Here is a 227,867-nt window from a genome sequence, read left to right on the forward strand (position 1 = left end):
ATGACGACCATGACCCCAGCGCCGACCGGCCGCCCGCCGACGTCGATCCCGCCGATCATCGTCGTGTACTGCTTCACGCCCCCCGCAGGGTCGGGCCCGTCCACCACACAGACCGACCAGGGCGCCTTGACCAGCTTGTCCCGGGGAGGAAGGGAGTCAGGCAGCCCCTGGATGCCGACCAGCGGACCCCTGGCCAGCTCGTCCAGCGACGCCGAAGCCACGCTGCGCGTCTTGACGTCGGGTGTGTCCAGGATCAGCCGCGCCGAGACATAGTTCGCGACCGGCAGCAGTCTGCTCTGCTTCTGGCTGTAGACGTATTTGGCGCCCGTTTCCTTCTCCACCAGGAGTTGGCCCGCTTCGGTGAGTTTCGTGGCGCCACCCGGGCTGACCAGACCCCAGATCCCGAAGACGGCCATGATCAGAACGGCCACCAGGATGCCGCCGAACATCGCGATGTTCTGGCGGCGCAGGGGCGACTCTGGCACATCCGGCTCGGCTTGCAGCAGCGCCATGCCCAGGCGTTGCTGCATCAGGCGGTGCGCTTGGTAGAGGTCCTTCTTGGTCTGCATGTCACCTCTCCCCGATCACACGACGCGCCCCAGAGTAGTGGTGAACCACCTTTCCCCGGACAACACCCACCTTTCTCCCACCCCACCACCCGCAAAACACCACCCCCGCCTCTCCACCTCGCCGCCGCCACCTCCTAACCTCCCTACCTCCCCCCCTTCACCGCCCCGCCTCTTCACCGCCCCGCCTCTTCACCGCCCCGCCTCTTCACCGCCCCGCCTCTTCACCGCCCCGCCTCCTAACCGTCCTGCCACCCCCCAACCCCCCCACCCCCACCCGTCAGCCACCTCGCCATTCCGCCTGCCCACCAGTTGCTTCGTGTCCCGCGCCACGCTGTCCACGCGCCTGGCGTCCCGGGCCTGCTCTGTGGGTTTCTCACGCGGTGTCCCACGTCTGGCGTCGCGTCCCGTGGGTGTCCCGCGCCACGCACTCCGCGCGTCTACGTCCTGGCCCGCGCTCTGTGGGTGTCTCGGGGCCTCGCGTGTTCCGGCCAGTGCCAGCGGGTGCCCCGCCGGCCAGTGCCAGCGGGTGCCCCGCCGGCCAGTGCCAGCGGGTGCCCCCCGTGTTTCCCTCCCATGCCCTCACCGGTGCCGGGCGGGCACCTTGGCCCCTCAAGTGGGGCGGCTTGCCGTACCGGCTGGTGCTTGGGGGTTTCGTGCGGGCGTTGGGATGGCTAGCGGAGGCGGTTGGTGAGGGCGGTGGTGTTGTGGAGGCTGCGGGCCAGGGCGTCTTCCGCGGTGGTGGCCAGGGTGGTCACCGTGTCTTCGAGGTCGGCGGTGTTGCCCAGGGAGTTGGTGACCAGGTTGGCGGCCTGGGTGCGGAGGTCGGTTCTGGCGGTTGCGATGGCCTCCAGGACGGTCTCGGCGAGCACCTCGGCGCCCAGCCGCATCGCTCGTGGGCCGATCTTGAGGTTGTGGACCCCCTTCAGCTCCGAGTACGCCACCGTTACCTGGCCGTCCGCGGCCTGTCCCTGGCCCGTCAGCTCTGTCATCTCCTCCTGCACGTGGCTGAGCGCCGCGAGGAAGTCGCCGGTGAAGGTGTGCATCTCGTCGGGGTCGAAGCCGAAGGAATGCCTAAAGTCGTCGCTCAATGTCCTCGTATCCCTGGTACGCGCCGCTTTCGTAGCGATCGGGCAGAAGGAAGCCGGTGGGCATGCGGCCGCTGATCACGTCCATGGCGCCCTTGGCCGCTGCGCCGAGTTGCCACTTGGTCGGGGTCAGGTCGTGGGGAGATGTAGGCATGGGTCGGGGTTGGCCCTTGGCGCCCGTTCCCGCGCGGCCCGGGAACAGCGGCGAACGCCCCGTCATCATCTTCGCCGTCAGATTGCGCTCCACATGGTTGGCGAACCCCCACACCAGAGCCGGTCCCTGATTGATCGTCGCCTGCCGCAGGTCGAGCAGTCCCTGCCGGTCGCCGGTCAGGCTGTCCTTGGCGACCTTGGCCCCCAGCCCGGCGGCGATGGCCGTCGCGATCCCGTTGAGCGCCGCCGCCAGCCGCGCCTCCTGCGCCTGGAACTGCGCGAACAACACCCGCGCCTGCTTGCCCGCCGCCACCTGTGCCGCGAGAAACCCCACCCCGCCGCCGAACGAAGCTCGCAGCACCTGTACGGCAAGCCACACCAACCGCAACACAACCGCCGAGGTATAGACGATGAACGCGAACAACAACGAAGCACTGACCAGCAACATGATCCCGAGCAGCCGCGCCGACATCTCCTCGGACAGCAGGTCGCTGCCGAGCGTGCGCATCCAGGCGTCGAAGTCCCGGCGATCATCCCCTGGCCACTGCTCGGCACTCAGCCCGGCCACGAGATCCGCGATGTTCGCCCGCCCTGCCCCGAGATCGCCGGCCGCATCCTCAAGCACCTGGTACGCCGCCGCCAGGGCACCCGTGTCGTACTGATGCACATAGAACTTGCCCAGCAACGGCCACCCGCCCCACACGACCGCGCAGGCGGCGGTGGCGAGCCCGATGTTGGCATGCGCCAGGTACTTCCCATAGTCCAGCGCGGCAACGGTCGCCTCCGGGACACGCTGCCAGGGATCAGGCATCGAACGTCCCCGGCGACACCGTGCTGGCGTCCTCGCCCCGCTTCCAGTTCTGCCGTCCGTCCATGAGCTTCGCGCTGGCTTCCGAGACCCGCTGCAGCCGCCGCCGTACACGTTGGGCCAGATACCCCTCAGCCTCGGTGTAGGCGGCGAACAGGCTCAGCGTGAACGCGGTCGGCGTGGCCTCGATCACCCGAAGCCCCACGATCTTCTCCAGCGCCTGGGTCAGTGGCGGCACCCCTTGCTCCGTCAGATCCTCGGCCAGCCGCCGCACCCGCCCCCGGTCCATCCCCGCCTCATCCCAGCGCGGAGCCGCTTCGTTCTCTTGTCCTGAATCCCCCCACATCGGCTCGTCCGCTGGCATCCCGTGCGGGGCACCGCCGGGCCGTGGATGTCCGTGATTGAGCAGGCTGCCAAGATCGGGCATCGCATCCCCCTTCCCCCCAAACACAACCATCCCACCGCCCCCACCCCAGCGATCTTGACGCCCTCCCTACACCACATTGACGCGTTCCCAACGCCTCCACCCCGAAGTGCCCCACCGCCCTGCGCTCCGCCCAACTCCCCGCCCACCGCCGTGCGCCTCCGCCCGGGTGCCCGCTCCGCAGCGCCCCACCTCTCTGCGCCTCCGCCCAACTGCCCGTCCCGAAACGCCCCGAAGCGCCCCAGAGCCCTGCGCTCGGCCTAATTGCCCTCCCCGAAGTGCCCCCACCGCCGTGCGCCTCCGCCCAACTCTCCAGCGCACAACACCCAAGACCAACGCCAACCAGCCGAGCCCCTCGATCCCTTGCCTGCCAACCCGCGACAGCCGAGCCATCCCGGCCGACTTCGCGATGGCCGTGGTCCCAAAGGCGGGTGGGGAACCTACGAAGGGTGGGCGGGAAGTGAGGGGAGGGCGGTTTGGATGGGGGTGGTGGTGCCCATGGTGAGGAGGAGGCCGCGGCCAGGGGGGCCGCCTACGGCGCCGCGCGGGAGCCGTACCGTGAAGAGGTCGCCGTCGGCCGGGCTCTGGATGGACAGCAGGAGACCGGTGCGGGACTTGCGGGCCTCGGCGACGAAGCCGCGGTAGGCCGTCGCCAGGTCGCCGGTCGCGCCGGCGATGATCAAGCCGTGGTCGCCGTCCCGGCCCGTGCGGAGGATCTCGTCCAGGGCCATGCCGAGCGGGGCGTCGGGGTTGATGAGTTCGGCGTCGTCGACGATCACCACGTAGCTCGTCAGCGGGGCCACCAGATCCTGGAGGCCGGTGCCGTTGCCGTCCAGGATGGCCGTGGCGCCTTCGAGGTCGCGTAGCGGGCTGCGGCGGGGGACCACCGCGATCACCGGGGTGTTCTGGGCGATCAGGGAGTGGGCGGCGGTCATCAGGGCCGAGGAGCGGCCGGATCTCGGCGGACCGGCGATCACCGCGCCTGGACCGTGGGCCAGCAGGTCTATGCCCATGGGGGCCAGGGCGTCGCCGCCCGCGCCGAGGAGGGCCCACAGCGGGGACGGGGCGGTGAAGGACGGGCGCAGAGCCAGGGCCTGGTCGGCGGTCATGCGCATGGGCAGGGCGTCCACGCGCAGGGGGTGCCGGTCCTCGTCGAGGTCGGCGGGGGCGGCGGCTCTTGACAACGCTTGCAGGGCCGCCACCTGGGCCTGGCCGGACGGGTCTTCGGTCAGGAGGGCGATCTGGTTTTCCACCACACCGTGTTCGCCGGTGGACAGGGCACGGCCGGGGGGCATGGCGGCGGGGAGGTCCTTGAGGGGGAGGCCGGCGAGGGCGTAGTCCGCCTGGTCGGCCAGACGGAGGATGAGGCGGTCGTCGAAGACTGTGGAGACCTGCCCCAGAAGGCTGGAACGGTCGCCGGTCACCACCGCGCGCAACCCCACCGCCGGGCCCTCGCGCAGGAGCTGGAGCAGGGCTTCCGTGAGCCGACCGTAGTCGTACGCCTCGAAGGCGGCCACGTACCCCTCCCACCGGTCGAGCATGAGCACCAGCCAGGGCAGCCGGTGTCCGGCTTGCCGGCATTCGGCCAGGGAGGCGTGGCCGGCCTCGGCGAGGATCTGCTGACGGCGGCCGACCTCGGCGCGCAGGCGGGACAGGAGACGCTCGACCCGGTCGAGCTGGTCGCGGGTGACCACGGCACCGCAGTGTGGCATCGCGACCAGGGGGAGGAGGGCGCCGGAACCGCAGTCGACGGCGTGCAGGTGTACGTCGGCGGGGGAGGTGCGGGCCGCTATGGCGCCGGCGATCGTCCGCAACGCCGTGGACCTCCCGCTTCGCGCGGCGCCGGCGATGAGCAGGTGGCCACCGTGAGCGAGGTCGAGGGTGAGCGGCCGCCGGTCCTGCGCCCACGGTCGGTCGGTGGCACCGAACACCAGCGGTTCCACCTCGCGGAACTCACCGAGCCGCGACGTGTCCCCGTCGAAGTCGCCGGGGACCGACGGGTGCCCGTCGAAGTCGCCGTGCCGTGGTGTGCCGCCGTCGAAGTCGCCGGGCCGCGACGGGTGCTCATCGAGCTCGCCGTGCCGTGGCATGCCGCCGTCGAAGTCGCCGGGCCGCGGTGTGCCGTTGTCGAAGGGGAGGACGAGCTGGTCGGGCAGCGGCTCCAGCCACGGGCTCGGCTGGGGTGGTACGCCGGCCAGCCTGGCGGCCTCCGTAAGCGCGTCGGCCAGCAGGGTGAGGTCGGTGACGGCGGAGGTCTCGGCCGGTTCCGGGGCCGGAGGCAACGACCTGCCCAGAGCGCGCCAGTCCAGATCGACCACGCGGACCGCGCGCCGCCTGCCGTCCTCGTCCGCGGCCGCGCCGGGCGCACGACCCCCCACCCGCCCAGCCTGTACGGCTACCGCCGCCCCAGCCCCCGACTTCACGTAACAGCGACCCGGCGCCGACTTGGGAATGTGGGCCGCGTCGGGCAGGTCGATCACATCCGTGGACTCGACCGGCTCCGTCACCCGCAGCGCGATCCGGAGCGAGGTGTTGGCCTGAATGTCAGCCGTCACGACCCCGGCCGGGCGCTGCGTGGCCAGGATGAGGTGAACGCCCAGCGACCGGCCACGCCGCGCGATGTCGACGAGCCCGGCGACGAAGTCGGGCAACTCCGCCACCAGCGCCGCGAACTCATCGATGATCAGCACCAGCCGCGGCATCGCGGGCAGGGCCTCCCCGGCCGCCCCCCGATCGGGCCGAGCCTGACCGGCGAGCGCCCCCGGATTCAGCGCCCCCGGATTCAGGCCCCCCGGATTCAGGCCGCCCAGGTTCAGGCCGCCCGGGTTCAGACCGCCCGGATTCAGACCGCCCGGATTCAGGCCGTCCGCAGAGGAAGCCGCGTACGGCCTGCCGAGTCGTGAGCCGGTGACGTCCCGGCCGCCGGGAGATGGCCGATGGAGGTCGGTGTAGTCGTCGATGTCCTTGGCCCCCGCGTCCAGCAGCAGCCGCTCACGCCGCCTGATCTCGGCGCCCAGCGAGTCGAGCGCCCGCCGGGTCAGGTGCCCGTCGAGGTCGCTGACCATGCCCACCGTGTGCGGCAGCCGGGCGCACTCCTTGAACGCCGCCCCGCCCTTGTAGTCGATCAGGACGAACGCCAGCTGGTCCGGCCGGTTGGCCACGGCCAGCGAGCAGATCAGCGACTGCAGCAGCTCCGACTTCCCCGCCCCGGTCGTGCCGGCGACCAGCCCATGGGGACCGTCGAGGCGCAGATCGATCGGGAACGCGCCGTCGGGACCCATGCCGATCAGCGCCCTGGTGGACCCGGTGTCACGCCATCCGGCGAGAATGTCCTGGCCGGTCGGGGCACGCAGGCCGAGCAGGTCGAGCAGGCGTACCGACTCCGGCAGGTTGCCCGACGGGTCGTCCCTGCTCACGTCGCGGATCGGTGCCAGCGACCTGGCCAGCCGGTCGCACCACTGCGGGGACACCTGGTCGGCCAGCACCGCGCCGATGGCGTCCAGGCCGCCGCCGCGCAGGCGTACCAGACCGTCGGCGCCGCACGTCGCGACCGTGGCGCACTCCTCGGGCAGCAGGCGCTGGTCCTCGTCGAGCGCGAGCGTGAAGACGCCCGCGCGCGGGCCGTGGCGCAGGACCTGCGGCATGCCCGGCAGCCCGCGCAGGGCCTGGGCGCCGTCAAGGACGACCAGGACGTCGTAGGGACGCTCGTCGTAGGTGGAGAAGGCAGGAGGTTCGGGGCCGCCCAGATCGTCCCAGCCTGTGGGGATCTTGCCGAGCTCGGGGATGGCGGTGTTCTGGCGCTCGTCGATGAGGGCGGCCAGCTCGGACACGCGCCGCGCGGCCGAGTCGGGATCGGCGCCGATCAGAACGAGGCAGTCCTCCCCGCCGCGCGGGGCGCAGTGGGGCAGCCAGCGTACCCAGCTCCAGCGCCGCTCCCCGTCGGCATGCGCGGACAGCACCACCACGGCCAGGTCCCGCGGGCTGTGCAGGGTCGCGGCCTGGCCGATCAGCCAGCCCGCCAGCGCGGTCGACGTCTCACGCGGGCCGGTCACCCCGGCGACGCCGAGGCGGCGCATGGCGAGGGCCACGGGCACGCTGGCGCACAGCGGCGGGTCCAGCCGGCCGCCGCCGCTCTCCTCGACCAGCTCCAGGTTGGCGGGCAGGTCGGCCAGGCCCACCCGCAGCCGCAGCGCGTCGGGATCGTGGATGCGCCGCTCCCACAGCCGCCTGCGCGGACCCGTCGCGGTCAGCAGCACCTCGGCGGGGTCGGGGGCGTCGGAACGCCGCGCCACCTCGTCGTCGGCGCGGGCCCGCTCGACCACCCGCTCGTACTCGGCCAGCCGCTCCTGATGTTCGCGCATCGCCTGGCGGTGCTGCTTCCTGCCGTGGCGGCGGTCGCTCCACCACTGACCGATCATGATCAGCGGGGTCATCAGCGCGATGAGCAGGAAGTACCACTGACCCAGCACCAGCGTCAGCACCACCCCCAGCACGGCGGGCAGGAACGCGGCCAGCAACTGCAGCCGCATCCCCTCGTTCTTGCGCGGCTCCGCGGGCCGCTCGAACCTTCGCTCCGGCTCGGGACGCCGCAGCCTCGGCGGCCGGTTATACGCCACACCACCCTCGGGAGCCGGCGCCAGATGGGCGTCACGCGGCTCCACCGCACCCAGCGCGAACACCGAGGACCCGCACGTCAGCAACGCGTGCTCCGGCCAGTCGGCGGCCTCGGCCAGCGGCTTGCCGTCGAGCTCCGGTGGACCGCCGGGCCAGACCGCCCGCAGGTCGTCGTCGGCGGGCGCGAGATAACGGGCGCGCTCGGACGCCTCCCAGCGGTCGGCCTCGCGCTGGTCGTCGCGCTCGGCCAGCTCGGTGAGCTCCTCGGCGTAGCGGCCCTTGATCCGCCGCCGCCGCGGTCCCGGCGGCGGCTCCCTGCGCACCGGCTCGATCGTGATCGCCTCGGGGGTGATCCGCAGGATCGCCGCCTCCGGCGCCAGCACAGGATCCGGTACGGCTATCGCGCACATGGCATCGGAACCGATCACATGGGACCCCAGGCTCAGCCGGTGGACCGCTCCCGCCCCCGGACCACCCACGATCCGCACCTCGGCCACGCCGAGCGGCTCCTCGGTGACGGTCGCGCGGGCCAGATGGCGTTCGAGCGTGATCCGGTCGCCGTCGTGGAGGACCGCCCTGGCCAGCGCCCGCGAGTCGACCTGCCGCCCGCCGCGCCACAGCGCCGGACCCTCCTGCCCCAGCCCGTCGCCCCGCTCGGGCTCGCGCTGCTCGGGGACGCGCGGCATCGCCCGCTCCTGATGCCGCGGGTACGGCGGCGCCGACGACATCCCATAAGGAGCCCGGGACCGGGGCAGCCTGACGACCTTGGCCAGCGGCTCCCGCCCCCCGTCGAGGGCCTCGGCCACCCGGGCGACTGTGGCGCCGTCGTCGAGCTCGACCACCACGTCACGGTCGCCCTGCTCGCCGAGCACGGTGAGCATGATCCGCATGTGCCGTCTCCTCGCAGGGGGTCGGACCTCGGCGTCACGGTAACGCCAGAAGTGAGGTTAGGCCCGCGGATTGACGGCACGGGCATGATCGGGCTCGCCTGTGGACAACGAAACGGACCTGTGGAAAACAAGGGGAGATTTTGCCAGGACTTGGGGCGTGGCCTGTGGATAACCCTGTGGACGCATGCTGTGACCAGGGCTTTGGCCAGGGGGAGCTTGGGGATTGACAGGCGCGCAGGACTGCGGCCGACCGCTCCGGAAGTGTGGCCGGCGGTGAAGAGCGACCGATTACGGAGTGTGACGGTGTTGAGGGGGAGGAAGGGGCAACAAGGGGCGTGGGCGCCGTGATTGGGAGGGGCCTGTGGGGCGGGGGTGGACGGCGTGAGCGGAGGGAGGAGTGTCGTGGGATGTGGAGCGCGAGAAACGGCGGGGAAGCGCTTGAGGGGCGGAGCAAACGCCGTGACCGGCGGGAGTGCCTGCGGGGCGTGGGGTGGTGATGGGGCAAGAAGGGGCTGGCGCGGAGGACGGGACGGGACGGGGCGGGGGCTGGGCGGGGGCTGGCGTGGGGTGTGGTGATGGGGCAAGGAGGGGGCTGGCGCGGAGGGTGTGGTGGGCGGGGCAAGGAGGAGGCTGGCTTGGGGGTGTGGTGGGCAGGGCGGGGAGTGGGCTGGCGTGGGGGGTGTGGTGGGCCTGCCGTCTCGCCCTCCGGGGGATGGCTGGCGTGGGGGGTGTGGCGGGCCCGCCGCCTCGCCCTCCGGGGGACGGCTGGCGTGGAGGGTGTGGTGGGGCGTGGACGCCGTGGTGGAGAGGAGGTTAGGGGGATTCGCGGGGGTGGGTCTTGGCGTGGAGGGCGTCGGCCTTTTCTTCCAGGAGGCCCGCATAAGCGTCCACCTCGGAGGTCACCGCGGCCAGCCCGCTCGCCGCCCGATGCAGCCTCCCGGCCACCCTCCGCGACACCCGGGCAGAAGCCATCCGCCCCACGAACGCCCGCACACCAGGACGAGCGAGGAACGACCGCACACGACTGGCCATGCCGGAATGATCCCACAACCTGAACCCGTTCAGAAGATCCCCAAATATCACATCAAGATCCCCCGCGCTGTGACACCTGTGACGACTGTGATTTCTGCGCCCTGTATCACGAAATTTCGGTCTGAATCAACCAACCCAACCCAACCGGTCTACCGATTTGGTGTTGACAGGCCCCCACCTGCGAAACGACCATTGGTCACCGCATTCCCGCCCCACTCCCGCACGTGGATGCACATAATGGCGTGAATTCTACAATTTCGCATATGGGAGCCCCCCACCCATGAGGACCAGTGAGAAACCCGCCGCGAATTCGGCGGGGCCAAGTGGCGCGCTCTCCGCCGAGCGCAAGCTCCCCGTACCCCCACGCGAGCGTAAGCCCGCCCTGGCCGCCCTCGCCGTCCTCCTGATCCTGGGCGGCGCCCTGGCGACCACGCTTCTGGTGATGCGCAGCGGCGACCGTATTTCCGCGGTCCGCGTGATCCAGCAGGTGGGCGCCGGCCAGCAATTCACCGAACAAGCGCTGGAGGAAGTCCAGATCGCCGACACCGGCATTGACTACGTTCCGTGGTCGCAGCGCGGAGAGGTGATCAAATCGTTCGCCACCGTCACGATCCTGCCCGGCACCTTGCTCACGAATGACATGGGGATAAACGCCAGTAAGGAGCTCGGACCGGGAAAGGCCAAGGTGGGATTGGCACTGAAACCCGGGCAGATGCCAGAAGGCCTGATCAAGGGTGACCGCGTCCAGGTCGTGCACGTTCCCAGCCGCAGCGGTACCGAACGGTCCAGGGTTCTCGCGGCGAGCGCGCTGGTCCACGGCGTCGGGGAGAAGGGCCTGGTCACCGTGATCGTCGACACGGCCGTCTCGGCCGAGGTGGTCGGCTACGCCTCCAGCGGGGAGATCGCCGTGGCCGAACTCCCGGGGGCCCGCTGACGTGGCGCTGATCGTGCTGGCCGCCGACAAGGGCGCGCCGGGCGTCACCACCGCCGCGACGGCCCTGGCCGCCGTGTGGCCGCGGCCGGTGCTGCTCGCCGAGTGCGATCCCGCGGGAGGAGATCTGGCCTACCGGCTGCCGGCCGCCGACGGCGGCGTGCTCAACCCGGGAAAGGGGTTGCTCAGCCTGGGCGCCGTCGCCCGGAGGGGGATCGAACCCGCCCAGATCCACGAGCACACCCAGAAGATCGTCGGCGGGCTCGACGTGCTGGCCGGGCTCACGCACGGTGAGCAGGCGGCGGGTCTGACGTGGCTGTGGGGACCACTCGGACGTTCGCTGGCGGGCATGCCCAACGCCGACGTCATCGCCGACTGTGGCCGCCTCGGAACTTATCCACAGGTCAACGACCTCATCAACGAGGCCGCGGTGACCGTCCTGCTGACCAGGCCCAGCCTCGACCACGTCGCGCACCTGCGCGAGCGCCTGTCCATCACCAAGGCCCACGGCGTCGTGGTGATCGCCAACCCGCGCCGCTACCGCGCCTCCATCGAGGAGGTACGCCGCGTCGTCGGCCCCAACGTCAAGTTCGTCCACGGCCTGGCCGACGACCCCAAGGGCGCCGAACTGCTACGCGGCGAGTGGGGCGGCCGCCTCGACCGATCTCTCCTCATCCGTACGGCACGCGACCTGGCGGGAAGGCTGGTGAACTACCAGTGATCGACCACTCCCTGGTCAAGCGCTTCCGCCAGGAAGTGGGCGACCGCCTGGCCCACCAGCGCCGCATCGACCAGGCCAACGGCCTGCCCGCGATGACCGGCGAGGACGAGCGCCAGTTCGCCAGGGCGCTGATCTCGCAGGTCCTGGAGGAGCACGCGCGTGGCGAGATCGGCATGGGCCGCACCCCGCCGACGATCGAGGAGGAGGAAGGGCTGGCCGCGGGCATCCACGCGGCGTTGTTCGGCGTCGGACGCCTGCAGCCGCTCCTCGACGACACCGAGGTCGAGAACATCGACATCAACGGCCACGACAAGGTCTTCGTCTCCTACGCCGACGGCCGCGAGTCGATGCACGAGCCGGTCGCCGACTCCGACGACGAACTCGTCGAGCTCATCCAGATCCTGGCCGCCTACTCGGGCCTGTCGAGCCGCCCGTTCGACACCGCCAACCCCCAGCTCGACCTGCGCCTGCCCGACGGTTCCCGGCTGAGCGCCGTCATGGACGTCACGGTACGGCCGGCCGTCTCGATCCGCCGCAGCCGCCTGGGCAAGGTGTTCCTGTCCGACCTGGTCGGCAACGGCACGCTGACTCCGGACATCGCCAGGTTCCTCCAGGCGGCGGTCGCCACCCGCCAGAACATCATGATCGCCGGATCGACCAACGCGGGGAAGACCACGCTCCTGCGCGCCCTGGCCAATGAGATCCCGCCCGGCGAGCGTCTCATCACCGTCGAGCGAGCCCTGGAGCTGGGTCTCGACCAGTTCCCCGAGCTCCACCCGAACGTCGTCGCCTTCGAGCAGCGCCTGCCCAACTCCGAGGGCCAGGGCGAGATCACCATGGCCGAACTCGTCCGCAGAAGCCTGCGCATGAACCCCAGCCGCGTCATCGTCGGCGAGGTCCTCGGCGACGAGATCGTCACCATGCTCAACGCGATGACCCAGGGCAACGACGGCTCCCTGTCGACCATCCACGCCAACTCCAGCATGGAGGTCTTCAACCGCATCGCCACCTACGCCCTCCAGGCCAACGAGCGCCTGCCCATCGACGCCACGCACATGCTCATCGCCGGTGCCATCGACTTCGTCGTCTTCATCGAGAAGCACAACGACTACGACCAGGGCGGCAGCCTGCGCCGGTTCGTCTCCAGCGTGCGCGAGGTCAACGGCTGCGACGGCCGCGTGCTGTCGAGCGAGATCTTCGCGCCGGGCCCCGACGGCCACGCCGTACCCCATGCTCCCGTGCAGGCCGACCTGGGGAACTGGTGATGATCAACCTCGACCCCTTCACGATGCTCGCGGGCGCCGCCACCGGCGGCGGCCTGTTCCTGCTCTTCCTCTCCCTGTACGGCATGCGCCCCCACCCCGGCAGGCCCAAGCGCGAGGTCATCAGGATGCTGACCACCCGCACCGCCATCGCCGGCGTCAGCGCGGCGTTGATCATGGTGGTCACCGGCTGGCCGGTGGTCGCGGTGGGGGCCGTGCTGCTGGTGTTCGCGTGGCGCGGGCTGTCGGGAGGCGCCTCGGAGGAACGCGGGGCGATGCGCCGCCTCGAAGGCCTGGCCGCCTGGACCGAGTCGCTGCGCGACACGATCGCCGGCGCCGCCGGGCTCGAACAGGCCATCCCGGCCTCGATCAGGGCCGCCGCGCCGATGCTGAGGCCGCACCTGCGCGCGCTGGTCGACCGGATGCACGCCCGGATGGCGCTGCCCGACGCGCTGCGGCTGTTCGCCGACGAACTGGACGACCCGTCGGCCGATCTGGTGGTGGCGGCGCTGATACTCAACTCGCGGCTGCGCGGGCCGGGTCTGCGTGACGTGCTGGGGGCGCTGGCCGTCTCGGCGCGCGAGGAACTCGACATGCGCCGCCGGGTCGAGGCCGAGCGCCGCTCCACCCGGCGCAGCGTGCAGATCGTGGTGATCACCGCGCTGGTCTTCGCGGGGCTGCTGGTGGTGTTCAACCCCTCCTATGTCAGCGAGTACAGCTCGTGGCTGGGGCAGGCCGTGCTGCTCGTGGTGGCGGGGCTGTTCGGCGCCGGGTTCGCGTGGATGCGGCGCCTGGCGAGGTTCGACAAGCCGACGCGGCTGCTGGCTCCGCAGGTCGCCGCCGAAGTACCCCAGGCGGTGAAGCATGGTTGAGGGTGTGCTGGCGGGCGGCGCGTTCGGGCTGGGCGCCTTCCTGCTGCTGCGCGCGCTGTTCCCGGCCAGGCCGGGGCTGGTGGCGCGGCTGCTGGCGCTGGACGCGGTCCGCGAGGACGCGGGCGCGCCCCGGCTGCAGCTCGTCCTTCCCGACGAGGAGGTCAGCGCGTTCCGCCGCGGGCTCGGCGTGCGCCTGGCCCGCTTCCTGCTGTCGCGGGGCTGGGAGGCGCGCTCGATCAGGGCGGACCTGGCGCTGGTCGGGCGCTCGTTCGAGGGCTTCCTGGCCACCAAGGTGCTGCTGGCGGCGGCCGGGCTGCTCGCCTTCCCGGTGCTGCTCGGCTGGCTGGTGCTCATGGAGTGGGGCACCTCGCTCGCGATCCCGTTCTGGGCCGCCGTCGTGGTGGCCGTCGTCTTCTTCTTCCTGCCCGACCTGCAGATCCGGCGGGACGCCGCGGCCCGGCGGCGCGACTTCCGCCACGTCGTCGGCGCGTTCCTCGACCTCGTGTCGATGAACCTGGCCGGCGGACGTGGCGTACCGGAAGCGCTGGTCATGGCCGTGTCGGTCAGCGGCGAGCAGCCGAACTGGGCGATGTCCCGCATTCGCGACGCGCTGAGCGGCGCGAGGATCGTCGGCATCACCCCGTGGCAGGCGCTCGGCCAGCTCGGCGAGGAGATCAACGTCGACGAACTGCGCGACCTGTCCGCCGCGCTGGGTCTGGTGGCCGACGACGGCGCGAAGGTGCGCGCCTCGCTCACCGCCCGCGCCGCCACCCTGCGCCGCCGCGAGCTGGCCGAGATCGAGGGACGTGCGGGCGAGCGCTCGCAGTCGATGCTCGTCGCGCAGCTGCTGCTCTGCGCGGGCTTTGTGATCTTTCTCAGTTTTCCCGCCGCTATGAAGATGTTGGGGTCGTGATGCTGAACCATCCTTGGGTCGTCTACCTGGTCGCCTACCTGGGAGTGCGCGTCCATCGCGCGCGCACCGCACCCTCGCGCGGCGCTTCGGCCGTCGAATGGGTGATCATCACCGCGATCATCGCGGGAGTCGCGCTCGGCCTGGCGACGCTGATCAAGACACTGGTCGAGCAGAAGCAGAGCGAGATCCAGAACAGCTTCGGCAATGGCGGCGGCGGTGGCGGCAAGGAATGACCGCGGCGCCACGGTCGTGGAGCTGGCCTTCCTCATGCCGGTCATCCTGGCCGTCGCCCTGCTCATCGTGCAGGTCGCGCTCTGGTTCCACGGCAGGCAGGTGGCCGAGGCCGCGGCCAGGGAGGGCGCGCGGGTCGCCAGGTCGGCGCCCGTGAGCGGAGCCTGGGAGGAACCGGCCAAGGCCAAGGCGAAGGCCGTGGTCGGCGCGATCGGCCCGCGCCTGCTGACCAACGCTGACGCCACCACCTCGACCAGGGAGCCCGACGAGCGCTGGGTGACCGTGACCGGCACCGCCGTACAGGTGATTCCGCTGCTGCCCGAACTGGCGTTCACCGTCAGCGCGACCTCGGGCGGGCCGGTCGAGTGCTTCCGTCCCGACGACGGCGGGCTGGACTGCGATGAGAGGTGACCAGGGATCGATGGCGGTCGAGACGGTCATGCTCGCGCCGGTGTTCCTGCTGTTCCTCATGTTCCTGGTCGGCGCCGGACGGCTGGTGGAGGCCCAGGGCGAGGTGAACGGCGCGGCCAGGGACTCCGCCCGCGCCGCGTCGGTGCAGCGGACCATGGACACGGCCGAGACCGCCGCGAAGTCGTCGGCCGGGCACGCGCTCAAGGGCAGGTGCCGGTCGCACGAGGTGTCGCTGTCCGGGTCGGAGTGGACCGAGGGCGGCCAGGTGCACGCCGAGGTCAGCTGCGAGCTGGACCTGGGCTTCCTCGGGTTCGGCGCGACCAAGCGGCTCACCGGGACCTCGGTCGTGCCGCTTGAGCAGTTCAGGAGGGTCGAATGAGCGGCGGCGAGCGGGGCTCGATGTCGGTGTTCACCGTGCTCTTCTCGGTCGTGGTGTTCCTGCTGGCCGGGCTGCTCGTGGACGGCGGCGCCGCGATCAACGCCAAGCTGCGCGCCACCGACATCGCCGAGCAGGCGGCGCGCGCCGCCGCCGACCAGGTCGACGTCGAGCACCTGCGCGCCACCGGGCAGGCCAGGCTGCTGGGCGAGAGCGAGGTGTGCGGGCGGGCCGACGAGGTGGTCTCCGCGCACGACGCCGACGAGGTCGCCCGCGGCGACTGCGCGGTCTCCGGCGGTGCCGAGGTGCGCGTCACCGTGACCGTCCGCTGGAACGCCTTCTTCCTCGGCGCGCTCGGCTTCACCGGATCGGAGATGGAGGGCGAGGCCACCGCGGCGCCGGACGCCAGATGATCCAGACCGAAACCGGCCACTCGCTGGCCCGGGCGGGCCGTTCATGACAACGCTGGAGCAAGAAGGGAGTGGCGATGCCGACGCGAGAGCCGGTGCGGCCCAGGCGGGCGCCCGTGCGCATCCCGACCAGGCGGACCGCGGGTGACGTGCTCGCCGGGCTCGGGGCGCTCGTGGTGCTGGTCGCGCTCGTGGGCGGCGTGCCGTACGCGCTGCTCGTGCTGGCGGGCCCGCCGATCACCGCGGAGCTGCTCGACCTCGACCTGCTGACCAGCCGCGTCGGGCCGAGCACGATCGTCGCGCTGCTGGTCCTGCTGGTGTGGCTGGCCTGGTTCCAGTTGCTGGTCTGCGTGGTGGTGGAGGTCTACGCGGGCGTACGACGGGTCGGCATGCCCGCCCGCGTACCCCTGTCCGGCGGCACTCAGATGCTGGCCAACAAGCTGGTCTCGGCGGTGCTGCTGTTGTTCACCGCCTCGGCCGCCGTGGTGCCGATCGCCCGGCTGGGCGCGCCGCCACCGGCCTCGCAGCCGATCGCGACGGTCGCGCTCGCGGCCCCGATCGTCGAGGCGGAGACGACGAAGAAGGCCAAGAAGGTGTACGTGGTGCAGCCGCCGCACGGCCGCCACCACGAGAGCCTGTGGGAGATCGCCGAGAAGTGCCTGGGCGACGGGCGGCGATATCCGGAGATCTACCGGCTCAACCAGCACAAGGAGCAGCCCGACGGGACCCGGCTGCGGATGGCCGACCTGATCCGGCCCGGCTGGGTGCTGGACATGCCGGACGACGCGCGCAACGTGCACGTCGTGCCCGCCGGGCAGGGCCGGGTGGAGACGCTCCGCGAGCATCCCGGACGCGCGGAGCCGGTCGGCAGGGTGTCCGGCAAGGCGGAGAAGTCGGCCACGCAGGAGCAGGCGCCGCTGGTCAAGAAGGAGACGACGACCCCCAGCCAGCCGGAGATCACGAAAAAGCCGGAAATTTCGGGGAAGCCGGAAATTCCGGGGAACACGTCGCCGCAGCCCGCGGAGGAGACGAGCCAAGGGCTCGATCTGGTGGACTACCTGGCGGGGGCGTCGCTCGCGGCGGCGGGCCTGCTGGTGGTGCTGGGCAGGCGCAGGCGCGAACAACTGTGGCGGCGGGCGTTCGGCCATCGCGTGGTGCGCCCGCGTGACGACGCCGCCAAGGCCGAGGTGGCGCTGAGGTTCGGCGCGGACGCGCCGGGCACCCGCATTCTCGACGTCGGCCTGCGCCTGCTCGGGGCGGAGCTGGCGGCCCAGGGCCGCACGCCGCCCACCGTTTACGCCGCTCATCTGTCCGCGCGCCACCTCGACCTGTGGATCCACCCGCCGGACAACGACCCGCCCGCGCCCTGGACGGTCCAGGACGGCGGCCAGGTGTGGCGGCTGCACGCCCACGAGGGCCGCCTGCTGACCGACCAGGGACTCGCCCAGCAGGGCGGCGCGCCGTACCCCGGGCTGGTCTCGCTCGGCACGGACGAGTCGGGACGGGTGCTGATCGACCTGGAGGCGGCGCAGGGCCTGATCAACATCCGCGGCGCGCAGACGACCGCGGCGCTCGGCGCGCTCGCCGTGGAGCTGGCCACCAACCGCTGGTCCGACCGGATGCGGGTCACGCTGATCGGATTCGGCGAGGAGCTGACCGCGATCGCCCCCGACCGGATCAAGGCGGTCGGCAGCCTCGCCGAGGTGCTGCCCGAGCTGGAGGCCACGGCCGCGCCGCGCGAGCAGGTGCTCACCGGGCGCGTCAACGGCAGCCCGCGCGACGCCCACTTCCTGCTGTCGGCGGTCGCGCCCACCCAGGAGGAGGCGCGCCGCCTGGCGCTGCTGGCCCGCAAGGACACCGCCGGATACGTCGTGCCCGGCGAGTCGCCGCACGCCACCTGGACGCTGGAGATCACCGACGACGGCCGCGCCCGCATCGCCGAACTCGGGTTCGAGGTCGCCGCGCAGCTCCTGCCGCGGCGTCACTACAAGGCCCTGATCGATCTCTTCCGTACGGCGGAGCAACTCGACGGCGAGGCCATGCCCGACCCGGAGCCGCTGGACGAGATGCAGCCCCCCGCCGTGGAGATCAGGCTGCTCGGCCCGATCGAGGTCATCGGCCCGGAGCCGCTGGAGGCCGGGCGGATGGCGATCGCCGTCGAGCTGCTGATCTACCTGGCCACCCATCCCGGCGGCGTGCACCCGGTGGTGCTCGGCGGCGTGTTGTGGCCGCGCGGCGTCCAGGCCATGGTCAGGGACGCGACCATCGCCCGCGTGGCCGACTGGCTGGGCGAGGAACACCTGTTCACCGACGAAGCCGGGAGGTTGCGGCTCGGACCGGGCGTGCGTACCGACTGGGTGCTCTTCCGCGAGCTGGTCAGGCGCTCGCACGGGGACGCGACGGCGCGGGCCGTCATACTCGACAAGGCTCTCGGGCTGGTCAGAGGCCCGTTGCTGAGCGGGCGCCCGCCCGGCAGATACGCGTGGCTGGCCGCCGACGAGCTGGAGTACGACGTCGCGGCCGGTGTCGCCGACGCCGCCCACCGGCTGTGCGAGATCCGCCTGGCGCACGGCGAGCCGGACGCCGCCGTCGCGGCCGCGCGCGCCGGGCTGCTGCTGGCCGCCGACGACGAGGGCCTCTGGCGCGACCTGCTGCGCGCCACCCACGCCACCGGCGACCAGGTACGGCTGCGCGCCGTCGTCGACGGGCTGACCAGGAGGTCGTCCTCGCACCCGTACGGCGGCGGGATGGCGCCGGAGACCGAGGCGCTCATCGACGAACTGCTGCCGTCCTGGCGGATCCACATCGTGAGGGAGTCGTCGGCATGAGGCGCGTGCTGATCGTGTGGTGCCTGCTGGCCGCCGGGTGCGCGGCGCAGCCGGAGAAGGTCTACACGCCCAGGGTCGCCCCCGCTCCGGCCGGGTCGGCGGCTTCCGCCGTACCGTCGCCGGCCACGGAGACGATCGAGGTCGGCGAGAAGCTCACGGTCCAGGTCGAGTGGCCGGCGGCCGCCGACCCGCTGCTGAAGACGTTCACCGACTACTACGTGGACTCGTGGCGGGCGGTGGTCAGCGGCGACGACACCTACCTGGAGCAGGTCGAGGGGCCCGCCGCGAAGGAGTCCTACGACTGGGTGAAGGGCTTCGGCAAGAGTTCGGTGACCGGCACCGCGAAGCTCTACGCGCTGGCCGTGAGCGCGCGGATGGGCGAGGGCGCGCAGATCAACGCGTGCGTGGACGAGACCGGCCTGCGGCTGATCTCCAAGAGCACCGGCCGGACGTTCACGCGCCAGCCCTCGTGGACGCGCGAGACCTACTTGCAGGCCGCGATCACGCACCGCGGCGACGACGGCGTCTGGCGGGTCAAGGACTTCCGCCACAGCAGCGAAGGGTGTGACCGATGAACCGCCTGCTCTCGGTACTGGCCGCGGGAGTCCTGCTGCTCGACCCCGGCGGCACGCGTGGCGACGGCTTCCAGGACGGCCGCACCGCCGGTGTCCGGCTCGAGAACTCCAAGATCGTGATCACCGGCAACGGGGTGAAGGGCGGCAAGAGCGACGGCTACCAGCTCAAACGCCCCTGCTGGTACGAGCCGGGACCCGGCGCCGACGAGATGCTGAAGACCCAGGAGGACGTGCGGGCCTACTGGTTCCGCATGAACCCGAACGGGACCGAGGAGCAGTTCGAGAAGTTCCTCAAACAGTTCAAGGACAAGATCGGCCAGCCGGGCCGCTGGTGGACGCCCGCGTACAACGAGGCCGACTCGCGGGGCCGGGCGTGCTGGGGTGGCCTGGATGAGTTTGTCTGGGTTCCGCCGGGTACGACCCCGCCCTCGGGCATCACACTGGCCGAGCTGGCCGAGATCGCCCGCGCCGCGCTGACCGTGCCGGAGCCGAACGTCAAGCTGAACCCCGACGCCAAGAGCTACGTCAACCTGCCCACCTGGGTGTGGCTGGACGGCGTGGGCGAGACGAGCCGGTCGGTGACGGCCTCGATCCCCGGCGTCATGTCGGCGACGGTGCGGGCGACGCTGGAGGACATCAAGATCGACCCTGGCACCGACAAGCGGCGGGCCGAGGTGCGCGAGCAGTGCGGGACGAGCGGCCGGCCGTACGTGAAGGGCGGGGATTTCACCTGCGGCGTGCGTTACCTGCAGGCCTCCGTCGACCAGGCGCGCAAGGTGTACGTCCTCACGGTCACCACGGTGTGGCCGGTGGAGGTCGTGGACGACGTGGTGCCGTTCCAGTACGCGCCCGTCCAGGTCCAGGCGCGGCGCGACGTTCCCGTGGGGGAGGTCCAGAGCACCGTCCGGCCCTAGCGGTCGGCGATCACGCTGACGAGCGGGGCGAGCTCGGGTAGCCGCGCGGCCTCGTCGAGCACCTCCTTCAGCACGGCGTCATGCGTGGGGCCGGCCTCGGCGAGCAGGGCGCGGCCGGCGGGCGTCACCTCGGAGTAGATGCCGCGCCGGTCGTCCTCGCACAGGTATCTGCGGAGCAGGTCGCGGTTCTCCAGCCTGGTGACCAGCCGGGTGGTGGCGCTCTGGCTCAGGACGACCGCCCTGGCCAGTTGCTGCATGCGCATGTGCCAGCCGTCCTGCCGGTCGAGCACGTCCAGCACGGTGTACTCGCTCACGCTCAGCCCGTGCCGCTTCTGCAGCGACTTCTCCAGGCGCTCCTCGATGCGGGCGTGCAGCGCGGCGAGCGTGCGCCAGCCCTGGGCGCGGGCTTCCACGGCGTCGTCGGCGATGGCCATGGTTGACCTCTCAGCTCGTTGTGTGCTCATATAGTCGGCGTGTGCAACTAATGCATACGCTCACTAACGTCGTCTAAGGGATATTCTATGCCTCTCGCCTTGTTCGCACTCGCGATCAGCGCCTTCGGCATCGGAACCACCGAGTTCATCATCAACGGCCTGCTCCCCGAGATGGCCCACGACTTCGGGGTCACCATCCCCGCCGCCGGCCTGCTCGTCTCCGGATACGCCCTGGGCGTCGCCGTCGGAGGACCGCCGCTGACCATGCTCGGTGGCCGGTGGTCACGCAAGACCATGCTGCTGGCGTTGATGGTGCTGTTCATCGCCGGCAACCTGCTGTCGGCCCTCGCGCCCGACTACGGCGTCCTGATGGCGGGCCGTCTCCTGGCCGCCTTCTCGCACGGCGCGTACTTCGGCGTCGGCTCCGTCGTCGCCGCCGACCTCGTCGCGCCGCACAAGCGGGCCAGCGCGATCGCGCTGATGTTCACCGGCCTGACGCTCGCGAACGTCCTCGGGGTCCCGCTCGGCACCTGGATCGGGCAGGCGTACGGCTGGCGCTCCACGTTCTGGGTCGTCGTCGTGATCGGCGTCATCGGCCTGGCAGGAGTCCTGGCCCTGGTCCCCCGCCAGGATCGCCAACCGGTGAGCCTGCGCACGGAACTCGCCACGTTCAAGAAGGGCGGTGTATGGCTGGCCCTGGCCATGACGGTCTTCGGCTTCGCCCCGGTCTTCGCGGTGATCACCTTCATCGCCCCGATGATGACCGGCGTCGGCGGCTTCTCCTCCGGCGCCGTCCCCATCGTCATGGCCCTGTTCGGCGTCGGACTGGTCGTGGGCAACATCATCGGCGGCAAACTGGCTGACCGCGCCCTCATGCCCGCCATCTACGGCTCCGTCGCCGCGCTGACACTGCTCGCCGTGGTGGTCGCCTGGCTGGCCGGCAACCAGATCGCCTTCGTGGCGGCCATCACGTTGTTCGGAGTGGCCGCCTTCGCCACCGTCCCGCCCCTCCAGACCAGAGTCCTGGACGCCGCCGCCGGGGCCCCGACGCTGGCCTCGGCGGCGAACATCGGCGCCTTCAACGTGGGCAACGCCATCGGCTCCTTCGCCGCCGGCCTCACCATCGACGCTGGCCTCGGCTACACCTCACCCGCCTGGACCGCCGCCCTCCTGGGTTTGGTGGGCCTGGGAGTGGCCGGTCTGGCAGGCGTCCAGGCCCGCCGCCACACCCTGGCCACCGCCTGAATACAGAGCAGGAGGGCCCCGAACCGGGACCCTCCTGCTGCTGCTACGTGCTCAGTCGAAAAGCTCGTCCACGTGGCTGACGGTGATGGCACCGGTCAGCCAGGAGTCGAGCTGCTCAGTGTCATCGCAGCTCAGGATGCGGTGCTCGGCGTCTTCCGTGACCTCGACGCCACGGCCGCGCAGGAACTTGACGATGGACTCCGCCTCACCCTTGGCTATGCACTCGGCTTGGAACTTCTGCATGATCGGGCTCTTGAACTTCTGGGTCGCCACGGACATGAGTTCCCTCCAGAACGCGATGGCTACTTCATAGGGACTCGCGAGCCAATGACGGCATGGAGTAAAGATTACCGACTGTTGGTGTCAGATGACGGAGTGTTTCAGATCTTTGCCGACTCATGCGTCAGCAGCCACTCCTTCACCGCCGTGCCGTAGTAGTACCCGCCATATCCGCCGCTGCCGGGAAGAACCCGGTGGCACGGGACGAAGGGGGCGATCAGGTTCTGGGCGCAGGCGGTGCCGGCGGCCCGGGCGGCGGTGCGGGGGAGGCCGGCGCGTTCGGCCAGTTCGCCGTAGGTGACGGTGGTGCCGGGCTTGACCTCGCGCAGCGCCTTGTGCAAGGCCTGGCGCTTCGGGGTGCCGGGCTGGGAGACGGGCAGGGTGTCGATGGCCTCCAGGTCGCCGTCCAGGTAGGCCATGGTCAGGCGGGTGATGTCGCCCAGGTCGTCCACGACGTCCAGGCCTTCGGACTGCAGGTTCGGGGCGAGGCGGGCGAACATGTCGGAGGGGTCGGGCGTGAAGCCGGCCGCGACCAGGACGCCGTCGCGGGCGAGGAGCGCGAGCGGGCCGGCGGGAGTCGGCAGGACTTTGGCTTCGATCATTTGGAGCTCCACAGGTGTAGGGCGGCGTAGGCGCGCCACGGGCGCCAGCGCTCGATGTGGTCGGCGGGGATGCCCAGGGCGGCCATGCGCTTGTTCAGGACAAGGTCGCCCGTGGGCCAGGCGTCGGGGTCGCGCAGGGCCCGCAGTCCGATGTACGCGGCGGTCCACGGGCCGATTCCGGGCACCTTCAGCAGCTCGGCCACCGCGTGCCCGGGTTCCTGGCCGCCGTCGAGGTCGATGCGGCCGTCGGCGACCCGTTCCGCGAGGTCTTTCATGGTGAGGATGCGGCGGGTGGTGAAGCCCAGGCCGTCGAGGTCGGCCTCGGCCAGGACGGCGGCGCTCGGGAACAGCGGGCCGTGCCGCGTGACGATCCGGCCCAGGAGCGTGCGTGCTCCGGCCACCGAGATCTGCTGGCCGACGATCGCGCGTACCGCCAGCTCGAAGCCGTCGAACGTGCCCGGGACCCGCAGCCCGGGACGGGCCGTGACCAGAGGCTCCAGGGAGGTGGCGCCCAGGGCCGAGGCGATCGCGTCCGGGTCGGCGTCGAGGTCGAGCAGCCGGCGGCAGCGGGCCACGACGCGGGCCAGCTGGCGCGTGTCGTCCAGCTTGACGTCCAGGAGGAACACGCCCGGCCCCGGCGTCAGCGTGAGCGTCCCGCCCGCCACCAGCCGGGTGTAGGAGAGCCCGTCCACGCTTTCGAGCCCGGGAATCGCCCGGCTGGCCAGAAAGGCGAACATCCCCTCCACGTCGTACGGCTCCCGCCGGTGCAACCGCAGCCGCAACCCGGCGGCGGACGACTCGGACAAAGGCCCGGCGGTGGCCCGGAGTTCGCTGGGCGTGAAGCCGTAGGTCTCCCGCATGGTCGCGTTGAACTGCCGCACGCTGCCGAACCCCGCGGCGAACGCCACCTCCGTCACCGGCAGCCCCGTCTCGGTCAGCAACTGCTTGGCCAGCAGCAGCCGCCGGGTCCTGGCGACGGCCAAAGGCCCGACGCCCAGCTCGGTCACGAACAGCCGGTGCAGGTGGCGCTCGGTGATGTGCAGCCGCTTGGCCAGCCCGGCCACCCCGGTGTCGTCGGCCGCGCCGTCGTCGATGAGGCGCAGCGCGCGGCCGATGAGGTCGCCGCGCAGGTCCCAGCCGGGGTCGCCGGGGGAGAGCTCGGGGCGGCAGCGCTTGCAGGGGCGGAATCCGGCCGCCTCGGCGGAGGCGGCGTGCCGGTAGAAGCGCACGTTGCGCGAGGCGGGGGTGCGCGCGGGGCAGATCGGCCGGCAGTAGATGCGCGTCGTCTTCACCGCGGTGTAGAAGCGCCCGTCGAACCGGGCGTCCCGTGCGGAGACCGCCCGGTAGCAGGAGTCGAAGTCGAGCTCTACAGGTGCCATGTCATCGACAGTATGTGCCGGACAGGATTGGCGACTGGCGGAAATCAGACGTATGCATTGACAGGAAGAGGAGAATTTCCGCTAACCTTCTCATATGAACAGCTATTCAGAGGTGCAGATCGATGGCTGCACGGTAAGGGTCGTGGACGCGCCACGGGTGGAGTCCGTGCGCTCGCGGATGCCGGGCCAGGAAGACCTCGCCGACACGGCAGAGGTGTTCGGGCTCCTCGGCGACCCCAACCGGCTGCGGCTGCTGCTCGCCCTCCTGGATGGCGAACTGTGCGTGTGCGACCTCGCCGCGGTGACGGGCCAGAGCGAATCTGCCGTCTCCCACGCCCTGCGGCTCCTGCGCGCGCACCGGGTCGTCGCGGTCCGCCGCGCCGGCCGCATGGCCTACTACCGATTGGAGGACGCGCACGTGCGGATGCTGCTTGATTTGGCGATCGCCCACACCGGGCACACTCAGGCCATTCATCCCGAGCGTGGAGGGAACGACTGATGGGAGCGGGACACGGACACGGTCACGCGGGCGCCAAGCATCGCTGGCGGCTGGTCGTCTCCTTCGCGTTGATCGGCTCGTTCTTCGTGGTCGAGCTGATCTTCGGACTGATCACCGGCTCGCTGTCGCTGCTGTCCGACGCCGGGCACATGGCCGCGGACGTGGTGACGCTCGGCGCGGCCCTGGTGGCCACGCGGATCGCGAGCAGACCGGACACCACCGGCCGGCGCAGCTACGGCTCCTACCGCGCCGAGGTCTTCGCCTCGCTTCTCGCCGTCGCGCTGATGATCGGCGTCGCCGTGTACGTGGTGGTCGAGGCGATCGGCCGGATCGGCGAGCAGGCCGAGATCTCCACCGGCCCGATGATGATCGTCGGCGCCATCGGCCTCCTGATCAACCTGGTCGCGCTGTTCCTGCTGCGCAGCGGCGCCTCGGAGAGCCTCAACGTCAAGGGCGCCTACCTGGAGGTCATGGCCGACACGGCCGGCTCGGTCGGCGTCATCGTGGCCGGCTGGCTCGTCTCCTCCACCGGCAACCCCGTCTGGGACACGCTCGTGGCGCTGGCCATCGGCGCGTTCGTCGCCATCCGGGCCGTCGGCCTGGGCAGGCAGGTCTTCGCGGTGCTCGGCCAGCACGTGCCGGAGGGCATGAGCGCCGACGAGGTCGCGGGCGACCTGGCGGCCATCGAAGGCGTCGAGGACGTCCACGACCTGCACCTGTGGACGCTCACCTCCGGCATGCACGTGGCGACCGCGCACCTGGTCGCCGAGGAGTCGCGCAGCCACGCCGTACTGGATCAGGCTCGTGACGTGCTGCGCGCCCGGCATGGGGTCGCGCACGCGACGTTGCAGGTGGAGCCCGCCAACCACAAGGGCTGCGACGAGATCGGCTGGTGACTCAGCGCTCGGCGCGCAGCGGCGAGAAGTAGATCGGCACCCAGCTGAGGGACATGAACAGCGCGCCCGCCCAGAGCGCGGCGCGCACCCCCCACAGCTCGCCGACCAGGCCCGCGAGCAGGCCGCCGATGCCGACGGCGCCCATGAGGATGAGGCGCATGGTGGCGTTCACGCGCCCGAGCATCTCATCCGGCGTCACGCGCTGGCGGAAGCTGACCAGCAGCACGTTGTTGAGTCCGGTGCGGTAGGTGAGCGCGAACCAGGCGGCGGCCGAGACCCAGATCCACGCGCCGTCGTTCAGCAGCGGGACCAGCAGCGACGCGGGGGTCGTGATCAAGGAGACGATCCACACCGCGCGGCCGCGCCCGAGGCGGCCGCCGACGTGGTGGGCGGTGGCCGAGCCGGCCAGCGTGCCGACGCCGCCGACGGCCAGGTACAGGCCGAGCACCCACTCGGGGTAGCCGAGCTGGGAGACGACGAGCACCGGCAGCAGCACCGAGTACAGCGGAAAGCCCAGGTTCGTCATCGCGCCCTGCAGCACGATCGGCCGCAGCGTGGCGTGACCGAGGACGAAGCGCACGCCCTCGCCGATCTGCGTGGCCAGCTTGTGCCGTGGGCCGTGAGCGGGCGGGGTCTCGATGGCGGGCACCCCGCGCAGGAACAACGCCGAGCCGAGGTAGCCGGCCGCGTTCAGAAGCACGGCCGCCGGGGCGCCCGCCGCGCCGACGAGCACCCCGGCGAAGCTGCGGCCGGAGATGTCCATGGCCGCGTTCGTGCCGACCAGCAGCGAGTTGGCCTCGGTGAGCCGCTCCCTGCCGACCAGCCTGGGCACGAGGCTCTGGGCGGCCACGTCGAAGAAGAGCGTGCCCACACCGGTCAGCGCGGCCACGGCGTACAGGTGCTCCATCGTCAGCCCGCCCAGCCAGGCGGTCACGGGCACCGAGGCCAGCAGGACGGCCCGCACAAGATCGGCCACGATCATCAGGGGTTTCTTGCGCATCCGGTCGATCCACGCCCCGGCCGGCAGCCCGACGACGAGCACCGAGATCGTGGCCAGCGCGCTGAGCAGCCCCACCTGACCGGCGCCCGCGTGCAGCGTGGTCACGGCCAGCAGCGGCAGGGCGACATATCCCACCTGGGCCCCGAACGCGCTCACGGCCGAGCCGAGATACAGGTTCCGGAATCCGGGCTCAAGCAGCAACGAGGTTGTCTTCACGCCGCCCACGATGGTGAACTACCATCCATTGCCGCGATTGATTAAGTGAGCAGCGAATCGAATGACCCTCGATCTGTCCTTCACCGCCGAGGACGTGGCCAACACCCGCTTCGCGATCTCTCCGCTGTGGGAGGTCGTGGCCAGCGTCCGCGTGCTCAAGGAGCCGACCGGCCTCAACCGCCCCTGGGCCGAGCGGGTACGCCGCCGCCTGGCCGACGTGGACTGGAGACTGCTGTCCGACCTGGTCCCGGTGCCGACGATCTCCCTGGTCTGCTTCATCAGCCCGCCGCCCGCCACCGCCGTACCGGACCTGGAGCTGGAGCTGGCGGGACTGCTCGCCGCCGAGCACGAGGTACGCGACCAGCTCGACACCTGGCGCCACGGCGGCCCGCGAACCCCCAGGATCCAGGCACTCCACGACGACCCCGCCGCCGGTCTGGCCCGGCTGGCCGGAGAGATCCGGGCGTACTGGGCGGCCGCCATCGCCCCCTACTGGCCGCGCATCCGCAGCCTGTGCGAGGGCGACGTGCTCTACCGCGCCAAGGCGCTGACGCAGGACGGCGTACGCGGCATGCTGACCGGCCTCGACGAGAACGTGCGCTGGCAGGGCGAGCGCCTGCGCCTTGACCACCGGTTCTGCCACGGCACGCGCGCGCTCGACGGGCGCGGCCTGCTGCTGGTGCCGTCGGTCTTCACCTGGCCGAGGATCTTCTCCATCACCGTGCCGCCGTTCCAGCCGACGCTGCGCTACTCGCCGCGCGGCATCGCCACGCTGTGGGAGCACCGCGAGAGCGACCCGCCACAGGCGCTGGCGGCCGTGCTCGGCCGCACCCGCGCCCGCCTGCTGGCCTCGCTCGACCAGCCCGCCTCGACGCGCGAGCTGGCCGTGCGCACCGGCCTGTCGGAGCCGGGCGCCAGCCAGCACCTCACCGCGCTGCGCAGAGCAGGTCTGTGCAGCGCCCACCGCACGGGCCGCTATGTCCTCTATGCCCGTACGGCTGTCGCCGAGGCCCTACTTGCTGGAGACGCCCACGCCTAGGTCGAACTCCCGGTAGACCCGGGCCCAGAACCCGTCACGCAGCCACACCCGCGCCTCCGGGTAGGGGCGCAACGAGTGCCCGAGCTCCTTCTCCGCCTCTATGAGCAGCTCGGTGTCGATGACCGTCGGCAGGATCGGCCCCGGCAGCAGGTCGCGGATGTTGTCGCGGCCACGGGTGAGAATCCACTTCTGCGCCACGTGCTCGCCCACGTCCTCCACGCGCGGCCGCGACGGGCCGAGCTTGGCCACCTGACCGGGCTTGACCTGCGGCTTCGGGGTGGCGGGGCGACCGGCGAAGACAGTGGCGGGCGACGGCGCCGCGGCCGGCGGAGTGACCGGGACGGGCTGCGGTGCGCGGCTGAAAAAGGGTCTCAGGAAATCTGCAGAAATCACTTCAACGGTGTCGGACTCCCACACGAGCCGCTCGGCCTGGTTGGTGCCATAAGGGGGTTCGACGCCCCACAGATGTATCCGCACTCCGTAGGCCTGCGCGGCCTCGACGGCGGGCACCATGTCCTCATCGCCCGCCAGCAGGATCGTGTCGGTCACCGCGTGATGCCTGGCCAGCGCTTCAAGGTCGCTCCTGATCTGAGCGTCCACGCCCTTCTGCTGGCCACGCGCGTTGAGGTTGCCCAGTCGTACCTTCACCCAGGGCAACTGTGCGATCACTCGCTGATCGACGGTGGGCACTCGGTCGCGTGCGGCGTCATACCAATAGATCCGCAGCAGTTCTCCGGAAATACGTTCCATTGCATGTTTCTGGAGGCTCTGGATGAGCTCATCCGCCGCAACCCGATATTCCTTGCGTTCCTTCGCGCCAAGCAGCACTTCACCTGCGGCGGCATACAGATAACCGACATCCACCAGGACGGCGTACTTCGCTGCCACAGGATGCGGCGTGAGGTCTGGGATGGGCATGTCGTCCTCCAGGCCGCGGCCTTAGTTGATCGGCTGACTATATACGCCTACTTTTCTAGATAGTCCCAACTCTCGGGGAAGTTGACACCCGATTCCAGGGATCCATCTAGGGTAGGGCGCTCAACCGCCAAGCCGACTTCCCTGGCACGAGTCGCCTACGCATGGCTCGGGCTGGGTTTCGCCAAGTTTCGGGCTTACGGCCCGGCGTATGCGTGGGTTCCGGTTGCCGCGTGGTCAGGACGGTGACCAGAGCGGCGATCTCCTCGGGCGTCGCATCGCCCCGCACGACTTTCAGATGCGCTGTCACAGTGCTCTTTCGCTCGCTCCGCCGTGGATCCATCACGGTGTTGTTTGACTCGCTTCGCTCGTGCGTTGTGACGGATGTCCTCGCTGCGCTGCGGGCATCCATCACAACGGGATGTTCCCATGCTTCTTAGGCGGTAGCGAGGCACGCTTGTTACGTAGGGCCCGCAGAGCCTTCACCACTTGCGGCCGGGTGTCCGATGGACGGATTACGGCATCGACATAACCCCGCTCAGCGGCGATATACGGATTGGCCAGCGTGTCTTCGTATTCGGTGACGAGCCGGGCGCGCTCGGCGTCGGGGTCGCCGGCGGAGGCCAGTTCGCGGCGGTAGAGGATGTTGACGGCTCCCTGGGCGCCCATGACCGCGATCTGGGCGGTGGGCCACGCCAGGTTGATGTCGGCGCCGAGATGCTTGGATCCCATGACGTCGTACGCCCCGCCGTACGCCTTGCGGGTGATGATCGTGACGAGCGGGACGGTGGCCTCGGCGTAAGCGTAGAGAAGCTTGGCGCCGCGCCGGATGATGCCGTTCCATTCCTGGTCGGTGCCCGGAAGGAATCCCGGGACATCAACAAAAGTCACGATCGGGATATTAAATGCATCGCATGTTCGGATAAATCGTGCGGCCTTCTCGGATGCGTTGATATCGAGGCATCCCGCGAAATGCATCGGCTGGTTGGCCACGACCCCTACGGGATGGCCGTCCACCCTGCCGTAGCCGACCACCACATTGGGCGCGAACTGCGCGTGGACCTCAAGAAACTCACCGTCGTCCAGCACGTGCTCGATGACCAGGTGCATGTCGTAGGGCTGGTTGGCCGAGTCGGGGATGAGCGTGTCGAGCTCCGGGTCCGGTTCCAGGGCGGCGACGGCCTCGTAGGCGGGGGCCTCGTCCAGGTTGTTGGAGGGCAGGTACGACAGCAGCGCCTTCACGTACTCCAGCGCGTCGTCCTCGTCGGTGGCCAGGTAGTGGGCCACGCCGGACCTGGTGTTGTGCGTGTGGGCGCCGCCGAGCTCCTCGAACGTCACCTCCTCGCCGGTGACCGTCTTGATGACGTCCGGGCCGGTGATGAACATGTGCGAGGTCTGGTCGACCATGACCACGAAGTCGGTCAGCGCCGGGGAGTAGACGTGCCCGCCCGCCGCCGCGCCCATGATCAGCGAGATCTGCGGGATCACGCCGGAGGCGTGCACGTTGCGCTTGAAGATCTCGGCGTAGAGGCCGAGCGCGACCACGCCCTCCTGGATACGCGCGCCGCCGCCCTCGTTGATCCCGATGATCGGGCAGCCGGTCTTGATCGCCATATCCAGAATTTTCACGATCTTCTCGCCGTAGACCTCACCCAGCGAGCCCCCGAAAACCGTCACGTCCTGTGAGAAGACGCACACCTGACGGCCGTCGACCGTGCCGTATCCGGTGATCACTCCGTCGGAGTAAGGCCGCTTGCCCTCCAGCCCGAACATGGTCGAGCGGTGCCGCGCGAACTCGTCGAACTCCACGAACGAACCCTCATCCAAAAGCGCTACAACCCGCTCGCGCGCGGTCATCTTGCCTCTGGCGTGCTGCTTTTCCACCGCCGCCGCGGACCCCGCGTGCGCGGCCTCGTCCAGCCTGCGCTCAAGGTCGGCGATCTTGCCGGCGGTGGTGTGAATATCCGGCAGTTCCGGCAATTCCTCAGCAGCACTCATGCCCAGAAGGTTAATCCCTCCTTCTACGCTGGTTCCATGACGGAGGCGGTTCGCACGCAGGGGCTCTTCAAGCGCTACGGCCAGCAGATCGCGGTCGCGGGAGTGGACCTGGTGGTGCCGGCGGGAAGTTTCGCCGGCCTGGTCGGGCCCAACGGCGCGGGCAAGACCACCACGCTCAGCATGATCACCGGGCTGCTGCGCCCGGACGGCGGCAGGGCGGTGATCGACGGCCTGGACGTCTGGCGAGATCCGGTCCAGGTCAAGGCCAGGGTCGGCGTGCTGCCGGAGGGCCTGCGGCTGTTCGAGCGCCTGTCCGGCCGCGAACTGCTCCACTACAACGGACGGCTGCGCGCCATCCCCATGGCCGAGGTCGAGCAGCGCACCGAGGAACTCCTGGGCGTCATGGACCTGCGCGAGGCCGCCGACAAGCTCGTCGTCGACTACTCCACCGGCATGCGCAAGAAGATCGGCCTGGCCGCCGCGCTGCTGCACAACCCCTCGGTCCTGTTCCTGGACGAGCCGTTCGAGGGCGTCGACCCGGTCAGCGCCAACACCCTGACCGACGTGCTCCGGCGCTTCACCGCCTCCGGCTCGACGGTCATCTTCTCCAGCCACGTCATGGACCTCGTGGAGCGGCTGTGCGACTGGGTGTCGGTGATGAGCGCCGGTCACATCGTGGCCCAGGGCCCGCTGGCCCAGGTACGCGGCGACCGTACACTCAACCAGGCCTTCCTCGACCTCGTCGGTGGTCCCAGGCAGGCCGGTGACGCGGGCCTGACCTGGCTCGGCGCCAACGGCGCCACGGTGGACACAGCGGAGGAGAGCCCCAGCACCGGCGGTGAGCGGTGAGCACGGCGCTGCTGTTCGCGCGGCTCAAGCTGAGGCTGGTCGCCGGGAACCTGCGCGGGGATCTCGCGCGCAAGCTGGGCTTCGTCTTCACCCTGCTCGCCGCGATCGCCGTGGCGGGTCTCGGGTTCCTGCTGATGAGCCTGCTGCGTCTGGCCGAGCCCGCCATGGCCACCAACCTGGCCGTCCTCGCGTTCACGATGTTCTGGATCGGCTGGGCGATCGTCCCGCTGCTGGCGTTCGGGCTGGACGACACGCTCGACCCGGCCAGGCTCTCGCTGTTCCCCCTGCGCACGGGGCAACTGGCCGTCGGCATGTTCGCCGCCTCGGCGACCGGCGTCTGGCCCGCCGCCACCCTGATCATCACGATCGGCGCGCTGGTGGGCCTGGCGAGCGGGATCGGCGGCGTGCTCGTCGGCGTCGTGGCGGTGCTTCTTCAGTTCGCGCTCTGCCTGGTCACCTCCAGGCTGATCACCACGGCCCTGTCCGGCGCGCTGCGCTCGCGCCGCGGCCGGGACGCGCTGGCCGTGGCGGCGATCTTCGCGGTGCTGCTGTTCCAGTTGCCCAACCTCATCGCCAACAGAGGGCTCGGCGACCCGGTCGCGCTCATCGGCGGCGCCGCCGGAGTGCTCCGCTGGACGCCGCCCGGCCTGGCCGCCCACGCCATCGCCGACGGCGGCCTGATCGGCCTGGCCGAACTGCTCGTCGTCGCGGGCCTCGTGGTCCTGATCGGCTGGCTCTGGATCAAGGCGCTGGCCCACGCGCTGGTCACCGCGGACGCCTCCACCCAGTCGGCCTCCGTCCGCCGCTCCAGCGGGATCATCGACCGCTTCCTGCCCGACGGCCCGCTCGCCGCCGTGGTCACCAAGGAGCTCAAGTACATCCGCCGCGACCCGCGCTTCCGCGTGGGCTGGTTCGCCTCGATCGTGGTCACCGCCGTGATCGCCTTCTCCATCACCGGTCAGTCCGGCGGGGGCGGCGGCCTCCCGCTGGTGATCGGGCCCGCCTGTCTCGGCGCGCTGATGCTCGCGCTGCAGTCGTGCAACGCCTTCGGCATCGACGGCCGCTCCCTGTGGATGAACACGGTCGCGTTCGGCGACGAGCGCGGCCTGCGCACCGACCTGGCCGGCCGCCATCTGGCCGGGGCCCTCATCGCACTGCCCCTGCTGGCCCTCATGACTGTGGCCGTCTCCCTGTTCGCGGGCACGCCGTCGGCCATCCTGCCCGCCGTCCTGACCGCATGGGGCGTGTACGGCGTGGGCCTCGGCGTGGCCTCCATGACCAGCGTGATCCTGCCGTACACGGTGCCCGACCGGCTCAACGCCTTCACCGGCGCCGCTCCGGGCCAGGGCGGGCAGGCGTTCGCCGGGTCGTTCGCCGCCATGATCGGCATCGCCGGGCTGAGCCTGCCGCTGGTGTTGCCGGTGGTGTTCGGGGTGACGTGGGTGAGCGTGGCGGCCCTGCCGTACGGCTTCGCGGTGGAGTACTTCGGCCGGAGGCTGGCCGCCACGGTGGGTCACGCGCGCATGCCCGAAGTGCTGGCCGCGGTGTCCCGTCCCACGTGAGCAGTGGTCTAGTCCATTAGGTGAGACCGGTCTGCGCTCGTTCACGGGCACTCTGTACCCTTCGAAACATGACTGACCAGGCAGTTGAACGCCGCAGCGCCGCCGTCGTCGAGATGCCGGACGAGCTCCGCCGGGACGTGAAACTGCTCGGCAGGCTGCTCGGCGACGTGATCGCCGAGCAGGGCGGCAAGGACCTGCTGGCCGACGTCGAACGGCTGCGCAAGGCCGTGATCGCCGCCAGGAGAGGAGAGGCCTCCGCCGACGAGATCGCCGCGATGGTCGCCGAATGGGAGATCGACCGGGCGGTGCTCATCGCGCGGGCCTTCACCTGCTACTTCCACCTGGCGAACCTGGCCGAGGAGCACTACCGCATCAGGACGCTCCGGGAGCGCGACACCGAGGGCGAGGTGCTGAAGGAGTCGCTGGCGCACGCCGTACAGGAACTCGGCACCGCGCGCGTGCAGGAGCTTGTGGAGGAGCTGGAGCTGCACCCGGTGCTCACCGCGCACCCGACGGAGGCGCGCAGGCGCGCGGTCGTCACCGCGATCCAGCGCGTCAGCACCCAGCTGACCGAGTACAACGCGCCCGGCCGGGGCGCGTCGGAGCGCGAGGAGAACCTGCGGCGGCTGCTGGAGGAGATCGACCTGCTCTGGCGCACCGCCCAGCTGCGCGACACCAAACTCGACCCGCTCGACGAGGTACGCACCGCGATGGCCGCCTTCGATGAGACCCTGTTCCGGGTGGTGCCGCAGGTCTACCGCTCGCTGGACGCGGCGCTCGGCGAGGGCGCCGGGACCAGGTCGCCGCTGGCGCGGCCGTTCATCCGCTACGGAAGCTGGATCGGCGGCGACCGCGACGGCAACCCCAACGTGACCGCGAAGGTCACCCGCGAGGCCGTGCTCATCCAAGCCGAGCACGTGCTCACCGCGCTGGAGACCGCCACCACCCGCATCGCCCGCACGCTCACCGCCAACGCCCAGTACGCCCCGCCGTCGCGTGAGCTGCGCTCGGCGATCTCCGCCGCCGAGGACGCCCACCCCGACCTGGTCTCCGAGCTGGCCACCCGCTCGCCGCAGGAGCCGCACCGCCAGTGGCTGCTGTACGTGGCCGCGCGCATCTCGGCCACCAACCAGCGCGACCTCGACCTGGCCTACCGCGCGCCCGCCGAGCTGCTGGCCGACCTCAGGCTGGCCCAGGAGTCGCTGGCCAAGCACGCGGCCCGGCAGGCGTACGGCGAGCTGCAGCACCTGATCTGGCAGGTGGAGACGTTCGGCTTCCATCTGGCCGAGCTGGAGGTCCGCCAGCACTCGCAGGTGCACGCGACGGCCCTGGCGGAGATCAGGGCGGGCGGTGACTTGTCGCCGATCACCGAGGAGGTCCTGTCCACGATCCGGGTGATCTCCTGGATCCAGGAACGCTTCGGCGTGAACGCCTGCTGCAGGTACGTCGTCTCCTTCACCCGCTCGGCCGACGACGTGGCCGCCGTCTACGAGCTGGCCGAGGCGGCGCTCGGCATGCGGGCGCCGGTGCTCGACGTGGTGCCCTTGTTCGAGTCGGGGCAGGACCTCGACAACGCCCCCGGCGTGCTCACCGGCATGCTGGAGATCCCCAAGGTCCAGACCAGGCTGGCCACCACCGGGCGGCGCATGGAGATCATGCTGGGCTACTCCGACTCGGCCAAGGAACTCGGTCCGGCCGCGGCCACGCTCAAGCTCTACCAGACCCAGGAACGCCTCACCGAGTGGGCCCGCGAGAACCAGGTGAAGCTCCGCCTGTTCCACGGCCGTGGCGGCGCGCTCGGCCGCGGCGGCGGCCCGGCCAATCGGGCCGTGCTGGCGCAGGCGCCCGGCTCGGTCGCCGGACGCTTCAAGGTGACCGAGCAGGGTGAGGTGATCTTCGCCCGCTACGGCCACATGGCGATCGCCAGGCGGCACATGGAGCAGGTGGCCAACGCCGTGGTGCTGGCCTCCTCGCCGACCAACGGCAGCCGTACCGCCGCTGCCGCCGCGCGTTTCCGTACGCTGGCCGAGCAGGTGGCCTCCGCCTCCGAGGGCGCCTACCGCGCGCTGACCGAGGCGCCGGGCTTCCCCGAATGGTTCGCGCTGGTCAGCCCGCTGGAGGAGATCGGCTCGCTGCGGCTCGGCTCCCGCCCGGCGCGGCGCGGGCTCGGGGCGCCACGGTCGCTGGACGACCTGCGGGCCATCCCGTGGGTGTTCGCCTGGGCGCAGACCCGGGTGAACCTGCCCGGCTGGTACGGCCTGGGCACCGGGCTGGCCTCGGTCGCCTCGGTCGAGGAGCTGCGGGCGGCGTACGAGGAGTGGCCGTTGTTCAACGCGATGCTGGACAACGCCGAGATGTCGCTGGCCAAGACCGACCGCTCGATCGCCGAGCGCTATCTCGCGCTCGGCGGCCGAAACGACTTCGCCGGGCAGGTGATGGCCGAGTACGACCTGACCCGCACGCTGGTCCTTCAGGTCACCGGGCACACCCGGCTGCTGGAGAACCGCAAGGTCCTCTCGCGGGCGGTGCAACTGCGCGACCCCTACGTCGACGCCCTGTCGCACCTGCAGCTGAGGGCGCTCACCGCGCTGCGCAAGGGTGAGGTCTCCGAGCGGGAGGCCGAGCGGCTCTCGACGCTGCTCCTGCTGTCGGTCAACGGAGTGGCTGCGGGTCTGCAGAATACTGGGTGAACCCTCGCAGGCCCCGTTCGATCGGGCCGTAGCGGTGGTTGCGCATCCACCAGGCGCTCAGCAGCAGCAGGACGGTGTAGATCGCCGCGGCCACGCCGATCACCGCGATCGGCGTCAGCCTGCCGCCGAGCCCCAGCCCGTAACCGGTGAAGACGAGGCACTGCAGGATGGACTGCCCGATGTAGTTGGAGGCGGCGGCCCTGCCCGCCGGTGCGAGCGCGGCGCCGATCGCCGGCAGGCGCCGCACCAGCAGCAGGAGCGTCACCACGTAGGCGGCGGCCAGCGGCAGGGACAGGATGTTGTTGAGCGCCAGGCCGACCAGTTGCAGGGCGCCCTCGTGGTGGCTGGACCAGGTGAAGAAGACGGCCGCCGGGAGGCCGAGCCCGTACCCGATCCAGAGGACGCGCGGCACGAAGCGCGCCCAGCGCTCGCGGTCCTCCAGCAGCCGCGACTTGCCCGCGGCCATGCCGAACAGGAACAACGCCATCGCCATCGGGCCCTGGCCGAACCAGATGAATGCCGCCAGCATCGGGTAGGTCTCCAGCTGGAACTGCAGGAAGCTCAGCGGGCTGCCGGTGACCTGCGCCTGCGCGGCGGCCATGACCGCGGGGTCGGCCGGCGTCGTCACGCCCGCCGAGGGGTCGAGCAAGGTCAGCCCCGCGAGGATGAGCCAGATCGCCGACATGACGCCGATGATCCAGCAGCCGATCTTGACGGCGGTTCTCGGCCGGACGTTGCGCAGCGCCAGCAGGATCAGGCCGAGCGCGGCGTAGAGCGTGAGGATGTCGCCGATCCAGAGCAGGATGCCCTGGGTGACGCCGAGCACGAACAACCCGAGGCAGCGGCGGAGCATCCGCGGCTTGACCTTCTCGCCCCACGAGCGCATCTGCATCGTGAAGGAGTAGCCGAACATGAACGAGAAGATGACGTAGAACTTCGTCAGCACCAGCGTCTGGACCGTCAGGCTCACCGGGTCGCGGTTGAAGTCCATGCTGGAGATGGCCACGGACAGCCCTGGGTCGGCGAAGAAGCTGATGTTCGCGACGAGGATGCCGCCCAGCGCGAAGCCGCGGACGGCGTCGATCTCGTGGATGCGCCTTAAGGCCGGCGCCGTGGTGGTCATGTCTGCGACGCTACGGACCCGCCGGGGCGGCCCGCATCCGTCCGAGGGTGTGGACGGCTCCATCCAAAGTCGGAAAGGGCCCGGCGAAAACGCCGGGCCCCTTCTTCCGAAATCCCTAGTGCACGAACTCGGCGTCCTCACGGGCCTGCTTGGGCAGCATCAGCCCGACGAGGAAGGTGACCACGATCATGCCCGCCGCGACCGCGAAGGTGATCTCGGCGCTGCCGGTCCCGAAGAAGACGGTTCCGAGTACGGCCAGGCCGAGCGCGTTGCCCACCTGCTGGAGCGCGGTCAGCGTGCCGGAGGCCGAGCCGGTCTCCTGCGGGTCCACCGCGGCCAGGACGATGTTGAAGTACGGGCCCATGATCATGCCGCTGCCGAGGCCGACGAACAGCAGGGCCGGAGCGAGCTGCCAGGGGGTGACGCCCGGCTCGGCCACGATCAGCAGGGCCACGACCGCGAGGGCCATGATGACGGCGCCGGCCAGCAGGACCTTACGGCCGAAGCGCTGGGCGGACTGGGCGACGATCATGCCCGCGATCATGCCGAGGGAGGAGGGGACACCGGTCAGCGCGGCCTTCAGCGGGTCGTAGTGGAGCATGAGCTGGGTGTAGAGGCCGATGACCATGAACACCCCGCCGAAGGCGGCGAAGTAGACGGTGCCGACGGCCATGCCGGACAGGAACGCGGGCTTGCGGAAGAGCGAGGGCGCCACCAGCGGGTCGCCGCCGCGGGCGGCCCGGCGCTTCTCGTAGGCGACGAAGACGACGAGGGTGACGACCGAGGCGGCCATCAGCGCGAACGACCACGCGGGCCAGCCGTGCTCCTGGCCCTGGACCAGCGGGAAGACCATCAGGACGACGGCGGCGGAGGCGAGGATCGCGCCGGGCAGGTCGAGCTTGACGCCGCCGATCGGCGGGGTCTTCGGGAGGAAGCGCAGCGCCGCGAAGACCGCCGCCACGCCGATCGGCAGGTTGATCAGGAAGATCATCCGCCAGCCGGTGCCGAACAGGTCGGCGCTGACCAGCCACCCGGCCAGGATCGGGCCGCCGATGGCTGACAGTCCCATGACCGGGCCCATCAGCCCGAACGCGCTCGCCAGCTCCTTGGGCGGGAACATCTCCTTCATCATCCCCATCCCCTGGGGGATCATGGCCGCGCCGAACAGGCCCTGGACGACCCGGGCCGCGATGATCATCTCCGGCGAGACGGAGACCGCGCAGAGCAGCGAGCCGACCGTGAAGCCGATCATCCCGATGAGGAACATCCGCCTGCGTCCCACGATGTCGCCCAGCCGGCCGCCGGTGAGCAGGCCCGCGGTCATCGCCAGGATGTACGCGGCGCCCAGCCACTGGATGAACGCGTTTCCGGCGCCGAAGTCGTTCCTCATGGTCGGGCCCGCGATGTGGGTGACCGTGGCGTCCAGCAGCTCCATGACGGATCCGGACAGGATCACGGCCAGGGCCGGCCAGCGCCACTTGTAGGCCGCGGGCTGCTCGGGAGCGGCGGCTGCGGCCACTGGTCGGGTGTCGAGGACGGTCATGGTGATCCTCCTGGATCGGAACGGCTTGTTCTGTTCCAACATTAACAGAACGGAATGCTTTATTCCACTACTTTTTCAAGATCTTCGAGTGCGGCTCGCGCCTCATGCGAAAGGGCCGTAGCCATGAAGCTACGGCCCTATGCGGAAAGGTTCATTCCGCGTTCCACCGCGCGAAGAAATCGCGCACATCCTGCGCGAACACCTCCGGGACCTCGTGCGCGGCGTAGTGCCCGCCGACGTCGTAGAAGTTCCACTGGGCGATGTTCGTGTGGTCGCGCTCGGCGAAGCGCCTGATCGACTGGAAGTCGTTGGCGAAGTTGGCCAGCCCGATCGGCACGGTGGTCGGCTCGGCGGGCTGCTCCAGCTTGGCGTTCTCGTAGTAGAAGCGGGCCGAGGAGGCGGCGGTGCCGTACAGCCAGTGGACGGCGATGTTGCTCACCGCCCAGTCGATGCCGAGCTCTTCGCCCATGAGCTGGCCCATCCAGCCGAGCAGGCCGGCGGGGGAGTCGGCGAGGGCGTGCGCGAGGGTCTGCGGCGCCTGGGACTGCATCGTGTTGAAGGCGCCCATGGTCTCCCAGAAGCTCTGCAGGAACCGGACCCTGCCCATGTCCTCCTCGCTCAGCCCCTCGAACTCGGCCGGGTCGCCGGAGGGGAAGGAGAAGATCTGGGTGACGTGCAGGGCGACGGCGTGCTCGGGGTCGAGCCTGCCGATGTACGGCGTGACGATCGAGCCGCCGTCGTTGCCCACGGCGCCGTAGCGGTCGTAGCCCAGGCGCTTCATCAGCTCGGCCCAGGCGGCCGCGACGCGGGCGGCGTTCCAGCCGCGCTCCGTGGTCGGGCCCGAGAAGCCGAACCCGGGCACGGACGGGATGACCAGGTGGAAGTCACGCGACAGGGGCTCGATCACCTCGACGTACTCCAGGGCGGTGCCCGGCCAGCCGTGGGTCAGCACCAGCGGGAGCGCGTCCTCCTTGGCGGAGCGGATGTGGAAGAAGTGCACGTTCTGGCCGTCGATCTCGGTCGTGAACTGCGGGTGGGCGTTGAGCCTGGCCTCCAGTGCGCGCCAGTCGAACACGTCGCGCAGGTGCTCGACCATGCGGCGGACCCGGCCGGCGCTCACGCCGTAGTCCTCGCCGGCGTCGGGGAGTTCGTCGGTGAAGCGGGTCCTGGCCAGGCGGGCCTTCAGGTCGTCGAGGTCGGCCTGGGGGACGTCGATGCGGTAGGGGCGGATCTCGGCCATGGGAGGTCTCCTTCGGGAAGCGAAGCATTCCGTTCTGATAAGAACTCTATCAGAACGGAATGCTTTGTTCCACATTTAGGCGACCTTGATGCGCTCCACCCCCGCGTACACGTTGCAGCGCTCGCCACGCAGGAAGCCCACGAGCGTCATGCCGAACTCCCTCGCCAGGTCCACCGCCAGCGACGACGGGGCCGAGACCGCGCACACCACGGGGATGCCGGCGGCCAGCGCCTTCTGCATGATCTCGTAGCTGGCCCGGCCGCTGACCATGAGGACGTTCGCCGCCAGCGGCAGCTCACCGCGCAGCCCCGCCCGGCCGACCAGCTTGTCCACGGCGTTGTGCCGGCCCACGTCCTCGCGCGTGGCCACCAGCTCGCCGCCCGCCGTGAACAGGCCCGCCGCGTGCAGGCCGCCGGTCTTGCCGAAGACCCCCTGCGACTCCCGCAGCCGGTACGGCAGGCCGTACAGCACCTCCTGGGTCAGCCCCAGCTCCGGCGGCGCGACCGGCGAGCAGCGGTGCCGCAGCGCGTCGAGGCTGGCCGAGCCGCAGATCCCGCAGGCGCTGGAGGTGAGGAAGTGGCGTTCGAGCGCGGGCAGATCGGGAATCGGCGTGTTCAGCCGGACGGTGACGACGTTGTAGCGGGCCTCGGGCAGCACGTCCTCGTCGGTGCAGTAGCCGATCGCCGCGATCTCACCGGGCCCCGCGATCCCCTCGCCGTGCAGGAACCCGGCGGCCAGCTCGAAGTCGTGCCCCGGCGTGCGCATGGTGATCGCGGCGGTCCTGCGCTCCCCGCCGGACTGCAGGCGGATCTCCAGGGGCTCCTCGGTGGCCAGGTCGTCGCGGCGGTCGCGGGCGGCGGACCCGGTGATCTCCCGGATCCGTACGCGCGTGGTGGGCCCGGGGCGCTCGCTCATAGCTGCTTCACCGTGACGAGGGCGTTGTAGTCCGGGATCTTGGCGTCGGGGGAGCGGCGGGACTCGTCGAGCAGCACGTTGCCCTCCGGCCAGTGGATCTGCAGGTTGCCCGGCATGAGCGGGGCCCGCAGCACCTTGCCCCGGTAGGTCCGCTGCCGCCCGCCGAGCGCGGTGAGTTCCACGGGCGCGCCGTCGGGCAGGCCGAGACGGTCGGCGTCGTAGGCGCTCATGAGCACGGCCTCGCGCATCGCGCCGTTGAAGCCGTCACGGCGCTCGTGGACCATGCTGTTGAACTGCTTGCCGCGCCGCGTGGCCACCATGAACGACCCGTCGGGGCGCTCCGGCGAGGGCGGCGTGACCGGGGAGAAGGCGGCCAGGCCGTCGGCGGTCTGGAAGCGGCCGTCGGCGAACAGGTGGCGGCCGCCGTACTGGACGTTGTCGCCGAACACCCGCAGGCCCGCGATTCCGGCGTAGAAGGGGACGGCCCGCTCGATGTCCTCGCGGATGTCGGGCGTACCCGTATAGGTGATTTTTCCGGAAATTTCCGGGCGGACTCGGGCGGCCAGCTCGGTGAAGATCTTCCACTCCGGCCACGCCTCGCCGATCCGCGGGCCCTCGACCTCGGGCGAGAAGATGATGCGGCGCTCGGTGGAGGTCTCGGTCACGCCGCCGACCATCTCGTAGCGGGTCTGCGCGGGCAGCAGCAGCACGTCGCCCGCGCTCGGCACCAGCATCTGCGAGGACAGCACGATGTCCACGTGCACCCGCAGCTTGGGCCGCGACAGCGCCTCGCGGCAGTAGGCAGGATCGGGCAGCACTTCCAGGAAGTTGCCGCCGGAGGAGATCAGCACGTCCAGCTCGCCCGCGTGCGCCGCGTCGATCATCTCGGTCGCGGTGAGCCCGGGGGAGCTGGGCACCTCGAAGCCCCACAGGTCCGTGAACTTCGTGGCGTTGGGCGGGTTGATCGGCAGGCCACCCGGCAGGCCCGTCGCGTACGCGCCCATCTCCGCCCCGCCCTGCACCCCGCTGTGGCCCCGGATCGGCATCAGCCCGCAGTTGTCACGCCCCACGAACCCGCGTGCCAGCGCCAGGTTCACGATCGAGCGCACGTTGTCCTCGCCGAACGCGTGCTGCGTGATGCCCATCGACCACACCAGCACCGCCGAGCGGGCCCGGCCCAGCAGCTCCGCCATGCGCGACATCTCGGCCCTGGTGGAGCCGGACAGCGCCTCGAGCGACTCCCACGACTGGGCGGCGACGGCCTGCCGTACCTCGTCGAAGCCCTTCGTGCGCGCGCGGACGAACTCCTCGTCCACCCAGCCCTTCTCGATCAGGTGCTTGAGCACCCCGTTGAGGAAGCCGATGTCACCGCCCACGTTGACGCCGAAGAACTCGTCGGTGATCTTCGTGCCGAACACCGCGGACTCCGCGTTGGACGGCACCCAGTACTTGTCCATGCCCGGCTCGCGGTAGGCGTTGACCATCGCGATCCGGGTCCCGGCCTTCTTGGCGTGGTAGAGGTACTTCATCGCCACCGGCTGGTTGTTTGACGGGTTCGACCCGATGAACACGATCAGGTCGGAGCCGATCCAGTCGGTGTAGGAGCAGGTCGTGGCCGCCGCCCCGATCGTCTGCTTCAGCGCCACCGTCGAGGGCGAGTGGCAGATGCGCGCGGCGTTGTCGACGTTGTTGCTGCCCATCGCGCGCACCGCCTTCTGCGCCGCGAAGTAGTTCTCGTTGGGCACACCGCGACTGGTCAGGTAGACGCCGAAGCGCGCCTCGCGCAGGTGCCGCGCCGCCACCTCCAGCGCCTCGTCCCACGAAACGCGCGTGAAGCCCGCCTCGCCCGCCCTCCTGATCATCGGGTACGGCAGCCGCCCCAGCTCCCGCAACTCCGCGCTCTTCTTGCCATGAAGCCCGGAGACGTCCTTGAGCGCCTTGTACTTCAGCGCCGGCATCGTGTTGAGCGGCAGCAGGCGCAGCCGGATGTTGCACAGGTGGATCTCGTCCATCGTCCAGTCGCGCATGCCCTGGGTCCCGAGCGCGCAGCCGTCGCAGGTCCCCTGGTTGAGAATGCGCCAGGCGTAACGCCTGTTGCCCTTGACCGACTTGAACGCCTTCCACAGCTCCAGGTAGTTGTTGGGCTTGCGCAGGCCGATGCCGAAAGGCCGCCAAGACGCCCAGTTACGCGGGTCAAGAAGCTTGCTCATCTCCCCATTCTCCCCTCCGCGCCGAGCCGGGGACCAGGCCGTAGGAAGATGGTGACGTGGCTGACTCGCGTTACTCCGACCTCGATCGCCCGCCTCTGTCCCAGGGCGCGCTCAATCGCGCCCTGGTACGGCCCGGCGGCCTGTGGACCGGCATCACCGTCATCGACAGCACCGGCTCCACCAACGCGGACCTCACCCAGGCCGCCCGCGGCGGCGCCGAGCAGGGCGCCGTGCTCGTCGCGGAAACCCAGCTCGCCGGCCGCGGCCGCCTGGGCCGGGTGTGGAACGCGCCCGCGCGGTCCGGCCTGACGTTCTCCGTCCTGCTGCGCCCGAGGGTCCCGCAGGTCCGGCACGGCTGGCTTCCGTTGCTGTTCGGCGTGGCCGCCGCCTCCGCGGTGCGCCGCCTGGCCGAGGTCGACGTCCGGCTCAAGTGGCCCAACGACCTGCTGATCGGCGAACGCAAGCTGGCCGGGGTGCTGGCCGAGCGGATCGACGACGCGGTGGTGATCGGGATGGGGCTCAACGTCTCGCTCCAGCCGGCCGAACTGCCCGTCGAGACCGCCACCTCGCTCGCCGTCGAGCAGGCCGCCTGCGTCGACCGCGACCCGCTGATCAGGGCGATCCTGCGCGAGCTGGAAATCCACTACCGCGAATGGACCGAGGCCGACGGCGACGCCGACGCCTGCGGGCTGCGCGCCGCCTACCAGGCGTCCTGCGCGACGATCGGCCGCCGCATCAGGGTCGAACTGCCCGGCGAGCGCGTCCTGGAGGGCGTGGCCACCGGCGTCGACCCGAACGGCCACCTGCAGGTCGAGGCCGGCGGCAAGGGTCACACGTTGAGCGCGGGTGACGTCGTTCACGTGCGACCGGCACCATAGAGTGGCACGATTTCCGCATGACTCTCCCAGACCACCACTTGACGCAGGGCGAGCGCCGCATCCGGGCCTTCAACCCGCACTGGAAGCGGCTGATCGCGCCCTTCGCCGCGCTGGTGCTCATCGTCATCGCCTCCGGGGTCGCGATCTACTTCGTGCCCGGCGACTGGCAGTACGCCACCTACGGCAGGCTCGCGATCGGTGTCGTCGCGATCCTGCTGCTGACGATCTGGTCGTTCATCCCCTACCTGCAGTGGAAGAACACCGGCTACGTCCTGACCACCCACCGCTTCACGATCAGCACCGGCGTGCTGAACAAGTCGACCGACGAGATCCCGCTGACCAAGGTCAACTCGGTCAGCTCCGACCAGTCGTTCGCCGAGCGCATCCTGGGCTGCGGCACGCTGACCGTGGAGTCGGCCAGCGACCAGGGGCAGCTCGCGCTGCGTGACATCCCGCAGATCCAGGACGTCCGAGCCGACCTGTTCCGCGCCGTCGAGGACGTCTCCGACGGCGAGGTCGACGGCAAGTAGCCCGCGGGCGTGGAGACACCGGGCCGTCCCACGGCCGAGGAGATCGAGCGGCTGCTGGTCGGCACGCCCGCCCGCTACACGCGCGCGGAGGTCGCGGCCAAGTCCGGGGTCTCCCAGGAGCTGGCCGAGCGGATCTGGCGTGCCCTCGGCTTCGCCACGCTGTCCGACGACGCGGTGGCCTTCAGCGACGCCGACGTGGCCGCGCTCGGGCGGGTGCGCACCATGCTGGACAGCGGCCTGCTCGACGAGCAGACCGTGCTGCGCATGACCCGCGCGCTCGGCCGTACCACCGCGAGGCTGGCGCAGTGGCAGGCCGAGATCATGGTCGGCGCGATGCTGCCCAAGGACGCCGAGGCGAGCGACGGCGAGCTGGCGGCGGTGCTGGAGACCGCCCAGAACCTGCTGCCCGACTTCGAGCACGTGCTCGTGCACGTCTGGCGGGCACAGCTGGCCGCCGCGGGCACCAGGATGCTCGCGCTGGCCGACATCAGCGAAGAGACCGAGATGGCCAAGGTCAACATCGCGGTGGGCTTCGCCGACCTGGTCTCCTTCACCCGGCGCGCCCGCGACCTCGACGAACGGCAGCTCGCGGCGCTGGTGGAGGGCTTCGAGGCGCGGGCGGCGGACGTGGTGGCCGCCCACGGCGCCCGGCTGGTCAAGACGCTCGGCGACGAGGTGCTGTTCAGCGCGCCGTCCGCCGGGGTGGCCGCGCGGATCGCGCTCGAACTGGTCGAGGCGGACGAACTGCGCATCGGACTGGCCTACGGGCCGGTGCTGCAGATGATGGGCGACGTCTTCGGCACCACCGTGAACCTCGCCGCCCGCCTCACCGCCATCGCCCGGCCCGGCACGATCGTCGTGGACGCCGGCCTGGCCGCCGAGCTCGCCGGGCAGCCGGGCCTCGACGTGCTCAGGATCCGGCGTCGCCCTGCTCGGGGGCTCGGCGTGGTGCAGCCCTATGTCTTGCGAAGATCTTCCTCTTGAAAGCAAGATGACTGGCATGCCGTACGAAGTCAGTGGCGTCATCGCCAGAGGCAAGGGCCAGGAAGTTTCCGTCGAGACCGTGCTGGTGCCGGACCCGGGTCCCGGCGAGGCGGTGGTGAACGTGCAGGCGTGCGGTGTCTGCCACACCGACCTCCACTACCGGGAGGGTGGCATCAACGACGACTTCCCGTTCCTGCTCGGCCACGAGGCCGCCGGCACCGTCGAGGCGGTCGGCGAGGGCGTCACCGGGCTGGAGCCGGGCGACTTCGTGATCCTCAACTGGCGCGCGGTGTGCGGCCAGTGCCGCGCCTGCCTGCGCGGCCGTCCCTGGTACTGCTTCGCCACCCACAACGCCAAGCAGAAGATGACGCTGGCCGACGGCACCGAGCTCTCGCCCGCCCTGGGCATCGGCGCGTTCCTGCAGAAGACGCTGGTCGCCGCCGGTCAGTGCACCAAGGTCTCGGCCGAGGCGCCGGCGCAGGTGGCCGGGCTACTGGGCTGCGGCGTCATGGCCGGCATCGGCGCCGCGATCAACACCGGGGGCGTCGGCAGGGGCGACAGCGTGGCCGTGATCGGCTGCGGCGGCGTCGGTGACGCGGCCGTCCTGGGCTCTTCGCTGGCCGGAGCGGGGACGATCATCGCCGTGGACGTGGACGACCGCAAGCTGGAGTGGGCCAAGGGCTTCGGCGCCACCCACACCGTCAACTCCCGCTCGCAGGACCCCGTCGAGGCCATCCGCGAGCTGACCGGCGGCAACGGCGCCGACGTCGTGATCGAGGCCGTCGGCCGTCCCGAGACCTACAAGCAGGCCTTCTACGCCCGCGACCTGGCCGGCACCGTCGTACTGGTCGGCGTGCCGACGCCGGAGATGACGCTGGAGCTGCCGCTGCTCGACGTCTTCGGCCGCGGCGGCGCGCTCAAGTCCTCCTGGTACGGCGACTGCCTGCCCTCCCGTGACTTCCCCATGCTCGTCGACCTGTTCCTGCAGAACCGGCTGCCGCTGGACAAGTTCGTCTCGGAGGAGATCGCGCTGGACCAGGTGGAGGAGGCGTTCGCCAAGATGCACCGCGGTGAGGTGCTGCGGTCGGTGGTGGTGCTGTGACCGTTCCGCCCGCCTGTCTAGGAGACAACGCATGATCGACAAAGTGATCACTTCGGGGACGTTCTCGCTGGACGGCGGCACCTGGGAGGTCGACAACAACGTCTGGCTGGTCGGCGACGCCCGCGAGGTGATCGTCATCGACGCGGCGCACTCCGCGTCGGCCATCGCCGAGCGCGTGGGCGGCCGGCGGATCAAGGCGATCGTCTGCACGCATGCCCACAACGACCACATCAACGCCGCGGCCGAGCTGAACGCGCCGATCCTGCTGCACCCGGCCGACCAGGTGCTGTGGGAGCAGGTCTATGGCGACTCCGTGACGTACGAGCCGTTGAGCGACGGCGACAAGCTGGAGGTCGGCGGAATCGAGCTGCGGGTGATCCACACCCCCGGCCACTCGCCGGGAGCGGTCTGCCTCTACGCGCCCGAGCTCACCGCGCTGTTCAGCGGCGACACGCTCTTCAACGGGGGTCCCGGCGCGACCGGCAGGTCGTACTCCTCCTTCGAGACGATCGTCGAGTCGATCAAGGGTCGGTTGCTGACGCTACCTGCCGAAACCCGGGTCCACACCGGCCACGGCGACTCGACCTCGATCGGCGCGGAGGCCCCGCATCTGGAGGAGTGGATCAAGCGGGGTCACTGAAACATACCCCCTAGGGGGAATGTCCTCTCTGGTAGGTAGTGTCCGTGTGGCACACCTAACATAGGCAAGCCTTACCGAAGTGAGGTATCTTAGGCGTGCCTAACCTTATGTCTTGCGAGAGGCTGCCCCCGGATGTACGTATGCGTTTGTCGTGCTGTGACCGAAAATGAGGTCCACGACTGCATCGCGTCCGGCGCCAAGAGTGTGCGGCAGATCCGCGACACCACAGGCGCCGGCGGCGACTGTGCATCTTGCGTGCGCAAGATCTGTGCGATCCTGAAGCGGTCTGAAGAACTGACGACCGCTTAGCACGAGGGGCCCGTCCATGCAGGGCGACAAGCAGATCATCGAGCTGCTCAACGAGCAGCTCACCGCCGAGCTCACCGCGATCAACCAGTACTTCCTGCACGCGAAGATGCAGGAGAACTGGGGTTACACCAAGCTCGCCGAGCACACGCGCGCCGAGTCGATCGACGAGATGCGGCACGCCGAGCGCCTCACCGACCGCATCCTCTTCCTGGAGGGCCTGCCCAACTACCAGCGGCTGGGCACGCTGCACATCGGACAGACGGTCGAAGAGCAGCTCAAGGCGGACCTGGACGTCGAGATGTCGGTGGTGAAGCGGCTTCGGCCGGCGATCCTGCTCATGCGGGAAAAGGGCGACGCGACCTCCGCGCGCGTCTTCGAGGACATTCTCGCCGACGAAGAGCACCACATCGACTACCTGGAGACGGAGCTCGCTCTGATCCAGTCGCTGGGCGAGCAGCTTTACCTCGCCCGCTACGCGGAGCCGCCGTCCGCCAGCTAGAGGATTCACCAAGCGCCCGCCGGGGTTCCGGCGGGCGCTTCTCTTCTCGTCCGGCCCTCTTCTCGTGCGGCCCTCTTCTCGTCCGGCCCTCTTTTCGTCCGGCCCTCTTCTCGTACGGCGAAGCCGCGACACGCCGAGGACGCACAGGCCGGTTGGGCGGGGAGGAGCATGGGGGTGTTTGGCCGGGTGGGTAAATCGCCAATAACCAACGTATATCATCGTTTGCCCAGGTCAATGGATAGGTCAACGACAAGTCAAACCGCGCGCTGTGCCCGGGAAACGATCGCCTAAGGTCCTACGATCGCTTCATGACCTGCGTACTTCTCGCCGAGGATGACACCTCGATCTCCGAGCCGCTCGCGCGCGCCCTGCGTCGCGAGGGTTATCAGGTTGAGGTGAGTCCCGACGGCCCGCAGGCCCTGGAGAGGGCCCTGTCGGGCGGCATCGATCTCATAGTTCTCGATCTCGGGCTACCGGAAATGGACGGCTTGGAGGTCGCCCGCCGGATCCGGGCCGAAGGCCACGGCACGCCGGTGCTGATCCTGACCGCACGCGTCGACGAGGTGGACACCGTCGTCGGACTCGACGCCGGCGCCGACGACTACGTCACCAAGCCGTTCCGCCTGGCGGAGCTGCTTGCCAGGGTGCGGGCGCTGCTGCGCCGCGGCACCTCGGAGACCCCGGTCGTGCAGGGCGTCCGCATCGACGCCGACTCCCGCCGAGCCTGGATGGGCGACAAGGAGCTGCACCTGACCACCAAGGAGTTCGACCTGCTGCGCGTACTGGTACGTGACGCCGGAAAGGTCGTCACCCGGGAGCAGATCATGCGGGAGGTCTGGGACACCAACTGGTGGGGTTCCACCAAGACCCTCGACATGCACATCTCCTGGCTGCGCCGCAAGCTGGGCGACGACGCCGCCAAGCCCCGATACATCACCACCGTCCGGGGAGTCGGCTTCCGCTTCGAACGCGAGTAGGCGATGCGCCGCCGCCTGCTCTCCTCCACCCTGCTCGTCGCCGTCATCGCGGTTCTGCTACTCGGGGTCCCCCTGGGCCTCGTGGTCAGCCGCCTGATCGTCGACGAGGCTTCCCAGGAGCTCAGGGCGGAGGCGACGCGGCTGGTGGGTGAGGTCGAATACGCTCGCATCCAGGACACGCCTCTCGACCCCCAGCAGCTGGAGCAGAAGTATCCAGAGCGATATATCCAGATCTACGAGCGGGGCAACCCCCCCAAGGCGACCATCGTCGGCGCGCCGCCGCCGTCCGGTCACCAGATGACGGAGGACGCCCAGTCGGAAAGCGGCATCTACGTCCGGGTGAGCCGCGACAAGGACCAGGTGGAGCAGGACGTGCGCGCACGCCTGCTTCTCATCGTGGCTCTGGCCGTCGCGGCTCTGGCCGTCGCCGTGGGGCTGGCCATCGTCCAGTCCCGCAGGTTGACGCTCCCCCTCCAGGACCTTGCCAAGATCGCCGAACGCCTGGGCTCAGGTGACGCCCGGCCCAGCAAACACCGGTACGGCATACCCGAACTCGACCGGGTGGCAGAGGTCCTCGACCGCAGCGCCACCCGGATCTCCGACCTGCTCACCCGCGAGCGGGAGTTCGCCACCGACGCCTCCCACCAGCTGCGCACGCCCCTGACCGGGCTGACCATGCGCCTGGAGGAGATCGTGGCCGCGGCCGACCACCCCGAGGTCGTGCGCGAGGAGGGCGACGCCGCCATCGTGCAGGCCGAGCGGCTCACCGCGGTGATCGACGAACTTCTCGCCGCCGCCCGCAGGCAGCGGCACTCCCAGGCCGAGCCCATCACCGTGGACGACGTGCTCGTCCAGCAGGTCACCGAGTGGGCGCCGGTCTTCCGCGGCAGCGGGCGCGACCTGCTGCTCGAAGGCGAGCGTGGCCTGGAGGCGCTGGGCACCACCGGCGGACTCGGCCAGGTCGTCGCCTCGCTCCTGGAGAACTCCCTGCGTCACGGCGGCGGCACGGTCAAGGTCTCGACCAGCCGCAGCGACAACTACGTGGTCATCGAGGTGGCCGACGAGGGCCCCGGCATCGCCGACGACCTGGCCGGCCGGGTGTTCGAGCGCAACGTCAGCGGGGGTGGCGGCACCGGTCTCGGGCTGACGCTCGCCCGCGCGCTGGCCGCCGCCGACGGCGGAAGGCTGGAGCTCGTACGGCGCCGCCCCGCGGTTTTCTCGTTGTTCCTGCGCCCGGCCGAGGAGAAGCGCCCGAGCCGTGTGGTGACCGGACCCGCCTGAGGCCTCAGCGGCCCACGCGCGGTTCGGTCACCGCTGCCGGCTCTCGACCTCGGGCAGCTCGGCGGGGATCGGCTCCGTGGCCTCCAGGAACACCCAGCGCTTGTAGGACCAGAAGCGGAACAGGGTGCCGAGGCCGACGCCGATGACGTTGGCGATGTTGTAGCTCAGCAGGTCGTGCAGGCCGAGCGTGTAGGTGGTGAAGCCGGTCACCAGCAGCCTGATCAGCAGGGCGATGCCGTTGAACAGGAAGAACAGGAAGTATTCGCGCCCGAGGCCGCTCTGCTCGCGGTGCCGGAAGGTCCACCAGCGATTGCCCACGTAGGCGAAGGTGGTGGAGATGATCGTGGCGAACACCAGCGAGGTCAGCGGGCCGAAGCCCTGCCGGAACAGGTTGAGGGCGACGACGTCGACGACGAAGGCGAGCGCGCCGATCGTGCCGAACTTGGCCAGCTCGTGAACCAGGGTGGCGAACCGCTGGTAGAGGCGCTTCACAAACTCCACGTCTCGTCCTCGGTCCTTTCCGATCCACTGCGCATATCCGGCAACGTCGCTCCCAGGGTACCGGTCCAGGTCCGGGGGCGAACCCCTAGCCTCAACATGAATCATCAACCACGCACCAAATTAGGGGTCTACAAATATCGTCCTATGACGGGTATTTGCATTTCTGGGGCACTAATGTGCGGTTCAGCTCGGGGACATGACCCCGGACGGCCATGACCTCAGGGACTCCTCCTTGCCGCGTCAACTGATCGCCCTGCTCGCCGGCCTGTCCATGGCGACGGCCGGTTGCGGCGGCACGACCGTTCCACCGGCCGCCGGCCCGCCCAGCTCCGGCCACCGTGCGGCGGGCCCGGCTCGTGCCGCAACGCCACCTGACGTTCCTCACCGACCCGGCCGGTTCGTCGGGGGTGCGCTTCCCCGACGAAGACCCGGTGCGCGACGAAGTCGCCGCCGAGCCCGCCCGGGTGCGTCCCGACCGGCTGACCGTCGACGTCGATCGTGAGCCTGGTCAGCGAACCGACGCCCGGCAACAAGGTGCGGACCGTGGGTTCGCGCAGGGACCTGGCCGGCGTACGGCCGTGACGGTGGGCGACGGTATGCTCTGGGCACGTGAGCAGCCCCTCTTACCGCCCCATCGGGCCGGTCGTCGGTGTCGTCGGCGCCGGTCAGCTGGCCAGGATGACGCAGCAGCCCGCGATCGCGCTCGGTGTCGAGCTGCGCGTACTGGCCAACGCGCTCGACGAGAGCGCGGCTCGCGTGATCGTCGACACCCGCGTCGGTGACTACCGTGACCTGAGCGACCTGCGCGAGTTCGCCAAGGGCTGTGACGCGATCACCTTCGACCACGAGCACGTGCCCACCGAGCACATCAGGGAACTGGCCGCCGACGGGCACGCCGTACACCCGGGTGCCGACGCGCTCGTGCACGCGCAGGACAAAGCGGTCATGCGCGAGCGGCTCACCGCGATCGGCGCGCCGTGCCCCGCGTGGTCGCGGGTGGCCGAGCCCGGTGAGGTCGAGCGGTTCGCCGCCGAGCACGGCTGGCCGGTCGTGCTGAAGGCGGTCAGGGGCGGTTACGACGGGCGCGGCGTCTGGGTGTGCCGGGACGCCACCCAGGTCAGGGAGGCGTTCCAGAGCGGGATTCCGCTGATGGCCGAGGCCTTCGTGCCGTTCGAGCGGGAACTGGCCGTGCTGGTGGCCCGCTCACCCCACGGCCAGGGCGTCAGCTACCCCGTGGTGGAGACCGTCCAGGAGGACGGTATCTGCGTCGAGGTCGTCGCCCCCGCCCCGATGCTCGACGCGGAGGACGCCGCCCAGGCCCAGCGCATCGCCCTGAAGATCGCCCACGAGCTGGGCGTGACCGGCCTGCTGGCCGTCGAGATGTTCGAGACCGAGCACGGCCTGGTCGTCAACGAGCTGGCCATGCGCCCCCACAACAGTGGCCACTGGACCATCGAGGGCGCGCTGACCTCGCAGTTCGAGCAGCACCTGCGCGCCGTCCTCGACCTGCCGCTCGGCTCGCCGGCCATGACCGCGCCGTACGTGGTCATGGTCAACCTGCTCGGCGGTGACGACCCCGACCTCTTCAAACGCTACGAGCACGTGATGGCCCACGACCCCGCCGTCAAGGTCCACTTCTACGGCAAGGACGTGCGTCCCGGCCGCAAGATCGGTCACGTGACCGCCCTCGGCAAGGACCTCGACGAGGTACGGGCCCGCGCCCGCCACGCCGCCGTCTACCTCACGACAGGGGAGTACACATGATCGGCATCGTGATGGGCAGCGACTCCGACTGGCCCGTGATGAGGGCGGCCGCCGAGGCGGTCGCGGAGTTCGGCGTCCCCTTCGAGGCCGACGTGGTCTCCGCGCACCGCATGCCCACCGAGATGATCGAGTACGGCAGGCAGGCCGACGCCCGCGGCATCCGCGTCATCGTCGCCGGCGCCGGCGGCGCGGCCCACCTGCCCGGGATGCTCGCCTCGGTGACCCCGCTGCCGGTGATCGGGGTGCCGGTGCCGCTGAAGTACCTGGACGGCATGGATTCCCTGCTGTCCATCGTCCAGATGCCGGCCGGGGTGCCGGTGGCCACCGTCGCGATCGGCGGCGCCCGCAACGCCGGGCTGCTGGCCGTCCGCATTCTGGCCACCTCCGACGCCGCGCTCAGGCAGCGCATGGTGACCTTCCAGGAGGACCTGAAGCGGCAGGCGTACGCGAAGGGCGAGAAGCTGCGCGCCGAGGCCGCGGAGCTGTCCTAGGCGGCTCAGCCGCCGCCCAGCCGCGCGGCCAGTTCCTCGGCGGATTTCTTGTCGAACCCGCCGGTGATCTCCAGGGTCCGTCCGGGAATCGGCTCCAGGACGGCCGGCGCGCTGATCACCTTGCCGCCGATGACGATCGCGAGCTGGTTACGCGGTTGCGGTAGCTGGTGGACCTTCTCCGTCAGCGCCGTGAACTCGCGACCGTCCGCCTCGTTCAGCGTGACCTGGATGACCCACTGCCCCGACGCCCCGAAGTTCGCCGTCGCCTTCTCGGCGGTGACCTCCGTGGCCTGGTCGAGCTGGTAGCAGGCGGCGTTGTCCTGGCCGGCGATCCAGCCGGCGGCGCAGGGCGCGTCCCGCACGTCGAGGACCGGCCGCAACACCAAGGGCTCGCTGACGGACTTCCAGGGGAGCCTGGAGGACGCGGCGCCGATCACCATCGCGTAGACGACGACGAGGACCACCCCGACGTTGACGAGCACTCCAGCGACGATCGCGAGAATCGGACCGGGTTTCACGGCATCGCCCTCCGCTTGGGAATCGGCTCACCTGCCATGAGATCACGAAGTGTCGCGGGCAGGCCAACGCCGTCCGAGCTCGGCCTCGATCCCGTCGAGGATCCGCGTGAGCCCGCGTTCGAACTGTTCGTCGCCGGCCGTCTGCGTGTCCAGCCGGCGGACGAAGGCTTCGGCGTCGTCGCCGTCCAGGAGTTGCTGGATGTGCGGGAACTCCCCGGTTTCCAGGCGTGAGGTGACGAAGGCGGCGACGCCGTTGATCCACTCCTCGCCGGGCTGCTCGGCCGGGTTCGCGGGCGTGGTGTAGCCGGCCACGTAGTAGCTGATGAGCGCGATCAGCTCCAGCTTCTCCTCGGCGTTGAAGGGCGTGCCGGCCAGCGAGGCGAGGACTCGTTCAAGGGCGCGCATGCCGTTCGGGCCGATGTCCTTGCTGCCCAGGACCGTGATCACCCAGGGGCGGTGCTCCGAGATCGCGCGCAGGCCCCGTCCGAAGCGGGCGAGGGCGTCGCGCCAGGCGGGGCCAGGCACGGTGGACAGGCCCTCGCCGGGGCCGGCCAGCTCGCTCAGGATCTCGTCGTTCATCAGCGCGAGCAGGTCCTGCTTGCTCGGCACGTAGTGGTACAGGGTCATCGTGCCCGCGCCGAGCTCGTCGGCGAGCCGCCGCATGGACAGTGCCGCGAACCCCTCCGCGTCGGCGATCGCGATCGCCGCCTTCGCGATCTGCTCCCGCGTGAACCGTGGTTGCCGCACCGCCGGGGCGGGACGGGCCCAGAGGGGCGTCCGCGGCTGGTTCTGGTCCTGAGTTGACATCTCGTACAGCGTAACAATACGTTAATCGTACAAGGTACGACGACTTCGTACCTTGTACGACTAGGGGGATGGAAACGATGGAATCGATTCGGCGGCGCCTTGACGAGACGCTTCAGGAGTCGCTGGCCGGCGGCGCGGTGGCGGGTGCCGTCATCGGCGTCTCGGTGGGCGGCGAGCGGCTCACGCTCGCGCGGGGAACCGCCAACCTCAACACGGACCAGCCGTTCACCGAGGACACCGCATGGCTGCTCGGCTCGGTCGGCAAGGTCCTGACCACGACGATGCTGCTGCAGCTCGTCGAGCGCGGCTCCGTCGACCTGGACGCGCCGGTGCGGCGGTACGTGCCCGAGTTCAGCCTGCGCGACCCGGCCGCGGCAGACCGGATCACCGTGCGGATGCTGGTCAACCACACCAACGGCATCGACGCCGACGGGCTCGTGCCCAGCGCGGTACGCGGCAGGGACGCCCACCGGGATTACGTGGAGCATTTGCGGAACGTGAACGTCCTGTTCGAGCCGGGCACGTGCATTCACTACTCGAACCCGGGATTCGTGCTCGCCGGCCGCATCATCGAGGAGCAGACCGGCCTGCCGTACGAGGTGGCGATCCGGCGCGACCTGTTCGAGCCGTGCGGCATGCGGGACGCCACCGCCGTTCAGACCCAGGCGTTCCTGCGCCGCACGGCCGTCGGCGCCTTCTTCGACATGGAGACGATGGCCCTGCGCGCGACGTCGCTGTTCAGCGTCCCCGAATCGATCGGGGCCGCGGGCGGGACGCCGATCGTCACCGTCGCGGACATGCTCGCGTTCGGCCGCATGCATCTGAACGGCGGCCTCGCCCAGGACGGCACCCGCGTGATCGAGGCCGATTCGGTGAAGGCCATGCTGACCCCGACCTTCGACCTGGGCATCCCGCAGGCGCCGCCCATCGGGCTCGGCTGGTGGCTTGAGCCCATCGCCGGAACCACCGCCGCCTTCCACGGCGGCACCTCACCCGGCGGTAACTCGGCCTTCACGATCCTGCCGGAGTACGACACGGTCATCACCAGCTTCGGCACCGGCCCTGCCAACGTCCTGCTCCAGGACCAGTTGCACATCGCCGTGATCGAAGAGGTGACGGGACGCGCGGTGACCCCGCCCTTCGGCGGCCCGCCCGAGCGTCCCGGTCCCGAGCTGGCCGGCGAGTACGGCTCGTTCCAGAGCCGCGTCGTGGTCGACGTCGACGACGACGTGCTGCGGGTCACCAACCATTTCGAGCCCTACGACGACGACCACCGTGCCACCTACGAGGCCTGCGGGGTCCCGGCCGGCGCCGCCCCGCCGGTCACCTACCGCAGCCTCGCCCCCGGCCTCTACGCGCCAGAAGGCCTGGACGCGTCCGTCTTCTCCGGCGTCATCGGCAGGGGAGCCCTGCTGTCCGTCCTCCCCGCCACCGGCGGCCGTCCGGCGGGCCTGCACTCCGGCCTGCGGTTCACGCCCAGGCGTACGCAGGAGTCGTAGGAGAGGTTGACCACGGTGTGGACGCCCCTGCACTCCGGCCTGCGGTTCACGCCCTGGGCGCACTGAGCGGGGGCCACCTCCCGAGGGGTGCCATCGAGTCCGGCCGTGAATATCATGCGGGGCATGGGACTCGGGCTGATGGAGATACTGCTGATCCTCGCTGTGGTGGCGGCCGCGGTGGGCGTGAGCCTGGTGACGCTGGCCGGTCGGCGCCGGGGCGAGCGAAACGCACCGCCTCCCTCACTCCACTCGGCCGCTGACACCGAGCAGGAAGTCCTCCGCCTGCTGCGGCAGGGAAAGACCATCCAGGCCATCAAAATCGTCCGCGAACGCACCCGCCTCGGCCTGAAAGAGGCCAAGGACCTGGTGGAGGACGTGGCCGCGGGCCGCCGCAGGCTGACCGACCACCCGGCATTCGCCGGCATGCGCCCGTCGCTGCCCCGCCGGGACACGGGCGACCTGGCGGGCCGGGTCCGCAACCTGGTCGCGGAAGGCCACCGCCAACAGGCGATCTACCTGGTACGCGGCGAAACCGGCATGGGCGAAGCCGAGGCCGAACTCTTCATAACCAGCCTGACATCCACCTGAACCCCCACACCTCGGGCCAGGGGTGAGGGTCCGGCGGGCCGGCGAAGGAGCGCGGTCCGGGCGACTGCCGGAAGAGACGCCGGTCCAAGGGGCAGGCGAAGGGTTTCCGGTCCAGGTGGTCCATGGATGGCCGTTGCGGCGGGGACCACGTCCGACGTGAGAAGCGACCCCCCCGACCTGCGTCAGCCCGCGTCGGCGGGTGGCGTGGGCCGGGGGCCTGCCGTACCGGATGGGAAAGGGCGGGGTCAGAGGCGGCCATACAGGATGGGAAAGGGGTGGGTCAGGGGCGGCCGAGCGCGCGGTAGTGCCAGGCGGCGGCGCGCCAGGCGGTGGCGTTGAGGGCGTTGCGGCCGTCGACGATCTTGCGCTCCGCGACCACCGTGCCGATGGCCTCGGGGTCGAGGTCCACGAACTCCTGCCATTCCGTGAGCAACAGGACGACATGTGCCCCACGGACGGCGTCCACGGCCGAGGTGCCGTAGTTGAGCTCGGGGTGGGCCTTGCGGGCGTTGTCGAGGGCGATCGGGTCGTAGACGGTGACGGCGCCGCCCTGCTCGCCGATCGTGGCCGCGACGTCGAGCGCGGGGGAGTCGCGGATGTCGTCGGAGTTGGGCTTGAACGCGGCGCCCAGCACGCCGACCGTGCAGCCGCGGAACGAGCCACCGGCCAGTTCGCGCGCCAGGTCCACCATGCGGGCCCGGCGCCGCATGTTGATCGCGTCGACCTCCCGCAGGAACGTCAGCGCCTGGTCGGCGCCCAGCTCGCCGGCGCGCGCCATGAACGCGCGGATGTCCTTGGGCAGGCAGCCGCCGCCGAACCCGAGCCCGGCGTTGAGGAACTTGCCGCCGATCCGGTCGTCGTAGGAGAGCGCGGTCGCCAGCTGCTGGACATCCGCGTGGGCCGCCTCGCAGACCTCGGCCATCGCGTTGATGAAGGAGATCTTGGTGGCGAGAAACGAGTTCGCGGCCGCCTTGACCAGCTCGGCCGTGGCGAAGTCGGTGACGACCATGGGCACCTCGCCCAGCGGTTCGTAAACCTCGCGCAGAATCTTCTCGGCCCGCTCGGAGCGCACGCCGACGACGATGCGGTCGGGGTGCATCGTGTCCTGTACGGCGTGGCCCTCCCGCAGAAACTCGGGGTTCCAGGCCAGCTCGGCCTGGGCGCCGATCGGCGCGAGCCTGGCCAGCTTGTCGGCCAGCCGGGCGGCGGTGCCGACGGGCACGGTCGACTTGCCGACGATCAGACAGTCCCGCGTGAGGTACGGCGCCAGCGATTCGACGGCCGCGTCGAGGTAGGAGGTGTCGGCCGCGTACTCGCCCTGCTTCTGCGGCGTGCCGAGGGCCAGGAAGTGCACGTCGCCGAACTCCCCGGCCTCCTCGTAGGAGGTCGTGAAGCGCAGCCGGCCGGACTCGAGCCCGCGGCGCAGGACGGGTTCCAGCCCGGGTTCGTGGATGGGAAGCTCACCGTTCTGGAGGCGGCGGATCTTGTCCGCGTCGATGTCTAGGCCCAGGACGTCGAATCCGAGGTCGGCCATGCACGCGGCATGCGTGACACCCAGGTATCCGGTCCCGATCACCGTGAGGCGATATGGCACGAGTGAGCTCCTTTCGATCGCCAGGCATGCTACCGGCCCTCACTACCTCGTCTGTGCCACCTGCATAAACCGGCAAACCGTACCCGCTGGTAACAAGTTGCTCGGACGTCCTAGTATTTGTGCTATGAGCTTCCCTCTCTACGCGCCGGCCGAAGAGCACGACATGCTTCGCGAGACCGTCCGCGCCCTGGCCGATGAGAAGATCGCCCCGCGTGCGGCTGAGGCCGACGAGAACGAGGAATTTCCCTGGGACGTCTACAAGGCGCTCGTCGCGTCCGACCTGCACGCCGTACACGTCCCCGAGGAGTACGGCGGAGCCGGTGCCGACGCGCTCGCCACGGTCATCGTCATCGAAGAGGTGGCCAGGGCCTGCGCGTCCTCGTCCCTGATCCCCGCGGTCAACAAGCTGGGCACCGTGCCCCTGCTCCTGTCCGCGTCCGAGGACCTGAAGTCGCGCTACCTGGCCCCGGTGGCCACGGGCGAGGCGATGTTCTCCTACGCCCTGTCAGAGGCCGAGGCCGGTTCTGACGCCGCCGCCATGAAGACCAAGGCCGTGGCGGACGGCGACCACTACGTCCTCAACGGCGCCAAGATGTGGATCACCAACGCCGGTATCTCCGAGTACTACACAGTGATGGCCGTCACGGCACCCGGCGAAGGCGCGAGAGGCATCTCAGCCTTCGTCGTGGAAAAGTCCGACGAAGGCGTCTCCTTCGGCCCCAAGGAGAAGAAGCTCGGCATCAAGGCCTCACCCACCCGCCAGGTGATCCTGGACAACGTCCGCATCCCCGCCTCCCGCATGATCGGCGACCCCGGCACCGGCTTCAAGACCGCCCTGGCCACCCTGGACCACACCCGCATCACCATCGCCGCCCAGGCCCTCGGCATCGCCCAGGGCGCCCTCGACTTCGCCGTGGGCTACGTCAAGGACCGCAAGCAGTTCGGCAAGCCGATCGGGGACTTCCAGGGCGTCCAGTTCATGCTCGCCGACATGGCGATGAAGCTGGAGGCCGCCAGGCAGCTCACCTACCACGCGGCCGCCAAGTCCGAACTCGCCATGCACGGCGCACCCCAGAAGGACCTGACCTTTCTGTCCAGCGCCGCCAAGTGCGCCGCCTCGGACGCCGCCATGGAGATCACCACGGACGCCGTCCAGTTGCTGGGCGGATACGGCTACACGCGCGAGTTCCCGGTGGAGCGCATGATGCGCGACGCCAAGATCACCCAGATCTACGAGGGCACCAACCAGATCCAGCGCATGGTCATGGCCCGCCAGCTCCTCAAGTAGCCATTGACGCACCCGGTCCTCTCGCTGTGGGGACCGGGTGCGAAAGTCCCCGAATCGGCGCCCCTCAGTATGCGTCCGCAGTACGGTTGGGGGCAGTTCGTAATACCGAGGTATTTCGACTGGGCATATTATGGCGACAGGGGATGCAATGCTCATTGCGGACAGTTCAGGTGATGGCGCCAACGCGGACTGTATCTTTTGTAAGCCGGACGACCCCTCGCTCAATACAACTCTGTGTGAGAATGAGTTGTTCTATGCGCGGTTTGATAATTACCCCGCCAATCCCGGCCATGTCGAGGTCGTGCCCAAACGGCATGTCGAGTCCTTCTTCGAACTCGACGAGCGGGAGATGCTCAGTGCCTATGCGCTGATGCGGGAAGCGAAGAACCTGCTCGACGACAAACATTTCCCCGAGGCGTACACGATCGGGATCAACGACGGAAAGGCCGCCGGCCGGACCATCGACCACCTGCACATTCACTTGATCCCCCGGCATCAGGGCGATGTCGACGACCCAAGGGGCGGCATCCGCAGGGCCGCCCCGAATTGCGATCCGGACGCCTGGACGTAACGGGAATCACCGCTCACCCAACGCCACGTACCATCCCGCGCGGCCCGAGAACCGGACGCGAATGTCGGAGAACCCCGCCGACTCCATGAACCCGGTGAAGGTCTGCGGGCCGACGAACGTGAACCAGCGCTCCCCCTCCAGTGATCCACCGCTGCGCCAGCCCTCGCCTTCGCCGTCGCGCATGCTGATCACGGTGATCCCGCCCGGAACGAGCACCCGATACGCCTCGGCCAACGCCCCGCCCATCAAGGCCAGCGGCAGGTGCAGGAGGGAACCCGAAGCCCACACGCCCGCGACACAGCGGTCGCGGAGCGGGAGCGAGAGCGCGTCCAGCCGCAGGAAACCCGCCGAACCGGCCGAACGGCTCCGCGCCCAGGTGAGCATGCCGGGGGCGTAGTCGCCCGCGACCACCCGGCGACCCAAGGCCGACAGCAGGCGGGTGTCGCGCCCGCCGCCGCATCCCAGGTCGAGGACCGGCGGGCCGTACGGCGCTCGGCCCGCGAAACCGACGACCTCCTGCCGGAGACCGGGAAACTGGCCGTAGTCCTCTGAAATCTCACCATAGGCATCGGCATTGGCGTCATAGGTGGAGCAGGTGGCGCGGGTGATGTCACGGAGGAGATCAGGCATTTTCGAATCCGTCCTGCCCGAGAACGAAGCACAGTGAATTCAGCACGTGCCAGACGCGCTGCACGTCCACGTCATGATATCCATGGGAGACATCGATGCTCACGCAACCCATGAATTTCGCGTGGGCATTTCTGACCGGGCTGGAGAAGACCGCGCCGCGATGGCTGTAACGCTGGAACTCCTCCCACGTGAATCCCATGACGGCGTCCACGCCCGCTGTCCTTTTGAAGGCTTCGAACGCCGCCTTGTCGGTCAGGTTCCGGACGAGTTCCTCCACGTTGACGCTGGTCTCCTGATCGTGCTTCCAGCACAGTCCGACCACTCCGACCCCCGGCGTGGGACGGAGTTTCCTGGTGGCCGGGGCCGAGCCGAGGCGATAGGTGGCGACGCGGGTGAGTTCTCCCCGCAGTGGATGCTGCGCGGTGCGCTTCTTCTGCCAGATATGCAGCCCGAGGTCGCTCACGGAGTTGGGCGGGTTGATGGCCCGGCAGATCTCCAGAAGCTGCCCGAAGGCCGTGAGTATGTGCCGGCGCAGGACCACGCGGCGCTCGATGCGCAGGCGCTGGGAGAAAGACTCGAAGGGCGTCGCCACGCCGAAGAATCCGGCGATGATAATCAGGCCGATCAGGACGTGCGAATATTCACTTTCGAGGTTCTTCCAGATGGCGGCGGACGGAAATCCGTACTGTTTGCAGGCGAGTGTGACCGTCGCGGCGAGGATAACTCCACGATCCAAGGCGCGAGCCGCCGACAGCTTCATCGGGAAATCACCCTGTCTCGACGACGCGTACTTGCCGAACAGTATCGTGCAGACTATACATGAACGGACAATTCTCTTACGGTCAGCCGCACTTGATCTGCTTTTCGGTCGCCCGACAGTCGTTGAATTGTGCCGACTGGATTGATGATGGGGTGGTCAGTGCCTGAGCCAGCGGGGTTCTGCGTCGGCTCCGACTTCTGCCAGGAGCTCGCCGGGGCCGCGGACACCACCTTTCGCCGCGTCTATGGCGGGCAGCCTGCGGAAAGGGTTGTCGGCCGGGGCGCGACAGTCAGCCTGCTGGCCGACATGTCGCCGCTGACCCATGGACACCTGCTGCTGGTCTCCAATAAGCACTACGTCAGTTTCGGCGAGGTGATGGCGGAATGCGGGGAAGCCGTCACGCAGGCGCTCGGCGAGATTCTTCCGCAGTACAAGACGAGCTTTGGTGAACCGGTCATCATGGAGCATGGATCAACAAAGAGGATGAACGGCTCCGCCTGTATCACCCATGCTCATCTTCACCTGTTGCCGCTGCGGTTCGCGCAGGTCCATGCGGTGATGAAACGGGACGGGCTGGCCTCTGCCCCGATAGACGGGATCGCTGGTCTGCGACGGCTCGGGCTGGCCGGCCTGCCGTACTTCTATTGCGGGGACGGCGACACGCATCGGGTGTACGGTGTGGCACAGGCAACGCCGCGACAGTATCTCCGTTCAGTGGCGGGGCGATTACTCGGCATCGATGATCCTGAATGGGACTACGCGGTCGTCGTCAGAAAGCATCTTCTCAGCGCGACAATGGAAGAGACGGCCGACTGGCTCGTTCCATTGCCGTGAAAACGCCGACTGAGGGTGTGATCTCATGCAGGACGCCGGCGCCGCATCGGATGAGCCGACACGGCTGGCCAACATCATCGGTCCCATGTTCACCGGGCAGTCCGGCTGGAGACAGGAATTGCCGGACGGCGCCAGGGTCGAACTTATCGCCGGCGCCGACGCGCAGGACGACTGCGCGGTCTTCCGGGTGGACGGGCCACTTGAAATCGTCCTCGGCTCGGATTATGTTCGCGGGCCGAAATTCCATCTCTACGAACTGGGCCACCTGTCGAATTACGACATCGGCTATTACCTGGCGATGGCCAACCTCAGTGATGTCGCGGCCATGGGCGCTCTGCCGATCGCGCTCCTGTCGGTCATCAGGTATCCCAGGTCGCTCTCCGACGCGGATTTCGCCGTCGTCATGGAGGGAATCAGGGACGCCTGCCGTGAGGTCGGCACGCTCAACGTGGGCGGCGACATCGGCAGTGCGGAAAGGATCATCCTGTCCGCCTCGGCCGTGGGGATCGTCGAGCAGGGCGGGTCTCTCCTGCGGGGTGGCGCCCGGCCGGGTGATCGTCTCTGTGTCACCGGGCCGACGGGGATCGCGGCGTCGGCGCAGCGGTACTTCGGCGGCGACGGGCCGACCAGGCTGCGGCCCGAGCAGGAGGAACTGCTGATCTCCGCGTGGCGGCGACCGCGGGCGCTGGTGGGGCAGGGACGCTGTCTCAGCAGGAGCGGTGTGGTGACGAGCTGCCAGGACACCTCCGACGGTCTGAAGGCGGGCGTTCAGTCGCTCGCGGCGGCCAGCGGGGTGGGGTTCGTGGTGGAGGAGGCGGAGCTGCCGGTCGCCGACATCGTGGCCAAGGTCGCCGCGCTCACGGGGGGTGAGGTCACCTCGACCGTGCTGGGGGACTCCGTGGACTTCCAGCTGGTCTTCACCGTCGGCGAGGACGACGCGGTGCGTCTCGCCAAGGTCTTCGCCGACGAGGGTTTTCAGCTGTTCGACATTGGCTACGCCACCGAGGAGCGAGAGGTCCGCCTGCGCCGCGCCGACGGCACGGTCGAGGATCTTCCCGGCGTCCCGTGGCGGCACGCCACCTGAAGGATCAGGTCTGGTCGTCTCGGGGCCAGATCTGGGTGGCTCGGGGGAGGTCCCTGATGGTGCCGCCTTCCGGGATCATGCCCCAGAGGAAGGGGATCAGATACCTGGGGGGTGCGCCCAGGTGGGTGGTCAGTTCTTGCTCGGTGACCTTGAGGGTGAAGGCCGGGCCCCGCCGAGCGGCGTCCCAGCCTTGTTCCACGGCCTGGCGGACGCAGCCGGCGACCAGGACGGGGCGGACGGCTATGGTGCGCTCGCCCACGTGGTTGTCCGGGCGGCCGCAGGGGAGCGAGACCATCAGGACGCTGCCGGGTTCCTCGGCGCGTTCGACGGCGAAGGTCAGCGGGGCCCGGTCGTCGCCGGGCCGGTGGCTGAGCTGCCAGCGGAAATCGGTGCCGTCGACGGTGATCGGGCGTGAACGCTTCCTCGACATGGTCATGGCCTCGGTCGCCGTCCTCTCGATCGGGTCGGGTCGGGTCGGTTCGGAGACTATCGAACGCGCTCCAGGACCACGATCGGGATCTCCTGGAGCGCGGTGGCGGCGTAGGGGCGGTACGCCGGGGCGACGGCGAGCATCATCGCCCACAGCCGGGCGCGTTCGGCGCCGGTGGCGGTTCTGGCGCGGGCCTTGAAGCGGTCGGCGAGGATCTGGACGTCCACCTCGGGGTTCGCCACTGTGTTCAGGTACCAGTCCGGGAGTGGCGCACCGTAGGCGCTGCCCGACGCGACCAGCACGTAGGTGTCGCCGTCCTGTCCGAAGAACAGCCCGGTACGGCGCCGCACCCCGCTCTTCCTGCCCACGGTCGTCAGGACGAGGTTGGTCACGCCGCCTTCCATGTAGCCGTCCCGGCCGTCCGTCGCCAGGTAGCGGCGGACGTGCTCGGCGACGGATCGGTCCCTGCTGTCGGTGGTCTCGGTCATGCGGCCATGGTGTGCCCCGGGGCTTCGGATTTTCTTCAGAGCGGTTGGAGATGGGCGAGCAGGAGCTTGACGAACAGCACCGGCGCGAGCCAGCCGATCGCCGCCGGGATCGCCAGCGGCAGCGCCAGCCCGATCGCGAGCGCGGTGCAGCCGAAGGCGACCGGCCGCCGCACGTCCGCGGGCACGCTGACGGTGATGACGGCGCCCCCGAGGGCCAGCGCGTAGACGACGGCGGCAGCGGTCCAGGTGAAGCCCGGCACGACCAGGGCGAGCAGGAACGGCTGCACATGGATGGCGACAAATCCGATGTGGTGCCGCCAGGTACGGCCCGGCCGGTGGAAGTGCCGCTTGGCGGCGTCGGTGGCGTTGACCGCGGCCCCGCCGTACAGGTCGAAGGCCACGATCGCGATCAGCACGAGCGGCAGCGCGGACAGCCCGGCGCCATAGGCGAGCGCGGTGGCGAGAACGGTGCCGGCCACCGCGCTGGTGTAGACGACGGTGCGGTCGCGCGGGGTGGCGCCGGGGGCGATGAGGCGCTCGTCGAGCGTGCGGAGGGTGCTCATGCGCGCTCCCTCAGGCCCTCGACCACGACCTCCAGGACGGGTCCGGCCAGGTCGGCGATCGGCACCTCGGGGTCGACCAGCCACTGCAGCACCACGCCCTCGATGGCGCCGACGATGACGGTGGCGTGCGGCAGGCCGAGCCCGGGGCGGATCTGGCCGATCAGTTCGGCGATGGCTTCGCGGTAGGCCTTGTACGCGGGGCGCATGTGGTCGGTCGCCCACAGGTCGAGCAGGGTTCTGGCCAGGTCGGGCGCGCCGGCGATCACGTCGATGGTGCCGCGGACCAGCAGGCCCAGGCGTTCCAGGGGCGGATCCGTGCCGTCCAGGGCTTGGCGGATGATGGCGTCGGCGTCGGCGGTGTACTGGGAGAAGGCGGCTTCCAGGAGCGCGTCGCGGCTGTCGAAGTACAGGTAGACGCTGCCCTTGGCGATGCCGGCCTCCTCCGCGACGTCGTCGATGCGCGAGGCGGCGAAGCCCTTGCGCGCGAAGACGCGGACGGCGGCGGCCAGGATCTCCTGCTTGCGGGCCGCCTTGTCCACTCGTTTCGGTGACATGAGGCTATTATGACTGACTGGTCAGTCATCGTAAAGGACTTTGATGTTGCCGCTTCCGCTTCTGGCCGTGATCGTGTCCGGGCTGTCGCCGTTCTTGACCTTGGTGCTGACCGAGCCGTCCCGGCTCTTGGCCACCACCTTGTACACCCCGTCGGGCACCGAGGTCACCACCCCGCCGTCCCGGGACAGAACGTCCACGTTCGCCGGCCGTACCGCGAACCGCAGGTGGACCGCGCCGAAGTCGGTGCGCACGCGCACCCGGCCCGAGCGCAGGCGCTCCCCGGTGACCGCGCCCTCGGTCCGCAGCCGCAGGGCGCCGGACATGTCGAGCACGCGGATCGATTCCGTCGCCGCGATGTCGACGTCCTGCGACAGGCCGGTGGCGATCACCCCGTCGCTGCCCTCGACCACGAGCTTGATGCCGGGCGGCACCGTGATCCGGTAGCGCCCGCCGCAGTCGCCGATGACCATGTTGCAGTTGGCGCTGAGCCGCAGCACGTCCGCGGACAGCGACCAGGAGGAGTTGTCCGCCTCGGCCGCCTTGCCTTTGAGCCACCGGTCGACCTTGACCACCCCGGGCGGGCCCTGCTCGACCCGGAGCCCGCCGAGCGACGACTTGATCGTGAGCGTGCCACCGGTGTGGGTGAACGTCTGTGCCGAATGCCGCTCGGGCGCGTCGAGTTCCACGCCGCAGCCCGCGAGGAGCGCGATGCCCGCGGCCATCACCGCGATTCGTCTCATGGAGGAGATCGTCGCGCGGCCGCCGCCGCCCGCCATCGGCCGCGCGACCGACCCGGCATCGGCCGAACGGCCAGATTCACAGGGCCTTGAGAACCTCGTGCACGTGCCGCAGCGGGGAAGAGCCGACCGGGCGCAGCACGACGGTGTCCACCCCGGCCGACCACAGCGCGCGGACGTGGGCCACGGCCTGCTCGACGCCGCCGACCGCCATGGCCACCTCCTCCGGCGCCACCTTCAGAAACTCGCTGTACTCGGCCACGATCGGCCGCGCCACCTGCTCGGCGTCGTCGCCGACGTACAGGTGGGTGAAGGCGACCAGCTCGTGCGGCCCGTCCGCGGCGATCCGCGCGCGCACCCACGGCACCCGCGCAGCCCCGAAGCCCTCGGGGATGATCGTCCCGTCGGCCACGCGTCCCGACAGCGCGAGCGACCTGGGGTTCAGCACTCCTGCCAGCACGGGCGGCGGCTCGGCGGGCGGGTGGACGAGCGAGACGCCGTCGAGGTGGACGGCCTTGCCGTCCACGATCACGCTCTCGCCGCGCAGCAACGCCCGCACGCTCGTGATCGTCTCCTCCAGCAAAGCCAGCGGAGACGGTACGGCCGCGCCGGCCTGCCGCATCCACGCCTGGACACCGTGCCCGACGCCCGCGGCCAGGCGCCCGGGGTGGAGCCTGGCCAGGTTGCCGAACTCCATGGCCAGCAGGGCCGGGTTCCGCAGCGGCGCGGGCGCGATGCCGAGGCCGACGCGCAACCGCGAGGTGGCGGCCAGGGCGGTGGCCGCCGAGGAGATGCCGCCGGTCCAGCCGAGGTCCTCCACGACCCACAGGTCGTCCACGACGGTGGCGTCGAGCTCGCGGGCGAAGGGGACCAGCCGCTCGGGCGGCAGGTCGCGGTCGAACATCACGCCGAGTCTCACGGGGCCCTCCAGTAGTAGCGGAACAGCCTGCCGACCTCGGAGTAGCCGGCCCGCAGGAAGGCGTTGGACGTGGGGGTGTTGGCCACGTCGGTGGCGGCCACGATGCGTTCCACGCCGGCCTCGGCGAGCGTGCGGGTGCCCTGGGCGAGCAGGTCGGAGACGTAGCCCTTGCCGCGGTGCTCGGGCACGACGCCGATGTAGGCGATGGAGTGGTCGTCGGGGGCGACCAGGCCGACGGGCTCCTCGGCCGCGTAGCCGATGACGAACCAGTCGGGCTTGCCCTTGCGGTTGATCAGGTCGTCGTACATGGACCTGGCCTCGCTCTCGGGGCCCACGGTGGCCAGCTCCACCTGGGTGTCGTGGTCGAGTGAGCCCTCGGAGACGCGTACCAGAACGTCGAGCACCTCGCGCTCGGTGTGCCTGCGGGCGGGCCGGTAGGTGAGCCGGCCGGAGCCGGCCGGGACGTCGCTGCCGGAGCGCCATTCCAGCCGCACCCGCTCGACCTCCAGCGTGAAGCCGGCGCCCATGAGCGCGTCGTGCTCGACCGGCCGGTCCACGGTGGGTGTCATCCCGGGAGAGAGGGCGATGTCATGGAAGATCTTGGTGATGCCCACGTCGGCCAGGGCGCGCCGCAGCAGCGCCGCGCCGGTGGCCGGGTCGGGGCCGGGGGAGAAGTGCCACGTGATCACCGGGTCTGCGCCCCGGTAAGGGGCCCAGAAGCACACGCGGGCGTCGCCGTCGGTGAAGCACCACTCGGGCCTGACCTTGCCCTCGTCATGGGCGGCGATGAGCTGGGAGCGCGCGGGCTCGGGGAACTGATCGAACAATGCGAAAGCCTCCACGGACAAAGAACGTCAGTGGGAGCTTAGGCCGCTGTCGTCATCGTGGCGCGCGCGGCGGTGACGGTGGCGCTGGTCACGAAGTGCCGGTCGAGGTTGGTGATGGTGAGCAGGTGCGTGATCATGCCGGGTTCCACGACCAGGACCAGCCGTCCCGACATGTCCCGCACGTGGTTGAGCGCGCCCACGAGCACGCCGAGCCCGACGGAGTCGCAGAAGGGGACCTGTGTCAGGTCGATCACGAGATGTGGGGGATCGGTGCCGCTCCACACCGCGTCGAGGGCCTCGCTGAGACGGGGCGCCCCGGAGACGTCCAGATCTCCGCGGGCTTGGACGACCGTACAGCCTTCCTCGTGCCAGGACCTGACCTCCATGCCCGTCACCTGCCCGGATTGCAGGCTCTTATGCTTGTTTCCGGCAGATGTTCTGGGATGCGGTCTTCGTCGTAGGGGTCGCGGTGGAGCTCGGCTTGGGGCTCGGATCGCCGGACGGCTTGAGTTTCTTGATCTTCGGCTGGTCCGCGCCGATGACCACCTCGATGCCCGGGATGTCGGCCTCGCGCAGCTCGGCGCCGGGGATGGCCGCCGCCACCGTACGCGCGGAGTCGGCGCGGCCGGGGCCGTACCGGATGATCGTCTTCTTGTGGTCCTTCTTCGTCGTGTTGCCCGGCTCGCCCGGCACCTGGAAGCCCGACTCCTTCAGCGCGGTCTTGGTCCGCGCGCCCAGGCCGGTGATCAAGGTGCCGTTGAGCACCTTGACCGAGATGCGCTCCGGCGGGATGGTCGTCGTGGCGGACGGCGTCGCGCTCGGTGTTGGCTTGGGCGTGGGCTTGGCGAGGTCCTCGTCGGCGGCGATGCGGCGGAACAGCTCCTTGGCCGCATCCTTCTCCCACAGCACCGCCGACTCGCCGGTCGGCGTCTTGAAGTCGATGTCGGCCAGGGGGACGGTGGCGAAGCGCACGTCGTCGAGCGACACGTCGCGCATCTGCGTGGCCAGCCCCAGCAGCCCGTCGTCCGGGTCGATCTTGATGGTCCTGAGCGTGGAGTTGACGAACGCGGCCAGCCGCGCCGGGTTGCCCAGCGTGCCGGCGCTGAGCGCCTTGTTGAGCAGCGCCGAGATGACCTGCTGCTGGCGGTCGATGCGGTCGAGGTCGGAGCGGACCGTGGCGCGGGTGCGCGCGTAGCCGAGCGCCTGGGTCCCGGCCAGTTCGTGGGTGCCGGCGACGAGGTTGAGCCCGGTCTTGGGGTCGTTGATCGGCACCGGTGTGCACACGGTCACGCCGCCGAGCGAGTCGACCACGTCGATGAAGCCGAGGACGTTGACCTCGATGTAGCGGTGGATCTTCAACCCGGTCGCCTGCTGCACCGCCTTGACCGCCAGCGGCGCGCCGCCGAACTGGTAGGCAGAGTTGATCTTGTGCTGGCCCTTGCCGGGGATCTCGGTCCAGGTGTCGCGCGGGAGGCTGGCCACGGTCACCTTGCGGTGGTCGGCCGACAGATGGATCACCATCATCGTGTCGGTGCGCTCGCCGCTCTCCCGGCCCAGTTTCAGCTGGTTCTGCTGCCGGCGGGTGAGGTTGTCGCGCTTGTCCACGCCGACCAGCAGGATGTTCATGGCGCTCGTGGGGGCGGACTCGGTGATGCCGGCGTCGACCCCGGCGATCTGGCGCGGCGTCGCCCACACCACACCGGTGCCGACCAGCACCGCCGTCGACAGCGCGCCCGCTATCAGCAGGTTGCGCCGCCGGGCCTTGGCACTCTTGGGGGGCTTGCGCTTGCGGCCGCTCGCGAGCCTGACGCCGCCGTAGGCGTCGCCGCCCACATGCACTCCCGCGTCCTCCTCGCCCGGCCCGCCCATGCACTGCCCCCTTTATCCTGCCGGAGGGATCTGGCTTTCGATTGCCTTCCTCCCCTGCTCGTACAGTAGCGTGAGGCCCGCCATGAAGCAGTTGCCCGACTCGCCGCACGCGCACGCGGATACGCGCGCCTGGCCACCCATCTCCGTCGTCATGCCCATCCTCAACGAGGAGCGGCACCTCCAAGAGGCCGTCGACATGATCCTGTCCCAGCGATACCCGGGCGAGATCGAGGTCGTGCTGGCCGTAGGACCCTCCCATGACCGGACGCAGGAGGTCGCCGACGCCATCGCGGCGGCCGACCGGCGGATCACGGTCGTCCCCAACCCCACCGGGCGCACCCCCAACGCGCTCAACGCCGCCATCGGCGCCTCCCGCAACAAGATCATCGCCAGGGTCGACGGGCACGCCATGCTGCCCGACGACTACCTGCGCGTGGCCGTGGAGACGCTGGAGGAGACCGGCGCCGACAACGTCGGCGGCATCATGGCCGCCGAAGGGATCACGCCGTTCGAGCAGGCCGTCGCGTGCGCGATGACCTCCAAGATCGGCGTCGGCGCCGCCGCCTTCCACGTCGGCGGTACGGCCGGCCCCGCCGACACCGTCTACCTGGGCGTCTTCCGCAGGGAGGCGCTGGAGCGGGTCGGCGGCTACGACGAGCACTTCCAGCGCGCCCAGGACTGGGAGATGAACCACCGCATCCGCCAGACCGGCGGGCTCGTGTGGTTCCAGCCCAGGATGCGGGTCTCCTACCGGCCGAGGCCCAACGTGAAGGCCCTGGCCAAGCAGTACTTCCACTACGGCCGCTGGCGCCGGGTGGTCTCCCGCACCCACGAGGGCACGATCAACCTGCGCTACCTCGCCCCGCCCTTCGCGGTGCTGGCGATGGCGCTCGGGCTGGTCGTCTCGCCGTTCTTCCCCCTGGCGCTGATCGTCCCCGGCGGCTACGCGCTGGCCATCGTGGCCGGCTCCGCGCTGACCGGCAGCGGCCTGCCCGGGGCGGCCAAACTCAGGCTCCCGGTGGTCTACGCGACCATGCACGTCTCCTGGGGCTGGGGCTTCCTCACGAGTCCCAGAAAGCTCGCTCGACCGCAGCGTTGAACCGCGTGAGGGCATCCGGCTCGTCCGGGCCCAGCAGGTAGGCGCGCAGCTTCCGCCGCGCGCACGCCAGCGCGTCCTCCCCGTCCAAGAACCCGGCCAGGGCCGCGAGGTCCTGGCCCAGCAACACCCCGGCGCCGGTCGTCGGGTAGCGCTCGTGGAAGGCCTTCTCCGCCATCCCCGACACGTTCGTCACCGCGTACGGCTTGCCGCTGGCCAGGAAGTCGGCCACCACGCTGGAGATGTCGGTGATCATCATGTCCGCCTGGTTGAAGCACGCGTACAGGTCCGGCTTCGTCACCACGAGATGCTTGACCGGCGCCCTGGTCGACCCGCCCGACGGGTGCCTGGCCTTCGACCTGGCCAGTGCGGCGGCGTCCAGCATCGCCACGATCTCGGCGTGGGCCCGCCCGGCCGCCTTGTCCCGGTGCCCGGTCAGCGGATGCGGCTTGTAGATCACCCGCAGCTCCGGCTCATGGTCGAGCAGCGCCCGCACGATCCGCGGCCCCATCGTGGTCAGCGAGGTGTGGTGCAGGTCGTCCGTCCATCCCTCCCACGTCGGCGCGTACAGCACCGTCCGGTACGGCAGGCCGGGTCCCTCGGCCGAGATCCCCTCCAGCTGGGGCCGCCCCACCTCGTGCACGTTCTCGTTCCGCACTCCGACCCTGGCCCGCCGGTAGCGGTCGCGCCCGGCGGGGCCGGCCACCCACACCTCGTCGTAGACCCGCGAGAACGGGTTGAACGACGCCTCCTTGTCGCTGTCGCCGTGCCCGACGAAGACGCTGCGCATGCCGGGGATGCGCAGCATGTGGATGTTCTTGCCGACGTTGGCCACGTACAGGCACAGCCGGGCGCTGCCCAGCGCGTGGAAGCCCATGAGGTCGGCCGACGACGGGATGCACAGGACCGGCAGCGTGGTCTGGCCCAGCCGGTCGGCCAGGCCGCGCTCGCGCAGGACCACGATGGCCCGGCGGTCGATCCGCTCCAGCGTGGCCAGCCACATCCTGGCCTGGTAGGCGGCCTCGTTGGCGCCGCTGAAGTACAGGATGACCTCGGGGTGGTAGTCCCTGACCTGCTTGTCGACCACGGCCAGGATGCGGGGGGCGTCGGTCAGCGGTGCGGCCCGCCGTACGTAGGGGATGAGGATCAGCACCCCGGCGCAGCCCAGCAGCAGGCCGAGACCCGCGCCCGCGGCGGCGGCCGGTCCGCCCAGGGCGGCGCCGAGCACGGGCAGGACGTCGAGGTAGAGGAAGCGCACGCCGCGGTAGTTGGTGAGGAACTCGGGCGGCGTCTTCGGGAGGTTGAGCGCGGTGACGTCCAGGTGGCGGGTGGTGACCGGCATGGTGGCGACGGTCTGGCGCAGCCGGATGGCCAGGCTCGTCTGCACCGCCCGGACCGCGTGCATCGCGAACAGCCCGGCGGCCAGCGCCGCGAGCCACGGCGAGCCGGGGCCCGTGGTCTTGGCCACGAGGATCACCGCGGCCATCTCCCTGATCACGAAGCGCACCGTGACGCCCAGGTGCACCCGCGAAAGCAGGTCCACGAACGGCCTGGCCACGCGGGCCGCGAGGTGCTCGGCGAGGTAGGAGAGCACGGCCACGGCGGCGAACAGCAGCGGGTGCGGCCACAGAGCGGCCAGCAGCAGGACCGGATAGCTGCCCAGAAGCACGGCCTTGACACAGAGTCTCCGCATGCATTCGGACAGTAACAGCTTTAGGCCCCGTCGAGCCGGACGTCGATCACCTGCCCCGTCAGGTCGGAAATCAGCACGTCGAGTGAGGTCTGGGCGACGGCACGCGGAGACAGCAGGGTGTGCGCGGGTTCCTCCCCGAAGGCGCGCTCGCGCATGGGCGTGCTGGTGCGCTCCGGGTTGACGCAGTTGACCCGGATGCCGTCGCCCGCCCACTCGTCGGCCAGCGCCTGGGTCAGGTTGACCACCGCCGCCTTCGTCGAGGAGTAGAGGCTGTAGTCGGCGCGGCCCCTGGTGTAGCTGGAGGAGGTGTAGAGCAGCAGGCACCCGTTGCTTTCGCGCAGGTACGGGTAGGCGGCGCGGGCCACGTTGACCGGGCCCAGGTAGTTGACCCCGACCGTCTCGGCGATCGTCTCGTCGGTGACCTCGGCCAGCTTGCCCATGTGCAGCACGCCCGCGGTGTTGACCACGTAGTCGACCCTGCCGACCTGGGCCAGCGCCTTGGCCACCGAGGACAGGTCCTCGACCCGCACGCCGTTCTGCGTGCGCGAGAAGGAGTGCACCTCGGCGCCGTGGCCGCGGGCCAGGTCCACCACGTCGGCGCCGATGCCGTAGCTGCCGCCGAAGACGACCACGCTCCGCCCGGCCAGCGCCTCGCGGTAGTCGCGCGGCTGCGGCGCCGGCGCGCCGGCCGCGGCGAGCTGGAAGAGCTTGTCGGCGATGTACACGTCGACCGGGTGCGTCACCTTCATGTTGTGCTCGCTGCCCGGCACGATGTAGATCGGCACGTCCGGCAGATAGCGCAGCACCACGCCGCAGTCGTCGGTGGCCGGCTGCTTGTCGAAGTCGGGGTCGGCGAAGGCCCGCTCATACGCCTCGCGGATCACCGACAGCCGGAAGCACTGAGGCGTCTGCCCGCGCCGCAGCCGCGACCGGTCGGGGATGTCGCGGATGATCTCCCCGCGCGGTCCCGGCACCGCCACGACGACCGTGTCGGAGCTCGGGATGGCCACGTCCACGGCCGAATACGTCTCCAGGGCCCGAACACACTCGGTGAGGATCCGGGGCTCCAGGAGCGGTCTCACAGCATCGTGCAGGAGCACGTTGCACTCCTGCGGGCCGAGCGCCTTCAGCGCCCGCCACGTCGTCTCCGTACGGCTGGCGCCACCCTCAATGATCTTGCTGACCTTGCCGTAGCGACCCCGTGCCACGATCTCCTCGACCTGGTCGGTGAAGCCGGGAGTCATCAGCACCACGATCTCGTCGATCTCCGGCGCGGAGTCGAACAGGGCCAGCGTGTGCTCCAGGATCGTCCGCCCGGCGATCTTGATCAGCTGTTTGGGCGTGTTGAGCCCGACACGCTGACCGACCCCGCCGGCCAGAACCACCCCTACAGAGCGCAACCGAGAGTCCATGCGGCGAGCGTAACGGTCTTGTTCCGTGATATCGCGTCGCCAGGTCGCTACGCTGTGTCCACGCACTCCCTCGCGACTGGGAGGAGACCTGCGCTTTGCCCGATTCACTCACGCGAGAGATCACCGCCACATCCGTGGTCGTACTCGCCACGACACCGGCCGCCACGCTCTCCTGCGCCGACGGAACCCTGCTCGACCGGATCAGCGACCAGCTCGTCACGTTGCCCGTTCGGGACGTGCAGGTGCTGTCGTCCGGCAACGGGCTGAGCTCCGACCTGCGCGGCGTGGCCAAGCTGGCGCGCGTCTCCGCCGGCCCCGTCGCGTTGCTGCCCGCCGACCTGGTCGCCCACACCGAGGCGCTCGCCCTGGTGCTCGAACATCCGGCGCGTGACTCGGCGGCGCTGGTCAGCCACGACCCGTCCGCCGCGCCCATGCGCCCGCCCGTGCGCGTCGAGGGCGGCAAGGTCGTGGCGGCGGGCAGTTCCTTCCACCTCGTCCCCGAGGCCAACGCCACCTTCCGCGGCGTCCTTCAGGCGGGCGAGGCCGACCTCGGCTGCCTGGCCGAGGTCGCGGAAGAGCTCGCGGAACTGGCCGAGACCGGCCGGCTCGGCCCGGTCAGCCCCGTCGAGGCGATCGACCTGCTGCTGGTCGGGCTGGTCCGCTACGGCGTGCGGATGCGCGCGGCGGCGATCGGGCCGCTGCACAGCGACCGGGTCACCGCGCAGTCCTCCGCCGACAGCGCCATCGAACGGCTGTCGGAGGTGGACGAGTCGCGGGTGCGGCTCAACTTCGCGGTCAAGGACGACGACGGCTTCTTCGCCACCCACTTCGTCTCCGTCTGGTCGCGCCACCTCATCAGGCCGGCCGCCCGGCTCCGGCTCACGCCCAACGCCATCACGGGGATCTCGATCGGGCTCGCCGTACTGGCCGCCGTGTGGTTCTCGGCGGGCACACGTGAGGCGCAGATCGCCGGAGCGGTCCTGCTCTACCTCTCGTTCGTGCTCGACTGCCTCGACGGGCAGGTGGCCCGTTACACGCGTACCTTCTCGCCGCTCGGCTCGTGGGTCGACGCGATGGCCGACCGGCTGAAGGAGTATGTCGTCTATGTCGGGCTGGCCATCGGGTACGCGGCCGGGCTGCCCTGGACCGGAGGCGGCCCCGGCGGCATCTGGTACCTGGCGGCGGCCGCGATGGTCCTCCAGGTGGTCAGGCACACCATCGACTTCGCCTTCGGCGGCGCGGTCTCCGACGCCGCGCGGATCGGCTCGTCCTTCGCCCGCCCGGCGCGCTCGCTGCTGGAGTCGGCCGACGGCGGGCGCTACGCCGTGCCGAAGCAGGGGATGCTCGGCCTGGCCCAGCGCATGGAGAAGGAGAGCGTCCTGCGCTGGCTGAAGAAGATCATCGTCTTGCCGATCGGGGAGCGGATGGCGCTGATCGCGATCACCGCCGCGGTGTTCAACGCCCGCGTCACCTTCCTCTGCCTGCTCCTGTGGGGCGGCGTGGCCGCCCTCTACTCGCTCGCCGGGCGGATCGCGAGGTCGATGGCGAAGTGATCACCATTCACATGACCCGGGTCCCCGCCAGCACCGTCGTCGCCTACCGCGACGACGGGCCGCTCTCGCGCGGCATGGGCGCGCTCGTCGCGGGGCAGCTGCCGCCCCTGCCGCCGCTCATCGCGGGCGCCTTCGTCACCGGCATCCTGCTGGTGGTCGGCGTCGGCGGCGCCAACGGCCTCGCGGTGTTCGCGCCGGCGGTTACGCTGCTGCTGGCCGGCCCCGGCAGCAGCGCGCCGCACGACGGCCGGCTCGACTGGCTGTGCCCGCCGATCCTGCGCGTCATCGAGTACGCCTTCGTGGCCAGTTGCGGGTTCGGCCACGGGGTCCACCCCGTGCTGATCTTCATGCTGCTGGGCGCGATGGCCTTCCACCACTACGACCTGGTCTACCGGATCAGGCAGCGGGTCTATCCGCCGCCGTGGCTGACGACCTTCGGCCTTGGCTGGGATGGGCGGATGATCGCCGTCTCGCTGGCCGTACTCGTGTCGCTGCCGACGGCGGGGTTCGCGCTGCTGGCCGTCTATCTCTGGTTGCTGTTCGGCTGGGAAAGCGTTACCTGCTGGCTCGCCGCTCCCCGGTCCGGGGTGGAGGCGACGGATATGGGAACACAGGACTGACGCCGCGACCGGCGAGCTGGCGCGGATTACCCTCGCAGAGTGAAAAGGCAACTAACCTTTGGGGCCTGGAGAGTAACGCTCGACTGAGGAGTGCACGTTGCTGGGAATGGTGCTGGCCGCTGGAGCCGGACGACGCCTGCGGCCGTACACCGACACGTTGCCTAAAGCGCTCGTGCCGGTCGACGGTGAGACCACGATCATGGACATCTCGCTGCGCAACCTCGCCGCGGTGGGGCTGCGCGACGTCGTGGTGATCATCGGGTACGCGGCCGGGACGGTCGAGGAGCGCAAGGCCGCGCTGGAGGAACGCCACGGCGTCAACCTCACGCTCGTGTACAACGACAAGGCCGAGGAGTGGAACAACGCCTACTCCCTGTGGTGCGCGCGCGACTACTTCGCGCAGGGCGCGCTGCTGGTCAACGGCGACACCGTCCACCCCGTCTCGGTCGAGAAGACGCTGCTGTCCGCGCCGGAGACCAGCGACATCCTGCTGGCCGTCGATGACGTGAAGAAGCTGGCCGACGAGGAGATGAAGGTCATCCTGGAGGGCGGCTCGCTCACGCGCATCACCAAGCTGATGGACCCCGCCGAGGCCTACGGCGAGTACATCGGCGCCACGCTGATCCGCCCCGCCGCCGCCGACCGCCTGGCCGACGCGCTCAAGACCACCTTCGAGCGCGACCCGCAGCTCTACTACGAGGACGGCTACCAGGAGATGGTCAACCGCGGCGAGCGTATCCACGTCGCGCCCATCGGCGAGGTCGACTGGGTCGAAGTGGACAACCACGACGACCTGGCCAAGGCTCGCACCATAGCCGTCAATTACTGAGGGAGGCGCAGATGCCGCTTCTCGCGAGGATGCTGCCCGCGCCGCTCACCATGGAGGTACGGCGCGGCGCGGTCGCCCAGCTGGGCGCGCTGCTCAACGACAGCCGGGTGGCCACCTCCGGCAGGGTCGCGGTCGCCGTCGGCCCCGGCCAGGGTGACCATATCGAGGGCCTGATCGCCCCCACGCTGGATCAGGCCGAGGTCTTCCGTGTGGCCGACGGCTCCGTCGACGCGGCCGTCTCGCTCGGCGCCGACCTGCGCAAGGGCGCCTATGAGGTGGTCGTCGGCGTCGGCGGCGGACGGACCATCGACGCCACGAAGTACGCCGCGTCGCTGGCCGGCATCCCCATGGTCGCGGTGGCCACGAACCTCTCGCACGACGGCATCTGCTCGCCCACCGCCTCGCTGGTCTACGAGGGCGGCAAGGGGTCGTTCGGCGTGCCGATGCCGCTGGCGATCCTGGTCGACCTGGACTTCGTCCACACCGCGCCCGAGTCGCTGGTGCGCTCCGGAGTGGGCGACGTGATCAGCAACCTGTCGGCGATCGACGACTGGCAGCTGGCCAACGTCGAGCGCGGTGAGCCGATCGATGGGCTGGCGTGCTCGATGGCGCGTACCGCGGCGGAGGCTCTGATCGGGCGTAAGGACTCCATCGAGACCGACGCCTTCCTGACGGTTCTGGCCGAATCCTTGATCTTGTCGGGCATGTCGATGGTAATCGCAGGGTCATCCCGTCCTTCGAGTGGCGGGGATCATGAGATCCTTCATGCCGTGGATCAGCTTTTCCCCGGCACTTCCAATCACGGCGAGCTCGCCGGGATCGGCACCGCGTTCTGTTACTTCCTGCGGGATTACGCCGGCCGGCTCCAGCAGGTCGTCGACTGCCTGCGGCAGCACCGGCTGCCCGTCACGCCCGGTGACATCGGGCTGAGCGCGGAGCAGTTCACCGAGGCCGTCATGCTGGCGCCCTCCACCCGCCCGGGTCGCTACACGATCCTGGAGCACATGCGGCTGTCGGAATCCGAGGTGCGTGGACGGGTGGCGGACTATGTCCGGGCCTTCGGTAGCTGAGCTGCGCGCGGTGGCCCAGCCGGAGGGCCACCTCGACCGCAAGAACGGCGAGCACTGGGCGGGCGTGCTCTACATGCGCGCGATCTCGATCCGGGTCACCTGGCTGCTGGCCAAGACCCGGGTCACGCCGAACCAGCTCACCTGGGTGATGACGATCGCCGGCGTCCTGGCGGGCTTCGCGATGGCCCTGCCCGGGATCTGGGGCGCCTTCCTGGCCGCCCTGCTCGTGCAGGTGTACCTGCTGCTCGACTGTTCCGACGGCGAGCTGGCCCGCTGGACCGGCAAAACGTCGCTGACCGGCGTCTACCTCGATCGGGTCGGCGCCTACTTCACCGAGGCCGCCGTGCTGGCCGGGCTGGGCTGGCGGGCTTCCGAGGTGCTGCCCGACTGGTACACCGTGATGGGTTTCGCCGCCGCCCTCGGCGCGATCCTCATCAAGGCCGAGACCGACCTGGTCGACGTGGCCCGCGCCAAGGGCGGGCTGGATTCGGCCAGCGAGGCGTCGGTGGGGCAGTTCCGCTCGGGGCTGCTGGGGCTGGGCCGGCGCATCCTGTCGGCCACGAAGTTTCACCGAATCGTGCAGCCGATCGAGCTGTCCCTGCTCGCGCTGGGCACGGCTGTGATCGACCAACTGGCGGGAAACCTCACGGCGACCCGTGTACTCACCGTAGCCTGCCTGATAGCCGCGGGACTCCAGATGGTGTTGCACCTGGTGAGCATCTTGGCATCGAGGCGGCTTGCGTGAGCTCCCGTCGGAACCGCTCAGGCTCGGCGTCCGTCGTATTGATCGGACGTCCGCCGTTCGGTGGGGGTTCACCCACGGTTCCGATACGCTTAGCTCCACCAATATCAGGAAATATGCATACCAGCAGACTCGGTGATCATGAAAGAATGCTCCGCTCGTGCTCTCAACGCGTCAAGGTGATGACCCGTTGAAGATCTCGTGCGTCATCCTCACCATGGGCAACCGGGTCGCGGAGCTGAACCGGGCGGTCGATTCCGCGCTCAACCAGGTCGACGGCGACGTCGAGGTGGTGATCGTGGGCAACGGGGCCGACGTGCCCGAGGTGACGGCGACGCCACCCGAGGGCTCGGCCGCGATCGTGAAGACGGTCCGCCTGGAGCACAACACCGGCATCCCGGCCGGACGTAACCGGGGCGTCGAGGAGTGCTCGGGCGACGTCGTGCTGTTCCTCGACGACGACGGCTGGTACGCCAACCAGAAGGTCGTCGCCCACGTACGCGACCGCTTCGCCACCGAGCCCGATCTGGCCGTCATCTCCTTCCGCGTGATGGACCCCGAAGGCGGCGTCGGCCAGCGGCGCCACGTGCCGCGCCTGCGCGCGGGGGACCCGCAGCGCTCCTCGCCGGTCACCACGTTCCTGGGGGGCGCCTCGGCCATCCGCCGTTCCGCCTTCCTCCAGGTGGGCGGGCTGCCCGAGCGCTTCTTCTACGCGCACGAGGAGACCGACCTGGCCTGGCGGCTGCTCGGCGAGGGCTACCGGATCGAGTACGACGCCGAGACCGTCATGTACCACCCGCAGGTGCCGCCGACCCGCCACGCCGACTTCTACCGGCTCAACGCGCGTAACCGCGTGTGGCTGGCCCGGCGCAACCTGCCCTGGCCGCTGGCCGCCCTCTACCTGGTCAACTGGGTCGTCCTCACGCTGGTGCGCGAACGCTCGGGCACGGCCCTGAAGGCGTGGTTCACCGGCTTCCTGGAGGGCCTGCGCACCCCCGCGGGCGAACGCCGCCCGATGGCGTGGAAGACCGCCTGGCGCATGGTGAAGCTGGGCCGCCCGCCCATCGTCTAGAGGTCCACCGCGGCTCCGAAGGACATGCTCGCCCGATCCACCGTCGTGCTCAGCAGCGCCCGTTTCGGCAGGCCCAGCTCGCTCAGCTCCTTGGCGATCGGGTGGTTGCCCAGTCTGACCAGGGCGCCCCCCGGCCGCAGCCGCACGCCCCTCGCCGACATCTCGGCGGGGATCTTCCTCGTGACGCCGTCGCGGTGGGTGTAGGCGGTCAGGGGTACGGCCGGCCTGGGCACCGGGAAGCCCGGCTTCAGCAGCAGGTCGATGACCAGGCGGCCGTCCTTGCGGACGATGCAGCGCTTGTAGGGGGAGGACAACCTCAGGTCGATCTCGGCCAGTTCCTTGGGGAATCCCCACATCGAACGGCCGGCCTCCATCGTGAACGACTGGTCCACGGGGAGCCAGTGGATGAACGCCGCGGCGTTCCGCAGATCGGACAGGCCCACCACGCCCGCCGAACCCGGTTGACGGACCAGGAACGCCACCCCGAACTCGTGGTAGGTGTCCAGGTCGCCGTCACGATAGTCGACGAAGATCAGCGTGCAGATGGCCTTGCCGGGGAAGACCTCGGCCACGTCCAGTCCCGAGTAGGCGATCACCGCCCGGGCGGCGTCGGCGCGTACCGGGTACATCGTGCTGCAGACCGTCGCGTCTCTCACCCGGACGGGCAGACTCACCGTTCGGCCCTGGATCAGATGCGATGCCATGCCTCCAGTACATCAATCGCGAAGCGATGTGACCATTCCTGTCCGGATCCCGTCTGGTCTGATGTGACTGTCCAAGGAATGCGGAGGCCATCATCATCGAGGAGCTCTATCGCGAGCACTGGCCGCTCGTGTGCGGGTTCCTGCTGCGCCGGACCCGCGACCCCCACCTTGCCGAGGACCTCGCGCAGGAGACCTTCGTCAAGGCCACCCGGGCGATGCTCGGCTGGCGCGGCGAGAACCCGGCGGCCTGGCTGCTGGCCATCGCCCGCAACGTCCTGCTCGACCACGTGCGCCGCAGACGTGTCGAGCTGGCCTTACCCGATCCGGACGAGCTCGGCGTCCCCGCCATCGGGGCCGACGCCCTGGAGGTACGCGACGCCCTCGACCGCCTTCCGCTCCAGCATCGGAGGCTGCTGGAGCTGGTCTACCTGGAGGGCTTCTCCATGGTCGAGGTGGCGGCGATGACCGGCAAGAAGCACAACACGATCAAGACAGCGGTGTGGCGGGCCCGCGCGGCCTTCGCCGAGATCTATGGAGCCCCCTGATGAGCGAGCTGGACCTGCCCGACTTCGACCCCAAGGCCACCAGGAAGGCGGTGCGGCGCGGGCTGGTCAAGACGGCCTCGCTCGTGCTGGCCGGGCTGCTCGCGCTGACGCTGGTGCTGGTGGTGGCGCCGATCCTGGTGCAGAAGAGCGGCGGGCGCGTGGACCGGATCCACGACGTGTACGGGACGGCGTTCAAGATGTACAACCCGTCCTATCGGATCGAGCTCGGCGAGTGCTGCGACACCACCCCCTGGTCGGCGAGCCTGCCGCTCACGGCCAGCCAGCTCAGGGCCTACGGCGGGTTCTACGGGAAGGCGGAGGTGCCCTACAAGATCACGACGAACCTCTTCGGCGGGCTGGAGCACCTGCCTCTGGGCAACGAAGCCAACACCGCGGTGGCCACCGCGCTGAGCAGGGTCGGGCACAAGTCCCCCATCGACAAGGACGAAGCCCGCAGGATCCTCGCCGAGCTGCCGAAGGGCATGCGCGTCCTGGCGCTGGTGGAGTTCAACCGGCCCGCGACGGCCGAGCAGCTGGTCGCCTTCGGCAAGGCCTACGACGGCTGCCCCGAGAAGATCGTTTACGAGGCCAGGCCCGGATCCGTGCCGATCACGTTCGGATCGGGCCTGTGGGATCGCACGCCGGTCAGGCCGGAGTCGGGCTGGTGCCACGAGAACCCGTCCGGGATCCTGGCCGAGTTCCGCTCCTGGGACAAGATCCTCCAGGACTCCGACGCGGCTGACCTGCGCGCCTTCGACCTCACCCTCGAACGCGTCCGCAAGGCCGCCAAGGACGGGCTCGCCTACGCCTACCTCGACCAGGGCGTGCCGGTCGACCGCCTGCGCAAGCTGCTGGAGGACCCGCGGGTGCGCGCGGTGGGCCTCATCGACGCGACCTTCGACATCGCCCGCTTCTAGACCGCCAGGGAGTGCGCCACCCCTGCCAGCGACTCCATGCGGGCCACGAAGGCCGGGGCGTGGTCGGGCCAGTGGTGGTGCAGGCGGGCGTAGGTGTGGCCGCGGGCGCCCATGTTGGCCCTGCGGTCGGGGTCTTCCTTGAGATCGAGTACGGCATGCCGTACCGAGTCCACGTCAAAAGGGACGACGAGCCCGCAGCGAGCGGTCTGCACCAGCGTGCCCGACTGAGGAGTGGTGATGACGGGCACGCCGCGCCCCATGTAGTCGAGCACCTTGGTCGGTACGCCCGTGACGTCGGCGGGCGCCAGGGAGATGCCGGCCAAGGCGCCCTCGACCATGCGCAGCGCGTGGCGGTTGGGCACATGGCCGTACCAGTCGAGCAGGCCGACCCGCTGGGCGTCGCGCAGCAACACCCGCGCCTCGCGGTCGGCCTGGCCGATGAGATCGAGGCGGATGCCGTGCGGCACCAGCCGTTCGGCGAGCGAGATGAGCTCGGCGGCGCCGCGCTCGGCCGTCAGGCGACCGAGGTGGACCACCCTGGTGTCGCCGGGAGGGGGAGGGGCGGGCGACACCAGAGTGGCCTCTGGCACCACGGATGGCGAGATCACGTGGTGGCGGCGCTCCGCGCGTGCGGCTCGCCGGGAGTCGGCCGGTTCGCGTACGTCCCAGACCACCGGCGGATGCCGGTAGGGCAGGGCGCGCAGCAGGTCGGCGTCATGCACGAGCAGCAGGTCCGCGCCTCTGACACCGCGGCGCAGGGCGGCCCGCGCCCTGCCGTGCCCGGCGCCGCGCGGTACGTCGATCGCGGTGATCGGCAGCGGTGGTGTCACGTTGAAGTAGGTGAACGGCGCCACGTACGTGATGTCGTGGTCCGCATCGAGGAGTGCGCGGATCTGCCGATGCATGATCCGGGCATCCTCGGGATGATGGTCAATCGTCGCGACACATACCCGCATGTCTTTGATGCTGAGGTTTGCCTGGGTCGGTCAGGTGAAGGGCGGTGGAACTGATGATTAACTTCCGGAGGGACGGCGGTATAGCCAGGTCAAGCGTGGCTCAAGGACCCACTTGAAGATCGTGCGCGTCTCGGGCAGGCACAGGACGATCGCCAGGGCGAACGCGCTGGAGGCGATCGCGAGCACGCCCAGCGGGCCCTGCAGCCAGGGCAGGTCGAGCCAGCCCTGGTCCTTGGCGATCAGTACGGGGATGCCGTGGAGCAGGTAGGCGTAAAGCGTGCGGGTGCCGAGGTCGGAGTACCAGGTCTCGCCACGCGGGACCAGCGACAGTACGGCGAAGCACATCGCCAGCGAGCAGGCCAGCAGTCCGGTGCGCACGCCCAGGCCCATCCACCACGACAGGTCCATGTCCTGGTAGCTGTGCTTGAAGTAGAACGGCTTGAGCGTGGGGTCGAAGCGGGCCACCAGGATCGAGCTGGCCGCGGCGCCGACCAGCGTGACCGCTGAGACGATCTTGATCCACCTGCGGTTGAGCAGCTCGAAGTGCTCGGGCCGCATGACCAGGCCGATCACGAAGAAGGGCAGCAGGCCGAAGAAGCGGTCCATGCTGAAGTCGCCGCTGATCTGCGAGAACCCCGCGAACAGGTAGATGGCGATGGCGACCGGGATGGGGAACTTCATCCGCTTCCACACCGGCGTCGACAGCCGCCAGAACAGCAGCGCCAGCAGGTACCAGTTGAGCCACGCCGGGTCGATGATCGTCAGGCTCCACTTCTGCCCGACGGCGGTGCGGAGCACGGCGTAGCCGACCTCGACGATCACGTACGGGATGACGAACGTGTCGACGAGCTTGTTGGTCTTGGCGTTGGAATTCCAGAAGTTACGCGACAGGTAGCCGCTGATCAGCACGAACAGCGGCATGTGGAACATGTAGATGAAGATGTACAGCGACCGCGAGGAGTCGGTGTTGAGCGTCGGGACCAGCGAGTGGCCGACGACGACCAGCGCGATGAGCACGAACTTGACGTTGTCGAGATACGGGTCGCGCTTCTTGGCCGGTGGCGGTGCCGGCTCCTGCTCGTCCTTCTCCTGCCCCCAGAAACCCGCGTCCTGCCCCGGCAGTGGCCACCGGTTCTTGGCGTCCGTACTGTCCTGCTGCTCGATGGTGGTGGCAGGGACGGAGGACCGGGTGTCAGTCACGTGGCAGACGCTCAGTTCGTTCGGGGTCGGGGGAACGCGACCGCCTGTCTCGACTGACGCCTGGACGACGTCGTACGAGCGCAGTCGCCGACCTCACAACTTTAGCGCCGCGGGACACTCCTGTCTCTGAAGGAGCGCCAAGAAACCCCGTATCCACAGGGAACTTGGAGGTTAGGTGCACACGTTGGACTGGTTTGCACTCACAGTGTTCTGCTTGACGTCTTCGGATACCTTTGTCACCTTTACGCCCTTCCAGTCGTCGCCGACGATCAGCTGGATCACCGGCGGCTTCGCGCCGTCGACGGGCTTCGCGGGCGGGACGGTGGAGGTGTAGGGCTCGGTGGTCAGCGGCTTCACGCCGCCCTTGGCCGGGGTGACGGCCGGTGAGGTCGCCTTGCCCACGACGCCGGCGTAGTCCTCGCCGTTGGTGGCCTTCTTGCCGTAGCGCAATTCGGTCTTGGCCACGCTGCCGGTCGCCGGCTTGTAGTTGCCCAGGCTGACGACCCGGAAGCCCTCCTTGGTGAGCTGGTCGGCGACCTCCCTGGCCTTGCCCTGGGTGGCGGTGCCGTTGAGCACCTGGACCTCGACCTGCTCGGGCTTGACCGTGATCTTCGGCTTGCCCGAGCCGGTGGGCGTGGGCTCGGGCACCACGATGTCGACGTCGGTCTTGATCATGTTGAAGAGCTCGTTGGCGGCGGGCTGCTTCCAGACCACGCGGTTGGGGTCGGTGGGGTCGGCGCCCCACGGCACCGTGATGAACTTGACGTCGCCCGCGGTCATCTTCGCCGCGCTCTGCGCGATCTGGATGAGCTTCTCCGGGTCGTCGGCCAGGCCCGGGTCCATGGTGACCGACTGACCGGCCGCCTTCACGAAGCCGGACAGCTTGGGCACGTTCGTCAGCAGCTCGCCGCTGGTGGCCTTGGCGACGACCTTGCCGAGGAAGAGCTGCTGGCGGCGGATGCGCTGGATGTCGCTGCCGTCGCCGTAGTTGCGCAGGCGGACGAAGCCGAGGGCCTTCTCGCCGTCGAGCACGCTCCTGCCCTTCGGCAGCACGAGCTTGGACTTCTTGTCGTTGACGCCGCTCTTGAGGCAGATCTCGATGCCGCCGAGGGCGTCGACGATGTTCTTGAACCCGCTGAAGTCGACCTCGGCGAAGTGCTGGATGGGGATGCCCGTCAGCGTCTCCAGGGTGGAGATGGTGCAGGCGATGCCGCCGGAGTTGTAGGCCGAGTTGATCATGTCGCGGTGGGGCGGCATGACCGCGCCGGTGGTCTCGTTCTTGCACCGCGGGATGTCGACCATCGAGTCGCGCGGGAAGCTGATGAGCTTGGCGCCGTCGCGGTTGGGCGAGATGTGCATCAGGATGATCGTGTCGGTGCGCTTGCCCGCGCCTCTGCGGGCGTCGAGCTGGCCGTAACGGGCGTTGCCCTGGCCGTCGCGGGTGTCGGAGCCGACCAGGAGGATGTTCAGCGCGCCGGTGGAGTTGGCCGGGCGCGGGTTGAGGATCTGCTCGTTGACGTTCTTCTTGTTGATGGAGCCGAGCGCGTCGCGGTAGAGCGTGTAGCCGGTCAGCGAGCCGGCGACGACCACGCCGGTGAGCCCGATGCTGACCCAGGCCAGGACGCGCATCTTGCCGGGCCCGCCGCCGCTCTTGGCGCGGCGGCCGCGCGGCGGCTGGTCGTCGGGGGGCGGAGGCGGTGACGCCGCGCGACGCGGGCCGCGCATGCCGCCCGGGTCGGTCTGAGCGTTCCGTCTGTCCTGGACGGACACGCTCCGGTGGTCACTCATACGCCCCCCTCAGCTCCAACACGGCCCTCCTCTATTCGAAGAATTCGCCAGGCCGTATCCAGCTGGCTCGGTCGCACACTTGCGCCACGAGACTAGGTCACGTACGGCGTGCCAGGAGCCATGAATGACCGAATCGGTCGTGACCCCAGCGTGATGTTACAGGGCCAAAGCATACTCAGACCTGGACATTTCGTGGAATATCAGCGTGAAAGTCTTTACTGTTTCGGCAGGTCGGAGCGGCTGCGAAGGGCCAGGGCGAGACATGCCAGCGGTACGGCCGGCAGCACGTACCGGTAGTCGAATTCGGCCACCGCCGCCGGGACCACGAGAAGCGCCACCGCCGTTGACCAGGGCACGAGCCACTCCAATTCCGGTCGGCGGCGGATTACGGACAGGGCGGGCGGCACGAGCAGAACCAGCAGCAGGGCGGTCCCCGGCAACCGCGCCACATCCTGGTAGGCCCGCAACCACCCCGCGTACGGCTCCACCACCCGCGTCGCGATCGGCCCGCCCTCGTAGCGCTCGGCCAGCTCGGCGCCGAGCTGCGCCGCGTGCCTGCCGGGAGGGTCCGGCTCCCGCGACGGGAACTCGTAGTAGTCGTAGATCTCCTGGTCGGGGTAGACCGGGCGGCCCCAGGTGAACGTACGGGCCAGCTCGGAGGCGATCGAGGCGGCGTAGTCGAGCGGCTGCGAGCGGATGGCCAGCAGGGCGAACCGCCCCGCCAGGGCGTCGTTGGCACGCGAGAACGTGATGCCGGGCAGCCTGACCAGCGGGGTGTCCTGCGACCAGACGTACTCCTGCGAGGGCGGGCGGCGGTCCGGCGGCCGGGGATCGCAGAGCACGCGCAGGTCGGGTGGCGGATCCATCTTCTGGCAGTCGGCGAACGACTGCGCCCTGGCGTAGAGGAAGACCCCGTTGGCGCCCACCAGGCCGGCACGGTCGTAGGTGGCGTAGAACCAGCCCATGTACGCCATGACCGGGACCAGCGCGGCGGCCAGCAGGACGCCGGTCAGGGCGAGCCGCCTGCGGATCAGGAACCAGCAGGCCAGCAGCACGACCAGAGGCTGGCCGATCGTCCTGGTCAGGGTGGCGGCGGCCAGGAGGAGGCCGATGGCGGTGGCCGTGCGCCAGGTCATCCGGTCCCGGATCGCCAGCACGACGGCGGCGGTGACCAGGAACATGAACAGGGTGTCGGAGACCAGCAGATGTTCCAGCTCGATCTGGTACGCGTCCAGGAGGACCGGGACCGTCGCCAACGTCCTGATCCAGGGGCGGGCCCTCCTGGCGGCCAGGTAGATCATGACCGCGACCGCCAGGCCCATGAGGTGCTGAACCGCCGCGACGGCGGCGAAGCTGTGGAACGGTTCCAGGAGCTTGAGGAAGATGGAGTACCCGGCCGGGCGTACCAGGTCGGGGCGAGGCCGGAAGACGGTGACGATGTAGGTGTAGGAGTCGGGGAACCACAGGGCCGGACGGAAGCCGAGCATCGCCAGCAGGCGCAGGATGGCTCCGGCGGCGAACAGGCCCACGAACCAGCGGTGCTGCCCGGCGGCCCGGACGGCGCGGGTCAGGACGGTGGCCGCGGTCTTGGCCGCGGATTCTTCGAGGCCGGATTCCTCAGGCGACTGAGCCGCCGCCTCTTCGGCTGCCTGAGCCGCCGCTTCCTCCCTCTGGGCCGCCGTTTCCTCGGCCGTCTGGGGCGCCGTTTCTTCGGCCGTCTGGGGCGCCGTTTCTTCGGCCGTCTGGGGCGCCGTTTCTTCGGGCGTCTGGGTCACTGCTTTCTCGGGCGTCCGGGTCGGTGTGCCGGGCTTCTCCGACACCGGCTGTGGAGCGCTGGGCTCGTCCTGTGCCTGGTGGGGGGCGTCGGGGCGCTGGTGCGCGGCGTCGGGTGTGTCCGGTGCCTGGTCCGTCGCGCCGGGCTGGTCCGGTGTCGCCTCCTTCAACGGCCCTCCCCTGTTCACCGCCGTCCGGCCGTACGCTACCGGCTTCCATGCGTTTCGCGATCTCAGGCGGGCGTGTTGTCGGCCCGGTTGGATACCCTCGCGATCAGCGATGGCACCCTCCTGGCTCCGGCCCGACGAGACGCGGAGGCCGTCGGCGGGCCGGGTGCTCGCGACGGCCTCGCTGCTGCCTGCCCTGGTCGTGGCGGGCTGGCTGCTGGCCGGGCTGCCGCTGCTGATGGCGGGGGCGTTCCGGCCGGTGTTCACGGTGGTGCTGGCGCTGCCGGTCATCGCGCTGCTGTGCTGGACGGGGCTGCGGCGCCTGCCCGAGACGGTGGAGGCGACCGGGCGGCAGACGGCCGGAGTGCTGGCGATCGCGGCGGGCTCCGGGATCTTCAACGCGATCTTCCACAGCGAACAGCTCATCGTCCGCCGCGACCCGGCCACCTACGCGCAGTACACCGCCTGGATCGCCGAGCACGGATCACTGCCCATCCCCTACCAGGAGCAGGCCTTCGGCGGCCCCGACCCGGCGCTCGTCTTCGACAGCGTCGGGTTCTTCGACTTCGGCGGGGCGGTGGTGCCGCAGTTCATGGCGGGCCCGCCCATGCTCTTCTCGGCGGCCGACTGGCTCGGCGGGCTGCTGCTCGGGCCTCCGGTGCTGGGGGCGCTGGCGGTGCTCACGGTCGGCGGGGTCGCGGCGCGGCTGGCTGGCGGTCGGGGGGCGCCGGTGGCGGCGCTGGCGTTCGCGGTGAGCATGCCGATCCTCTACACCTCGCGGACCACGTTCAGCGAGATCCCGTCACTGATCCTTTTGTTCGGCGGCCTCTGCCTGGCCCACGACGCCCTGACCCGCATCTGGACCCCCGTGCCCGCCCGGCCCTCCGTGCCCGCCCGGTCCGGCGGGGTCGGCGGGTCAGGCGTCGACGGGTCCGGGGTCGGCGGGCCCAGCGGGTCCGGCGGGTCCGGCGTCGCCCGGTCTGGCGGGGCTGACCCGTCTGGCGGGACCGACCCGTCGGGCGGGGCCGGCCGCTCTGGCGGGGTCGGCCGGTCGCGCGCCCTCGGGGCGAGCAGCGCAACAGGGCGCACCACGGCGACACACGTCCTCCCGCCCCGGCAGGACGACCCGGCCGTCCCCGGCAGCGGGAACGTCGCGACCGGCGGGCCCCTCGCGGGTGAAACCGCTCCGGCGCCCACGACCGGAGCGGAGGCCGCCGGAACCGTGGCCGCAAGGGCAATGGAGGGCGGGGAAGGCACCGAGGCCGCCGGAACCGGGGCCGGTGGCGGCAGTCCGGCGACCGCTGAGAGCTCGGCGGACAGCGAAGGCATGGGCAGCGCCGGCGGCGAAAGTGCGGCGGGTGGTGCTGCTGCGGGTGAGGGGCGGGTTGCGGGTGTAGGCGGGTCTGAGGGTGGGGTTCGGTGGGTTGCCGGGCTGGCGGGACTGGTGTTCGGGCTGGCCACGCTGGTGCGGATCGACGGGTTGCGGGACGTGCTGCCCGTGCTGGCCTTCGCGGGTCTGCTGGTGGCCATGAGCCGGTTCCGGCGGCCGGTCGGCGTGCTGGGGCTGCCGCTGCTGGGCGGGCTGGCGGTCGGGGTCGGGCTGGGGTTTCTGGCGGCCTACACGTTCGCGCGGCCGTACCTGGCCTATCTGTCCCGTTCGGTGGTGCCGCTGCTGCTGATCTGCGGTGTCGTCCTGGTTCTGACGCTCGTGGGTACGGCCGTCGCCCCCCGCCTGGCCCGGATCCGGCTGCCCCGGCGGCTGCCCGAGATCGGCGCGGCGCTGGTGGCCCTGGTGATGGTCGGGTTCGCGGTGCGGCCGTGGGTCCAGACGGTGCATCGGCAGCCGGTGAGCAGGGACGACGTGCGGACGGCCCGGTTCATCGAGGAGACGCAGAAGGCCAACGGCCTGCCGGTCGACGGAACGCGGCTGTATTTCGACGAGTCGCTCTATTGGGTGATCTGGTACGTGGGCGTCCCGGTCGTGGTGCTGGCCACGGTGGCGGCCGCCGTTCTGGTGCGCAGGCTGCTGCGCGACGCCGCCGCGTTCGAGTGGCTGCTGCCGCTGGCCGTCATCGGCTGGACCACCGTCACCACACTGCTGCGTCCCGAGATTACGCCGGACCAGCCGTGGGCCGCGCGCCGTCTGGTCCCGGTGGTGATACCGGGGTTGATCGTGCTGGCGGTGTGGGGGCTCGACTGGGTCCGCGACAAGACCCGCAGGCTCGGGTACGGCTCGCGTGTCCAGGCCTGGACGGCCGGCGTCGGGACGGTCCTGATCCTGGTCCCGCCGGTCATCACGTCCATCGGCACCGCGTTCACCCCGATCGAGCGGGGCGAGCGGGCGGCCGTCGAGGCGATGTGCCGGGCGATCCCGCGCGACGCCTCCGTCCTGATCATCGAGCGGGTGACCGCCGACCGCTTCACCCAGGTGGTGCGGGGCATGTGCGGCGTCCCGGCCGCCGATGTGCGCCGGGAGTGGGGCTCGGACACGGCCAGGAGGGAAGACGTCGACCGCTTGATCGCCGGGGTGGAACGGGCCGGCCGTACCCCCGTGATCCTCGCGGCGAGCGCGGACCAGGTGCGGTTCTACGGACCGTTCGAGCAGGTCATGGCCCTGGTCGTCCGCCAGGACGAACGCTCGCTGACCGAACCGCCCAACGGCACCTGGAGCCTGCGGATCAACGTCTGGATGTCCCACCCATAAAACCCCATTTGACCTAGATCGTGGGTGATCGCGATTATGTGTCGCCATGAGGCGTACGTGGGTGGTCGCGGCGTTAACGACGGCGCTGGCGACCAGTGGAATGGGCTCGGCTGCGGCCGACACCCCGGCGGACAGCACGCTGGGCGAGACCTCGGTGAACGAGGCTCAGGAGAACAGGGACGCCGAGCCGGGCGCCGGCGACGTGAGCGTCGAGCCCGGGAGCGGCGCGGACGGGGTGGTCGCGGTCGCGGTCTCGCCGCTGCCGACCCCCAAGGCCGCCTGGCCTACGACGGGACGCCTGACGGTCTACCTGTGCTCCAAGGCCAGTCTCCAGAAGAAGTGCGACGGCCGCGGGCCGGACGACGAGCAGAAGCGGAAGATCGAGCGGCTGCTGAAGCGGCTGTCCGGGCTGTCCGGCTTGCGGTACGTCTCCGAGGACGAGGCCTACCGCAACGCCCGCGAGGACGGCCTGCGAGTGCGGAAGGGCGCCATTCCGGCTTCCTTCCGGGCGGAGGTCAAGGTCCCGAACGTGAAGCTGGGCCCGAAGCTGGAGAAGCTGCCCGGGATCACCACGGCCAGGGTCTGGCGGACGGACTTCTGGGCAGGGCGGGCGCAGGCGAAGGTCGAGCTCTGCGGTGCGGCCAACTGCCCGGGGCGCGGCGCGATCACCGACCACGAGCGGGACGCCGTCTTCGAGGCGCTGCGCACCCTGCAGGGCGTGAAGAAGGTCTACCTGGAGTCGCGCCGGCACGCGATCGACAACTGGCGCCGCGTCACCCATGAGAACAGGACGCCCGCCGTGGGCGAGTACTTCCATCTCGTGCTGACGGACGCCTCGGTGTTCGAGCAGATTCGCCCTGCTCTGCGGGGTCTTCCGGGGGTGGATCAGGTTTCCCGGCATCGCTGATGTGGACGCCGCGTTCCGCTGGGCAGAGTAACCTCGACCCACGTGAGCACGCCTGAGACCCCCCAGAGTGGACCCGCCGTGGAAGAAGCGCCGTACGTCACGATCGTCCTGCCCTGCTACAACGAGCAGGATCATGTCATCGACGAGGTCGAGCGAATCACCGAGGCGATGGACTCCAGCGGCTACACCTACGAGCTCGTGGCCGTCGACGACTGCTCGACGGACGCGACGCTGGCGAAGCTGCAGGAGGCCGCCCCGCGATTCCCGAACATGCGGATCCGGGCGTTCCACCGCAACGGGGGATCGGGCACCGTACGCAGGATCGGCACCCAGGAGGCGCGCGGCGAGATCGTCGTGTGGACCGACGCCGACATGACCTACCCGAACGAGCGCATCCCCGACCTGGTCCAGATCCTGGAGAAGGACCTGACGATCGACCAGGTCGTGGGCGCGCGCACGTCGGAGGAGGGCTCGCACAAGCTGCTGCGGGTGCCGGCCAAGTGGGTGATCAGGAAGGTCGCCGAGAAGCTCGCCGGCCAGAAGATCCCGGATCTCAACTCCGGTCTGCGGGCCTTCCGCAAGTCGGTGGCGCGGCCGTACCTGCGGCTGCTGCCTCCCGGGTTCTCGTGTGTCACGACGATCACGCTGTCGTTCCTGTCGAACCAGCACGACGTCTACTACCTGCCGATCGGCTACGCCAAGCGGGCGGGCAAGTCGAAGTTCAGCTTCATCTCCGACGCCTACCGCTACATCCTGCAGGTCCTGCGGATGATCATGTATTTCAACCCGCTGAAGGTCCTGATGCCGCCGGCGTTGTGGCTGGTCGGCATCGGGTTCGTCAAGGGCGTGTGGGACATGGTCCAGCATCCCTTCTACTTCCCGGCCAACACCGTGATGATCTTCCTGTCGGGCATGCTGATCGGCGCCGTCGCGCTGCTGGCCGACCTGATCGTGCGGAGCAGGGGAGAGTAGGTGCGGATCGCGATCGTCGGCCCGACGTACCCGTACAAGGGCGGCGGGGCGCAGCACACCACCGAGCTGGCGCACCGGCTGAGCGCGCTGGGTCATGACGTGGTGATCGAGTCGTGGAAGGCCCAGTATCCGGGCTTTCTCTACCCCGGCCGGCAGACGATCTCGGCTCCTGAGGGCCGGCCGTACCCGAAGACGCTGCGCAGGCTCGACTGGCGGCGGCCGGACGGGTGGGTGGCGTGCGGGCGGCGGTTGCGCGGCGCCGACCTGGTGGTCTTCGCGGTGCTCAGCCCGGTGCAGGTGCCCGCCTATCTGGGAATTTCGTATGGCATCGCGGGCAGGGCCACGACGGTGGCGCTGTGCCACAACGTGTTGCCGCATGAGCGCAAGCCTTACGACAGGCCGCTCATGAAGGCGCTGCTCAAGCGGGTCGACAGGGTGCTCACACACTCGGAGCAGCAGGCGGCGCTGGCCGGGGAGCTCACGGACAAGCCGGTCCGGGTGGCCGCGATGGCGCCCCACCTTCCCTCGAAAAATGCCGAAAAATCGGGGCAAGTCCACAACAATCTGCTGTTCTTTGGGATCGTCCGGCCGTACAAGGGGCTGGATCTGCTGCTCAGGGCGTTGCCGGACGGCGTCGGGCTGACCGTCGCCGGGGAGTTCTGGGGCGGGCTGGAGGAGACCGGGCGGCTCATCTCCGAGCTCGGCATCGGCGACCGGGTCGAACTGCGGCCCGGGTACGTGGCCGCCGAGGACGTGCCGGAGCTCTTCGCCCGCGCCGACGCCCTGGTCCTGCCCTACCGCAACGCCACCGCCAGCCAGAACGTGTGGCTCGGCCACGAGCACGGCGTCCCGGTGATCGCCACCCGGGTGGGCGCGCTCGCCGACCACATCACCGACGGCGTGGACGGCCTGCTGGTCGAACCGGAGGACGTCGAAGGGCTCAGAAAGGCGATCGAGCGGCTCTACGCCGACCCGGTCGGGTTGCGCTCCGGGGTCAAGTCGGTGGACCCGGAGCCGTTCTGGTCGGCGTACGCGGCGGCCTTGCTGGATTCCTGACGGCCCAGCAGGAAGGCGACTCCGGCCGCGGTGGCGTCGGCCAGCGTGAAGGCCACCCGCGACAGCAGCGCCACCGCGAAGGCCGCGCCCGTGCCGATCAGCGGGGTGAACACCAGCACCAGCGCGCCCTCGCGCACGCCCACCCCGGCCGGCACCACGAACGTCAGCAGCCCGGTCGCCCAGGCGAAGGCGTAGGCGCCGGTCGCCAGTACGTAGAGGTCCCACCGGCCGGCCAGCAGCATGGTGTGCACGCCGTAGATCAGCCAGCCGAGCGCCGTCCACGCCACGGCCACCAGCACGGTACGGCCCGGCAGCACGCTCTCCAGCGGCTCCTTGCGCGCCAGCCGCAACGCCAGGTTGAGCCCCCAGGTCAGCACCTTGGGATGCAGGCAGACCACGATGACCGGGACGATGAGCAGCAGGTACCAGGCCTTGCGCAGCGCCTCGTGCGTGGCCAGCGTGGCCGCGGCGATCGTCAGCGCCACCCCGAGGTTGATCACCAGCGCGAGCGAGATGCACGCGAACGTACGCCGCGGCGGGCTGCCGTGGTCGCGCCCGAGATCCATCATGGCCGCGTAGGCCCAGACCGAGCCCGGGATGTACTTGCCCAGCTGGCCCACGAACATGATCCGCCCGCTCACCCGCAACGACAGCGGCGAGCCCAGCCCGGCCAGCACCTCCCGCCAGGCCACCAGCATGCAGAACTGCCCGGCCAGGACCGCGGCGAACGCCCCCGCCAGCGCCCAGGGCGACAGGCCGGACAGGGCGGTCGTGGTCTCACCCCAGTTCTTGGCCAGGCCGTACCCGAGAAATCCGAGCGCGACCAGCGCGAGCAGGACACGCAGCAGGCGGCGGAGCATTCGCCAAATCTACGCGCGGTTGGCGATGATTAGCCAGACGACGAGGCCGATGAGCGCGGCGGCCGCCAGCGCGGTAAGGGTGATTTTGACCCAGCTGTAGGGGCGCTGGCCCTGAACCTCCCCGGTGACGCCGTTGATGAGCACCTGGTAGGTCTTGCCGCCGAACAGGTAGCAGCCGATCCACACCGGCAGCAGCAGGAGCTTGAACGTGACATGGGTGTACGTCGTGTCGACCGTGCTCACGCGCTGCTCGTCGCCGCCGATGTCCCGGCGGCAGTCCTGCCTGATGACCTCGGCCATCTCCTGCTTGGCGGCCTCGATGCCCTGTTCCGGCTCGACCTCGTAGCGCAGGGTGTGGTGGCCGGAGATGTAGGCGGGCTCGAAGGGGAGGGCCTGGCCGGTGGGCCACGGTTCAAGCTCGGCCAGTTGCTCGGGGGTGACCCGGTGGGTCGCGGCCACGAGCACGTCGTCGAAGTGGCGCGAGACGGTGCCGGAGGCCGGCCACCAGCGGGTCTTGCGCACCTGGCGGGTCTTGGTCTCGCCGTTCTCCGTGTAGGTCTCGGTGACGTAGTAGTGCTCGCCGCGCGAGCCGGTGTAGTCGGACGTGGTGCCGGAGTCGAAGGTCCAGTGCGGGACATATGTGGACTTCATCGACTCCGCCTCGCTGACCTTCTTGAGGCGGTTGGGGGCGAACCAGCGGGACTTCACCCAGCCGCGCAGCGCCGTGCGCGAGCCGTTCTTGTCCAGCGCGAACGGGACCACGGCCTCGGGCGCGATCTGGCCGCCCGCCGTGGTGTCCGCGACCAGCGCGGCGCCGCAGAACTGGCAGCTCTTCGACAGCGCGTCGCTCTCCGTGCGCGCGCCGCACCCCGGACAGGCACTCTGGTGTACGGCTACCGCCGCCACCCGCGGCTTGGCCAGGAAGGCGGCGTAGTCGTGCTCGCGCACCGCCCGTTCCGGGGCGGCGATGCGCTGCTCGAAGCCGCAGTACGGGCAACGCTGCACGCTGGTGCCCGGGGCGTAGGCGACGCTCGCGCCACAGCCCGAGCACGGATGGGTGGTTTGTGCGGGGGAGGACAAATCCGGAGCCTTTCTGCGGTTCAGGCGGGCGGGAGCGGCGGGGGCGTCTGGGCGAGCAGCCCGGCGAGCTCGGGGACGTCGCGGGCGGGCGACCACTGCGCCATCCCGGCCTTCCACACCAGCGTCTCGGGCGTGAGGCCGGTGTTCACGAGCGCGGCCTGGTCGTAGGGGCCCTTGCGCTCGCCGCCGACGCCGACGTACCACTGCGCGGACGGCAGGGGCGGCGGCGTGGCGGGCGGCGGTGCGGCGGGCGGTGCGAAGGCCGAGGCGGCGGCCTGCTGGCCCGCCACCATGCCGACTCCGAGTCCCATGGCGCCGTTGGGGTTCCCGGCGGCGGCCTCCACCGCGTTGGCCGCCTGGAACTGGGAGTAACGTCCCAGGTCGCCGACGATGCCCATCTGGGTGCGCTTGTCCAGCGCCTGCTCGACCTCGGGCGGCAGCGAGATGTTCTCGATGCTGAAGTTCGGGATCGAGATGCCCACCTCCGCCAGGTCGGCGCTGAGCACCTCGGCCAGGCGGCGGCCCATCTCGTGCTGCTTGGCGGCCAGGTCGAGCACGGGCATCCCGGCCGTGGCCAGCGCGGGCGCGAGCCGGCTGACGATCATCTGGCGGAGGTAGCCCTCGACCTCCTCGGTCCTGAACTGCTGGTCGGTCCCGGCCAGTTCGGTCAGCAGCTTCCTGGCGTCGATGACGCGGGCGGAGTAGGCGCCGAAGGCGCGCAGCCGGATGGGGCCGAACTCGGCGTCCCTGATCATGACGGGGTTCTGGGTGCCCCACTTGAAGTCGCTGAACTGGCGGGTGCCGACGAAGTACACCTCGGCCTTGAAGGGGGAGTGGAAGCCGTGCTTCCAGCCCTTGAGCGTGGACAGGATCGGCAGGTTCCGGGTTTCCAGCGTGTACGTGCCGGGCGGGAAGATGTCGGCGATCTGGCCCTCGTTGACGAAGACCGCGACCTGCGACTCGCGCACGACCAGGCGCGCGCCCATCTTGATCTCGTTCTCGTAGCGGGGGAATCGCCAGACGATGGTGTCGCGGCTGTCGTCGAGCCACTCGACGATGTCGACGAACTCGCCCCGGATCTTGTCGAACACGCCCACATTTCCCCCCAAGGTCGGAAATATCTGGCGGGCACGCTACCAAAGGGCGTTTGACAACTGATTAACGCGCGGGCCCGGTACTGTGGGGCAGCGTGGCGGGAGCGAACCCGGCGCACTGAGCGGAGTGGTCGCGAGGAACGAGCGCCCGCGGAGGAGGAACGGCAAGCGACCCATGAGCAGGCAACAGCAGCTCGAATACTCCGAGTTCCAGGCGGCGATGCTCGACGAGGGCAAGCGCCGCCGCAAGGCCGCGAAGATCATCGCGGTGCTGGAGCACTTCCACGGGCCGCTGGCGGGGCTGACCGTGGGCGACGTGGGCTGTTCCGCCGGATTCATCGCCGACGAACTGGCCGGCGCGGGCGCCAAACACACGCTGGGCATCGACATCGACGTGCCCGGCCTGCGCAAGGCCGCCGACCGCTTCGGCGAGCGGGTGGCGTTCGTCTGCGGTGACGGCACGGCGCTGCCGTTCCCCGACCGCTCGGTGGACGTGCTGGTCTTCAACCACATCTACGAGCACGTGGTCGACCCCGACGCGGTCGTCGCCGAGATGCACCGGGTCCTGGCCGACGACGGCGTCCTCTACCTCGGCCTCGGCAACCGGCTCGGCATCATGGAACCGCACTACAAACTGCCGTTCCTGTCGTACCTGCCGCCGTCGCTCGCCGACCGTTACGTGCGCGCCTTCGGCCGCGCCGACCACTACTACGAGCGCTTCCGCACCCGCCGCGGGCTCAAGCGCATGCTGCGCGCCTTCCACGTCTGGGACTACACCTTCCCCGTGCTGGCCACGCCGACCCGCTTCGCCGGTGGGGAGCTGTTCCCCGGCGTGCTGGGCAAGGTGGTGCGGGCCGTACTGGCGAAAACCCCCCGTGAGGTGCTCAAGCTGCTCCTCCCGGTCGTGCCGACCTACCTGTGGGTGGCCACCAAGACGCCGCGCCGTCCGCGCGGCGCCGCACTCCCGCAGCCGCCGGAAAGAGTGCTTTGAGTACGGCGGAGCCGCGCACGGCACGCCGCTCCGTGGTGAAGAAGGTGGTCAGGTTCGGCTTCCTGGCCATCGCCCTGGGCTTCGGCACCTGGGCGGTCGCCTCCCAGTGGGACGCCGTGGCCGCCGGGTTCGCGAAGCTGTCGTGGCCCATGGTGGCCGCCTCGCTGGTCGCGGTCGTTGCGGCGCTGCTGGGCGCGATGCTCACGTGGCGCACGCTCCTCGCCGACCTGGGCTCGCCGCTGCCGTTCAGGTCCGCGGCCAAGGTCTTCTTCGTGGGCCAGCTCGGCAAGTACATCCCCGGCGCCGTCTGGCCGGTGATCGCGCAGATGGAGATGGGCCGCGACCTCGGTGTGCCCCGGTCGCGCAGCGCCGCTGCGTTCTTCCTGATGATGCCGATCCAGCTGGCCACCGGCCTGCTCGTCACGCTCGGCACCCTCGGCTGGGACCGCTACGGCTGGCTGCTGCTGGCCCTCCCGGTGATCCTCGTGCTGCTGGAACCCAAGGTCATCAACGCGGTGATCGGGTTCGGGCTGCGCAAGCTCAAGCGCGATCCGCTCGAACGCCCGCTCACCCGGCGCGGCATGCTGACCGCGCTCGGCTGGGCGCTGGCCGGTTGGGCCGCCTACGGTGCGCACCTGTACTTCGTCGCGCCGCAGACCGGGCTGCTCTTCGCGATCGGCGCGTTCGCGCTGTCGTGGTGCCTGGGCATCCTGACCTTCGTCGTGCCCGCGGGGGCGGGGGTGCGCGAGGTGGCCATGGTGGCGGTGCTGTCACCGGTCATGGATCGAGGCTCGGCGATCGCGGTGGCCCTTGTGTCGCGGATTGTCATCATCGTCGGTGATCTGATCTGCGCGGGTATCGCCGGATTCGTTGCGCGTCGCGACCGTGTGTGAGTTGGACCACGTTTTTGGGGACGCTGGTCTTAGGCTGAACGAGAGAGGGGGACAACCGGTCCCACGTTGATCTTGAGGGGAGAAGATCTTCGTATGCCTCGTGTGCTTGTCGACGCCGCCGCGGTCCCCGCTGACCGCGGTGCGTTGATCCGATATGTAGACGGCCTCATCGGCGCCCTTCACCGGGCCGGGGCCGACCTCGTGGTGGTCTGCCAGCGTTCCGACGCGGAGCGTTACGGCAGGCTGGCGCCCTCCGCGCGGATCCTGCCCGGACCCGTCGCCATCACCAACCGGGCCACCAGGCTCGCCTGGGAGCAGACCGGGGTACCCCTGCTCGCCCGGCAGGCCGGAGCCGACGTGATCCACGCGCCCTACTACTCCATCCCGCTGCGCTCCGGCCTGCCGACGGTGGTGACCGTCCACGACGTCACCTGGTTCACCGAGCCCGACCAGCACGGCACGGTCAAAGCGTCCTTCTTCCGCTCGGCCACGCGCACCGCCGTGCGACACGCCCGGCGGGTCATCGTGCCCTCCAAAGCCACCCGCGACGAACTCGTCCGCGTCCTGGCCGCCGACCCCACCCGCATCGACGTCGCCTACCACGGCGTCGACCAGGAGATCTTCCACCCGCCGACCGAAGAGGAGACCCGGCGCGCGGCCGAGCGGTGCGGACTGCGCGACCAGCGCTACGTCGCCTTCCTCGGCGCGCTGGAACCGCGTAAGAACGTTCCCAACCTCATCCGCGGCTTCGCCATGGCCGTCAAGAGCCTGCCCGACCCGCCCGCGCTGGTGATCGGCGGCGGCGTGCACGAGGACGACGTCGACGCCGCCTGCCGCGAGGTCGAGGCCACGGTCAGGGTCATCCGCCCCGGCTACCTGCGCAGCCCCGACCTGCGCGGGTTCCTCGGCGGGGCGCTGGTGGTGGCCTTCCCGTCGAAGGGCGAGGGCTTCGGGCTCCCGGTGCTGGAGGCCATGGCCTGCGGTACGCCCGTGCTGACCACCCACCGCACCTCGCTGCCCGAAGTGGGCGGGGACGCGGTGGCGTACAGCGAGCCGGACGCCGACAGCATCGCCACGGCGCTCGGCCAGCTCCTGGCCTCCTCCGAACGGCGGGAGCAGCTCCATCGGGCCGGACTGGCGCGGGCCCGCGAGTTCACCTGGGACGCCTCGGCCGAGGCGCATCTCTGCTCCTATCAACGGGCGGTCGAATAGTTGGATAACCTCGCGGAGTGATGGAGAGCTCTTTGCCAGGCCTCGAGGCGATCCTCCTGGTCGGGGGCCAGGGTACGCGCCTGCGCCCGCTGACACTGGGCACGCCCAAGCCGCTGCTGCCGACCGCCGGTGTGCCGTTCCTGGCGCACCAGCTCGCGCGCGCCCGCTCGTTCGGGGTGCGCCGCATCGTGTTCGCCACCTCCTACAAGGCGTCGATGTTCGAGCCGGTCTTCGGCGACGGCGCCGACTTCGGGCTCAAGCTGGAGTACATGACCGAGGAGACGCCCCTCGGCACCGGCGGTGCCATCCGCAACGCCGCCCAAGCCCTGACCGTCTCCTCCGACGCGCCCGTCCTCGTGCTCAACGGCGACATCCTGTCCGGTCACGACATCGGTGACCAGATACGCGGCCACGTGGACCGGCAGGCCGCCGTCACCCTCCATCTCACCGAGGTCGACGACCCGACCCGGTTCGGCTGCGTGCCCACCGACTCCTCGGGCCGGGTCACCGCCTTCCTGGAGAAGACCCCCAACCCGGTCACCAACCGCATCAACGCGGGCTGCTACGTCTTCACCCGGTCGGTGATCGACTCGATTCCCGCCGGGGAGGTCGTGTCCGTCGAACGGCAGACCTTCCCGGGGCTCATCGAGTCGGGCGAACTCGTGCTCGGTTACGCCGACCGCACGTACTGGCTGGACGTCGGCACGCCGGCGGCGCTCGTCCAGGGCTCGCGCGACCTCGTACTCGGCAAGCTGGCCTCACCCGCGCTCCCCGGCCCGACCGGCGAGCACCTGGCGTTGCCCGGCGCCCTCCTGTCCCCGGAGGCGAAGGCGGTGGGCGGCACCGTCGTGGGCGCCGGGGCCCGGGTCGAGGCGGGCGCCACGGTGACGGGCAGCATCCTGCTGGACGACTGCGTGGTCGGCGCCGGTGCCACGGTGACCGACTCGGTGGTGGGCGCGGGAGCCCGGATCGCCGCGGGCGCGGTGGTACGCGACGCGCTGATCGGCGACCGGGCGGTGGTGGGGGCGGGCAACGAACTGCAGGCGGGCATCCGGGTGTGGCCCGACATCCAGCTCCCGGACTGCGCCGTCCGCTACTCCAGCGACGTCTAACCCCCAGACAACACGGGCACCCGCGACCCCCTCAGACACGCGGCGCCCCCAGACACGCGGCGGGCCGGGCACGCGGCGCCCCAGCGCACGCAGTGTTCGGTGGCGGTGGCGCGGGGTGCGCCGCGCCGGGGCCGGGCTGCCTGTGTGCTTGGGGTGTCCACGCTTGGGGTGGCTTCGCTCCGGGTTTTGTGGGTTGCCCGAGCAGTCTCTGCTGGGGTGCGTGGTGGGGATCGCCGGGAGGTGGTGCGGGGAGTGCTCACTGAAGAGAGGTGCCGTGAGGGGGAGTTAGAAGGTGCGGTAGTCGCGGATGGGCATGCGGGGGCCTCGGGGTGGGGGGCGGAGGCCGGTCAGGCCGATCAGGACGGTGGCGCGGTGGCGGTGGCCGGTGTAGGGCTCCAGGAGGCGCATCATGCCGGGGTCGTCCGTCTTTTCGCCGGTCAGTGCGTAGCCGACGATCTTGGCCAGGTGGAAGTCGCCGACGCTGACGGCGTCCGGGTCGCCGAACGCGCGCTGGCGGACCTCGGCGGAGGTCCACACGCCGATGCCGGGCAGGGTGCGCAGGAGGCGGTCGGCCTCGGCGCTGGTCGTCGCGGACTCGAGTTTCGTCGCGTGCCAGGCCGCGGTCGCGATGGTTTTCGCGCGTACGGCCTCCGCCCCCGACCGGTGCCACGCCCAGGTGGGGATTTCGCGCCAGACACCGGGTTCCGGCACGACGCGCATGCCTTCGGGGGCCGGGCCGGGGGCGGGTTCGCCGTAGCGGTTGAGTAGCCAGCGCCACGCCCGCCACGCCTCGCGGCCGACGACCTTCTGCTCCAGGACGGCGGGCACGAGGGCTTCCATGACGCGGCCGGTACGCCCGATGCGCAGCCCCCTGTGCTTCCGGAAAACGTCCTCCAAAACCGCATGTTTCACGGTAAATCCGGAAGCATCATCGTCAGCCCCCATCAACCCGGGCAACGTTTCCAACAGCCAGTCCGCTCCCGGGCCCCAGGCGTGGCCGTAGACGGTGGAGGATTTGAGGGAGACGCGCAGGGTGCCGGGGCCGGCGGGCGTGCGGGACGTGCGCCAGATCGCGCCGTCGCGCCCCTGCCGCCAGGTGGGGTCGCCGCTGCCGCGCCGGTGCGGGCCCACGACGAGGCCCACGTCAACGGGCTCGTCCGGCGTCCACGCTCGCTCTTTCACGCCTCCAGTGTGCCCGTACCCGCGCGGCCTGGACGACCGCGCGGGTCAAGGGGACGGCGTCAGCCGTACCGGATCAAGAAGGGAAACCCCATCCGGGGGTGCCGGGCTTCGGCGGCGTGAACTCCCGCAGAGACCTGACCTCGGACGGCGGCACCGCGGGGCAGCGGGCGCCGGGCGCGGGCAGGCGCTGGGAGAGCAGGTACGCGTCGATCGTCCCGGTCGCGCAGGCACCGCGGCCGTAGACGATGTGGCCCCAGCCTTCGTAGGTGAGCAGCCGGCCCGAGCGGCCGAGCTGCCGCGCGGTGCCGAGCGCCCACGGGTAGACCGTGGCCGGGTCGTGCAGTGAGTTGGCCACCAGCAGCGGGGTCTTGGTGCGGACCTTCAGGTCGTGCTGCGGGTTGGGGATCGGGGCGGGCTGGCCGAGGCAGGAGACGACCGGGAAGATCGCCAGGCTGCTGTAGCGCATGTCGGGCGCGATCTTGCTCTGGCGGCGGACGTGTGAGTTCCACTCGCGGTAGTCGCGCACGGGCAGGCGGAAGTCCAGGCAGAAGATCTGGAACGGGTTCGGCTGAACCTCCTGTGTACGGTCGACGGCCGGGGTCAGGGCGCCCGTGCTCAGCGTCCCGGTGCTGAGCAGCTCGTCGATGGTCCGGGAGAGCTCCGGCCAGCCGCGCGGGTCGTAGAAGCGGCCGACAGCGAAACTGACGATGTCGAAGGCGGTGAGCTTCGCGCCGGGCTGTCCGGGGACGGAGATCTCGCCACGGTCGGCGCGGGCCAGGAGGTCCTTCCAGATCGCCCGCAGGTCCTTGCCGTGCTGCAGGCAGGAGGTCTCACGCTTGCACCATGCGGCGAACTCGTTGAACGCGTCCTGCGCGCCCCACGTCTCGGTGTCCATGAAGCCGCGGGTGCCGAGGCTGTGGTCCATGGTGCTGTCGAGCGTCAGCGCGCGTACGCGCTGGGGGAAGTTCTCGGCGTAGAGCTGGCCGAGCAGGGTGCCGTAGGAACCGCCCCAGTAGGTGATCTGACGCTCGCCGAGCGCGGCGCGGAAGGCGTCGAGGTCCTTGGCGGTGCTGAGCGAGTCGACGTGGTCGAAGACCGGGCCGGTACGCGCCCGGCAGTCGGCGCGCAGCCGCTCGTTGTAGGCCAGCCGCTTGTCGAAGTCGGCCTGGCTCGTCATGAGCGGGTGGGGCGCCTCGGCCAGCACCGCGGTGGAGCAGAGCACCGGGTTGCTGCGGTTGGTGCCGCGCGGGTCGAGGCCGACGACGTCGAAGCGGCGCAGGAGCTCGGGGCTGAGGTACTGCGGGGCGAAGAGCACCTCTTCGACCCCGGACCCGCCGGGCCCGCCGGCGCCCAGCACGAACGCGCCGATCCTGGCGGACGGGTCGGTGGCCTTGCGCCGCGCCACGCCGACGTTGAAGGTGCCGCTCGCCGGGTTGTTCCAATCCACGGGTACGGCCAGCGTCCCGCATTCGACGGCCGGATCCTCCGGGCACGGAGCCCACGCGACGGCCGGTTTGGCGGGCGTCGCGGCCGAGGCCGTGGGCGCCAGCAGGGACAGGGGAACCAACAGCCCTGTTAACAGGGCGGCGAATCTTCGCATGACTTGATCATCAGTTGCGGAACCCGGTCAGGGAAAGGGACCTGAGGAGGGTTGGAGGAGTAGGTCCTAGGGAGGAGCGGGCGTCATACCGAGGGCTGGGTGCGCTACAGAGACTCAGAGGGTCGTATCGTGCCGCTATGACTGTGGTCAGTGATTCCGCTCTGCGCCGGGCGCTCGCCCGCGCCCGCGATGGCAAGGCACTCGACGTCACCGAGGCGACCGTTCTGCTGCACGCCCGCGACGGGCACCTCGACACTTTGCTCGAACACGCCGGACGTGTGCGTGACGCCGGGCTGCGCAACGCCGGGCGGGACGGGGTGATCACGTACAGCAAGAACGTGTTCATCCCGCTGAGCCGGTTGTGCCGCGACCGCTGCGGCTATTGCACGTTCGCGACGGCCCCGCACAAGCTGCCCGCCCCGTTCCTCAGCCCCGACGAGGTGCTGGAGATCGCCCGGCAGGGCGCCGCCCTGGGGTGCAAGGAGGCGTTGTTCACGCTCGGCGACCGCCCCGAGGACCGCTGGCACCAGGCGCGCGAGTGGCTGGACGCGCACGGCTACGACGACACGATCTCCTACGTCCGCGCGATGGCGATCCGGGTACTGGAGGAGACCGGCCTGCTGCCGCATCTGAACCCGGGCGCGCTCACCTGGCGCGACTTCCAGCGGCTGAAGCCGGTCGCCGGGTCGATGGGGATGATGCTGGAGACCACCTCCACGCGCTTGTTCACCGAGAAGGGCGAGGCCCACTACGGCTCGCCGGACAAGGACCCCGCGGTGCGCCTGCGGGTGCTGGAGGACGCCGGCAGGTCGAACGTGCCGTTCACGACCGGCGTGCTGATCGGCATCGGCGAGACGGTCCAGGACCGCGCCGAGTCGATCTTCGCGATCAGGAAGGTCGCCCGCGAGTACGGCGGCGTCCAGGAGGTCATCGTCCAGAACTTCCGCGCCAAGCCGGACACGGCGATGCGCGGCATGCCCGACGCCGACCTGCGCGAACTGGCGGCGACCATCGCCGTCGCGCGGCTGGTGCTCGGCCCGAGGATGCGCATCCAGGCGCCGCCGAACCTCATCGGCGGCGAGTTCGAGCTGATGGTCAGGGCCGGCATCGACGACTGGGGCGGCGTCTCGCCGGTGACGCCTGACCACGTCAGCCCCGAGCAACCGTGGCCGCAGATCGAGGACCTGGCCGCCCGCACCGGCGCCGCCGGGTACGGCATGCGCGAGCGCCTGACCCTCTACCCCGAGTACGTGCTGGCCGGCGAGCCCTGGACCGACCCCCGCGTGATGGCGCACATCAGCGCCCTGGCCGACCCGGAGACCGGCCTGGCCAGGGAGGACGCGGTCCTGAAGGGCATCCCCTGGCAGGAGCCCGACGGCGGCTTCTCCGCCTCCGGCCGGGTGGACCTGCACACCGCCGTGGACACCGAGGGCCGTACGACCGACCGCCGAGACGACTTCGACAACGTCTACGGCGACTGGGACGCGCTGCGCGAGCGGCTGCCCGCCGCCGCGCCCGCGGCGATCCTGGGCGACCTGAGCCAGGCGCTGCGCCGCGCGGAGTCCGACCCCGCGGGCCTGAGCGACGCCGAGGCGGTGGCGCTGCTCGGCGCCGACGGCCCGGCCCTCGACGAGCTGACCCGCATCGCCGACGACCTGCGCCGCGAGGCCGCCGGGGACGACGTGACCTTCGTCGTCAACCGGAACATCAACTTCACGAACGTCTGCTACACCGGCTGCCGCTTCTGCGCCTTCGCCCAGCGGCGTACCGACGCCGACGCCTACACGCTCAGCCTCGACCAGGTCGCCGACCGGGCCGCCGAGGCGTGGCAGGCGGGCGCGACCGAGGTCTGCATGCAGGGCGGCATCCACCCCGACCTGCCGGGCACCGCCTACTTCGACATCGCCAAGGCGGTCAAGGCGCGTACCCCGGACATGCACGTGCACGCGTTCTCGCCGATGGAGGTGGTCAACGGGGCCAGCCGTACCAACCTGTCGATCGAGGACTGGCTGCACGCGGCGAAGGAGGCCGGGGTCGACTCGCTGCCCGGCACCGCCGCGGAGATCCTGGACGACGACGTGCGCTGGGTTCTGACCAAGGGCAAGCTGCCGACCAGGGAATGGGTCGAGGTGATCACCACCGCGCACAGGGTCGGCCTGCCGACGACCTCCACGATGATGTACGGCCACGTCGACAACCACCTGCACTGGGTCAAGCACATCAAGCTCATCAGGAGCCTGCAGCAGGAGACCGGCGGCTTCTCGGAGTTCGTGCTGCTGCCGTTCGTGCACCACAGCGCCCCGATCTACCTGGCCGGCATCGCCAGGCCCGGCCCGACCGCGCAGGAGAACCGCGCCGTGCACGCGCTGGCCAGGATCCTCCTGCACGGCTCGATCAAGAACATCCAGTGCTCGTGGGTGAAGCTCCAGGACGACCTGTGCCGGCAGGTGCTCCAGGGCGGCGTCAACGACCTGGGCGGCACGCTGATGGAGGAGACGATCAGCCGCATGGCCGGTTCCGAGAACGGCTCCTACAAGACGATCACGGAGATCGGCGAGATGGTCGCGCCGACCGGCCGTCCCCTCCACCAGCGCACCACCGGGTACGGCCGGCCGGACGCGGAAAGGCTGGCCGCTTCGGCCAAGAGTGACGGCGTCTGCCGTAGCGTCCTCAGGATCGTTTAGTTATAACAAGTTCTACCTGACCTTGCGCCGCCCCCGGGCGGCGCTGGGAGAATCGTCACTCCCGAATGGAGAGGTAGCACCGTGCGGTTGGCTCGACACCGCGCCGCTCCGGCGCCTGAGCAGCGGCGGAGGCAGGCACTCGGCCGAGGCATACTGGCGGGGCTGGCGGCCGTGGCCGTTCTGGTCGCCGGTTTCGTGGTCGTCTTCGGCGGTGGCGGACCCCTGTGCTCGACGCGAGAGCCTGTTCTGGTCAGTGTGGCCGCCGCGGTCGATGTGGCACCTGTGGCGATGCTGGCGGCCGAGCGCTTCAACGAGACGAAGACGGCCACGGGCGGGCGCTGCGTCCTCGTCCAGGTGACCGAGCAGCCGCCGGCGACCGTGCTGCGCACGCTCATCGGCGACCGCGCCGGCGTGCTGCGCCAGCGGCCCGACGGCTGGATCGCCGACTCCTCCGCCTGGATCCGGCTGGCCCGCAAGCAGGGCGCCAGCGCGCTGCCGGCCGGGCAGAGCACGGTGGCGACCTCGCCGCTGGTCTTCGCCACCCGCCAGTCGCTGGCCGAACGCTTCGCGGTGGGCAGGACCGAGATGAACTGGCGCATGGTCTTCCCCTCGACCGTACGCGGGCGGCTGCGCCCCAACGAGAACGAGCCCGACGTGGTACGCGTGCCCGACCCCTCGCTGGCCGGAGCGGGCATCGCCACCGTCGCCGCGGCCAGGGACGTCGTCGGCACCGGCGCCTCCGCCGACCGGGCGCTGACCGCGTTCGTCCGCTGGGCGCAGGCCGGCTCGGCCCCCGACTACCGCTCGATGCTCGCGGCGGTGGACGACCGGGCGTTCTGGCAGCGGCCGGTGGTGATCGTCCCCGAGCAGTCGGTGCGCGAGCACAACCGGCGGCCCTCCGCCGATCCGGTGGTCGCCTTACATCCGCGTGAGGGCACCATCAGCCTCGACTACCCCTACGTCGTCACCGCCACCGACCCCGAGGTGGCCGAGGCCTCCACGGTCTTCGCCGACTGGCTGCGCGGCGACGAGGCGCAGGAACTCGTGCGCCGGGCCGGGTTCCGCTCCGGTGACGGCACGCTCGGGCCGATCTCACCCGGCCCGCAGATCCCCGCCGAGACGCCGCGCACCCGGCCGTCCATCTCACCGGCGGAGATCGACGCGGCGCTGCAGGCCTGGAGCAGGCTGGCGCCGCCGACCAACATCCTGGTGCTGGCCGACACCTCCAAGCACATGACCGACCGGCTCGGCACCGCGCTGGCCGCGGCGAAGATCGGGCTGCAGCTCTTCCCCGACTCGACGCACATGGGGATGTGGGAGTTCGCGGACACGCTGGGCCGTACCAAGGGATATCGCGAGCGCGTGGGCCTCGGCCCGATCAACGAGCCGGAGTCCGGGCAGGTCGTGCGCCGCGGCCGGCTCGACGAGCTGACCTCGGCCATCACCGTCCACCCCGGCCTGGACAGTTCGCTGCACGACGCGATCCTGAGCGGCTTTCGCGAGGTCGGCGGCGAGTTCCGCGAGGAGATGAACAACACGCTCCTCGTCATCACCGCGGGCAGGGACGACGGCAAGGGCCTGACCCGCCGTCAGTTGCTCGACCGCCTGCGCGCTGAGTGGGACCCCGACAAGCCTGTGCAGATCGTCATCATCGCCTTCGGTTCCGGCGTGGACCGCGCGGGTCTGTCGGAGATCACCACCGCCACCAACGGCTCGCTGCACGTCGCGCAGGAGCCGGGGGAGATCATCGAGGTGTTCCTGGCCGCGCTGGCGCGCCGCCTGTGCCACCCCACCTGCAAGGCCACCTGAGGGGCCGCGGGCACCCGCCACCCGCCGCACGGAGCGGGTGCCCGTCCACAAAGACCGCTAGGGGCCTTGGGGAACTTTCATGCGGCGGCGGAGGTGTGCCACCACCGTGTCCAGCGACCACGAGCCGCTCCCGATGAGAACGAGGATCAGGAACGACCAGCAGAAGAGGGCGGCGAGCTCACCGCCGTTGATGAGGGGAAAGAGCCCCTTGGGTTGGTGGACGGTGAAATAGGCGTAAGCCATCTCACCGGCGGCGAGGAACGCCGCCGCCCGGGTGGCCAGTCCCAGCAGGACCAGGCCACCCGCGACGAGTTCGATCACCGCGGCCCACCATGACGGCCATTCGAGGAAGGCCGGTGGAGTGCCGCCACGAGGTCCGCCGAGCACGCCGAAGAGCTTGGCGGCACCGTGACAGGCGAACAGCAGCCCGACCACGATGCGGAACAGTGACACACCCGCGTCACGAACTTGCTGCTGCATGGATTCAGGCCCGCTGCCAAAGAGCCGGGACATTGGGTGGTTCCCATCCCGCTATCGCGGTGTGCGACTGGAGGCAACGGTAGGACTGTCCGGCGTAGGTGACGGTGTTGCCCGGTGCGTAGGCGGTGCCTGCCGCCCAGGTGCCACCAGGGTTGGTGGCGGTGGGAGTCGGTGTGGGGGTGGTGGGGGTCGGTGTCGGTGTGGGGGTGGGAGTGGGCGTGGGCTGGCCGGGGCCGCCGCCGATGTTGACGTCGACGCAGGCGTAGAACGCCATGGCGGTGTCGGCGATGTTCCAGATGGCCAGGACCTTCTGGCGGCCGCTGAAGCCGGACAGGTTCACGTTGTGCGTGACCGTGGCTCCCGGTTGCTGGCCGTTTCCGGCGACGTAGCCGACGCGGGTGCCACCGATGTAGTACTCGTACGACAGCGTCGCGTGGCGGGCGGTGAACGTCCAGCTGAAGCTGGTGGACGAGCCTACGTTCGTCACCGGCCACGGCTTGCTCTCGTCGCTGAGCGGAGCCCAGCGTGAGTCGCCCGCGTGGCAGTTGCGCTGGCCCTTGGCGCCTTCGACGCTCTGCGGCTCCCAGACGATGGGTCCGCAGTTCTGCACCTTGCCGAGCTTGCAGTTGTACTGCCGGCTCGGGGGCGAGTTGACGTAGCCGTGGGCGAGCGCCGGGGAAGCGACGAAGATCGTGGCGGATATCGCCACGAGCATCGCGCTGGCTAACGTGAGCACCCTTCTCATAAAAATGCTCCTCTACATGGGGGGATACCCCGAACATAAAGGAAAGTTTCCTAAGGGTAAATGCCTGCTTTACCCCTAAGTGCTGGGAAGAGTCAGATCAGCGCAGCACGATGCGGCCCGCAAAATCTTGGGGCTCCCGGTCGGCGGGGGTCTCGGCGGGATGGCCCACCGCCACCAGACCGATCGGCCGCCAGCCCTCGGGAAGATCCAGGATCTCCTCGCCGCCGCCCGGCGGCAGCCACGCCGAGCCGAGTCCCTCCATCGCGAGCTGGATCAACAGGTTCTGCACGGCCGCGCCCGCCCTGGCCGCCGCCCGCTCGCCCGGCTCGGTCACACAGGGCACCACCAGGTACGGGGCCCGCACCAGCTTCTCGCGTACGGCCGGCGACTCCACCAGGGCGAACCGGGTGTGCTCGGCGCCCGGGGCGGTGAAGGCGGCTTCGACGGCCTGCCGTACCAGCGACGCGTCGACCGGGGCGTCGGTGAAGTCGCGGACGGTGCGGCGGGCGGGGACCACGTCGCGGGAGCCGTAGCGGAAGAGGTCCTCGTCGGCGGGGCGGATCAGCGGGCGTACACCGGGGCCGTCCGCAGCGGTCACCAGGTGCGCCAGGCCGCGCACCACCGCGACGGGGACGCCCGCCAGCTTGCCCTTGACCAGTTCCGCCGCCGCGGCGATCTCGTCGGCCAGGGCGGTGACGGTGGCGTTGAGCGGGTTGCCGTAGGCGTCCTCGCCGCCGCGGAAGTCCTCCAGGGGGAGCACGCCGGCGGCGCCGATGGCCACGTCGGTGAGGCCGTTGCGCCACGGGCGGCCGAACGTGTCGGAGATGATCACGCCCACGCCGTGGGGGAGGCCGGCGCGGATGCGGCGGGCGGAGGCGTCGCTGTCCTCGGGCAGGAGCAGGACCGTGCCGGGGGCGACGTTGGAGTTGTCCACGCCCGCTGCGGCCATGACGAAGCCATGGCGGGTCTGGGCGATGACCATGTCGCCGCGCCTGGCCACGACGCGCTCGGTCTCCTCCTCGATGGCGGCGGTGCGGTCGGGGGCGTGCCGGAGGCGGTTCTCGGCCTTGCTGACGATCTTCGAGGTGATGACCACGATGTCACCGGGCCGCAGATCCGCCCCCTTGAGCAACCCGGCCAGGTCGTCGCCGGGGCGCACGTCGGGCAACCCCAGAACCGGCAACACCCGAACCTCTCCGGGAACACCCCCCTCCAGGGAAACCCCTTCGGGGGAAGCCCCTCCAGGAAGAGCTCCTTCCGGGGCAACTCCTTCGGGGGTGGTCCCTTCCGGGGGTGTTGGTCGGGTTTCGGGGGTGGTCATCGGTTGAGGTCCAGGGCCAGGTCGAGGGCGGCGCGGGCGATGTCGGCGGCCGCGTCGGCGTCGTGCATGATCAGGGGGCGGGACTCGACCCGGATGCCGTCCACGGCCACTCCGTCGTCCTCCGGCGCGACCAGCCAGCCGTCGATCAGGTCCGGGCCGTAGAGCTCCAGAACCGCCTGGGCGCTGGTCTCCACCCCGATCGCGGTCAGGCACGCGTCGGCCATGCCGCGCACGGGCGCGCCGCCGATGATCGGGGAGACGCCGACCACGGTCTTGGCCAGCAGCGCGCCCCTGATGCCGGGCACCTGGAGAATCGTGCCGATGCTCACGACCGGGTTCGACGGCGGGAGGATCACGACGTCGGCCTCCTCGATCGCCTCCAGGACGCCGGGCGCGGGCCGCGCGGTGTCGGCGCCGATCAGGGCGATCGACTCGGCCGGGATCGAGGCGCGCAGCTTGACCCACCACTCCTGGAAGTGGATCGCCCGCCGCCCCTGCCCGTCGGTGATCACGACGTGGGTCTCGCAGCGGTCGTCGCTCATGGGCAGCAGCCGTACCCCCGGGCGCCAGCGCGCGCACAGCGCCTCGGTGATCTGTGAGAGCGGGTAGCCCGCCTCCATCATCTGCGAGCGCACGATGTGGGTGGCGAAGTCACGGTCGCCGAGCCCGAACCACTGCGGCTCCACGCCGTACGCGGCCAGCTCCTCCTTGACCGTGTGCGTCTCCTTCTCCCGGCCCCAGCCCTGCTCCTCGTTGATGCCGCCGCCCAGCGTGTACATCACGGTGTCCAGGTCGGGACAGATCCGCAGGCCGAAGAGGGTGATGTCGTCGCCGGTGTTGCCGATGACGGTGATCTGGGCGTCGGGGGCGGTAGCGCGCAGGCCGCGCAGGAAACGGGCGCCGCCGATGCCGCCGGCGAGGGACACGATGTGCATGTCACCCAGTCTTCCATCTGTCCCAGAGGTCAGTCTTACCCCTCCCCATGCCAGAAAAATCCTCGCAATGAGGGACATGTGAGGAATGAGCCTCCTGGGTTCCCCGCCGCGTAAGTCGGTCATGTGGCAAACTCACTGCGGGCCAAAGGGCTCGATGGGGGTAGTTGTGAGCAAACTTGACGTCGCCCGGCTGAAAGAGCCGGCCGCCTGGATCATGCTGGCTGCCGGCGTCACGTCCACGCTGGTGGCCGTGGGCCGGTTTCTGATCGGCGGAGACGGTGCCTACGGATCGAGCATCGGTCTCACCGAGCGCGGCGCCATCTACTTCTCGAGCCTGACCAGCCCGGTCACGATCGCGCTGCTGGTCGGGGCGGTGCTGCTGCTGACCAAGGCCGGCCCCCCTGCCAAGTCCGCGGGCGCGGTCACGATGGCCGCGGCGATCACGCTGGCGGCCATGACGCTGTTCGGGGTCCTGGCGTTGTTCGTCGCCCTTTTCGCGGGCAACGGCTTCCGCTCCATCGTCGAACTCCTCCTGACCGGCCTGCCCACCCTCGCCCTGACCGTCCTGGCAGCCCTGTACCTCATGCCGCAGGCCCTGCCCGCGCGCCGTCCGGTGACGACGTTCTCGCCGCAGCCCGGCTTCGGCCAGCCTCAGGGGTACGGCCAGCAGAGCTTCGCCCAGCAGCCCGGCTTCACTCCGCAGCCCGGTTTCGGCCAGCCCGAATACGGTCAGCAGCCCGAGTACGCCCAGCAGCCCGCCTCCGGCCAGGCCTTCGCCCAGCCGACCCCGGGCCAGACGTTCGGCCAGCAGCCGCCGTCGGGACAGCAGCCCGCGTACGCCCAGCCCGGATACGGTCAGCCCGGCACTGGTCAGCCCGGCACCGGTCAGCAGGGCTTCGGTCAGCAGGGCTTCGCCGGTGCCGACCCCGGCCAGCAGCCCGGCTACGCCCAGCCCGACCCCGGTCAGCCGCATGGCCAGCCGCCTTTCGCCCAGTCCGAGCCGGGTCAGCCCTTCGGCCAGCAGGGCTTCGGGGCCGAGCAGGAGGCGTACCAGGGCTTCCAGCAGCCCGCCGCCCCCGAGCCGCCCGCGCCGCAGCCCAGGGCCGCACTCCCCGCCGCCCCCGAACCCCAGCAATACGCGCAGCCCGAGCCGCAGCAGTACAACCAGGAATCCCAGCCCTACAGCCAAGACCCCCAGCCCTACAGCCAGGAGTCACAGCAGTACGGCCAGGAACCGCAGTACAACCAGGAACCGCAGTACGGCCAGGAACCGCAGTACGGCCAGCCCGCTCAGAGCGGCGCGTACACCACGCCCGGCTACTCCTCGCAGGACACCCCCAACGTCTACGCGCCGGAGCCGCCCCCCGCCCAGAACGGTTACAACACGGTCGACACCGCGCCCCCCGGCAGCGCCTACGCCCCGGCCGACACGGTGCCACCCTCGGGCGGCTACACGCCGTCGGAGACGATGCCCGACTCCGGCTACACACCGGCTCCGTACGTCCCGGCCGACAGCCAGCCGGACGTCTACCGCCAGCAGCCCCAGTCCGGCGCGTACACCGCCCCCGACTCCAACAACCCGTACGCCCCGCCGCAGAACCCGGGCGCCCACGACGCCTACGCCACCCCGAGTTCCTTCGCCCCGCCGGAGCCCACCCCCTACGCCCCGCCGGCCGACGCCCCCAACCCGTACGCGCCGCCCCAGGACGGTCCGGCGGGCACGCCGTACTACGAGCGCCCGCCCGCGTTCGAGCAGCACGGCCAGCCGTTCACCGGCATGCCGGGCCAGGAGTACGCCCAGCCGCAGCACTACCAGGAGCCGGACCCGCCCGTCGACCCGCGCTCCCAGCAGCTGCTCGACGCCTACCAGCAGGCCGAGCACTACCAGCACTCCACCGCCGGCACCGCGCCCGACCTGCGCGTGCCGGACTACACCGGACAGGCGGGCCCCTACGACGACCCGTTCGGGCACCCCCAGCAGCAGCCACCGGCACCCCAGCAGCCGCAGCAGGCTTACCAGCCCGGCTGGAACGGCGGCGAGTCGCCGGCCGAGTCGACCGTCCGGCTTGACCAGTCGATGTTCCGCGGCGGCGACGCGCTGAACGACCCGCCCAGGCAGGGGGACGACCCGATCGATCCCACCGCCATATACACCCCCAACGAGCCTCGCAGGTAATGAACTGACCAAGTACGGCTAGAGAGAAGGTGGGCCACGGGCGGGGGTCAATCCCGCCCTGGTACGGTTTCGACCGCTGAGAGCGCGGAACACGCCAGGTCAAGGCCATGGTTCATGGAAACCGCCGGGCGCGAACATCACATGCCAAACACACCGGGGCGAGATCTGGTCTTTCCCCGGATACCGGCATGCCGCTTGACGTCACGTACGGCACGCGCGTGTAATTACAACCATGTTGTTACGCCTTCCTGTGGGTGGGTAATAAGGAAGGCGTTCATGGGGGGCTCCATTGCGGGCGGGCGGCAGGGAGGTGCGCAGTGACCGATCTGGTCATCGCACAGGACCAGCTTGATGCGGAAGAACTCGGCTGGCAGGAGCGCGCACTGTGTGCGCAGACGGATCCGGAGGCGTTCTTCCCGGAGAAGGGCGGCTCCACACGCGAGGCCAAAAAGGTCTGCCGGACGTGTGAGGTCCGAGCCGAGTGCCTGGAATACGCGCTGGAACACGACGAGCGGTTCGGCATCTGGGGAGGGTTGTCCGAGCGGGAACGTCGGCGGATCAAGCGCCAGGCCGTATAGGCAGATATCCGGTTCAGGGGTCACGCGGCATCGTCCGCGTGGCCCCTCACCATTTTGATCAGTGGGTGTCGAAGCCCGGATCGACCTCGTCGGGCGAGCGGCCGAGCAGGAACGCCACCTGCTCCACCACCGTGTCGTGCACCAGCGCGCCCAGCGTCTCCCGGTCGCGCGAGCGCGCCTCCAGCGGGCGGCGGTAGACCACCACGGAGGCGGGCTGGGCGCCGCGGGCCGGCTCGGCTCGGCCGAACGGGATCGGGCCTGAGCGGCCGGGGCCGTCACCGAGCTCGCTCAGCGGCGGCACCTCCTCGACGGCGAACTCCACCGCCGCCAGCTGCGCCCCCCAGCGCGGCTTGAGGCGCTCGACGGCGTCCAGGACGAAGTCGTCGAAGCGCTCGCCCCTGGACTTCGCGATGGGCACGTGCGAGGGAGCCAGCGGGCCTCGAAGGCCGCGACCGTGGCGGTCACGGCGTCGTGGAGTCATCCGCACAGTTTACGAGGAGCGGCCGCCGTACTGCAGCATTGGTACAGGTGGGTGTAAAGCCTGCGACAGGTGTCCGAATTGTGGCGACACGCTCGTTAAGAGCGCTCAGATAGTGGCGCCTCGGACTCTTACCAGATACGGTCCCTCCGTGAGCCCCGTCCGCCGCTGTTCCCGCACCGCTTGCAGCCAGCCTGCCGTCTTCACGCTCACGTACGTATACGCCGACTCGACCGCTGTTCTCGGCCCTCTGGCGACGTACGCCGAGCCGCACTGCTATGACCTGTGCGCCGAGCACGCCGAGCGGCTCACCGCCCCCCGCGGCTGGGAGGTGGTGCGGTTGCCCACGGACGGCGCCTCACCCAGCTCGGACGATCTCGAAGCGCTCGCCAACGCCGTCAGGGAAGCGGCCAGACCGAGCCCCTCCGGCACCGAACCCGTCGGCCAGGGAGTCGAGGTCGGCCGCCGTGGTCACCTGCGCGTGCTCCGCTCCGCCCAGCAGCAGCGCGGCGACCGGTAGGCTCGTCTCAACGACGACCTAGGAGCAGGAGTGGGCGATCTCGCCAAGATCTTCAAGGCCTACGACGTACGTGGCGTGGTGCCTGACGAACTGGACGAGCCGATCGCCGAAGCCGTGGGGGCGGCCTTCGTCGACGTGACCGGCGCGACGTCGCTGGTCGTGGCGCGGGACATGCGCACCTCGGGAGTCGCGCTGGCCGGAGCCTTCATCCGGGGCGCCACCGGACGCGGAGCCGACGTGATCGACGCCGGGCTCGGCTCCACCGACCTGCTCTATTACGCCAGCGGCAGCCTCGACCTGCCCGGCGTGATGTTCACCGCCAGCCACAACCCGGCGCGCTACAACGGCATGAAGATGTGCCACGCGGGCGCCGTCCCGGTCGGGTCCGACACCGGGCTCACCGCCGTGCGCGACCGCGCCGCCGAACTGCTCGCCGCCGAACTGCCCGCCGCCGAACCGCCCGCCCCCGGCTTGGAGCCCGGCGCGGCCCACGGCTCGGTCACCGAGAAGGACCTGCTCCACGGCTACGCCGCGCACCTGCGCGGGCTGGTCGACCTGCGCGCGATCCGGCCCCTGCGGGTCGTGGTCGACGCCGGCAACGCGATGGGCGGCCACACGGTGCCCGCGGTCTTCGATGGCCTGCCGATCGAGGTGACGCCGCTCTTCTTCGAGCTCGACGGCACCTTCCCCAACCACGAGGCCAACCCGCTGGAGCCGGCCAACCTGGTCGACCTGCAGCGCGCGGTCGTGGAGACCGGCGCCGACCTCGGCCTGGCCTTCGACGGCGACGCCGACCGCTGCTGGGTGATCGACGAGCGGGGCCGCTCGGTCTCGCCGTCGGCGGTCACCGCGCTGGTCGCCGCCCGCGAACTGGCCAAGCACCCGGGCGCCAAGATCATCCACAACCTGATCACCTCGCAGGGTGTGCCGGAGATCGTCCGCGAGCACGGCGGCGTTCCGGTACGCACCCGCGTGGGCCACTCCTTCATCAAGGCCGAGATGGCCGCCACCGGCGCCGTCTTCGGCGGGGAGCACTCGGCCCACTACTACTTCCGCGACTTCTGGTTCGCCGACTCGGGGATGCTGGCCGCCATGCACGTGCTGGCCGCCCTCGGGGAGCAGGCGAGCCCGCTGTCGGAGGTCGTGGCCGCGTACTCGCGCTACCACGCCTCCGGTGAGATCAACAGCACCGTCGCCGACCAGGCGGCCGCGCTGGCCAGGGTCCGCGAGACGTTCGGCGGCCGGGGCTCCTTCGACGAGCTCGACGGGCTGACCGTGAGCGGCTCCGGCTGGTGGTTCAATCTGCGTGCGTCCAACACCGAGCCGCTGCTCAGGCTCAACACAGAAGCGGCCGACGAAGGCAAGATGACGGCGATCAGGGACGAGGTCCTCGCCGTCGTAAGGAGTTGAAAGTGAAGATCGACGACTGGCTGCTCGAAATCCTGGCCTGCCCGGCGTGCAAGTCCGCGCTGCGTGCCGAGGCGGAAACGGAAGAGCTGGCCTGCACCGGATGCGGTCGCGTCTATCCGGTACGCGACGACATCCCCGTCCTGCTGGTCGACGAGGCCAGGACTCCGTGAATTGGGAGTCCGACCGGCTCGATGACCAGCGATTCCTTACCGACAACGACCCCGGCGGCATGCTGCTGGCGGTCGCCGCCTCCGCCGCTCAGGTACGGATGGGGCAGCGCGCCGCGGCCGAAGCCGGCCTCGCGGAGCTGCGGGGCCGTCCGAGAGCCGTCGTGGTCGTGGGCATGGGCGGCTCGGCGATCGCCGGGGATATCCTGGCGGCCGTCGCCGGCCACGGCGCGCCGCTGCCGATCCTGACCGTCCGCTCCTACCAGCTCCCCGGCTGGGTGGGCGCGACCGACCTGGTGATCGCGGTGTCGGCCTCCGGGCGAACCGAGGAGACGCTGTCGGCCGCGACCGAGGCGGTCAGGCGCGGCTGCACGCTCGTGGCCGTCGCCGCTCCCGACTCGCCGGTGGAGTCGGTGGCCCGGCAGGCCGGCGGCATCTTCGTGCCGGTGCCGGCGACCGGGCAGCCGCGGGCCAACGTGTGGCTGCTGTCCGTACCCCTGATCGTGGCCGCGGCGGGGCTGGGGCTGGCGCGCGTGGACGAGGCGCTGATCGAGGGCGTGGCGAAGTCGCTGGAGGACATCGCGCACCGCTGCCGGCCCTCCAGTGAGTCGTTCATCAACCCGGGTAAGCAGCTGGCGATGGAACTGGCCGAGAGCGTGCCCATGATCTGGGGTTCGTCGCAGGTGAGCGGTGTGGCGGCGTACCGGCTGGCCTGCCAGCTCAACGAGAACGCCAAGTACCCCGCGGTCTTCGGCGAACTGCCCGAGGCCAACCACAACCAGGTGGTCGCCTTCGACGGCCCGCTGGCCAGGCGGGACATCTTCGCCGACGACGCCGGGCGGTCGCTGCGGCTGGTGATGATGCGGGACGCCGACGAGCACCCGCAGGTCACGCGGCGGCGCGAGGCGTCGGTGCGGATGGCACAGGACCGCGACGTCGCGGTCACCGAACTCACCGCCGAGGGCGCTCATCCGCTCGAACGGCTGGCCTCCCTCATCGCCCTCGGCGACTTCGCCAGCACCTACCTGGCGCTCGGCTATGGCATCGATCCGACACCAGTGACCGCGATCACAGAACTTAAGGCGAGGATTTCCCAATAAGATCCGGGATTGATCTGATCGACCATATGAGTGGAGATTCGCAGTGAGCGCGAGTGGCGGTACCAAAGCGATCGTCGCGGCTCTGGCCGCGAACCTGGCCATCGCCGTGGCCAAGTTCGTGGCCTTCATTTTCACCGGCTCGTCCTCGATGCTGGCGGAGTCCATCCACTCGGTCGCGGACTCGGGCAACCAGGCCCTGCTGCTGATCGGTGGCAAGCGGGCCCAGCGGGAGCGGACCAAGGAGCACCCGTTCGGCTACGGCCGTGAGCGTTACTTCTACGCGTTCGTCGTGGCCGTGGTGCTGTTCACGATCGGCTCCGCGTTCTCGATCTACGAGGGCATCCACAAGCTGAGCTCGCACGAGCCGCTGGGGAACCTCAGCTGGGCCATCGGCGTGCTGATCTTCGCGATCATCGCCGAGAGCTTCTCCTTCCGCACCGCGATCAAGGAGTCGAACGCGGTGCGCGGCAAGCAGGGCTGGGTGGAGTTCATCCGCCGCTCGAAGTCGCCGGAGCTGCCGGTCATCGTGCTGGAGGACCTCGGCGCGCTGCTCGGTCTCATCTTCGCGCTGTTCGGCGTCTCGATGGCGGCCATCACCGGCGACCCCGTCTGGGACGCCATCGGCACGCTGATGATCGGTGTGCTGCTCGGTATCATCGCCATCATCCTGGCCATCGAGACCAAGTCGCTGCTGCTGGGTGAGGGCGCCTCGCCCGACGTCGAGCAGCAGATCAGGTCCGCCCTGGAGAACGCCCCCGAGGTCACCCGCGTGATCCACATGCGCACGCTGCACCTCGGCCCGGAGGAGCTGCTGGTCGCCGCCAAGATCGCGGTCGAGCACGACGACACCGCGGCCGAGGTGGCGCGCGGCATCGACGAGGCGGAGCAGCGCATCCGCGCGGCGGTGCCGATCGCCCGCGTCATCTACCTGGAGCCGGACCTGGACCGCACTCCGTCCGTCTGACGCACGGGCCCCCGCTACTCGGGGGCCCAGACCGCGGTGAAGAACGGGTGGTCGGCGGTGCCCGAGACCTGGAGAGCGGCCGGGTAGTAGCCCTTCGGGGCGATCTGGCGGAGCTTGGTGCGGTAGGCGTCCGGGGTGAGGTCGCCGTAGTGGAAGTAGGCGCTGCTCTCCTTGCGCCACACCGCGCTGTACCTGCGGTCCGGGGTGGCCGCCACCATCGTCGGGCGGTAGCCCCGCGCGTGCAGGCGGTCGTAGGCGCGCTTGTGCTGGGCCCAGCCCAGGTCCACGGTGGCCCGCCAGCCGGCCGTGCCCACGCCGGGCTCCCAGACGGCGGCGTAGCGGCGGTTGCCCGCGGGGCCGTAGGCCGAGACCCAGCGCAGGGTCATGCGGCCGCGGTCCTGGTAGTGGCGGAGCTTGTCCTGGAACTGGGTCTTGGTCATCCGCCAGAAGCTGTGGTTGACGGCGGCGCCGCCCTGCTTGACCATCACGCCCGCGTACGTGGCGTTCTCCCACGCGCCCAGCCCCGCGATCAGCTTGAGCCGGTAGCCGGCGGCCATCGCGCGGGTCAGGAAGGCCTTGGCGGCGTCCGGGTTCAGGCCGTGGAACAACCGAAGCGCCGGCCCCCGGCGCTTCACCCACACCGCCGTGTACCGCTCGCCCGGCGCCAGGCTCAGCGACGTCGGCTGGAACCCGGCCGCGACCAGCTTGGCGGCGCGGGCGGCGTGCGCGGCCCTGGGGAGGTTGTAGTAGATCCGCACGTTCCCGGTGGTCTGCTCCTTCGGGTACGGCGAGGCGGGCGCGGCCGTCGGTGGCCGGGTGGTGCCGGGCTCCGCGGACTTGCCCGGATCGCGGGTCGGGGCGGTGGAGGGGGACTCGGTGGCCTGACCGGCGGATTCGCCCGGCGGTGGCTCCGTGCCGGGACCCGGCGGGGGCTCCGTGCCGGGCTGCCGGGCGGCGGCGGTGACTCCGGGGCCGGGGGTGCCGGCCGTACCGGAGTCGAAGGCTCTGACGGCGAAGACGCCGCCGACGGCGGCGGCGACACCCACCAGGGCCCCCACGACCCGCACGCCCCTGCCACGGGCTCTCACGCGGCCGCGGGGCGGCTCCGGACGGTCCCGGGTGCCCGGCTCCCGAAGGGGCGCCGCCGTCGCGGGGACCGGCTCGGCCGGTTCCGGCCTGCCGGTGGGCGGGGGCGGGAGGTGGCCGACAGTGGTGAGTTCGAGGAGGAGGCCGGCGGCCGTGGGGCGGGCGGCGGGGTCCTTGGCCAGGGCGGCGGCCACCGGGGCGCGCAGGGGCTCCGGCAGCGGCGACAGGTCGGGGGAGTCGTTGAGTATGCGGTGCATGACGGCGGGGATCTCCGCCGCCTGGAAGGCGTGGCGGCCCGTGGCGGCGAAGTACACGACGGCGCCCCAGGCGAACACGTCGGAGGGCGACTCGGCGCGGTGGCCGAGGAACGACTCGGGGGCCAGGTAGAGAGGCGTGCCGACGACGTTGCCCGAGGTGGTGGCGGTCATGTCGGAGGTACGGGCCACGCCGAAGTCGATCAGGCGCGGCCCGTCGGGTCCGAGCAGCACGTTGGCCGGCTTGAAGTCGCGGTGGACGATCCCGGCCCGGTGGATGGCGGCCAGCGCCATCATGAGCCCGGAGGCCAGCCGCGTCAGGGGTTCGGGCGCGAACGGGCCGGCGGTGGAGACGGCGCGGGCGAGGCTGGGACCTTCCACGTACTCGCTGGCGATGTACGGGCGGGGGCCGTCGAGTGAGGCGTCGACGATGCGGGCGATCCAGGCGGGTGAGACCCGCTGGGCGGCGGCCAGTTCCTTGGCGAAGCGGTCGCGGAGCTGCGCGTCGCCCCTGGTGTGCAGCACCTTCAGGGCGAGTTGCCGCCCGTCGGCGGCCTCGGCGAGGTAGACCACGCCTTGACCGCCGTCGCCCAGCCGGCCGCGCAGGCGGTAGCCGGCGATCGTCTGCGGATCATCAGACGTCAGGGGCTGCATTCACGGGATATTAGAGGAATCGGGCTACTCGTGCCCGGTCAGGCAGGATGTCCCGGCGTCGGTCTGGTCGAACAGGCACCGGCCGTCCTTGTCCAGCGTCACGACCTTCTTCACGGCCTTGAACTGCAGCAACGTCTTGCCGATCGTGTGCAGGACGCGGGCGTCGCCGCCCACGCCGAGGCCGTAGACGATCCGGCAGAAGCGCAGCGTCGCCGTACCTGAGGCAATCTTCAGCTGGAAGTCGGCGCCGCAGTCGGAGCGGCCGCGGATCTGCGCGCCGAGCTCGGAATGGAGGCCCCGGCGCTTTTCCGCCTTGGTGGGGCCGTTGATCAGCTGTTCGACGGAGAAGCGGGCGACGCCCCGGTCGGGCGCCTTGCGGGTCACGGCCACGGTCTTGCCGGGGATGCCGAAACCCTTCGAGAAGTAGACCTTGACGGTCTGAGCGGTGCCCGCGTGCGCGGGTGAGATGGCGAGGACCACTGCCATCAGCAGCTCTTTCATGCTTGTTATGACGCCATCAGCGGACGCTTGGTTGGCACTGTCACCCGCCCGCGCGAGGCGGTTCCCGGCGCGGTGAGATCGGCGCCGAGCAGCCCGGCCACCGTGTACAGATGCCAGACGAGCGCCGGCTTGACCAGCCTGCCGCCGTCGAACAGCGCGGGCACCTTGTCCAGGCGCACGATCTCGCCCAGCCGGGCGCACGAGACGATCGTCTCCCGCAGTTCCTCGGCGAGTTCCCGGCCGGGTTCTGTCCGCCAGTTCCAGGGCTTGGGCTTCGGCGCGGAGATGTGACGGGCCGCCCTGTGCCGCCAGCGCGCGAGCAGGCCCTCGGTGCGGAATCGCCACGGCCGGCCCTCCAGCGGCACCTCGGCGAGCGCGGGCGCGAACGTCCTGATGAGCCTGTGGACCAGCCGCTCCGACCGGCGTACGCCCGGGTCCACGCCGAGTGCCGCGCCGACCACCCGGTTGTCCAGGAAGGGCTGTACCGGCGTGCCCTGGCGCAGCATGGCGGCCCGCGCGGCGGCGTGCCAGCGGCCCACGCGGAAGCGCACGTACAGGTGGTCGGGCACGTGGAGGGAGTCCGAGCTCCAGGCCAGTTCCTCGGCGTGGGCGTTGGCCGTCTCCGTGAACAGGCCGCGGTTGGACAGGAACAGTGTCTCGGTGCGCCGGCGTACCGCCTCGGGCGTGGTCTCCTCCATGCCGGACAGGTAGCCGCCGCGCAGGATCTCCCCGTTGTGCCCGCCCAGCCGGGGGACGTCGCTGTAGGGGGCGTCGGCGGTGATGTTCTCGTAGGCCGACAGCATGCCCTCGCAGGCGCGCAGGATGTGGTGGACCCGGTCGGCCGGGTGCACGACGGACAGTTCGTTCGCGGTGGTGAGGACCGGTGTGGTCACCTCGTGCTCCACGCCGAGCGCGGCGGCCACCTGACGGGCCACCACCACGTCGGGGTGGTCGTCGAAACCCGAGGTGGAGGCGCGGAACGGGATGCCCGCCCCGTGCAGCAGCGCGGCGATCAGGCGGCTGTCGCGGCCGCCGGTGAGCGTGACGCGCACCTGCTCCGGGCCGCCGGCCAGGGGACGCACCGCCCGCACCATGTGCTCGGCCACCCGCGCGGCGCCGGTACGGCCGCGCCCCACGGGCAGCGGCTCGGTGGTCACGGTCAGCCGGTCGCCGATCTCCAGGGTCGAGGCAGGGGGCAGGGCACGTACCCCGGCGTACGGGGTTTCCTCGGACAGGAAGTAGCCCTGTCTGGCCACGGACTGCAGGGCGGTCACGTCGTAGCGGACGCCGTCGTGGGCGGCCAGCCGTACCAGGAGGGCGCGGTTTCCCACGACGAACAGGTCGGGCGTCTCGGCGTAGTAGACGGGGTCGGCGGGCGCGATCGAGGTCGAGGCGGTGATTCCGTGCTCGCCGGCGCGCAGGAGGGCGAAGCAGCCGGGCTGTCCGGCGGCGGGTCCGCGGCCGGGTTCGCCCGGGTGGTGCCCGGCGACGACGGTGATGCCGCCGGGGCCGGACGGCGGCTCCCAGCCGGGTTCGTTGGTCCAGGTCAGCACGTGCACGCCGCCGTTCCCCGCGGTCCACTCGCGCGCCCTGACGCGTTCCGGGGCGACCGGGAAGGTCACCGCGATCGACTCGCGGGCACGCTGGACCGCCTGGCCCAGGGCCTCCTGGCGATGTGGACGTGCCGAAACTGCCAGGAAAACCCTCATGACGCCCCCCGACGCGTTAGCGATCACCTTTCCTGGGGTTGGATGCGGGAGACTGTCCTGAAGTTCGCAAAAGGCGCAGCGCCTTCTCCTTCTCGAAGTCGAGCGCGCGGCGCGGGGCCTGCAGCCGGCCGATGCGGATGCCCAGCTCACGCACGGCCTGGGCGACCGCCGGCTCGCTCAGCACGCGCAGCGCGAAGGCCAGTTCCGCGGGGGAGACGTCGAAGCGCCGCTCCAGGTCCACGCCCTGGGCGACGGCCTGGATCTCTTCTTCTCCGAAGCGCCGGTGGGCACCCTGCTCGCGTACCGGGGGCAGAAGGCCCAGTGCTTCGCGGTATCTGAGCATTCTGGGCGACATTCCCAGCCGCTTCGCCGCCTCCGTAATCCGCATTCTTACATTCTTACGTCAGATTCGGGGTCTGTGAGTCGCAACTGGCTTCACCTGGTGCCTAAACTCGACGGCGACAACTTCGTGACACGAGGGGAACCCAGATGGACTTCAAGGTCGCCGACCTTTCGCTGGCCGAGTTCGGGCGCAAGGAGATCCGGCTCGCCGAGCACGAGATGCCCGGACTCATGGCGGTACGCAAGGAGTACGCGGCCTCCCAGCCCCTGCGCGGTGCGAAGATCATGGGCTCGCTGCACATGACGATCCAGACCGCCGTCCTCATCGAGACGCTGGTCGCGCTGGGCGCCGAGGTCCGCTGGGTGAGCTGCAACATCTTCTCCACCCAGGACCACGCCGCCGCCGCGGTCGTCGTCGGCCCCAACGGCACCGTCGAGGACCCGCAGGGTGTGCCGGTCTTCGCCTGGAAGGGCGAGACGCTGGAGGAGTACTGGTGGTGCACCGACCAGGCCCTGGCCTGGCCGGGTGGAGACGGCCCCAACATGATCCTGGACGACGGCGGCGACGCCACGCTGCTGGTCCACCGGGGCGCCGAGTACGAGAAGGCCGGCGCCGTACCCTCCGCCACCGAGAACGACCCGGAGGAGTGGCACGTCATCATCGACCTGCTCAAGCGCACGGTCGGTGACGAGAAGCGCTGGACCAAGACGGCCGAGCGCATCAAGGGCGTCACCGAGGAGACGACGACCGGCGTCCACCGCCTGTACGAGATGTTCAAGAACGGCACGCTGCTGTTCCCGGCCATCAACGTCAACGACTCGGTCACCAAGTCGAAGTTCGACAACAAGTACGGCTGCCGCCACTCCGTCATCGACGGCCTCAACCGCGCCACCGACGTGCTCATCGGCGGCAAGGTGGCCGTGATCTGCGGCTACGGCGACGTCGGCAAGGGCTGCGCCGACGCGCTGAGGGGCCAGGGCGCCCGCGTCATCGTCACCGAGATCGACCCGATCTGCGCCCTGCAGGCGGCCATGGACGGCTTCCAGGTCACCACGCTGGACGAGGTCGTCGGCATCGCCGACATCTTCGTGACCACGACCGGCAACTTCGACATCATCCGCGCCGACCACATGGCGAAGATGAAGCACCAGGCGATCGTCTCCAACATCGGCCACTTCGACAACGAGATCGACATGGCCGGCCTCATGAAGACCGAGGGCATCGTCCGCAACAACATCAAGCCCCAGGTCGACGAGTGGATCTTCCCTGACGGCCACAGCATCATCGTGCTGGCCGAGGGCCGCCTGATGAACCTCGGCTGCGCCACCGGCCACCCGAGCTTCGTCATGTCGAACTCCTTCACCAACCAGGTGATCGCGCAGATCGAGCTCTTCGCCAAGACCGAGGAGTACCCGATCGGCGTCTACGTCCTGCCCAAGCACCTGGACGAGAAGGTCGCCCGCCTGCACCTCGACGCCCTGGGCGTCAAGCTCACGACCCTCACCAAGGAGCAGGCCGAGTACATCGGCGTCGACGTCGAGGGCCCCTACAAGCCCGACCACTATCGTTACTGATTTCCTTTCAGTCTCTTTTAGCGTTACGGCAAGCCGCCCCCACGCCACCCGCCGTCGCCGGCGGGCGCCGATCGTGGGGGTCGCTTCTCACGTCGGACGTGGTGCTCGCCGTTACGGCGCCCCCTTGACCACCTGGGTGGTCTCGGGGGCGCCGCCGTACATAGGAGAAGTCGATGGAGCTGGGGGAGCGGCGGATCAGCTGGGCGGCTCGGGCCATGCCGGTGCTGACCGCCATCGGGGCGCGCTTCGATGATGAGAAGCCGCTTTCCGGGTTGACCATCGCGGCCTGTCTGCATGTGACTGCCGAGACCGCTGTGCTCATGGGGGCTCTGCGGGCCGGAGGCGCGCGGATCGCGTTGGCGGCTTCCAATCCGTTGTCCACGCAGGATGATGTGGCGGAAGCGCTGGCTGGGTATGACATTTCGGTTTATGCGCGTGCCGGGGTGGATCGGGGGACCTACTACCGGCATATTCATCAAGCGTTGAATATTTCGCCGGATCTGGTGCTCGACGATGGGTGTGACCTGGTCAACATCCTGCACACCGAGCGGACCGACCTGCTGGGGCAGGTGAGCGGGGGGTGTGAGGAGACCACGACCGGGATCATTCGGTTGCGGCAGATGTCGGCGGAAGGGGCGCTGCGCTTCCCCGTCGTCGCCGTCAACGACACGCGGACCAAGCGGATGTTCGACAACCGCTACGGGACGGGGCAGTCGACGCTCGACGGGATCATGCGCGCCACCAACACCATGCTGGCCGGCAAGACCGTGGTCGTGGCCGGGTTCGGCTACTGCGGGCGGGGCGTGGCCGAGCGGGCCAAGGGGCTCGGGGCCCGGGTGGTCGTCACCGAGGTGGACCCGGTCAAGGCGCTGGACGCCACGCTCCAGGGCTACGAGGTCATGGGGATGGGGCGGGCGGCCGAGGACGGCGACGTGTTCATCACCGTCACCGGCAACCGCGACGTGATCAGGGGCGAGCATCTCGCGGTGATGAAGGATGGGGCGATTCTGGCCAACGCCGGGCACTTCGACGTGGAGATCGACGTGCGGGCGCTCGACGGGCTCGGCGTGGAGGTGCACCGCGGGGTACGGCCCAGCACCGACGAGTACGTGCTGGCCGACGGGCGCCGCCTGCTGCTGCTGGCCGAGGGGCGGCTGGTCAACCTGACGGCGGCCGAGGGGCATCCGGCGGCAGTCATGGACCTGTCGTTCTCCGCCCAGGCGCTGGCCGTGGCCTGGCTGGCCAAGGAGCGTTCCGGGCTGGCTCCCGGCGTCTACGACGTACCCGGGGAGATCGACGTGGAGGTCGCGCGGCTCAAGCTGGCCGCGACCGGGGTGGAGATCGACACGCTCACCGCCGAGCAGGAGGAGTACCTGCACTCGTGGCGTTACGGCTCCTGAGTGTGTGACAGAAACCGGACAAACACGGGTTTGATCACGAGATAGGCGGATAATTCGGGGCACTTCCATCCGTAGGAGGCCTCCGGTGAGAATCACCGTCTTATCCTCCCGCCTGGCTGCCATAGCAGCTCTGGCTCTGGCCACCGTCATGGCCGGGACGCCCGCGAACGCCGCGGACGACGTCGTCAAGAGCGACAACATCCGCCTGGAAGCGCACCTCGACCTGCCGGCGGGTGCGGCCGTCAACAGCGACCTCGCCTTCCAGGGGGACTACGCCTACGTCGGCAACTTCAACGGGTTCTCCATCTACAACATCAGGAACCCCAAGTCGCCCCAGCTCGTCAGCTCGGTGAGCTGTCCGGGCGGTCAGATGGACGTGACGATCCTGGGTGACCTCCTGGTCACCTCGGTCGACTCCTCCCGCAACAACGACTCCTGCCAGAGCACGCCGCAGAGCGCGACGGTCAAGGAGTCCTGGGAGGGCGTGCGGATCTTCGACGTCAGCGACAAGCGCAACCCCAGGTACGTCAAGTCCGTCGAGACGAACTGCGGCTCCCACACGCACACCCTGGTGCCCGCCAGAGGGCGCGACGCCAGGAAGTTCTTCTACGTCTACGTCTCCTCCTACCTGCCCGCGGCCAACTTCCCCGACTGCCAGCCGCCGCACGACAAGATCTCGGTCGTGAAGGTGCCGTTCGCCGACCCGGCCGCGGCCTCGCTGGTGAGCACTCCGGTCGTCTTCCCCGACGGCGGCAACGAGACCCAGCCCGGCCTGCTGCTGCCCACCAGCGGCTGCCACGACATCACCGTCTACGCCGAGAAGGACCTCGCCGCCGGGGCCTGCATGGGCGATGGCGTGATCTTCGACATCCGGGACCGGGAGCGGCCACGGATCAAGGCCAGGACGACCGACCCGAACTTCGCGTTCTGGCACTCGGCCACGTTCAACAACGACGGCGACAAGGTCGTCTTCACCGACGAGCTCGGCGGCGGCGTCGAGGCCATGTGCACCACCGCGCAGGCCCCGAACCGCGGCGCCGACGCGATCTACGAGCTCCGCGGGCACCGGCTGGTCTTCAAGAGCTACTACAAGATCTCCCGCCCGCAGACCGACCAGGAGAACTGCGTCGCCCACAACGGCTCGCTGCTGCCGGTCAAGGGCCGCGACATCATGGTCCAGGCCTGGTACCAGGGCGGCCTGTCGGTGTGGGACTTCACCGACTCCTCGCGGCCGAAGGAGATCGCCTTCTACGACCGCGGCCCGGTCGACCCGTCGCAGCTCGTCCTGGGCGGCTACTGGTCCACGTACTACTACAACGGCTACATCTACGGCAGTGAGATCGCCCGCGGGTTCGACGTGCTCAAGGTCGACGACCGGCGGACGAACTCGGCCAACCGCGTGAGGCTGTCCCTGCTCAACGCGCAGACCCAGTCGCGCTATCCCGAGCGCGGCTGGTAAAGGCCCTTCTCCGGGGTACGGCCCGCGGCCCGGCGGGCCGTACCCACCGAGACGCTTCTAGAGCTCTGACTGGATCTGCTGCATGCGGCGGATCTCGGCCGCCTGGGTGACGCCGACGTCGTTGGCCAGCTCCTCGACCCTGATGTGCGAGCCGCCCTTGAGCACCTGCTCGGTCATCGTGAGGGCGCCCAGGTGGTGCTTGATCATCAGGTCGAGGAAGAGCTTGTCGAACGCCTTGCCGGTGGCGGCCTTGAGCGCCGCCATCTGCTCCGGCGTGGCCATGCCCGCCATGCCCTGGTGCTGGGCGTGGTGCTCGGGCACCTTCTGGCCCTGTTCCTGGAGCCAGGTGGTCATGTACTGGATCTCGGGGCCCTGGGCGTCCTTGATCCGCGAAGCGAGCCCCTTGACCCTGGCCGCCTCGGCCCGGTTCGGGGCGAGCACCGACATATCCAGCGCTTGGCGGTGATGAATGATCATGTCCTGCATGTACTTGATGTCCGAGGCGTTGGCCGTCGGCGACGGTACGGCCGTGGCGGCCTCGGAGGGCGACAGCGTCTTGGCGCTCTCCCCGGGACGGCCCGGCGCGATGACGGGAGCCGTGGAGTCGGCACGAGGGGGTGTCTGCTTCTCGCCGGTGCAACCGGCGAGGGCGACAACCGCGCCCATGACGACGATGAGCGCGACGCGCAACTGGCCTCCCTGACTACCCCATGTCGTAAAAGCGCACTCTAGACGACGATCGCGCAGGTTGGAAGACGGCAAATTGCTACAAACTTTGACAGCTTGCGTGCTGGTCAAATGACCGGTTTCGTACGAAAATTTCTTCATTTATGCCCCCTTTATAGGAGGACTTAGTGTTATCCCCCCGCAGGGCCCTCATCGTGCTCGGTGCCGCCATCGCCCTGGTCGGAGGTGTGCTGCCCGCTCAGGCGGCCGACATCCCCGCCCCCGGCGAGGTGGTCATGAGCGACAACATGCGGCAGGTCACGAACGTTCCGAAGCCCGCCGCGCTCGCCGACATCAACACCGACATGGCCTTCCAGGACAATTACGCCTACGTCGGCAACTACTACGGCTTCTCCATCTACGACATCCGGCGGCCTTCGCGGACGTCGCTGGTCAGCACCGTGATCTGTCCGGGCGGCCAGATGGACGTCTCCGTCTACGGTGACCTGCTCTTCGCCGCCGTCGACTCCTCCCGCAACAACGACTCCTGCAACAGCACCGGCCAGAGCGCCACGATCAAGGAGTCCTGGGAAGGCGTCCGGATCTTCGACATCAGCGACAAGGCCAACCCCAAGTACATCAAGTCGGTCGAGACGAACTGCGGCTCGCACACCCTGAGCCTCGTGCCCGGCAAGGGCCACGACCGCCGGCGCAACCTCTACGTGTACGTCTCCTCCTACAGTCCGCGGGCCGACTTCCCGGACTGTGGCGTACCGCACGACAAGATCTCCATCATCAAGGTGCCCCTGCGCAACCCGACGGCCGCAGCGGTCGCCGCCACGCCGGTGCTCTTCCCCGACGGCGGCAACCCCGGGGTTCCGCTGCCCTACCCGGACGGCAAGTCGGCCACCAGCGGCTGCCACGACATCACCGTCTACGCCGAGAAGGACATCGCGGCCGGCGCCTGCATGGGCGAAGGCATCCTGATGGACATCTCCGACCGCCTCAACCCCAGGGTCACCGCCACCGTCCGTGACGACGTCAACTTCGCGTTCTGGCACTCGGCGACCTTCAACAACAGGGGCAACAAGGTCGTCTTCACCGACGAGCTCGGCGGCGGCGGCGCGGCCACCTGCAACACCGTCATCGGCCCGAACCGAGGCGCCAACGCCTACTACGACATCCGCAGGGGCCAGCTGAAGTTCAAGAGCTACTTCAAGATCCCGCGCCCGCAGGCGGACACGGAGAACTGCGTCGCCCACAACGGCTCGCTGATCCCGGTCAAGGGCAAGGACATCATGGTCCAGGCCTGGTACCAGGGCGGCATCTCGATCGTCGACTTCACCGACTCGGCCCGCCCGAAGGAGATCGGCTGGTACGAGCGCGGCCCCGACAACACCGCCCCGGCCCTGTCCGGCGGCTTCTGGTCGGCCTACTACTACAACGGCCACATCTACGGCTCCGACTTCAACCTCGGGCTCGACGTGCTGTCGATCGACGACCGGCGTACCGACCAGGCCAAGCGTGTGCGCCTGGACAGCCTCAACCCCCAGACCCAGACCTCTTACCCCGACCGTGGTCACGGTCACGACCACGACTGACCAGGAGGACTCTCCCTTGCTGCTGTCCAAGTCACGGCGCTTCCTCGTCGCGGCCGGTGCCGCCGTCGCCTTAGCGGCGACGGCGGTGCCCGCGGCCGCCAACGACATCCCACCGGTCGACACGGTGGTGACCAGCCCGAACGTCTCGCACGTGCTCAACGTGCCGAAGCCGGCCCCGATCGCCGCCACCATCAACACCGACATCGCCTTCCAGGGCAACTACGCCTACGTCGGCAACTACGGCGGCTTCTCCATCTACGACATCAGCCACCCGAAGCGAACCAAGGTCGTCAGCTCGGTCGTCTGCCCCGGTTCCCAGATGGACGTCTCCGTCTACGGTGACCTGCTCTTCGCCGCCGTCGACTCCTCCCGCAACAACGACTCCTGCAACAGCACCGGCCAGAGCGCCACGATCAAGGAGTCCTGGGAAGGCGTCCGGATCTTCGACATCAGCGACAAGGCCAACCCCAAGTACATCAAGTCGGTCGAGACGAACTGCGGTTCGCACACGCTGACCCTGGTACCGGGTAAGGGTCACGACCGCCGGCGCAACCTTTACGTGTACGTCTCGTCGTACCTGCCCGCGGCGAACTTCCCCGACTGCGCGCCGCCGCACGACAAGATCTCCATCATCAAGGTCCCGCTGCGCGACCCGACGGCCGCCGCGGTCGCCGCCACGCCGGTCGTCTTCCCCGACGGCGGCAACGAGACGCAGCCCGGCCTGCTGGTGCCCACCAGTGGCTGCCACGACATCACCGCGTACGCCGAGAAGGACATCGCGGCCGGCGCCTGCATGGGTGACGGCGTGCTGTTCGACATCCGCGACCGGCTCAACCCGAAGGTGACCGCCAGGACCACCGACCCGAACTTCGCGTTCTGGCACTCGGCGACGTTCACCAACGACGCCAGGAAGGTCGTCTTCACCGACGAGCTCGGCGGCGGCGGCGCGGCCACCTGCAACGAGGCGACCGGCCCGACCCGCGGTGCCAACGCCTACTACGACATCCGCAGGGGCCAGCTGAAGTTCCGCAGCTACTTCAAGATCCCCCGCCACCAGGCGGACAGCGAGAACTGCGTAGCCCACAACGGCTCGCTCATCCCGGTCAAGGGCAAGGACATCATGGTCCAGGCCTGGTACCAGGGCGGCGTCTCGTTCGTGGACTTCACGGACATCTCGCGGCCGCGTGAGTTCGGGTACTTCGAGCGCGGTCCGGCCAGCCAGGGCGGCGGCGGCATCTGGTCGGCGTACTACTACAACGGCTACATCTACGCGGCCGACTTCCACAACGGCCTCGACGTGCTCAAGGTCAACGACCCGCTGGTCCGCGGCGCCGACCGCGTCCGCACCGACCGGCTCAACGTCCAGACCCAGGAGTCCTACCGGGACGGCTGGCACCACTGACGGCCACTTCAAGTCCCGCCCGCTTCAACGCTCGCCCGCTTTAAGGCTCGCCCCCACACGGAAGGTGTGGGGGCGAGCCCCTTTTCACCGTTCCGCCCCGCCACCACACTGGCCTCGCCTCTTCCCGCCCGGCCGGTCGCCGCCGCCCTTCCTCCGCGACGCGGGTCCTGTCTCCTCGCCTCCTCCCGCCCGCACGGCGCGGCTTCTCCCGTGGTGGTTCCTTCCGTCACGGCCCTCCATCCCCTACGGCAGGCCGCCCCACCGCCACCCGCCGTCGTGCGCGGGCGCCGATCGTGGGGGTCGCTTCTCACGTCGGACGGGGCCGGGCGCCGTTACGGTCAAGATTGCTGACATAGTGGGACATCAGGTGATCAGGGGAGGTCTGTGTGGTGTCCAGAGTCGGCAGGGTCCTGATGTCCGCGGTGGCCGGACTGGCGCTCCTGGGCGCCGTGCCCGCCCACGCGGCCGAAAAGCCCAAGACCAGCGCCAACGTCAAGCACGTGGCCAACGTGCCGAAGCAGGCGCCCTTCGCCGCCGAGGACGCCTACAACACCGACCTGGCCTTCCAGGGGCGGTACGCGTACCAGGGCAACTACAACGGCTTCACCGTGTACGACATCGGCGACCCGGCCAAGCCGCGGGTCGTCAGTCGCGTTTCGTGTCCCGGGGCGCAGAACGACGTGTCCGTCACCGGGAAGCTGCTGTTCCTGTCCGTGGACGAGTCGCGTTCCGGTGACGCCTGTTCCAGCGACTACGGTTTGCCGACGGACAAGGGCGCCTGGGAAGGCATCCGGATCTTCGACATCAGTGACAAGGCGCGGCCCAAGTACGTCAAGGCCGTGAGGACCGCCTGCGGCTCCCACACGCACACGCTGGTGCCGGACAAGAAGGGCAAGGCGGTCTACCTCTACGTCTCCTCGTACGGGCCGGGGGACATTCTCGCCGGGTGCAAGCCGCCGCACGACAAGATCTCCATCGTCAAGGTGCCGCTGGACAAGCCCACCGCCGCCAAGGTCGTCGCCACGCCCGTGCTCTTCCCCGAGCAGTCCGGCGGGGCGACCACCTCCGGCTGCCACGACATCACCGTGTACCCGGCCAAGGACCTCGCCGCCGGCGCCTGCATGGGCGACGGGGTGCTGCTCGACATCGCCGACCGCGAGAAGCCCAAGGTCACCGCCCGCGTCACCGACGAGAACTTCGCCTTCTGGCACTCGGCCACGTTCAACAACGCGGGCACCAAGGTGTTCTTCACCGACGAGCTCGGCGGCGGCGCGGCGGGCGTCTGCGACAAGGCCACCGGGCCCGAGCGGGGCGCCGACGCCGTGTACGACATCTCCGGCGGGGAACTGGCCAAGCGGGCGTACTTCAAGATCCCCCGCACCCGGGACAAGCGCCAGAACTGCGTGGCCCACAACGGCTCGCTCATCCCGGTCAAGGGCAAGGACATCATGGTCCAGGCCTGGTACCAGGGCGGCGTCTCGTTCGTCGACTTCACCGACCCCGCCCGGCCGCAGGAGATCGGCTACTTCGAACGGCCGCCGTTCAAGGGCACCGACATCGCCGGCTCCTGGTCGGCGTACTACTACAACGGCCACGTCTACAGCAGCGACATCCAGAAGGGCCTGGACGTGCTGCGCATCGACGACCCGCGCACCGACCCGGCCAAGAAGGTGAAGCTCAAGGTCCTCAACACCCAGACCCAGTACGGCTACTGAACGCTCCGGGCAGGTCTTAGGCAGGCGGCGCGAACCCGCCGGGCGTGACACCGGGCGGCTCCTCCGGCCTGCCGTAGTCGGGCAACGCCGTCGGCCGCCGGTCCACCTCGGGTCCCGACCGAACGGGTCCCGGATGGGCGGGGTGCGGCGTCGGATGCTGAGGGCTCACCTGGCCGGGCTGCCATCCGGTCCCGGGCTGACCGGGCGCCGGCTGGGGCGGCGGAAGCGTGGGGCCCGGGTGCCATCCAGCCGCGGGCTGGGGCTGGACCGCCTGCTGGGCGGGCGCCGGCTGTCCGGGCAGCGCCCAAGGGCCCGGCGAAACCGGGGCGCTGACGGGCCGCGGGTGCGGGGCGCCGGGGGGCTGAGCCCAGGGGGCCGGAGGCGCGGGGATGGGCTGGGGGTGCGGGAAGCCGGCGGGCTGGGGGTGCGGGGAGCCGGCGGGCTGGGGGTGCGGGGAGCCGGTGGGCTGGGGGTGCGGGGAGCCGGTGGGCTGGGGGCTCTGGGGGCCCGGGGGCTGGCTCCAAGGGGCCTGGGGGCGGGTGTGGCGGGCGAGCCGTACCTCCTCGCGGCGGCGGCGCTCGGCCAGGACGGCGCTCAGGTACGCGTGCGGCGGCGCGCCCCCGGGGGCGGCGGGCGAGACGTAGGAGGCGACCTGGTTGGCGATGCGCACACCCATCTCGTGCTGTACGGCGGGCGCGAGGTCGTACCACCGCGACAGGTACTGCCGGGCGGCCGAGGCCACCTCGTCGGGCAACTGGGACAACTCCAGCCTCGCGGCCCATGCGGCCAGCTGCGGCGGCATCACGATCGCCTGGGTGGTGTCGCGCGGCGCCCGTTCCGAGATCACGATCGTCCCTGCGAACACGTCGCCGAGCCGCTTGCCGCGCTGCGAGACCAGCGACGAGATCAGGGCCGGGGCGCCGGAGAACATCCAGAACTCCATCACTCCCGCCAGCCCCCGCATCAACGCCTGCCGGAACCGCTCTGGACTGCCATCGTCACCCACCACCCGCAGGCCGAGCGCCATCTTGCCCAGGCTGCGTCCGCGCGTGGCCGTCTCGAAGAGCACGGGGTAGCCGACGATCACGAGCACGACCATGACGATGTTGGCCGCGGCGAACAACGCGGAGTCGCTGATGCCCGCGAAGTTGATCAGCAGGACGGCGAACCCGATCATCAGAATGCCTTGGACCAGCATGTCGATCACGACCGCGACGGCCCGCGAGGGCATCTGCGCCACGCGTACTTCGACGACGACGGCGTCTCCCGTCACAACCTCGGACATACCGGGAGCCTAGTCGGTGACAATGGTCGGGTGGATATCGACGCGTTCATCGCCGCACACCGTCCCACCTGGGATCGGCTGGAGCATCTGGTCAAGCACCGCGGCAGGCTGACCGGGGCGGAGGTGGACGAGCTCGTCGAGCTCTACCAGCGGGTGTCGACGCACCTGTCCATCGTCCGCTCGGCCTCGACCGACGCGATGCTGACCGGCCGCCTGTCCGCCCTGGTGGCGCGGGCGCGCTCGGCGGTGACGGGGGCGCACGTGCCGGCGTGGCGGGAGTTCGCGCGCTTCTTCACGGTGTCGTTCCCCGTGGTGGCCTACCGGGCGCGGTGGTGGTGGCTGGGAGCGACGGTGGCGTTCGTCGTCGTGGCGTGGGTGATGGGCGCGTGGGTGGCGGGCAACCCCGAGGTGCAGCGCGCGATCGCCACACCCGAGGAGATCACCCAGCTGGTCGAGCACGACTTCGCCGACTACTACTCCGAGAACCCGGCGGCGTCCTTCGCCAGCCGGGTGTGGATCAACAACGCGTGGGTGGCAGCGCTGATGCTCATCGGCGCCATCTTCATGGGCCTGCCCATCCCGTACTTCTTGTTCCAGAACGCCGCCAACGTCGCCGTTTCCGGCGGGCTCATGGCTTCCCGCGGCAAGCTCGACATCTTCTTCGGCCTGATCACCCCGCACGGCCTGCTGGAGCTGACGGCGGTCTTCCTGGCCGCGGCGGTGGGACTGAGACTGGGCTGGACGGTCATCGACCCAGGTCCCAGGAGGCGCGCGGAGGCGCTGGCCGAGCAGGGCAGGGCGGTGATGAGCGTGGCCATGGGCCTGGTCGTGGTGCTGTTCGTGTCGGGCCTGATCGAAGCCTTCGTCACCCCGTCCGGCCTGCCGACCTGGGCCCGCATCGCCATCGGCGTCCTGGCCGAGGCGGCCTTCCTGGCGTACGTGGTCTACTACGGCCGCCGGGCCATGCGGGCCCAGGAGACCGGCGACGTGGAACGAGCTCCCGACCTCGCCCCGACGGCCTGACCCGGGATCAGAGGCGGCCGGCGGCCTTCAGGGCGAGGTAGGCGTCGGCCAGGGCGGGGGCGATGTCCTCAGGGGCGGCGTCCACGACCTCCACCCCGTGACGGCGCAACCTCGCGGTGATCCGGCGGCGTTCGATGCGGGTGTATTCGGCGGCAGCGGCGTCGTACACCTCTTCCGCCGTCGCCTTGCGGCCTGCTATGTCGGCCACCGCCGGATCGGACACTCCGGCCACCAGGACCAGATGGCGCGAGGACAACTGGGGTAGTACCGGCATCAGGCCCTCGTCGAGCGCCGACGCGTTCAGGTCGGTCAGCAGGACCACGAGGCAGCGGCGCTTCGCGCGGGACAGGATGTTGGCCACCATGCCGGGGGAGTCGGCTTCGATGAGTTCCGCCTCGATGGGGGCCATGGAGTTGACGAGAGCGGTGAGCAGTTCGGTGCGGGAGGCGCCGGAGACCCAGGCGCGCACCGCGCGGTCGTAGGCGAGGAAGTCGACGCGGTCGCCGGCGCGGGCGGCCAGGGCGGCCAGCAGCAGCGCGGCGTCCATGGACCAGTCCAGGCGGGGCCAGCCGGGCACGGGGCGGGCCTGGTCCGACGGGGTCAGGGACTCCAGGGGCGCCCTGCCGGTGTCGCCGGTCAGCGGGACGGGGGCCGTGCCCACGCGCCCCGCCGACGTGCGGCCGGTGTCCAGGACGATGAGGACTCTGCGGTCGCGTTCGGGACGCCACGTGCGGACGACCACGTCGTGGCGGCGGGCGCTGGCCCGCCAGTCGATGGAACGCACGTCGTCGCCGACCACGTACTCGCGCAGCGAGTCGAACTCGGTGCCCTGGCCGCGCACCAGCGCGGGATGCTGGCCTTCGAGCTCACGCAGCTTGGCCAGGCGCGAGGGCAGGTGCTTGCGGGACAGGAACGGCGGCAGCACGCGTACCGACCAGGGCGCGCTGTGGGCGCCCTGCCTGGCGGCCAGGCCGAGCGGGCCCACGGAGCGGACCGTCACCGAGGCGGAGGCGCGGTCGCCGCGCCTGGTCGGGGTCAGCGTCACCACCAGGCGGCGGCGTTCGCCCGCCGGGACGTCCAGCTTCAGCTCGCGGGGCGCGGCTCCGGCCGAGGGCGGCCAGGCGTCTCTGAGCACGCCCTGGACCCTGCGGGGGCCGGGGTTCTCCACGGTCAGTTCGACGGTGCCGGTCTGGCCGAGCCGTACCAGATTGTCGCCTGAGCGGTGGAAGCGTAGCGGGCGCACGGAGCCCGCGAGCACGAGATCCACGGTGATCGCGGCGGCCAGCACGAACAGCCAGCCGAGCAGCGCGAACCCCGGCTCGGGCGCGATCAGCACCACCACGATCCCCACCGCCGCGACCAGCGCGGCCCGCCCCGTGAGAGCCATCAGCGCGGGACCGGGACCGAGGCCAGGATGCCGTCGAGCAGGCCGTCGGCGGTCGCGCCCTCCAGCTCGGCCTCCGGCCGCAGCTGGATGCGGTGGCGCAGCGCCGGACGGGCCAGCGCCTTGACGTCGTCGGGGGTGACGTACGGCCGGCCGGACAGCCACGCCCACGCCCGCGCGGCGGCCAGCAGCGCGGTGGCGCCACGCGGCGAGACGCCGAGCTGCAGCGACGGCGAGGTGCGCGTGGCCCGGCCGACGTCGACGATGTAGCCGAGCACCTCGGGCGCCACGTGCACCTTCGCGACGGCCTCGCGGCCCGCGGCGAGGTCCTCGGCGGTGGCGACGGGCTTGATCTCCGACAGGTCGCGCGGGTCGAAGCCGCTCGCGTGGCGCTGGAGCACCGCGATCTCCTGCTCGCGCGGCGGCAGCGGCACGGTCAGCTTCAGCAGAAACCGGTCGAGCTGGGCCTCGGGGAGCTGGTAGGTGCCCTCGTACTCGACGGGGTTCTGGGTGGCGCACACCACGAACGGGTCGGGCAGCATGCGCGCGGTGCCCTCGACGCTGACCTGCCGCTCCTCCATGGCCTCCAGCAGCGCGGCCTGCGTCTTCGGCGGCGTGCGGTTGATCTCGTCGGCGAGCATGAGGTTGGTGAAGACGGGTCCCTCGCGGAACTCGAACTCGGCGGTCTTCGCGTCGTAGATCAGCGAGCCGGTCACGTCGCCTGGCATCAGGTCGGGGGTGAACTGCACCCGCTTGAAGTCCAGGGCCAGCGCCGACGACAGCGTACGCACCATCAGGGTCTTGGCGACGCCCGGTACGCCTTCGAGCAGCACGTGCCCGCGGCACAGCAGTGCGATGACCAGCCCCGTCACCACCGCGTCCTGGCCGACCACGGCCTTGGACACCTCGGCACGCAGCGCGCCCAGCGCTTCCCTGGCCGAATCGCCCCGGGCGGTGGCGGCGACGCGCGTCGTCTCCTCAGTGTTCACGCACGATCCTTTCGATGAATTCCAAGTATCGGGCCAGGGCGACGAGCCCGGCGTCGTCGGCGGGCGGCGGGCCGTACAGGGCGCCGCCGACCTGACGCGCGTCCTGCCCCGTCCGTACGGCCACCGCAGCCACGACCTCGTGCTGACCGGCGCCGGGCGCGAGCCCGACCCGCGGCGTCAGCCGGTCGACGGTCCCGGCTCTGAGCACGGCGGCGGCGCGTTCCCTGGCCCGCCTGGCCCGGTAGAGGCGCCCGCGGCCCTCGACGGTCTCGGCGGCACGCACCACGACGGGCAGCTTCTCGGCCACGACGGGCCCGAGCCTGCGCCCGCGCCAGAAGGCGGTGACGAGCACGGCCAGGCAGGCGGTGAGCACAGCCCACGGCACGGTGTCCGGCACCAGTTCGCCCAGCGACTTGCCGCCCGCCCCGGCCAGACTGCCGGTCGGCGGCTGGTCGGGACGTACCAGCCAGGTGACGGCCGGCTTGGTCCCGAGCAGGTTGAGCGCGAGCGCGGCGTTGCCGTCCTCGGCCAGGTACTGGTTGGTCATGAACGTGCCGTCGCCGAGCACGGTGACCGTGCCGCCCCCGCCGGGCGCCTGGACCAGCGTCGAGCCCTTCTCACCCGGGTAACAGCCGTTGGCGCCCCTGAACAGGTCGCCACCCAGACGGGCGCTGCCCGCGGCCCTGGCGGCCGGCAGGTCGCACTCGGGCTCTCTGGAGCGCACCCGGGCCGACCCGGACGCGGGCGTGACGCCGGGAGCCAGCACGTCGAGCCCGTCCAGTCCGCCGACGATCACCCGGTCGCCCTGGAGCTGCGCGAGCCGGTCGAGTTGCTGCCAGTCGAAGTAGGCGGTGTGGGTGACGAGCAGGAGCCTGCCGCCGCCCTTGGCGATGGCGGCCTCGACCGAGTCGACCCTGTCGACGGTGACGCCGCGCCCGCGCAGCAGTTCGGCCAGCGCCTTCGAGCCTTCCAGCGAGGTGTCGGCGGGGTCGAGGCGGCGTGGCTCGCGCGCGCCGGGCGCGAGGGCCACGCCGATGATCGCGGTCACCGCGACGAGCGCGCCGAGCGCGATCCAGAACCGGCCGGCCCGCCACAGCGAACCCGTGGTGGGCGAGGTGCTCACGCTCATGCCAGCACCGGCTTCGCCGCCTGGAGCCGCTGGTCCAGGGAGGTCATCGCGTCGTAGGCGGCGGGGGTGCCGGGCACGTCGCCGTAGGTGACGTCGTCGAAGGAGCGCGCGGCGGCGGCCAGCTCACCGGCGAACGCGGGCAGCGCGGCTCCGGCCTCCGCGGCCAGTTCGTCGGCGGTGCGGCCGGGCATGCCGTTCACGAGCGCGCGCTCCTCCAGGTCACGGGCGATGGCGCGCAGGCGTTCCTGGACCGCCTCGCTCCAGTGCTGCTCGGCGGCCAGCCGCTCGGCGATGGCGCGGTGCTCGGCGGCGGTCAGCGTGCGATCGTCGAAGACGAGGCCGGTGGCGGGGGCGTTGCGCCGGGACGTCTTGCGCAGCCGCCAGACGACCAGCGCGGCGACGCCGAGGATGATCAGCCCGATGAGGATCGCCGCGATGACGCCGCCCGCGGCGCCGCCGCCCGTCGCGGCGTCCAGCAGGTCGCCGATGAACTGCTGGACCACGCGGGTGATGCGGGCGAGCAGCCCTTCCTTCTCGTACTCGGGCCTGAGCAGCTCTTCCGCGGCGCGGCGCCGCGCCTCGTCCCGGCCTATCGGGGTCACGACCGGGCGGCGTTCGACGGGTGCCAGAGCTCGTCGGCGGAGGAGTGCACCCACCCCTGTCGCTGCTGCTCGATCGCCGCGGTCTGGAGGACCAGGTCGAATGCCTCGCTGCGCATCCTGCGGTCGGCGTAGAGCAGACCGGCGACCGCCGCCTGGAACGGATAGACGATCATCGAGGCCAGCGTGGCGCCGATCGCGATCAGGACGGCGCTGATCGCGATCACGCCGGCGCCGCCGGCGCCCGCCACACCCAGCAGTTGCGCGGCGAAGGAGAAGGGAATGCTCAGGACGCTGCTGACCAGGTACGCCAGGATCCCGGTCAGGAGCAGGATGCCGAGCACGCGCCAGAAGTCGCCGGAGACCAGCCGCCACGAGCGCTTCATGGCCTCGACCGGCCCGCGGCCCTCCAGCACCACGATGGGCGCGGCGAAGGCGAACCTGGTGTTGAAGAACAACGCGTACCCGGCGTACAGCAGGAGCATCAGCAGGCCCAGCCCGATCAGGCCGAACGCGCCTTCCGCCGAGCTGGTGTTCATGCCGAGGACGACGAAGAGCGCCACCAGCGGTACGACAGGTGCCAGCATCACCAGCCCGACCAGCAGCACGACGCCGAACAGCGCGCCGATCCTGCCCTTGACCAGGTGCCACGCCTCGCCGGGCGTGATCTTCCCGCCGAAGACCGAACGGCCGAGGATGCGGGTCAGGATGCCGGTGAGCACGGTGGTCACGACGAAGCCGACGACCGCCGAGACGAGGAGGCCGCCGTACCCGGCGGCGACGGTGCCGAGCATCCCACCGGTGCTGATGCTCTCCGGGTCGCGACTGAGCGAGCTCAGCTGGCCGTTCATCACCGCGGTGGCGATCGCCACGGGCACCGCGGCGAGGGCGGCGGCCAGCGCGGACATGCCGAGAATGGCCTTCGGGTTGGAGCGGATGAACTTGATGGAGCCGTCGAGGATGTCGCCGAGCCCCAGCGGGCGCAGCGGGATGATGCCGGGCCGCAGGTGCTGTGGAGGCGGCATGTGGCCATATCCGGGCGGAGGCGGCAGCTGCTGGTACGGCTGCGCCCCGGGAGGAGGCGGGGGAGGCTGTTGCTGCGCGCCGTGGGGCGGGGGCGGGGGCGGCTGCTCACCGTACGGCTGGCCGTAGGAGACCGGCTGCGGCCCGGATCCGGGCGCGGTCCATGGGGAAGCCGGCGGCGCGCCGTAGGGTGGGGGCTGCTCGGCCGACCATCCTGGTGGCCGCTCGGGCGAAGGACCGTCTGACATATCCCAATCCTGGCATGGTGGGCGACTCATTGGGGTCACGCGGTCGTTTCGCCCGGCTGAACTACCCCTGCATTCCAGGGTGTTTCCGGCCCGGGCAGAACTTCGGGGATAGCCGAAAGTCGGCCGGTTACCGCAGACTGAGAAGGTGGACGCCGCTGCAAGTCTAAAATTCGGCTTTTGATGTGCTGGAGTCACACCCATGAGCTGGGCACGGGTAACCTACAGCAATCATGCGGGTATGTCCCACAATGCGTAGAACGAATGAGGGGCCATGAAAGGTCGCGTGCTGGTCGTCGACGACGACGCCGCTCTCGCCGAGATGCTTGGCATCGTGTTGCGCGGAGAAGGCTTCGAACCATCCTTTGTCTCCGACGGCGACAAGGCCCTCGACGCGTTCCGGGATACACGCCCGGACCTGGTTCTGCTCGACCTGATGCTGCCGGGGGCGGATGGCATCGACGTCGCGCGCAGGATCAGGGCGGAGTCGGGGGTTCCGATCGTGATGCTCACCGCCAAGAGCGACACGATCGACGTCGTACTCGGACTCGAGTCCGGGGCCGACGATTACATCGTCAAGCCGTTCAAGCCGAAGGAACTCGTGGCTCGGGTACGCGCGCGGCTGCGCCGTACCGACGAGCCGACACCCGAGATCCTGCAGATCGGCGACATCACCATCGACGTGGCGGGCCACTCCGTCAAGCGCGGCGAGGAGACCATCAACCTCACGCCGCTGGAGTTCGACCTGCTCGTCGCACTGGCGCGCAAGCCGCGCCAGGTCTTCACCCGCGAGGTCCTGCTCGAGCAGGTCTGGGGCTACCGGCACGCGGCCGACACCCGTCTGGTCAACGTGCACGTCCAGCGGCTCCGGGCCAAGATCGAGAAGGACCCCGAGCACCCGGAGATCGTGGTGACGGTCCGCGGCGTGGGATACAAGGCAGGCCCGGCCTAGCGCCGGACCACCCCGAGCCATGCCCCCGACGACGAAGAAGGCCGGCCGCCGCCGTACGCTCCGCCAGATCCTCGGCGGCGTACGGCGGCGGACCAGGCGTGCGGTGGGCACGGTCAGGCGCGTCTGGCGCCGCTCACTCCAGCTTCAGGTGGTCACCAGCACGCTGGTGATCTCCATGACGGTGGTGGCGGTGCTGGGCGCCTTCCTGTTCCAGGAGATCAACGAAAGCGTCGTCAACGGACGCGCCCGCGCGGCGATGAACGAGGCGCTCAGCGACCGCACCCAGATCCTCGCCGCCCTGGCCCAGAAGCAGCCCGAGGACTCCAAGGCCGGAGAAGCGGGCAAGAAGCAGCCGCCCGACCCGCTCGACCAGGTGCTCAACGCCATCGCCGGCGTCAGTGAGAACGCCCCGCGCCTGCGCTACGACCTGCTCGTCCTCAACCCCCACGAGCCCGGCAGATCCCGCGCGATCGGCAACGTCAACCCCGCCGACATCCCGCTCCAGCTGAGCGAATACCTCGATCGTGACGTCAAGCGCCAGAAGTTCGACCATCCGTACTCCTGGCTGACGACCATCCCGGTCAAGGGCGAGCCCCGTCCCACCCTGGCCACCGGCGTCGTGATCAGCGTCCCCGGCGAGACCGGCGTCCAGAACTACGAGCTCTACCACTTCTTCCCGCTCACGCAGGAAGTCGAGATGCTCACCTCGGTGCGTCAGTTGCTGGTCGTCGTGGGCGTGGGCCTCGTGCTCCTGCTCGCCGCCATCGCCTACCTGGTCGCGCGTCAGGTCGTCACTCCGGTACGGCTGGCCCGCCAGGCCGCCGAGCGCCTGGCCTCGGGAAAGCTCGACGAACGGCTCAAGGTGCGCGGCGAGGACGACCTGGCCCGCCTGGCCACCTCCTTCAACGAGATGGCGGCCAACCTGGCGTTGAAGATCCACCAGCTGGAGGAGCTCTCGCAGGTCCAGCGGCAGTTCGTCTCCGACGTCTCGCACGAGCTGCGCACCCCGCTGACCACCGTGCGCATGGCCGCCGACCTGCTCTACGACGCCCGCGAGGACTTCGACCCGATGGCCTCGCGCTCGGCCGAGCTCATGCAGGCCCAGCTCGAACGCTTCGAGTCGATGCTGGCCGACCTGCTGGAGATCAGCCGCTACGACGCCGGCGCGGCCACGCTCGACCTCGACTCCACCGACGTGCGCGACGTGGTCCTGCGCGCGATCGCCGACTCCGAGGCGCTGGCCGAGCGGCACTCCACCCGCTTCGAGCTGCGGCTGCCCAGCGAGCCCTGCATGGCCGAGATCGACAGCCGCCGGGTCGAGCGGATCCTGCGCAACCTGCTGTTCAACGCCATCGAGCACGGCGAGGGCAAGGAGATCGTGGTGTCGGTCGGGGCCGACCGGGACTCGGTGGCGGTAGCCGTACGGGATCATGGGGTTGGTCTGAAGCCCGGCGAGGACAACATGGTCTTCGACCGCTTCTGGCGGGCCGACCCCTCGCGGGCCAGGACCATCGGCGGCACCGGGCTCGGCCTCGCGATCTCGCGTGAGGACGCCACGCTGCACGGCGGCTGGCTGCAGGCTTGGGGGCAGCCGGGGGACGGCTCGCAGTTCCGCCTGACGCTGCCCAGGGCGGCGGGGCTCGACCTGAAGGGCTCGCCGCTGTCGCTGGTGCCGCCCGAGGTGGAGATGCGCCGCACCTGGCGCGGCCACATGACGCCGGTGCTCACCCCGGCCACGGGGGACCTCCATGACGAGTAGCAGACGGGCCCTGGCCGCGGTGCTCACGCTCGCGTTCGTGCTGTCGTGCGGCTGCGCGGTCATCCCGGTGGGCAGCCCGACCGCGCCGGAGGAGGCGGTGGGCGGCGACCTGACCAAGCCTTTCGTGCGCATGATCGTCTCCCCGCCCAAGAACGACTGGACGCCGCAGAAGGTCGTCGAGGGGATGCTCGCCGCCATGGCCGCCTACCCCGACGACCCCACGACGCTCCTGCAGTACATGACGCAGAAGGCGCGCAACGCCTGGCGTCCCGTGGGGCCGATCACCGTGATCGATCCGCCCACGTTCAAGGAGGGCAACGGGACGGTAGAGCTCACCGCGAACAAGATCGCGCGCCTCGAGGACGACGACCGGTACGTGTCCGACACGGGGAAGCTGACGCAGACCGTGTACCTCAAGAAGGAGGCCGGCGGCTGGCGCGTCGACGGCGGGCTGAAGAACGGCCTGGTGATGCGGGCCGATGACGTCGACCGGGCCTACCGCCCCACGCTGCTCTACTACCTCAACGGCGCGCAGAAGCCGGACGGGCTGCTCGTCTCCGACGCGGTTCATCTGCGGCTCAAGCCGGGCGAGAACCTCGCGGAGACGATCATCGAGCGGCTGCTCAAGGGGCCGAGCAGCGCGCTGCGCGGCGCCGTCGGCACCGCGCTGACCGGCAACGTCGGCGTGGACTCCGTCACGGCCACCGACGACAAGGTGGTCATCAGCCTCAGCGGCGCGCCGGCTCTGGCCGACACCGACGCCTTCAAGGCCCAGCTCCGCGCCAGCCTGGAGAAGGTCACCGCCGCACAGCCCATCGACGTGATGCACAACGGCGAGCCGTACATCCTGGGCATCCAGCCCAACGACGCCCAGACCTGGTATCCGTCCACGAAGAGCCCCTCCTACTACACCACCGGCGGCGCGGTGCACTTCACCAGCACCGAGGGCGCGGGCAACGCGGTCAACGGCCAGGCGGGGAAGCCGAACGGCTACACCGGCCAGGCCCTCTCCAAGGACGGGGACAAGGTCGCGGCGGTGGGCGCCGACGGCATCTACGTCGCCCCCGTCAATCCGAACGGCCGGTGGGAGCGGGTCATGGAAGGCCGGCTCACCTCGCCCTCCTGGCATCGCGACGGATCGCTGTGGGCGTTCGAGAAAGGTTCGGGCGCCGTGCTGCGCCGCGACCAAGGCGGAGCGCCGACGCGGGTGGCGGCGCCGGAACTCGACGGCAAGGACGTCACCGACCTGCGGATCTCACGTGACGGGGTACGCGTGGCCGCCGGGGTGGGCGGCAGGGAAGTACGCGTGGGCGCCATCACCGGCGGCAGCCTCGGGCTGATGCTCGGCAACTTCCAGCAACTGCTGACCGTCCGCCAGGACGAGACGATCAAGGACATCGCCTGGCGCGACGGCGAGCACCTGCTCGTCCTGGTCTCGGGCAAGGCCGGGCAAACGCTCATGGAGATCGACGTCGGCGACGGGGAGACGGCCACGCTGACCTCCGACAAGCGCCTCGACTCGATCGCCGCTCTGGGGCCGCAGATCATGGCGGGGACCCTGGACGAGGCGACCGGCGGCCCCGCGGAGATCCTGGAGTTCAAGGACCAGCAGGGGTGGGTCACCAAGGTCAAGGAGACCTCGCAGGAGCCGATCTTCCCGCTGGGATGAGAACCGTCGGTGACACTCTTCGCGCCGGGATGAGAACTGTCGGTGACGCCCGGCAGGCTGTGCGTCATGTTCACCGCTTTGCTGGACGTGCTGGCGCCGCAGGTCTGCCTGGGATGCGGTCTGGCCCATATGGGGCGGGTGTGCGACGGGTGCCTGGCCGGGTGGGTCCGCACGGTGGCGCCGCGGACGCCGGTTCCGGTGCCCGCCGGGCTGCCCCGGTGCTGGTCGGCGGGTGACTACTCGGGGTCGCTTCGTGAGGCGATCCTGGCCTACAAGGAGCGTGGGCAGACCGGGCTGGCGGTGCCGCTGGGGGAGGCGCTGGCGTACACGGCCCTCACGGCGCTGGCGGCGCGGGGCGGGGCTCCCGGGGCTCCCGGGGGTGTCGGGGGTGCCGGGGGTGCCGGGGGTGTCGTGGTGGTGCCTGTGCCGAGTGCGCGGCGGGCCGTACGGGGGCGTGGGCACGATCCGGTGCGGCGGCTGGGCGCCCTGGCCGCCTCGCGGATGCGGGCGGCGGGCGTGCGGGCCGTGCTGGTTCCGGCGCTGGCGCAGGCGCGGCGGGTGGCTGACCAGGCGGGCCTGAGCGCCACGGAGCGGGCCGCCAACCTCCGGTCGTCTCTCAGGGTCACCGGTCGGCTGCGAGGCGCTCCAGGGGCCTCTGCGGTCCTTGTGGACGACATCGTGACCACCGGCGCCACGCTGGCGGAGGCCGCGCGGGCGTTGCGGTCGGCGGGGATCGAGGTGGTGGCGGCCGTGACGATCGCCGCGACACGCCGAAGATCTTGAAACGCTTTACCATCACGCTCGGTGAGAACGGGTGTCAGTGGTCTGTCTCACCTTGGGGCCACATCTACGTTGCCTGGTCGGCGCGCTGTGGCAGCTCACCCCTCTAGAGAGGCGCGTCCATAAGGGATACGGCCCCACCAAAAGGGGCATCGCACGCCTCATGTAAGACGAGAGAAAATCACGGAAAGTGATCCTTTGACCGATCCTCCGGCTGACATTCCCTCCCGATGCAGATAGCGTTCTGACATGGCACCCGTTCGGGTCCGTGGTTGCGCAGAGCCGGGGCTCCCGGCTCTGCTAGCCGATGCCAGCCGCAGGCGAAACGGTCCACGTAAAGCGACTCTTTGTCGACTGATCACGGTGCGGCTTAGGGGTAAGTCCTGCCTTCCCGAGGGTCCAGATGTCCCTCGTCAGGAGAGAAGGGCAGTAGTGGCAGCAGAGCTGCGAAACCCTCAGCAGGCGAATGTGGGGTCGAAGACCAGGTCGGCCGGGCGGGTGCCATACACCGAGTTCCCGGTAACGAATCGTCGGAAGAGGGTAACGGTGAGAGAAAGGCAGACAGAAGACCCCGCCCGGCAGGCACGTCGTCGGGTGCTCTTTCTCAGTCGTTAGACGAAGGGGGGCTGTTGCATGGACATCATCGTCAAGGGCCGGCACACAGGAGTGAGCGACCGGTTCCGCGACTTGGTGACGACCAAGCTGGCCAGGATCGAGCGTCTGGACAACAAGCTCATTCGAGTCGATGTGGAGGTGTCGAAGGAGCGCAATCCGCGCATCACCGACCAGCGTGAGCGCGTCGAGCTGACCATTCACTCCCGAGGCCCGGCGATCCGCGCCGAGGCGTCGGCCGACGACCGATTCGCCGCCCTCGACATCGCACTCGACAAACTGGAAGGCCGCCTCAGGAGACTGGCCGACCGCCGTAAGGTCCACCACGGCAACCACGCCATCCCCTCGGTGGCAGAGCTGACCGCGACCCTCGGCGACGTCGCCGAATCGGCGCCGCGGAAGGCCAAGGTGGTCCCCGAACAGGCAGAACCCGAAGTGGACGACCTGCCTGACGACAAGCAGTACGACGACATCGTCCCCATCGAAATGGACGGCGACGGTCCGCTCATCGTCCGGGAGAAGAATCACAAAGCGGAACCCATGACCATCGACCAGGCCCTCCTCGAGATGGAGCTGGTCGGCCACGACTTCTACCTGTTCCGTGACAAGGAGAGTGGTCAGCCGAGCGTCGTGTACAACCGGCGCGGCTACAACTACGGCGTGTTGAGGCTCGTAGAGCCCTGATCGCCGGATCAGAAGATCTTCTCGACCACCCTAGGACCGCGGCACCCGTGCCATCATTGGCGGTTCAACGGCTCTGGCCCCCCACGAGGAGGAGACGTGAGCGAGCGAAGCGTTCGCGGTTGCGAACTCCAAGCCCTCCGGCGAGGAGTTCCCATCGGCGAGCCCACGCGAAGCGACGACAACACCGTCGCGCGGCCGATCAGGGAGGCCGTGTGATCGAGCGGATCAACGACAGCGGCGCCGTGCGTGACATCCCGCGCGGCGCCCGTCACGGGCAGATCAGGCCGCACGCGGCGGTCGCGGAGCCGAAGGAGGCTCCGTGACCATGCGGGGCAGGCGAGGGTACTCGGCCGACGACCGGCTGAGGAGGCTCCGTGACTGACAGCGGCGAGACCCCCACGCCGGAGAGAGACGAGCCGATCCGCGTGCTGATCGTGGACGATCACGAGCTGATCAGGCGCAGTCTCGCGCTGGCACTGGCCGCTGAGGCCGACATCGAGGTGGTCGGAGAGGCGAGCGACGGTCAGGAGGCGGTCGAGATGGCCGACCGCCTCATGCCCGACGTGGCGCTCATGGACGTGCGGATGCCGCGCCAGGACGGCATCGAGGCCACGAAGGGCATCAAGGCCTCGGTCCCCAGCACGCGCATCATCATGCTGACCGTGAGCGACGAGGAAGAAGACCTCTTCGAGGCCATCAAGGCCGGAGCCACCGGCTACCTCCTGAAAGACGTCCAGATCAACGACGTCCCCGACGCCGTGCGCGGGGTGCACGAAGGCCAGTCCCTCATCAACCCCGCCATGGCCGCCAAGCTCATCACCGAGTTCGCCAACATGAGCCGCAAGGAGGCCGAACGGCCGCCCCAGCTCCCCGTCCCCCGCCTGACCGAGCGCGAGATGGAAGTGCTGCGCCTGGTGGCCAAGGGCATGAACAACCGGGAGATCGCCAAGCAGCTTTTCATCTCGGAGAACACGGTGAAGAACCACGTCCGCAACATCCTGGACAAGCTGCAACTGCACTCGCGGATGGAGGCCGTGGTCTACGCGGTGCGTGAGCGCATGCTGGAAATCACCTGACGATCCAACCCGCTTAGCCGGCAAACCAAGGGGATCGCTCCCAACCCGGGAAGCGATCCCCACCCACCTTCAACCCGTCCCCACACCGGCCAACCTGCCCTTCACTGGCTAACCGTCCCTACCGGCCAACCGGTCTCTCGCCGGCCAACCAGTCCTCAGGCCGGCCGACCTGTCCTTCACCGGCAACAGTCCCCATACCGACCGGCCTGTCCTTCACCGGGCAACCTGTCTCTCGCCCGGTGAACCCGTCCCCATACCGGCTGCCATACACCCACCCCGGGCTTGGCCTCCTGGCGGACGCGTGTCGGGCCCGGTGGCACGCTGTGGCAAGAGCCTGGCCACCCTTCCGGCCTCCCCAGACGCCGCAGATGTCATCCGTGGAGCTCGCTCATCAGGGGCGGGTTCGGGTTCCCGTCTGCGGACCAGGAGGCCGGGGTCCACGTCTGTCGCCGGTGTGGCGAGCCGTCATCCGGGCGTGCCGTACCCGGACCTGGCAACCACGGCCAGCCCGGACCGGGTGACCACGGGCAGCTCTGGTCGGGTATGCCGGTGGTTGGAGTGTCAGGCGGGGGTGGCTTGGAGGTGGGTGGTCAGGGAGGGGTCGGCGCGCTCTACCCGGACGGTGTCGCAGCCGACCCACGAAGCCGCCTCCCACAGCGCCTCCCGGACCGAGTCGCCCCACTTCGACACCGACAGGCCGGGTTCGAGGCTGATCTGGCGGGCCACGAACGTCGTGCCCTCGCGGCCCGGGTCCACGCGGCCGATGAGTCTGCCACCGGCCAGGATCGGCATGGTGAAGTAGCCGTGGACGCGCTTGTGCTTGGGGACGTAGAGCTCCAGCGTGTAGTCGAAGCCGAACACGCGTGACGTGCGCCCCCGGTGCCAGATGAGCGAGTCGAACGGGGAGATCGGCGTGGCCCGGTGGCGGCCGCGCGGGGCGGACTCCAGGGCCACCGGGTCGGCCCAGGCCTTGGCGGGCCTGCCCTTCTGGCCCCAGCCTGACACCTCTACCGGGACCAGGCCGGCCGCGCCGTTGGCCAGGGATTCCTCCAGGATCGAGCGGTGGTGGTTGCGTACGCGCAGGAAGTCGACGAGGTCGGTGGTGGTGGCCACACCGAGGGAACGGCCGGCCACGCCCGCCAGCCGTACGATGCACTCCTCGTCGGTGAGGTCCTGGCCGAGCAGGTCGGCGGGGACGGAGCGTTCGGCCAGGTCGTAGACGCGGCGCCAGCCCACGCGGCGGGTGCAGACGAGCTCGCCGATGTCGAGCAGCCACTCCAGGCCGATCTTGGAATCGGACCAGTCCCACCAGGTGCCGCCGTTCTTGGCGCCGCCGACGTCGGAGGTGGTGATGGGGCCGCTCTGCCGTACCTGATCGAGGAGCTTTTCCACGCCGTCGGGGACCTGGTGCCAGCGGAAGCGGCGCTCGCGGTACGCCCGGCGGCGGAAGGAGTAGAGGGGCCAGTGCTCGATGGGCAGGATGCAGGCGGCGTGGCACCAGTACTCGAAGCTCTGGGCGGGGGCGTGCCAGTAGGCGCGCTCGACCTTCTGCCTGCCGACCGCGCCCAGGCGGGCGTAGGCCACGAGTTCGTGGGAGCGGGCCAGCACCGAGACGGTGTCGAGCTGCACGGCGCCGAGTCTGCGGAGTACGGCGTGGGGGCCGCCCTTGCGGCCGTCGGAGCCCAGCAGGCCCTGGGCGCGCAGGATGATCCGGCGGGCGTCGTCGGCGGTCAGAAGCATGCCGGAAATGCTAACCGGGGGCACCGACAGAACAGGCACCCGACAGAACCAGCACTGACCAGAACGGGCACCCGACAGAACGGGCACCCGACACAGGACGGGCACCCGACACAGGACGGGCGCGCGACACAGGACGGGGCACTGACAGTACGGGGGGACTCCGACAGAACGGCGGGCACCGGCACGATCGCCGAGCGCCCGCCGTCGTGGAGGTCCTAGCGGTGGTGCTCCGCTCGCATGCCGACCCGCGGCGCGTCGATCACGACGTCGGACATGATGTCGAACACGAGAGCGAGGATGGCGCCCACGACGACGAGGCCGATGCCGATCCAGATCATCAGCCAGCTCTCGACGGGCATGCCGACTCCGGCGACGATGAAGCCCGCGAGGGCGACCGTCACCGCGAGCCACGACGACGCGCGGCCGGCGTGATTGCCTAGGTTTTGTCCGCCTGACATGGCCTTGTCCTTCCTATGTTCTCCCGCCAGCCAGTCATTGGTGCGAGATCGGTCTACTTCGGCATACGCTCTGCCGAAACACCATTCTCCCAGAAGGGGGATGCGGGTGGCCCGTCGCATTGGCTGTGTCTGGTAGCGAGACCGCCTACGATGGCAACGGGGAAGTTTGTCTCGGCCTCTCCTCCTGGCGGCGCCGCCGGGGTAGACCTGCGAGGAGCTTTACATAAAGTGGCAGCCATTCTCGACAAGATCCTACGTGCCGGCGAAGGCAAGACCCTCCGCAAGCTGAAGCGCATCGCCGATCAGGTCAACTCCATCGAGGACGACTTCGGAAGTATGTCCGACGCGGAGCTGCGCGCGCTCACGGACGAGTATCGACAGCGCTACGCCGACGGCGAGTCCCTCGAAGATCTGCTTCCCGAAGCGTTCGCGACCGTGCGCGAGGCCGCCAGGCGCGTCCTCGGCCAGCGGCACTTCGACGTGCAGATCATGGGTGGGGCCGCGCTCCACATGGGCAACATCGCGGAGATGAAGACCGGTGAGGGCAAGACCCTCACCTGTACGCTCCCGGCGTACCTCAACGCGATCAGCGGCAAGGGCGTTCACGTCATCACCGTGAACGACTACCTGGTGCGTGTCGGCGCCGAGAACATGGGCCGCATCTACCGCTTCCTCGGCCTCGACGTCGGCATGATCCTCTCGGGCCAGCAGCCCGACGAGCGGCGCAAGCAGTACGAGGCGGACATCACCTACGGCACCAACAACGAGTTCGGCTTCGACTACCTGCGCGACAACATGGCGTGGTCGCTGGACGAGTGCGTGCAGCGCGGCCACAACTTCGCCATCGTCGACGAGGTCGACTCCATCCTCATCGACGAGGCCCGTACGCCGCTGATCATCTCCGGCCCCGGCGAGCAGTCCGGCAAGTGGTACGCCGAGTTCGCCAAGATCGTTCCCAGGCTCCGCCGCGGCGTCGAGGCCAAGAACCAGGGCGAGGAGAGCACCGGCGACTACATCGTCGACGAGAAGAAGCGCACCGTCGGCATCCTCGAGGACGGCGTCGCCAAGGTCGAGGACTGGCTCGGCATCGACAACCTGTACAAGCCCGAGCACACCCACCTGGTCGGCTTCCTGAACAACGCCCTGAAGGCCAAGGAGCTGTTCAAGAAGGACAAGGACTACATCGTCGCCGACGGCGAGGTGCTCATCGTCGACGAGTTCACCGGCCGCATCCTGCACGGCCGGCGCTACAACGAGGGCATGCACCAGGCCATCGAGGCCAAGGAGAGCGTGAAGGTCAAGGACGAGAACCAGACGCTCGCCACCGTCACCCTCCAGAACTACTTCCGCCTCTACGAGAAGCTGTCCGGCATGACCGGCACCGCCGTCACCGAGGCCAACGAGTTCCATCAGACCTACAAGCTCGGCGTGGTCCCGATCCCGACCAACCGCCCGATGATCCGCAAGGACCAGGCGGACGTGGTCTACAAGACCGAGGACGCCAAGTTCGCCGCCGTGGTCGAGGACATCGTCGAGCGCAACAACGCCGGTCAGCCGGTCCTCATCGGCACCACCTCGGTGGAGAAGTCCGAGCGGCTGTCGAAGGCGCTCAAGCGCCGCGGCGTCCAGCACGAGGTGCTCAACGCGAAGAACCACGCGCGTGAGGCCGCGATCATCGCCGAGGCGGGCCGCAAGGGCGCCGTCACCGTCGCCACCAACATGGCCGGCCGAGGCACCGACATCATGCTCGGCGGCAACTCCGAGTTCCGCGCCGACCTGGAGCTCCGCGCCAAGGGCCTCGACCCGGTCGAGACCGCGGAGGAATACGAGAAGGCCTGGCCCGAGGTCCTGGAGAAGACCAAGACCGCGGTGCGCGCGGAGCACGACGAGGTCACCGAGCTCGGCGGCCTGTACGTTCTCGGCACCGAGCGCCACGAGTCGCGCCGCATCGACAACCAGCTGCGCGGTCGCGCCGGCCGCCAGGGCGACCCCGGCGAGTCCCGGTTCTACCTCTCGCTCGGCGACGACCTGATGCGCCTGTTCAACTCGGCCAGGGTCGAGATGATCATGACCAGGCTCAACATCCCCGACGACCAGCCGATCGAGTCGGGCATCGTCTCCAAGGCCATCGCCTCCGCCCAGCACCAGGTCGAGCAGCAGAACTTCGAGATCCGCAAGGAGGTTCTGAAGTACGACGAGGTCATGAACCGCCAGCGCAAGGTCATCTACGCCGAGCGCCACCGCGTCCTCGAAGGCGCCGACCTGCACGAGCAGGTGCGCGGCTTCATCGAGGAGGTCGTCGAAGGCTACGTGGCCGGCGCCACCGCGGAGGGCTTCGCGGAGGAGTGGGACCTCGACAAGCTGTGGAAGGCCTTCGGCGAGCTCTACCCGGTCTCGCTCAAGCTGGAGGAGTTCATCGAGGAGGCGGGCGGCCGCGAGGAGGTCACCGCCGAGATGATCAGCACGAAGGTCAAGGAGGACGCGCTCAACGCCTACGTCCGGCGCGAGGAGGAACTCGGCGCCGAGGCGACCCGCGAGTTCGAGCGCCGCGTCATCCTGTCGGTCCTCGACCGCAAGTGGCGCGAGCACCTCTACGAGATGGACTACCTGCGCGAGGGCATCGGCATGCGGGCCTACGCGCAGAAGGACCCGCAGATCGAGTACCAGCGCGAGGGCTTCGAGATGTTCTCCGGGATGCTTGAGGGCATCAAGGAGGACTCGGTCGGCTTCCTCTTCAACATCGAGGTCGAGGTTCAGGAGAACCCGATCGTCGAGGAGGAGGACGAGATGATGGCGGAGACCCGCTCGATCATCGCGCGCGGGCTACGCGGCCCCGAGCGTCCCGCCGAGCTGGAGTACTCCGCGCCCGGCGAGCAGGGCGAGGTCGAGCACACCAGGGTCCGCACGACCGCCGCCGAGCGCGCCGCCTACGGCAACGTCGAGCGCAACGCGCCGTGCCCGTGCGGCTCGGGCAAGAAGTTCAAGCGCTGCCACGGCGACCCCAAGAACGCCGCCTAGCGCACCGCGAAAGGCCCCCGCTCCCCACCTCGGGGGCGGGGGCCTTTCCGCGTTCTCTGTCCGCCGGTACGGCGCCGCGTCACGAGACGCTCTTGGGTACCGCGCTCTCCGGTACGGCGCCGCGTCAGGCGGTCTCGAAGTCGGTGCACACCCACTGCACTCCCCGGCGCTCCAGGCGCACGGCCAGGACGCGGCTGCGGTCGCCGCCGTGCACCAGCAGGCACATCTCGATCGCCCCGTCCCGCGGCTCGTTGACGTGCGGCACTCCGACGAACGGCGGCCGCTCGGTGTCGATCATGCGTCCGGCCTGGAGCAACTCGTTGTAGGCCCGTTCGGTGAACCGGTCGGCGAGGTTCTCGGCCGGTCGCCTTCCGGCAAGCACCTCGGCCAGCGCCTGCCCGAACAGCCGCAACCGGCGCTCGTCCGGCAAGGCCCCGGCCGGGCCCCAGATGAACGGCTTGAGTGCCAGCGCGCCGTCGACGCGGGGCCGGTCGCCGTCGTAGGGCGGCTCGGGCAGCGGGAGGATTCCGATTTCTGGGGACACGGCGCTCCTTCAGGGGGGTTGGATCGGCGTCGTAAGAAGGAGTTTTCGGCCACGCCATCAGATACCCCGGCCCCCGACTTTCTCGCCGGGACCGCCGAAATGCGGAGAATGGCGAAGAAGATCATCTCTGGTTGGAGCTCCAGGATGGATGGACATGATCGTGTTAAGGACCGGCCGCACGGGCTTGCGACCGGCGCGAAATCCTTTCGGACACAGTGAAAACGGCGGTCAGGGTGTGGCGGAATCCGCCGGACTGGCACTGCTGGGCGTGTCTTCTGGCTCGCGTCCGGGTGTGGGGATGTTCAGGCGCCGGATCAGGAACGAGAACAACACGTAGTACAGCGCGAAGTACGCCAGTCCGATCAGGATGATCAGTCCGAGGCCCCACGTGTTGGACTTGCTGGCGTTCAGGAGCATGTCGAACAGTCCGGCGGAGAAGTTGAAGCCGAGGCGCGTCTCCAGCGCCGCCATGAGCGCCATCGCCGCACCGGTGAGCAGGGCGTGCGCGACGAACAGCAGCGGCGCCACGAAGATGAACGCGAACTCGACCGGCTCGGTGATCCCCGTCACGAACGCGGTCAGCGCGCCGCCGATCATGATGCTGCCCACCGCCGCCCGCCTGTGCTTGGGCGCCGCGCGCCAGATGGCCAGCGCCGCGCCGGGAACGCCGAACATCAGCACCGGGAAGAAGCCGGTCATGAAGATGCCCGCGCCCTGCTGGCCGATGGCGTAGCACTTGAGGTCGCCGGCCGCGTGGACGCCGTTGACCGTGCACTCGGGGATGACGGTCCAGACGATCGAGTTGACGAAGTGGTGCAGGCCCAGGGGGATCAGGAAGCGGTTGGCGACGCCGTACACACCGGCTCCGAGGGCGGAGTTCGTGGCCAGCCAGTCGCCGAAGCTGGTGAGGGCCTGGCCGATGGGCGGCCAGATGAGGCCGATGAGGACGCCGAGCAGCAGCGCGGCCACCGCGGTGACGATGGGTACGAACCGGCGCCCGCCGAAGAAGGCCAGCCAGGTGGGGAGCTTGATGCGGTAGTAGCGCTGCCAGAGGGTGGCGGCCACGAGCCCGATGAGGATGCCGCCGAGCACGCCGGTGGGCTGCGCGGAGGCCGCCTGGTTGATGACCCTCGTCCCGTCCACCAGCGTCTGCGTCACTTTGTCGTGTACGGCCGGCGCTGTCGACTCGAAGAACATCCGCCGCGTCACCTGGTCGAACACCAGATACCCCACCAAGGCGGCCAGAGCCGTAGACCCATCCGCCTTCTTCGCGAACCCGATCGCCACCCCCAGCGCGAACAGCAGCGGCAGGTTGTCGAACAGCGCCCCGCCCGCGGCCGCGAAGATCGCCGCGACCCGGTCGAGGAAGGCGTTGTCGGTACGGCCCAGCAGATCGTCCTGTCCGAACCGGAGCAGCAGCCCGGCTGCGGGCAGGACGGCGATGGGCAGCATGAGGGAACGACCGATGCGCTGCAGGACGGCGAAGGCCGACGACCAGAAGGACGTGCCGGCTTCGGCGCTCGTGGTGCTCATGGTTCCCCCCGGAAGATCAGCCGGGGGATGCAGGATTCCTACCACGCGCGCGCACGGCAAAAACAACCACCACGCGCCCCGGCCACCGGCTCACCCACGCTCCAGCCCGCGCCAGACACCACGACCCGGACGGCCCATCTCGGGGCACGCCATGCCCGCCGGGGACGCCCTTGCCGCGCGGGGCGGAAAGCCCCATAAGGGCGCACACCCCCGTCCAGGCAGGACCCGCATGGGACGGGTTCCCCGGGTCCCACAAGGGGTGGACCCCGTGAGGGGCTTCCTGTGAGGAGCCTCTGTGAGGGATGGCTCTCCCGCGAGGGGTATGGCCCTCCCGTGAGGGGGCCTCCCGTGAGGGGGCCTCCCGTGAGGGGTGGGCCTCTCGTGAGGCCGCCGCCCTTCGGGGGCGTGGCTGTGGGGGGAGGAGGCAGGCGTCAGGGGTCCCGGCTTTGGGTGGGGGCGGCTCTGGTTTCGCCGGAGTCGAGGTCGAGTTCTGGTTCGCGGCCCGGGGTCATGAAGTTGAAGCGCCGGATCAGGAACGTGAACACGACGTAGTACACGACCCCGTACACCACACCCAGCACAAGGATGCCGATGATGTTCTGGGTGTTGGACTTGCCGATGTTGAGCAGCATGTCCAGTAGCCCGGCCGAGAAGCCGAACCCCAGCTGGCCCCCGATCAGTGCGGTCAGCGCCATCGCGAGCCCCGTCAGCAACGCGTGCACGACCAGCAGGACAGGCGCCACGAAGATGAAGGCGAACTCGATCGGCTCGGTGACACCGGTGACGAATGAGGCGAGCGCGGCCGAGAGCATGATGCCGCCGACCGTGGCGCGCCGGTGTTTGGGGGCCGCGCGCCACATGGCGAGCGCGGCGGCGGGCAGCGCGAACATCATCACCGGGAAGAACCCGGCCATGAACTCCCCGGCGTTGGGGTCGCCGCCGAAGTAGCAGTTCCAGTCGCCGCTGAGGACCCGGCCGCCGACCTCACATTGCGGCACGACGTACCAGACGATGGAGTTGACGAAGTGGTGCAGGCCGAGCGGGATGAGCAGCCGGTTGATCAGGCCGTAGATGCCCGCGCCAAGCGGGCCGAGGTTGGCCAGGCCCTCTCCGGCGTGTGAGATCCATTCGCCGAGCAACGGCCACGCCCAGCCGACGATGACGCCGAGCAGGAGGGCGACGATGGAGGTGATGATCGGTACGAACCGGCGCCCGCCGAAGAAGGCCAGCCATGAGGGCAGTTTGATGCGGTAGAAACGCTGCCAGAGCATGGCCGCGACCAGGCCCATCATGATGCCGCCGAGCACCTTGGTGGGGTTCTGCAGGCCGTAGTCGATGATCTCTTTGACGCCCTCGGGTGTGGACTCCCTGATGAGCACGGTGTCGCGGATGCCCGAGCCGAAGAACATGACCTTGGTGACCCGGTCGAAGACCAGGTAGCCGACGACGGCGGCGAGCGCGGTGGTGCCGTCGGCCTTGCGGGCGAAGCCGATGGCGACGCCGACGGCGAAGATCAGGGGAAGGTTCTCGAACAGGGCCGATCCGGCGGCGTCGATGACCGCGGCGACGCTGCTCATCCAGGCGAACCCCGCGACGTCGGCCAGGCCGCCGGGCTTGGGGCCGTTGGAGCCGAGCATGTCGGGCTGGCCGAAACGCATTAAGAGCCCGGCCGCGGGCAGCGCGGCGATGGGCAGCATGAGGGAGCGGCCTAACCGCTGCAGCACGTTCATGACGCGGGAGAGCGGCGACGGAGCGGCCGCTGTGGTCTCGTTCACTGCGGGAGTCCTCAGCGTCGAGCGGGCATTTCCAGGATGGTGCGCAGCTGGTAGCGATCGGCCCGGTAGGTGGACACGCCCAGCTCGGCGCAGACGCCGCCGGAGAAGGACCGGCGCTGGAGCAGGAGTACGGCTCCGCCGCGCGGCAGCTTCAGCAGGTCGGCGTCGCTGGGGTCGGCGATGCCGCCGTCTATGGTGAGCTCGCCGGCGTCCATGACGAGGCCGTAGCGGCTCTCCAGCAGCTCATACAGGGATCTGTCGGAAAGGTCGTGGTCGGCAAGGTTGGGGGCCAGCTTCACCGGGATGTGCGCGCGCTCGATGGACAGGGGCTCCCCGTCCGCGGTACGCAGCCGCTCGATGAAGTGGACCTCTTCGCCGGGCTGGATGCCCAGTTCCTTGGCCAGGTGCGCGCTGGCGCGCACGACGCGGCGGTCCAGGTCGCGCGAGCCGGGCTCCATGCCGCGGGCGCGCATGTCGTCGGTGAACGAGGTGAGCTGGAGCGCCAGCTCGATCTTCGGGCGGGCGACGAAGGTGCCTTTTCCCGGCACCCGGTGCAGCCGTCCCTCGGACACCAGGTGATCGACGGCCTGCCGTACCGTCATCCTGGACAGGCCGAAACGCTGGCAGAGCTCGCGCTCGGACGGGATCGCCGCGCCGATGCTGAGCTCGTTGCTGTCGATGAGGTCCAGCAGGATCTCGCGCAGCTGGAAGTACTTGGGCACCGGGCTGTCCGGATCGATGTGCGCCACGGATCCTCCCCTCGATCTGACCTGGTCGATGAGCTATGGTTCGTACTGGTCTAGTCCGGACTAGACCACATGCCGGAATTATCAGTCAAGCCGATGAGGACAAGATGACCACGAAGATGCGCAGCGAGATCGCCGAGCAGCCCGCGGCGCTGCGGGCCACCCTGGACTCCTTGCTCCCCAGAGTCGATGAGGTCAGGGCGCTGGGTGAGCAGACCCGTCAGCTGCTCTTCATCGCGCGCGGCACCTCGGACAACGCCGCAGTCTACGGGCGCTACCTGGTGGAATCACATGCGGGTCGTCTCTCCGCGCTCGCCGCCCCGTCCATCGCGACCACGTACAAGCGCAAGCTCGACCTCGACGGCGTGCTGGCCGTGGCCATCTCGCAGTCCGGCCGCACCGAGGAGATCGTCGAGACCCTGGCCTGGGCCAAGGACTGCGGCGCGAAGACCGTGGGCGTCACCAACGGTGGTCCGGACAGCCCGCTCGCCCAGGCCGCCGACCTGGCGCTGGTCACGCTGGCCGGCGAGGAGAAGGCCGTGCCCGCCACCAAGACGTACACCACGCAGCTGGCCGCGCTGGCCGTTCTCGCGCTGGGCCTGGGCGCCGACGTGGACGCCGACGACCTGCAGAAGGTTCCGGACGCGGTGGAGAAGCTGATCACCGACCCGGGCGACCTCGACGCGGTGGTCGAGGGCCTGGCCGACAAGCCGGGCGTGGTCGTCTCCGGCCGCGGCCTGGCGTTCTCGACCGCGCTGGAGACCGCGCTCAAGCTCAAGGAGGCCTGCTACCTGCACGCCATGGGCCTGTCCTACGCCGACCTCCTGCACGGGCCGATCGCCGTGGTCGACGCCGACACCCCCGCGCTGCTGGTCGCCGCGGAGAACAGCCCCACGCTCTCCGGCACCGTCGCGCTCGCCGAGCGCGTCGTGGCAGCGGGCGCGTCCGCTTTCACCATCGGCGGAGGTACGGCTCTCGCCGGCGCGGGCACCGCTGCCTTGAACGGCCCGGACCTGCCCGAGTGGGTCGCCCCGATGGGCCTGATCGTGCCCGGTCAGTTGCTCACCGAGTCGCTGGCCCGCAGGCTCGGCATCGACCCCGACGCGCCGCGCGGACTCAACAAGGTGACCCAGACCGACTGATCACGGAGCGTCGTTTAGCCTGGTCGGAGAGTATTCAGGAGGAGGACCGGATGGCGACGGACGTAAACGCGATCATCGCGGGACTCGGCGGCGCCGAGAACATCATCGAGATCGAACCCTGCATCACGCGCCTGCGCACCGAGGTGCACGACGCCTCCAAGGTGGATCAGGCCGCGCTCAAGGCGGCCGGAGCCCACGGGGTGATGGCGGCGGGGAACGTGGTCCAGGTAGTCGTGGGGCCGGAGGCCGACACGATCGCCAGCGACATCGAGGACATCATCGGCTAGAGGGCGAGACCATGACGACTGTTCTCGCCCCGGTCGAGGGGGCAGCAGTGGGGTTGGCGGCCGTGCCCGATCCGGTCTTCTCCGCGGGCATGGTGGGGCCGGGCACGGCCATCGACCCCTTGCGGGGACCGGGCAAGGCAGTTGCCCCGATACCCGGAAAAATCATGAAATTGCATCCGCATGCCTACGTCATCGTGGGGGACGACGGCAGAGGCGTGCTGGTGCACCTGGGCATCGACACCGTCCAGCTCAAGGGGGAGGGGTTCCAGCTGCTGGCGGCCGAGGGGGACCGGGTCAGCGCCGGTCAGCCGGTCGTCGCCTGGGACCCCGCGGCCATCGAGGCGGGCGGCCGCTCGCCGGTCTGCCCGGTGGTCGCACTGGACGCGGCGGCCGAGTCGGTGACCGGCGTCGCGGAGGGGGAGGTACACGTGGGGGACGAGTTGTTCCGGTGGGAATAGATCCGGAGCACGGGAGCTCGGACCGAGAGCGCGAGGCCCGAGCCAACGAGGCCCAAGCCAGCGAGGCCCGAGCCAACGAGGCCCGAGCCGACGAGGCCCGAGCCAACGAGGCCCGAGCCGACGAGGGACATGCCTTCGAGGGACGAGCCAGCGAGGCCCGAAGCGGGCGCCACCATGAGTGCGCTCTTTTCGACCTTGACGGGACGCTGATCAACACCGAAGCCCGGAGCATGGCCATGTGGCAGTTGCTGCTCGACAAGCACGACGTCAAGCAGGACGTGCGTGTCTTCATGGGCCGCAGGGGCCGCGACGTGATTCCCGAGGTGTTCCCCGGCCACGACGTCGAGGAGCTGATCCGCGAGGTCTACGGCTACAACGACCACCCGGAGCTGCCCGAGATCGTGCCGGTGCCCGGCGCGGCCGAACTGGTCCGCAAGGTCGCCGCGTACGGCTCGCCCATCGGCCTGGTCACCTCGGCCGGCCGGGCCTGGGCCGAGCTGCGCCTGGAGCAGGTGGGCGTACGCGAGCTGATCAGGGAGATCGTCGCGGCCGAGGACGTGACCGTGGGCAAGCCGGACCCGGCGGGTTTCCTGCTCGGGGCCGAGCGGCTGGGCGCCGATCCGGCCGACTGCGTGGTGTTCGAGGACTCGCTGGCCGGGATAGCCGCGGCCAAGGCGGCCGGGATGCGCTGCGTCGGCGTCGCCACCTCGCACGCCGGCGACGAACTGGCCCAGGCCGACCTCGTGGTGGCCGATCTCACAGCGGTCGACTGGCCGCCGTTCACCTAAGGTTCAAACTGGTCTGGACCGCCATCATCAAGGAGGAAAGTCTCATGGCAGAGCGCAAGGCCGTCATCGCCGCGGAAGTGGGCCTGCACGCCCGTCCGGCCGCGACGTTCGTGCAGACGGCGACCAAGGCCCCGATCGACGTCACGGTCGGCAAAGCCGACGGTCCCCAGGTCAACGCCAAGAGCATCCTGTCGGTCATGGGGCTGGACGTCCGCCAGGGCGAGACCATCGTGATCACGGCCGATGGCGAGGGCGCCGAGGACGTGCTGGACGAGCTGGTCAAGATAGCCGAGACGCCGTGACCGAGCGCGGGAGCTCGGATCGAGAGCGCGGGGGACGAGCTGACGAGGACCCAAGCGGGCGCGGGGGACGGGCCGACGAGGGCTCAAGCGCGCGCGAGCGTATGCGCGGGACCGGGGTCAGCCAGGGGATCGGTCATGGGCCCGCGTACGTCCTGACGGCCTCGGTGCCCGAACCTCCCGCGGGCCAGACCTTCACCGGCGAGGCCGTCCAGGAGAAGGAGCGCGCGCTGGCCGCGCTCAAGCAGGTCGCCGGGGCCCTGGAGGCCCGCGGCGACAAGGCCGGCGGCGAGGCCAGGGAGATCCTGCAGGCGCAGGCCCTGATGGCCGAGGACCCCGGCCTGATCGTGGGCGTCAAGTCGCTCATCGACGGCGGCCTGGCCGCGCCCAGGGCCGTGTACGAGTCGTTCGGCAGGTACCGCGACCTGCTGGCCAAGGCCGGCGGCTACCTCGGTGAGCGGGTCGCCGACCTCGACGACATCCGCGACCGGGTGATCGCCCAGCTGACCGGGCTGCCGCTGCCCGGCCTGCCGGTCGAGGCGGCGGAGCCGTACGTGCTGATCGCCCGTGACCTCGCGCCGGCCGACACCGCGCTGCTGTCCAGGGACGTGGTGGCCGCGTTCGTCACCGAGGAGGGCGGGCCGACCAGCCACACCGCGATCCTGGCCAAGGCGATGGGGGTACCCGCCGTCGTGGCCTGCGCGGGCGCGACGACGATCAGGCCCGGCGCCCGGGTGCTGGTCGACGGGTCCACCGGAGAGGTACGGCTGGAGCCGTCCGACGACGACGTGGCCACGGCCGTGGGGGCGCAGGAGAGCAGGCGGGCCGCGATCGCCGCGGTCCGCGGCCCGGGGCGGACCAAGGACGGGCACCCGGTGCCGCTCCTGGCCAACATCGGCGGTCCGGGTGACCTCGGCCCCGCGCTGGCCAACGGCGCCGAGGGCGTGGGCCTGTACCGGACCGAGTTCCTGTTCCTGGACCGCGCGCAGGCACCCTCGATCGAGGAGCAGGAAGCCGCGTACCGGGCGGTGCTGGAGGCCTTTCCCGGTGGCAAGGTCGTGGTGCGCACGCTGGACGCCGGGGCGGACAAGCCCTTGGCCTTCCTGAAGCCGTCCGCGCCGGAGCCGAACCCGGCGCTGGGGGAGCGGGGGCTGCGGATGTTCCGCCTCCATCCGGAGGTGATGGCCGGGCAACTGGCCGCCCTGGCCGCGGCGGCGGCAGGCACCGACGCCGAACTGCACGTCATGGCGCCGATGGTGGCCACGGCCGAGGAGGCCAGGTGGTTCGCCGGCGCGTGCCGGGCCGCCGGGCTGCCGAGCGCGGGCGTGATGATCGAGGTGCCGGCGGCGGCGCTGCGCGCGTACGGACTCGCCCAGGAGGTCGACTTCTTCTCGATCGGGACCAACGACCTGTCGCAGTACACCTTCGCCGCCGACCGGCAGGTGGGCGCGCTGGCAGGGCTGCAGGACCCGTGGCAGCCGGCGCTGCTCGACCTCGTCGCCGCCACGGCCACCGCCGCCTCGGACAACGGGCGGCAGTGCGGGGTGTGCGGGGAGTCGGCGGCCGATCCGGTGCTGGCCTGCGTACTGGCCGGGCTCGGGGTGAGCACGCTCTCGATGAGCGCCACGGCGCTGCCGGCCGTACGGGCGGCGCTGGCGGTGAGCACGCTGGACGAGTGCGGGCGCGCGGCGCACGCGGCGCGTGGGCAGGCGACGGCGCGGCACGCGCGCGCGGCGGCCCGCTCCAACCTGCCCGGACTCGCGGAGCTCGGACTTTAGCCTCCTGCGGCTCTTGCACGGCCTTGCCCCGATAACGTGTTGGACATGGTTGGACGCATCGGCACCGCAGGCATGCTCGTTCTCGCTCTGGCCGCGTGCGCGGGCGGAGGGGGCGGTCCGGCGGCGCCGAGCTCGGCCGCGGCCGCCGCCCAGCCGAGCCCGGCAGCTTCCGCGCCGACCTCGCAGAAGCCCAGGGCGGGCGAGGTCGAGCGGCTGCTGAAGGCGATGAGCCGGGAGGAGAAGGTCGGGCAGCTGTTCATGCCCGTCGTGTACGGCACCGCCGCCGACACCGTCTCCGGCGAGAACCAGGCCCGGTTCGGCGCCCAGACGCCCGCGAAGGTCGTCGCCAAGTACCACCTCGGCGGCGTGATCCTCTTCCCGGCCAACGTCAAGAGCACCGCGCAGGTCGTCAGGCTCGCCAACGGCCTGCAGGCGGCCGCGAAGCGGGTGCCGCTGCTCATCGGTACCGACCAGGAGAACGGCCTGGTCTCGCGGATGTCGGCGCTGATGACCGATCTGCCCAGCGCCGACCGGATCGGCGCCACCGGGGACACGGAGTTCTCGCGGGCGGTCGCCAGAGCCACCGGCGACGAGCTGAAGGCGCTCGGGGTCAACCTCGACTTCGCCCCAGTCGCCGACGTGAACCTCAACCCGCGCAACCCGGTGATCGGCCGCCGGGCCTTCGGCGACGACCCGGCCAAGGTGGCCAAGATGGTGAGCGCGGCGGTCAAGGGCTTCGGGGAGTCCGGGGTGGCCAGCACCGCCAAGCACTTCCCCGGCCATGGCGACACCGCGACCGACAGCCACACCGGGCTTCCGGTGATCAAGCACACCCGGGCGCAGTGGGAGAAGCTGGACGCGCCGCCGTTCAGGGCGGCGATCGACGCCGGCGTGGACGCGATCATGAGCGCGCACATCGTGATGCCGAAGCTGGACGACTCCGGCGATCCGGCCACACTGTCCAAGCCCATCCTGACCGGGCTGCTGCGCGACAAGCTCGGCTTCAAGGGCGTGATCTCCACCGACGCGCTGAACATGGGCGGGGTGCGCAAGAAGTACGGCGACGGCGAGGTGGCGGTACGCGCCGTGCTGGCCGGGGCCGACCTGCTGCTCATGCCGGCCGACTTCCCGAAGGCGTACAACGCGGTGCTGGGGGCGGTGAAGTCGGGCCGGATCTCCGAGGCGCGGCTGGACGCCTCGGTGACCCGGCTGCTCACGCTGAGGAAGAACCGCGGCTTCCTGACCGAGGCGCCGAAGGCCTCGGCAGAACAGGCCGCGAAGGTGCTGCGCTCCGCCAAGCACAGGAAGCTGGCGGCCCGCGCCGCCGGTTAGTGCTCGGCGCGCAGGCCGCTGGCGATGTACATGGCCGAGAGCATGGTGAACAGGTACGCCTGCAGGAACATGATGAACAACTCGAAGGCCGTCAGCAGGATCGTCATCACCACGCCCAGCAGCCCGATCGGGGCGCCCAGCGGGCTGAGCTTCTCCACCAGGAACCAGAAGCCGACCGAGCTGAAGAAGGCCAGCAGCATGTGGCCGGCGAACATGTTGGCGAAGACCCGGATGGCGTGGGTGGCCCACGAGAACAAGAACTGGTGCGCCAGCTCCATGGGCGCGTAGATCCCCAGGGCCCACTTGGGCAGGTCGGGCGGGACGGACATGTTCTTGAGATAGCCGGTGAATCCCTGGTGCTTGACGCCCAGGTAGACCTTGAGAACGAAGATCGCGACCGCCAGCACCGCGGGGAAGGCGATGTGCGAGGAGGCCGGGAACTGGACGAACGGGATCAGGCCCACCAGGTTCCAGGTCAGGACCAGTAAGAACAGGGTGAACAGCAGGCCCATGAAGCGGTCGGCGTCGGCCCCCAGGAACGGCTTGGCGACCTGCTCGCGGACGAAGAGGTAGACGTACTCCCCGGCGTTCTGGACGCCACGGGGAATCACCTTGGGCTTGGCGAAGGCGACCCAGCAGAAGGCGATGACGAGCCCCGCGCAGACGACCGCGAGGAGCACGGGTTTGGTGAACCAGAAGGGGCCGCCGTCGATGATCGGCGGGAAGATGAAGATGTCCGGACCAGGGGCGCGATAGTCGTCGATGGTCACCATGCGGTCACCCTAACCAGCGTTAGGTTGCGCCCGATTACGTGGTTATGTCCCGCCCGCCGCCGGTCGCGCTTCCGGGGGAATTACCCTAGAACGATATTCCATCACCGGGAGGTCTCCGTGGTCGCAGGGGTGCTGATCGACTGGGGCGGCGTGCTCACGACGAGCCTGTCCACCGCGATCGCCAAGTGGATCGAGGCCGATCGCATCGACGGCGCCCACTACCGCACGGTCATGCGCGGCCTCGTGGACCAGGCCTACAACGGCGACGGCGAGAGCGTCGTCCACGCGCTGGAGCGCGGGGAGATGCCGGGAGCGGCGTTCGAGCGGGACCTGGCGGCGCGGCTGCGCACCGTGGACGGGGCGCCGCCGGTCGCGGAGGGGCTGCTGGAGAGGATGTTCGCCGCGTTCGACCGGGTCGACGCCATGTACGACATGCTGCGGCTGGCGCGGACGGCGGGGATCAGAACCTGCCTGCTGTCGAACTCGTGGTCCAACACCTACCCGCGCGACGGCTGGGACGAGGTCTTCGACGCGGTGGTGATCTCCGGCGAGGTGGGCATGCGCAAACCCGAGCCGCGCATCTTCCGGCACGCGCTCGACCTGGTGGGCCTGCCGGGCGGGAGCTGCGTGTTCGTCGACGACATCGAGGCGAACATCACCGCCGCCCGCGGCCTCGGCATCACCGGCATCCACCACCGCGACGCGGACACGACCATCGCCGAACTCGAGACGCTCCTCCGCCTGCCGCTGCGGCGGGCATGATAGAGCTCTTGATTTCTCGGAAAGGCACATCATGCGCGTCTATCTGCCGTGCACGCTCCCCGCGCTGGCCAAGGCCGTCGCCGCGGGGGAGCTCGGCCCGGCCCCGTTGATCGGCTACGCGGTCACCCCCGCGCTGACCGAGTGGTACGCCTCCGGCGACACCGAAGAGCTCGAATACGTGGCGCTCACCGAGGCGGCCCGCGCCTCGCTGCGCATGCTCGCCGCCGACCGCGCCGACGGCGTGGACGCCGCTCCACGGCGGGTGGTGGTCGCGGCCGAGGTCCCCGACGGGGGTCTCACGGTGGGCGTGGACCTGGCCGAGCGGGCCAGGGTACGGCTGGCGGAGTCGGTTCCCCTGTCCAAGGTGGCCGCGGCGCACGTGGACGACCTGTATGCCGTACCCGACATCGAGGCGGCCATCGCCGCCCTCCGGGCCGCGGACGACGGCGACGACGACGCCCGCTTCACCGTGGACGGCGCCGAGGCGCACGAACTGATGTGGTACGCGACCCAGGAGATCCCCGACCTCCTCCGTTAGGGTCGTCCCAATTCGGAGATTGTTCTTGACTCTTTCGTGAACCTCCCTTGTAGGCTGCCGTGGGTTTACACATCGGATAACACGAAGGAGTCTGTCTCAGTGAGAATCCGAGCCGCAGTAGCCGGAGTGGCGGCCACGGGGGCGCTTCTGGCCATGATGTCTCCCGCCGCGCACGCCGCTCGGGGTTACGACAAGCAGGACCCGTACAAGTCCGGCTGTGCCGCCTCGGGGATCGTCTCGAAGCAGAGCACGCTGGTCCAGAAGGGTTCGGGCAAGAAGTACGGCACGATCAAGCTGATGTGGTCGCGCAAGTGCAAGACCAACTGGGCCGAGATCTGGGTGTCGCCGCTCGACACCGGCCTCATCCGCGTCATCCTGGCCAAGCCCAACGGCAACGGCAACCGGGTGGTCCACTTCAACTACGGCAAGGGCAACGGCGGCCATCACTGGGGTGACATGATCGAGGGCGCCAACATCTGCGCCTGGGGCTACGCCGTGGCCAAGCACACCAAGTCCTGGGCCAACGGCAAGACCGCGCAGGCCTGCGGCTGATCACCCTGGCTCGCGGCTGATCAGCACGCGGGGGAGCCGCGGCCTTCGGGTCGCGGCTCCGTCGTGTTCACCGGAATGTCGGGGTTGGCCGATACGATTGCCCTGACATGACGAAGCACATCATCTGGGACTGGAACGGTACCCTCTTTCACGACATCGACGCGGTCGTCGGGGCGACCAACGAGGTCTTCAAGCCCTACGAACTGCCCATCCTCGACGCTGACGGCTTCCGCGCCGTCTACACCCGCCCGATCTGGCTGGCCTATGAGCGCATGCTCGGCCGCGCGCTCGAAGACGGGGAGTGGGAGCGCCTCGACGACGGCTTCCACGAGCACTACTTCCGGCTGAGCGTCGCCTGCGGCCTGGCCGCCGACGCCCTGGCCGCGTTGCAGGGCTGGGCCGGCACGCAGTCGCTCTGCTCGATGGCGCCGCACGCGCACCTGGTCCCGCTGGTCGAGTCGTTCGCGATCCACCAGCACTTCACCAGGATCGACGGGCTGCTCGGCACCACCGGCGGGGAGAAGGCGGCGCACATGAGCGCGCACCTGGCCGCCATCGGCGTCGAGCCGGCGGACGTCCTGGTGATCGGCGACAGTGTCGACGACGGGCTGGCCGCCCGGCACGTCGGCGCCCAGGCCGTCCTCTACACCGGCGGCATGACCACCAGGGCCGACCTCCAGGCCACCGGCCTGCCCGTGGTCGACACCCTGGCCGACGCCCTCTCCTACGCCTGAGCGGCCGCGTCGTTGACCTGAGCGGCGGGGGTGGGCATCGTGGGGTCGGTGGGCAAGGTGGAAGAGACACGTGACGGGGTCGAGTTCAGCAATCTCGGCCAGCCGCTGTTCGACGGGGCCGAGGCCACCAAGCGGGACCTGGTCGACTACCTGGACGCCGTGCGCGACCAGATCATCGCGGCGCTGACCGGACGGGCCCTGTCGGTGATCCGGGTACGGCCGGGCCAGCCGCCGTTCATGCAGAAGAACCTGCCCAAGTACGCGCCGGAGTGGATCGACAGCGTCACCCAGTGGGCGGAGAGCTCCCACCGCGAGGTCCGCTACGCCGTGTGCGGCGACCGGCGGACGTTGCTGTGGTTCGCCAACCAGCGGGCCGTCGAGTACCACCCGTCGCTGTTTCGCGGGGACCGGCCCACGCATCTGATCCTCGACCTCGACCCTCCGGCCGAGGACGGGGCGTTCGGGCTGGCCGTACAGGCTGCTCTGCTGGTGCGTGAGGCGCTGCGGGCGGACGGGCTGGAAGGAGCGGTGAAGACCAGCGGCGCCAAGGGCGTGCACGTGTTCGTGCCGGTCGCGGCGGACACCGGCGTCGAGGACCTCGCCGCGGCGACCCGCGCGGTCGCCGCGCGCGCCGAGCGGCTCGACCCGGCGCTGGCGACCACCGCGTTCATCCGCGAGGACCGCGGCGGCAAGGTGTTCCTGGACTCCACCCGCGCGGGCGGCGCGACCGTGGTCGCCGCCTACAGCCCGCGGGTACGGCCCGGCGAACCCGTCTCCTTCCCCGTCCCGTGGGCGGACCTGGAGCAGGTGAGCCCGTCCGACTTCACCATCCACACCGCGCCCGGCCTGCTGTCCGGCGCCGACCCGTGGGCCGAGGCCATGCCGGAGCCCCAGCGCCTGCCCGACGACCTGGTCGCCGAGGGCCACACCATCCCGATCGCCCGGGTTCAGGCCATGCACGAGGGCAAGCGCCGCGCCGCCCGCGCCCGCAAGACCTCCTGACCGCTCAGGAGTGCCGGAGCAGGGCGGGGATGGGCGCGAGGACCATGGCGCAGGTGTAGGCGGCCAAGGGCAGCAGCATGAGCGTCGAGGAGATCGCGAACACGCTGAGGCACGGCAGGTCGGCGCCCGATCCCGCGAGCAGTACGAGCGTGCCGATGACCAGCCCGGCGCCGGCGGTCGCCGCGGTGGCGAACCCGATGAGCCGGTCGTAGACCATCATGCGGCGGATGCGCCGCCGTCCCTGGACGGCGACCTGGGCGCCGGCGGACTGTCGCAGGTAGGAACGCAGCCGGCCCAGGGTGGAGCAGCTCGCGGCGGCGCCCACCGTGGTGGCGGTCATGCCGAGCGTGGCCAGCGCGATGCTCATGACGCCGGCGTCGGCGCTGCGGCGGGCGGCGATGTCCTGGCGGGTGTGGACGGTGTAGGCGGAGCCCAGCTCGCCGGCGACCTGGTCGCGGACCGGTCCCGCGAGCGAGGCCGAGTCGAGCGTCACCTGAAGGCCGCTGAGCTTGATCGGGCTGACGAGTGCGGCGGCGGTCTGCGGGTTCAGGCCGAGCGTACCTCTGGCGATCATGCTTTTGTCCATGTCGACCTGGAGGATGCCGCTCACGCGCAGGTGGACCAGGGCCCCGCGCGGGTCGGTGACGGTGACGGTGCTGCCGACGCGGAGCCCGTAGGAGACGGCGGTCGCGTCGTCCACGACGGTCTCGCCGTCGGTGGCGGGTGGTTCGCCGTGGACGATGGGAAGCATGGGCAGGCCGTTGGCGGGCAGCGCGACGACCTCCATCGGGGTGGCGTCGGCCAGCGGCCAGTTGGCCTGGACGGTCCCGCCGCGCACCTCGCGCACGGCGGTGACACCGGGCAGGGCGCGCAGGGCGGCGATCGTCCGGACGGGGATCTGTGGCGGGCCGCCCTCGCGCGGGAAGCCGGCGGGCAGCACCGCGAGGTCCATGCGCTCGGACGAGAAGCATTGGGTCAGCCGCCCGGATTCCGTGCCGTTGCCGATCCAGGCGCCCATGATGAGCGCCGACCCGGCGATGACGGCGGCCAGGCAGGCAGCCAGGCAAAGCATGTGACGCCCTATAGCGCACTTCCACATAGCGTTAACCTCCGCAAATCACGCTATGTCGTGAAATGTCGCTTATCGTCATCCCCAGAGACGGTCGTGGCAACCATCTTCACGCTGGCGGCTCATCGAAACGCTGAGGCCGTACCAGATCATTCTCGTAGGCGAAGACGATGAGGCGGCTGCGGTGCGGCAGGCGCAGCTTGCCGAGCACGTTGTCCACGTGGGTGCGCACCGTGACCGGCGACAGCGACAGCCGCTCGGCGATCTGGGAGTTCGTCAGCCCGCGCGCCACCAGCGTGAACACCTCCTGCTCCCGTCGCGTCAGCTCGTCGAGGCTGCCCGCCGCCACCGGGGCCTCGTAGAGCTGCGGGCGATACTCGTCGAGCAGGCGCTTGGCGAGCATCGGGGAGACGTAGGCGCCGCCGTCCGCGACCGTGTGGATGGCGCGCAGCAGCTCCTCCGGCGGCGCGTCCTTGAGCACGAACCCGTCGGCCCCCGCCGCCAGCCCCGCTCTGACCAGGCCGTCCTCGTCGAAGGCGGTCAGCAGGACGACGCACGTGCCCGGGAAGTCGGTCCGCATGCGGGCGGTGGCCTCGATCCCGTCCATGCCGTGCATGCGCACGTCCATGAGCACGACGTCGGCCGGCGTCTCGCGCAGCGCCGCCAGCGCCAGCGCGCCGTCCGACGCCTCGCCGACCACCAGGATGTCCGGCACCGACCGCAACACCATCCGCACGCCCGCGCGGATCAGCTCCTGGTCGTCCACGAGCAGGACCCGCAGGAGGTTCTCGCCGTCAGGCCGCATCGCCACTCTCCTTCGCGTACGGCAGGCGGCCCTCGGCCGCGCAGGACAGCCGGATCGGGTACGGCAGGCGCGCCTCGACCACGAAGCCGCCCCCACGCCGCGCACCGGCGCTGAACTCGCCGCCGAGCCCGCGTACCCGCTCCCGCAGCCCGACCAGCCCGTTGCCGCCGGCCGGCAGGGACACGGCCGCGAGCGGGCCGCCGCCGTCGTCCTCGACCTTCACGTAGGCCCCGGTCGTGGTGAAGGCGGCGAACACGGAGGCCACGACGCCACGCCCGGCGTGCTTGAGCACGTTCGTCAGCGCCTCGCCCACGACCTGCTGGGCGGCCAGGAGCACCTCGTCCGGCGCGGCCTCCGGCTCGCCCTCGACGCGTACCGCGATGCCAGGGACGCCGCTGCGCCGCATCCGCTGGACCAGGTCGTCGATCACCTCGCGCCACGGCCTCGGGCAGGAGCCGGCGCGCAGGGCGCTCACCAGTTCGCGCATGTCGCGCAGGGCGGCGCGGCCGCATTCGGCGATCTGCGCGAGGCCGGTCTTGGCGCCGGCCGGATCGGCGTCGAGCGCCAGCCTGGCGCCCTCGGCATGCGTGATCATCACGGTCACGTTGTGCGCCACGCTGTCGTGCAGGTCGCGGGCGATGCGCAGCCGTTCGCGGTCGACCGCCGCGCGGGCCTCGCCTTCCCTGGCCCGCTCGGCGAGCAGCAGCCGCTCCCTGATGCCCTGCATGACCATGCGCTTGGCCAGCACGTACCGGCCGGCGAACCAGACCAGCACGATGAACAACAACTGGTTGGCCACCCACGGGAACGGCATCGTCGACGCCGGGTAGGCCAGCGCCCAGAAGACCTGGCCGGTGCAGGTGACGATCAGCGCGGGCAGCGAGATCGCGAGATGGCGGCTGACGGCGAGTGTCGCCAGCGCGGCGCCGACGCTCAGGTCGGCCAGCAGCGGTGGCCAGCCGTTCAGGATCTGGAGCAACGCGAGGAAGGACACCAGTGTGAAGACGCCCACCGGGTACAGGTGACGCCAGGGCATCGGCGCCAGCAGGGCGACGGTCATCGCCAGGTCCGCCCAGGGCTGGTGGGGCGGCCACAGGTTCGCCAGCAGCCAGCTCACGACGCCCAGCGGGACGATCCAGATCAGATCACCCGCCAGGAATCGGGCCGTCGGCCGGAGGCGTGCTGTGGCACTCACGGGGTCAATATAAGTTTTCCCAGATCAGAAGCTTGATCAATTCTTGCGTGTCGCCATGATGAGCGGGTTTCTTCTCACAAAGCATCACTACCGGCAATCATGCTTAAATGCCCTCGCGGGGCAGCTTCGCGGGGGCGGGAGCCGTACCCTGATACGAACCCCTCAGGAGGCTGCCATCAACCGCCTTGTGCTCTGGAACATCGACCTCACGCTGGTCGACGTCGCGATCGTGACCCGCGACGCCTACGCGGAGGCCTTCCGGGTCGTGACCGGGCGGCCCCTGGTCAAACTGGTGCCGGCGCTGGGGAGGCCCGACTCCGAGATCGTCTTCGAGACGCTGGCCGTCAACGGGATCGTGGCCGAGGACGCCCACCTGCCCAAGTTCCTGTCGGCGCTGGCCATGGCCTTCGCCGACCGGCGCAAGCGGCTGGCCAAGGAGGGGCGGATGATGCCCGGGGCCAAGGACGCGCTCAAGGCCGTCTCCCGGCTCGACGGGGTGATCCAGACGGTGCTGACCGGCACCATCAAGAGCAACGCCGTGCACAAGCTCAAGGCGTTCGGGCTGGACAAGCACATCGACTTCGACCTCGGTGGCTACGGCGAGGAGGTCTACCCGAAGGCCACCTTGTTGCAGGTGGCGCAGGGGCGGGCCAAGCAGCGGGCCGGCACGCCGTTCACGGTGGCCAACACGGTGGTGATCGGCGACTCGACCCGCGACGTCCAGGCCGCCAAGATCGGTGGGGCGGCGATGATCGGGGTGGCCTCGGGACGCTCCATGGCCTCGGAACTCCGTGAGGCGGGGGCCGACCTGGTCCTGCCCGACCTGACCAACGCCTCCGAGGTGGTCGCCGCCGTCGCCGGCCTCACCTCCCCCCTCGACCGCAAGGCCGTCTGACCCCACCCGGCCCCCGGGCAGCGGCCGGGCACAACTACCCGGTACCCCGGAGGGTGGTGGCGCTTCCGGGGTGTCCCCGCGGTCCCGGTGCCCGCCCTCCCGGTGTCCGCGGGTGTGGCGCTTTCGGGTTTGCCGGGTAGTTGTGCTGGGGCTGGGTCCGGGGTGTGGGTGGTTAGGGCTGGGTGGGGAGGTTGTTGAGGAAGTAGGCGGCGATGGGGGCGGCCACCGCGGAGCCGGCGCCGCCTCCCTCCACGATGACGGAGAACGCCAGGTCCCCCTTGTAGCCGATGAACCACGAGTGGGCCGGTGGTTCCTTGCCTGAGCCGTACTCGGCGGTGCCGGTCTTGCCGGCCGTACCGGCGGGGAAGGGGGCGGCGTGGGCGGTGCCTTCCGAGACGACGGCGGGCATCAGCGTGCGCAGGGCCTTCACGATGTCGTCCTCCAGCGGACGGCGGGCCTCGCCGTCGGCCGGGACGAGTTCGGCCGGTACGAGGCGCGGCGGGCGCCACGTGCCGGAGGCGATGGCGGCGGCCACCGCGGCCATGTTCAAGGGCGAGGCCAGGACGCGGCCCTGGCCGATGGAGGCGGAGGCGAGGTCGGTGTCGTCCTTGGCGGCGGGGAAGTCGGCCCGCACCGCGGGTACGCCGGGGTCGATGGGCACGCCGAAGCCGAAGTCCCCGGCCACCTTGGCCAGCCGCGAGGCGCCGAGCGAGCCCACGGTCATGGCGCCGAACGTGGTGTTGCACGAGTGCGCGAAGGCGTCACGGAACGGCAGGCTGCCGTAGTCCTTGTAGCCGGCGTTGTGGAAGGGGAAGCCGCCGATGTTCTGCTCGGCGGGGCACTTGACCGTCTGGGCGGCCGAGACGCCGTCGGCGACCAGCGCGGAGGCGGTGACGACCTTGAAGGTGGAGCCGGGCGGGTACTTGCCCATGAGCGCCCGGTCGAACCCGCCCCGGTTGTTGACGACGGCCAGGATCTCGCCGGTCGAAGGGCGCAGGGCGACCAGCGCGGCGGGCTTCTTGGTGAGCCGGAGCGCTTTCGCCCCGGCCGCGTGTACGCGCAGGTCGAGCGTGGTCTGGAACGGCTCCCGCTTCGCCGCGCTGACCTCTTCGAGGGTTTTGACCAGCTTGTCGCCGCCCTCGTACAGGTTGATCTTGGCGGTGTTGGGCACGCGTAGCCGGTCGACGTACTTCGCCTTGAGCCCGGCCACGATCTGCTGGACGGAACCGGGCACGCCGGCGTCGTCGTCGATACGCCTGCCGCCGGCGGCCAGGACGGGCACGTTCTCGTCCTTGCCGGTCACCAGCCGCAGCGACCGGCCGGGCTTGAGCTCGGGGTGGATGGTGGCGGGCGTCCAGGCGACCATCCAGCGCCGGTCCTTCTCGACCAGCTGGAGTTTGCCCTCGTAGTCCAGGTCGGGCCCCCGCCCGCTGAGCCTGGCCCCGAAGCTCTCGTAGCCGAGGTCGCCGGCGCTCGCGGCGAACACCCCGCCGCTCCTGATCGCGGTGAACGACTGCCGTTCCAGCTTGAGGTCGCGGCGTACCTTCTCGTGCCACTCGACGAAGTCCTTGGGCGGATCGGCCACCAGCGCCTTCATGGCGGCGTAGTCGTTGCTCGACCAGGCCGCCAGGTAGGCGTCGGCGGTCTTCTCCGCCGAGCCCTCGGTACGCAGGGCCCAGACGACGCCGCCCGCCGCGACGGCGGGCACGAGCACCCCCGCGACCACCCACGGCCACCTGCGCCGCCGTCGCCTCGGCGGTCCCTCCTGCCGCAGCTCGCCCAGCATCGGTCCCCCAGTCATAGCCATGACGCAGAGAACACCAGACACCACCAAAGCATGTCCAATATGGATATAGGCCCAGAAGAGATATAAATACGGATATCATCGCTGGCCATGGACCTTGTCCGGCACCTGCGCTACTTCACCGTGGTGGCGGAGGAACTTCACTTCGGCAACGCCGCCATCCGCCTCGGCATGGCCCAGCCGCCGCTCAGCCAGCGCATCAAGCGCCTGGAGGAAGAGCTCGGCGTGCGCCTGTTCGACCGCTCCGCGCGCCAGGTCCGCCTGACCGAGGCGGGCCGTCTCCTGCTCGGTGAGGCCCGCGAGATCGTCGCCCGGGTCGACCGCCTGCGCGAGCTGGCCAGGCACGGCGAGGGCGCGGTGCTCAAGGTGGGGGTCCCGCCCGACCTGGCCGCCGCGGTGATCGCCGCCCTGGTCGCGGGCTTCCGCGAGAGCCATCCCGAGGTACGGCTGGCGCCCGCCGAGATCTGGACCGCCGACCAGGTGGCCGCCCTGGCCGCCGGCACGATCGACGTCGGCGTCGTCCGCCACCCGGTGACCGCCCCCGGCCTGTACTTCGGCCAGACGCTCGTCCAGCCCCAGGGCGTGCTGCTGGCCGAGGGCGACGAACTGGCCCAGCGCGCCGAGGTGCACCTGGCCGACCTCGCCGGTCGCGAGCTGCTCATGCCGCCGAAGGAGGGCGAGCCGGGCATGCACGCGGAGGCGCTGGCAGAATGCCGTCGCCGTGGGTACGTTCCCGCGCAGGTGCACGAAGGGTCGGGTCTCGGGCTGGTCATGGCAGGTGCCGCGGTCGCGTTCGGGCCACGGCGGGAGTCGCCGGGGCTGGTCTGGCGGCCGCTGATCGGTTCGCCGCTGTCCTACCGGATCTCCACCGCGTGGCGGGTGGCCTCCGACACGGTGGCCGACTTCTCGGCGGCGGCCGTACGAACACTGAAGGAGAGCGCCGGGATGGCGGAACAGAGCTCGGCGCCCGTGCGGCGGGTCAGCCGCAGACCGGGGGCGCTGGCATGAACGAGATCGAGCTGGGCGAGGTGTTCGCCGCGGCCGGGGTCGAGGGGTGGCTGCACGCGGTCGACGTCGACGGCGGGCGCGAGTGCGGCTACCAGCCGGACGAGGCCAGGCCGATCGCCTCGGTGTTCAAGGTGCCGCTGCTCGTGGAGCTGTGCAGGCAGGCAGACGCGGGCCTGGTCGATCTGGCGGAGCGGGTGCTGGTGCCGGCCGAGGGGCGTACGTCGGGGCCCACGGGGCTGTCGGCGATGCGGGACGAGGTGACGATCTCGCTGCGCGACCTGGCGTACCTGATGATCGCGGTCAGTGACAACGCCTCCGCCGACGTGCTGGTCGAGCGGGTGGGGCTGGACGCGGTCAACGCCATGCTGGCGGGGTTCGGGCTGCACGGCACCCGGGTGACCATGAACGGCGCGACGATGCTGGACAGCATGGCCGAGGACAGCGGGCACGGCTGGCCGTTCCAGGACCTCGACGAGCTGGCGCGGATGCGGGCGCTGGACCCCGCGCGGACCAACAGCAGCACGCCGCGGGAGCTGACGCGGCTGTTCGCGATGATCTGGCGGGACGAGGCGGCCTCGGCCGGGCTGTGCGGGTGGATGCGCGAGGTGTTCGCGCTGCAGGTGTGGCCGCACCGGCTGGCCGCGGGCTTCCCGTACGACGATGTGGACGTCAGCGGAAAGACCGGCACTCTGCCGACTATTCGCAACGAAGTGGGGGTAGTGGAATATCCCGATGGCGGCCGCTACGCCGTGGCCGTTTTCACCCGATCGTTCAGCCCCGCGGTGAACCAGCCGAGGGCCGACGCGGTCATCGGCACGGCGGCGCATATGGCGGTTGACCACCTAAGAAGGTAGCGGGATGTGTGGGCGGTCGAGTGTGACTTTCCACCTGGCGAACGACAGGATGGGCGCATGGTTGAGGAAGGTGCACTTGTCTGGGAGCCGACCGCCGAGGTGATCGGGCGGGCCAAGCTGACCGCCTACCTGCGTGAGCAGGACCGGATCGGCGCGCGGTACGAGGACGTGTGGCAGTGGTCGGTCGACAGCCCGGCGGAGTTCTGGCAGTCGCTCTGGGACTACTTCGAGGTGGTCGGGGAGCGTGGTGACGGGCCCGTCCTCACGGGGACGATGCCCGGCGCGGAGTGGTTCTCCGGCTCCTCGCTGAACTACGCCGAGAACGCGCTCGCCCGAGGCGAGGGCACCGCGGTCGTCTTCGTCTCCGAGGACGGCGCCCGCCAGGAGATCGGCTACGACGAACTGCGCTCGGAGGTGGGCAGGGTCCGCGCCGGTCTGGTGCGGCTCGGCGTGGGGCGCGGCGACCGCGTCGCCGGCTACCTCCCGAACATCCCGCAGGCGCTCATCGCCTTCCTGGCCACCGCCTCGCTGGGGGCGATCTGGTCGGCCGGCTCGCCCGACTTCGGCGTGCCCAGCATCGTCGACCGGTTCCGGCAGATCGCGCCCAAGGTGCTGATCGCGGTCGACGGCTACGCGTACAACGGCAAGAGCTTCGACCGCTCGGCCGCGGTCGCCGAGATCGCCGCCGCGCTGCCCTCGCTGCGCGCGACCGTGTGGATCCCGTACCTGACCGCCGCGGAGGAGGGCCGCCCGCCGCAGCGGGCCGAGCCCGCGCCCGGCCACGCCGCGGCGGTGCCGTCCGGCGAGGTGGTCGGCTGGGAGGGGCTGCGCGCGGAGGAGGGGCCGCTGGAGTTCGAGCGTGTGCCCTTCGGCCACCCGCTGTGGATCCTGTACTCCAGCGGCACCACCGGACTGCCCAAGCCGATCGTGCACGGGCACGGCGGCGTGGTGCTGGAACATCTGAAGTCGCTCTCCTTCCACCATGACCTCGGTGAAGGCGATGTGTTCTTCTGGTACACCACCACGGGCTGGATGATGTGGAACTACCTCATCGGGGCCCTGCTGGTGGACGCGGTGCCGGTTCTGTACGACGGGGCGCCCAACGACCTGTGGAAGATCGCCGCCGCCGAGGGGGTCACGTACTTCGGGGTCGGCGCGCCGTACATCATCGCCTCGATGAAGTCGGACGTACGGCCGGCCGGCCTCGACCGGCTGCGGGGCATCGGCTCGACCGGATCGCCCCTGCCGCCCGAGGGGTTCGCGTGGGTGGCCGAGACGCTGCCCGGCGTGCCGCTGGGCTCCTTCTCCGGCGGCACCGACGTGTGCACCGGCTTCGTCGGCGCCACGCCGCTGCACGAGATCAGGGCCGGCGTGATCCCGTGCCGGTCGCTGGGCGCGGCCATCGCCTCCTTCGACGCAACGGGCAAGCCGGTGATCGGCGAGGTGGGCGAGCTGGTGCTGACCGCGCCGATGCCCTCGATGCCGGTGATGTTCTGGAACGACCCCGATGGCGAGCGCTACCGCGACAGCTACTTCGACGTCTACCCCGGTGTCTGGCGGCACGGCGACTGGATCAAGATCAACGAAGACGGCTCCTGCGTGATCTACGGCCGCTCCGACTCGACGCTGAACCGCGGCGGCGTGCGGATGGGAACCAGCGAGTTCTACCGGGTCGTCGAGCGTTTCGAGGAGATCGCCGACAGCCTGGTCATCGACACCGGGCAGCTCGGCCAGGAGGGCCGCCTGCTGCTCTACGTCACGCTCGCCGAGGGCGCCACGCTCACCGACGAGCTGGTGACGGCGCTGAAGACCACACTGCGCGAAGAACTCTCACCCCGGCACGTGCCCAACGAGATCCGCGAGGTGCCCGGCATCCCGCGGACCCTGTCGGGCAAGAAGCTGGAGGTGCCGGTGCGCAAGATCCTGCTCGGTACCCCCGTCGAGCAGGCCGCCAACCCCGACGCCATGGCCAACCCCGAGGTGCTGCGCCACTTCAGGCCCTGACCGCGGCCAGCGCCCGGCTCCAGGCGACGACCTGGTCGAGCATCATGGTGACCTGGTCCTCCTGGTGGGGGCGCGGCCTGAAGACGCTGAAGTTCTCGAAGTCGGCGTGCAGCAGCAGCTCCACCCCGGCCTGCACGTTGGCCACCTTGACCTGGCCGAGCACCTGCCGCAGGTGCTCGGCCGCGCGTACGCCGCCGCTCACGCCGTAGCCGACGACTCCGGCGGACTTGTCATGCCATTCGGCGTACAGGAAGTCGATCGCGGTCTTCAGGACGCCCGGGGTGCCCCGGTTGTACTCCGGGGTCACGAAAACGAAGCCGTCGTACGCGGCGATCGTGTCCGACCAGGTCTTGGTGTGCGGGTGGTCGTAGACGCCGGAAGCCGCCGCCGCGGCCAGCGCCTCGTCCAGGTGCGGCAGCTGATGGTCCTTGAGGTCGATCAGTTCGTACGCGGCGTCGTCGCGCTTGGTGGCCAGTTCGTGAACCCAGCGGGCGACGGCCTCGCCGTTGCGGCCGGGACGGGTGCTGCCGATGATGATGCCGATCTTCGTCATGCGTTCCAGACTAGGAAGGCGGACGAAGACATCCAATGCGCTGCCGTCTGCATTTTATACGTGAGCGTCTTGCGAGCTATACTGCCGGTGTGGATCTGCTGAGTGACGTGATCGCCTCCATGCGCGTCGGGCGGGCCAACTCGGTCCGGGTGGAGTGGCGTGCGCCCTGGGGTCACTCGTTCCCCGCCGCGGCGGGTTCTGCCGGTTTCCAGGTGGTCCTGCAAGGCTCGTGCTGGCTGCTTCCGCCCGAGGGAGAGCCCATCGCGCTGAGCGTCGGCGACGTCGTGTTCCTCCCGCAAGGCCACCCCTACGTGCTGGCCGACTCGCCCGACAGCGCGATCGCCACGGCCGACTGCGGCGACGGGGAGCGCGAGCTGTTCGCCTCCGCCGTCATGGGCGGCGACGGTCCCGGCACGGTGCTGCTGGGCGGCGGCTACCGGCTCGACCCCTCCAGGCTCCACCCGATCCTGCGCTCGCTGCCGGAGGTCGTCCACCTGCCGGCCCGCCTCGGCCATCATCCCGAGCTGCGCGCCGCCGTCGACCTGCTCGGCGCCGAGATCGACCGCCCGCGAGCCGGGGCCGACCTGCTCGTCTCCTCGCTGCTCGACATGCTCCTGCTGCTGATCCTGCGCACCTGGTTCGACGGCTCGCACGAGCACTGCAAGGTCGACAACTGGGCGCGGGCGCTGACCGACCCGTCGATCAGCGCCGCACTCGACGCCATTCACCGCGACCCCGCGGCGCCGTGGACGGTCGAGTCGCTCGGCCGCGAGGCGGGCCTGTCGCGGGCGGCCTTCTCCCGCCGCTTCACGCAGCTGGTCGGTCAGCCGCCGCTCGGCTACCTGACGTGGTGGCGGCTGGGCACCGCCGCCCACCTGCTGCGCGAGAGCGACGCGCCGCTCGGTGAGATCTCCGCGCGGGTCGGCTACGGCTCGGAGTTCGCCTTCGCCAACGCCTTCAAGCGCGAGTACGGCCTGGCCCCCGGCAAGTTCCGCCGCGAGTCGTGCCGGCTGCCGACGATCAGCGCGCTCCCAGATGCGGCAGGCACGGCTCCAGCCCCGTGATCGTGTAGCCCTCCTCCGGCTTCCAGTCCTCGCGGGCCATGCGGAAGCGCTTGCTGGGCACGGCCTCGCCCTTGCGGTTGTCGACCTGGATGCCGTCCTCCCGGTAGCCGAGCTTCCTGGTCACGCCGAGCGAGGGCAGATTGTCCTCGAACGCCACCGTCCTGGCCCAGCGCGCGCCCAGCCCCTCGAAGGCCAGATGCAGCGCGGCCTTGCGCATCTCGGTGCCGATGCCCTGGCCGTGGAAACGGCGGCCCAGCCAGGAGCCGGTGACCACCTCGCGGGTGACCGCGAAGTCACACGCCGCCACTTCCTGCGTACCGACCACCTGGCCGTCGCGGACCACCACGAAGTTCGCCGTCCAGTCCTCCGGCTTCCAGGTGCCCCAGGACTTGAAGTGGTAGAGCACCGTCGCCTTGGCCCGCTCTCCGGGCTCGGCTTCCGTCCACGGGATGACGAAGGGCATGAATCCCTCCTCGTGCACGCCTTCGGCGGCCCGCTCGGCCAGCTCGTCGAGCTCGGCGAACGACGGCATGTGGAGCTGGAGGTTCGGGGTGGTGATCCGGAGCTTGAAAAGGGGCCAATGGCGCATGCATGCAGGTTTATGCCAGCTAGACGCCCTGGGGCAACCGAAATACGCGGCCCGGGTCGTAGGCCGCCTTGACCTCGGCCAGCCGGGCGGCGTTCGGGCCGTAGTAGGCCGAGCGCCACACGCGCAGGTCGGGGTCGATGTAGTTCACGTAGGCGTGGTCGCCCAGGAACGCGCGCATCTCGCCGTGGACGCCGCGCAGCCAGGTGCGGGAGGTGCCGTCGGCGTAGTACTGGACGCTGTAGAGCGCCGCCCGGTGCGGGAAGGCGGTGTCGCGCACGCCCACCCGGCCGATCGCGCCGCCGAACGCGTCCAGCAGGACCGCGTGCCGCCCCGGCCTGGCCACCCAGGCGACCAGCTTGGCGATGCCCGCCGCGGGGAGCTTGCCGTAGGCGAGGTGCGACTTGGCGGAGAACGTCGTGCGCGGTCCCGGCCCGCCGGCCATGATGCGCATCGCCGTCAGGTACGGCACCACCCGGGCCGAACGGGCCTCCGGCCGCCCGACCTTGGCCACCAGTGCCGCGAGGTGCCGGTTGAGCCCGGTCAGGCCGCCCAGGTAGGTTCCGGCCAACTGGACGTGGAGGCCGCCGCGGTCGCGTATCAGGTGCAGCGTCGACCACAGCTCGTCGGGCGCGCCCGGCGCCCAGTCCTGCCAGGCGGCGACCGCCGCGGCCGCCTTCGACCAGGGCCAGCGCAGGTAGAAGTGGCCGAGCTCACGCGCGGTGTGGGTGCGGAACGTGAACGAGGTGGCGACGCCGAAGTTGCCGCCGCCACCGCCGCGGCAGGCCCAGAACAGCGCGGGATGCCGGGTCGCGTCGCAGTCCAGGACCCGCCCGTCGGCGGTGACCACCCGCACGGACACCAGCCGGTCACAGGTCAGCCCGTACTTCCTGGAGACGGCCCCGATCCCGCCGCCCAGCGCCAGCCCGCCGACGCCGACCGTGGGACAGGAGCCGGCCGGGATGCTCACGCCGTGCCCGGCCAGCTTGGTGTAGACGTCCATGAGCTTGGCGCCCGGCCCGATCGTGGCCAGGCCCGCGCGGTGGGTCACGGCGTTCATCCGCGACAGGTCCACGACGAGGCCGGAGCCGGTGGACCAGCCCGCGTAGGAGTGCCCGCCCGAACGTGCCGTGACCGCGACGCCGGTGCGCCGGGCAAACGCCAGACATTTCGCAACATCTTCCGAGGTTTCGCAGTACGCGATGCCGCCTGGGCGGATGCGGTCGAAAGCCGGGTTGTACAGGCGCTTCGACCGGTCGTAGGCGGCGTCGCCGGGGCGAACCAGGGTGCCCTTGAGCCCGCGGCGCAGGCCCGCCCAGTCGGGTGGCGCGGTGGAGAGGGACAGGGGGACCAGCGCGGCGGCGCCCAGAAAGTCACGGCGGTTCACAGCTCATGTGACGAGGCGGGGCGCCGACGGGTTGGTTACGACTCCATCACCTTCCCCGGCGCCGTGTCAGCGCGGTGACGGCTCCATGTCAGGGCGGTCGGCGAGGGTGGCGCCATGAACGAATCTGTCTACACCCTTCCGGCGATGCCGGCGGCGCGTCAGCCGGGCTGTCCCTTCGATCCGCCCAAGGAGCTGGTCGAGGCGCGCGAGCATGGTCCGATCAGCCGGTTCGTCTTCCCCGACGGGCACGAGGGCTGGCTGGTCACCGGGTACGAGCTGGTTCGGGCGGCGCTGGCGGACCCGCGGTTCAGCTCGCGCAAGGAGCTGATGCGTCATCATCCGCTGATCGACTTCGGTGACATCGAGGTGCCGCCGGCGCCGCCGGGTGAGTTTCTGCTGATGGACGATCCGCAGCACAGCCGGTATCGCAAGCCGCTGGCGGGCAAGTTCACGGTGCGGCGGATGCGGCTGCTCACCGAGCGGATCGAGCAGGTCACGGCCGAGCATCTGGACGCGATGGAGAAGGCCGGGCCGCCCACGGACCTGGTGACCGCCTTCGCCAAGCCCGTCCCCGCCGTCATGATCTGCGAGTTGCTGGGCGTGCCCTATGAGGATCGGGGGTTCTTCCAGGAGAACGTCGAGAAGTTCATGGACGGTCAGACTCCGGACGAGGAGCTGATCGCGGCCTACACCGCGGTGCAGACGTATCTGGCCGAGCTGGTGGCGGCCAAGCGCGCCAATCCGACCGACGACGTGCTCAGCGACCTCATCGAGGGTGATCTGACCGATGAGGAGCTGCGGGGGGTCAGCCTGGTCCTGCTGGCGGCGGGGCTGGACACCACCGCGAACATGCTCGCGCTGGGTACGTTCGCACTCCTGCGGAATCCGGCGCAACTGGCCGCGCTGCGGGCCGACCCTTCGCTCACCGAGCCGGCCGTGGAGGAACTGCTGCGGTACCTGACCGTGGCGAAGACGTCCATACGGACCACGCTGGAGGACGTCGAGCTGGGCGGGCACACGATCGCGGCGGGTTCGGCGGTGATCCTGTCGTACAACACCGCCAACCGTGACCCGGGGCGGTTCTCCGATCCGCACGTTCTGGATCTGCGCCGGCAGGATGGCGGGCATCTGGCCTTCGGGCACGGCATCCATCAGTGCCTGGGGCAGCAGCTGGCCAGGATCGAGATGCGGGTGGCCTTCGCCGCGCTGGTCAGACGCTTCCCGACGCTGCGGCTGGCCGTACCGGCCGAAGAGGTCGTCCTGCGGCCGGAGACCGCCGACATCATGGGGGTCAACAGCCTCCCGGTCACCTGGGACGCGTGACCCATGAGGATCACCGCGGACACCGAGCGCTGTATCGGGGCGGGAATGTGCGCGCTGACGGTCGGTGAGGTGTTCGACCAGAGCGAGGAGGACGGCAAGGTGGTCGTCGTCCGTCCCGAGCCGCCCGCCGAGACGCGGGACGCGGTGCGCCAGGCCGTCGATCGCTGCCCCGCCGGGGCGATCGCCGTCTCCGGCGGAACTTTCTAGCGACGTCCGACGTGCGCGGCGGCCGGTCTTCCGGCCGTCGCGCCCTTTCGCGTCGTGATGCCGCCCCATCTGGGGGTAACACCTGGATAACGTCCCATCTACACGTGTTGCCAACCATGGAAAGGCGGACGAATACTGCGGAATCAACACGAGTTGATACGACCGAAGGGCGAACCCGCAGTGGTCACACGCCGTGATGTGGCACGACTGGCCGGCACCTCAGAGGCCGTCGTCAGCTACGTGCTCAACAACGGGCCGCGCAACGTCGCCCCCCATACCCGCGAACGGATCCTGCGGGCGATCGACGAGCTCGGCTACCGCCCGAACGTCGTGGCCCGGTCGCTGCGCACCAGCCGTACCCACACGATCGGGCTCGTCGTCCCCGACAACGCCAACCCGTTCTTCGCCGAGCTGGCCCGCGAGATCGAGGACGTCGCGTTCGAGCACGGCCTGACCCTGCTGCTCGGCAACGCCATGGACGACGACGAGCGCGAGGCCGCGTACGTGCGGACCCTGATCGACCGGCAGGTCGACGGGCTGATCCTCATTCCCGCCCACGGCCCGCGCGCCTGGCGGTCCCTGCTGGCCGCCTCCCGGGTGCCCTGCATCGTCCTGGACCGCGAACTCGACGACACCCCCGCCAGCCACCTGCTGCTCGACAACGAGGGCGGCGCCCACGAGGCCACCCGCCACCTGCTCGGCCACGGGCAGCGGCGCATCGGCTGCGTGGCCGGCCCCAAGGACATTCACCCCACCGTCGACCGGGTCGCCGGATGGGCGCGGGCGCTCACCGAGGCCGGACTCGATCCGTCGGGGATGCCGCTGGCGCATGGGCCGTTCGGGCGGCGGCAGGGGTACCTGAGCGGGCGGGATCTGCTGTCCCGGGAGGACCGGCCCACGGCGCTGTTCGTGACCAGCGACGAGCAGGCCATCGGGGTGATGCGCGCGGCGGCCGAGCTGGGGCTGACCGTCCCGGGTGACGTCGCCCTGTGCTCCTTCGACGGGATCGCCGCCTCGTCGTACACCGTGCCCGCCCTGACCACCCTCCGGCAGCCGATCGAGGAGCTCGGGCGGCGCGCCGTCGAACTGCTCGCCGCCAAGATCGGCGGCGACGCGACGCGGGGGGAGCGGGTGGTGCTGGAGGCGACGCTGATCCGGCGCGGGTCCTGCGGCTGTCCCGACCCGGTGGGCGGGGTGGACGATGGCTGAGCCCGTGCGGAGCGCGTCCACCCCCGCCATCCGGTACGGCACGCGGGCCGGGAGGGCGTCGCATGCGTCCTGACGGCCTCTGGCATCCGCGCCTGCTGCAGATCCTGTCGGCGGCCGGACACACCGACCTGATCGTGGTGGCCGACCCCGGCCTGCCCGTGCCGCCCGGCGTCGAGACGGTGGACCTCGTCTGGCGCAGGGGCGAGCCGGCCTTCCTCCCCGTCCTGCGCGAGGTGCTCGCCGAACTCGTCGTCGAGACCGCCTACATCGCCGAGGAGTCGCCCGACGGCTTCCTCGACGGCGTCCTGACCCGGCCAGAACGTATCCCGCACACCCAGCTCAAAGAGCTTGCCGCCCAGGCCCGCGCGGTCGTCAGGACCGGCGAGGCCACGCCGTACAGCAACGTCGTGCTCCAAGCGGGCGTTCCCTTCTGAAGGAGACACCAGATGAACAAGAAGATCGTCGTTGTGGCCGGTCTGGCCCTCGCGCTCGCCGCGTGCGGCAAGGAGGGCGGCGGCACGACCGGTGGACAGAGTGCCGCCGCGCCCAAGCCCGGTGAGAAGCCCGGTGTGTGTTTGGTGATGAAGTCGCTGGCCAACGAGTTCTTCCAGCAGATGCAGAAGGGCGCGGAAGAGCACGCGGCCAAGCGCGGCGACCTCACGCTGAGCGTGGTCGGCATCCAGAACGAGACCGACATCGACAACCAGGTCGCCGCGATCGAGAAGTGCGTGACCCAGCAGGCCAAGGCGATCGTGATCGCCCCGGCCGACTCGCGCGCGCTGGTCGCCCCGCTCAAGCGCGCCGTGGACTCCGGCGTGAAGGTCGTCAACATCGACGTCCAGCTTGAGGAGGGCGCGATGAAGTCGGCCGGAATCGCGGACAAGGTGCCCTTCGTCGGCCCCGACAACCGCGAGGGCGCCAAGCAGTCCGGCATGGAGCTGGTCAAGGCCGTCGGCAAGGACGCCGAGGTGGTCATCCTGGAGGGCAACCCGGGCGCCGCCAACGCCACCCAGCGCAAGACCGGGTTCGAGGACGCGATCAAGGAGGGCGGACTCAAACTGGTCGACTCCAAGACCGCCCACTGGGAGACGAACGAGGCCCACACCGTCTTCGGCAACATGCTCACCGCCCACCCGAACATCAAGGGCGTGCTGGCGGCCAACGACAACATGGCGCTCGGCGCGCTCAAGGCCATCGAGGAGCAGGGCAAGAAGGAGCAGATCAAGGTCGCCGCGTTCGACAACATCCCGGCCATCGCCTCCTACGTCAAGAGCGGCGCGGTCGTGTCGACCCTCGACCAGTACGGCGCGCAGCAGGCCGCCAACGGCATCGACTACGCGATGAAGATGATCGCCGGCGAGAACATCAGCGGCTGGCAGAAGACCGAGATCAAGCTCATCACCAAGGACAACGTCGGATGATGCGGGTCACCGGCCTCGTCAAGCGCTTCCCCGGCGTGGTGGCGCTGGACGGCGTTGACCTGGACATCCGGGCGGGCGAGATCCACGCCCTGGTCGGTGAGAACGGCGCCGGCAAGTCCACGCTGGTCAAGGCGCTGGCCGGGATCCACGTGCCGGACGGCGGTTCGATGACGCTGGACGGGCGGCCTTACAGGCCGGGCAGCGCCGCCGACGGACTGGCGGCGGGGATCTCGGTGGTTCATCAGGAGCTGGCGCTGCTGCCGTACCTCACCGTGGCGGAGAACCTCTTCCTGCGCGCGCTCCCGCGCAAGGCGGGAGTGGTCGACCGGCGGCGGCTGCGCACGGACGCGGCGGCGCTGCTGGCCGAGATCGGGCTGGACGTCGCGCCCGACACCCCCGTCGAGCGGCTCGGCATCGCGCAGATGCAGCTCGTGGAGATCGCCAAGGCGATCTCCGCCGAAGCCAGGCTCCTGATCATGGACGAGCCGACCGCGACGCTCACCTCGCGCGAGTCCGGGCGGCTGTTCGGCATCCTGCGCGGGCTGCGCGAGCGCGGCGTGGCGATCGTCTACATCTCGCACCACCTGCAAGAAGTGCTGGAGCTGGCCGATCGGGTGACGGTTCTGCGGAACGGCCGCAGCGTCGTGAGCCGTCCCATGGCCGGTGTCACCGCGCCCGACCTGGTGCGGGCGATGGTGGGGCGGGACCTGGCCCAGGAATACCCGCCGCTGCCGGAGCGGGCGCCGGGCGAGGAGACGCTCAGGGTCACGGGGCTGCGGGTGAGCGGCTTCGAGGGCCCGCTGTCGTTCTCGGTGCGGGCGGGGGAGGTGGTGGGGTTCGCCGGGCTGGTGGGGGCGGGCCGTACCGAGGCGATGCGTGCGATCTTCGGAGCCGACACCGCCTTGGCCGGAAACATCCAGCTTCACGGGCGGAAGGTACGCATCCGCCACCCCAAGGATGCCGTGCGGCACGGCATCAGCCTGCTCACCGAGGACCGCAAGTCACAGGGCCTCGTCCTGGACCTGCCCATCAGCGCCAACGTCACCCTGGCCAAGCTGCGCGGCGCCCTTCTCTCCTTCAAGCGGGAACGCGCTCTCGCCCAGCGGCTTGGCGGCCGCCTGCACCTGCGCTCGGCCGGAGTCTCCCAGCACGTACGCACGCTGTCCGGTGGCAACCAGCAGAAGGTCGTCCTGGCCAAATGGCTCAACGCCGGATCCGACGTGCTCATCGTGGACGAACCCACCCGAGGCATCGACGTAGGCGCCAAATACGAGATCCACGAGCTCCTGCTCGGCCTGGCCGCCGAGGGCAAGGCCCTCCTCGTCGTCTCCTCCGACCTGCCCGAGCTGATGGGCATCTGCGACCGCATCCTCGTCTTTTCCCGCGGCAAGATCGCCGGAGAGGTGGCCAGAGCCGACTTCGACGCCGAGCACATCCTCACGCTGGCCTACTCGGGCTACCTCAAGAACGGTGAAAAACCATGATCAAACGGCTCGTCCTCGGCGAGGCGGGCATCGGTGTCGCCCTGGTGGTGCTCGCGGGATTCTTCGTCCTCGCCGCCCCGAACTTCGCCACCGAGCAGAACCTCCGCAACATCATGACCCAGATCACGCTGAACACGGTGCTGGCCGTCGGCATGACGTTCGTGATCCTGGTGGGCGGCATCGACCTGTCGGTGGGCTCGTCGATGGCACTGTGCGCGGTCGTGTCCGGCACGATGATGGCCGGATCGTCCTCCCCGGCGACCCTGGTCGCCGCCATCCTGGTCAGCGTGCTCGTCGGCGGAGTCGTCGGCTGGCTGAACGGCTTCATCTCCGAACAGTGGCGGGTCCCGTCGTTCATCGTGACCCTGGCCATGCTCAACATCGCCCGTGGCGCGGCCGAGCGCTACACCGACGCCGCCACCATCTACAACCTCCCCGCCGCCCTGAACGACTTCGGCACCCTCACCCTGATCGGCATCCCCGCCGTGTTCTGGGTGGCGGTACTGCTGGCGGGCGCCGGCTGGTTCGTCCTGTCCAGGACGGTGTTCGGCCGCCTCATCTACGCGACCGGCAACAACGAGGAAGCAGTACGCCTGTCCGGCCACAAGACGTCCCGCATCAAGATCGCGGCCTTCGTCATCGCCGGCTTCACCGTGGGCATCGCGGCGATCCTGTACATGGCCCGCCTCAACATCGCCAGCCCCATCCTCGGCCAGGGCTACGAACTCAACGCGATCGCGGCGGTCGTGATCGGCGGGGCCTCACTGATGGGCGGACGCGGCTCCATGGTCGGCACCTTCCTGGGCGCCTGCCTGCTCGGGGTCCTCACGAACGGGCTGTTGCTGATGGGGGTGTCCGACTTCGAACGCCAGATCATCACGGGGCTGGTCATCCTGGTGGCCGTGGTCCTGGACGCGTACCGACTGAGGCTGGCCCGCAAACTCGCCGTCACCCAACCCGCCCAGCCCGCCACCCCGGTGGCGTCCTGACCCTACTTGGTCGGCGGGTTGGGCATGATCCCACGTTCCTGCCCCGGGCATCTGGGCGACGCCCGGGGCGAAGCGCGGCGCTGCGGGTCCAGCCGCCTTCACCGTTGGCGACGGTGCCGGCGCTCCGTCCCTCGAGGCCTTCAAGGACACAGAGCATGTTGTCACCGGCCGCAGCACCTGGCCTCCGGGGGCAAGTGGGTCCAAGCTAGGGGGAGTTAAGGACCCGCGACAACCGGGAAACCGGGCCTTCTGTCGATGGCCTGAGGCCGACCGGAAATCAGGCGTGGACACCCTTACGCTTGCGCAGGATGTCAACATGCGCCTTTGAACAGCCAGGACCCTTACGCTTGCGCATACCTTAGAGTTGGCCTAGGACCAACCTCTATGTAAGAGCTAAGAGGCCAAGGTTAGACCGTCGAATACCCAGGGAGCCCTCGGTGGATGCGCAAGCGACGCCGGTTGATGATCAGTCTGTGGCGGGCCTCGACGATCTGGCGCGGCAGGCCGCAGCGGAGTTCGGGGGCCGGATCGGGACTCGTCGGCGCACAGCCGGGGCGCCACTGCGCAAGGGGTTCGTTTCGACGGAGTTCTACACCGGTCAAGGCAGCCCGCCGCTGGCCAACCTGCTGCGTGGTGGCGGACGCGGCGGCCAGCTCCGGTTGAAGCTGTACCTCAGCTTGCTCTGGCTGAGCGCGAAGGAGCCTTATGACTCCAGCCTGCCCGCGCGAGCGTGGGCCGCGCTTCTCGGATTGGCCGATCACGAGACCAGAGGGGTGCGCCGCGTCCAAGAGGCGATCCGAGACCTGGAAAGCCACAACCTGATCTCGGTCCGCGACCGCGGCGGCCATCCCAGCGTGCTGACCCTTCTGGACGAGAACGGCCAGGGGCAGGCGTACCTGACACCCTCCGACGTCTACAGCCGGCTGCAGAGCCTCAACGCCCAACCCGAACAGCTGCGTCCGCACCGCTACTTCCGCATCCCCTCCGCGCTGTGGACCCAGGGCCACATCGCGCGGCTCGGCGGGCCGGGGATCTCCATGCTGCTGGTCCTGCTGTGCGAGCAACGCGAAGCTGGAAACGACGTCTGGTTCTCCCCTCGTGTGGCCAAGGAACGCTTCGACCTGAGCCCTTCCACTCGCAGCCAGGGTCTTCAGGAGCTTCGTGACCTCAACCTCGTAGACACCCGGATGAAGGTCACCAGCGAGGACGGCACCTACATCACGTTCCAGCGCCGCCGTAACGTTCACCGCCTCTCATTCAAGTAGCGGGTCCGGCTGGGCCGTCTCTGCCGTATGGCGGCCGGAACAGCGTGGTACCTCAACCGAGGAACTCCGCGACGGTGTTGAGCCACGCTTGCCCCATCACCTCATCCGGTTGCGGAGCAATCCGATGCCCAGGATCGATCACACCCGCGCCGGTTGGGGTGGCAGCACCTGGCCGACCACCCAACCGGGCAACGGGTGGGAATCTCTCAGGAAGGCAGCCCGAGCGGAGCGAGGCCCTACAGGGGCCGGGCCTCGGCCCGGCTGGGAGTGCGCGCGTAGCGTAGCGGAGCACCTTGCTTCGGGGTGGGCTCCAACTGCCCGACCACTTGGCCGGGCAACGGGTGGGCCCAAGGCAGGGCAGTCCGAGCGGAGCGAGGCCCTTGCTTTCAGGCCAGGCGTAGGGCCAGGGCGGGGCACATGCCTACTGTTCGCTTGGCCTCCTTCAACATCCATTCCGGCACCGGGCGGAAGCTCGGGTATCCGAAGTCATCGAGTTCCACGAACTCGGGCAGTAAGTGGGCGCACAGGCCGTGGCCCTGGCAGCGGGTCCAGTCCACGTCCAGCCGGTACTCCGGCTCCGCCACCGCCTCGGGCAAAGGCAGTACGCCGCGCACCGGCCGGCCACAGGTGCCTCCGTCCTGGTGGGCCACGATGTCGTCGGCGAACACGTCGAGCGCCGACAGGATGAAGCGGGCCGTCCCGTCCGGGTGGAAGCAGGCGCCGCGTCTCTCGATCGCGCGTACGGCCCGCCGTACCGCATCAGGAGACCCCGACCCGCCCGCCAGCGAGCCCAGCGCCCGAGCCACGTCCGGCAGCCCGAGGCGGCATGGCCCGCACTGACCCGACGACTGCGCGGACAGGTACGAAGCCACCCGCGCGGCCTCCCCGAGCGGGCAGGTGGCGGTGCCGATCGGCACCACGATCCCCGCCCCGAGCTCGCCTCCGGCCAGCTTCATCCCCTCGCGGGAGACGCTGGCGGCCGCGGCGGCGGCCGGATCCAGCCAGGCGCCGTGGTAGCCGCCCACGAGCACCCCGTCGCCGGGTTCGGCGTCGCACAGGTCGAGCACGGTCGCCAGCGGCATGCCCGCGGCCACCTCGACGACCGATTCGGACGCGGCCCCGCCGCTCACGGTGAGCAGCAGGGTGCCGGGCTCGCGGGAGGTTCCGGCGTCGGCGTAGCCCTCGGTGCCGAGCTCGGCCAGTACGGCGACCTGCGCGAACGTCTCGGCGTTGGACAGCAGCGTCGGCAGCCCGTGGACGCCGGAGTTGCTGGCCCGCTTCTTGCGTCCCGGCGGCGTCGCTTCGAGCCCGTTGACCCCGCGCACCAACGCGCCGCCCTCACCGGACACGAACCGCTCCGGCAGCCCGACGACGCGGATGCGCAGGTGGCTCTCCTCGGCGCCGGCGACGGCGGCGGCCTTGCGTTCGGCCACCGCCGCCGCCATGGACCCTTCGGCCACCTCGCCCTCGACGGTGGCGATCACCACCTCGCGGGCGTGGAGCGCCTCGGCGGCGAGCACCGCGCCGTCGAGTACCAGGTGCGGGGTGCGCACGAGGAGCATGGCGTCCTTGGAGCTGGCCGGCTCGCCCTCGACGGCATTGACCAGCACGACGCTCTCGCGCGCACCCGCCGCCTCGGCGACGGCCCGCATCTTGCGGGCGAACGGGAAGGCCGCCCCGCCCCGGCCTCTCAGGTCGACCTCCTCGACCTGGGCGAGGAGGTTCTCGAGGTCACGCGGGGCGGGCGTGCCGTGGACGGTGCGGTGGGCGGGCAGGTCGAGCCGCCGGCAATGGTCGAGACCGGCGGTGATCCTGGCGGGGCCGAGCCGCTGAACACGCGGCACCCTGTGCGGAATCATCGGTGGGACTCCTTTCTCAGCCCGCCGCCCGGAACTTCCGGCGAGCGGCGTCGAGGCTGACGGGCGCCTCGGTGACCTGGGGTTCGGTGCGCGTCTGCGGCACCGCTTCCGGCGTCTCCACCGGTTCTGGTACGGCCGGCGGCCGCACCATCGTGGCCACGACCCGCACCAGCAGGGCGGCGCCCACGGCCGCGAGGCAGGCCACGTACGACCAGCTCACCCACGCCGACGGCGCCCGTCCGGCGGTCAGCCCGTGCAGGACGGCGACCGGCCACGCGAGGTACGCGCAGGCGTGCAGCGAGCGCCAGATCCAGGGCTGGGGCGAGCCGGCGAACATGCCGCGCAGCAGCCCGCTGGTGGCGGAGATGACGAGAAGCCCGGCCGCCACCGCGCCCAGTACCGGCGGCCGTTCGATCTTCAGGGCCACGTGTGTGGCCAGTGCCGCCATCCCGGCCATGGCCACGATCCGGTGGGCGAACTGCGCGTACACGCGATGGCGGGCGGACAGGAAGACCCGTTCGGTGGCGATGAGGCCGAGGGCCACGGTCGCGGTCAGCGTCACCAGAGCGATCACGCCTACGTAGAAATCGAGGAAGCCCAGCAATTCCAGTCCGCGCGGCGATCTGGCCAGCGCGTAGCCGGACAGCAGCAGTGCGGTGATCCCGGCGGTCAGGCCGAGGCGGACCGGTCGCGTGTCCAGCTTGGACGGCGCGTGCCGGGGATTTCGTCGGTGGAGCATGCGTTCCTCCCAGGGTCGGTTGAGGGTGCGACTCGGGGGAGCGCCGCCGCCGGCGCGCTAGCAGCGGCGCCCGCGGTTGATGCAGTTGACGGCGAAGGCCATCAGCCGGTCCGGCATCACGTTGGCGAAGTCGGCGTGGTCGGTGACCGGGTTGTGCTTCTGTTCGGGGAAGGCGTCCACGGCGTAGGAGGCGCCCTGCGGAACGGTGTAGGTCAGGACCATCCGGAGCTGGGGTACGGCCCGGGTGCCCTGGGGACATCTGCCCTGGCTGGGGAAGACCACGTGGGTTCGGTGGTTGGCGCTGTCGGTGTTCTGCCCGTCCCAGCAGCTCGGGAAGTCCAGGACGCGGACGACCTGGCTGAAGCGCGGGCACAGCGGATATTGGGTGGTGATCCGGTTGGTGAAGCCGGTGCAGGTCCACTGGGCGCGGGCGTTGGCGCCGCCGTTCGTGGCGGCCTTGGCGTCACCGGTGATCAGCCTGAGGAACCTCGGCATGGCGACCACCCGGCTGTTGGACGCCGCGCGGAACTGCAGTGTGACCGAGCGGGGTCGCAGCACGCGGCCGACGTTTCCGTCCGGGTCGCTGACGTTGTCGTCGACCTTGCGGTCTCGGAGCACCGGCCAGAAATACGTGGATTTGTCGCCCAGACGGCAGGTGGTGCCGGCGGCGGCGAGGCTCTGGTCGGTGGAGAAGGCGTCCGTGGACAGGTTGCCCACGTAGTCGTGCAGGTGGTGGGCGCCGTTGCGGACACCCGGCGCGACGATGAAGTTGTCGGGGTTGTTGTGGCCGTTGCCGTTGGTGCCGCAGGCGGACACGAACGAGCCCCTGGCCTGCAGGAGGTTGCCGCGCGAGTTCGGCCGCACCCGCCTGATGTCGATGAAGTCCTCCACGAACGGGCCCAGGTCCGCGCAGTTCTCCTCGGCGCTGTCGCTCTGGGAGGGCGACGGCGACGGGTCCTGGCCGGGGTCCTCTGACGGGTCCTGGCCGGGGTCCTGCGACGGGTCTTGGGAGGGGTCCTGGCTCGGGTCCTGGGAGGGGTCCTGGCTGGGGTTCTGTGACGGGGTGCGCGTGGGCGCCCTGCCGGGATCCCGCGATCGGGTACGGCTGTCCGCCCGCTCGGGATCCGGCGACAGGGCCGGGGGAGCGATCCCGCCACCCGAGCCGAAGTCGTCCTGCTGATCGCCTTGCTGGTTCTGATCGCCCTGAGGATCGTCCTGCCGGTTCTGGTTGCCTTGCCGGTTGTCCTGCTGGTTCTGATCGCCTTGAGCGTTGTTGTCCTGCTGGTTCTGGTCGTCCGGGTTCTGCTGGTCGGCCTGGCGGTTCTGGGACTGCTGGCGGCCCTGCTCGGCCGGATCGCAGTGGTCGGCTCGCGCGGGGACCACGCCGATGACGGCCGCGGACACCAGCCCGCCGGCCACCAGGGCCAGTGCGGACACGGCCGCGGCCACGGGTTTGGATCTGCTCATCGCATCTCTCCTTGGGTTAGCGCGGTGCCGGGGGTTCGGGCAGGTCGGAGTAGTTGACCAGGCCGATCGACTCCAGCAGCGTCATGTGCCTGAGCACCGCGGCGTTCGCCTTGGCGGCGAACTTCCTGACCTCGTCGTTGCGCGTTCCCGCCCGGACGGCCGCCACGACCGAGAAGACCTTCCCGTGCGCCTGGCGCAGCAGGTTGGTGTACTCGCGGTCGTAGTCGGCGGCCGAGGCGGCGGAGATCTGCGCCATCCAGGTCTGCTGGTCGGCCGAGGCGGTGCTGGGCAGCGCGACGTCGAGCTCCGCTGCCACGGCCCTGACCTCGACGTCGAGCTTGAGGTGGTCTTCGATGATGTGCCCGGCGACCTCCTTGAGCCGGGCGCTCTGGCCGCGTTGCTGGGCCTGCTGGCTGGTGGGAATCTCCCAGAGCCCGGCCTGCCGTACCTTGATCAGAAGATCGCGGTCGGCCGGCCCGAGCGGGCCCGAGTCCGTCATCGTCCAGCCCGCCTGGGCGGTCGTGCTGCCGGGAGGCAGCACGAGCAGGACCGTCACCACGGCCGCCACGGCGAACGAGCCGAGCATGAAGAACTCTCCCGCCCCCAAACGGCGGCGAAACCTACGCATGGTCGGGGATACGCGGGTTTGCGGGGGCGGGTTCACCTATTGAGGCGAGATAGTCAGAAATGACTGGAGTTATCGGAGTGACTACCGAAGTGGTAACGAAGGTGTAAAGATGTGGGCCGTGCTAGCTCACTTCGACGGTACAGACGCCGACGAGGAGCATCGCATCTTGGTGCTCTACCAGGAGTTTCGCGGCCCGCTCCTGCGCCACGTGCGCAAGGCGACCGGAAACGACCTCCAATGGGCGGAGGACGTTGTCCAGGAGACGATCGTCCGCGCCTGGCGGAATTCGGCGAGACTGCAATGGGAACCCAGCCTCATCTGGGCGTGGCTGCTGACAGTGGCCCGCCGCATCGTGATCGACGGGCGCCGCCGCCGCAGCGCCCGGCCGCAGGAGGTAGAACCCCCGGAGGTGGATACCGTCGCCGTGCCCGACGCCTCCGATCGCGCGCTGTCGGCGATCGTCGTCGCGGACGCGCTGCGCGCTCTGTCGGACGAACACCGCGAAGTCATTGAACAGACCTACCTACGGGATCGTACGATAAGTGAAGCGGCGGAGATTCTGGGGATCCCGCCCGGCACTGTCAAGTCCCGTCTCTACTACGGGATCAGGGCACTGCGCGAACTTCTGCGTGAGAAGGGGGCAGCTGGCTGATGCACCACGAGGTGGCGGCTTATGTCCTCGGTGTCCTGGACGAAGAGGAGCATGAGGCGTTCGAGCGCCACCTCGACGCGTGCCAAGACTGTCAGGCGCAGCTCAGGGAGCTGAGTGAGGTTCCCGAGCTGCTGGACGAACTGAAGCATTCCCCCACCGCCTCGGAAGACTCACATTGACGTAGGGGTTCCTTTTGAGGTGGTATCGGTACGGCCGGTAGAAGTTGGGGGAGGTGCCCGGTGGGGTTCAACGCTGATCCCCCGGACAGGCGGTTCGGCGAGGAGGGCGGGCAGCTGTCCTACGGTGGCTATTTGCGCCTGACGGAACTGCTCGCACAGCAGCAACCCCAATCGCAGGCCCCCGACGAGCTGCTGTTCATCACCGTGCACCAGGTCTACGAGCTGTGGTTCAAGCTGCTCCTGCACGAGCTGGAGGCGGCCCGCTCGGCCATGTTCAACGGCGAGCTGTGGCAGGCCCGGCACGTCTTCCAGCGCGTGCACTCCGTCGAACGCGTGCTCGTCGAGCAGGTCCAGGTCCTGGAGACGATGACGCCCCAGGACTTCCTGGCGTTCCGTTCCAAGCTGTCACCGGCCAGCGGATTCCAGTCGGTGCAGTTTCGCGAGCTGGAGTTCCTCTCCGGCGCCAAGGACGCCCGCTACCTCGACCGCATCAGGGACGCCAGCGAGGAAGAACTCGCCAGGCTCCGCAGGCGGCTCATCGAGCCCACGCTGTGGGATGCTTATCTCACCGCCCTCTCCCAGCGTGATCTGCCGGTCTCCGACGCGGAGATCATGGATTCGCTGCTGGCCGTGGCGAGGGACCGCCGGTCGCACGACGACCTGTGGCAACTGGCCGAAGACCTGCTGACCCATGACGAGACCGCTCAGCTGTGGCGGATGCGGCACGTCCAGATGGTCGAGCGCCAGATCGGCACCAAGTCCGGCACCGGTGGCTCGACCGGCGCGCCCTACCTGCGAGGCAGGACGCGCCTGCACTACTTCCCCTTGCTGTGGGAACTGAGAGCCTGGCTATGACCAGCCAGGCGATGTTTGGCAAACCCTCACAAAGGAGTGAGAGCGAGATGCCGCTCGACGAGGCCAAGGATGAGCTGCTCCAGCGAGCCGCCCAGAGATGCGCCGCCGGAAACGACCATGTGACCCCCGAGGAGGCGCTGGCTTTCCTGCGCGTCTACTACCGGCATGTCGCCCCGGAGGACCTGCTCGACCGCAACCCCATTGACGTGTACGGCCCGGCGATGTCGCACAAGCAGCTGGCCGAGGTGCGACCGCAGGGCAGGGCGGTGGTCAGGGCGTTCACCCCCACCTTGGAGGACAACGGCTGGGACCCCGGCCATTCGGTGGTCGAGGTCGTCACCGACGACATGCCGTTCCTCGTGGACTCGGTGACGATGGAGCTGGACCGCCTCGACATCGGCATCCATCTGGTCGTCCACCCGCAGATGCGGGTACGCCGCGACATGACGGGCAAGATGCTCGGCCGCGGCCAGGAAGACGTGACCGGTCAGATGCTGGTCGAGTCGTGGATCCACATCGAGGTCGACCGGCAGGCCGACTCCGAGGTGCTCAAGCGGCTCGAGGCCGACATCCTGCGCGTGCTGTCGGACGTGCGCCACGCCGTCGAGGACTTCGCCAAGATGCGGGCCCTCGCCGTGCAGACCGCGGAGGACCTCACGCTCAATCCGCCGCCGCTGGAGCCCGCCGAGGTCGAGGACAGCCTCGACCTGCTGCGCTGGCTGGCTGACGGGCACTTCACCTTCCTCGGCTACCGCGAGTACCGCCTGGAGGAGACCGAGGAGGGCGACGCGCTGCGCTCGCTGCCCGGCGCCGCGCTCGGCATCCTGCGCGACGACCGGGTCGGCTCGGAAAGCTTCTCCACCCTGCCGGCCGAGGTACGCGCCAAGGCCCGCGAGAAGCAGCTGCTCATCATCACCAAGGCCAACTCGCGGGCGACCGTCCACCGGGCCGCCTACCTCGACTACATCGGGGTCAAGCTCTTCTCGCCCGACGGCGAGGTCGTGGGCGAGCGCCGCTTCCTCGGCCTGTTCACGCACGTGGCGTACAACGAGTCGATCTCCCGCATCCCGGTGCTGCGCCGCAAGCTCGCCGAGGTGCTGGACCGGGCGGGCCTCGCCGCCGACAGCCACGACGGCAAGGACCTCATCGAGATCCTGGAGACCTTCCCGCGCGACGAGCTGTTCCAGACTTCCGTCGAGCAGCTGGTCCCGATCGCGATGGGCGTGCTGCGGCTGCGCGAGCGCAAGCAGGTCAGGCTGTTCCTGCGGCGCGACGACTACGGCCGCTACATCTCCTGCCTCATCTACCTGCCGCGCGACCGCTACACCACCAAGGTCCGGCTCAAGATGCAGGAGCTCCTGCTCAAGGCCCTCGGTGGCAGCACGCTCGACTACAGCGCGATGATCGGCGAATCCGCGCTGGCCCGCCTGCATCTGGTGGTGCGTGGCGAGCGGGGCAGACAACTCCCGACCCCGGGTGTCGATGTCGAGGAGCTGGAGTCGCGGCTGGCCGCGATCACCCGTTCCTGGGAGGACGACCTGGCGAGCGCCCTGTCCGAGATGACCTCGGAAGAGGAGGCCCCCGGGCTCATCCGGCGCTACCAGTCGGCCTTCCCCGAGGGGTACAAGGCCGACTTCCCGCCGAAGATGGCCGTGGTCGACCTGCGCCGGCTGGAACAGCTCGTCGGCGCGGCCGACGGCGAGGTCGGCATCAACCTCTACGAGCCCTACGACGCCGCCGAGGGCGAGCGCCGGCTCAAGATTTACAAGGTCGGCACCCCGATCTCCCTGTCCAAGGTGCTCCCGCTCATCCAGCGCCTCGGCGTCGAGGTGGTCGACGAGCGGCCGTACGAGGTCGACCGGGACAACGACCCGGCCACCAAGAACGCCTGGATCTACGACTTCGGGCTGCACTACACGCCCTCGCCCGAGGTCGACCGCAACGACTTCAAGCGCCTGTTCCAGGACGCGCTCGGCGCGCTGTGGAAGGGCGAGATCCAGGCCGACAACTTCAACGCGCTCGTGCTGTCGGCCGGGCTCACCTGGGAACAGGCCGAGATCCTGCGCGTCTACGCCAAGTACCTGCGCCAGGCCGGCACCACCTTCAGCCAGCGCTACATGGAGCGCGTACTCGGCGGCAACGTACGGCTGGCCAGGCTGCTGGTGCGCCTGTTCGAGGCCAGGCTCGACCCGCGGCGCTCCGACGACGTCCGCGCCGACCTGGTCGAGGCGCTCACCGAGGAGATCCTGGGCGCGCTGGACGAGGTGGCCTCGCTCGACGAGGACCGGATCCTGCGGGCCTACCTGGAGATGATCCAGGCCACCCTGCGCACGAACTACTTCCAGACCGGGGCCGACGGGCAGCGCAAGGCGTACATCGCGCTGAAGTTCGACCCGCTGGCGATCAGCGTGCTCCCGCTGCCCCGGCCGAAGTACGAGATCTTCGTCTACTCGCCGCGGGTCGAGGGCGTGCACCTGCGCTTCGGCAAGGTCGCGCGCGGCGGCCTGCGCTGGTCGGACCGGATGGAGGACTTCAGGACCGAGATCCTCGGCCTGGTCAAGGCGCAGATGGTGAAGAACACCGTCATCGTGCCCACGGGCTCCAAGGGCGGATTCGTGGTCAAGCGCCCACCGGCCGGCGGCGGCAGGGAGGAGCTGATGGCCGAGGGCATCGACTGCTACCGCACCTTCATCTCCGGCCTGCTCGACGTCACCGACAACCTGGTGGACGGCAAGGTCGTGCCCCCGCCGGACACCGTCAGGCACGACGGCGACGACACCTACCTGGTCGTCGCCGCCGACAAGGGCACCGCGACGTTCTCCGACATCGCCAACAGCGTCGCCAAGGAGTACGGGTTCTGGCTCGGCGACGCGTTCGCCTCAGGCGGGTCCGTCGGCTACGACCACAAGGCCATGGGCATCACGGCGCGCGGCGCTTGGGAGTCGGTGAAGTACCACTTCCGCACCACCGGCGTGGACATCCAGCACACCGACTTCACCGTGGCCGGCGTCGGCGACATGTCCGGCGACGTCTTCGGCAACGGCATGCTGCTGTCCCAGCACATCCGGCTCCTGGCCGCCTTCGACCACCGGCACATCTTCATCGACCCCGACCCCGACGCGGACCGCTCCTTCGCCGAGCGGCGCCGGTTGTTCGAGCTGCCGCGCAGCTCCTGGGCCGACTACGACGCCGAGCTGATCTCGGCCGGGGGCGGTGTGTTCCCGCGTACCGCCAAGTCCGTCCAGATCTCGCCGCAGATCCGCCAGGCGCTGGGCATCGCCGAGGGCATCACGTCGATGGCGCCCAACGACCTGATCAGCGCCATCCTCAAGGCCCCGGTCGACCTGCTGTGGAACGGCGGCATCGGCACCTACGTCAAGGCCTCCACCGAGTCCAACGCCGACGTCGGCGACAAGGCCAACGACGGGCTGCGGGTCAACGCCGCCGAGCTGCGATGCAAGGTCATCGGCGAGGGCGGCAACCTGGGCTTCACCCAGCTGGCCCGCATCGAGTTCGCGCTCAACGGCGGCCTGGTCAACACCGACTTCATCGACAACTCCGCCGGCGTCGACACCTCCGACCACGAGGTCAACATCAAGATCCTGCTCGACCAGGTCGTACGCGACGGCGAGCTGACCGACAAGCAGCGCAACCAGGTCTTCACCTCGATGACCGACGAGGTCGCCAACCTGGTCCTGCGCGACAACTACAACCAGAACGTGGTCCTGGCCGCCGCCCGCGCCCAGGGCCCCGAGATGCTCCACATCCACGCCCGCTACCTGCGCAAGCTGGAACGCGACGGGCTGGTCAACCGCGAGCTGGAGTTCCTGCCATCGGACAAGCAGCTCGCGGAACGCCGCCAGGCCAGGCTCGGCCTGACCGCGCCGGAGTTCTCGGTCCTGCTCGCCTACACCAAGCTCGTGGTCGACGCCGAACTGCTCGGCTCCGACCTGCCCGACGACCCCGCGCTTGCCTCCTGGCTGGTGTCGTACTTCCCGTCGGCGCTGCGCGAGCGCTTCCGCTCGTACATGGACGCCCACCCGCTGCGCCGCGAGATCATCACCACCTGCGTGGTGAACGAGCTGGTCAACTCGGCCGGAACCACGTTCATGTTCCGCCTGGGCGAGGAGACCGGCGCCTCCACGCCGGACATCGTGCGCGCCTGGCTGGTCACCCGCGAGGTCTTCGACCTGGCCAGCTTCTTCCGCGCGGTGGAGTCGCTCGACAACAAGGCCGACACCTCCACGCAGATCGCCATGCTCCTGGAAGCGCGCAAGCTCGCCGAGCGCGGCACCCGGTGGCTGCTCAACAACCGCCGCCCGCCGATGGACCTGTCCGGTTCGGTGAACTTCTTCGTCAAGGGCGTCAACGGGCTCCTCTCGCACATCCCCAAGCTGCTCACCGGCCCCGACCTGGCCGCGTTCGAGGAGCGCCGCGACGCGTTCGTGGCCCGTGGGGTGCCGATGGAGCTGGCCGAGCGGTCGGCCGCGATGGTGCCCGCCTACTCCACGTTCGACCTGGTCGAGGTCAGCTCGCTGACGGACCGGCCGGTCAACGAGGTGGCCGAGGTCTACTTCGACCTCGCCGACCGCCTGCAGCTCGCCCAGCTGCGTGAACGCGTCATCGCGCTGCCCCGGGACAACCGGTGGAACGCCATGGCCCGCTCCGCGCTGCGCGACGACCTGTACGCGGCGCACGCCTCCCTCACCCGCGACGTCCTGGCCCACACGGCGCCGGGCGCGTCACCGGAGGAGCGGCTGGCCCGGTGGTCGGAGTCCAACTCGGCGGCGGTCGGACGGGCCCGGCAGACGCTGTCGGAGATCTGGGAGAGCGACAACTTCGACCTCGCCACGCTGTCGGTCGCGCTGCGCGCCATCCGCACACTGGTCTCGGCCAGCAACCTGCCGCACACGGAGTGAACCTCACGGTCCCGGGTCCGAGAGGGCCCGGGACCTTGAGTCTCCGAGAGCCGGAAGCCGGGCAAGGACACGGCGTCGCGGTGCGCGGCCACGTCCGACGTGAGAAGCGCCCGCCGATCGGCGGCCACCCATGGCGGCGGGAGGCGCCCAGTGGGCTTGCCGTAACAGAAATAACGGGTTTGATTCAGTCGCCCGAGGCGCGGGTCACGCCGCCGTCGTGGGCGATCACCTCGGCGCGCGTCGGCGCGGACGCGGGCGGGACCGACGTCGCGTACTGGTGGATCTCCGACACCTTCAGCGATCGCCGCAGCTTGGCGGCCGAGATCGCCCAGCGCGCGTCGTCGGGCACCGGGATGCCGTCGCTCTCCGCGCTCTTCGTCGCGGGCGTGGTCGTGGAGGTCCTCGTCAGCGTGTACTGGATGAGCGCGCCGCCGTCCTTGGTGCGCAGCGCGAACACGGGGTACTCGCCCGCGCTCAGGATCGAGTCGTAGGTGAACCCGTCCTGCTCCCAGCGCGCCCGGTCCTCGGCGATCTGCGAGGCGATGTCCGTCGTGTACGGCCCCGCCGACAGCAGATCCGCGGCCACCCCGCCCGAGCCCGCCTCGGCCACCGTGGCGTGCAGCGGCGCCATGAACTTGGGCCCGATCAGCACGCCCTTGTCGTCCGGCGGGACCGCCGTGGCGTACCCCTGGGCGTCCACCTCGACCTCCGGCACCTTCTCCCCGGGCAGCAGCCGCGCCGCCGAGCTCAGCCGCCACTTGTCGGTCGACTTCGCGAAGATGAGGAACGTCGGCTGCCCGTCACGCGGCACCAGCACGCTGAACCACGGCGACGTCGCGTCGGCCGGGAAGCGCGGCACGAAGATCGTCGGCTGCCCCCACGTGCGCAGCGGCGGCCGGCCGCCGCTGGAGTCGAACGCCGCCGAGGTGAGGTCGCGCAGCCCGTCGCGGGTCAGGTCGACGGCGAACCTGAGGTCGCCGGCGGTGCGCAGCACGTCGTCGGTCGCGGTGATCTCGGTGAAGATTTCGCGTGCCTCGTCCGGCGTGATGGCCGGAGGCTCGGGCGAGGTCGTGGGCGTGGCGGTGACCGGCCCGCCGGAGACGTTCGCGGCCCTCGTGGGCGTGGCGTCAGGGGAGCCCGAGCAGGCGACCGTCGCGGCCAGCAGGCCGGCGGCGAGCGCCAGCACCTTCCGCCGACCGTATGCACGCACCTCGCCATGTTATTCGGGCGGGCGAGGGTCGCGTACCCTTGGGAGACGTGGCACTCATCGATCCGGCAGAAGAGATCAACGAGCTCGCGGGCACGCTCCGGAGCATTCAGGACGTGCTCGACCTCGATGCGATGCGCAAGCAGATCGCGGAGCTGGAGGAGCAGGTCGCCGCGCCGGATCTGTGGGACGACCCCGACCAGGCGCAGAAGGTGACCAGCAAGCTCTCCCACCTCCAGGGCGAGCTCAACCGGGTCGAAGGCCTCAGCCGGCGCCTCGAGGACATCGGCGTCCTGTACGAGCTGGCCGCCGAGGAAGGCGACGAGGACACCAGGACCGAGGCCGACAAGGACCTGGCCACGCTGCGCACCGACATCGGCGCGATGGAGGTCCGCACGCTGCTGTCGGGCGAGTACGACGCGCGCGAGGCGCTGATCACGATCAACTCCCAGGCCGGCGGCGTCGACGCGGCCGACTGGGCGGAGATGCTGCTGCGCATGTACCTGCGCTGGGCCGAGCGCAAGGGCTACTCCACCGAGGTCTACGAGACCTCCTACGCGGAGGAGGCCGGCATCAAGTCCGCCACCTTCAGCGTCAAGGCCCCCTACGCCTACGGCACGCTCCGCGGCGAGCACGGCACCCACCGGCTGGTCCGCATCAGCCCCTTCGACAACCAGGGCCGGCGCCAGACCTCCTTCGCGGGCGTGGACATCGTCCCCGTGGTGGAGCAGACCGACCACATCGACATCAACGAGGACGAGCTCCGCATCGACGTCTACCGCTCCAGCGGTCCCGGCGGCCAGGGCGTCAACACCACCGACTCGGCGGTGCGCATCACCCACCTGCCGACCGGCATCGTGGTCTCCTGCCAGAACGAGCGCTCCCAGCTGCAGAACCGCGCCACCGCGATGGTCGTGCTGCAGGCCAAGCTGCTGGAGCGCAAGCGGCAGGAGGAGGCGGAGAAGATGTCGGAGCTGCGCGGCGCCACCACCACCTCATGGGGCACGCAGATCCGCAACTACGTCCTGCACCCGTACCAGATCGTGAAGGACCTGCGCACCGGTACCGAGGCGGGCAACCCGACCGCCGTGCTCGACGGCGACCTGGACGGGTTCATCGAGTCGGAGATCCGCTGGATGCGCCGTCAGGAGTCAGGCGCCAACTAGGTGCCTGGCCGCGAGGGCGAAAAAGAGAAGGACGAGCAGCACCAGGATGATCACGGCGGGTGAGAGCCCGCCGAATCCGTGCTGGTGCATCCGGTCACGGTTGGCGCGGCAAAGTGCGCAGCGGCCCTCGATGACCGGATGGGCGCAGCGCGCGCAGACGAGGTCTTCGCAACTCATGTCAGCCCCAAGTGTAGCCGCACAATCGTTTTGTTTCCGTTATGGACGTTCCATGCCAGTCTTCCCCCTAGACTGTGCTCTGGCCAATCGGAACGTCGATCATCAGTAAAGATGGACGCCCCCGGTGGGCCGCGGCGGGAAGTGGGCATGTGCCACCCTTGCTTCCGTCCTGACCCCTAGACTGGCATGCCGTGATGCTCTCGTGATCCATTTCGATAATGTCACCAAGGTCTACGCGAACCAGAACCGGCCCGCTCTCGACCACGTCTCCGTTGACGTGGACAAGGGCGAGTTCGTGTTCCTCGTCGGTCCCTCGGGATCAGGCAAGTCCACTTTCCTACGCCTGATCCTCAAGGAAGAACGGCCCAATTCGGGTGCGATCCATGTCGCCGGCAAGGATCTGGCCCGACTGTCGAACTTCAAGGTGCCGCACCTGCGCCGCCGTATCGGCTGCGTCTTCCAGGACTTCCGCCTGCTCCCGAACAAGAACGTCTACGAGAACGTGGCGTTCGCGCTCGAGGTCATCGGAAAGCCGCGGCGGTTCATCCGCAAGGTGGTCCCGGAAGTCATCGAGCTGGTCGGCCTCGAAGGCAAGGCACACCGCATGCCCGACGAGCTGTCCGGCGGCGAGCAGCAGCGTGTCGCCATGGCCCGCGCCTTCGTCAACCGGCCCATGATCCTGCTGGCCGACGAGCCGACGGGCAACATCGACCCCGCGACGAGCATCGGCATCATGAAGGTGCTCGACCGCATCAACCGGACCGGTACGACGGTCGTGATGGCCACGCACGACGCGGCCATCGTCGACTCCATGCGCAAGAGGGTCGTGGAACTCGAGGACGGCAAGATCGTCCGCGACCAGTCGCGTGGCGTCTACGGCCAGGCGTACTGACAGGGAGTTACAGACACAACATGCGGGCGAACTTCATCTTCTCCGAGGTCTGGATCGGCCTCCGCCGCAACCTGACCATGACCATCGCAGTGATCATCACGGTCGCGGTCGGCATGGCGATGCTGGGTGTCGGCCTGTTGATCAACACTCAGGTCGGCATGATGAAGACCTTCTGGTACGACAAGGTCGAGATCTCGGTCTTCCTGTGCAGCAAGGACTCCGCCATGCCCGCCTGTAAGGGCAAGGGAGCCACACCGGCCCAGGTCGAGACGCTCAAGGGCGAGATCCAGGGCATCCAGGGTGTCAAGGACGTGATCTTTGAGAACCAGGCGGAGGCCTACAAGAACTTCCAGCAGTCCTTCGGCAGCAACCAGGCGCTCGTCCAGGCCGCCCGTGCCGAGGACATGCCGGAGTCGTTCCGCGTGAAGCTGCACGACCCCGACAACTACCAGCCGGTCATCCAGGCGCTGACCGGGAAGACCGGCGTCGCCCAGGTGATCAACCACAAGGACCTGATCGGCAAGTTCTTCGAGATGCTCGACACCCTGAGATGGGCCGCCGTCATCGTGGCCATCGTCCTGGTGCTCGCCGCCGCCCTGCTGATCGGCAACACCGTCCGGTTGTCGGCCTACAACAGACGCCGGGAAACGGGCATCATGCGGCTGGTCGGGGCCTCGAACCTCTACATCCAGCTGCCGTTCGTCATGGAAGGCGTCATCGCCGGCCTGGTCGGCGGCGTCGTCGCGGCGGTCATGCTGATCGTCACGAAGGTCTTCATCTTCGAGTCGCTGACCAAGTACCTGGGCTCCTCCACCGCCCTGGGCTGGGACTCCGTGGCCTCGGTCATCTCGGCCACGATGGCGATCGGCGTGTTCATCTGTGTGCTCGCCTCGTTCGTGACGCTCCGCCGATACCTCAGGGTGTAGCGGAACGCCGGTACAGTCGAACCATGCCACGTGAGACCGGGCGGAAGGTCATCGCCCAGAACAAGCGTGCCCGGCACGACTTCCACGTCGAGGACACCTTCGAGGCGGGGCTCGTGCTGCAGGGCACTGAGGTGAAGTCGCTGCGCGAGGGCCGCGCCTCACTCGTCGACGGCTATGCCAGCATCGACGACGGCGAAGCGTGGCTCATGAACGTCCACATTCCCGAGTACGCCCAGGGGACGTGGACCAACCACACCGCCCGCCGCAAGCGCAAGCTGCTCCTGCACCGCAAGGAGATCGACAAGCTGGCCGCCAAGACGAAGGAGGGCGGGCTGACGATCGTGCCGCTGCAGCTCTACTTCAAGGACGGCAAGGCCAAGGTCGAGATCGGCATCGCGCGCGGCAAGAAAGACTGGGACAAGCGGCAGACCCTGGCCGATCAGCAGGCCAAGCGCGAGATGGCCAGGGCCCTACGGCAACGCAACCGATGAGCAGGGCCCGCCGTACCCTCGCCGCGGCCGTCACGCTGACGGCCGCGAGCATGACGCTGACCGGCTGCTTCGAGGAGCCGTCGGCGCACGACGCCGTGCGCGACTTCCTGGTCGGCTGGCAGTCGGAGGACTACGAGCTGGCCGCGAGCCGCGCCGACGGAGACCCGGCCGTCGTCCGCAGGGCGCTCGAAGCCGCCAAGCTCGACCTTGACGCCGCCTCCTTCCGCTTTCGTGTGAAGTCACTCAACCGGCAGGGCGACGCCACGACCGCGCAGTTCGGCGCCGAGGTCGACCTGGGCGAGAACAGCCCGCTGTGGGAGTACGAGAGCACGCTCCCGCTGCACCTGGTCAACGGCGTGTGGAAGGTGCGCTGGTCGCAGTCGGTGCTGCATCCGCAGCTCAAGGACGGGCAGCGGCTCGCCGTACGCCCGAGCTCGGAGCCCCGCCAGAAGGTCGTCGACCGCACCGGAGAGGCGCTCCAGCGGCCCGGCAGGCTCTACGTCGTCGGCGTGACCCCGTCCGCGCTCGGCGACCAGACCTCCAGCGTCGTCAAGCAGCTGGCCGCGATCACCGGCTTCGCCGAGGACCGGCTGCTGAGCCGGGTCAGGTCCTCGCCGCCCGGCGACTTCGTGCAGCTCGCCACGTTCGGCCGGGACCGCTACCTGCAGGTGCAGCAGAAGATCGCGGAGATCCGCCCGAAGGTCCACGTCCAGCCCCAGGACCAGCCGGTCGACCCGGCCCCGCCGCGCGACATCGTCGGCAAGGTCGGCGCGCTCACCCCGGAGACCGAGGTCAAGCTCGGCGGCCCGCAGCGCGCCGGAGACTCGGTGGGCCGCAACGGCCTGCAGAAGGCGTACCAGAACCACCTGACGGGCTCCACGAAGACCCAGGTGATCACCCTCGACCTCGAGACCGGCGAGGACGTCGCCGTGCTGAAGGAGTGGCCGGGCCGTCCCAACGGGCCGGTCCACACCACCCTCGACAGCCTCACCCAGCAGGCCGCCGACGCCGCCGTGAGCACCACACAGTCCGGCACGCTCGTCGCCGTCAAGGCCTCCACAGGCGAGATCCTCGCGGTGGGCGCCAAGGACATGGGCCAGGTCAAGGACGCACTGGGCGGCAAGTACCCGGCCGGCACCGCCTTCTCCATCGTGGCCGCCGACGCCCTGCTCAAGGCGGGCGTGAAGCCCGGCCAGCGGCTGCGCTGCCCCGCCGAGAGGACGGTGGGCGGCGCCAGGTTCGTCCTGACCGGCCAGACGCAGCAGCCCACCGCCACCTTCCAGGAGAGCTTCGCCAGAGGCTGCGTGACCGCCCTCGCCTCGCTGGCCCGCCGGGTCGAGCCCGAGCAGCTCAAGCGCAGCGCCGAGGCGTACGGCATCGGCGTCAACTGGCAGCTCCCCCTCAAGGCGTTCACCGGCAAGATGCCCAGCCTGGTCACCGACGCGGAGAAGGCCCAGGCCATCGCCGGCCAGAACGTCGAGGTCAGCCCGCTGTCCATGGCGCTCGTGGCCGCGGCGGTCAAGTCCGGCACCTGGCGGCCGCCGTCGCTGGTGACCAGCCCCGACCGCCCCGACCCCGCCGCCGAGCAACTCGCCGTCAAGCCGCCCGCCAGCGTGCCGGTCGACCCCTCCGTCCGCACCGCCCTCACCGCGATGATGAAGGCTGGCGTCGCCAGCTCGCCGTCCGCGCAGGCGGGAGCGGGCAGGGTGTACGGCGTGGCCGCCGCCCTGCCGAGCCAGCAACTTGGCTGGTTCGTCGGCTGGCAGGGGGATGTGGCGGTAGCCGTACTCACCAAGAACTCCGACGCCGCCGCGACGGCGGGTCGCTTCTTCGGAGCACTCCGTAACCCTCGGTGATTTTCTCGTGACACTGAGCAACCAATCCGATCCCCGGCTGCGTCTTACTGGATGACTGGGCCCGCTCGGGGGGTTGCGGACTCAGTCACCGTGACGAGACAGGACTTCATCTCGGGGGAAGTCCTGCCGTCCGGACCGGCTCGACCCTGCCGGTCGACCCCGGGGATGCGTGCTGCTGTGCCGCGTCTCCGGGGTTTCGGCATGTCCGGCGGAATATGAGTTGGCGTTGGCGGTGTTGTGGGGAGTATCTTCTTGTTGCTCGGTCGCTTCGGTGGCCGTGTTGACAACAGAACATGGGGGTGACTGGCTTCGACTTCGACTTTGCAAGTCAGGGGAAGCGGGCCGAGGACGGCGGACATAACCTCGTTAACACTGTGACCGCAAACAATAAGTGCCAATAAGAAGCACTCTGAGGTCAGCCAGGGTTCCCTGGCTCTCGCTGCCTAAGTAGCGAAACCTCTGTCAGCCTGAGCACGCCCTCGGCTCAGGACCTGGCATCGCTAGAGGGCTCCACCGCTCGACCCGGCCACGGGGGAGAGCGGGAAATCAAACAGTGGCTGAGCCTGTCGGCGACGCGCCTGCGTGAGCGCCGGGGCTGAGAACACGTTAAGCAGGCTGCGCCCGGAGAAGCCCTGATTTGGGGTTGAAGGACGCGGGTTCGATTCCCGCCACCTCCACAAGATCAAACCGCCTCTTACCTGCGGAAACATCGCAGGCAAGGGGCGGTTTTGTGTCTGTGGGGGCACCATGGGGGCACGGACCTGCTGAAGCAGGACGTTAGCCGCCATCAGCCTCTACTTTCGCGGAACCTCACTCCATGACGAAGGGACTGGTGGTTCCGTGTCCGCGCGACCTCGACGCGCAGAAGGCATTGAGTACCGGCAGAAGGCAGACAAGACATACTCCTACCGCGTCCCCTGGCGCGGAGGCGGTCGCCGCACAGGCCCCCGTGACTCGTACACGTTCGATGATCTGGAGTCGGCGAAGATCTTCCGTGGGGCGCTCGTGGCCAACGGCTACCGCGACCCGTACAAGAACCCCGCTTTCGCCGAGATGCTCGGCCTGGCGGCGCAGCCGACCGACGTTCTCACGTTCACACAGGTCGCCAACGAGTATCTGGCCACGCTCGTGGACGTGGAGAGACGGACCATCGCCCAGTACCGCAAGACGCTAGAGGATCACTTCCTGCATGCGATCGTCACCCTTCCTGACGGGACTTCGGTCGGGCCGCTCGGTCGGCTACCGATCGACGAGTTCACGAAGGACATCATCCAGGCGTGGATCAACCTCATGCGGGACAAGCAGCACGGCAAGCAGGTCTTGAAGCCGTACGCGCCCAAGACGATCCTCAACATTCATGGGACGGTGATCTCGCCGGTCTTCGACTACGCCATCGATGAGGAGTACTGCTCGCGGCAGCCGTGCAGGCAGGTCAAGCTCCCCGAGCGCAAAGGCCGGGCCGTCAAAGCGGTTCATGTGATCTCCGGGTTGGAGATTCCCCTGTGGATCGAGTGCGCCTACGAGGTCGATCAGGACACGGGTGACATCACGCTCGTGCTGCTCGCCACGGGCCTGCGCTGGGGTGAACTGACTGCGCTGCGGGTGTGCGATGTGGACTTCGAGGCTGGGACGCTCACGGTGGCCCAGGTCGTGCGAGAGGACGAGAAGCGCCGGCCCTACATCGAATCCACCGAGGGCAAGAGCGAGAACGCCTTCCGCACTCTTACCGTGCCGCGGCGCGCCCTGGGAGTGTTCGCCAGACGCGCCGAGGGCAAGAACCCGCTGGACCTCCTCTTCCCCGCTCCGGGCACCCGCGGGGCCACCTTGTGGCGCAACGCGAACTTCAACGAACACCGCTGGCAGAAGGTCCGGGCGAACGCGGTACGGCGCGGCCTGCTCAAGGAGCCCACCCCCAAGGGCCTGCGCCACGCTCACGCGAGCGAACTCATCCCGGTGGTGGGGATCGAGCCGGTCTCCAAGCGGATCGGCCACGCCAATGTGACCGTCACCAGCTCGGTCTACTCACATCTCACCCCGGAGGCGGACTCCAAGATGGCAAACGCCATCGACTCCACCCTGACCGGAGGTCGCGCCTCCGGCGCCGCACTCGTGGCGCCCACGACGAACGATGCAGCGTCCGACCTGCCGCCCGAACTGACGGCGTTGCTGACCAAAGCCATCGGGCAGGCCCTCGCGGACGGCTCCGAGCTCGGTGCCCTGTTGCGAGCAGGCCAATCCAGGTAGGGCCGATGGCGTGACAACAGCAGAAGGGGTGGCAGCCACTTGGGCTGCCACCCCTTCTGGTTATCAGCTGTTAGGCGGTTTCACCGCCCCCCACGGTGGCCAACGCGTGACCGCTGGCGTGGGGAGGAGGGATCACCCCCTGCGGAGTGGGGAGCCCGTGCTCTTGGCGGTACCGGGTGACGTGACGGTGCATCGTCGCCTTGGGGATTCCGAGCCTCTCGGCGAGAGGCCGGATGGGCACCTCTCCGGTCGGCTTCATTTCGGCGGCGATGGCCTGGTCGATCTCCTCTCTGGTCGCCCTTCCACCGCCGTTCCGGGTGGGCGTCCCACCGTTCCGGATGGGCGTCCCACTGCGCCCGTTCCGGGCGTCGCGCGCTGCCGTCTCGCTGGCGTCCCGGTGTTGCGTTTCGGGGGCGTTCCGGCCATCCCACGCCGGGCGTTCCACGGGCTTGGGAAACACGACCCTGGTGATCCGCGTAGGGCGTTCCACGAGCCGTTCCACAACTCGCTTCTGGAACACCACACGGGTATCCCGCACGGCCCGTTCCACTGGCTTGGGGTACACAATGCGGACGTTCCGCTCTGGGCTTTCCACTTCGGAGAGCCCGAGGTCAGTGCGGGTAACGCCCGCCAGAGTCGTCAGGAGGACGGCGTCGCTGCGGGACGCGATGATCTGCTCCAGCAGGGCGCGCCGATCAGCGTTCCGGGTGAGGTCGAGATCCCGTTCCGCGGCCCGGTAACAGTGTTCCATCCGCCACCGGAGGTAGGCGTTCCACCAGCCGTTCCGGTCGGCGTTCCGCTTGATACTGCGGGCGTACCTGATCACCCAGTCGGCGACCTTGGTGAGACGCATGTGGACCTCGGCGTCGGCCGTCTCGCTAGCGCGGGCGGTGACCAGTCCGAGACGGGTCAGGATGTATTCCGGCGTCCACTTCCAGCGGGTTTCGCGCTTGCGCCCGCCGTTGCTCTCCTGCTCGATGCGCAGGGCGTGATGCCACAGGATGACGCCGACGATGGGCGCGGCCGCGCGCAGCAAGGGGACGCTCGGGGTACCTGCGTCCAGGGCGGCGGACGCGGAGAGGACTGCGGATCCGGAAGCGAGCAGCCAGGTCATGCGCGTGGCCTGGCTGACCTGCCGGGTGAGGCGTTCGACCTGGTCAGGCATAGCGAAGCGCTGCTGAGCGATCAGCTCCTTGGCTCGCAACGCGAACGCGAGCAACGGGCCTTCAAGGAGGCCAATGCCGAGCCACGGCAGCCACCACACGTCAGGCGCGGCCTCGCGGATCACTTCGAACATGCCCTCGCCGGCGAAGACCAAGGCTGCGGCCGCGCATGCCCAGGTCACAGCATTGGCCAGCGAGCGCGGCGGCGTGTCGGACTGGGCCTGCCTGGGGAAGATCAGGCGCTTGACCAGGCGGATCAGTCCGAGCACCAGCGCCAGAGCCAATGCGCCGGCGGCGGCCCAATAAGGCGGCGCAACATCACGCAGCGGGTCAAATCCGAGGATTTCGCTCACTTTTAGTCACCTTCAGCATGTCCAAGGGGATGTCCACGGGATGTCCACGGCGATGTCCAAATCGAGCCGGTTGGACATCCACCCCCCTACGCGCGTGCGCGCGCCTGTGTGTACGGGCAGGGGGTGGGGGGCGGCCGGCCGGGCGGCCGCCCAGGTCACAGGGAGTATGTGTGGGCCACTCCCCCCAGGGCGGCCGCTTCCCCGGCTAGCCGCCCGTCCCCCGCCACCCCTCCCAGGCTGCGAGGGACTGGGTGTACGTCCAGGTGGGCCACCCCGTCCAGGGGGTGTATGTGCAGGTCATCAGGGGTGGCGGCGGGGTCTGGCGCTGTCGCCTCTCCCCCACCTCCGGTGCCGGTGCCGCGCCTGGCCCGGATGATCTCCTCTGCTGCCAGGACGCCGGCGACGAAGGCGCGCTCCTCCACGATTCGCCGCCACTTTCCTCGTTCGTCCTGCTTCACGAGCTGGAGCTCGTCGCGCCAGACCGCGCGCCGGTCGCTCGCCCATTGGCGGACGCGCGGCGCTGCGGCCGCGTTGGACTCCGCGGTGGAGACCAGGCCGGGGGAGAGGTGCACGGTGGCGAGCGCCCGCAGGTGCGGGTCGGCGATCTCCGACACCAGCGCGGCGGTGTCGTTGATGCGTTCGGAGACGACCAGTCGCATGGGCTTGTCGTCGGCGGCAGCCGCGCGGACGCGCTCGCCGCCCGGGGCGGACTCCATGCCGAGCCGCTCCCGCGCTGCGCGCACCTCATGCTTCTGCGCCTCGCTCGCGTACTGGAGCAGGTGGTCGGGCAGGTGCGCCCACCGGTCGCGGTAGTAGAGCAGGCGGTCGGCGGTGGACGCCTCCAAGGTGGGGGCGAGCGACTCGGTCTCGGTGGCGGTCTGCATGAGCATGAGGTCGGTCACCTCCGGCGTGTAGATAAGGGTGGGGTCCTCGCTGCCGCTGGACTGCACGTAGAACGCTCCGGCGGGGAGTTCGCTGGTCTTGTAGCGGTTCCAACGGCGTAGTAGGAACTGGCTGTCGGAGTCGTAGCGGGTACGGCCTGCATAGGCGTCGGTGAAGTTCGGCAGCAGCTTGGGGTGCGCGCTGTCCTGATTCCAGTACTGGGTGGCGGCGTGCACGCCGATGAGGAACGCTCTGGCTTCGGACGTGACCTTGTTGCTGTCCTCGACGATCGGGGCTGCGTTACGGCGGGTCTTGGCCCAGATGGTGCGGATCTCGTCGGCGAGGATTTCGACGGCGCAGAAGCCGCTGTCGCCTGCCATCTCCGTGGCGGGCAGAACCTGGTTGTGCTCGGGCAGCAGCAGTTCGGCGCGGAGCGGGACCATCGCTGCGGCGTCGGCGAACATCTCTGCGGCCTGCTCGTCGGTGACGGCGATCCGGTCGATGCGGGGGAGCAGGTGGGCGTACGCCTTGCCTCGGCTCTTGAGGTCGATGACCCACAGGAGCGTGGGCGTGTGGGCGGCGAGCTTGGCGCGCAAACGCAGCAGGTTGGACTTGGTGGAGCCGGTTGCGCCGCCGGATATGGAGTGGGTCGCGCCGTAGCCCTTGATGAACGGGGTGATGTAGTAGGGCTCGCCCTGGTCGTTGACGCCGAGCCAGCGTCGGCCATACACGCTGCGCGGCATCTCGGGCGGGTCGAACCGCACGGTGCGGGCCTTGATGCCGCCCTCATGGTGGATGAGGAGGACGCGGGAGGCGGCGTTGTGCTTGGGGTCTTGGATGATCTCCCGGACGGAGCCTTCGGACCAGTCCATACCTTGCTCAATGTCGCGGACGGCCTTCTCCAGCTTGCGGCGGGTGATGCCTGGCTGGGTGAGCCGCAGCGGGTAGGTAGTGCGGCCGGTCCCGGAGACGGTAGGGCGGGCGGCGACGACGACGCCGCCGAAGGTGAGCGCCCGAAGCACGCCAGGGAGGCGGAGGGTGCTGTAGCGGACGCGGAGCTGGGCGGATCGCCAGCGGCGGGCCCGCTTGGAGAAACCCCAGGCGGCGGTGCCGCCTGCAGTGAGCGCTGCCCAAGAGATGGCGGTGATGGGGTCGAACGGGGCGAAGGTGGCGGCGGTCGTCCATCCTCCGGCCACGGCGACCGTCGAAGACGCGGTCATGGGCGCCAGGGGGAGGATGTCGTGGCGGGACAGGACCCAGTAGATGGCGGCGGCGGCCGCAGCGGTTGTGGCGGGGGTGAACCACCAGGGGCCGCTGACCGCGTGGTGGATGGCGGCGTACCCGTAGAGGGGGAGGGAGCTTGCCCAGGTGGCGTGGAACTCGCGGCGGGCCCACATGCGGCGCAGTTCCCAGCGGATCGGCCGCCACACCAGGTTGTATGCGCTCCACCGCACGGCGCGCCCAAGCAGCCCGCGCTTGGGCCTGGCAGGGAGGGCGGCCTGCTCGGTGGCTGGTGCTGGGGGGAGGGCTGCCTGGCGCGGTTTGCCGAACACGGGTGGGTCCTTCCTACGGCTGGTGGGGTTAGCCGCGGCCAGTGGCTCTGATGAGCCTGGAGAGGATGACGGCGACGGAGAAGACGAGAGTGAGGGCGACGAGCGCGATCGCCCACCAGGGAACCGCGAGGCCGATGTCCCATCGCAGGAACGTGAAGAAGGTGATGTCGAGGTAACCGAGGCCGAGATCGACGCCCACGGGTGAGGTCCTTTCAGATGGTGAGCTGAGGCGCGGCGACGGGGGCGGGGCCAGCCATGAGCCGCTTGGCGTGCTGGGCGAGGTAGAGCAGCACCATGGAGAGTCCAGCGGCGGTGTAGGCGAGGCCCTTGCAGGCTGCGCCGCCGAGTTCGAGGGCGGCGAGGGTGAGCCCGGTGGCGATCCAGAGGAGCAGGAGCCCGGCCCATCCGAGGGCGCGGGCGATGTGGTAGATCACGCGGAGGGCTCGGCGGGTCCAGGTGGCCGGGTTAGGGGTGGTGGGTCGGTCGTTCCAGCACGCGGAGGGGGTGGGGTGCTGGCGCTGTCCGTCAAAGATGGCGCGGCGGATGATGCTGGCTGGAACGCAGAGCAGGCCGATCCACCAGAGTGCGTCCATGATCAGGCCCATTTGCAGCCCCTCCCGCCGCAGGTGCAGGTGGTGATGCGGTCGGGGCGGACGCTGGGTTGTGTGCCGTCGTCGAGCTTGACGGTCACGAAGTCGGCTGTGCGGTCGATCTCGGTGGCGGGCTGGCCGTTGTAGCACACCTTCTTGTCGGGCGAAGGAGTGTCTTCGCGCTGCCGCCTGAGCCGAATCATCAGGGTTCCTCCTCTTGGCCAACCTCTACGTAGAGGCTAACCTCAACGTAGAGGTTGTGCAATAAGGAGTTGAGACGATGAGCATTGCCGCTGGTGCATCATTAGCCACCTGGGATGATCTGTGCACCGATGCGGCACGCGTCAGATGGAGAGTGGGCGGAATGGCGGACCAAAGCGCGTACGAAGCCATCGCGGCCGCCCTGTTTCTAGACATCGAGGAAGGTCGGCTGCGCCCTGGCGACCGGCTCCCCTCCGAGGCGGCGCTCCGCCAGCAGCATGGGGTGACACCGACCACGATCAGACGCGCTCTGCAGGAGCTTGAAATCGCAGGGCTCACCCGTGGGGAAGTAGGCCGTGGCGTGTTCGTGCGCTCCTACGACCGTGCCGCCGTCGAGGCCGCGGCCGCCTGCAGCGTGGTAGAGGCGGCAGCCCAGCCCGTTGAGGTGTCCCTCATCCAGCCGGCACCCAACCTGGTAGAACTGCTGCCGGGCACCACCTCGCTCGTACGGCGCCGCAGCAGCACCCACCCTGGCCTGGCCACCTACTACCCCCGACACCTCGTGGAGCGCATCCCGGCGCTCGGTGAACCAGCCGCCCTCAGCGAGCCTGACGAGGACCTCCTTGCCAACGCCGGAATCGTCATCACCGGACGCGAAGCTGAGGTGGTTGGGCGCATGCCGACGCGGTGGGAGGCGGGCATGCTGGGCTTGGTGCCGGGCACGCCGGTACTGGAGGTCGTGGTGGCGCTGGCCGACGCGGATGGCGCTGTGCAGGTCGTGCGCGAAGCCCTATACGCGGGGGACCGGTACAGGCTGCGTTTTCGGATGCGTTGAGCTTCTGCTGAGAACGATGTCGCGACGTTCGCCCGCTTGGAGAGGGCGCAGGGCGTGAGCCACTACCGGGCGGACTCGTTCTACCGTTTGCCCTGACAGCTTCCCGTGATGTTGAGCCGGGACGCAAACCAATCGCTGGCGGCATCCTGCCCGGCATGAGTGACATGGTAAAGATCACGCTCGCCCACCCGATTGGCGTCCACACGTGCCGCCAGCTTGGTATCGACGAGGAGGAACACCCGGTCGGCGCGGAGCTAGAGGTGCACAGCGAGCAGGCACACCGCCTCGTGTCCGCGGGATACGTCAAGGGCGCCAACCCTGCCGATTTCGCGTCTGTCCAGGCGGCCATGCGGCCGGTCAAGAACAAGCCCGTGGCCGTGAAGCCGAGCACTTCGAGCGCGCCGGGGTCGTAGTGGCTGGCGTCGAGGACCTGGCCGACGCTGATCCGCTGCCGGTCGTGCTCGGCTGGCTGGAGGCGCACCCGGCCGTGCTGACAGCGCTGGGTCCGGACAGGGTGGGTGGGTACTCGATCCCGCCGTATCCGCGGCTACGAGTCACGGACGTGCCCGGCGGGGTCGAGAACTACGACACGGCCGAGGTTGAGATGCGGATCCAGATTGAGGCCCTCGGCGAGATGGACGGCAGCAAAGCTGCGCTGCGGCGGCTGCTCTATCTGGCGCTCGGTGCTTTGAAGGAACTGCCGCGTGCTGACCCGCCGCTGCCCGGTCCTGTCATCGGGTCGGTGCGGTCGGCACAGGGCGGCGGATTCCTGCCGGAGGCCGACAAGAGGCCGCGGTACGTGGCGTGGGCCACGGTTCGATGCCACCCGAACTGGGACGCGTAGAGATCGCGTCGTCGGAGGCGGACGCAAGAGCCGCTCTCTCTCCATGATTCCCGGCCTGGGTCCCCAACCCGTTACGCCGCATCCCCGCACGTCGGGGAGCGGCCCCGCGTGGAGGGGGCCCGCATGGGTGCCGAGAACGTATTTACAGCGAGCATCGCCGCACTTTGGCTGGCACCGGTGGGCACCAGCGCGCCGGAGGGTCCGACCGCGACCATGCCCACAGGCTGGAAGAACGTCGGGCTGTTCACCCCAGATAGCTTGTCCTGGTCGGGTGACCCGGAGTTCTCCGAGACAGAGGCGCACCAGTCCGCCTACCCGGTGAAGGTGTGGCAGACCAAGGACGCCGCCAGTTTGGAAGTCGAGCTGCTGGAGTGGTCCGCGACCAACATGATGGCCGTCTACGGCGGCGGCACGATCGAGGAGGTCACGCCGTCCGGCGGCGGCGCCAAGTACTACAAGTACACGCCGCCCTCCATCGGCACCCGGTCGGAGGTAGCGGCGGTACTGGAACTCGGCGACGGCCTCCGCAAGATGCGGCGGATCATCCCGCGCTGCATGCAGCGCGAGGGCGTCCAGCAGGAACTTTCCCGGGACGAGTCGGCGACTCTGCCGCTCAACCTCAGCGTGCTGGGAAGCGACGTCGGCTCCGCGTTCTACGACGTGTTCAACACCGCGTTCGCCAGCTTCGCGCCGCCGGTCGTAACGCCGTAGCCAGGCAGTGCGGGCGGGCCGGGACGCAAACCCTGGCCCGCCTCTACCGTTCCCGTCCGTCACTCCAAGAGTCGATGGACGGAGGTCCCCTGATGGCGGACGACAGCGCAGTGCTGGATCTGAACGCAGCCAGAGCGAGCCGGAACGGCACTCAGGGAAAGCCGATAGAGCTGCGTCTCGGCAACGCGGTCATCATGCTCCCGCCGGAGCTGCCCGTGGATGTGCTGGAACCGCTCGCCCACCTGAATGTGGACACCGCGCTGATCGCTCGTACGGTGCTCCAGGCGTTGAAAGAGACTGACCTGGCCAAGGCTGGCCTGTCCATCGCTTCCATGGTCGTGGACCTGGTCATTCAGAATCCGGCGCTGCCCACGGAACTGCTCAACGCAGTCCGCCTGATGGGGCGCAGGCTGATGGGTGACGACGGCTATGAAGCCTTCGTGGCGGAGCGTCCGAGCGTCCCTGATGTCGCGGCCCTGATCAAGGGGCTTGGCGGGAGGTACGCGTTCAGCGCGGGGGAATCCAGGCCGTCGTTGAGCGACTCCGCCAGTGGAGAAGGCTCGACGCCGACTTCCTCGACCACTACCGAGGACTCGACATCTCTGGAATCTGGCTCCGGCCAGGCCGGCGGGGGTGGATATCTGCCCGGCGACTCCTCGACCTCGCCGACGAGCTCCCTCCCGGCGCCCGAGTAAACAGCACACCTGAGCAACGTGCGCAGCCGTGGACATCCCTGCACGAGCTCGTCGCCGAGGCTGTAGAGGAGATCGGGGTGTTGGCGGCGGACCACCGCCGCAAGAAACCCATCAAGATCAACCGTCCATCGCACGTCAAGGGCAGCAGCGGGCGGCCAGGCCGCGGCCAGAGTGATGGCGCGTCGGGTGTCGGCAGGGCGATCAACATGCTGCTCGCGTCCACCCGGGCACCGCGCTGACCGTGTTGAGCGGGGACGCAAGCTAGGCGTCCCCGCCACCCTTCACCCCCAGCACATCGGGGGGTGGGCGGGGTGGCAGACGAAGACGACAGCATTTCTGCGGGCCGGATTGAGCTTGAGGTCGTCGCGGACCTGGGCGCAGGCTGGGGCAAGAAGCTCCAGAGTGAGGTCAACGCCCGAATCAAGGGCGTCAAGGCCCGCATAGCGGCGGACATTGACGCCACGGTCGTGGAGGCCCAGGCCAAGGCGGCGGCCGAGGCCGCTGAGCGGATCGCGAAGATCCGCATGCAGGTCGAACTCGACAACGCCGCGGCGCGGACCGCTCTCGCCGGCCTGTCGGGCACCCAGAGCATCACCGTCCGTGCGGACGTGGACGACGCGGACGCTCGTGCTCAGCTCGCCGATCTGAGCCGGGATACGACAACCACGATCCGTCCCGAGGTGGACGATGCTGGCGCGCAGGCACGGATCGCCGCGCTGGAGCAGCAACTCGCCGCGCTGGCCGGCAGGGGGCGCCGCGACATACCGGTGTCGGTCAACGTGCAGGGCGCCCAGGCGCTCGGCCAGGTGCTCACGTCGCTGGCCACCCTGCCGTTCGCCGTGTCCGGGCTTGCCGTGCTCGCCTCGACTGCCGGGTCAGCCGGGTCCGGGCTGTTCGCTCTCGCGGCCGGCGCTTCACAGGCGGTGGGGGCGCTAGGCGTGCTCCCCAGCCTGGCGGGGGCAGCGGTGCAGGGGCTCGGCGCAATGCTGCTGGGCCTGTCCGGGGTGCGTGAGGCGGTCAACGCGCTGAGCTCGGCGCAGGCCTCGGGCGGCCAGTCGGCCGCCGCCTACGCCGCGGCGCAGGAGGCGGCCGCTGAGCGGATCAAGCAAGCTGAGCGGGCGATCCGTGACGCCAACCACGCCCGCATGCTGGCCGGTGAACGAACGGCCGACGCTCGGGACGCGGCCACGGCGGCAGCCGAGGCGATCGCCGCCGCCGAGCAGCGAGTAGCGGACGCAGTCTCCGCGGTCGGCGAGGCGAGGGCCCGGGTGGGAGAGGCAGCCGCGCAGGCAGCCGAGCGGCAGGAGGACGCCGCCTACCGCGTCGAGCAGGCGGAACGCCGATACGCCGAGGCGCAGCGCGCCAGCCAGCGGGTCACCGAGGCGCTGAACGACGCCCGCCGCGCCGCAAAGGAGCGGCTCGAAGATCTTGAGCTTGCAGTGCGTGGGGGCGCGCTGGACGAGGAAGGGGCGGCACTCGCCGTCGAACGGGCCAAGCAGAGGCTCGAAAAGGTCGTCAACGACCCATTCGCCTCAGATTTGGACAAAAAGGAAGCGGATCTTGCTCACAGGCAGGCGCTCCAGAGGCTGAACGAGGTACGCGAACGCAACGGCGACCTACGCGAAGAACAGGCCGAAGCGAACGCCAAGGGCGTCGAAGGATCCGACGAGGTCACCGCCGCGAAGGAGCGCATCGCGTCTGCGGCCGAGGCCGAGCGCTCCGCCGAGCGCGCCCTCGCTGAGGCGCGCGAGGACTCAGCGCGGGCGGCCATCGATGGCGCGCGCGCCATCGAACAGGCCCAGCGCGGTGTCGCCGAGGCAATGAAGCGGATTCGGGACGCAGAGAAGGACGTCGAACAGGCGAAGAAGGCCGAGGAGCGGGCCCGCCGTGATGTCCGGGACGCGCTGTGGAACGAGATGCTCGCCGCCGAGCGCCTCGCCGACGCCAAGAAGGAGTTGATCAAGGCTCAGAAGGCGGCGGCTGAAGCGGCCAAGCAGCAGGGCGCCGGCGTGTCGGCCGTGGCCAAGGCCATGGACAACCTGAGCCCGGCGGGGCAGAGGTTCGCACGATTCGTCGCCGGCACTCTCCAACCGCGGATGAAGGAGTTGCGTTTCGCGGTGCAGGAGGCGCTGCTGCCACCCCTCCAGGAAGCCATCCAGGACGGCTTGCCGATGCTCGACACCTTGGAGGACGGGCTCGCCGACACCGGCCGGGAAATCGGCGCGGTGGCCAAGTCCTGGGGGAGGTGGGTTGGCTCGAAGGAGTTCCGCACCGACCTGGCAGCGATCATGAGCTCCAACGCGAAGGTCGTCGGCAGTTTCGGCCGCACGGGCAAGTCGGCCTTCAAGGGCGTCATGGACATCCTCGTGGTGTCAATCCCCTTCGCGCAGAGGCTGGCCGGCTGGATCGAGCGCGGTGCGGACAAATTCGCGAAGTGGACCAGCAATGCCCGCAAGGACGGGTCGATGGCCCGGTTCTTCGAGAACGGGTTCAAGCGGGCCAAGCAGCTTTGGGGCATCGTCAAGGACGTCAGCGCCGCCATCTACGAGCTCGGAAAGCTGGCCGCGCCGTCCGGCGGAACCTTGCTGGATGACCTGTCGGCGGCGGCGAAGGACTTCCGGGCCTGGGCCAGCGATCCAGCCAATCAGGAGAAGATCCGCGCCTTCTTCGAGGACGCGGTCACCTTGGTCCGAGCCCTCGGCCGGCTGCTGAAGGGCGTCGTAGATCTGGTGTTCACGCTCACCGACAGCGTGGGCGGCGAGACCCTGGCGGGCTTCGTGGACACGCTGACGACGATCGTCGGCTGGCTGGACGTGCTCGCTGGCCACCCGGTCACCGGAGAGCTGATCACATGGGCGCTGTACATCTCGGGCGTCGCGCTGGCCCTGGGCCTGGTGATCACGAAGGTGGCGTCGGTCGTGAAGGCCTTCCAGCGGATCCCTGGCGTCACCAAGATCGTCAAAGGGCTGGCCGGGCAAGTCGGCAAGCTGGCTGGCCTGCTCGGGCGGATCACCGGCCTGTCGGCCCTTTTCGGCAAGCTCAAACCGTCCGGCGGCGGCAAGGACGACACGGACAGCCCGCTGGCCAAGGTCGGCACGATGACCGTGTACGCCGACAAGGTCTACATCAACGGCTCCGACGACGACGGCCCCGGCAGCGGCCGGCAGGGTAAGGACGGCAAGGGCTCCAAGACCGACGCACCTGATGTTGACGTGCCGGACAGCGACCGCAGGGGCGGTAGGCACCGCAAGCGCGGCAAGGGCGTAGCGGGCATCGCGGCCGCCATAGCTGCGTCCCTCGGGTTGGATGCACTCGGCGACATCGACTGGGGCAAGGAGATCGGCAAGACCGGCAGCAAGCTGTCCGGGCTGGGCAGCAAGGTCCGCGGCGGCATCATCGGCACGATCGCCGCCTTCGTGGTCGATCCGATCGCCGACGCGATCAGCGGAGACTCCAACAAGGGCGTCGCGTCGGCGATCGGCGAGGCACTCAAGCAGGGGACTGCCGGCGCAGGCATCGGGGCGCTCGCGGGGTCGATCATCCCAGGCATCGGGACGGCGATCGGCGGCGTGATCGGCGGAGCGCTCGGCGCTGTGAAGGGCGGCATCGAAGGCTGGATCGGGCCCAAGATCACGGAAGCGCTCGGCAACAACCTCTTCAGCACCACGCCGATCGAGAACATGCTCAAGACGGTCGGACAGCTCTTCGGCGGTGCCGGTGTCACCATCCAGGACATGTGGTCGCAGCTATGGCGCGGCCTGGACCGGGGCACGGAAGCAGGGGCGGCGGGCCTGGCCACGAGGCTGGGCGGCTTCATCGATATCACGGACGGCAAGTTCATGGAGCTCGCCCAGGGCGCGCCCAAGAACATCCAGACGATGTGGGCGTCCATCAAAAAGGATCTTGACGCGGGGATCTCGCCTTCGCAGGCCAAACTTGATGCGTTCGTGGCGGCCGGCGGCGCCCAATTCCTCAAACTGGGCAAGAACGCGCCAGCCGACCTGAAGGTTGGCTGGGACCAGATGCTCCTCGGCATCGACACCTTCACGGGCATTGCGGCCAACAAGCTGGGCACCTTCGTCAACGGGGCGGGAGGCAAGTTCGCGCAGCTCAAGCAGGATGCGCCGCAGCATGTGTCGTCGATGTGGACCGACATTCAGGCCAAGATCACTGCCGGACAACCGGTCAGCCAGAAGATGATCGACGACTTCGTGGCCGCCGGCGGAGGCAGCTTCTTGAAGCTGCGTAAGGACGCGCCGCAGGCGATCAGGGACGCCCTCGGAGACATCAACCGCGACCTGACCGCAGGGCTTGCCCAGGCGAGTCTCAAGCTGGGCCAATTCGTCTCAGATGGGAACGGCAAGTTCCTGAAGATGAAGCAGACCGCCCCTGCCCCGCTCAAGACGATGTGGGCAGACATCCAGCGCGACATCGACGCAGGGCGCACGCCGAGCCAGCAGAAGATCGACGCCTTCGTCAAGGCCGGTGGCGCGTCGTTCCTCCGGCTCGGCAAGGACGCGCCGGCGACGGCGAAGAAGACGTGGTCGGACATCTCCGCCCAGGTCGATCCCGGGCTGAAGCCGGCCAAGGACAGGGTCGCCGCCGCCACATCCGCCATGGAGAAGAGCTTTCAGACCTCCAAGACCGGCATCGAAAGGATCTTCGGCGCGCTACCGGACGGGCTGAAGGCGCCGATCCGCTGGGTGGTCAACTCCGCCTACGGGGCCATCCGCCGGATGTGGAACGGAATCGCCGGCGCGGTCGGCCTGCCGCAACTTCCCGACGTGCCGCTCGCGTTCGCCCGCGGCGGTGAAGTCCCCATTGCGCGCGGATATGGGGTGCTGCCTGGCTACAGCCCGGGGCGGGACTCGATGCTTGCCGCGGTGACGCCGGGTGAGGGTTGGTTGCGGCCGGAACTGACGCGGGCGCTCGGCTCCCCTTTCATCGACGGCGGCAATCGAGCCGCACGGGTTGGCGGGGTGACTGGCGCTACCCGCTTCCTGGGGCACGCCGGGATGGCGTTCGCGTCCGGCGGCACCGTGGGCAAGCCAAAGACCAAGCCCAAGACGAAGGCGAAGGAACTCTCTCCCCTGGAGAAGCTCCTCCAGGGCGTGTCCGCGGCCGTCCGCAACGTGTTCAACAAGGGGCTCGGCGCAGGCGCCAGGGCCACGCTGAACCCGATCAAGAACGCGATCGTTGGGGCGGTCGGGAACAGGACTGCGCTGCAACGGCTGATCGGCGCGGTCCCGGCCAAGGTCATCGACTCGGTGATCGCGCGCTTCGACCGCAAGGACCAGGAGATCAACCGTGACTCGGGTGGTGTCCTGCCGCGTGGGCGCAGCCTGGTCAACAACTCGACCGGCCGCGACGAGTGGGTGCTGACGCCGGCGGCGCTGGCGGCCTTGGGCGGGCCAAAGACCGTCCAGGCGCTCAACGAGCAGGGCGCGGCCGCCTTGTATCGCAGGTCGCGGTCGGCGTCGCGGCCGGTTCCCTCGGCGCCGCGGGGCGGCGGTGGGACGACCGCCACGGTGATCGTGCACGCGCAGCCTGGCCAGAACGAGGTCACGATCGGCGAGGCCGCGGCCCGCCGTCTGGGGGCGCTGGTCGGCTCGCCATGATCGGGCATGGAGACCGTCCCCTGTGGCGGACGCCTCGGCGTCTGATCGGGGCCTGCCGTTAGCGAGTCGCGTGCGTACGATCCCCGATCGGTCCAACGAGGCGCAGCGATCTGCACGGGCCGGTGTGCCCAGGTGGGCGGAAGGCGGGCGGATGTGACGAACAGGATCGCGAAAACCTACAGCAGCACCAGCCCGGGGCCGCATACCATCACGTTCACCGCGGCGACTCCCGGCGCCCGGCTGGTCCTGGTCGTCAGCTGCTGGTCGTCGTTCGAAACGCCGGCGGGCTGGATCGAGGACTACCACGCCATCGGCTACAACCACGTGTTCGTCCTGTCGAAGATCGCAACCGGGGACGAGACGTCGGTCGTGCTGGACGAAAACTCGCGGCTGCACGCTGTGCTCTACGAGAGGGATGACTGCCCGAGCTTCCTGTTCAGGACGGCGGGAACCTCGGCCACAGCGTCGATATCCGCGTTCTCGGTGACCGTGCCGGCCAACGCGACTGGCCGCGTGTTCGGCGCGGTGAACGCGCCCAACGGGGTCGCCTCCTCGTCCACGTGGAATCAAGGGCTGGCCAGGCACTTCACCGCGGATGCGGCCCAATCCAACTCGGCGTTTGCGCACGGTGCCATGCCTGCGGCGGGGGCGCGCACGTACACCGTCAACAACCTGAGCATGGCGGCGGGCACCAACGAGGCGGTGGCGGCTTTCGTCGGCTACGGCACCACAGACGCGGCCGCGCCATCGCCGCCCGGCATGCTGCGAACGACATCGATCACGGGTAGCGCCATCTCCGTCGAGTGGGATCCCGCGACCGACGACGTGGGCGTGACCGGGTACGGCATCTACCGCGATGGGTCGAAGCAGGGCCAGGACCAGACGGGTCTGTCGTACACGTACGCCGGATTGACGACCGGTCAGACGTACGTGCTCGGGGTGGATGCTCGCGACGCTGCCGGCAACCGGTCTGTCGTGGCACAGATCAGCGTCGTAGCCGAGATTGATGTCACGCCGCCCATGGCGCCGCCAGCGGTGCGCACGATCGAGGTGTCGCATACCTCCATCTCGGTGGAGTGGGACGCCTCAACGGACAACGTGGGCGTCGCCGGGTACGGGGTGTTCGTCGGCGGGGTGCGTCAGGGCCCAGACCAGGCCGAACGGGTCTACACGATTACGAGGTTGGCACGGGGAACCGCCTACACCATCGGTGTGGACGCGGCAGATGCGATGAACAATCGGTCGGCGGCCACAACGATCGAGGCGTCCACGCTCGCGGGTGGAGATCCGTCCGCGCCGCCGGGTCTTACCGCGACCGCTGGAACCGAGCAGATCGCGCTGGCCTGGCGCGCGTCCGAGGCAGGCGCGCTGCGGATCGCCCGCTACGAAGTCCTGCTCGACGGGAGACCGGAGGCCTCCACGACGCAACTCGGCTACGTCGTGGAGAACCTGGACGCTGGCGGGGTGCACGAGGTCGCGGTACGTGCGGTCGATGCTGGTCTTGCGCGCGGGCCCGAGGCATCGGTGACGGTTACGGTGCCCGTGGGCGACTGGATGCCCACGGGGAGCCCGCTGTACCGGCTGGGCGACTGGGTGGGCAACGCGCGGGACGCGCACGGAGTGACGTGGACGGTCGCGCAGGAGCAGGGGTGGTCGTCGTCGGCGCAGCCGATCACGCTGGGCTCCGACGCTGACCACACGGACGGCGGATTCGACGGGCCGGGCCGGTACGGCACGCGGCTCATCACGCTATCGGGGACGGCGCTGGCAGACAGCCGGGTGGCGATGCTGGCAGCCCAGGAGCGGCTGACCGGAGCGCTATCAGCGTCAGGCAACGGCGTGCTGAGGGTCACCGAGGCGCACCTGACCCGGCAGGCCCGGGTGCGGCTGGAGGACACGGTAGAGGTGACCGACCGGGGCAGTCTCGCGTTCGACTGGTCGCTGATGGTGAAAGCGTCCGATCCACGCCGGTACGCCCGACGTCGGCTGCACGCCGAAGTGACGTTCGAGCCGGCACAAACCAGCGGCGCCGCGATCGTGACCATGTCGGGCGACTATCCGACGATCCCAGCGAAGTTGCTGCTGTTCGGACCGGTGATCGATCCAGTGATCAGGGTTGAGGAACTCGCGCTGGAGATCCGGACCAAGCCGGGCACGGTACTGCCCGACGCCCGATATGCGCTCGACATTGACCTTGCGACGCGCGAGGTGTGGGCGCTTGTGCCGCCGGACGTGTGGCCAGAGCCGCGGCCTGGCCGAACGATGTTGGCGCGGTTTCCCTCCAGGTTCTTCCTGGCGCCGGGCCCGAACACGATCCGCCTGTCGGGCGGGCTCGTCGCTGGCCAGGAGGAGACGTCGCCGCGCCTGGTCATTGACGCGACGGATGCGTGGATCTGAGAGGGGCAGGGGATTATGCCAACGATCGTTGAAGGGTTCGAGTCTGGCACGGCGGTGGTGCCGCGCACGGGTACGTGGACGCGGGACAACACGCAGAAGTTCGCTGGAACGTGGTCGCTCAAGAGCGCCGCGGTGGTGGAGACGGGCGGGTCGTCGTCGTGCACGATGACGGTTCCGGCCGCGGCAACCACGGTCACCTTCAGGGTCAAGGTCTCGACCGAGGGCGACGACACCAACCCGTACGACCCGTTCGTCTTTCTCACCGGCGCCACCGAACGCTATAGGAAGGCGGGGGAGGTCGCCTGGCATCAGCCTGGCACCTACACCCTCGACGGGGCCACGCAGATCACGTTTCGGTATGACCGCGACACCTCCGCTGGTAGCGGCTCGAACGCGGTGTGGATCGACAACGTGGCCTTCAACATCCCGGACACGGTGTCGCCCAGCGTGCCGGGAAATCTGCGGGTGACGGCTAAGACGAGCACGTCGGCGTCGGTGGCGTGGGACGCGTCCACCGACAACGTCAGCGTCAGCGGGTACGGCGTCTATCTGGACGGCGCGAAGCAGGGTAGTGACCAGGCCGGGCTCACCTACGACTTTCCCACGCTCACACCGGGCGCGCACACGGTGGAGGTGGACGCCGTTGACGGGGACGGCAACCGCTCCGCGAAGGCAAGCGTGGCCGTGGTCCTGGACGAGACTCCGCCCACCGTGCCCGGCAATCTGCGGGCGACGGCGGTCGGATTGACGCAAGTGTCTGTGGCGTGGGACGCCTCCACGGACGACAACGGCGTTGCCGGGTACGGCGTCTGGTTGGACGGCGTACGGCAGGGCGCCGATGGGGCTGCGCTCGGCCGCACCCTGTCCGGCTTGCTGCCCGGCCGCACGTTCCTGGTGCAAGTAGACGCCGCGGACGCGGCCGGGAACCGGTCGGCGAAGGCATCACTGACAGTGAACACGGTCGCGGACGTGGAACCACCCGCAGCGCCCGGGAACCTGCGCGTCACGGCGAGCGGGCCGTACATGTTCACCATCGAGTGGGATCCGGCCGCCGACAACGTGGGTGTGACCGGATACGGCGTCTACTTCGGCGGCGACAAGCTGGGCGACGACCAGGCGGGCACGTCGTACACGTTCGACGACCTCGTCCCCGCAGGCACCTACCAGGTGGCGGTGGACGCTGCGGACTCGTCCGGCAACCGGTCGGCGCTGGCACAGTTGACGCATATCACGCCGGTGGACGCGCCGCCGGCGGCGCCGCCGAACCTACGGGTGACGGCTCTGTCGTACACGAGCTGGACAGTGGAGTGGGACCAGTCCTCCGATGACGTACAGGTGGTCGGCTACGACGTCGCGGTAGACGGCCAGCCGGTGGCCACCAGCACGACCGATCGGATCCTGTCGCGGTCGGGCCTGCCGGACGACACCGCGTCCGTCATCCGGGTGTGGGCGGTGGACCACATCGGGCAGCGCACCACTACGCCGGCGGAACTGGTCGTGCGAACGCTCAACGACTTCGACCCGACCACGCCCATGCTGACGACCACCGCCGGGGAGGACTCCCTCACGGTGGCGTGGACGGCGTCGGAGGACGACTTCCAGGTGGTCGGCTACGAGGTGATCGTGGACCAGCAGACCGTGCACACGACGCCGGGTGTGGACTTCACGGTGGACGGGCTGCTGACGCGCCATCACGTTGTTACGGGCCTAACCCCTGGCGTGCCGTACGACGTGCGCGTGGCCGCGGTGGATTCGATCGGGCAGCGCAGCGCGGACAACACACAGCGGCTGGCGACCCTGGGGCTGCCGTACGTTCCGGTATCCACGCCCGTCTATCGTCTGGCCATGTGGGCGGGCAACGTCCTCGACCAGCATCTGGTGACGTGGACCGTGGAGAGCGCGGAAGGGTGGCCGTCATCGGCACCGGTCTCGCCGGTGTCGGCCGCTCGGGGCGGCTTGGACGGTGGCTTGGACGGCGCTGGCCGGTACGGGCCGCGCCGGATCGTGTTGAAGGGCACCGCCGTGGCGGAGACGAACCTTGCGATGCTGGCGGCCAAACAGCGGCTACTGCGGGCGATCCACCCGAGAAACAGGGCTTGGCTGAGGGTGGCAGACGCACGGATGACGAGGCAGGTCAAGGTCAGGCTGGACGGGCAGATCCGCGTCACTGACCAAGGTCCCCTGGCGTTCGGGTGGGAACTGCCGCTCAAGGTGTCAGACCCCCGCCGGTACGCGACCGTCCCGGTGAGCGCCGAGGCGGTCATCGGGGCCCTGCCGGGGGAGGCAGCGGCCACGATTGAACTGTCCGGCACTTATCCGTCGATCCCGGCCAGGCTGCGCCTGTACGGCCCGATCCGGGAGTGGACGATCACTCACAGAGAGACGGGCACGGTGATGCGCGGCATGCCTGGGGATGCTTCCCGGCTGCCCGCGGACCCCCGGTACTCGTTCACGATCGACCTGGCGAGCCGCCAGGT

At 69.9% G+C, this 227,867-nt stretch carries 207 protein-coding genes and 1 other RNA gene (2 of these 208 running past the window's edge); 121 read left to right on the top strand and 87 right to left on the bottom strand.

Features of this window, described 5'->3' with window-relative positions; genetic code table 11:
* From eccB to ACIBKY_RS02290, 6 genes are all read right to left on the bottom strand, one after another.
* On the bottom strand, positions 1-569 hold the start of the coding sequence (gene eccB / locus ACIBKY_RS02265) for a type VII secretion protein EccB (protein WP_397093749.1). It extends 850 nt beyond the left edge of the window; the window shows 569 of its 1,419 coding nt (coding positions 1-569); its start codon is at positions 567-569; its stop codon lies beyond the left edge, outside the window.
* Between the two features lie 671 nt (positions 570-1,240).
* On the bottom strand, positions 1,241-1,657 hold the full coding sequence (locus ACIBKY_RS02270) for a YbaB/EbfC family nucleoid-associated protein (RefSeq protein WP_397093751.1): 417 nt from the start codon (positions 1,655-1,657) through the stop codon (positions 1,241-1,243).
* Positions 1,641-2,618, bottom strand: coding sequence for a hypothetical protein (locus ACIBKY_RS02275; RefSeq protein WP_397093752.1), 978 nt, complete (start codon positions 2,616-2,618; stop codon positions 1,641-1,643). The genes ACIBKY_RS02270 and ACIBKY_RS02275 overlap by 17 nt, the downstream gene beginning before the upstream one ends.
* The gene (locus ACIBKY_RS02280) at positions 2,611-2,904 is read right to left on the bottom strand and encodes a hypothetical protein (protein WP_397093754.1); all 294 of its coding nucleotides are present in this window, start codon (positions 2,902-2,904) and stop codon (positions 2,611-2,613) included. The genes ACIBKY_RS02275 and ACIBKY_RS02280 overlap by 8 nt, the downstream gene beginning before the upstream one ends.
* Before the next feature lie 575 nt (positions 2,905-3,479).
* Positions 3,480-8,543 carry an FtsK/SpoIIIE domain-containing protein gene (locus ACIBKY_RS02285; RefSeq protein WP_397093755.1) on the bottom strand — a complete coding sequence of 1,688 codons (5,064 nt, stop codon included), beginning with the start codon at positions 8,541-8,543 and terminating at the stop codon, positions 3,480-3,482.
* Positions 8,544-9,356: 813 nt separating this feature from the next.
* Entirely contained in the window at positions 9,357-9,575 is a 219-nt protein-coding gene (locus ACIBKY_RS02290; protein WP_397093756.1) for a hypothetical protein, read from the bottom strand.
* A gap of 280 nt (positions 9,576-9,855) precedes the next feature.
* Here ACIBKY_RS02290 and ACIBKY_RS02295 point away from each other — a divergent pair, with 280 nt between their 5' ends.
* The 12 genes from ACIBKY_RS02295 to ACIBKY_RS02350 all read left to right on the top strand — a co-directional run bounded on the left by ACIBKY_RS02295 (position 9,856) and on the right by ACIBKY_RS02350 (position 20,019).
* Positions 9,856-10,509 (top strand): hypothetical protein, encoded by a 654-nt coding sequence (locus ACIBKY_RS02295; protein WP_397093757.1) that lies wholly within the window; start codon positions 9,856-9,858, stop codon positions 10,507-10,509.
* Between the two features lies 1 nt (position 10,510).
* Positions 10,511-11,227, top strand: coding sequence for a hypothetical protein (locus tag ACIBKY_RS02300; protein ID WP_379630975.1), 717 nt, complete (start codon positions 10,511-10,513; stop codon positions 11,225-11,227).
* Positions 11,224-12,492 (top strand): CpaF family protein, encoded by a 1,269-nt coding sequence (locus ACIBKY_RS02305; protein ID WP_397093759.1) that lies wholly within the window; start codon positions 11,224-11,226, stop codon positions 12,490-12,492. Before ACIBKY_RS02300 ends, ACIBKY_RS02305 begins: the two co-directional genes overlap by 4 nt.
* Positions 12,492-13,361, top strand: coding sequence for a type II secretion system F family protein (locus ACIBKY_RS02310; protein WP_397093760.1), 870 nt, complete (start codon positions 12,492-12,494; stop codon positions 13,359-13,361). Before ACIBKY_RS02305 ends, ACIBKY_RS02310 begins: the two co-directional genes overlap by 1 nt.
* Positions 13,354-14,274 (top strand): type II secretion system protein, encoded by a 921-nt coding sequence (locus tag ACIBKY_RS02315; RefSeq protein ID WP_379609970.1) that lies wholly within the window; start codon positions 13,354-13,356, stop codon positions 14,272-14,274. Before ACIBKY_RS02310 ends, ACIBKY_RS02315 begins: the two co-directional genes overlap by 8 nt.
* Positions 14,274-14,507, top strand: a complete 234-nt coding sequence (locus ACIBKY_RS02320; RefSeq protein ID WP_379609969.1) for a hypothetical protein — start codon at positions 14,274-14,276, stop codon at positions 14,505-14,507. Before ACIBKY_RS02315 ends, ACIBKY_RS02320 begins: the two co-directional genes overlap by 1 nt.
* Complete coding sequence (locus ACIBKY_RS02325; protein ID WP_397093762.1) at positions 14,491-14,916, top strand: TadE/TadG family type IV pilus assembly protein; 426 nt, start codon at positions 14,491-14,493, stop codon at positions 14,914-14,916. Before ACIBKY_RS02320 ends, ACIBKY_RS02325 begins: the two co-directional genes overlap by 17 nt.
* 10 nt (positions 14,917-14,926) lie before the next feature.
* The gene (locus ACIBKY_RS02330) at positions 14,927-15,295 is read left to right on the top strand and encodes a TadE family protein (protein WP_397093763.1); all 369 of its coding nucleotides are present in this window, start codon (positions 14,927-14,929) and stop codon (positions 15,293-15,295) included.
* Positions 15,292-15,705, top strand: coding sequence for a pilus assembly protein TadG-related protein (locus ACIBKY_RS02335; protein WP_397093764.1), 414 nt, complete (start codon positions 15,292-15,294; stop codon positions 15,703-15,705). Before ACIBKY_RS02330 ends, ACIBKY_RS02335 begins: the two co-directional genes overlap by 4 nt.
* A 74-nt stretch (positions 15,706-15,779) precedes the next feature.
* A complete protein-coding gene (locus ACIBKY_RS02340) occupies positions 15,780-18,530 on the top strand; it encodes a BTAD domain-containing putative transcriptional regulator (RefSeq protein WP_397093765.1) in 2,751 nt (916 codons plus the stop codon).
* Positions 18,527-19,105 carry a hypothetical protein gene (locus ACIBKY_RS02345; protein ID WP_397093766.1) on the top strand — a complete coding sequence of 193 codons (579 nt, stop codon included), beginning with the start codon at positions 18,527-18,529 and terminating at the stop codon, positions 19,103-19,105. The genes ACIBKY_RS02340 and ACIBKY_RS02345 overlap by 4 nt, the downstream gene beginning before the upstream one ends.
* Positions 19,102-20,019, top strand: coding sequence for a hypothetical protein (locus ACIBKY_RS02350; RefSeq protein WP_397093767.1), 918 nt, complete (start codon positions 19,102-19,104; stop codon positions 20,017-20,019). The genes ACIBKY_RS02345 and ACIBKY_RS02350 overlap by 4 nt, the downstream gene beginning before the upstream one ends.
* On the opposite strand, the gene ACIBKY_RS02355 is transcribed toward ACIBKY_RS02350, so the two are convergent.
* Entirely contained in the window at positions 20,016-20,453 is a 438-nt protein-coding gene (locus ACIBKY_RS02355) for a MarR family winged helix-turn-helix transcriptional regulator (protein ID WP_397093768.1), read from the bottom strand. The genes ACIBKY_RS02350 and ACIBKY_RS02355 overlap by 4 nt on opposite strands.
* Positions 20,454-20,540: 87 nt before the next feature.
* Between ACIBKY_RS02355 and ACIBKY_RS02360 the strand changes: the two genes are divergently transcribed.
* Positions 20,541-21,698 carry an MFS transporter gene (locus ACIBKY_RS02360; protein ID WP_397093769.1) on the top strand — a complete coding sequence of 386 codons (1,158 nt, stop codon included), beginning with the start codon at positions 20,541-20,543 and terminating at the stop codon, positions 21,696-21,698.
* A gap of 51 nt (positions 21,699-21,749) precedes the next feature.
* Here ACIBKY_RS02360 and ACIBKY_RS02365 read toward each other — a convergent pair whose 3' ends face one another.
* From ACIBKY_RS02365 to ACIBKY_RS02375, 3 genes are all read right to left on the bottom strand, one after another.
* On the bottom strand, positions 21,750-21,977 hold the full coding sequence (locus ACIBKY_RS02365) for a hypothetical protein (RefSeq protein ID WP_397093770.1): 228 nt from the start codon (positions 21,975-21,977) through the stop codon (positions 21,750-21,752).
* A gap of 101 nt (positions 21,978-22,078) precedes the next feature.
* Positions 22,079-22,579: a methylated-DNA--[protein]-cysteine S-methyltransferase gene (locus ACIBKY_RS02370; RefSeq protein ID WP_397093772.1), complete on the bottom strand. Its 501-nt coding sequence runs from the start codon at positions 22,577-22,579 to the stop codon at positions 22,079-22,081.
* On the bottom strand, positions 22,576-23,958 hold the full coding sequence (locus ACIBKY_RS02375; protein WP_397093774.1) for a DNA-3-methyladenine glycosylase 2 family protein: 1,383 nt from the start codon (positions 23,956-23,958) through the stop codon (positions 22,576-22,578). Before ACIBKY_RS02375 ends, ACIBKY_RS02370 begins: the two co-directional genes overlap by 4 nt.
* Positions 23,959-24,052: 94 nt before the next feature.
* Here ACIBKY_RS02375 and ACIBKY_RS02380 point away from each other — a divergent pair, with 94 nt between their 5' ends.
* The gene (locus ACIBKY_RS02380) at positions 24,053-24,457 is read left to right on the top strand and encodes a metalloregulator ArsR/SmtB family transcription factor (RefSeq protein WP_184957820.1); all 405 of its coding nucleotides are present in this window, start codon (positions 24,053-24,055) and stop codon (positions 24,455-24,457) included.
* Positions 24,457-25,353 carry a cation diffusion facilitator family transporter gene (locus ACIBKY_RS02385; RefSeq protein WP_397093776.1) on the top strand — a complete coding sequence of 299 codons (897 nt, stop codon included), beginning with the start codon at positions 24,457-24,459 and terminating at the stop codon, positions 25,351-25,353. Before ACIBKY_RS02380 ends, ACIBKY_RS02385 begins: the two co-directional genes overlap by 1 nt.
* Position 25,354: 1 nt before the next feature.
* Here ACIBKY_RS02385 and ACIBKY_RS02390 read toward each other — a convergent pair whose 3' ends face one another.
* Complete coding sequence (locus ACIBKY_RS02390; protein WP_397093777.1) at positions 25,355-26,569, bottom strand: MFS transporter; 1,215 nt, start codon at positions 26,567-26,569, stop codon at positions 25,355-25,357.
* A gap of 61 nt (positions 26,570-26,630) precedes the next feature.
* Here ACIBKY_RS02390 and ACIBKY_RS02395 point away from each other — a divergent pair, with 61 nt between their 5' ends.
* A complete protein-coding gene (locus tag ACIBKY_RS02395; protein WP_397093778.1) occupies positions 26,631-27,608 on the top strand; it encodes a DUF5937 family protein in 978 nt (325 codons plus the stop codon).
* On the opposite strand, the gene ACIBKY_RS02400 is transcribed toward ACIBKY_RS02395, so the two are convergent.
* From ACIBKY_RS02400 to ACIBKY_RS02410, 3 genes are all read right to left on the bottom strand, one after another.
* Positions 27,582-28,526 (bottom strand): NYN domain-containing protein, encoded by a 945-nt coding sequence (locus ACIBKY_RS02400; protein ID WP_184957816.1) that lies wholly within the window; start codon positions 28,524-28,526, stop codon positions 27,582-27,584. The two genes, ACIBKY_RS02395 and ACIBKY_RS02400, sit on opposite strands and share 27 nt — an antisense overlap.
* Before the next feature lie 106 nt (positions 28,527-28,632).
* The gene (locus ACIBKY_RS02405; RefSeq protein WP_397095430.1) at positions 28,633-28,935 is read right to left on the bottom strand and encodes an acyl-CoA carboxylase subunit epsilon; all 303 of its coding nucleotides are present in this window, start codon (positions 28,933-28,935) and stop codon (positions 28,633-28,635) included.
* Entirely contained in the window at positions 28,935-30,521 is a 1,587-nt protein-coding gene (locus ACIBKY_RS02410; RefSeq protein WP_397093780.1) for an acyl-CoA carboxylase subunit beta, read from the bottom strand. Before ACIBKY_RS02410 ends, ACIBKY_RS02405 begins: the two co-directional genes overlap by 1 nt.
* Before the next feature lie 36 nt (positions 30,522-30,557).
* On the opposite strand from ACIBKY_RS02410, the gene ACIBKY_RS02415 reads away from it, so the two are divergent.
* From ACIBKY_RS02415 to ACIBKY_RS02425, 3 genes are all read left to right on the top strand, one after another.
* Positions 30,558-31,370: an ABC transporter ATP-binding protein gene (locus ACIBKY_RS02415; RefSeq protein WP_397093782.1), complete on the top strand. Its 813-nt coding sequence runs from the start codon at positions 30,558-30,560 to the stop codon at positions 31,368-31,370.
* On the top strand, positions 31,367-32,932 hold the full coding sequence (locus tag ACIBKY_RS02420; RefSeq protein WP_397093783.1) for a hypothetical protein: 1,566 nt from the start codon (positions 31,367-31,369) through the stop codon (positions 32,930-32,932). Before ACIBKY_RS02415 ends, ACIBKY_RS02420 begins: the two co-directional genes overlap by 4 nt.
* Before the next feature lie 68 nt (positions 32,933-33,000).
* Entirely contained in the window at positions 33,001-35,622 is a 2,622-nt protein-coding gene (locus ACIBKY_RS02425) for a phosphoenolpyruvate carboxylase (protein ID WP_397093784.1), read from the top strand.
* Here ACIBKY_RS02425 and ACIBKY_RS02430 read toward each other — a convergent pair.
* The 5 genes from ACIBKY_RS02430 to ACIBKY_RS02450 all read right to left on the bottom strand — a co-directional run bounded on the left by ACIBKY_RS02430 (position 35,585) and on the right by ACIBKY_RS02450 (position 42,653).
* Positions 35,585-36,745 (bottom strand): DUF418 domain-containing protein, encoded by a 1,161-nt coding sequence (locus ACIBKY_RS02430; RefSeq protein WP_397093786.1) that lies wholly within the window; start codon positions 36,743-36,745, stop codon positions 35,585-35,587. The two genes, ACIBKY_RS02425 and ACIBKY_RS02430, sit on opposite strands and share 38 nt — an antisense overlap.
* Before the next feature lie 115 nt (positions 36,746-36,860).
* Positions 36,861-38,288 carry an MFS transporter gene (locus ACIBKY_RS02435; protein WP_397093788.1) on the bottom strand — a complete coding sequence of 476 codons (1,428 nt, stop codon included), beginning with the start codon at positions 38,286-38,288 and terminating at the stop codon, positions 36,861-36,863.
* A 151-nt stretch (positions 38,289-38,439) separates the two neighbouring features.
* Complete coding sequence (locus tag ACIBKY_RS02440; protein WP_397093789.1) at positions 38,440-39,528, bottom strand: epoxide hydrolase family protein; 1,089 nt, start codon at positions 39,526-39,528, stop codon at positions 38,440-38,442.
* A gap of 75 nt (positions 39,529-39,603) precedes the next feature.
* Positions 39,604-40,443, bottom strand: coding sequence for a formate dehydrogenase accessory sulfurtransferase FdhD (gene fdhD, locus ACIBKY_RS02445; RefSeq protein WP_397093790.1), 840 nt, complete (start codon positions 40,441-40,443; stop codon positions 39,604-39,606).
* Positions 40,440-42,653: an FdhF/YdeP family oxidoreductase gene (locus tag ACIBKY_RS02450; RefSeq protein WP_397093791.1), complete on the bottom strand. Its 2,214-nt coding sequence runs from the start codon at positions 42,651-42,653 to the stop codon at positions 40,440-40,442. Before ACIBKY_RS02450 ends, fdhD begins: the two co-directional genes overlap by 4 nt.
* Positions 42,654-42,709: 56 nt before the next feature.
* Here ACIBKY_RS02450 and ACIBKY_RS02455 point away from each other — a divergent pair, with 56 nt between their 5' ends.
* The 9 genes from ACIBKY_RS02455 (at position 42,710) to ACIBKY_RS02495 (ending at position 49,853) form a co-directional block, all read left to right on the top strand.
* Positions 42,710-43,531, top strand: a complete 822-nt coding sequence (locus ACIBKY_RS02455; protein ID WP_397093792.1) for a biotin--[acetyl-CoA-carboxylase] ligase — start codon at positions 42,710-42,712, stop codon at positions 43,529-43,531.
* A gap of 17 nt (positions 43,532-43,548) precedes the next feature.
* The gene (locus ACIBKY_RS02460; protein ID WP_397093793.1) at positions 43,549-44,061 is read left to right on the top strand and encodes a PH domain-containing protein; all 513 of its coding nucleotides are present in this window, start codon (positions 43,549-43,551) and stop codon (positions 44,059-44,061) included.
* 9 nt (positions 44,062-44,070) lie between these two features.
* Positions 44,071-45,045 carry an adenylate cyclase regulatory domain-containing protein gene (locus ACIBKY_RS02465; RefSeq protein WP_397093795.1) on the top strand — a complete coding sequence of 325 codons (975 nt, stop codon included), beginning with the start codon at positions 44,071-44,073 and terminating at the stop codon, positions 45,043-45,045.
* 16 nt (positions 45,046-45,061) lie between these two features.
* Positions 45,062-46,147 carry an S-(hydroxymethyl)mycothiol dehydrogenase gene (locus ACIBKY_RS02470; RefSeq protein ID WP_379609942.1) on the top strand — a complete coding sequence of 362 codons (1,086 nt, stop codon included), beginning with the start codon at positions 45,062-45,064 and terminating at the stop codon, positions 46,145-46,147.
* Positions 46,148-46,178: 31 nt separating this feature from the next.
* Positions 46,179-46,787, top strand: coding sequence for an MBL fold metallo-hydrolase (locus tag ACIBKY_RS02475; protein WP_397093797.1), 609 nt, complete (start codon positions 46,179-46,181; stop codon positions 46,785-46,787).
* A gap of 132 nt (positions 46,788-46,919) precedes the next feature.
* Positions 46,920-47,096, top strand: a complete 177-nt coding sequence (locus tag ACIBKY_RS02480; RefSeq protein WP_184957801.1) for a bacterioferritin-associated ferredoxin — start codon at positions 46,920-46,922, stop codon at positions 47,094-47,096.
* 16 nt (positions 47,097-47,112) lie between these two features.
* Positions 47,113-47,595, top strand: coding sequence for a bacterioferritin (gene bfr / locus ACIBKY_RS02485; protein WP_397093799.1), 483 nt, complete (start codon positions 47,113-47,115; stop codon positions 47,593-47,595).
* A gap of 308 nt (positions 47,596-47,903) precedes the next feature.
* A complete protein-coding gene (locus ACIBKY_RS02490) occupies positions 47,904-48,572 on the top strand; it encodes a response regulator transcription factor (protein ID WP_012888073.1) in 669 nt (222 codons plus the stop codon).
* A gap of 3 nt (positions 48,573-48,575) precedes the next feature.
* Positions 48,576-49,853 carry an ATP-binding protein gene (locus ACIBKY_RS02495; protein ID WP_379609939.1) on the top strand — a complete coding sequence of 426 codons (1,278 nt, stop codon included), beginning with the start codon at positions 48,576-48,578 and terminating at the stop codon, positions 49,851-49,853.
* 27 nt (positions 49,854-49,880) lie between these two features.
* Here the strand turns inward: ACIBKY_RS02495 and ACIBKY_RS02500 are convergent, their stop codons facing one another.
* Positions 49,881-50,354: a GtrA family protein gene (locus ACIBKY_RS02500; protein WP_397093802.1), complete on the bottom strand. Its 474-nt coding sequence runs from the start codon at positions 50,352-50,354 to the stop codon at positions 49,881-49,883.
* Positions 50,355-50,963: 609 nt separating this feature from the next.
* On the opposite strand from ACIBKY_RS02500, the gene ACIBKY_RS02505 reads away from it, so the two are divergent.
* Together ACIBKY_RS02505 and purE are read left to right on the top strand one after the other, a co-directional pair.
* A complete protein-coding gene (locus ACIBKY_RS02505; protein ID WP_397093803.1) occupies positions 50,964-52,118 on the top strand; it encodes a 5-(carboxyamino)imidazole ribonucleotide synthase in 1,155 nt (384 codons plus the stop codon).
* Complete coding sequence (gene purE, locus ACIBKY_RS02510; RefSeq protein WP_397093804.1) at positions 52,115-52,609, top strand: 5-(carboxyamino)imidazole ribonucleotide mutase; 495 nt, start codon at positions 52,115-52,117, stop codon at positions 52,607-52,609. Before ACIBKY_RS02505 ends, purE begins: the two co-directional genes overlap by 4 nt.
* A 5-nt stretch (positions 52,610-52,614) precedes the next feature.
* Here the strand turns inward: purE and ACIBKY_RS02515 are convergent, their stop codons facing one another.
* A complete protein-coding gene (locus tag ACIBKY_RS02515; protein ID WP_397093806.1) occupies positions 52,615-53,127 on the bottom strand; it encodes a SecDF P1 head subdomain-containing protein in 513 nt (170 codons plus the stop codon).
* A 42-nt stretch (positions 53,128-53,169) separates the two neighbouring features.
* Positions 53,170-53,934 carry a TetR/AcrR family transcriptional regulator gene (locus ACIBKY_RS02520; RefSeq protein ID WP_397093808.1) on the bottom strand — a complete coding sequence of 255 codons (765 nt, stop codon included), beginning with the start codon at positions 53,932-53,934 and terminating at the stop codon, positions 53,170-53,172.
* Positions 53,935-54,011: 77 nt separating this feature from the next.
* On the opposite strand from ACIBKY_RS02520, the gene ACIBKY_RS02525 reads away from it, so the two are divergent.
* Both ACIBKY_RS02525 and ACIBKY_RS02530 read left to right on the top strand, forming a co-directional pair.
* On the top strand, positions 54,012-55,433 hold the full coding sequence (locus ACIBKY_RS02525; protein WP_397093809.1) for a serine hydrolase domain-containing protein: 1,422 nt from the start codon (positions 54,012-54,014) through the stop codon (positions 55,431-55,433).
* A 123-nt stretch (positions 55,434-55,556) separates the two neighbouring features.
* Entirely contained in the window at positions 55,557-56,021 is a 465-nt protein-coding gene (locus ACIBKY_RS02530; protein ID WP_397093811.1) for a ribosomal protein L7/L12, read from the top strand.
* A gap of 280 nt (positions 56,022-56,301) precedes the next feature.
* Here ACIBKY_RS02530 and ACIBKY_RS02535 read toward each other — a convergent pair whose 3' ends face one another.
* Positions 56,302-57,615: a UDP-glucose dehydrogenase family protein gene (locus ACIBKY_RS02535; RefSeq protein WP_397093812.1), complete on the bottom strand. Its 1,314-nt coding sequence runs from the start codon at positions 57,613-57,615 to the stop codon at positions 56,302-56,304.
* Between the two features lie 124 nt (positions 57,616-57,739).
* Here ACIBKY_RS02535 and ACIBKY_RS02540 point away from each other — a divergent pair, with 124 nt between their 5' ends.
* Together ACIBKY_RS02540 and ACIBKY_RS02545 are read left to right on the top strand one after the other, a co-directional pair.
* Positions 57,740-58,903 (top strand): acyl-CoA dehydrogenase family protein, encoded by a 1,164-nt coding sequence (locus tag ACIBKY_RS02540; RefSeq protein WP_397093813.1) that lies wholly within the window; start codon positions 57,740-57,742, stop codon positions 58,901-58,903.
* A 148-nt stretch (positions 58,904-59,051) separates the two neighbouring features.
* Positions 59,052-59,474, top strand: a complete 423-nt coding sequence (locus ACIBKY_RS02545) for an HIT family protein (RefSeq protein WP_397093814.1) — start codon at positions 59,052-59,054, stop codon at positions 59,472-59,474.
* Between the two features lie 6 nt (positions 59,475-59,480).
* On the opposite strand, the gene ACIBKY_RS02550 is transcribed toward ACIBKY_RS02545, so the two are convergent.
* Both ACIBKY_RS02550 and ACIBKY_RS02555 read right to left on the bottom strand, forming a co-directional pair.
* Entirely contained in the window at positions 59,481-60,104 is a 624-nt protein-coding gene (locus ACIBKY_RS02550; protein WP_397093815.1) for a class I SAM-dependent methyltransferase, read from the bottom strand.
* On the bottom strand, positions 60,097-60,864 hold the full coding sequence (locus tag ACIBKY_RS02555) for a hypothetical protein (RefSeq protein ID WP_397093816.1): 768 nt from the start codon (positions 60,862-60,864) through the stop codon (positions 60,097-60,099). The genes ACIBKY_RS02550 and ACIBKY_RS02555 overlap by 8 nt, the downstream gene beginning before the upstream one ends.
* Positions 60,865-61,023: 159 nt before the next feature.
* Between ACIBKY_RS02555 and ACIBKY_RS02560 the strand changes: the two genes are divergently transcribed.
* Both ACIBKY_RS02560 and ACIBKY_RS02565 read left to right on the top strand, forming a co-directional pair.
* Entirely contained in the window at positions 61,024-61,698 is a 675-nt protein-coding gene (locus ACIBKY_RS02560; RefSeq protein WP_397093817.1) for an HIT domain-containing protein, read from the top strand.
* 25 nt (positions 61,699-61,723) lie between these two features.
* Positions 61,724-62,782 carry a thiamine-monophosphate kinase gene (locus ACIBKY_RS02565; RefSeq protein ID WP_397093819.1) on the top strand — a complete coding sequence of 353 codons (1,059 nt, stop codon included), beginning with the start codon at positions 61,724-61,726 and terminating at the stop codon, positions 62,780-62,782.
* A 4-nt stretch (positions 62,783-62,786) separates the two neighbouring features.
* On the opposite strand, the gene ACIBKY_RS02570 is transcribed toward ACIBKY_RS02565, so the two are convergent.
* The 9 genes from ACIBKY_RS02570 to ACIBKY_RS02610 all read right to left on the bottom strand — a co-directional run bounded on the left by ACIBKY_RS02570 (position 62,787) and on the right by ACIBKY_RS02610 (position 69,170).
* On the bottom strand, positions 62,787-63,218 hold the full coding sequence (locus tag ACIBKY_RS02570; protein ID WP_397093821.1) for a hypothetical protein: 432 nt from the start codon (positions 63,216-63,218) through the stop codon (positions 62,787-62,789).
* Positions 63,219-63,268: 50 nt separating this feature from the next.
* Positions 63,269-63,700: a nitroreductase/quinone reductase family protein gene (locus tag ACIBKY_RS02575; protein ID WP_397093822.1), complete on the bottom strand. Its 432-nt coding sequence runs from the start codon at positions 63,698-63,700 to the stop codon at positions 63,269-63,271.
* A gap of 35 nt (positions 63,701-63,735) precedes the next feature.
* Positions 63,736-64,263, bottom strand: coding sequence for a hypothetical protein (locus ACIBKY_RS02580; protein WP_397093824.1), 528 nt, complete (start codon positions 64,261-64,263; stop codon positions 63,736-63,738).
* A complete protein-coding gene (locus ACIBKY_RS02585) occupies positions 64,260-64,817 on the bottom strand; it encodes a TetR/AcrR family transcriptional regulator (protein ID WP_397093825.1) in 558 nt (185 codons plus the stop codon). Before ACIBKY_RS02585 ends, ACIBKY_RS02580 begins: the two co-directional genes overlap by 4 nt.
* A 21-nt stretch (positions 64,818-64,838) precedes the next feature.
* Positions 64,839-65,558, bottom strand: coding sequence for a hypothetical protein (locus ACIBKY_RS02590; RefSeq protein WP_397093826.1), 720 nt, complete (start codon positions 65,556-65,558; stop codon positions 64,839-64,841).
* Positions 65,559-65,634: 76 nt separating this feature from the next.
* Complete coding sequence (locus ACIBKY_RS02595) at positions 65,635-66,474, bottom strand: LLM class flavin-dependent oxidoreductase (protein ID WP_397093827.1); 840 nt, start codon at positions 66,472-66,474, stop codon at positions 65,635-65,637.
* A complete protein-coding gene (locus ACIBKY_RS02600; RefSeq protein WP_397093829.1) occupies positions 66,471-67,301 on the bottom strand; it encodes a GNAT family N-acetyltransferase in 831 nt (276 codons plus the stop codon). Before ACIBKY_RS02600 ends, ACIBKY_RS02595 begins: the two co-directional genes overlap by 4 nt.
* A gap of 38 nt (positions 67,302-67,339) precedes the next feature.
* Positions 67,340-67,687 (bottom strand): STAS domain-containing protein, encoded by a 348-nt coding sequence (locus tag ACIBKY_RS02605; RefSeq protein ID WP_397093830.1) that lies wholly within the window; start codon positions 67,685-67,687, stop codon positions 67,340-67,342.
* Positions 67,688-67,715: 28 nt separating this feature from the next.
* Positions 67,716-69,170: an LCP family protein gene (locus tag ACIBKY_RS02610; protein WP_397093831.1), complete on the bottom strand. Its 1,455-nt coding sequence runs from the start codon at positions 69,168-69,170 to the stop codon at positions 67,716-67,718.
* An 82-nt stretch (positions 69,171-69,252) separates the two neighbouring features.
* On the opposite strand from ACIBKY_RS02610, the gene ACIBKY_RS02615 reads away from it, so the two are divergent.
* Positions 69,253-70,269: a glycosyltransferase family 2 protein gene (locus ACIBKY_RS02615; RefSeq protein ID WP_397093833.1), complete on the top strand. Its 1,017-nt coding sequence runs from the start codon at positions 69,253-69,255 to the stop codon at positions 70,267-70,269.
* Here ACIBKY_RS02615 and ACIBKY_RS02620 read toward each other — a convergent pair.
* Both ACIBKY_RS02620 and ACIBKY_RS02625 read right to left on the bottom strand, forming a co-directional pair.
* Positions 70,232-71,959 carry a CDP-glycerol glycerophosphotransferase family protein gene (locus tag ACIBKY_RS02620; RefSeq protein ID WP_397093834.1) on the bottom strand — a complete coding sequence of 576 codons (1,728 nt, stop codon included), beginning with the start codon at positions 71,957-71,959 and terminating at the stop codon, positions 70,232-70,234. The two genes, ACIBKY_RS02615 and ACIBKY_RS02620, sit on opposite strands and share 38 nt — an antisense overlap.
* A 20-nt stretch (positions 71,960-71,979) precedes the next feature.
* Positions 71,980-73,371 (bottom strand): SDR family NAD(P)-dependent oxidoreductase, encoded by a 1,392-nt coding sequence (locus ACIBKY_RS02625; protein WP_397093835.1) that lies wholly within the window; start codon positions 73,369-73,371, stop codon positions 71,980-71,982.
* Positions 73,372-73,466: 95 nt separating this feature from the next.
* Here ACIBKY_RS02625 and ACIBKY_RS02630 point away from each other — a divergent pair, with 95 nt between their 5' ends.
* From ACIBKY_RS02630 to ACIBKY_RS02655, 6 genes are all read left to right on the top strand, one after another.
* Positions 73,467-74,924, top strand: a complete 1,458-nt coding sequence (locus ACIBKY_RS02630) for a CDP-alcohol phosphatidyltransferase family protein (protein ID WP_397093836.1) — start codon at positions 73,467-73,469, stop codon at positions 74,922-74,924.
* Positions 74,925-74,935: 11 nt separating this feature from the next.
* Complete coding sequence (locus ACIBKY_RS02635; RefSeq protein ID WP_379609910.1) at positions 74,936-75,544, top strand: DUF5941 domain-containing protein; 609 nt, start codon at positions 74,936-74,938, stop codon at positions 75,542-75,544.
* A 97-nt stretch (positions 75,545-75,641) separates the two neighbouring features.
* A complete protein-coding gene (locus ACIBKY_RS02640; RefSeq protein ID WP_397093838.1) occupies positions 75,642-76,373 on the top strand; it encodes a sugar phosphate nucleotidyltransferase in 732 nt (243 codons plus the stop codon).
* A gap of 11 nt (positions 76,374-76,384) precedes the next feature.
* Entirely contained in the window at positions 76,385-77,443 is a 1,059-nt protein-coding gene (locus ACIBKY_RS02645; protein WP_397093840.1) for an iron-containing alcohol dehydrogenase family protein, read from the top strand.
* Entirely contained in the window at positions 77,421-78,188 is a 768-nt protein-coding gene (locus ACIBKY_RS02650) for a CDP-alcohol phosphatidyltransferase family protein (protein ID WP_379609907.1), read from the top strand. The genes ACIBKY_RS02645 and ACIBKY_RS02650 overlap by 23 nt, the downstream gene beginning before the upstream one ends.
* Before the next feature lie 187 nt (positions 78,189-78,375).
* Positions 78,376-79,257 (top strand): glycosyltransferase family 2 protein, encoded by an 882-nt coding sequence (locus ACIBKY_RS02655; RefSeq protein WP_397093842.1) that lies wholly within the window; start codon positions 78,376-78,378, stop codon positions 79,255-79,257.
* On the opposite strand, the gene ACIBKY_RS02660 is transcribed toward ACIBKY_RS02655, so the two are convergent.
* Complete coding sequence (locus tag ACIBKY_RS02660; protein ID WP_397093843.1) at positions 79,254-79,961, bottom strand: acetoacetate decarboxylase family protein; 708 nt, start codon at positions 79,959-79,961, stop codon at positions 79,254-79,256. The genes ACIBKY_RS02655 and ACIBKY_RS02660 overlap by 4 nt on opposite strands.
* Before the next feature lie 95 nt (positions 79,962-80,056).
* Here ACIBKY_RS02660 and ACIBKY_RS02665 point away from each other — a divergent pair, with 95 nt between their 5' ends.
* Both ACIBKY_RS02665 and ACIBKY_RS02670 read left to right on the top strand, forming a co-directional pair.
* Complete coding sequence (locus ACIBKY_RS02665; RefSeq protein ID WP_397095432.1) at positions 80,057-80,506, top strand: RNA polymerase sigma factor; 450 nt, start codon at positions 80,057-80,059, stop codon at positions 80,504-80,506.
* On the top strand, positions 80,506-81,423 hold the full coding sequence (locus ACIBKY_RS02670) for a hypothetical protein (protein ID WP_397093844.1): 918 nt from the start codon (positions 80,506-80,508) through the stop codon (positions 81,421-81,423). Before ACIBKY_RS02665 ends, ACIBKY_RS02670 begins: the two co-directional genes overlap by 1 nt.
* On the opposite strand, the gene ACIBKY_RS02675 is transcribed toward ACIBKY_RS02670, so the two are convergent.
* The 4 genes from ACIBKY_RS02675 to ACIBKY_RS02690 form a co-directional block, all read right to left on the bottom strand.
* On the bottom strand, positions 81,420-82,328 hold the full coding sequence (locus tag ACIBKY_RS02675) for a glycosyltransferase (RefSeq protein WP_397093845.1): 909 nt from the start codon (positions 82,326-82,328) through the stop codon (positions 81,420-81,422). The two genes, ACIBKY_RS02670 and ACIBKY_RS02675, sit on opposite strands and share 4 nt — an antisense overlap.
* A 108-nt stretch (positions 82,329-82,436) precedes the next feature.
* A complete protein-coding gene (locus ACIBKY_RS02680; RefSeq protein WP_397093846.1) occupies positions 82,437-83,579 on the bottom strand; it encodes an acyltransferase family protein in 1,143 nt (380 codons plus the stop codon).
* A gap of 171 nt (positions 83,580-83,750) precedes the next feature.
* Positions 83,751-85,367 carry an LCP family protein gene (locus ACIBKY_RS02685; protein ID WP_397093848.1) on the bottom strand — a complete coding sequence of 539 codons (1,617 nt, stop codon included), beginning with the start codon at positions 85,365-85,367 and terminating at the stop codon, positions 83,751-83,753.
* Positions 85,368-85,582: 215 nt separating this feature from the next.
* Positions 85,583-87,310, bottom strand: coding sequence for a hypothetical protein (locus ACIBKY_RS02690; protein ID WP_397093849.1), 1,728 nt, complete (start codon positions 87,308-87,310; stop codon positions 85,583-85,585).
* Between the two features lie 109 nt (positions 87,311-87,419).
* Between ACIBKY_RS02690 and ACIBKY_RS02695 the strand changes: the two genes are divergently transcribed.
* Genes ACIBKY_RS02695 through ACIBKY_RS02710 form a run of 4 tightly spaced genes read left to right on the top strand, consistent with a single transcriptional unit; the run spans position 87,420 to position 92,946 of the window.
* Positions 87,420-90,011, top strand: a complete 2,592-nt coding sequence (locus ACIBKY_RS02695; RefSeq protein ID WP_397093850.1) for a hypothetical protein — start codon at positions 87,420-87,422, stop codon at positions 90,009-90,011.
* A 46-nt stretch (positions 90,012-90,057) separates the two neighbouring features.
* Complete coding sequence (locus ACIBKY_RS02700) at positions 90,058-90,918, top strand: hypothetical protein (RefSeq protein ID WP_397093852.1); 861 nt, start codon at positions 90,058-90,060, stop codon at positions 90,916-90,918.
* A 42-nt stretch (positions 90,919-90,960) separates the two neighbouring features.
* A complete protein-coding gene (locus ACIBKY_RS02705; protein ID WP_397093853.1) occupies positions 90,961-91,890 on the top strand; it encodes a glycosyltransferase family 2 protein in 930 nt (309 codons plus the stop codon).
* The gene (locus ACIBKY_RS02710; protein ID WP_397093855.1) at positions 91,891-92,946 is read left to right on the top strand and encodes a glycosyltransferase family 4 protein; all 1,056 of its coding nucleotides are present in this window, start codon (positions 91,891-91,893) and stop codon (positions 92,944-92,946) included. It begins immediately after the preceding gene.
* Here the strand turns inward: ACIBKY_RS02710 and ACIBKY_RS02715 are convergent.
* The 3 genes from ACIBKY_RS02715 to ACIBKY_RS02725 are packed head-to-tail and all read right to left on the bottom strand — an operon-like array spanning position 92,853 to position 95,977.
* Entirely contained in the window at positions 92,853-93,806 is a 954-nt protein-coding gene (locus ACIBKY_RS02715; RefSeq protein ID WP_397093857.1) for a lysylphosphatidylglycerol synthase domain-containing protein, read from the bottom strand. The two genes, ACIBKY_RS02710 and ACIBKY_RS02715, sit on opposite strands and share 94 nt — an antisense overlap.
* A 9-nt stretch (positions 93,807-93,815) precedes the next feature.
* The gene (locus ACIBKY_RS02720) at positions 93,816-94,886 is read right to left on the bottom strand and encodes a hypothetical protein (RefSeq protein WP_397093859.1); all 1,071 of its coding nucleotides are present in this window, start codon (positions 94,884-94,886) and stop codon (positions 93,816-93,818) included.
* 20 nt (positions 94,887-94,906) lie between these two features.
* The gene (locus tag ACIBKY_RS02725; RefSeq protein WP_397093861.1) at positions 94,907-95,977 is read right to left on the bottom strand and encodes an SPFH domain-containing protein; all 1,071 of its coding nucleotides are present in this window, start codon (positions 95,975-95,977) and stop codon (positions 94,907-94,909) included.
* A 178-nt stretch (positions 95,978-96,155) separates the two neighbouring features.
* Here ACIBKY_RS02725 and ACIBKY_RS02730 point away from each other — a divergent pair, with 178 nt between their 5' ends.
* From ACIBKY_RS02730 to ACIBKY_RS02745, 4 genes are all read left to right on the top strand, one after another.
* The gene (locus ACIBKY_RS02730) at positions 96,156-96,971 is read left to right on the top strand and encodes a methyltransferase domain-containing protein (RefSeq protein WP_397093862.1); all 816 of its coding nucleotides are present in this window, start codon (positions 96,156-96,158) and stop codon (positions 96,969-96,971) included.
* On the top strand, positions 96,968-97,864 hold the full coding sequence (locus ACIBKY_RS02735) for a YbhN family protein (RefSeq protein WP_397093864.1): 897 nt from the start codon (positions 96,968-96,970) through the stop codon (positions 97,862-97,864). Before ACIBKY_RS02730 ends, ACIBKY_RS02735 begins: the two co-directional genes overlap by 4 nt.
* Before the next feature lie 93 nt (positions 97,865-97,957).
* Positions 97,958-99,076 carry a glycosyltransferase family 4 protein gene (locus ACIBKY_RS02740; RefSeq protein WP_397093866.1) on the top strand — a complete coding sequence of 373 codons (1,119 nt, stop codon included), beginning with the start codon at positions 97,958-97,960 and terminating at the stop codon, positions 99,074-99,076.
* 20 nt (positions 99,077-99,096) lie between these two features.
* Complete coding sequence (locus tag ACIBKY_RS02745; protein ID WP_397095433.1) at positions 99,097-100,188, top strand: sugar phosphate nucleotidyltransferase; 1,092 nt, start codon at positions 99,097-99,099, stop codon at positions 100,186-100,188.
* Between the two features lie 285 nt (positions 100,189-100,473).
* Here ACIBKY_RS02745 and ACIBKY_RS02750 read toward each other — a convergent pair whose 3' ends face one another.
* Complete coding sequence (locus ACIBKY_RS02750; RefSeq protein WP_397093867.1) at positions 100,474-101,370, bottom strand: DNA-3-methyladenine glycosylase family protein; 897 nt, start codon at positions 101,368-101,370, stop codon at positions 100,474-100,476.
* A 73-nt stretch (positions 101,371-101,443) separates the two neighbouring features.
* Positions 101,444-102,970 carry an alpha/beta hydrolase gene (locus ACIBKY_RS02755; protein ID WP_397093868.1) on the bottom strand — a complete coding sequence of 509 codons (1,527 nt, stop codon included), beginning with the start codon at positions 102,968-102,970 and terminating at the stop codon, positions 101,444-101,446.
* 137 nt (positions 102,971-103,107) lie between these two features.
* On the opposite strand from ACIBKY_RS02755, the gene ACIBKY_RS02760 reads away from it, so the two are divergent.
* A complete protein-coding gene (locus ACIBKY_RS02760; RefSeq protein ID WP_397093869.1) occupies positions 103,108-105,654 on the top strand; it encodes a bifunctional FO biosynthesis protein CofGH in 2,547 nt (848 codons plus the stop codon).
* A 171-nt stretch (positions 105,655-105,825) separates the two neighbouring features.
* A complete protein-coding gene (locus tag ACIBKY_RS02765) occupies positions 105,826-107,463 on the top strand; it encodes a substrate-binding and VWA domain-containing protein (protein ID WP_397093871.1) in 1,638 nt (545 codons plus the stop codon).
* 57 nt (positions 107,464-107,520) lie between these two features.
* On the opposite strand, the gene ACIBKY_RS02770 is transcribed toward ACIBKY_RS02765, so the two are convergent.
* The 4 genes from ACIBKY_RS02770 to cofD all read right to left on the bottom strand — a co-directional run bounded on the left by ACIBKY_RS02770 (position 107,521) and on the right by cofD (position 110,944).
* Positions 107,521-107,943, bottom strand: a complete 423-nt coding sequence (locus ACIBKY_RS02770) for a DoxX family protein (RefSeq protein ID WP_379609885.1) — start codon at positions 107,941-107,943, stop codon at positions 107,521-107,523.
* A gap of 4 nt (positions 107,944-107,947) precedes the next feature.
* Positions 107,948-108,688: a lytic polysaccharide monooxygenase gene (locus tag ACIBKY_RS02775; protein WP_397093872.1), complete on the bottom strand. Its 741-nt coding sequence runs from the start codon at positions 108,686-108,688 to the stop codon at positions 107,948-107,950.
* A gap of 97 nt (positions 108,689-108,785) precedes the next feature.
* Positions 108,786-109,874, bottom strand: coding sequence for a coenzyme F420-0:L-glutamate ligase (locus tag ACIBKY_RS02780; protein ID WP_397093873.1), 1,089 nt, complete (start codon positions 109,872-109,874; stop codon positions 108,786-108,788).
* Positions 109,875-110,005: 131 nt separating this feature from the next.
* On the bottom strand, positions 110,006-110,944 hold the full coding sequence (gene cofD, locus ACIBKY_RS02785; protein ID WP_397093874.1) for a 2-phospho-L-lactate transferase: 939 nt from the start codon (positions 110,942-110,944) through the stop codon (positions 110,006-110,008).
* 166 nt (positions 110,945-111,110) lie between these two features.
* Between cofD and ACIBKY_RS02790 the strand changes: the two genes are divergently transcribed.
* Both ACIBKY_RS02790 and ACIBKY_RS02795 read left to right on the top strand, forming a co-directional pair.
* The gene (locus ACIBKY_RS02790) at positions 111,111-113,120 is read left to right on the top strand and encodes a hypothetical protein (protein WP_397093875.1); all 2,010 of its coding nucleotides are present in this window, start codon (positions 111,111-111,113) and stop codon (positions 113,118-113,120) included.
* Between the two features lie 317 nt (positions 113,121-113,437).
* Positions 113,438-113,698: a WhiB family transcriptional regulator gene (locus tag ACIBKY_RS02795; RefSeq protein WP_184957754.1), complete on the top strand. Its 261-nt coding sequence runs from the start codon at positions 113,438-113,440 to the stop codon at positions 113,696-113,698.
* A gap of 58 nt (positions 113,699-113,756) precedes the next feature.
* Here the strand turns inward: ACIBKY_RS02795 and ACIBKY_RS02800 are convergent, their stop codons facing one another.
* A complete protein-coding gene (locus ACIBKY_RS02800; protein ID WP_397093877.1) occupies positions 113,757-114,179 on the bottom strand; it encodes a metallopeptidase family protein in 423 nt (140 codons plus the stop codon).
* Between the two features lie 148 nt (positions 114,180-114,327).
* Between ACIBKY_RS02800 and ACIBKY_RS02805 the strand changes: the two genes are divergently transcribed.
* Genes ACIBKY_RS02805 through ACIBKY_RS02825 form a run of 5 tightly spaced genes read left to right on the top strand, consistent with a single transcriptional unit; the run spans position 114,328 to position 118,337 of the window.
* Positions 114,328-114,696 carry a DUF3499 domain-containing protein gene (locus tag ACIBKY_RS02805; protein ID WP_184957752.1) on the top strand — a complete coding sequence of 123 codons (369 nt, stop codon included), beginning with the start codon at positions 114,328-114,330 and terminating at the stop codon, positions 114,694-114,696.
* Positions 114,697-114,726: 30 nt separating this feature from the next.
* On the top strand, positions 114,727-116,106 hold the full coding sequence (locus tag ACIBKY_RS02810; protein ID WP_397093879.1) for a phosphomannomutase/phosphoglucomutase: 1,380 nt from the start codon (positions 114,727-114,729) through the stop codon (positions 116,104-116,106).
* A gap of 2 nt (positions 116,107-116,108) precedes the next feature.
* Positions 116,109-116,276, top strand: coding sequence for a Trm112 family protein (locus ACIBKY_RS02815; RefSeq protein WP_397093880.1), 168 nt, complete (start codon positions 116,109-116,111; stop codon positions 116,274-116,276).
* On the top strand, positions 116,273-117,373 hold the full coding sequence (locus ACIBKY_RS02820) for a bifunctional phosphoglucose/phosphomannose isomerase (RefSeq protein ID WP_397093881.1): 1,101 nt from the start codon (positions 116,273-116,275) through the stop codon (positions 117,371-117,373). The genes ACIBKY_RS02815 and ACIBKY_RS02820 overlap by 4 nt, the downstream gene beginning before the upstream one ends.
* 43 nt (positions 117,374-117,416) lie before the next feature.
* On the top strand, positions 117,417-118,337 hold the full coding sequence (locus ACIBKY_RS02825) for a cation diffusion facilitator family transporter (RefSeq protein ID WP_397093882.1): 921 nt from the start codon (positions 117,417-117,419) through the stop codon (positions 118,335-118,337).
* Between the two features lie 14 nt (positions 118,338-118,351).
* On the opposite strand, the gene ACIBKY_RS02830 is transcribed toward ACIBKY_RS02825, so the two are convergent.
* Genes ACIBKY_RS02830 through ACIBKY_RS02845 form a run of 4 tightly spaced genes read right to left on the bottom strand, consistent with a single transcriptional unit; the run spans position 118,352 to position 122,929 of the window.
* Positions 118,352-120,331 carry a protein kinase gene (locus ACIBKY_RS02830; protein WP_397093884.1) on the bottom strand — a complete coding sequence of 660 codons (1,980 nt, stop codon included), beginning with the start codon at positions 120,329-120,331 and terminating at the stop codon, positions 118,352-118,354.
* A gap of 24 nt (positions 120,332-120,355) precedes the next feature.
* Complete coding sequence (locus ACIBKY_RS02835) at positions 120,356-120,832, bottom strand: GerMN domain-containing protein (RefSeq protein ID WP_397093886.1); 477 nt, start codon at positions 120,830-120,832, stop codon at positions 120,356-120,358.
* Between the two features lie 5 nt (positions 120,833-120,837).
* Positions 120,838-122,541, bottom strand: a complete 1,704-nt coding sequence (locus tag ACIBKY_RS02840; protein ID WP_397093888.1) for an asparagine synthase-related protein — start codon at positions 122,539-122,541, stop codon at positions 120,838-120,840.
* Positions 122,542-122,557: 16 nt separating this feature from the next.
* On the bottom strand, positions 122,558-122,929 hold the full coding sequence (locus ACIBKY_RS02845; RefSeq protein ID WP_397093889.1) for a MerR family DNA-binding transcriptional regulator: 372 nt from the start codon (positions 122,927-122,929) through the stop codon (positions 122,558-122,560).
* A 101-nt stretch (positions 122,930-123,030) separates the two neighbouring features.
* Between ACIBKY_RS02845 and ahcY the strand changes: the two genes are divergently transcribed.
* From ahcY to ACIBKY_RS02860, 3 genes are all read left to right on the top strand, one after another.
* A complete protein-coding gene (gene ahcY / locus ACIBKY_RS02850) occupies positions 123,031-124,458 on the top strand; it encodes an adenosylhomocysteinase (RefSeq protein ID WP_397093890.1) in 1,428 nt (475 codons plus the stop codon).
* Between the two features lie 173 nt (positions 124,459-124,631).
* Complete coding sequence (locus tag ACIBKY_RS02855) at positions 124,632-125,858, top strand: adenosylhomocysteinase (protein WP_397093892.1); 1,227 nt, start codon at positions 124,632-124,634, stop codon at positions 125,856-125,858.
* A 148-nt stretch (positions 125,859-126,006) separates the two neighbouring features.
* Positions 126,007-127,317 (top strand): LVIVD repeat-containing protein, encoded by a 1,311-nt coding sequence (locus ACIBKY_RS02860; protein WP_397095435.1) that lies wholly within the window; start codon positions 126,007-126,009, stop codon positions 127,315-127,317.
* A gap of 57 nt (positions 127,318-127,374) precedes the next feature.
* Here the strand turns inward: ACIBKY_RS02860 and ACIBKY_RS02865 are convergent, their stop codons facing one another.
* Entirely contained in the window at positions 127,375-128,007 is a 633-nt protein-coding gene (locus ACIBKY_RS02865; protein ID WP_397093893.1) for a DUF305 domain-containing protein, read from the bottom strand.
* A gap of 164 nt (positions 128,008-128,171) precedes the next feature.
* Between ACIBKY_RS02865 and ACIBKY_RS02870 the strand changes: the two genes are divergently transcribed.
* From ACIBKY_RS02870 to ACIBKY_RS02880, 3 genes are all read left to right on the top strand, one after another.
* On the top strand, positions 128,172-129,584 hold the full coding sequence (locus ACIBKY_RS02870; RefSeq protein ID WP_397093895.1) for an LVIVD repeat-containing protein: 1,413 nt from the start codon (positions 128,172-128,174) through the stop codon (positions 129,582-129,584).
* Between the two features lie 22 nt (positions 129,585-129,606).
* Positions 129,607-130,986 (top strand): LVIVD repeat-containing protein, encoded by a 1,380-nt coding sequence (locus ACIBKY_RS02875; RefSeq protein ID WP_397095436.1) that lies wholly within the window; start codon positions 129,607-129,609, stop codon positions 130,984-130,986.
* Positions 130,987-131,399: 413 nt separating this feature from the next.
* Positions 131,400-132,701 (top strand): LVIVD repeat-containing protein, encoded by a 1,302-nt coding sequence (locus ACIBKY_RS02880; RefSeq protein WP_397095438.1) that lies wholly within the window; start codon positions 131,400-131,402, stop codon positions 132,699-132,701.
* Between the two features lie 16 nt (positions 132,702-132,717).
* Here ACIBKY_RS02880 and ACIBKY_RS02885 read toward each other — a convergent pair whose 3' ends face one another.
* Positions 132,718-133,986, bottom strand: coding sequence for an RDD family protein (locus tag ACIBKY_RS02885; RefSeq protein ID WP_397093896.1), 1,269 nt, complete (start codon positions 133,984-133,986; stop codon positions 132,718-132,720).
* A 30-nt stretch (positions 133,987-134,016) separates the two neighbouring features.
* On the opposite strand from ACIBKY_RS02885, the gene ACIBKY_RS02890 reads away from it, so the two are divergent.
* The gene (locus ACIBKY_RS02890; protein ID WP_397093897.1) at positions 134,017-135,009 is read left to right on the top strand and encodes a stage II sporulation protein M; all 993 of its coding nucleotides are present in this window, start codon (positions 134,017-134,019) and stop codon (positions 135,007-135,009) included.
* 7 nt (positions 135,010-135,016) lie between these two features.
* On the opposite strand, the gene ACIBKY_RS02895 is transcribed toward ACIBKY_RS02890, so the two are convergent.
* The 5 genes from ACIBKY_RS02895 to ACIBKY_RS02915 are packed head-to-tail and all read right to left on the bottom strand — an operon-like array spanning position 135,017 to position 140,381.
* Positions 135,017-136,396: a DUF58 domain-containing protein gene (locus ACIBKY_RS02895; protein WP_397093898.1), complete on the bottom strand. Its 1,380-nt coding sequence runs from the start codon at positions 136,394-136,396 to the stop codon at positions 135,017-135,019.
* Positions 136,396-137,382: an AAA family ATPase gene (locus ACIBKY_RS02900; RefSeq protein WP_397093899.1), complete on the bottom strand. Its 987-nt coding sequence runs from the start codon at positions 137,380-137,382 to the stop codon at positions 136,396-136,398. Before ACIBKY_RS02900 ends, ACIBKY_RS02895 begins: the two co-directional genes overlap by 1 nt.
* Positions 137,372-138,511 carry a DUF4350 domain-containing protein gene (locus tag ACIBKY_RS02905; RefSeq protein WP_397093900.1) on the bottom strand — a complete coding sequence of 380 codons (1,140 nt, stop codon included), beginning with the start codon at positions 138,509-138,511 and terminating at the stop codon, positions 137,372-137,374. Before ACIBKY_RS02905 ends, ACIBKY_RS02900 begins: the two co-directional genes overlap by 11 nt.
* Entirely contained in the window at positions 138,508-139,113 is a 606-nt protein-coding gene (locus tag ACIBKY_RS02910) for a DUF4129 domain-containing protein (RefSeq protein WP_397093901.1), read from the bottom strand. The genes ACIBKY_RS02905 and ACIBKY_RS02910 overlap by 4 nt, the downstream gene beginning before the upstream one ends.
* Entirely contained in the window at positions 139,110-140,381 is a 1,272-nt protein-coding gene (locus tag ACIBKY_RS02915) for a glycerophosphoryl diester phosphodiesterase membrane domain-containing protein (protein WP_397093903.1), read from the bottom strand. Before ACIBKY_RS02915 ends, ACIBKY_RS02910 begins: the two co-directional genes overlap by 4 nt.
* Positions 140,382-140,652: 271 nt before the next feature.
* Here ACIBKY_RS02915 and mtrA point away from each other — a divergent pair, with 271 nt between their 5' ends.
* The 6 genes from mtrA (at position 140,653) to ACIBKY_RS02945 (ending at position 147,910) form a co-directional block, all read left to right on the top strand.
* A complete protein-coding gene (gene mtrA / locus ACIBKY_RS02920; protein WP_043620615.1) occupies positions 140,653-141,330 on the top strand; it encodes an MtrAB system response regulator MtrA in 678 nt (225 codons plus the stop codon).
* A 19-nt stretch (positions 141,331-141,349) separates the two neighbouring features.
* Positions 141,350-143,089, top strand: coding sequence for an MtrAB system histidine kinase MtrB (mtrB, locus tag ACIBKY_RS02925; protein WP_397093905.1), 1,740 nt, complete (start codon positions 141,350-141,352; stop codon positions 143,087-143,089).
* A complete protein-coding gene (locus tag ACIBKY_RS02930) occupies positions 143,079-144,758 on the top strand; it encodes an LpqB family beta-propeller domain-containing protein (RefSeq protein ID WP_397093907.1) in 1,680 nt (559 codons plus the stop codon). The genes mtrB and ACIBKY_RS02930 overlap by 11 nt, the downstream gene beginning before the upstream one ends.
* 66 nt (positions 144,759-144,824) lie before the next feature.
* Positions 144,825-145,541, top strand: a complete 717-nt coding sequence (locus ACIBKY_RS02935) for a ComF family protein (protein ID WP_397093908.1) — start codon at positions 144,825-144,827, stop codon at positions 145,539-145,541.
* A gap of 630 nt (positions 145,542-146,171) precedes the next feature.
* Positions 146,172-146,834, top strand: a complete 663-nt coding sequence (gene hpf, locus ACIBKY_RS02940; RefSeq protein ID WP_379609860.1) for a ribosome hibernation-promoting factor, HPF/YfiA family — start codon at positions 146,172-146,174, stop codon at positions 146,832-146,834.
* Between the two features lie 374 nt (positions 146,835-147,208).
* Complete coding sequence (locus tag ACIBKY_RS02945) at positions 147,209-147,910, top strand: response regulator transcription factor (protein ID WP_184957729.1); 702 nt, start codon at positions 147,209-147,211, stop codon at positions 147,908-147,910.
* Between the two features lie 561 nt (positions 147,911-148,471).
* Here ACIBKY_RS02945 and ACIBKY_RS02950 read toward each other — a convergent pair.
* Together ACIBKY_RS02950 and ACIBKY_RS02955 are read right to left on the bottom strand one after the other, a co-directional pair.
* Positions 148,472-149,650 (bottom strand): winged helix-turn-helix domain-containing protein, encoded by a 1,179-nt coding sequence (locus ACIBKY_RS02950; protein ID WP_397093910.1) that lies wholly within the window; start codon positions 149,648-149,650, stop codon positions 148,472-148,474.
* Positions 149,651-149,865: 215 nt separating this feature from the next.
* Complete coding sequence (locus tag ACIBKY_RS02955) at positions 149,866-150,108, bottom strand: HGxxPAAW family protein (protein ID WP_184957727.1); 243 nt, start codon at positions 150,106-150,108, stop codon at positions 149,866-149,868.
* A 228-nt stretch (positions 150,109-150,336) separates the two neighbouring features.
* Here ACIBKY_RS02955 and secA point away from each other — a divergent pair, with 228 nt between their 5' ends.
* Positions 150,337-153,126 carry a preprotein translocase subunit SecA gene (gene secA, locus ACIBKY_RS02960; protein WP_397093911.1) on the top strand — a complete coding sequence of 930 codons (2,790 nt, stop codon included), beginning with the start codon at positions 150,337-150,339 and terminating at the stop codon, positions 153,124-153,126.
* 124 nt (positions 153,127-153,250) lie between these two features.
* Here the strand turns inward: secA and ACIBKY_RS02965 are convergent, their stop codons facing one another.
* The 4 genes from ACIBKY_RS02965 to ACIBKY_RS02980 form a co-directional block, all read right to left on the bottom strand.
* Positions 153,251-153,670, bottom strand: a complete 420-nt coding sequence (locus tag ACIBKY_RS02965; RefSeq protein ID WP_379609855.1) for an Rv3235 family protein — start codon at positions 153,668-153,670, stop codon at positions 153,251-153,253.
* 228 nt (positions 153,671-153,898) lie between these two features.
* Positions 153,899-155,203: a PTS transporter subunit EIIC gene (locus tag ACIBKY_RS02970; protein ID WP_397093913.1), complete on the bottom strand. Its 1,305-nt coding sequence runs from the start codon at positions 155,201-155,203 to the stop codon at positions 153,899-153,901.
* 431 nt (positions 155,204-155,634) lie between these two features.
* Positions 155,635-156,978, bottom strand: coding sequence for a PTS transporter subunit EIIC (locus tag ACIBKY_RS02975; protein WP_397093915.1), 1,344 nt, complete (start codon positions 156,976-156,978; stop codon positions 155,635-155,637).
* 11 nt (positions 156,979-156,989) lie between these two features.
* Positions 156,990-157,727, bottom strand: coding sequence for a GntR family transcriptional regulator (locus ACIBKY_RS02980; RefSeq protein ID WP_184957724.1), 738 nt, complete (start codon positions 157,725-157,727; stop codon positions 156,990-156,992).
* Between the two features lie 104 nt (positions 157,728-157,831).
* On the opposite strand from ACIBKY_RS02980, the gene ACIBKY_RS02985 reads away from it, so the two are divergent.
* The 7 genes from ACIBKY_RS02985 (at position 157,832) to ACIBKY_RS03015 (ending at position 163,808) form a co-directional block, all read left to right on the top strand.
* The gene (locus ACIBKY_RS02985) at positions 157,832-158,866 is read left to right on the top strand and encodes an SIS domain-containing protein (protein WP_397093917.1); all 1,035 of its coding nucleotides are present in this window, start codon (positions 157,832-157,834) and stop codon (positions 158,864-158,866) included.
* A gap of 50 nt (positions 158,867-158,916) precedes the next feature.
* Positions 158,917-159,153, top strand: a complete 237-nt coding sequence (locus ACIBKY_RS02990; protein ID WP_184957722.1) for a glucose PTS transporter subunit EIIB — start codon at positions 158,917-158,919, stop codon at positions 159,151-159,153.
* 11 nt (positions 159,154-159,164) lie between these two features.
* Positions 159,165-159,611: a PTS glucose transporter subunit IIA gene (locus ACIBKY_RS02995; RefSeq protein ID WP_184957721.1), complete on the top strand. Its 447-nt coding sequence runs from the start codon at positions 159,165-159,167 to the stop codon at positions 159,609-159,611.
* Positions 159,602-160,399 (top strand): HAD family hydrolase, encoded by a 798-nt coding sequence (locus ACIBKY_RS03000; RefSeq protein WP_397093920.1) that lies wholly within the window; start codon positions 159,602-159,604, stop codon positions 160,397-160,399. The genes ACIBKY_RS02995 and ACIBKY_RS03000 overlap by 10 nt, the downstream gene beginning before the upstream one ends.
* A 44-nt stretch (positions 160,400-160,443) precedes the next feature.
* Entirely contained in the window at positions 160,444-160,701 is a 258-nt protein-coding gene (locus tag ACIBKY_RS03005; RefSeq protein WP_397093921.1) for an HPr family phosphocarrier protein, read from the top strand.
* A gap of 101 nt (positions 160,702-160,802) precedes the next feature.
* Positions 160,803-162,476, top strand: coding sequence for a phosphoenolpyruvate--protein phosphotransferase (gene ptsP, locus ACIBKY_RS03010; RefSeq protein ID WP_397093923.1), 1,674 nt, complete (start codon positions 160,803-160,805; stop codon positions 162,474-162,476).
* Between the two features lie 45 nt (positions 162,477-162,521).
* The gene (locus ACIBKY_RS03015; RefSeq protein ID WP_397093925.1) at positions 162,522-163,808 is read left to right on the top strand and encodes a glycoside hydrolase family 3 protein; all 1,287 of its coding nucleotides are present in this window, start codon (positions 162,522-162,524) and stop codon (positions 163,806-163,808) included.
* On the opposite strand, the gene atpB is transcribed toward ACIBKY_RS03015, so the two are convergent.
* On the bottom strand, positions 163,805-164,581 hold the full coding sequence (gene atpB / locus ACIBKY_RS03020) for a F0F1 ATP synthase subunit A (protein WP_397093926.1): 777 nt from the start codon (positions 164,579-164,581) through the stop codon (positions 163,805-163,807). The genes ACIBKY_RS03015 and atpB overlap by 4 nt on opposite strands.
* Positions 164,582-164,698: 117 nt before the next feature.
* On the opposite strand from atpB, the gene ACIBKY_RS03025 reads away from it, so the two are divergent.
* The 5 genes from ACIBKY_RS03025 to ACIBKY_RS03045 all read left to right on the top strand — a co-directional run bounded on the left by ACIBKY_RS03025 (position 164,699) and on the right by ACIBKY_RS03045 (position 168,169).
* The gene (locus tag ACIBKY_RS03025) at positions 164,699-165,343 is read left to right on the top strand and encodes an HAD family hydrolase (RefSeq protein ID WP_397093927.1); all 645 of its coding nucleotides are present in this window, start codon (positions 164,699-164,701) and stop codon (positions 165,341-165,343) included.
* A gap of 31 nt (positions 165,344-165,374) precedes the next feature.
* Positions 165,375-165,881 carry a DUF6912 family protein gene (locus ACIBKY_RS03030; RefSeq protein WP_397093928.1) on the top strand — a complete coding sequence of 169 codons (507 nt, stop codon included), beginning with the start codon at positions 165,375-165,377 and terminating at the stop codon, positions 165,879-165,881.
* 99 nt (positions 165,882-165,980) lie between these two features.
* Positions 165,981-166,433, top strand: a complete 453-nt coding sequence (locus tag ACIBKY_RS03035; protein WP_397093930.1) for a DUF2690 domain-containing protein — start codon at positions 165,981-165,983, stop codon at positions 166,431-166,433.
* A 107-nt stretch (positions 166,434-166,540) separates the two neighbouring features.
* On the top strand, positions 166,541-167,167 hold the full coding sequence (locus ACIBKY_RS03040; protein WP_397093931.1) for an HAD family hydrolase: 627 nt from the start codon (positions 166,541-166,543) through the stop codon (positions 167,165-167,167).
* A gap of 48 nt (positions 167,168-167,215) precedes the next feature.
* Positions 167,216-168,169, top strand: coding sequence for a DNA polymerase domain-containing protein (locus tag ACIBKY_RS03045; RefSeq protein WP_397093932.1), 954 nt, complete (start codon positions 167,216-167,218; stop codon positions 168,167-168,169).
* Between the two features lie 4 nt (positions 168,170-168,173).
* Here ACIBKY_RS03045 and ACIBKY_RS03050 read toward each other — a convergent pair whose 3' ends face one another.
* From ACIBKY_RS03050 to ACIBKY_RS03060, 3 genes are all read right to left on the bottom strand, one after another.
* Positions 168,174-169,241, bottom strand: a complete 1,068-nt coding sequence (locus ACIBKY_RS03050; protein ID WP_397093933.1) for a hypothetical protein — start codon at positions 169,239-169,241, stop codon at positions 168,174-168,176.
* Between the two features lie 106 nt (positions 169,242-169,347).
* Complete coding sequence (locus tag ACIBKY_RS03055) at positions 169,348-170,043, bottom strand: response regulator (protein WP_397093934.1); 696 nt, start codon at positions 170,041-170,043, stop codon at positions 169,348-169,350.
* Positions 170,033-171,238: a sensor histidine kinase gene (locus ACIBKY_RS03060; RefSeq protein ID WP_397093936.1), complete on the bottom strand. Its 1,206-nt coding sequence runs from the start codon at positions 171,236-171,238 to the stop codon at positions 170,033-170,035. Before ACIBKY_RS03060 ends, ACIBKY_RS03055 begins: the two co-directional genes overlap by 11 nt.
* Positions 171,239-171,425: 187 nt before the next feature.
* On the opposite strand from ACIBKY_RS03060, the gene ACIBKY_RS03065 reads away from it, so the two are divergent.
* Positions 171,426-172,133, top strand: a complete 708-nt coding sequence (locus ACIBKY_RS03065; protein WP_397093937.1) for an HAD family hydrolase — start codon at positions 171,426-171,428, stop codon at positions 172,131-172,133.
* A gap of 172 nt (positions 172,134-172,305) precedes the next feature.
* On the opposite strand, the gene ACIBKY_RS03070 is transcribed toward ACIBKY_RS03065, so the two are convergent.
* Positions 172,306-173,940, bottom strand: coding sequence for a penicillin-binding transpeptidase domain-containing protein (locus ACIBKY_RS03070; RefSeq protein WP_397093938.1), 1,635 nt, complete (start codon positions 173,938-173,940; stop codon positions 172,306-172,308).
* An 87-nt stretch (positions 173,941-174,027) separates the two neighbouring features.
* Between ACIBKY_RS03070 and ACIBKY_RS03075 the strand changes: the two genes are divergently transcribed.
* Genes ACIBKY_RS03075 through ACIBKY_RS03085 form a run of 3 tightly spaced genes read left to right on the top strand, consistent with a single transcriptional unit; the run spans position 174,028 to position 177,803 of the window.
* The gene (locus tag ACIBKY_RS03075) at positions 174,028-174,945 is read left to right on the top strand and encodes a LysR family transcriptional regulator (RefSeq protein WP_397093939.1); all 918 of its coding nucleotides are present in this window, start codon (positions 174,028-174,030) and stop codon (positions 174,943-174,945) included.
* Positions 174,942-175,799: a serine hydrolase gene (locus ACIBKY_RS03080; RefSeq protein ID WP_397093940.1), complete on the top strand. Its 858-nt coding sequence runs from the start codon at positions 174,942-174,944 to the stop codon at positions 175,797-175,799. Before ACIBKY_RS03075 ends, ACIBKY_RS03080 begins: the two co-directional genes overlap by 4 nt.
* 57 nt (positions 175,800-175,856) lie before the next feature.
* Complete coding sequence (locus tag ACIBKY_RS03085) at positions 175,857-177,803, top strand: acetoacetate--CoA ligase (RefSeq protein ID WP_397093942.1); 1,947 nt, start codon at positions 175,857-175,859, stop codon at positions 177,801-177,803.
* Here the strand turns inward: ACIBKY_RS03085 and ACIBKY_RS03090 are convergent.
* Positions 177,793-178,356, bottom strand: a complete 564-nt coding sequence (locus ACIBKY_RS03090; protein ID WP_397093943.1) for an NADPH-dependent FMN reductase — start codon at positions 178,354-178,356, stop codon at positions 177,793-177,795. The genes ACIBKY_RS03085 and ACIBKY_RS03090 overlap by 11 nt on opposite strands.
* Positions 178,357-178,445: 89 nt before the next feature.
* Here ACIBKY_RS03090 and ACIBKY_RS03095 point away from each other — a divergent pair, with 89 nt between their 5' ends.
* Positions 178,446-179,420, top strand: coding sequence for an AraC family transcriptional regulator (locus tag ACIBKY_RS03095; protein WP_397093944.1), 975 nt, complete (start codon positions 178,446-178,448; stop codon positions 179,418-179,420).
* On the opposite strand, the gene ACIBKY_RS03100 is transcribed toward ACIBKY_RS03095, so the two are convergent.
* Together ACIBKY_RS03100 and ACIBKY_RS03105 are read right to left on the bottom strand one after the other, a co-directional pair.
* Entirely contained in the window at positions 179,377-180,009 is a 633-nt protein-coding gene (locus tag ACIBKY_RS03100) for a GNAT family N-acetyltransferase (protein WP_397093946.1), read from the bottom strand. The two genes, ACIBKY_RS03095 and ACIBKY_RS03100, sit on opposite strands and share 44 nt — an antisense overlap.
* A 19-nt stretch (positions 180,010-180,028) precedes the next feature.
* On the bottom strand, positions 180,029-181,393 hold the full coding sequence (locus ACIBKY_RS03105) for an FAD-binding oxidoreductase (RefSeq protein WP_397093948.1): 1,365 nt from the start codon (positions 181,391-181,393) through the stop codon (positions 180,029-180,031).
* Between the two features lie 114 nt (positions 181,394-181,507).
* Here ACIBKY_RS03105 and ACIBKY_RS03110 point away from each other — a divergent pair, with 114 nt between their 5' ends.
* The 8 genes from ACIBKY_RS03110 to ACIBKY_RS03145 all read left to right on the top strand — a co-directional run bounded on the left by ACIBKY_RS03110 (position 181,508) and on the right by ACIBKY_RS03145 (position 189,291).
* Positions 181,508-182,716: a cytochrome P450 gene (locus ACIBKY_RS03110; RefSeq protein WP_397093950.1), complete on the top strand. Its 1,209-nt coding sequence runs from the start codon at positions 181,508-181,510 to the stop codon at positions 182,714-182,716.
* A gap of 3 nt (positions 182,717-182,719) precedes the next feature.
* On the top strand, positions 182,720-182,923 hold the full coding sequence (locus ACIBKY_RS03115; protein WP_397093952.1) for a ferredoxin: 204 nt from the start codon (positions 182,720-182,722) through the stop codon (positions 182,921-182,923).
* A gap of 198 nt (positions 182,924-183,121) precedes the next feature.
* Positions 183,122-184,132, top strand: coding sequence for a LacI family DNA-binding transcriptional regulator (locus ACIBKY_RS03120; protein ID WP_397093953.1), 1,011 nt, complete (start codon positions 183,122-183,124; stop codon positions 184,130-184,132).
* Between the two features lie 62 nt (positions 184,133-184,194).
* Positions 184,195-184,566, top strand: coding sequence for a D-ribose pyranase (rbsD, locus tag ACIBKY_RS03125; RefSeq protein WP_379609828.1), 372 nt, complete (start codon positions 184,195-184,197; stop codon positions 184,564-184,566).
* Between the two features lie 12 nt (positions 184,567-184,578).
* Positions 184,579-185,553, top strand: a complete 975-nt coding sequence (locus ACIBKY_RS03130; protein ID WP_397093955.1) for a sugar ABC transporter substrate-binding protein — start codon at positions 184,579-184,581, stop codon at positions 185,551-185,553.
* Positions 185,550-187,037, top strand: coding sequence for a sugar ABC transporter ATP-binding protein (locus ACIBKY_RS03135; protein ID WP_397093956.1), 1,488 nt, complete (start codon positions 185,550-185,552; stop codon positions 187,035-187,037). The genes ACIBKY_RS03130 and ACIBKY_RS03135 overlap by 4 nt, the downstream gene beginning before the upstream one ends.
* Positions 187,034-188,026 carry an ABC transporter permease gene (locus ACIBKY_RS03140; protein ID WP_397093958.1) on the top strand — a complete coding sequence of 331 codons (993 nt, stop codon included), beginning with the start codon at positions 187,034-187,036 and terminating at the stop codon, positions 188,024-188,026. Before ACIBKY_RS03135 ends, ACIBKY_RS03140 begins: the two co-directional genes overlap by 4 nt.
* Before the next feature lie 437 nt (positions 188,027-188,463).
* A complete protein-coding gene (locus ACIBKY_RS03145; RefSeq protein ID WP_397093960.1) occupies positions 188,464-189,291 on the top strand; it encodes a hypothetical protein in 828 nt (275 codons plus the stop codon).
* Between the two features lie 386 nt (positions 189,292-189,677).
* Here the strand turns inward: ACIBKY_RS03145 and ACIBKY_RS03150 are convergent, their stop codons facing one another.
* The 4 genes from ACIBKY_RS03150 to ACIBKY_RS03165 are packed head-to-tail and all read right to left on the bottom strand — an operon-like array spanning position 189,678 to position 193,984.
* A complete protein-coding gene (locus tag ACIBKY_RS03150; protein WP_397093962.1) occupies positions 189,678-191,150 on the bottom strand; it encodes an NADH-ubiquinone oxidoreductase-F iron-sulfur binding region domain-containing protein in 1,473 nt (490 codons plus the stop codon).
* A 16-nt stretch (positions 191,151-191,166) separates the two neighbouring features.
* Positions 191,167-191,889 (bottom strand): hypothetical protein, encoded by a 723-nt coding sequence (locus ACIBKY_RS03155; RefSeq protein ID WP_397093963.1) that lies wholly within the window; start codon positions 191,887-191,889, stop codon positions 191,167-191,169.
* A 57-nt stretch (positions 191,890-191,946) separates the two neighbouring features.
* Positions 191,947-193,356 (bottom strand): DUF1996 domain-containing protein, encoded by a 1,410-nt coding sequence (locus ACIBKY_RS03160; protein WP_397093964.1) that lies wholly within the window; start codon positions 193,354-193,356, stop codon positions 191,947-191,949.
* 16 nt (positions 193,357-193,372) lie between these two features.
* Positions 193,373-193,984, bottom strand: coding sequence for a DUF4142 domain-containing protein (locus ACIBKY_RS03165; protein WP_397093965.1), 612 nt, complete (start codon positions 193,982-193,984; stop codon positions 193,373-193,375).
* Between the two features lie 109 nt (positions 193,985-194,093).
* Between ACIBKY_RS03165 and ACIBKY_RS03170 the strand changes: the two genes are divergently transcribed.
* The 4 genes from ACIBKY_RS03170 to ACIBKY_RS03185 are packed head-to-tail and all read left to right on the top strand — an operon-like array spanning position 194,094 to position 200,589.
* On the top strand, positions 194,094-194,636 hold the full coding sequence (locus ACIBKY_RS03170) for a sigma-70 family RNA polymerase sigma factor (RefSeq protein WP_184957689.1): 543 nt from the start codon (positions 194,094-194,096) through the stop codon (positions 194,634-194,636).
* On the top strand, positions 194,636-194,815 hold the full coding sequence (locus tag ACIBKY_RS03175; protein WP_397093968.1) for a zf-HC2 domain-containing protein: 180 nt from the start codon (positions 194,636-194,638) through the stop codon (positions 194,813-194,815). The genes ACIBKY_RS03170 and ACIBKY_RS03175 overlap by 1 nt, the downstream gene beginning before the upstream one ends.
* Before the next feature lie 60 nt (positions 194,816-194,875).
* Positions 194,876-195,670 (top strand): tryptophan 2,3-dioxygenase, encoded by a 795-nt coding sequence (locus tag ACIBKY_RS03180; RefSeq protein ID WP_397093970.1) that lies wholly within the window; start codon positions 194,876-194,878, stop codon positions 195,668-195,670.
* Between the two features lie 47 nt (positions 195,671-195,717).
* Positions 195,718-200,589, top strand: coding sequence for an NAD-glutamate dehydrogenase (locus ACIBKY_RS03185; RefSeq protein ID WP_397093971.1), 4,872 nt, complete (start codon positions 195,718-195,720; stop codon positions 200,587-200,589).
* Between the two features lie 184 nt (positions 200,590-200,773).
* Here the strand turns inward: ACIBKY_RS03185 and ACIBKY_RS03190 are convergent, their stop codons facing one another.
* A complete protein-coding gene (locus ACIBKY_RS03190; RefSeq protein ID WP_397093973.1) occupies positions 200,774-201,799 on the bottom strand; it encodes a hypothetical protein in 1,026 nt (341 codons plus the stop codon).
* 47 nt (positions 201,800-201,846) lie between these two features.
* Here ACIBKY_RS03190 and prfB point away from each other — a divergent pair, with 47 nt between their 5' ends.
* On the top strand, positions 201,847-202,962 hold the full coding sequence (prfB, locus tag ACIBKY_RS03195; protein ID WP_397093975.1) for a peptide chain release factor 2: 1,116 nt from the start codon (positions 201,847-201,849) through the stop codon (positions 202,960-202,962).
* Here prfB and ACIBKY_RS03200 read toward each other — a convergent pair.
* Entirely contained in the window at positions 202,948-203,139 is a 192-nt protein-coding gene (locus ACIBKY_RS03200) for a hypothetical protein (protein ID WP_397093977.1), read from the bottom strand. The genes prfB and ACIBKY_RS03200 overlap by 15 nt on opposite strands.
* Positions 203,140-203,341: 202 nt before the next feature.
* Here ACIBKY_RS03200 and ftsE point away from each other — a divergent pair, with 202 nt between their 5' ends.
* The 6 genes from ftsE (at position 203,342) to ACIBKY_RS03230 (ending at position 209,548) form a co-directional block, all read left to right on the top strand.
* Positions 203,342-204,031 carry a cell division ATP-binding protein FtsE gene (ftsE, locus tag ACIBKY_RS03205; protein ID WP_091079803.1) on the top strand — a complete coding sequence of 230 codons (690 nt, stop codon included), beginning with the start codon at positions 203,342-203,344 and terminating at the stop codon, positions 204,029-204,031.
* Between the two features lie 20 nt (positions 204,032-204,051).
* Entirely contained in the window at positions 204,052-204,957 is a 906-nt protein-coding gene (gene ftsX, locus ACIBKY_RS03210; protein ID WP_397093978.1) for a permease-like cell division protein FtsX, read from the top strand.
* 23 nt (positions 204,958-204,980) lie between these two features.
* The gene (gene smpB, locus ACIBKY_RS03215; RefSeq protein WP_379609812.1) at positions 204,981-205,448 is read left to right on the top strand and encodes an SsrA-binding protein SmpB; all 468 of its coding nucleotides are present in this window, start codon (positions 204,981-204,983) and stop codon (positions 205,446-205,448) included.
* On the top strand, positions 205,445-207,304 hold the full coding sequence (locus ACIBKY_RS03220) for a penicillin-binding transpeptidase domain-containing protein (RefSeq protein ID WP_397093979.1): 1,860 nt from the start codon (positions 205,445-205,447) through the stop codon (positions 207,302-207,304). The genes smpB and ACIBKY_RS03220 overlap by 4 nt, the downstream gene beginning before the upstream one ends.
* A gap of 295 nt (positions 207,305-207,599) precedes the next feature.
* Positions 207,600-207,984, top strand: a transfer-messenger RNA (tmRNA) gene (gene ssrA, locus ACIBKY_RS03225).
* Positions 207,985-208,357: 373 nt separating this feature from the next.
* Positions 208,358-209,548 (top strand): tyrosine-type recombinase/integrase, encoded by a 1,191-nt coding sequence (locus ACIBKY_RS03230; RefSeq protein WP_397093981.1) that lies wholly within the window; start codon positions 208,358-208,360, stop codon positions 209,546-209,548.
* A 70-nt stretch (positions 209,549-209,618) separates the two neighbouring features.
* On the opposite strand, the gene ACIBKY_RS03235 is transcribed toward ACIBKY_RS03230, so the two are convergent.
* From ACIBKY_RS03235 to ACIBKY_RS03255, 5 genes are all read right to left on the bottom strand, one after another.
* Positions 209,619-211,064 carry a hypothetical protein gene (locus tag ACIBKY_RS03235; RefSeq protein WP_397093983.1) on the bottom strand — a complete coding sequence of 482 codons (1,446 nt, stop codon included), beginning with the start codon at positions 211,062-211,064 and terminating at the stop codon, positions 209,619-209,621.
* A 155-nt stretch (positions 211,065-211,219) separates the two neighbouring features.
* Positions 211,220-213,499, bottom strand: a complete 2,280-nt coding sequence (locus ACIBKY_RS03240) for a hypothetical protein (RefSeq protein WP_397093984.1) — start codon at positions 213,497-213,499, stop codon at positions 211,220-211,222.
* Positions 213,500-213,527: 28 nt separating this feature from the next.
* Positions 213,528-213,698 (bottom strand): hypothetical protein, encoded by a 171-nt coding sequence (locus ACIBKY_RS03245; protein WP_397093985.1) that lies wholly within the window; start codon positions 213,696-213,698, stop codon positions 213,528-213,530.
* 13 nt (positions 213,699-213,711) lie between these two features.
* Positions 213,712-214,092, bottom strand: a complete 381-nt coding sequence (locus tag ACIBKY_RS03250; RefSeq protein ID WP_397093986.1) for a hypothetical protein — start codon at positions 214,090-214,092, stop codon at positions 213,712-213,714.
* A gap of 2 nt (positions 214,093-214,094) precedes the next feature.
* Entirely contained in the window at positions 214,095-214,292 is a 198-nt protein-coding gene (locus ACIBKY_RS03255) for a hypothetical protein (protein WP_397093987.1), read from the bottom strand.
* 77 nt (positions 214,293-214,369) lie between these two features.
* On the opposite strand from ACIBKY_RS03255, the gene ACIBKY_RS03260 reads away from it, so the two are divergent.
* The 9 genes from ACIBKY_RS03260 to ACIBKY_RS03300 form a co-directional block, all read left to right on the top strand.
* A complete protein-coding gene (locus ACIBKY_RS03260; RefSeq protein WP_397093988.1) occupies positions 214,370-215,125 on the top strand; it encodes a GntR family transcriptional regulator in 756 nt (251 codons plus the stop codon).
* A 155-nt stretch (positions 215,126-215,280) separates the two neighbouring features.
* Positions 215,281-215,538 (top strand): hypothetical protein, encoded by a 258-nt coding sequence (locus tag ACIBKY_RS03265; RefSeq protein WP_397093990.1) that lies wholly within the window; start codon positions 215,281-215,283, stop codon positions 215,536-215,538.
* Complete coding sequence (locus ACIBKY_RS03270; RefSeq protein ID WP_397093992.1) at positions 215,538-215,969, top strand: hypothetical protein; 432 nt, start codon at positions 215,538-215,540, stop codon at positions 215,967-215,969. Before ACIBKY_RS03265 ends, ACIBKY_RS03270 begins: the two co-directional genes overlap by 1 nt.
* 213 nt (positions 215,970-216,182) lie before the next feature.
* Positions 216,183-216,680 carry a hypothetical protein gene (locus ACIBKY_RS03275; RefSeq protein WP_397093993.1) on the top strand — a complete coding sequence of 166 codons (498 nt, stop codon included), beginning with the start codon at positions 216,183-216,185 and terminating at the stop codon, positions 216,678-216,680.
* A gap of 92 nt (positions 216,681-216,772) precedes the next feature.
* Positions 216,773-217,375, top strand: coding sequence for a hypothetical protein (locus tag ACIBKY_RS03280; protein ID WP_397093994.1), 603 nt, complete (start codon positions 216,773-216,775; stop codon positions 217,373-217,375).
* 77 nt (positions 217,376-217,452) lie between these two features.
* Complete coding sequence (locus tag ACIBKY_RS03285) at positions 217,453-217,614, top strand: hypothetical protein (protein WP_397093995.1); 162 nt, start codon at positions 217,453-217,455, stop codon at positions 217,612-217,614.
* A 72-nt stretch (positions 217,615-217,686) separates the two neighbouring features.
* Entirely contained in the window at positions 217,687-222,993 is a 5,307-nt protein-coding gene (locus ACIBKY_RS03290) for a hypothetical protein (protein WP_397093997.1), read from the top strand.
* 153 nt (positions 222,994-223,146) lie between these two features.
* The gene (locus ACIBKY_RS03295; protein WP_397093999.1) at positions 223,147-225,390 is read left to right on the top strand and encodes a fibronectin type III domain-containing protein; all 2,244 of its coding nucleotides are present in this window, start codon (positions 223,147-223,149) and stop codon (positions 225,388-225,390) included.
* Positions 225,391-225,405: 15 nt separating this feature from the next.
* On the top strand, positions 225,406-227,867 hold the 5' portion of the coding sequence (locus ACIBKY_RS03300; RefSeq protein ID WP_397094000.1) for a fibronectin type III domain-containing protein. Its footprint extends 184 nt past the window's final position; the window shows 2,462 of its 2,646 coding nt (coding positions 1-2,462); the start codon lies at positions 225,406-225,408; its stop codon lies off the right edge, out of view.

It is taken from the genome of Nonomuraea sp. NPDC050394 (assembly GCF_044459065.1).
Classification (GTDB): domain Bacteria; phylum Actinomycetota; class Actinomycetes; order Streptosporangiales; family Streptosporangiaceae; genus Nonomuraea.

Coding starts and splice junctions, on each gene's coding strand:
- ACIBKY_RS02275 (WP_397093752.1), bottom strand. CDS start 2,618: ATGCCTGATCCCTGGCAGCGTGTCCCGGAGGCGACCGTTGCCGCGCTG.
- ACIBKY_RS02280 (WP_397093754.1), bottom strand. CDS start 2,904: ATGGACCGGGGGCGGGTGCGGCGGCTGGCCGAGGATCTGACGGAGCAA.
- ACIBKY_RS02285 (WP_397093755.1), bottom strand. CDS start 8,543: ATGCGGATCATGCTCACCGTGCTCGGCGAGCAGGGCGACCGTGACGTG.
- ACIBKY_RS02290 (WP_397093756.1), bottom strand. CDS start 9,575: ATGGCCAGTCGTGTGCGGTCGTTCCTCGCTCGTCCTGGTGTGCGGGCG.
- ACIBKY_RS02295 (WP_397093757.1), top strand. CDS start 9,856: ATGAGGACCAGTGAGAAACCCGCCGCGAATTCGGCGGGGCCAAGTGGC.
- ACIBKY_RS02310 (WP_397093760.1), top strand. CDS start 12,492: ATGATCAACCTCGACCCCTTCACGATGCTCGCGGGCGCCGCCACCGGC.
- ACIBKY_RS02315 (WP_379609970.1), top strand. CDS start 13,354: ATGGTTGAGGGTGTGCTGGCGGGCGGCGCGTTCGGGCTGGGCGCCTTC.
- ACIBKY_RS02320 (WP_379609969.1), top strand. CDS start 14,274: ATGCTGAACCATCCTTGGGTCGTCTACCTGGTCGCCTACCTGGGAGTG.
- ACIBKY_RS02330 (WP_397093763.1), top strand. CDS start 14,927: ATGGCGGTCGAGACGGTCATGCTCGCGCCGGTGTTCCTGCTGTTCCTC.
- ACIBKY_RS02335 (WP_397093764.1), top strand. CDS start 15,292: ATGAGCGGCGGCGAGCGGGGCTCGATGTCGGTGTTCACCGTGCTCTTC.
- ACIBKY_RS02340 (WP_397093765.1), top strand. CDS start 15,780: ATGCCGACGCGAGAGCCGGTGCGGCCCAGGCGGGCGCCCGTGCGCATC.
- ACIBKY_RS02345 (WP_397093766.1), top strand. CDS start 18,527: ATGAGGCGCGTGCTGATCGTGTGGTGCCTGCTGGCCGCCGGGTGCGCG.
- ACIBKY_RS02350 (WP_397093767.1), top strand. CDS start 19,102: ATGAACCGCCTGCTCTCGGTACTGGCCGCGGGAGTCCTGCTGCTCGAC.
- ACIBKY_RS02355 (WP_397093768.1), bottom strand. CDS start 20,453: ATGGCCATCGCCGACGACGCCGTGGAAGCCCGCGCCCAGGGCTGGCGC.
- ACIBKY_RS02360 (WP_397093769.1), top strand. CDS start 20,541: ATGCCTCTCGCCTTGTTCGCACTCGCGATCAGCGCCTTCGGCATCGGA.
- ACIBKY_RS02365 (WP_397093770.1), bottom strand. CDS start 21,977: ATGTCCGTGGCGACCCAGAAGTTCAAGAGCCCGATCATGCAGAAGTTC.
- ACIBKY_RS02370 (WP_397093772.1), bottom strand. CDS start 22,579: ATGATCGAAGCCAAAGTCCTGCCGACTCCCGCCGGCCCGCTCGCGCTC.
- ACIBKY_RS02375 (WP_397093774.1), bottom strand. CDS start 23,958: ATGGCACCTGTAGAGCTCGACTTCGACTCCTGCTACCGGGCGGTCTCC.
- ACIBKY_RS02380 (WP_184957820.1), top strand. CDS start 24,053: ATGAACAGCTATTCAGAGGTGCAGATCGATGGCTGCACGGTAAGGGTC.
- ACIBKY_RS02385 (WP_397093776.1), top strand. CDS start 24,457: ATGGGAGCGGGACACGGACACGGTCACGCGGGCGCCAAGCATCGCTGG.
- ACIBKY_RS02395 (WP_397093778.1), top strand. CDS start 26,631: ATGACCCTCGATCTGTCCTTCACCGCCGAGGACGTGGCCAACACCCGC.
- ACIBKY_RS02400 (WP_184957816.1), bottom strand. CDS start 28,526: ATGCCCATCCCAGACCTCACGCCGCATCCTGTGGCAGCGAAGTACGCC.
- ACIBKY_RS02405 (WP_397095430.1), bottom strand. CDS start 28,935: ATGGATGCCCGCAGCGCAGCGAGGACATCCGTCACAACGCACGAGCGA.
- ACIBKY_RS02410 (WP_397093780.1), bottom strand. CDS start 30,521: ATGAGTGCTGCTGAGGAATTGCCGGAACTGCCGGATATTCACACCACC.
- ACIBKY_RS02415 (WP_397093782.1), top strand. CDS start 30,558: ATGACGGAGGCGGTTCGCACGCAGGGGCTCTTCAAGCGCTACGGCCAG.
- ACIBKY_RS02425 (WP_397093784.1), top strand. CDS start 33,001: ATGACTGACCAGGCAGTTGAACGCCGCAGCGCCGCCGTCGTCGAGATG.
- ACIBKY_RS02430 (WP_397093786.1), bottom strand. CDS start 36,745: ATGACCACCACGGCGCCGGCCTTAAGGCGCATCCACGAGATCGACGCC.
- ACIBKY_RS02435 (WP_397093788.1), bottom strand. CDS start 38,288: ATGACCGTCCTCGACACCCGACCAGTGGCCGCAGCCGCCGCTCCCGAG.
- ACIBKY_RS02440 (WP_397093789.1), bottom strand. CDS start 39,528: ATGGCCGAGATCCGCCCCTACCGCATCGACGTCCCCCAGGCCGACCTC.
- fdhD (WP_397093790.1), bottom strand. CDS start 40,443: ATGAGCGAGCGCCCCGGGCCCACCACGCGCGTACGGATCCGGGAGATC.
- ACIBKY_RS02450 (WP_397093791.1), bottom strand. CDS start 42,653: ATGAGCAAGCTTCTTGACCCGCGTAACTGGGCGTCTTGGCGGCCTTTC.
- ACIBKY_RS02460 (WP_397093793.1), top strand. CDS start 43,549: ATGACTCTCCCAGACCACCACTTGACGCAGGGCGAGCGCCGCATCCGG.
- ACIBKY_RS02470 (WP_379609942.1), top strand. CDS start 45,062: ATGCCGTACGAAGTCAGTGGCGTCATCGCCAGAGGCAAGGGCCAGGAA.
- ACIBKY_RS02475 (WP_397093797.1), top strand. CDS start 46,179: ATGATCGACAAAGTGATCACTTCGGGGACGTTCTCGCTGGACGGCGGC.
- ACIBKY_RS02480 (WP_184957801.1), top strand. CDS start 46,920: ATGTACGTATGCGTTTGTCGTGCTGTGACCGAAAATGAGGTCCACGAC.
- bfr (WP_397093799.1), top strand. CDS start 47,113: ATGCAGGGCGACAAGCAGATCATCGAGCTGCTCAACGAGCAGCTCACC.
- ACIBKY_RS02490 (WP_012888073.1), top strand. CDS start 47,904: ATGACCTGCGTACTTCTCGCCGAGGATGACACCTCGATCTCCGAGCCG.
- ACIBKY_RS02495 (WP_379609939.1), top strand. CDS start 48,576: ATGCGCCGCCGCCTGCTCTCCTCCACCCTGCTCGTCGCCGTCATCGCG.
- purE (WP_397093804.1), top strand. CDS start 52,115: ATGATCGGCATCGTGATGGGCAGCGACTCCGACTGGCCCGTGATGAGG.
- ACIBKY_RS02520 (WP_397093808.1), bottom strand. CDS start 53,934: ATGTCAACTCAGGACCAGAACCAGCCGCGGACGCCCCTCTGGGCCCGT.
- ACIBKY_RS02525 (WP_397093809.1), top strand. CDS start 54,012: ATGGAATCGATTCGGCGGCGCCTTGACGAGACGCTTCAGGAGTCGCTG.
- ACIBKY_RS02530 (WP_397093811.1), top strand. CDS start 55,557: ATGGGACTCGGGCTGATGGAGATACTGCTGATCCTCGCTGTGGTGGCG.
- ACIBKY_RS02540 (WP_397093813.1), top strand. CDS start 57,740: ATGAGCTTCCCTCTCTACGCGCCGGCCGAAGAGCACGACATGCTTCGC.
- ACIBKY_RS02545 (WP_397093814.1), top strand. CDS start 59,052: ATGCTCATTGCGGACAGTTCAGGTGATGGCGCCAACGCGGACTGTATC.
- ACIBKY_RS02550 (WP_397093815.1), bottom strand. CDS start 60,104: ATGCCTGATCTCCTCCGTGACATCACCCGCGCCACCTGCTCCACCTAT.
- ACIBKY_RS02555 (WP_397093816.1), bottom strand. CDS start 60,864: ATGAAGCTGTCGGCGGCTCGCGCCTTGGATCGTGGAGTTATCCTCGCC.
- ACIBKY_RS02565 (WP_397093819.1), top strand. CDS start 61,724: ATGCAGGACGCCGGCGCCGCATCGGATGAGCCGACACGGCTGGCCAAC.
- ACIBKY_RS02570 (WP_397093821.1), bottom strand. CDS start 63,218: ATGACCATGTCGAGGAAGCGTTCACGCCCGATCACCGTCGACGGCACC.
- ACIBKY_RS02575 (WP_397093822.1), bottom strand. CDS start 63,700: ATGACCGAGACCACCGACAGCAGGGACCGATCCGTCGCCGAGCACGTC.
- ACIBKY_RS02580 (WP_397093824.1), bottom strand. CDS start 64,263: ATGAGCACCCTCCGCACGCTCGACGAGCGCCTCATCGCCCCCGGCGCC.
- ACIBKY_RS02585 (WP_397093825.1), bottom strand. CDS start 64,817: ATGTCACCGAAACGAGTGGACAAGGCGGCCCGCAAGCAGGAGATCCTG.
- ACIBKY_RS02590 (WP_397093826.1), bottom strand. CDS start 65,558: ATGAGACGAATCGCGGTGATGGCCGCGGGCATCGCGCTCCTCGCGGGC.
- ACIBKY_RS02605 (WP_397093830.1), bottom strand. CDS start 67,687: ATGGAGGTCAGGTCCTGGCACGAGGAAGGCTGTACGGTCGTCCAAGCC.
- ACIBKY_RS02610 (WP_397093831.1), bottom strand. CDS start 69,170: ATGGGCGGGCCGGGCGAGGAGGACGCGGGAGTGCATGTGGGCGGCGAC.
- ACIBKY_RS02615 (WP_397093833.1), top strand. CDS start 69,253: ATGAAGCAGTTGCCCGACTCGCCGCACGCGCACGCGGATACGCGCGCC.
- ACIBKY_RS02620 (WP_397093834.1), bottom strand. CDS start 71,959: ATGCGGAGACTCTGTGTCAAGGCCGTGCTTCTGGGCAGCTATCCGGTC.
- ACIBKY_RS02625 (WP_397093835.1), bottom strand. CDS start 73,371: ATGGACTCTCGGTTGCGCTCTGTAGGGGTGGTTCTGGCCGGCGGGGTC.
- ACIBKY_RS02635 (WP_379609910.1), top strand. CDS start 74,936: ATGACCCGGGTCCCCGCCAGCACCGTCGTCGCCTACCGCGACGACGGG.
- ACIBKY_RS02645 (WP_397093840.1), top strand. CDS start 76,385: ATGCCGCTTCTCGCGAGGATGCTGCCCGCGCCGCTCACCATGGAGGTA.
- ACIBKY_RS02650 (WP_379609907.1), top strand. CDS start 77,421: ATGTCCGGGCCTTCGGTAGCTGAGCTGCGCGCGGTGGCCCAGCCGGAG.
- ACIBKY_RS02660 (WP_397093843.1), bottom strand. CDS start 79,961: ATGGCATCGCATCTGATCCAGGGCCGAACGGTGAGTCTGCCCGTCCGG.
- ACIBKY_RS02670 (WP_397093844.1), top strand. CDS start 80,506: ATGAGCGAGCTGGACCTGCCCGACTTCGACCCCAAGGCCACCAGGAAG.
- ACIBKY_RS02675 (WP_397093845.1), bottom strand. CDS start 82,328: ATGCATCGGCAGATCCGCGCACTCCTCGATGCGGACCACGACATCACG.
- ACIBKY_RS02685 (WP_397093848.1), bottom strand. CDS start 85,367: ATGAGTGACCACCGGAGCGTGTCCGTCCAGGACAGACGGAACGCTCAG.
- ACIBKY_RS02695 (WP_397093850.1), top strand. CDS start 87,420: ATGGCACCCTCCTGGCTCCGGCCCGACGAGACGCGGAGGCCGTCGGCG.
- ACIBKY_RS02700 (WP_397093852.1), top strand. CDS start 90,058: ATGAGGCGTACGTGGGTGGTCGCGGCGTTAACGACGGCGCTGGCGACC.
- ACIBKY_RS02715 (WP_397093857.1), bottom strand. CDS start 93,806: ATGCTCCGCCGCCTGCTGCGTGTCCTGCTCGCGCTGGTCGCGCTCGGA.
- ACIBKY_RS02730 (WP_397093862.1), top strand. CDS start 96,156: ATGAGCAGGCAACAGCAGCTCGAATACTCCGAGTTCCAGGCGGCGATG.
- ACIBKY_RS02740 (WP_397093866.1), top strand. CDS start 97,958: ATGCCTCGTGTGCTTGTCGACGCCGCCGCGGTCCCCGCTGACCGCGGT.
- ACIBKY_RS02745 (WP_397095433.1), top strand. CDS start 99,097: ATGGAGAGCTCTTTGCCAGGCCTCGAGGCGATCCTCCTGGTCGGGGGC.
- ACIBKY_RS02755 (WP_397093868.1), bottom strand. CDS start 102,970: ATGCGAAGATTCGCCGCCCTGTTAACAGGGCTGTTGGTTCCCCTGTCC.
- ACIBKY_RS02760 (WP_397093869.1), top strand. CDS start 103,108: ATGACTGTGGTCAGTGATTCCGCTCTGCGCCGGGCGCTCGCCCGCGCC.
- ACIBKY_RS02770 (WP_379609885.1), bottom strand. CDS start 107,943: ATGCAGCAGCAAGTTCGTGACGCGGGTGTGTCACTGTTCCGCATCGTG.
- ACIBKY_RS02775 (WP_397093872.1), bottom strand. CDS start 108,688: ATGAGAAGGGTGCTCACGTTAGCCAGCGCGATGCTCGTGGCGATATCC.
- cofD (WP_397093874.1), bottom strand. CDS start 110,944: ATGCACATCGTGTCCCTCGCCGGCGGCATCGGCGGCGCCCGTTTCCTG.
- ACIBKY_RS02800 (WP_397093877.1), bottom strand. CDS start 114,179: ATGACTCCACGACGCCGTGACCGCCACGGTCGCGGCCTTCGAGGCCCG.
- ACIBKY_RS02830 (WP_397093884.1), bottom strand. CDS start 120,331: ATGCAGCCCCTGACGTCTGATGATCCGCAGACGATCGCCGGCTACCGC.
- ACIBKY_RS02835 (WP_397093886.1), bottom strand. CDS start 120,832: ATGAAAGAGCTGCTGATGGCAGTGGTCCTCGCCATCTCACCCGCGCAC.
- ACIBKY_RS02840 (WP_397093888.1), bottom strand. CDS start 122,541: ATGAGGGTTTTCCTGGCAGTTTCGGCACGTCCACATCGCCAGGAGGCC.
- ACIBKY_RS02845 (WP_397093889.1), bottom strand. CDS start 122,929: ATGCGGATTACGGAGGCGGCGAAGCGGCTGGGAATGTCGCCCAGAATG.
- ahcY (WP_397093890.1), top strand. CDS start 123,031: ATGGACTTCAAGGTCGCCGACCTTTCGCTGGCCGAGTTCGGGCGCAAG.
- ACIBKY_RS02855 (WP_397093892.1), top strand. CDS start 124,632: ATGGAGCTGGGGGAGCGGCGGATCAGCTGGGCGGCTCGGGCCATGCCG.
- ACIBKY_RS02860 (WP_397095435.1), top strand. CDS start 126,007: ATGGCCGGGACGCCCGCGAACGCCGCGGACGACGTCGTCAAGAGCGAC.
- ACIBKY_RS02880 (WP_397095438.1), top strand. CDS start 131,400: ATGTCCGCGGTGGCCGGACTGGCGCTCCTGGGCGCCGTGCCCGCCCAC.
- ACIBKY_RS02885 (WP_397093896.1), bottom strand. CDS start 133,986: ATGTCCGAGGTTGTGACGGGAGACGCCGTCGTCGTCGAAGTACGCGTG.
- ACIBKY_RS02895 (WP_397093898.1), bottom strand. CDS start 136,396: ATGGCTCTCACGGGGCGGGCCGCGCTGGTCGCGGCGGTGGGGATCGTG.
- ACIBKY_RS02905 (WP_397093900.1), bottom strand. CDS start 138,511: ATGAGCGTGAGCACCTCGCCCACCACGGGTTCGCTGTGGCGGGCCGGC.
- ACIBKY_RS02915 (WP_397093903.1), bottom strand. CDS start 140,381: ATGTCAGACGGTCCTTCGCCCGAGCGGCCACCAGGATGGTCGGCCGAG.
- mtrA (WP_043620615.1), top strand. CDS start 140,653: ATGAAAGGTCGCGTGCTGGTCGTCGACGACGACGCCGCTCTCGCCGAG.
- mtrB (WP_397093905.1), top strand. CDS start 141,350: ATGCCCCCGACGACGAAGAAGGCCGGCCGCCGCCGTACGCTCCGCCAG.
- ACIBKY_RS02930 (WP_397093907.1), top strand. CDS start 143,079: ATGACGAGTAGCAGACGGGCCCTGGCCGCGGTGCTCACGCTCGCGTTC.
- ACIBKY_RS02935 (WP_397093908.1), top strand. CDS start 144,825: ATGTTCACCGCTTTGCTGGACGTGCTGGCGCCGCAGGTCTGCCTGGGA.
- hpf (WP_379609860.1), top strand. CDS start 146,172: ATGGACATCATCGTCAAGGGCCGGCACACAGGAGTGAGCGACCGGTTC.
- ACIBKY_RS02950 (WP_397093910.1), bottom strand. CDS start 149,650: ATGCTTCTGACCGCCGACGACGCCCGCCGGATCATCCTGCGCGCCCAG.
- ACIBKY_RS02955 (WP_184957727.1), bottom strand. CDS start 150,108: ATGTCAGGCGGACAAAACCTAGGCAATCACGCCGGCCGCGCGTCGTCG.
- ACIBKY_RS02970 (WP_397093913.1), bottom strand. CDS start 155,203: ATGAGCACCACGAGCGCCGAAGCCGGCACGTCCTTCTGGTCGTCGGCC.
- ACIBKY_RS02985 (WP_397093917.1), top strand. CDS start 157,832: ATGACCACGAAGATGCGCAGCGAGATCGCCGAGCAGCCCGCGGCGCTG.
- ACIBKY_RS02990 (WP_184957722.1), top strand. CDS start 158,917: ATGGCGACGGACGTAAACGCGATCATCGCGGGACTCGGCGGCGCCGAG.
- ACIBKY_RS02995 (WP_184957721.1), top strand. CDS start 159,165: ATGACGACTGTTCTCGCCCCGGTCGAGGGGGCAGCAGTGGGGTTGGCG.
- ACIBKY_RS03005 (WP_397093921.1), top strand. CDS start 160,444: ATGGCAGAGCGCAAGGCCGTCATCGCCGCGGAAGTGGGCCTGCACGCC.
- ptsP (WP_397093923.1), top strand. CDS start 160,803: ATGCGCGGGACCGGGGTCAGCCAGGGGATCGGTCATGGGCCCGCGTAC.
- ACIBKY_RS03015 (WP_397093925.1), top strand. CDS start 162,522: ATGGTTGGACGCATCGGCACCGCAGGCATGCTCGTTCTCGCTCTGGCC.
- atpB (WP_397093926.1), bottom strand. CDS start 164,581: ATGGTGACCATCGACGACTATCGCGCCCCTGGTCCGGACATCTTCATC.
- ACIBKY_RS03030 (WP_397093928.1), top strand. CDS start 165,375: ATGCGCGTCTATCTGCCGTGCACGCTCCCCGCGCTGGCCAAGGCCGTC.
- ACIBKY_RS03040 (WP_397093931.1), top strand. CDS start 166,541: ATGACGAAGCACATCATCTGGGACTGGAACGGTACCCTCTTTCACGAC.
- ACIBKY_RS03050 (WP_397093933.1), bottom strand. CDS start 169,241: ATGCTTTGCCTGGCTGCCTGCCTGGCCGCCGTCATCGCCGGGTCGGCG.
- ACIBKY_RS03055 (WP_397093934.1), bottom strand. CDS start 170,043: ATGCGGCCTGACGGCGAGAACCTCCTGCGGGTCCTGCTCGTGGACGAC.
- ACIBKY_RS03070 (WP_397093938.1), bottom strand. CDS start 173,940: ATGGCTATGACTGGGGGACCGATGCTGGGCGAGCTGCGGCAGGAGGGA.
- ACIBKY_RS03075 (WP_397093939.1), top strand. CDS start 174,028: ATGGACCTTGTCCGGCACCTGCGCTACTTCACCGTGGTGGCGGAGGAA.
- ACIBKY_RS03080 (WP_397093940.1), top strand. CDS start 174,942: ATGAACGAGATCGAGCTGGGCGAGGTGTTCGCCGCGGCCGGGGTCGAG.
- ACIBKY_RS03085 (WP_397093942.1), top strand. CDS start 175,857: ATGGTTGAGGAAGGTGCACTTGTCTGGGAGCCGACCGCCGAGGTGATC.
- ACIBKY_RS03090 (WP_397093943.1), bottom strand. CDS start 178,356: ATGACGAAGATCGGCATCATCATCGGCAGCACCCGTCCCGGCCGCAAC.
- ACIBKY_RS03100 (WP_397093946.1), bottom strand. CDS start 180,009: ATGCGCCATTGGCCCCTTTTCAAGCTCCGGATCACCACCCCGAACCTC.
- ACIBKY_RS03110 (WP_397093950.1), top strand. CDS start 181,508: ATGAACGAATCTGTCTACACCCTTCCGGCGATGCCGGCGGCGCGTCAG.
- ACIBKY_RS03115 (WP_397093952.1), top strand. CDS start 182,720: ATGAGGATCACCGCGGACACCGAGCGCTGTATCGGGGCGGGAATGTGC.
- rbsD (WP_379609828.1), top strand. CDS start 184,195: ATGCGTCCTGACGGCCTCTGGCATCCGCGCCTGCTGCAGATCCTGTCG.
- ACIBKY_RS03130 (WP_397093955.1), top strand. CDS start 184,579: ATGAACAAGAAGATCGTCGTTGTGGCCGGTCTGGCCCTCGCGCTCGCC.
- ACIBKY_RS03135 (WP_397093956.1), top strand. CDS start 185,550: ATGATGCGGGTCACCGGCCTCGTCAAGCGCTTCCCCGGCGTGGTGGCG.
- ACIBKY_RS03140 (WP_397093958.1), top strand. CDS start 187,034: ATGATCAAACGGCTCGTCCTCGGCGAGGCGGGCATCGGTGTCGCCCTG.
- ACIBKY_RS03150 (WP_397093962.1), bottom strand. CDS start 191,150: ATGATTCCGCACAGGGTGCCGCGTGTTCAGCGGCTCGGCCCCGCCAGG.
- ACIBKY_RS03155 (WP_397093963.1), bottom strand. CDS start 191,889: ATGCTCCACCGACGAAATCCCCGGCACGCGCCGTCCAAGCTGGACACG.
- ACIBKY_RS03160 (WP_397093964.1), bottom strand. CDS start 193,356: ATGAGCAGATCCAAACCCGTGGCCGCGGCCGTGTCCGCACTGGCCCTG.
- ACIBKY_RS03165 (WP_397093965.1), bottom strand. CDS start 193,984: ATGCGTAGGTTTCGCCGCCGTTTGGGGGCGGGAGAGTTCTTCATGCTC.
- ACIBKY_RS03170 (WP_184957689.1), top strand. CDS start 194,094: ATGTGGGCCGTGCTAGCTCACTTCGACGGTACAGACGCCGACGAGGAG.
- ACIBKY_RS03175 (WP_397093968.1), top strand. CDS start 194,636: ATGCACCACGAGGTGGCGGCTTATGTCCTCGGTGTCCTGGACGAAGAG.
- ACIBKY_RS03185 (WP_397093971.1), top strand. CDS start 195,718: ATGCCGCTCGACGAGGCCAAGGATGAGCTGCTCCAGCGAGCCGCCCAG.
- ACIBKY_RS03200 (WP_397093977.1), bottom strand. CDS start 203,139: ATGAGTTGCGAAGACCTCGTCTGCGCGCGCTGCGCCCATCCGGTCATC.
- ftsX (WP_397093978.1), top strand. CDS start 204,052: ATGCGGGCGAACTTCATCTTCTCCGAGGTCTGGATCGGCCTCCGCCGC.
- smpB (WP_379609812.1), top strand. CDS start 204,981: ATGCCACGTGAGACCGGGCGGAAGGTCATCGCCCAGAACAAGCGTGCC.
- ACIBKY_RS03220 (WP_397093979.1), top strand. CDS start 205,445: ATGAGCAGGGCCCGCCGTACCCTCGCCGCGGCCGTCACGCTGACGGCC.
- ACIBKY_RS03230 (WP_397093981.1), top strand. CDS start 208,358: ATGCTCGGCCTGGCGGCGCAGCCGACCGACGTTCTCACGTTCACACAG.
- ACIBKY_RS03250 (WP_397093986.1), bottom strand. CDS start 214,092: ATGGACGCACTCTGGTGGATCGGCCTGCTCTGCGTTCCAGCCAGCATC.
- ACIBKY_RS03255 (WP_397093987.1), bottom strand. CDS start 214,292: ATGATTCGGCTCAGGCGGCAGCGCGAAGACACTCCTTCGCCCGACAAG.
- ACIBKY_RS03260 (WP_397093988.1), top strand. CDS start 214,370: ATGAGCATTGCCGCTGGTGCATCATTAGCCACCTGGGATGATCTGTGC.
- ACIBKY_RS03265 (WP_397093990.1), top strand. CDS start 215,281: ATGAGTGACATGGTAAAGATCACGCTCGCCCACCCGATTGGCGTCCAC.
- ACIBKY_RS03275 (WP_397093993.1), top strand. CDS start 216,183: ATGCCCACAGGCTGGAAGAACGTCGGGCTGTTCACCCCAGATAGCTTG.
- ACIBKY_RS03280 (WP_397093994.1), top strand. CDS start 216,773: ATGGCGGACGACAGCGCAGTGCTGGATCTGAACGCAGCCAGAGCGAGC.